The sequence below is a fragment of the Bradyrhizobium sp. USDA 4506 genome (assembly GCF_054058795.1).
This window is the reverse complement of the sequence record NZ_JBSSBM010000002.1, coordinates 4023060-4253745: the sequence shown is the minus strand read 5'-3', so window position 1 is coordinate 4253745 and position 230686 is coordinate 4023060. Positions and strand designations below refer to the sequence as shown.

The window sequence follows — 230686 nt, the reverse complement described above, 5'->3', positions numbered from 1 at the left end:
TGGGTTGGACTGTGGGCTAATTTCGGTAGCTTAAATTAATTGTATTGTTTTCAAGATCTTAGGAGTGTATTGATCGGCTGATGCCGCAGCGGCGCCGACTGCCGCAACAACTGTTTCCTTGGCCAGTCCAGATGCCGAGCTGACCGAACTGGGGAGGCGGTTCGTCGAAATATCGCGGCTTCGGGATGCCGCGAACGATGAAACGGGCCGCCTGGTTGAGATCGCCCGCCGGTCATACCCGTCCGGGGACCTATCGGGACGCGTGTCTGCGCGGCGAGGAGGCGCGCAGCGGGTACAATGCAGCTATAGCCGACGCTGACGAGCAGTCGGGCTTAGCAGCGGCGCAAGAGGCGTTTGATGGCGCCATGGATCAGTTGCGCGCGCTCTACGCCCGCATGATCACAATGCGCCCGACGACGATCGACGGAATGCGGGCCATCGCTTCGGCGGTCTTCCATTTCGAGTGGGATAGGGTCGAATACGCCGAGGGGGCCATCGAAGGCGCAGCGCTCGCCGTGCTGGTCGCCGGCCTACTCGATAAGCCACTTCCGGATCATCTGCCAGCGTCGAGGCGGAAGAGTGCGAACTAATCAGCAAGCTCGCGACCAACGCGGCAAAGAAAGCGCTGTTCGTCAAACTGGCAGCGCATCACCGAGCACTCGCTGACGAAGTCGAGCGCGCAATGATTGAGTCGAAATAGGAAGCACAAGCGGAGAAGACCGCGAGGCGAGAAGTACGATTGGGTTCTGGAGTTCGACATCAAGCGACTGTTCGACAATATCGACCACGAGCTTCTGCTTCGGGCCGTCCGGAAACATGTGACGTGCGCATGGGCGCTGCTCTACATTGAAAGATGGCTGACAGCGCCGATGGTGCAAGAGGATGGAACGATAATCGAGCGAAGCCGTGGTATCCCACAAGGGGGCGTGGTGAGCCCGATCCTCGCCAACCTCTTCATGCACTATGCATTTGATCTCTGGATGGCACGGATGTTCCCCGATCTCAGGTGGTGTCGGTATGCGGATGACGGTGCGCCACGACGGCGCGGAGGAGGTGTGATGTAGAGCACCTTTGAGCAGCCTTGCTGCACAGAAGATGGGGGGCGGCCCCTCGAACTCGGGTTGCAGGATCAGGGTTCAAACCACCGGCTGCTGCTTCGGCCCAATGGTCGAGGTGGTGAGCGAGACCGGAAAAGGCAGAGCAAGACTCTGTCAGGTAAGGATCGAGGAGACGAGCGCAAGCGAACCACCGATGAACTGTCGAAAGCGTAGGGAAGACGTCAAAACCAAGGGGTAGTCGTTATCTTGGGATCAGTCTGAGCGATACCTGTTTACGGCTCAGGCGGCGTCCGGCAGGCGAGGTGGCGTGACCTCGGTTCAGGCTTCTGTGCGGAACGTGGGAACCTGTATCGCGATGCCAAGGGAATGGTTCAAGTGGAAGCCCCACAAGAGTCTGAGTACCAATGCGCGATGCAGGGACGGAGCCGTGTGTAGTAGTGACGAAGGCACTGTAATGGTGGCGGAGCGAAGGCACGGCACTGTCCCGCTTGATTGGAAGAACAACCGGAAACGGGAGGACTCTTTTGGGTCAAGCAAAGCCGTATGACATCCCCAAGCGCTGGGTTTGGGAGGCGTACAAACGGGTTAAAGCAAATCGGGGCGCAGCCGGTGTGGACGAGCAGTCGATCGAGGTGTTCGAGGCAGACTTGCAGAGCAATCTGTACAAGCTCTGGAATCGAATGTCTTCGGGTAGCTACTTTCCACCGCCGGTCAAGCGTGTGCAGATCGACAAGCGCGACGGCGGGAAGAGGCCGCTAGGAATTCCTACGGTGTCGGATCGCGTTGCTCAGGCGGTCGTCAAAGGATATCTGGAGCCGGATTTGGAGAAACACTTTCATCCAGACTCGTTCGGATATCGACCCGGAAAATCGGCGCTCGATGCCGTTGGGGTTGCTCGCCAGCGATGCTGGCGGCATCCCTTCGTGCTCGATCTCGACATTCGGGCCTATTTTGACTCGATATCGCATGAACTTTTGCTCAAGGCGATTCGGAAGCACACGGACTGCGCCTGGGTGTTGTTGTACATTGAACGGTGGCTTAAAGCTCCCGTTCAACTGGAAGACGGCACCCTTGAACCCCGAGAGAAGGGCACGCCGCAGGGCTCGGTGGTATCACCGCTGATGGCGAATCTCTTTCTCCACTATACGTTCGACATGTGGATGCGAAGAAATCATCCGAGCATCCCGTTCGAGCGTTATGCCGATGATATTCTCTGCCATTGCGACAGTGAGCGGCAGGCACAAGAACTGAAGGAGGCGCTTGCGAAGCGCTTTGCCGAATGCGGACTGGAGCTTCATCCGAACAAGACGAAGGTAGTCTATTGTAAGGATGACGACCGGCGAGGTGATTATCCTGAACAGAAATTCGACTTTTTGGGCTACACGTTCCGTGCCCGTCGGTCGAAGAATCGTTGGGGAAAGCACTTCGTCAACTTCAGCCCCGGTGTCAGCAATGCCGCGACGAAGGCAATCCGACAGGAAATCCGTGCCTGGCAACTACGCTGCCGGGTGGATAAGAGGATCGACGACCTGGCGAGGATGTTCAACCCGATCATTCGAGGCTGGATGAACTACTATGGTCGGTACTACAAGTCGGCGCTTTATCCGACACTACGCCATCTCGACCGATGTCTCGCGCGATGGGCGATGTCGAAATACAAACGTCTGCGGCGACATCGAAGACGGGCAGAGCACTGGGTACGGGACATTGCGTGCCGCACCCCCACGCTGTTGGCCCATTGGCCGATGCTGCACAAGACGGCGGCTGGACGGTAAGAGCCGGATGAGCGGAGACGTTCACGTCCGGATCTGTGAGCGCCTGGGGGTGAAACTCCCCCGGGCGACTCGACGGTTGGTACATTGTCGGAATGAGATGGAGGCGCAAAGCGTTCGCGAAGCGCTCCAGGCTCGGCTGGCGAAGTGCCGCCTGGAATTGCATCCTACGAAGACGAGGATCGTCTACTGCAAGGATGATCGACGCCGAGGTAAAAGCGAGACGGTCATGTTTGACTTTCTCGGTTATTGCTTCCGGCCACGATCGGTCCTGGGGCCGCATTCGCAGAAGATGTTCTGTGGGTTCACCCCAGCGGTCAGCAAACCAGCGCTGAACGCCATGCGGGCAACGGTCCGAGGCTTGAAACTTCGCAGGCGAACCGAGGTGACGCTGGACGATATTGCTCGCGAGCTAAACCCGATGGTTAGGGGGTGGATCGCTTATTATGGGCAATACACGCGCTCAGCGCTTTATCCTTTGGCACGCTACATCAACCAGACGTTAGCTATTTGGCTGAAGCGAAAGTACAAGCGCTTCCATCACCGTTTAGGACGCGCGCGTCTCTTCCTGGAGAAGATCGCGCGTGAGAAGCGCAGGCTCTTTGTGCATTGGCAACTCGGCGATGACGGCAAGCTTGCCTGATGGGAGCCGGGTGAGGCGAGAGTCTCACGCCCGGTTCTGCGAGAGGCTGGAGGTGAAATCCCTCCGGCCTACTCACCCCACCGTGCCCGTGCTGGCCTTGGGCAAGTGCGATGTCGCGCGATGCTGGGTCTATGTGAAGGACGACCGCCCCTTCGGCGGCTCAGATCCGCCGGCGGCGATGTTTTATTACTCGCGCGATCGAAGTGGTGAGCATCCGCAGGCGCATCTGGCCAACTACACCGGCATCCTCCAGGCCGACGCCTTCGGCGGATACATCAAGCTCTACGAGCCCGAGCGAAGTCCTGGGCTTATCAGCGAAGCGGCTTGTTGGGTCCATGCCCGGCGCCCGTTCTTCGCCATGGCGGATCTTGAGGAAAACGCGCGGCGCAAAGCGGCCGGAAAGAAGGAAATCGTCATCTCGCCCGTCGCCATGGAGATCGTGCGCCGCATCGACGCTCTGTTCGAGATCGAGCGCTCTATCAATGGCCAAAACGCCGACCAACGAAAGGCTGTTCGCCAGGCGCAGAGCGCACCGCTCGTCGCCGATCTGGAAGCCTATATGCGTGAGCAGTGCGCCAAGCTCTCCCGCGGCCACGATCTGGCCAAGGCCATGAACTACATGTTCAAGCGCTGGGCCTCCTTCACACGCTTCCTCGACGATGGTCGCGTCTGCCTCTCGAACAATGCAGCCGAGAGAGCGCTGCGCGGCATCGCATTGGGCAGAAAGTCGTGGTTATTCTGTGGGTCCGACCGCGGAGGGCGCCGAGCCGCCGCCATGTATAGCCTCATCGTCTCTGCCAAGATGAACGACGTCGACCCTCAGGCCTGGCTCGCTGATGTACTCGCTCGCATCGCCACCCACCCCGCCCACAGGCTTGATGAGCTGCTGCCCTGGAACTGGAAGACTGCGCAACAGCACGGCCTTGCGGCACAGGCGGCTTGATGAGGCACGTCAACAAGGTCAGCCACGTGTTCACTCTCGGCCATGTCGCTGAGATGCTCGGCGAAGACGAGGAATGGCTGTTCGAGGCCGCCGAAGAAATGGACACCGAGGACGGCCAGCTATGGGTCGTCGGTGTCGGTGAAGACGGGGTGATGGCGTTCACCGATGATGGAATCGAGAACCTCAAACATCTGATCCAGATCCACAAGGACGCTCCTTGGATCATTGAAGAACGCCGCCGGGTGCTCGCGGCGATCGTTAAGCCGAAGGCCGAAAAGCCCGACGAGGTTTAGCCGGTAACTGGACAAACCAGCCAGCCGGCGGCCTACGCCGCATGCTTAGTGCGCCAGTGAAACTGGCGAAGGATAGTCGATGAAAGTTCGATACAGGAAAGGAGTAGCGACCCACCCTGACCCCGAGTCATGCGGAGGTGTCCGTGAGGGCGACTTCGAAGCGTTGACAGGGGAAACCGCAGGCCAGCCATTGAGCCGCGAAATCGAAAGTCTGGAGCGCCGACGCAGTTATGCAATGCGGAAGGCAACACGTTGGACGGCGTCTATCGCAAGCCACCCAACGGCTCCACGCGGTCGGAGACCCTGAGCATGCGGGGAAATCCTTCGCACAGGAACTGGGAGATCTCGTCGTCGCCCGAGGGGGAACAATCTTCGGGCAGGCTGGGGAAGGCTGAATGCCGTAAGCCCAGCACCACCGTCGACGAGAAGTCGGATGTCTGCACAGTACCAATGAACGATCTGAACAAGAGCGACGGGTCCACACCGATGCTCGCGGAAGGTCCGGAGGGAAGGCGGGCAGCCAAGGGCAATAGCAAACATCCTCCCGTGCCCCGGACACAGAGCCGGACCAGCGCGTCGACGAGGTTGGATGTTATACGTGAACTGGCAAGACGGAATAAGAAGACACGGTTCACAGCGCTGATGCACCATGTGACGCGCGAACTGCTAACGGAAAGCTTCAGGGGACTGAAGCACTCCGCTGCATCCGGCGTCGACGGAGTGACATGGCGTGACTACGAGGAAGGACTCGACGAGCGAATCGAAGTGCTTTGGGACGCGGTCCAGTCAGGCCGCTATCGGGCACTCCCGTCTCGCCGAGTGTATATCCCCAAGATAAATGGCAAACTGAGACCGCTCGGAATCGCAGCGCTGGAAGATAAAATCGTCCAGCACGCGGTGACGACGGTCTTGAATGCGATTTACGAGGTGGACTTTCTCGGCTTTTCCTATGGATTCCGGGAGGGGCGGAGCCAGCACCAAGCGCTGGACGCACTGTGGATCGGCATTCATCAGAAAAGAGTGAACTGGGTGCTCGACGCTGACATCCGTTCGTTCTTCGATACGATCGATCACGGGTGGATGATGCAGTTCCTCGAGCACAGGATCGCAGACCGCCGGCTCTTACGACTGATACGCAAGTGGTTAACCGCTGGCGTTGTCGAAGGTGGATTGAAGTCCGTAGCACGAGTAGGTACTCCGCAAGGAGCAGTGATCTCACCGCTTCTTGCTAACATTTACTTGCACTACGTCTTCGACCTCTGGACTCATCAGTGGCGAAGTAAGTCGGCAAAAGGGGATGTCATCGTCGTCCGCTATGCGGACGACAGTGTCATGGGCTTCGAAACAAAGTCCGAGGCCCTGCACTTTCTCGACGCACTGCGTGAGCGGATGGCGAAGTTCGGTCTGTCGCTGAATGAGGAGAAGACGCGGGTATTGGAATTTGGACGGTACGCGGCCGAGCGCCGCGCACGCCGGGGGCAACGCCGCCCGGAAACGTTCGACTTCCTCGGGTTCACGCACATCTGCGCGGTGACCCGGATAAACCCGCACTTCACAATCCGGCGCGTGACCATCGCCTCTCGCTTGCGGGCGACGCTGAGTGCGATACGACACGACCTGATGAAACGCCGCCATGCGCCTATCGGTGAGACCGGCGTTTGGCTCCGTCGCGTGATGCAGGGATACCTGAACTACCACGCGATCCCGGGGAACCTGAAGCGGCTCGGCATGTTCCGCGCCGAGGTCTGCCGGGCCTGGCTGCGCTCGCTTCGTCGACGCAGCCAGCGCTCTCGCATGACCTGGGAAAGGTTCCGACGATTCATTGGGCGATACATCCCGAAAGTCCGCGCATGTCATCCGCATCCCAACCCAAGGTATACGTCATGACCCAAGGCAGGAGCCGTATGCGGTAGTTCCGCTCGTACGGATCTGGGCGGGGGGCACGGAGAAATCCGTGTCCCTACCGCGACCGCCGTAACCCACCGGGTCCGCACAAAAGCGCGGCCCGATGACGACTCCGTCGTAACCCACCAACGTCGTACCCCGAAGATGTTAGGTTACGCTTCGCTAGGGCGATCATAAAGGCCGCGTTCGCTTTGCCCTGAAAAGGCGACATAGAAGCGATATGAATGCACGTCGGCCTTGGGCATCAGCACGCCGCTCGCCTCGTTCCGCCGCGCGGGCTGAAAGGAGTCGTCACGGCAGCAGCGTTGCGTCGCCGTCGAATGGGCCGGCGTACCAGGCGTTCTCGTCCGCGAGGGCGCGGGCCAGGGCCTCGTCCGTCGTCTTGTAGACGAGCGGATCGGTCGGGTAGCTCCTGACGTAAGGTTTCCAGCTCATCATGATCCGCCTGATGTGTCCGGCCACGCCGACCACCTCGAAGAGATGACCGCCCGAAGCGACCGCGTTCGAATACGCCGCATCAAGTAGCGCCTCGGTCACGTCCGGGTCGTCCTGCTCCACCAGGATGTCGGCAAGCATCGACCGTCGCAAGCCGGTCTTGCGGTCGACCGCATGAAGGACGACAGCATACCCCGCCAAGCGCTGGAATCGATGGCAGCAGAGCACGGCAACCGTCGAAGAGCTCCCTGGGAGCGTGAAGTGCCACCTGAGAGAGGCGGGGCTTCGGTCCGCCAGCAACCGAGGGGCCTCGCGCAATTTGCGCCGCCACAGTGCTTCGAATTCGTCCCCGATGTTCTTCACATCGATTTCCGTTATTTTGCTCATCAGACGGCCCCGCGGTCCGCGACGGAGCGAATCCAGCCGCAGTGCCGACGAGGCAAGGAAAGTCCCGACCGCCTCCATTCCGCTCCCGCGGCCGAACTTCGCTGCAAGCGCCCGTGCGAACTGACGAACATCCAGGATCCAGAACAAAATCTTGTCGTAGTCGGGGTCAGGCAACGACCTCGCATGAAGGGCTTTTGATTGATTGACCACGGATGCGGTCGAGTGCGTGATCACAAAGAGATCGACATCTCGCTGCCGGAAAAACGAAGCCAGCAGGCCGATGCAGCGAGTGCGGTACGAGGGGTCGATCACAAGGCCAGCGGCTATCGCGGCGATTATCGTTCGGCTTTCGAGCTGGTAGAGGACGGGAATGTTTCCCTGGTACCCGACAATCCCCTGCTCGGTCTCCAGCACCCATCCCATGCTGGGCTGCGATTTTGCGGCGACCAATGCGGGATTCTGCTGCCAGAGCCGCTGCCAGTTCTCCAGGCTGTCTTTCGCAAGTCCCCCGCGTTCTTTCAGCTTCGCGACGCTTTCGAAATCCGCGAACCGGACCTCTCGCTGCTTGGCCGGCGCCAACGCGCTTCCGGTCAGCGGCGCCGATACGGTTTGACGGGACGCGGGACGCCGTCGGCTTTTTAGGAGCCGGAGCAGGATGTCGGCGGCATGATACTTGGAGCGCGTCAGAATTTGCGCTCGCGTACCGGTCTGCACCATCAACCTCTCCCTAACCCGAATTCACTTCCCATCCCGGCGCCCGTCCAATGTGCGAGCCCAGTCACCGGGATATCATGGTGGCGATGACCCGATCGCCCCTTTTCGCTACCGAGGCTGTGTCAATTGCTCCGACACGAACAAGCATAAGGGGCCGATCAGCGTCATCCGTTCGGGGTCGAGATCCTCGAAATCGATTTCCCTGTCGAAGTGCTCGCCCGCCGCCATCATCATCTCGACGAAGGCTAGGGAATCGAGGGCTCCCGACAGCAGCAGGTCGTAGTCGTCGGGAAGATCGCGCAGCGGACGCAGTCCGCGGTCCTCCAGCTTGCGGTTGAGGAAGGCTCCTAAGAACGAGCGGACGTCGTCCGGGGTCGGAAGGTTCATTGACCGTCCCCCAAAAGCGCCGGCATGGACTTGCGGTCGTATTTGCCGTTGGCGTTGCGGGGCAACCGACTGCGGACGTGCCATCGTCTGGGGACCATGTAGTCGGGCAGGCGGGCGGCGACCGCCTCGCGCAGCCGGTCGAGATCGACCGCCCCTCCTTCGATGAGCACTTCGATGCCGACATAGCCGCTCGACGTGATGGGCCAGCCGATCGCCACGACGCCGTCGACGCCTGAGGCCTCGCGCACCACCGCCTCGACCTCGCCGAGTTCGACCCTGTGTCCGAGGATCTTCACCTGGGAATCCATGCGGCCGAGATGGGTCAGGGGACCGTCGCCAGCGGGCCGGCGCACACGGTCACCGGTACGGTAGAATACGTCTTCCCGTCCAGGCGGGACAACGAAGGCCGCAGCGGTCTTCTCGGGATCTTTCCAGTAGCCGAGTGACATCTGCGGACCGCGCATCAGCAGTTCGCCATCCGCGCCCGGCTCGACCTGGTTTAGACGCTCGTCAACGACGAGCACGTCCATTCCCGGGAACGGAGCGCCGATCGGCACAATTCCCATCTCCGATTCGGCTAGCGCGCGGTTTGGATCACATCGATAGCCGGTGCATGCGATGGTCAACTCCGTGGGTCCATAGACGTTTTCCACGACACTGTTCGGCGCGGCCATCGTCCAAGCCTCGACGCAACTGACGGGAAGCGGCTCACCGCAGAACAAGCTCAGCCTGAGCGAGGGAAACCCTCCCGGCTTCAGGAGGCCGGACTGCTTCATTAGGGCGACCATCGAGGGTACCGAGAACCAGACCGTCAGCCCCTGCTCGCGGATGAATCGCCCCGGATTGATCAGGGTCTTCTGCGAGGGACAGCAGACGCACGCGCCGCGTTCCCACGCCACGAACATGTCGGAGGCCGACAGGTCGAACGTCATGTCAAACGTTTGCGAGACAACATCCAGCTCCGTGATGGCGAAGCGCACCGCGACATGATCGACATAGGCGACGACGTTGCGGTGCGCAACCATCACCCCCTTCGGGGTTCCGGTGCTGCCGGATGTGAACAGCAGATAGGCGATCGCGTCCTCGCACGCCTCCGGCTCGCGCCAGTCGGTGTATTCTTCGAGATCGGCCGCCCCGACGACGACGTGCCGTGGCCATCGTTCGCGATAGGGGTGCGGATCCTTGAGACCGAGCGCGATCACGAGCAGCCGTTCGTCCACGCCCTCCATGAGCGCGTCCATCTGCGGCAAGGATTCTGCGTCGACGATGATTGAGCGGCACTCCGAACGGACGAACATCGATTTGGTCCGCTCGACCGGGAACGTGCGGTTCAGCGGCACGTAGCCGTTCCCCGCAAGAAGCGATCCGAGCACGCCGGCGAACGCTGTTGCGCTGCGATGCGCGAACACGGCAGTCAGGGGCGTCCATGACACCTCGCGATGGGCCTGGATGCAAGCCGCGATGCGGACGGCAACCTCGCGAAGCTGCCGATACGACAGCGATGCGCCCTGCGCAACGACGGCAGGACGGTCGGGAAACAGCTCTGCCGAGCGCAGGAAGCCTGTCCACAGCCCGCGCGGTGATCGGTCCGTGCGCAACTCCATCGAGCGATCCTCGTTTAGCCTGCCAACCCCTGACGCGCCGAATCGCGAAGCACGGACGCTTTCCGACGCCGGGCTTTCGTCAGCGCCAATCCGAAGACCTCGCCCGTGTGGACTAGTTCCTCGCGTGTGGGCGGGATGTCCAGGATGAACGTTCCGTAGCCGGCCGCGGCGTAGCGCGCGAGTTCGTCGGAGACGACACTGTAGTTGCCGACCAGATACGGGCAGAAGGTCTGGTAGTTTTCGAACGGGACGAGCCAATAAGGCGTATCCTGAGCGGCCGTCTCGGCCGCAAGATCGGACATCTGCTTGTGCCACGCCGAATCCGAAACCTTCATGGCCAGCTTGTGCGCCAGTTGCCCCTTCTTGTCCGTGGGGAAGCGCTCGTGCGCGACCCGCCAGGCCTCGTCGGCGCTCGGGCGGGCGATGATGCCGACGCGCACGCCCGAACCCGTGCAGTCGGCGGCGTCCGCCGGTCCGTACTCTGCGGACGGCTTGGGATATCTCACCGGCGTCGCGCCCAGCGCTTTGGCGGCCGCGAGCCCCGCTTCCGAGGAGCCCGACACGAACACGCCGGGCAGCAGCTCCGGCGGCAGCGGCGGCGTCATCCTGAGATTCCGGACGACATTGAATTCCCCTTCGAGGGTCACCGGCTCGGCGTTCTCCAGCAGCAGCTTGATGATGCCGGTGTACTCGACGAGCCTGGCGTACCGCTTGTCGTGCGCCGTCGCGTCGCCGAGCGCCGTCAGCTCGGTCGTGTAGCCGCCCGCGACCATGTTCAGATAGAGCCGGCGTCCGTACATATGCGCCAGCGAACTCACCATCTTCGCGATGCTGTACGGATGCATGTAGACGGGCTGCACCGCCACCAGCGGACAGAGCTGCTTGGTGCCCTGCAAGATGACCTGCGAGACGAGCCAGGGATCGACCAGGGAATTCTCCGTGTAGACTAGGATCCCCTTGCAGCCTGCCTCTTCGCTCCAGCGGGCTATGGCCTGCACCCGTTCGACATAGTCAGCCGCCGGGACCGTGCCGGATTGCGGGCACGTGCTAAAGACTTCAAAGCGGATATCGGAAAGCGCATCCATCAGCCACCTCCATCCAAAAAGGCGCAGGAACGCTGTGGGTTGGGAGTACTGTGCGTCATATTGTAGCAGATGCTCGCGAGGTCCCCCGACGCAAAGGTGGTACTCCGTCGAGCGATGGGAACGGATGCGCGGCCGACTATTCCGGGGGCTACGGCACTGCACTTTTGTGGACCTTGAATTCTCCGGTTTCTCTGCAACGATGTCGCGGAACCTGCTCGAATTTCGCTTGCGCGTGATCCGTCGAGGGGTTGTTGAATATGGCGAAAGTAATCGGCATCAGTGGATTCGAGAGCTCGATCCCCTTCAAGAAGAAGCACTGGCCGGGGCTGGAGGAACGCGAATATCGGATCTCGCAAGGCCACGATTCGGCTGCGGTGCTGGTGGTCGACGGCAGGATCGTCGCCGGTGCTGCCGAAGAGCGCTTCAGCCGCAAGAAACATACCGGCGACTTCCCGATCGGCGCTATCAGCTACTGCCTGGAGACCGCTGGCCTGAAGCCGGCCGACATCGACGCGATCTCTCACGGCTTCGACTATTCCCCTTACAAAGCCGCCTTCATGCTCGATCCGACCTCCGCCCGACAATACAGGGAGGTCTTCTCGCGCGAAAAACTGCTGTCGCAAGTAGACGAGCACCTGCCCGGATTTCCCGCCAGCAAGGTCCACCACGTCAATCACCATCTGTCCCACGCCGCCAGCGCCTACTACACCTCCGGATGGGACGATTGCCTGGTGGTGGTCCTCGACGGCATGGGTGAGGTCCACGCCGTCAGCGTCTATCACGCGCACGACAGCGAGATCGACAAGCTCGCAGAGATCACCGCCCAGGATTCGATCGGCATCCTCTATTCCACCCTGACGCTGCATCTCGGCTTCGATTTCAACTCCGACGAATACAAGATCATGGGCCTCGCGCCCTACGGCGACCCCGCCCGCCACCGTCCTTTCTTCGAGCGCACCGTGGAGCTGCGCGACGACGGGCTGATCAGGATTCCTCTGCTTCGCCTCAATACCGAGCGCCACGATCGCGAAACCTACGGTGCGACGCGACGCCATCTCGACGAGCACCTGATCCCGGCCCGCGCGCCCGACGGCGACGTCACCGACGACCACCGCGACGTCGCCGCGGCGCTGCAGGAATGCCTCGACAGAGTCATGCTCCACATCTGTGGCCATTTCGGCCGCAGCACCGGCCTGCGCAGGCTCGCGATGGCGGGCGGCGTCGCGCTCAACTGCACCGCCAACGGCCGCCTGCTGCAGTCCGGCCTGTTCGACGAGATCTACGTTCAACCGGCCGCCGGCGACGACGGCTCCGCGCTCGGTGCCGCGCTCTGGTCGGCGTCGCGCGACCGCGGCGTGGAGAACGTCCGGATGCCGGTCCCCTTCCTCGGCCCCGCACACTCGCAGAGCGAGATCGACAGGGCGCTCGCCGACACCGCCGGCCGCATCGAGATCACGCGCTTTCCGGATCTGGACGAGACCTGTGCGGTGGCGGCCAGGCTCATCGCGGCCGGGCGCGTGCTCGGCTGGTACCGCGGACGCATGGAATTCGGCCCCCGTGCCTTGGGACACCGCAGCATCCTGGCCGATCCTGGTCATCCGGAGATGCGCGATCGCATCAACGCTATGGTCAAGATGCGCGAAGCCTTCCGCCCGTTTGCGCCGGCGGTTACCCTCGAGCAGGTCGAGAACTGGTTCGAGGTGCCGAAAGGTCTCAAGCTTCCCTACATGATCATGACCGCCGACGTGCGCCCCGAGCATCGCGCCGCGCTGCCGGCGATCACCCACGTCAACGGCTCGGCCCGCGTGCAGACGGTCGACGCCGGGGACAATCCAGAGTTCCACGCGCTGTTGCAGGCCGTCGGCCGGGCGACGGGCCGCGAAATGGTGCTGAACACGAGCTTCAACGTGAAGGGGCAGCCGATCGTCAACACCCCGCGCGAAGCCATCGACACCTTCCTTAGCACCGGCATCGAGTATCTCTTCCTCGAAAACGTGCTGATCCGCCGCGCGGGACAGAAGTAGCCAGAGCAAACCAGCCGGCGACGGGGAAGGTCGTGCGTCCAGCGTGGAAGCGACGGCGAACGTCTCAGCCCATTGCTCGACGTCTTAAACCGCAAATTCATCTGCCCTATTCCGAACGAACCCCACAGGAACGCGCTGAATGCAATTGCGTTTGCTATGAACTTCGATGTTCGCGTTTGGCGGTCTCGTTGAAAATCCGCCTCTGCTGCAGGATCGTCAAACGTGAGCTTGAGCGAAGCTTTCGCAGTGGGTCTTGGTCGTGTAAAAACGCCAGTCCCGAGGCAGTCGGGACTGGATTGGTGTCATGCCGCGATCGCAGCCATCAGCGGCTTGATCCCGACGATGTTCATGACCCGTGTCAGATTGTAGGCCAGGACGGAGAGCGCCATTTCGGCCGCCACTTTCGGAAGCGTTTTGGTGAGGAAGTGTGTCGCTCCCATGCGGGCCTTCATGGTGCCGAACGGATGCTCGACAGTTTCGCGGCGCTGACGCATGGCGTGCGGGCTTGCATCAAGGCGCTGCTGCACAGCCTCGAGCAGATGCTCATGCTCCCATCGCGTAATCCGCCGTTCTGACCCAGGCGTGCATTGGGTCTTGAGCGAACAGCTTTGACAGGCCGTGGTCCAGTAGCGCCGCAGCACCTTGCTGTCTTCTTCATTCGTATAGCGATATGATAGCCGCTCCCCGGCCGGGCAGCGATAGACGTCCTCCTCTGGCAAATAGGCAAAGTCCTGTTTACCGAAGCGTCCGTCTGCCTTAGCGCCGGACGTTAGCGGTTTGGGCAGAGTTACCGTGATGCCCGCTTCGTGGCACGCAAGGATCTCTGGGCTGTTGAAGTAGCCGCGATCGGCTACAGTTTCGAGCGTCTCAGTCTTCAGAACAGCCTTCGCCCGCTTGGCCATATTGGCAAGTTGTGCCCGATCCGAGCCGCTGTTCGTCACCTCGTGCGTCACAATCAGATGGTGTTCGGTGTCTACGGCGACCTGTACGTTGTAGCCGACAACACCAGAGCCGCGCCCGCTCGTCGCCATCGAGCGGCTGTCGGGGTCGGTCAGGGAGATTTGCTGGTCGGGTGACGCAAGCATCTGCTTCTCGTAGACGGCAAGCTTGCCCATTTCCTCCTTCAGTTTCGTCAGCTTCTCGGTAAGCCTCGTCACCTTCGTGGCCAGGGCCTCGGTCGGCTCCTGGCGGTCGGCCGTGTCAAGTTGGCTCAGATAGCGCGCGACGCTCTCCTCCAACTGAGCACGCCGTCGCTCCATCTTCGCGCGCGTGAAGTTCCTGTCCCGGTTGTTCACGGCCTTGAACTTGCTGCCATCGATGGCGACGCTCGCCGTCGCCAGCAGACCCATCTCTCGGCAGAGTTCGACGAAGCGCGCACATACCCTGCGCAGCGCCAGGCCGTTGTCCTTGCGGAAGTCCGCAATCGTCTTGTGATCGGGAGCGAGCCGACCCAGCAGCCACATCACCTCGACGTTGCGCCCGGCCTCTCGTTCCAGCCGCCGGCTCGACTGTACCCGGTTCAGATAACCGTAAATGTAAAGCTTCAGGAGCACCGAGGGATGGTACGACGGCCGACCGGTGGCCGCCGGCTCCACACCCTCAAAGCCCATCTCAGCCAAACCGAGCGCATCGACAAATACGTCGATCACGCGAACAGGGTTGCTCTCGTCAATGAAGTCATCGAGGCATTCGGGCAACAGCGACCGCTGTCCACGATCCGCCTCTTCAACGAAGCGCCTCATCGATTCCCCCAAAAGAATCACAGGAGAATCATAACAGCAGCCCAGCGTTTTCACACAGCCAGGGTCAAAAGGCGACATCGTTGGTCCGGCGAAGCGCTCTTTCGCCATGTTAGTATGGCTGAACCTGGTCGACTGGGCGGCCTTGATATAGATCAAATCGCGATGACCGGCTCAGGAGGCGGCCTTTTTATCGCGGTTACTTCGCTCCTTTTGAAAGCAGCTCCAATGCATGCCACATCTCCGGAGTGAAACTTCCCCCAAGCGCGAGCGAGGCAATCGTGATTTCCTCGGGTGTGCGCTCACGTAGTGCCTCCAATAGCTCGATCACGCGCATGATTGAGCGCGGTCATCTGCCAAAATACTCAAGTCGATGGCCGTGAGTCAGAAGAAGTCAGCCATCCTGTCATGTGGTCGGCTGTTTCATCCTGCCTGGCCTTTTCCAGAAGAGCTTCTTTCTTCGCGCCTTGGGGCAGCGATTTCGCCGCCTCGCGCAAGCTTCTGGCCTCTGCGGCAAGGCGCTCTTTCAAGGAGTGTACCTGCTTAAATCGGCACCGGATTGGTCCCATGGCTTCCTCACGAGTTCTCTGCCGGGAACCGGGACTCTGACGGTGACAAACACCAAGGCGTATCGCAGGCTCGCCGTTGACTGAATCCCCCAACTTTAGTCTTGTTTCTTGATCAGAAGTCTAGCTGCAACCTGAAGCCTCTGTCGACGACAGACTCCGTTTTCGCGCATTGGAATAAGAGCGGGAGGACGGTGTACTCAAACTTCGCCATCGCGTGCGGGGAATCATATGAGGAAACATCCTGGGCTATCGCGCCGCGACATGCTGAAGGGCTCGGGCGCGGTGCTGGCTGGGGCCGCCCTTTCAACGCGCGTGATGGCCGCCGCGCCGCCTGCGGAACCGGTGACGCCGACGTTGATCGAAGCGGCGAAGAAAGAGGGGCAGGTGGTCTACTACACGTCGACCGATCTGCCGGTTGCCGAGAAGCTGGCAAGGGCATTTGAAGCGAAGTATCCCGATATCACCGTGCGCGTCGAACGCACCGGCGCGGAGCGCGTGTTCCAGCGGGTCGGCCAGGAATATTCCAGCAATATTCATGCCGTCGACGTCGTCAATTCCTCCGACGCCGCGCATTTCATCGTGTGGAAGCGCGACGGCATTCTCGCGCCCTATGTTCCGGAAGAGGTCGCGAAATACTACCCCGAGGAGCATCGCGACGCGGACGGGCAATTCGCAAGCTTCCGGGTCTGGTTGTCGATCATTGCCTACAACACCAATCTCGTGAAGGCCGAGGAGGCGCCGAAGAGCTTTGCCGATCTGCTCGATCCGAAATGGAAGGGCAAAATCGTCAAGGCGCATCCCGGCTATAGCGGCACCATCATGACCGCAACCTACCAGTTGCAGCGCGATCTCGGCTGGAGCTTTTTCGAGAAGCTCGCCAAGCAGAACATCATGCAGGTGCAGTCCTCGACCGATCCACCCAAGAAGCTCGATCTCGGCGAGCGTGCTGTGATGGCCGACGGCAACGAATACAACATCTTTCAGATGAAGGAGGCCGGCCGCCCGGTCGAGCCGGTCTATGCCACCGAGGGGTCGCCGATCATCGTCGGCCCGAACGGGATCTTCAAGGACTGTCCGCATCCGAATGCCGCCAGGCTGTTCCAGTCCTTCGCGCTCGGGCGTGAGGGGCAGCAGCTCAATGTCGAGATCGGCGGCCTCAGATCCGTCCACGCGCAGGCCAAGGAGAAGGCTGGACGCAGACCGCTAAAGGACATCAAGACGATGAAGGACGATCCGGTGGCGGTGGAACGGGAAGGGGAATCGATCAAATCGCACTACACCCGCATCTTCCGAGTCTGATGGGACTGCTCAGACCAATAACTGCCCGTCCGGGCGCCTGCCGCATGGCACGTGCCCGGATTTCGCGCTGGCTGGGTCAATAATGCCCCTCGGCGCGGGGGATATTTGATGTTACCAATTTGGCCATGAACCAGCATGCCAAGGTCGATATCCGCCATTCAACCTGTCCGCACGACTGCCCGTCGGCATGTGCGCTCGACGTCGAGGTGATCGAGGGACGCTCGATCGGCCGCGTCAGGGGCTCCAAACAGCAGACCTACACCGCCGGCGTGGTCTGCGCCAAGGTCGCGCGTTATGCCGAGCGGATTCATCATGCCGAGCGGCTGATGGTCCCGCTGCGCCGGACCGGGCCGAAGGGCTCCGGCCAGTTCGCGCGGATCTCCTGGGATGAGGCGCTGGACGAGATCGCGGCGCGGTTCGATGCGGCCGAGCGGGAATTCGGCGCCGAGTCGGTCTGGCCCTATTACTACGCCGGCACCATGGGGCTCGTGATGCGCGACGGCCTCAACCGGCTGTCGCATGTGAAGAAGTATTCGCGCTTCTACGGCACGATCTGCGCAACCATCGCGCGTATCGGCTTTGCGGCCGGGACCGGCAAGATCGCCGGTGTCGATCCCCGCGAGATGGGCGTCTCGGACCTCGTCGTGATCTGGGGCACCAATCCGGTGAACACCCAGGTCAATGTAATGACGCATGCATCGCGCGCGCGGAAGGAGCGCGGCGCGAAGATCGCGGCGGTCGACGTCTACAACAACGAGACCATGAAGCAGGCCGACATCAAGATCCTGCTGCGGCCGGGCACCGATGGCGCGTTTGCCTGCGCCGTGATGCACGTGCTGTTCCGCGAGGGATTTGCCGATCGCGAATATCTCGCGCGCTATACCGATTGCCCCGACGAGCTGGAAGCGCATCTCAAGACCCGCACGCCGGAATGGGCCTCAGTGATCTCGGGCGTGCCAGTCGAGGAGATCGAGGCGTTCGCGCGGCTGGTCGGACAGACCAAGCGCTCGTTCTTCCGTCTTGGCTACGGCTTCACCCGCAGCCGCAACGGTGCCGCCCAGATGCACGCTGCCTCGTGCATCCCCGCGGTCACCGGCGCCTGGCAATATGAGGGCGGCGGCGCGTTCTTCAATAACGCCGCAATCTGGCGTTTCGACGAGTCGATCATCGAAGGCCACGACGCGATCGATCCCTCGACGCGGGTGCTCGATCAGTCCAAGATCGGCCGCATCCTGACCGGCGATGCCGAGGCGCTCCGCGGCGGCGGGCCGGTCAAGGCGATGCTGATCCAGAACACCAATCCGATGACGGTCGCGCCCGAGCAGGCGCTGGTGCGCCAGGGCTTTGCTCGCGAGGATCTGTTCGTCGCGGTGCACGAGCAGTTCATGACCGAGACGGCGCAGATGGCCGATATCGTGCTGCCGGCGACGATGTTCATGGAGCACGACGACCTCTATTACGGCGGCGGTCATCAGCACATCTCGGTCGGCCCGAAGCTGATCGATCCGCCCGGCGAGTGTCGTTCCAATCACGAGGTGATGCAGGGGCTCGGCCGCCGGCTCAACGCCGTGCATCCCGGCTTCGACATGACGCCGCGCCAGCTGATCGATGCGACGCTGAAGAAGAGCGGGCACGGCACGATCGAGGCCCTGGAGGCCGACATTTGGCGCGACCTGCAACCTGATTTCCGCACGTCGCATTATCTCGACGGCTTTGCCCATGCCGACAAGAAGTTCCACTTCAAGGTGGATTGGGGCAAGGTGCCCGTCGGCACCGGCGGGCTAATGGGGGCGTGGGACAAGATGCCCTCGCTGCCCGACCACTGGACCATCATCGAGGAGGCGGACGCACAGCATCCGTTCCGGCTCGCGACGTCACCCTCGCGCAGCTTCCTGAACACCAGCTTCAACGAAACGCCGTCGTCGCAGGCCCGCGAGGGCGCGCCGACCGTGATGATTCATCCCGACGATGCGGCGACGCTCTTGATCGCCGATGGCGACGCGGTGACGCTCGGCAACATGCGCGGCGAGACCACATTGACCGCAAAACTGTTCGATGGCGTTCGCCGCGGCGTGCTGATCGCCGAGTCGATCCATCCGAACAAGTCCCATATCGGCGGGCGCGGCATCAACATGCTGACTGGGGCGGAGGCCGTCGCGCCGCTCGGCGGCGCCGCGTTCCACGACAACAAGGTCTGGATCCGGAAGGTATCGATGGCCGCATAAATCCTGCTTGCAGTCGGCGCCGATCCCGCCGCAAATGTCGGCTGACAACGGCACATTGGCCAAGAAAACAGGCAGGAAACATGACCGACAACAGCGTTCTTCTCGAAAAGCGCGGGCAGGCGTTCTGGATCACCATCAACCGCCCGGACAAGCGCAACGCGCTCAATGCCGGCGTGATCGCCGGCATTGCGAAGGGCTATCGCGAGGCGCATGACGACAAGGACGTGCGCGTCATCGTGCTGACGGGCGCGGGCGACAAGGCGTTCTGCGCCGGTGCCGATCTGCAGAACAGCGGCGCGGCGTTCTCGATGGATTTCTCGCGCCCCAATGTCGACTACGCCGATCTGCTGCGGCTGTCGCAGAATGCGACCAAGCCCGCGATCGCGCGGGTCGGCGGCGTCTGCATGGCCGGCGGCATGGGACTGTTGTGTATGACCGACATGGCGGTCGCCGCCGATGGCGTGATCTTCGGTCTGCCTGAGGTGAAGGTCGGCGTGTTCCCGATGCAGGTGCTGAGCCTGTTGCAGGCGATCGCCCCCGCGCGCCTCGTCAACGAATGGGCGCTGACCGGCGAGCCGTTTGACGCCGCGACGGCCAAGGCTGCGGGTCTTCTCAACTACGTTGTGCCGGCAGCCGAGCTCGATGCCAAGGTCGATTGGCTGATCGGCCGCATCGTCGACAAGTCGCCGACGGCGATCCGCCGCGGCAAATACGCGATGCGGGCGATCGCCTCGATGTCGTTCGACGAGAGCATCGCCTACACCGAAAGCCAGATCGCGCTACTCGCGATGACCGAGGACGCCAAGGAGGGCCTCAAGGCCTTCGGCGAGAAGCGCAAACCGACTTGGACCGGGCGCTAAGTGGAAACCCAATCCTGGTCTTCCGCCCGGTATCTCGCGCCGGCGTGAATCATGAAAATCAAGCGTGTCGATTGCTCGAAACGATTGAAGAATGAGGAGCGAGCACGCCTTCTGACAGGAGGGGCGTTCTGGCTCGCTCCTCGCGACGTTTCTTGGCGGCCACGATCAGTTGCTTCCGCGTGCGTTTGGCGTAGGTGGGTAGTTGTAGTCTCGAGCGATGGCGGCCGGCAGCACGCAGTTCAGCGTCCGTAAGATCGCTGTCTGCGCCTTCGGTGAAGCCGCCGTGGCGAAAGGACGTAAATGAGAGCTCGTTCCGAAGTCCCGCTGCTATGATTATCTTTTTAACGACATGCCGAAGGTAGCGCAGATCCTTGCGCTCGGTGATCCACGGCAGAGGAGTAGGCGACCTGCGATGAGCATGATCACGGCGAAACGCCAGTCCTGAAGCGACTGAGTCTTTGAGAGCATCAAGCTCCGCCATCAGCTCGGGGAAGAGCAGCACACTGTTCTCATCGACCAAAGGCCACCAGGCTTCTTCGCCATTCTTTGGGTGCATAATCCTCACGCTGTTGGGGCGTTCTTTCGGTCGATAGTGCTCGATTTCGAAGACTCCAAATATATGTTCCTCGCGCTGCAGCCATTCCCAGGTCAGCAATGCAGCGGTTGCGATCGAGTGGTACCCCAGTCTCTTTGCGGCTTGCCTGAAGGCGGCAAGCTCGTCCCAGGTTGCGGTTGGCGTCTCTCGCAGGGCCTGACCAGGGGCACGCGATTTTAAGCCCATCCGCGAGAATGGGTTGATGGCTGGCACTTTCGTTTCCTGGGCGCGCTGACCAACGAACCAGGCGCGCCTGCATGCGGTCATGGCAGCGTTTGCGAAACGCCGACGCTCGCGCTTGACGATGTTTCCATCCGCGTCCTTGTATTGAACGACGAGCAGATTTGCATAAACCGCATCGACAAATGCTTTGGAAAAATCGGCAATCTGTTTCGAGCCCGCGCGGCTACCGTCGTTCAATTCGTGGTTGGCGAATAGCGACAGGCCTTGGTCGTATAAGCGTTGGGTCTTGAAATCGATTTCACGCCATCGGTGGTTGGCTTTGAAAACGCCAACAAGCCAATCAAAAGTGCCAGGCACGGGAGACGCCGGGACCATGTCGGTCAATCCGCCCGAACGCCAGCTGTCGAAGGCAGGCAGCAGAATATTCTTGGTTCTGTTGAGAGCGGTTGCATAGTCTTCTCCCAGTGCTTCAGCTGTGACAGGGCAGCCTTCATTGCGAGCCCACGTTGGTGGCTCGAAGAAATATCCGCATCGACCATTCTTCAATGACTTTAGCCTGCAATAGCGCGGAAGCTTCATTGCAGCGCAACCTTAACGTCTTGCCAGGGAGGCCAAATCCTCGCCTTCTGATCTGTCCAAATTGGTAGTTCTACGAGGCGCGGCAAAATCATCAATCGCGGCTCTTGACCAGACCGGTTGCCGCACCCGCCCAATTCCACGATAGCCGATTGGAGGCGGCGCCTCGCCGCGGCCTACGGCTCGCGCGAGTTCATGGGTATTTGCGAAATCCAAATAGGCGGCGGCCATGTCGGCAAGCATGAGTGCGGGCCAGGCGCCGATGAGTGGATAACGAGCAGGAAGAGCGGAGCGGGATGTCATAGGCGTTAGCTCGCGCGTCAATGCTGCAACGATCTCGGTGCCGAATTCAATAGAATGGCGTCATCATCCCTGGATGAGGATCCTTATTCGTGCAACGCCTCGGAAAGCACGAAACCGGATATCCAAAGTCAAATTCGCCGCTACCTTGTGGCCTTCTGGCATGCTGTCCTCCAGTCACATGGATGCTCTCCCGGAGCACGAGAGGGCTGCGAGGAAAAGAGCCATCAACAATTGGTGCGGTAATCTTCGACGCCTTCGTGGCAACTTTAGGCGACACCCGACTTGAGCCCGATCTGGAAGGCCTGCTCTGGTCGACCGTCAATCTCTTACATCGCGCGGTGGGCCGTATCGAGCACGGGCTCGACGACAATGAGCAGGCGCAGCAGAGGAGCCAACGCGAGCAGAACGGCTCGGAAGTGCGATCCGTTGAGCTCGAAAGGCTGACCGCCGACGGCATTTCACTGGTCGAACGCCGCAACGCCATGGAGCTGTTCCGCGACCTGGCTACTGAGCAATTTGAGCTTCACACTGGCTCGCCCTGGCGTCCTCGCGCCGGATCACTGGTCAGCCATCGCACGCCCACTGCCGCGATGATCGACAGCCGCGACTTCCTAGCCGCCAAGCATCGCGCAGAAACCCAGGCGATGCTGCCATCGGGGCCCAAGATCGCCCTTACCGGCGGACTCGATTTCAACGACGTTTCGCTCGTCTGGGGCCGGCTCGACAAGGTCCACGCGAAGTATCCCGACATGGTGCTGCTTCACGGCGGCTCGCCGAAGGGTGCTGAATTGATCGCTGCAAAATGGGCCAGCAATCGCAGGGTGTCGCAGATCACCTTCAAACCGGACTGGACGAAGCATGCCAAGGCTGCACCATTCAAACGCAACGACGCCATGCTGGCAGTCATGCCGATGGGAATCATGTGCTTTCCGGGGACCGGCATACAGGATAACCTCGCCGACAAGGCGAAGAAACTCGGGATTCCGGTCTGGAAATTCGACAAGGACGGCGCGTGAGCGCCGTCTTACTCGACTCTAGCCGAAAATAGGTTCGCGCAAGCAACGCGAGAGGTCGGTAGCCCGCTCATCGAAGCGAACTCCATGCGAAATGGTTCTTGTCTCGCGTTTGGATCTATGTGTCGAAATGCGCCGTGATGGTGGAAGGCATAATCGGTCATCTTTGAGTGCGAGACCACCACCATGCTGGCCCTTGGATTTATCCTTAAGGTTATTGGGCTCAGTGCTTTTCTGGCTGACCTTTGGTCTCGTGACCCTCTCATTCTTCGCTGCAGTTATGATTGACTCCATGAGATACCCGCCTCGACTCGGTGGACGAGTGTCTTCCTTTGCCAGCCCCAGATCGAGAGTCGCTCGGATCGAGATGTCGAGCTGGATAGAGATATTCTTCGCAAGCCGCGCCTCCGAATCTAATCTGATGTGCCATCAGTTACTCTCCGGTTTGGCCGAACGAATCTGCATATAGTTGTTCTATCTTTGAGACCTCGTCCTCCGTAAGCGCAGCGAATTCATCCTCTCTTGCGCGCTTCGACAGCTTGCCCTGATTTTGTCTGAGGAAGCCAAATAGATTGTTCAGCGTCCGCTCCGGCATGTCGATCATGTTCTCGATGCCGGCGCGGAACATATCGAAGCTGACAAGGAAGTTGGTTTCGTTCGGAAGATCCCGCTCAATCGTCTGACGCACGCAGGCGTACAGAAACTCCGCGTGCGGTGTCGCATCGAAGAATCGGTAGAAATCTGCCGTATCGTTGAGAACCCTGACGTTGCCCCTTGGCGTTGCCTTCCACTGGATGCAGGAAAGCAGCCTGCCCGAATAGCTCCCAAGTACGCTCTTGTACTCGGCGATCCGATCGAGGATGGCCGAGGACACAGGAAAATGCACGCCCGCCGGGTTGAACCCCCGACGTGCGAGAACATGATGCATCAGATAGCGATGAATGCGCCCGTTGCCGTCCTCAAATGGGTGGATATAGATGAACCCGAATGCGAGCACGGCCGCCGCGATAACGGCATCGAGGTCATTCTCGGCGCTGTGGTCGAAAGCGATCAATCCGGCCATGAGCGATGCGATGTCTTCATGCCGCGCGCTGATATGGTCCGGAATGGGGCGTTGCGTGTCGCGGTCGTGCTCGCCGACGAAGCCGCCATCCTTGCGGAAGCCGAGCTTGACGAAACGCTCGTCCCCGATCAGGAGGCGCTGCAGGCGATGAAACTCCTGCTCGTCGAGCGGTGCGCGACCAGCTTCGCCAATAGCGCGGCCCCATCGCTGGATTCGATCCTGTGGCGGCCTTTCGCCTTCTATCACGTAGCTGGACTTCGAGTCCTTCAGCAGAAGGAAGGCGGCCGTGCGGGCGAGGAGATCCTTTGGCACTTGGCTCACGACGGCGCGCGCGCGATCTTTCCAGTCCTGCGCGATGAATTCGTTCAGCGCAGATGTCTTGAAGACGAGCGGACAAAATTCCGGCGTGCCGGGAAGGTTGTTGCGGACGCGATGCCGGGCCGAATTCTGCGGCGCACCTGCGAACTGGATGTCGGTGTCGACAGCATCCACATACGAGACCTTGTCTGCGGCAGGCAACCTCAGCTCATGGCCGAGCAGCCATTCGTACAAGAACCAGATACGGCGCGTGTAGACCCCTGTAGGCTTCTGCCGCACAATTTCGGCGACGTCTTCGTCCTTGACGGCGAGGAAAAGCCGCTTCAGGAGGGCGAGATCCAAGCCCTCGTATTTGAGCGCAAAGGTTAGATGCCCCTCAAGCGAGGCCTCGGGCGCGTGACGCGGCGTATAGATGTGCCAGTGGTCCTTTTCAATAATGCGATGCTTGGTGCCGATCGCCGAAAGCGTCCGGGGAACCGGGACGGGCAGATCATAGGCGTCGATCAGGGCGGCATAGCCGACCGGAACCGCTGTCTCGGGGAGCCGCCGGTCATGAAAAACGCTCACTTTCCCTGAAAATCGTGCATTTGTGCTAGAGTTCATGAAAAATACTCCCGATTCCTGAATTTTCTTCGCGGAAAGCTCCAAAATCATCAGAGTCTGAGCATCCCATGAAAAATGCTCAAAAATTATTACTTTTGTGAAAATTATTCACTGGCTACTCCGCATGCCAATCTGGCGATCCAGTCCCTGCTGGAATAGGCCATTGGCCGGCGATGCCGAGCGTGCCGCAGGTGCGCTGCTCTTTCGAAGGCGTCATCTCCAGAGCAGCTACTCCCCTGGAGTTTGAAGACGGCCAGATCGAAAGAACATGCGAACGACACGTTCCCACGACGGCGCTGTCGCCCGCGGCCCTTGCGGCACCGTCACTGCGACCCGGCGACAACCCCGCGAAGCTCCGCATAGGTACGCGGCAGGCCAAGGGAATGCAGTGTCGCGCTGGTCAATCAGCAGCATTGAGGTCGGATGCCTTGTTCGTGTGATGACTGCGAACATCGAGATCGCTTTCTGGCGACCAACTCCGCCTTTGCCTTCGATCCCGTACGCTGCGGATGCGATTGGGTTCGCTGGCGTTTTCCCAGGTGCGCCTTCCTTGCCGTTAATGCGTCACCGTCAGCATATGTCCGATCTCCAGCCTGAGTCCTTGTGCTGTGTCGGTGTCGGCCGCCATGGTTGTCTTCGTCAGTTCGTTCATGGCGCGCGTCCAACGCAACCTCGAATGGGCTGATCAGGCCCGAGGGACGGCCAAGGCCTCGATCGCCTTCCCGCAACGGCTACGCCTGCTTTTTTCCCCTGCCGCGAAGTGGGCGGCATTCCTCGCGGGAGACAAAAAAGCAGGCTTGTCGCCGTCCTCCGCTGGCGCTGCGGGCCTGACGGCTGCGGGCCGATCGCTCCCCGGGCCAGGGATCGCCATCGAGGCCGCGATGGGCGCGGCCCGAGCAACCAACGGAGAGTACTATGGCTACTATCGGCACCTTCACCGCTTCGGACAACGGCTACGTCGGCTTCATCAAGACGCTGACGCTGAACATCAAGGCACGGTTCGCCGCATCCGAGAAGGATAATGACAAGGCGCCCGACTACCGCATCTTTGCCGGTGTGACCGAGTTCGGTGCCGCGTGGAAGAAGACCGCCCGCGACAGCGATCGCGAATACCTCTCGGTCAAGCTCGACGATCCGAGCTTTCCGGCCCCGATCTACGCCTCGCTGGTGAAGGTCGAAGGCGACGAGGGCTTCACCCTGATCTGGTCCCGCCGCAACGGCGACTGATCGCTGGCGATCATCGGCCCCGCCTCTTCGGAGGCGGGGCTTTTGCTCTTCTTGCACCGCTTTGGAAAGAAGCAAAATAGCATTTTCCTTTTGAAGGGCATTTCCGCGTTTGCTCGCGGCAAGGCTCATCAGGGGCACGCCTTGAACTGGAACGCAAGGCAAAGCGCTAGATGCAGCGTGCTATCTAGTGTCCCGAATCCGAAGTTCGCATCATTTGCCGCACCTTCGGAGCGAACTTCGGATTCGATAAGGACACTAGCAAACTTATGATTCTAGTGTGCTTTATGAATGCGAAGTTCGTGAAAGCAGTTGCCGCGAAATCGCACGAACTTCGCATTCAGTTGCGCGGCCTTTCTAGCCGGGCCTGGTGCGCCGCCGCCGATCCAGCTTGCCGGATCGGCGGCGCGCGCGTATCCGCGTCCGGTGCTCGCCGGGCCTCCGGCTCGGTTCGCGGTACAGGCGATTCTCAACTACGGCCCCTCTTCTTGTCTGTTGACGGCAAAGGGCGCTTAAGGAGATCCGCTGCCTCGACGCCCAACACCTGGGCCAAATTATCGACAACATCGATACTAGCCGCATAAACGCTTCGTTCGAGAGCGGAGATGTAGGTTCTGTCAATATCCGCGCGATGCGCAAGCTCCTCTTGCGACAGACTCTTTGCCTGCCGGAGTTTTCGCAAATTCAGCGCCAATACCTCGCGAATGTTCATGCCCGAGAGGGCATCGCCTTGCAGAGTATTTCACCACGGAGTATTCTCTACAAAAGCGGATGGCACAGTTGAGCTATCCGCGCCGGGCACTCTGTTCCGGGTTTGTTGAATGCGGCTACAGTGTGGTTTTCAACGAGACTTGACCCGCGCATATTAGGGGCCACCGTGCAGGCTTTTGGAAGGGTTATGCATTCACCGCCGCTCGATCCTGATGTGGCTGACTTGGCTCCGACCGAGCCAGCGCCGACACCTTACGATGTGCGGCACGTCGTTACGTACATTCGCCTTCTGCAAGCCGAAGGCGAAGGGGCGGACTGGCAGGAAGTGGCTCGAATAGTCCTGCATATCGATCCTGAGCGTGAGCCCGCCCGCGCGCGCACCACATATCAGAGTCATCTAGCACGCGCTAAGTGGATGACCGAGCAGGGACGTATCTTGCGCGGCTCGGGCTCTAATTAGAAGAAATTCGTCAACTAGAACTCGTATTCAGCAATCAGCTTCTCCAGCCGGCGCGTGGTCATCCCGAAGCACCACATGGTGCCAAACTAGGGACTTCCTACAACTCGCCCGTTCACGATTATTGCACCGCAATCCTTGTTAGCTGCGTGCATGCGGGTGGAAGCAATGCCTGAGTTCGAATGGCGGTCGCCGGAATCCTACAAGAGTCTTCAGGATGCAGAGATCACCGACATCGCCTGGGAATGTCTTCGTCGCAATGTGAATTATAGACGCGAGTACGAAGCGATGATCGCCAACAGCCCGGATGGCGAGGTGACACCCGAGTTCAGGAGGAAATGGGGCATCTGCTTTCGCCCATGACCCGCTGAGGTCCTTCAAGGAACAGACAGTCTTTTGGGCGCCCGAGGTTTTGCCGGCCGTCGTACCGGTCGCAGTGACCGCGTTGCCCGTCGGCAGTGACGCGACGTCTCAGCCGTTGCTTGGGCTCGCCGCTGGCCAGATCCGCCGAGCCGCTGACGGTTGGCACACCGTGCTGCGCATCGGCGCGGTGGAACACCGCATCTGGTCAAGAGAAGCGCCAACCGTAGCTGCCCACTACGTGGTCGAGTTGTCGTTCGACGGCGACTTCGACGCGCGGGCGTACGCTGCGCGACGGCTGTGGCGAACCATGAGCGGGCGTGCGCCAGGTCCTGCCTTTCACGAGTTATCCAAACAGCGACGCGAACGGTTGAGCGCAGCTCTTCGCGCGCTCGATGCGCGTGGGGACGGCGGCACGTATCGCACGATCGCAGAAGCATTGTTCGGCAGGAAGCGTATCCCAGACCGCGCCTGGAAAACGCACGATCTGCGCAACCGGACCGTTCGCCTGGTACAAACCGGCCTCGCACTGGTGCGCGGCGGTTATCGCCAAATTCTGCGACGCGGGCGCACAGGCAAATAGCACAACCCGCCCGGGGGTATCGAAAATCGCCCCCTCAATCTTCGGCATCCCCCTCCGACATCGCGCTTCTCCATGATGACCGCACACACGCCGGCGCCGAAATCGGCTCCGTGCTGTCACCCTGGAGTTCTCAAATGCCCGATCCAATGGCCGGCCTGCCGCCGCGCTTCCTGCGTACACCGGAGGCCGCACGTTACCTTGGCCTCTCCGGTCGCACGCTGGAAAAGCACCGCACTTTCGGTACCGGGCCAATGTATCGGAAGATTGGCGGACGCGTCGTCTATGCGTTGGACGACCTGAAAGCCTGGGCCGACCTCGGCGCCAAAACGTCGACGTCTGATCCGGGCAAAGGGACTGTACCGCCGGCCAAGAAGCACCCGACGCTGCGCCCGTATGCGGGCCAGGAACGTCGCTGACGTCAGCGCGAGGACAGTGACAATGCGGCGCACACATCGCTCCGAGCGCGACCAGCTTGAGCTCTTTCGGGCGCAGCCCGGCGATCTCGCGTCACGCGACGCGCAGGATCTGATGGCTTATCCGTTGTTCTCGCTCGCCAAAACAAAGCGCATCGTGCCAATCGATTTCCGCGCGGGCGCAATCTCCATTCGCGACGAGGCCGTGCCGGAACACGGCATGGCGACCATCCGGGATGCGGACGTCCTGATCTGGGCGGCTTCCCAAATCGTCGAAGGACGCGACGCAGGCTTGAAGACCTCACGCCTGATCGCTGCAACGCCTTACGAGAGCCTGACGTTTGTCGGTCGCGGAACCGGTGCGGGAGACTATGACCGGCTGAAGGCTGGTCTCGACAGGTTTCCGATCAGAAACCCGGTTTGTGAATCACGGAGCGCGGGCATGAGCGATCTCACCCAAGTCGAAGTCTTTTGGCTCGAAAAGCGTATCGAAAATCGGATTCGGTTCGGTCGCGCCGTCGAAGACAGGATGATCGACCGACACCGCCGCGTGCTATCATTTGCTCCGGGCAGCATCTTCGCCCTCGTTCGCTGGACATCCAACGACTTCGGAACAGTCATTTCGCGCATAGACATCCTGCGCGCGGTCGCTCCAGGCGAGCGCTGCTCGACGGTCCCCTATGTCAAGCCAGGCGGCGAGAGTTTGCTGCGGTTGTCGGGCTGGCCCAAGGTCGAGCGCGTGCTGCAACTGATCGACTTTGTCGAGGGACTTGGGATCGATCCGGCGGATGCCGCCCCCGACCATTGGCATCACGTTCATAATCGCCTCTCTGTCAACGAGACGCCACGCGCGTACACGAAAGGGCGCCATCGGGCCTGGCTGCATCGGCAGAGGTTTGTGCGATGACGCCCAGCTCAAAGGCGCTGATCGCGATGGTTTGCGGTGTCGCCACACTTGTTGCTCCGGTCGCTCTGGGGCCAAATCCGCTCTACATCTGGAATGCATCGACCAGCGTGCCGGTTGGCCTCTATCGTTTGCAACCAACGGACCAGTTCTTCATCACGGAACTGGTCGCGGTTCGGCCGCCCGAGCTGCTTGCGAGCTTTCTCGATCTGAATGGGTATCTGCCCGCAGGCGTCCCGATGCTCAAGCGGGTGCTGGCGCTTCCAGGGCAGACGGTCTGCAGAAGCGGGCTCGCAATTTCTGTCGACGAGATTGCGGTGGGCGAGGCGAGGGATCGCGACGGACGCGGACGACCGCTGCCGAAGTGGGAAGGATGCGCCGTGGTCGGCGACGGTGAGCTCTTTCTCATGAACTGGCAGTCAAGCGACTCTCTGGATGGCCGATACTTCGGATTTCTGCCTGCGTCGGCTGTCATCGGCCGTGCGCTCCCCGTGTGGACGTGGGAGGAGTGACCGTGCCTTGCTGGTGCTTCCGATCTGCCATTCCTCTGTTCGATCAGTTGCCGGGCCGTTGCTCCGTCCCGACCAAGGATCGCGCAGTTGTTGTTGCGCGCAGCGGCGGTCCAGGGCGGCCCAACGGCCGGCGCGAAGCAGCTTCACCCTGGACGGGCGCGAGCACGACGGCGTGCTTCCGTCTGTGGGGAGCGTGTTTTCGGCCTGTCGGAACGCTGCTTTTCGCCCTGACGGTTTGGAGCTGTGTCGCTCTCGCCGCGGAGCAATCGGCGCTCCCGTCAGTGAACGATCATGGCGACAACGCATTTGCTCCCTTCATTGCACAGGCTTCGCAAAGATTCGTCGTGCCTGCGCGCTGGATCAGGTCAGTCATCCGGCTGGAGAGCGCTGGCGACGTGCGCGCCACTTCGAAGAAGGGCGCAATGGGGCTGATGCAAATCATGCCGCAGACTTGGGCGGTGCTTCGCCAGCGGTACGACCTCGGCAACGATCCCTACGATGCACGCGACAATATCCTGGCCGGCACGGCGTATCTGGCTGAACTACGGGACCGCTACGGCGCGCCCGGTGCGTTCGCAGCCTACAACGCCGGACCAACACGCTACGAAAGGCATCTGACCGGCGAACCGCTGGCTGCCGAGACGCAAGCCTATGTCGCCCATCTCGCGAGCTTGTTGGGAGTTGAGTACGCTTCCAGTCAGTCCATCGGCCAATTCTCATGTGCCGATGCGCCGGTCTTCGTCGCTCGATGGGAACGCAACAGCACTGCAGATCGGCAGAAGGCCAGGCGCGTCGAGAACGGCATTCTCGCTTCGTCGGGCGTTCATTCCCTGTCATCGATCGTTCCCAGTGGGATCGGCCTGTTCATCACGAAATCGGATGCCGGAGACATGCGATGAGCACCTGTGTGAACTGGCGAGCGCTGGCGTGTGCCAGAGGGGAGTCGGCGGAGGCAGGAGAGCGGTGCGCAAGTACAACTGAGCGAGGGCGAGATAAAAGGGCGCAATGTGCGCTTCGGACGGTCGGTTGTACTGTTTGGAGTTTCCTCCTTTCGGCGCAGGGTGCTCGCGCTTGCTGCAATGTGCACCCCACACGCAAGTCACAGACGTTCTACGATCTTTCGCACATTTCCGAGGTCGGCGATGGCCGATGATCGGGAGTTTCGCATCCGGCCCGGCCGCATCCGCTCATCCGCTTCGCAGCGGGCGCGGCCCTTCATTGCGCAGGCGATCGCGGCGGCACAGAAGGCCGGCGGGCAGGTATCCCGGTCGGGCCGGATCATCCCGGCCAGCCGGTCGCGCTTTGGACGCGGCCGGATCGCCAGCGTGCAGGCCAACCACCTGCTGACGGGGCGCTCGCGCCTCGCCGTGATCAAGACCCGCGTCGTCCGTCACACGGCGCGCGCCGCGCCGCTCGCCGCGCACCTCAATTATCTCCGTCGTGAGGGTGTGACCCGCGATGGGGACAGGGCGCGCCTGTTCGGACCGCAGACCGAGGACGCTGATGGCCGTGCCTTCGCCACGCGGTGCGAGGGCGACCGTCATCACTTCCGTTTCATCGTGTCGCCCGAGGACGCGGTGGAAATGACGGACCTTAAATCCTTCGCCTGCGAGCTGATGGGCCAGATGGCGACGGATCTCAGCACGAAGCTCGATTGGGTCGGTGTCGATCACTGGAACACCGACAATCCCCACGTTCACGTCATCCTCCGCGGCCGGGGTGACGATGGCCAGGACCTCGTGATCTCGCGCGACTACATCAAGGAGGGAATGCGTGCCCGCGCGCAGGATCTGGTCACCCAGGAACTTGGTCCGCGCACCGAGCTCGACATCCGTCGCAACCTCGAGCGCCAGCTTGAAGCCGAACGCTGGACCCAGCTGGATCGTCAGCTTGTGCGCGATGGTTGGTCCACCGGCGTCATCGATCTCGCGCGCCATCGGGGCCGGCAGCCGGACGAATATCACGCCTTGAAGGTCGGTCGCTTGCGCAAGCTCGAATCCCTTGGCCTCGCCGATCAGGTCGGGCCAGGCCAGTGGGTGATCCGCGACCAGGCGGAGACCACGCTACGCGATTTGGAGGAGCGCGATGACATCATCAGGCGCATGCACCGGGCATTGACCGAACGCGGCATTGAGCGCGGCGCGGCGAGTTATGTGCTCGCGGCTGAGAGCCTCGATGCGCCGATCATCGGCCGGCTGGTCGATCGCGGCCTCGACGACGAGCTGAAGGGCACGGCCTATGCCGTGGTCGACGGCGTGGACGGGCGAACCCATCACTTGAGGTTGCCCGATCTCGACGCCGCCGGCGACGGCGCGCCGGGCGCGATCGTCGAGCTGCGCAAGTTCGACGACCCGCAAGGACGTCGCCGCTTGGCGCTCGCCGTACGGTCGGATCTCAACCTTGCTGCGCAGGTCTCGGCATCGGGGGCGACCTGGCTCGACCGGCAGGCGGTCGCTCGCACGCCGGCCGCGCTTTCGGATGGCGCCTTCGGCGCCGAGGTGCGGCAGGCCATGGAGCGGCGTGCCGAGCATTTGCTCGAACGCGGTTATGCCGAGCGGCGGGGCCAGCGCATCATCTTCTCGCGCAACCTGATCGACACCTTGCGTTGCCGGGAGCTGGAGGCCTTGGGCGATAGGCTCGCGTCCCGAACCGGCCAGCCATTCCATCAAGCCGGCAGCGGCGACCATGTCGCCGGCAGCTACCGCCAGCGCTTCACGCTCGCCTCCGGTCGCTTCGCCATGATCGACGACGGACTCGGCTTCCAGCTCGTGCCCTGGACGCCCTCGCTCGAGAAACAGCTCGGCCGCCACGTCACCGGAACTATACGCAACGACGGTGGCATCGACTGGAGCTTTGGCCGAAAGCGGGGACTTGGACTGTAGATCGCGCAGAAAGGACTAACGCCATGTCCGCGACCACCATCCTCTGGGGACAGATCCTGACCGTGCTCGCGATCGTGCTTCTGACGACCTGGGGTGCGACGGAATATGTCGCCTGGCAGCTCGGATTTCAGGGGCAGTTGGGCACCCCATGGTTCAGCGTCATTGGCTGGCCGATCTATTATCCGCCGGCGTTTTTCTGGTGGTGGTTCTTCTACGACGCCTATGCGCCCGACATCTTCGTGCGCGGCGCGTTCATCGCGGCCTCGGGCGGATTCATCTCGATCGTGGCCGCGATCGGCATGTCGGTCTGGCGGGCGCGCGAGGCGAAGAATGTCGAGACCTACGGCTCGGCCCGCTGGGCCGAGACGGGAGAGGTCAACGCGGCCGGGCTCCTTGGCGACGACGGGGTCGTGCTCGGCCGCTATGAGCGTGACTATCTCCGTCATGACGGTCCGGAGCATGTGCTGTGCTTTGCCCCGACCCGCTCGGGCAAGGGCGTTGGCCTGGTCGTGCCCTCGCTCCTGACCTGGCCGGGCTCGGCGATCGTTCACGATATCAAGGGCGAGAACTGGCAGCTGACCGCCGGCTTCCGCGCGAAACATGGGCGGGTTCTATTGTTCGACCCGACCAATCCGAAGTCAGCGGCCTACAATCCGCTGCTCGAGGTTCGCCGCGGCGTATGGGAGGTGCGCGACGTCCAGAACATCGCCGACATCCTGGTCGATCCCGAGGGGAGTCTGGAGAAGCGGAACCATTGGGAGAAGACCAGTCACGCGCTGCTGGTCGGCGCCATCCTCCATGTCCTCTATGCCGAAGAGGACAAGACGCTGGCGGGCGTCGCCGCGTTCCTCTCTAATCCGAAGCGGTCGATCGAATCGACGCTTGTCGCGATGATGAAGACCGCGCATCTCGGCGAAGCCGGACCACATCCCGTCATCGCTAGCGCAGCGCGCGAGCTGCTCAACAAGTCCGACAACGAACGGTCGGGCGTGCTGTCGACCGCCATGTCGTTCCTCGGGCTCTACCGCGATCCCATCGTCGCCGCGGTGACCCGGCGCTGCGATTGGCGCATCACCGACATCGTGGGCGACCAGCAACCGGCGACCCTCTACCTCGTCGTGCCGCCCTCCGACATCAACCGGACCAAGCCGCTGATCCGTCTGATCCTCAACCAGATCGGCCGGCGTCTCACGGAGGACCTGCAGGCCAAGGCAAAGCGCCACCGGCTGCTCCTGATGCTCGATGAGTTTCCCGCGTTGGGGCGGCTGGATTTCTTCGAGTCGGCGCTGGCGTTCATGGCAGGATATGGACTGAAGGGCTTTCTGATTGCCCAATCGCTGAACCAGATCGAGAAGGCGTACGGCCCGAACAATTCGATCCTCGACAACTGCCATGTCCGCGTCAGCTTCGCCACCAACGACGAGCGCACCGCCAGGCGTGTCTCCGATGCCTTGGGTACCGCGACCGAAATGCGCGCCATGAAGAACTATGCCGGCCACCGATTGAACCCGTGGCTTGGTCATTTGATGGTCTCCCGGCAGGAAACGGCCCGGCCGCTGCTCACCCCAGGCGAAGTCATGCAACTGCCACCGACGGACGAGATCGTCATGGTTGCGGGCGCTCGGCCGATCCGGGCGAAGAAGGCGCGCTATTACGACGACGCGCGCCTCCTGCAGCGCATTCTGCCGGTGCCGGCACTCACTGTTCCCAACCAGGGGCGGCCGAATGATTGGACGGGCCGGCCAGTGCCGCCGAAAGCGGAAATCGGCAATGCCGGCCCGATGACCGCGACCGAAGATGACGATCCGACCGGATCCGAACGCCGCCAGCAGCCCGAGCTCAGCCGCGTGACGCTGGTCGAGAGGAGGGCGCCGATCGAGAACGAGTTCGAAGCCGATCCCGTCGATGATGCGGACGATGAGGCCGTCCGCAACAGCCGCATAACGCGGATCATGCGAGGCGTAGCGCGGCAGGTCTCGCTGGACTCCGGCGATGGCATGGAGCTGTGACCGCCATGACCGTCCGCAAGAAGAAGATCCAGATTTCGGTCTACCTCGACCCGGCCGTTATGACGGCGCTGACGGACTATGCCGCGCGCCGAGACCAACCTCAATCGCTGATCGCTGAGGCCGCGATCGCCTCCTTTCTGTCCCCGGATGCGGCCGAACGACGGGAGGCGGTGATCGCGAAGCGCCTCGACCAGCTCGATCGCCGCATGATCCGGCTTGAGCGCGACGTCGGCATCGCGGTCGAGACGCTTGCCGTGTTCGTCCGGTTCTGGTTGACCACGACCCCGGCATTGCCGGAGCCGGCCGCGCAAGCCGCGCGCGCCAAGGGAGGTGAACGCTACGATTCCTTCGTCACCGCACTTGGCCGCAGGCTCGCCAGGGGACCGAAGCTCCTGCAGGAGATCGCGGACGACCTCGGTGGCGACGATCATTCGGGCCAGCCACGCTCCTAGGTCTGTACCTGTGAATTTGTGGGGTGCGCGACGATGGCGTGTCCGCCTAGGTGTTTAGTCCCGTCCGCACCGAAGTCGTGTGGCGGTGCAATAAGTCGCGACGGCCCAGATCGGACACAGACACTGCTGGCGGCCTATTGCTTCGCCCGCCAGCGATCGCCGCGGGCATTCTCCTTCGAGAGACCCAATTTGCAGCCAAATATCGCAGGCGGACGCTCTTGCGCCCAACTGTCACAGGTATAAGTGAGCTGCGATTAGCACTTGCTCATTGTGGGTGCGAATCCCGAGATTGCGCACAAGGCCAGGGAGGATCGCATGAAATTCCGTCCGCTTCACGACGGCGTCGTGGTCAAGCGCATCGAAGCTGAAGAGAAGACTGCTGGTGGCGTCATCGTTCCCGACTCGGCCAAGGAAAAGCCCTCGCAGGGCGAAGTGATCGCCGTCGGCCCGGGCGGCCGCGACGAGAGCGGCAAGCTGATCCCGATTGACCTTCAGGTCGGCGACCGCGTGCTGTTCGGCAAATGGTCGGGCACCGAAGTCAAGATCGACGGCAAGGAGCTGTTGATCATGAAGGAGAGCGACATCATGGGTGTTCTCACTGGCACCTCCGCCAGCAAAAAGGCCGCTTAAGCCGTACGCCCGCTCTCTTGAGGAGCAGGCGCTGCCGGCGTCTCGAAAGATGAGGCCAAGAGCCAACTGTCTCGTTCTTCGAGACGCCCGCTTCAAGAGCAAGCACTTCAGGACGAGGAGCAGAGATCAACTCAGGGGAGACAGACATGTCAGCCAAAGAACTCAAATTCGGCGTCGATGCCCGCGACCGGATGCTGCGCGGCGTCGATATCCTCGCCAACGCGGTGAAGGTCACCCTCGGTCCGAAGGGCCGCAACGTGGTGCTCGAGAAGTCGTTCGGCGCTCCCCGCATCACCAAGGACGGCGTCGCTGTCGCCAAGGAGATCGAGCTCGAGGACAAGTTCGAGAACATGGGCGCGCAGATGGTGCGCGAAGTCGCCTCCAAGTCCGCTGACGCGGCCGGTGACGGCACCACCACCGCGACCGTGCTCGCGGCCGCGATCGTGAAGGAAGGCGCCAAGTCGGTCGCCGCCGGCATGAACCCGATGGATTTGAAGCGCGGTATCGACATGGCGGTGGAAGCCGTGGTCGCCGACCTTCAGAAGAACTCGAAGAAGGTCACCTCGAACGAGGAGATCGCCCAGGTCGGCACCATTTCGGCCAACGGCGATGCCGAGATCGGCAAGTTCCTCGCCGACGCCATGAAGAAGGTCGGAAACGAGGGCGTGATCACGGTCGAGGAAGCCAAGTCGCTCGAGACCGAGCTCGACGTCGTCGAGGGCATGCAGTTCGACCGCGGCTACATCTCGCCCTACTTCGTCACCAACGCCGACAAGATGCGTGCCGAGTTGGACGATGCCTATATCCTGATCAACGAGAAGAAGCTCTCCTCGCTGAACGAGCTGCTGCCGCTGCTCGAGGCCGTGGTACAGAGCGGCAAGCCGCTGGTCATCGTCGCCGAGGACGTCGAAGGCGAAGCCCTCGCCACCCTCGTCGTCAACCGCCTGCGTGGCGGCCTGAAGGTCGCGGCCGTCAAGGCTCCGGGCTTCGGCGATCGCCGCAAGGCCATGCTGCAGGACATCGCGATCCTGACCGGCGGCCAGGCCATCTCGGAAGACCTCGGCATCAAGCTCGAGAACGTCACGCTGCAGATGCTCGGCCGCGCCAAGAAGGTGATGATCGACAAGGAAAACACCACGATTGTCAGCGGCGCCGGCAAGAAGGCCGACATCGACGCCCGCGTTGCCCAGATCAAGGCGCAGATCGAGGAGACCACCTCGGACTACGACCGTGAGAAGCTGCAGGAGCGTCTCGCCAAGCTCGCAGGCGGCGTCGCGGTGATCCGCGTCGGCGGCGCGACCGAGGTCGAGGTGAAGGAGCGCAAGGATCGCGTTGATGACGCGATGCACGCGACCCGCGCGGCTGTCGAGGAAGGCATCCTCCCGGGCGGCGGCGTCGCCCTGCTCCGTGCCTCCGAGCACCTGAAGGGCCTGCGCACCAAGAACGACGACCAGAAGACCGGCGTCGAGATCGTGCGCAAGGCGCTGTCGGCTCCGGCTCGCCAGATCGCGGTCAACGCCGGCGAGGACGGCTCCGTCATCGTCGGCAAGATCCTGGAGAACAAGACCTACAATTACGGCTTCGACGGCCAGACCGGCGACTATGCCGACCTCGTCAAGAAGGGCATCATCGACCCGACCAAGGTCGTGCGCACCGCGATCCAGAACGCTGCCTCGGTTGCCGCGCTCCTAATCACCACGGAAGCCATGGTCGCCGAGCTGCCGAAGAAGAACGCACCCGGCGGCATGCCAGGGGGTGGTGGCATGGGCGGCATGGGTGGTGTGGACTTCTAGGTCCAAAGTTCAGCCTTCAAAGAAAGAGAGGCCCGGCATCGCCGCCCGGCTTTTCTGTACTGGTTATATGTCGGACACGAATCGTGCCGGTCGCTGGGCGAACCACTTCTGGTCTGGCCCGAGCGGACGTACCGACGCTCTCGCCTGACGAAAAAGACTAAGTCCGCGCGTGCTCGTCGACAGCGACCTTGAGCACGAATGGCTTCGCGCGCCTGCGCTCCACATCGAACTCTGAGCGGCCCGTGTAATTGATATCCCGGCCATACATGTGCAGTGACATTGAAACGTCTTCTTGCCGAACGTCACAGCAGCTTCTCGACGCCATGCTCGCTCACGTTGCGGATCAGCGGCGCTTGCGATCAACTACGCATCATTCTATGTTCACCAAGACTTCCCCTGCGATAATTTCGGGGGCGCCAAGATGAAGGTCATGCATGCTTGCTTGAACAAACTGCAGGACCTTTTCGTTCGCCGCATTGGCGCTTTCGCGGTCCTCGAATATCATCACAGCGACACCAACGCCTTGGCCCCCATCCAATACATAATAAGATTTAAATCCGGGCGAATCCTTCAGGATCTGGCCGATGCCACTCTTGGCGCGGCGGGCAGCATCCGCAACCGAACGAACCTTGGTGTACTTTCTAACGAACATATACATCTGGCCACCCTTGCATCTCAATTCCGGTCCTGCGCATCAAAGCATATAGGGCCGCTGCTGGACTAGGGCCTGCTTCCGCGATGGTCCAATCGCGTCATTCCAGGCATGCCACTTCCCGACGAGTTCAGTTAGACAACCTCGGAGGCGGTGCGGAGTTGGTATTCGGCCATCTCTGAAGCGAACGTAATCATTCGATCGCTCGTCAGCGCCAGCGGGCAGGGAATGGCGGAATAGCGAGCCCTGGGCGGCCGCGCGTCACCGGCCTCGATGCGACCGAGCATCTCAGGACCCAGGACGGTCCAAACAGTGCAGATCACGTCCACTGTGGAATCGTTATGAGCGGTGAACCGGCTTATACTGGGAATATCCGGACTGGACATCCATGAAATCAGTCCAACCGCGAAGGAGGGTCCGATGAAAGCGCTTTTGCTGCTAACGGCGAGCGGTCCTCTGCTCATTCTCACGTCGCACGAGTCCGTACACGATCAGGAGCTTCTCGAGAAGCTCAAGCACAAGGGAATTGGCAAGTTCGTCGCATTTGAGGTTCCCGTGCCGCTCGCCAGGGAGCGCTACGGCGGGCATTTCCAAGCCGTCGAGAGCGATCTTCACGAGACCGATGATTTGAGAGTGCTCGACTTCAACGGTCAGCGGGCGTTTCAGCTCTTTCGTTTCGATGAACTCGGAGTACCGATTCTTCAAGAACAGCGGTGACCCGGCCTTGTCTCCATGCCTGATCCGAAAGTAGCCCGGGGATGGCTCGGCCACTCGACGGCGGTCGGCGCGTCTCTGCCGCCAAATGGCTGGTTCACCGCCTGCGGGCTGGCGCATTCGGAAGGGACTCCGTTGCTCCTCCACGAACTTCATTAGGGTTGAACGATTTGTAGCTACCAACGCAATGTTCCGTCAGTTGCCCGAGGGCCATTTTTTTCGGATCGGAGCGTGTCGACCGCTGAAGAGACATCACGCAGGAGCTTGTGGCGAAGTTTCAATCGACCGACTACTCGCAAATCCGGGACGTCAAATCCACCGCGCAAGCCATTCCGTTAAGGCGGCGAAGGACGGCTGGGAGGTATCCCTGGTCGTCGACAGCAGCGGTCAGCGCGTTTGCTCATCCACCCGCAGTTGGGGGCGCTTATGAGGTTCGCTGTGACCCTGATAGCGACGCAATCGAGGACCGCACTGCAGGTCCGAGTTGGGGCAATTCCGGACTCATGCACCGCGGCAGAGTGAGCCCCTCATTCGATAACCTCGTCGGCGCATTTTCGAACTTCGCAAATGCCTCCTCAAAATGGATCGGCGCTACGAAGTTCGAACCGGGACGAGGGTTAAAGCAGCCTGGGCGGCCGTCATACCCTTAGAACGGATCCCTCGGACGCTTAAACACTCTGGAAGCGTTCAACCCACAAAGCAGTCGAACGGCCTAGCTCTGAAAAAAGGGACGGATATTGGGTCGGTAGATCCTACTGATCGATGCAACAGCACCACTACTTCCTCTCAATTATTGTTCAACGAAGGCCTTCCATCTGTTCAACTGGAGGGGCCTCAGGGCGGTCAGTTCATCGTCCAGCTCGGCAATGCGTTTTGCAGCAGCGATCATTGCCGCCGCTGCACGATTGTAGTTGTCTGCAGTCATTTGAAACGGGAACACGAACTGACCGTCTTTCACTTTGTAGATCCCAAATTCCCTCAGCAGGAGCGTTACACACTTGTCATAGGTCTTGTAATATTCGGCGTATGCGGCCGACAATTCGGCCGCTACGGCAATTGTTTCGGTGTGCTGCGTATCGATCATGCTCATGAATCTGCGAATTGTGTCGTTTCCAACAAGGAGTGAGCGGGCCTCGTCTTCCAGTTTGCCGCGCTCGGATTTTACCAGAGCGGTATAGCGGGGCTCAAAGGTAGCGATACGACCCTCGGCGGCCTTCAGATCGCGAAGAATTGCGTCTAGATCACTGCGGCTGGAAGCTGGATCGATTGCTTTCGGGATTTCCTTTTGCTCGGCGCCGGTTAACAGCCTTCGAGCGGCAGCATTCATCTCGATCGCATCCAGACTTGCCAGTGCGATCATTTTCAGAATCACGTTCGAGGGATGTCGCTTTAGAGCTTGATCCAATTGTTCAGGATTGCTCACGTCGCGCATGACAACATAGGCGTCACTTTTTGAGATGGCTTCCTGATATCTCGACAAATCGCCCACAAAGTACAGCCCGCTGAAGCCAAGAATCGTGAACGCAAACAGCAACAATAGGCCGAGTGCCAGCCGTCTCGGCGTCTTCGCGCTTTGATCTACCGGCGATCCCACTACTCAGACTCCCGTCCGGGCAACGTTCGTTCATTTCATCGGTCGACTCCGAGGAGGTCAAGGTGACCAATGAAGTGAACCCCAGTCAACATCATCGACTTCACCGGGAAAATACGGTCAGGCATACGACCGAATAAGTTCGATGGAGGGGTGCTCTGGACCGTAGCTGTCGGCAAACCAAGCGGCTCCAACTGAGCGAGCGCGCGCGGACCGACTTGAATGTCAGCGTCGATCGGCTCGGAAGCGTGACATCGATCCTCACTGACTAAGCGATTACACAACTTGGCCGGACGGTCACCGAAGCGCTGGCGAAGCTGAGAGATTGCTCTTCCAGCGCAGGCCAAATGGCGCCTGACCGCCCCCTCAGAAACAAGACGGTCGCTGTCAGCAAGCTACAAAAGAAAATTGACATAGCGCCGCTATGGGTCAAAAGCGCCGCAGGGCAAGCGGCTTGTTATTTCCGGTCTAGCTCGAGAAGCAGACCGTTTGGGGGGGGGCGTCGTTAGCACCTCAGTCCTTGTCGAGTTCTCCCATACGACGCTGGGCATATAGCTCGAGGCCGATCCTCGCAACGAGGTCGATCTGGGTTTCGAGAAAGTCGATGTGCTCTTCCTCATCGTGCATGAGTTCCTCAAACAGATCTCGTGTCACGTAGTCTTTGACCTGATGGCAATGGGTGGCGGCTTCAGCGTAAAGGGAGTGCGCCGACAACTCGGCTTGCAAGTCGCTATCGAGCACGGCCTTCACGCTCTTCCCGATATGAAGGGATTCCAGCGTCTGCATATTGGGAGATCCATCGAGGAAGATGATGCGTTCGATGAGCCTGTCGGCATGTTGCATCTCTTCAATTGATTCCTTGCGCCACGTCTTCGCCAGCACCTTGTAGCCCCAATTGTCGAGCAGGCGGTAATGTAGCCAGTACTGGTTCACCGCAGTGAGCTCGTGACGCAGCGCTCTATTGAGGTATTCGATAGCCGTCTTGTCGCCCTTCATGCTCAGCTCCTTTCGCGGGTGTCGAACCGCATGGTGGTGTGGGCGGCTGAAACTTAATGCCTGACCAGGACGATGGAGAGTTTAGCGCGTCTGTGCTTGCGGTTCGAGCAGTTTGGGGCACCTAGCGTTCGCCGTCGGTGGAGTCCCGCCGCGGTTCGCTACTATGCATGATCCAATGTGAAGCTGAACACCGATAACAAGGGCGCGCTTGCGCAACTCTCCTCCGTGGGCTGGCTATGACGCCACCGACGGCTCGACGCGAGCTGTGTCACCACCGTCTGCTTGACGTAGAAAACTGCCTGGAGCGCAAACGGCGTCACTCGAGCACCCAATATCGACCAATCGCCGACGTAGCGCCAGGCGCGGCGACCGGAGCCAGTTTGGTCCTGATTTGATCGGTAAGCACCCTTATTTGATCAACCGGCCGCTTTCGCAAGCAAGTAGTCTCGCTCCCTTGGCATCCCCCACGTTCCGAGCGTGGTGGTCCCGCCTGATGTGCTGCTCAGGCCTAATAGCCCCGGCTGGCGCACGTCAGGCGGGTTCTGCTGTTAATGGTCAGGCTCCACAGATGGCGGCCCCGACTGCGGACACCGGCGATCGCCCCGTGCCCCTGGCTTGGGCTATGTGCGGGCCTTGCGTCCGCTGAAGTCTTCGGCTTGCCAGCTCTTTCCCGCTTCAATACGGGGCGCGTCGTCGCAGCCTTTGCCGGGCAATTACCTGACCGAGGCGAACTATCGTAGACTTGGTCATTTGTGTGTGTCTCTCTCTCTATACGTCGACGCGGCGCACGCATGATCCTCGCGATGACGCCTGCGGGAGTTCAGGGGCAAGAGCTTGCTTCGGCGCCGACAATGTTGGCGGGTATCCGGTGGTGCGCAACGCGGTTGCAGGCTGCCGCGATCGCCCGACCTGCGTCGATCAGGTTGTGGCTCCGCGCCAATGCTTCCGCCCCTTGGGTTGGAGTGCATGGTCCCGTCTCCGATCGAGCTCATGGTCTCCGCAGAGTTTTCTTTTTCCACGCTACGCTACGATCGTCGTGAGCGCCTTGTTGCACGAAGGGAGTGGTGGCTCTTCTATCCATCCCCATCTGAGGGCGCGGTCTGATCCGCCCTCGATAGATGGGTGCGGCAGTGACATTCCAGTCCTTTCAGTCGGAGGCGGTTTCGCGCGGCGCACGCATGCTCCGCAGCGCGCTGGGACCCGCGATCGCGCGCTATCTCGACGACATTGCGGTCGTCGAGGTGATGTTGAACCCGGATGGCCGGCTGTGGATCGACCGGCTGGCGGGCGGACTGTCGGAAACCGGCGAGCAGCTCTCGGCCGCCGATGGCGAGCGCATCATTCGCCTGGTGGCGCATCATGTCGGCAGCGAGGTCCACGCCGCATCTCCGCGTATTTCTGCAGAATTGCCTGAAACTGGAGAACGGTTTGAAGGTCTGTTGCCGCCTGTCGTGGCTGCGCCCGCCTTCGCAATTCGCAAACCTGCAGTCGCCGTATTTACACTCGATGACTATGCGGCCTCGCGCATCATGACCTCAGACCAGGCGGAAGCACTGCGGCGGGCGGTGGCCGCGCGGAGGAACATCCTGGTCGCGGGCGGAACCTCAACGGGCAAAACGACGCTCACCAATGCGCTTCTTGCGGAAGTCGCCAAGACCAGCGATCGCGTGGTGCTGATCGAGGATACTCGGGAACTGCAGTGCAAGGCGCCGAACCTGGTTGCGCTGCGCACCAGGGACGGGGTGGTCTCGCTCTCGGATCTCGTGCGGTCGTCGCTCCGCTTGCGGCCGGATCGCATTCCGATCGGCGAGGTCCGCGGCGCCGAAGCGCTCGACCTACTCAAGGCCTGGGGCACTGGTCACCCCGGCGGCATTGGCACCATTCACGCCGGTACCGCGCTCGGCGCGCTGCGGCGACTGGAGCAGCTGATCCAGGAAGCTGTCATCACGGTACCGCGCGCCCTGATTGCCGAGACCATCAACATCATTGCCGTGCTTTCCGGCCGCGGCGCCGAGCGTCGCCTCGCCGAGCTCGCGCGCGTCGACGGGCTCGGAGCAACCGGCGACTACAGCCTCTCACCAGCAGGAGATCTCATATGAGCTTTCGAATCTCGCTTCCACCGCGTGCGCTCCCGGTGGCTGTAACGGCAACGGTCCTGTTCGCGACTGCGCCAGCCTGGGCAGCCGGCTCGAACATGCCCTGGGAGCAGCCGCTTAATCAGATCCTGCAATCGGTGGAGGGACCGGTCGCGAAGATCATCGCCGTGATCATCATCATCGTCACGGGGCTGACGCTTGCTTTTGGCGATACGTCCGGCGGTTTTCGCAGGATGATCCAGATCGTATTCGGGCTGTCGATCGCCTTTGCGGCATCGAGCTTCTTCCTCTCGTTCTTCTCCTTCGGCGGCGGGGTGGTGGTCTGATGGATCAACTCGTCGCAGGCTTTGTCGCGCCCGTGCATCGCTCGCTGACCGAACCGATCCTGATGGGCGGTGCACCGCGGTCGGTTGCGATCGTGAATGGAACGCTTGCCGTCGCAGTTGGGCTTGGCCTGCGGCTCTGGATTGCCGGCCTTCTCCTCTGGCTCATCGGCCACATGGCAGCGGTCTGGGCCGCCAAACGCGATCCGGCCTTCGTTGAGGTCGTGCGCCGCCACCTTCGTGTTCCCGGACATCTTTGCGTTTGAGCTCGCTCCATGATGAATCTTTCCGAGTATCGCCGGTCCAGCACCCGTCTTGCCGATTTCCTGCCCTGGGCAGCTCTGGTCGGCGAGAGCGTCATCCTGAACAAGGACGGCTCGTTCCAGCGGACCGCCGGATTCCGCGGGCCGGATCTCGAAAGCGCCGTACCCGCTGAACTCGTGGCTATCGCCGGCCGCCTCAACAACGCCTTGCGCCGCCTGGGCTCGGGCTGGGCCGTCTTCGTCGAGGCGCAGCGCCATTCGGCCGGAGCCTATCCCTCATGCTCCTTTCCGGATGTGGCATCCGCATTGGTCGATGCCGAGCGCCGGGCACAGTTTTCTGCACCGGCAATGGCGCAGGTCCAACACGGCGTGGTAACACCGGCAGTGCAGAAATTTCGGCCGCCCGGCGGCTGCACAGACCAGCTCAGGCAGCAGTGGAAGGCGATGGGCGGCGAACTGGACTGCGCCGAACAGAAGCCGGTGCCGGTGCCGGCCCCACCCGCGACTGCACAATCGATCCCGGCCCCGCCGCCGGTGTCGACGCCGCAGCCGGTGATCCAACCTCCAAGTCCGAAGGACATTGTCACGTCCAATAATGATAATCTCGGCAGATCGACAGCTTCGACCTTCGGAGGAGGGGCCATCTTTGACCCCACGACCGGACAGGTTACTCACTTTTCGACACTCGTGAACGGAATGCCCTCCACCAATGTCGGCGGCGCGCTCGAAGCGATCGAGCAGCAGATTGCCACGATGAGCTCCTCCATGATCAACGACATCGGAAGCGGCGCGGTCGGGCTGGTCCGGCAGAGGGACCCAACAGCGGCCGTGACCATAGCTGCCAAGACGGGTGGCAAGCTCGTCGATCTGACCGGCAGCGACGGCCGTCGGACCTTGACGGGCATCACAAATGGCATTGTCTCAGCGCAATCGTCTGATGCGCTCACGGGGCAGCAGCTGTACCGGTCAGCCGATTCGGTCGCGACCTGGCTTGGCGGGGGCTCGCACGTCAATTCCGACGGAACCGTGTCGCAGCCCTCGTATACGATCCTCGGGAGCACCTATCATGACGTCGCCTCTGCCTTGAATGCTGCGTCTGTGAACAGCATCCGATATGACGTCGCAGCAGACGGTCATCGCCTGAATTCGGTAACTTTGCAGGGCGGCTCTCCCGGCGCTGTAGCACTGCACAATGTGGCCGCGGGTACTGCGGCGAACGATGCGACCAACCTGAAGCAACTGAATGATGGTCTCGCCGCGCTGGGCATTGAAGACCGGATGTATACAGATCGAAAGGTGGCCGCGGTGGACCGGCGCGCGCGAGCGGCTGGTTCGGCAGCGATGGCAGCGGCGGGACTTGCGTTCTCGGATGAGGCCAAAGGCGACCGCTCCGTAGCAATCGCGGTCGGCGCTTTCCGGGACTCAGTCTCATTGGCGGGAGGTCTTGCCTACCGCGCGAGTGATGCGGTGCGCCTCAAGGCAAGTGTGTCCTACACGCCGGACACGGGCGACGTTGGAGCTTCCGGCTCAATCGGCGTCAGATTCTGACCTCCTCGGCGCAGCACCATTGTCGCTCGAATCCGCCGCCATCAATCCGGAAACAAGCCATGCCCAGATCACGCTTGCCTCGTGTTGCTGCTTGGCTCTTGCCATTGGCCTTGGCCGGCTTGTCGGCGGCGATCGCGTCCGACCCTGCACCCCGGCCTTCGAGCCAGACTGGAGCGGCCCCTGCCAGCATTGTATCCGAGCCGACAAAGGCAACTTCGCTTGGATTCGAGTGGGCGAGCGTCTTCGCGCCAGGAAAACCGGCCGCGGCGGGCGACTACACCCGCACGATCAGGCCTTTCTTCGATTGGACCCAGGTTTGCGATGAGATCCGCAACGCCCGGCGCATCTGCTATCTGGAAACGATCTCGCACGGTGATGCCGCGCGATTGAACTGGCGTATCGCGCTCACCAAGGATGGACGATCAATGGCGCTGATCATGCTGCCACGCGACAGCAGCGTGGAGGTCGGTGTCACGGTCTCCTTTGGCGGCTTCACGCGCGTCGTCAAGCCGCTGATCTGTGACCAGGCGCTATGTGCCGCAACGTTTCCTGCGGACGCTGCTTTGATCTCGTTGCTGGGGCGTGAGGACCGCGCCACGATCGTGTTCGAGCGAGTTGGCAAACCCATCACGATGATGGCGAGCTTGCGGGGCCTAATGTTGGCACTGACGGATCTTTCGCAGTCGGTGGCTCCTGCCACCCCGGCACGCCCTCCAGCAGCGAAGCGCGTTGCGCGCCGGACATCGACCGAAGCCGTTGCTGCCACCCAAGGCGACGGCGGCCCCTGGAAGGGCATCCGATAACGCTTCACCTGATAACTCCCACATGGTCAACGTTCGTGCTGGAGCGTTTTTTGCGCTCGAAAGCGCCCTATGCCCTCGCTGAAAAGCGGTCGAATGCGGTGAGTGTCTGGATCCGCACCTCAACTTCCCTCTGATAGATCGTGCTCTGCAGATATTCGATCTCGGCTGTCTGATTGGGCTCATCGACGTCAATGTACCAGGACCGCGGCCGGCCATCGGCGCCGTCGCTCCAGCGATAGCCGCGGCGCTTGAGCTCGTCCTTGAGCTCGAACGGCGACTGCTCAGCCCAGACCCGGATCGTCTTGCGGCGGGCTCGCTCGAGCAGCACGGAGAGCACGGTGCGATCGAGCTGGGGCAGGGTCATGGCGAGGATTTCGAGCAGCGCCAGGCAATCGTCGACCGCCCGGTGCGCCTCGTGAAACAGCCCGGCTTTCATCAGGAGATAGGACAGGCGCGATCCCTCGAAGCCAAGGCCGCGCCATTCGACCTCGCTCACCGAGCAGGCCCAGGCCTTCTGCGTCAACAGGGGTGCATAGCGCTCCATGAACTTGCGATCGAAGCCGGCATTGTGGGCGATGACCACGACCGCATCGGAGACGAAGGCGTTGATGCGCTCCTCATCGAGGCCGTGGTCCTTGACCATCTCGTCGGTGATACCGGTCAGCGCCGTGATCTCGATGGGAATTGCGATCGACGGCTGATTGAAGCAACTGAAAGTATCGATGACCCGGCCGATCCTTCCGTCGGAAAGATAGGTGAACTTGACCATCCCGAGCTCGATGATCTCGTCTTTGGCCGTATCGAGTCCGGTGGTTTCGACATCGAGCAGGATTGCGATCTTGGTCGATTGCCCGTCGCTTGGAGCAAATTCGGAGCGGGGAACGAGCCGCCGCAGCACCCGGTAATCGGGTGACTGCTCCAGCATGCCGGCGATCTCGGCAAGAGTCGGTTGAACGGTCATATTGGGCCGTGTGAGAACATTGAGCTTGTTTGATAGCTCGCAAGTCTATCCGATCGGATCGGGCCTCGCATCGCAGCCCCTGTGGATAGGTCATTGGTGCGCGGAGATTCCCGGCGGCAGGAAGGACTTCTCCCGTGGAACCGGATTGACGATCCGGTCGGTCATCGTCCTAAAATTGAAGCTGTACTTGTTTGAACCAAGCGGCGAGAGCGGCGAAGACCAAACAGTTGTTGTCATCCGATATTGGCCTTCAGGCCGGCAGCTTCGATGCCGGCCACGGCGCAGATCTCGTCATTGTCCGAGGTGTCGCCGCTGACGCCGACGGCGCCGAGCAGGGAAGAACCGTCCATGATCAGCACGCCGCCGGGGACCGGCACCAGCCGGCCCTGCGCCAACGTGTTCACGGAATCGATGAAATAGGCCTGCTCCTGGGCGCGCTGAAACAGCGCCCGCGATCCCATCCCGAGCGCCAGCGCGCCATAGGCCTTGCCATGGGCGATCTCTGCCCGCATCAGGCTGGTGCCGTCCTGTGCCGCGGTCACCTTCACGGCGCCGCGCGCGTCGAGGATGGTGACGACCAGCGGCTTGAACTTCTGCTCGACCCCCTTGGCCAGCGCGGCATCCAGAATCTTGCGGGCAGTTTCGAGAGTGAGCTCAGCCATGGGCCTCTTCCTTTGTCGGTAACAATCTGTCGGAATTCGATTTCGCACGTTTCAGGCTCATCGCCAATACGCTGGCGACATGCAGCGGCGTGCGCCCGCTGCCGTCCTTGATCTGGTGCCGGCATGAGGTCCCGTCAGCCACGATCAGCGTGTCCTGATCGGCGCCTCTGACAGCCGGCAGCAGCGACAGTTCGGCCATCTCGATCGAGGCCTGGTAGGTGTCGGCGCCATAGCCGAACGCGCCGGCCATGCCGCAGCAACTCGACTCGATGGTCTTGACGTCGAGGCCCGGTACCAGGCGCAGCACCTTCTCTACCGGCTTGAACGCGCCGAAGGATTTTTGGTGGCAATGGCCGTGCACCACGGCCTTGCCGGCGACCGCGCCGAGCGGCAATGCGAGGCGCCCGGCCTCGGCCTCGCGCACCAGAAATTCCTCGAACAGCAGCGCGTGCGCGCTGACGGTTTTGGCGGCCTCATCCGAACGCAGCGACAGCAGCTCGTCGCGCAACGTGAGAAGGCAGCTTGGCTCGAGACCAATGATCGGCACGCCGCGGGCCGCGAACGGGACGTAGGTCGCAACCAGCCGGTCAAGCTCGGCACGGGCCTGCTCCACCAGTCCGGCCGACAGGAACGTCCGCCCGCAGCACGGCGCCCGCCCGCCGTCCGATGGCCTCGGCAGATGCACGCGATAGCCGCCGGCGACAAGCACCTCGATCGCGGCGTCGAGATTCTCGCGCTCGTAGCCGCGGTTGAACGTGTCGGCGAACAGCACCACTTCGCGGCCGTCGGCTGGACCCAGCACCTCGGCGTCCGGCCGGAAGGTGTCGCGGCGAAACGCCGGCAGCGCGCGCTTGGCGCTGATCCCGGCGAGCCTCTCGAACAGGCTGCGCAACAGTGGGCTGCGGTTGCGCCAGTTCGCGATCGGCGCAAAGCGCGAGGCGAGATCGACGTAGCGCGGCAGATAGCCGACCAGCCGGTCGCGCAGCGTTAGACCATGGGTCGCGGCACGCGCGGCGAGCACCTCGATCTTCATCTTGGCCATGTCGACGCCGGTCGGGCATTCATGGCGGCACGCCTTGCAGGAGACGCAGAGCTTCAGCGTCTCCATCATCTCGTCGGAGGCGAGCGCGTCCGCACCCAACTGGCCCGAGATCGCGAGCCGCAGCGTATTGGCGCGGCCGCGGGTGACGTCCTTCTCGTTGCGCGTGGCACGATAGGATGGGCACATCACGCCGCCTTCGAGCTTGCGGCAGGCGCCGTTGTTGTTGCACATCTCGACGGCGCCCTGGAAACCGCGGCCGGCGCCGGGATAGGCCGACCAGTCCAGCGCCGTCTTCAATTCGCCGACGCGATAATCGGGCGAAAAACGAAATAGCGAGCGATCATCCATCCTGGGCGGATCGACGATCTTGCCCGGGTTGAGCGTGTTGGTCGGATCGAAGCGCTGCTTGACCTCGCGGAAATCGGCCACGATGCGCTGCCCGAACATCGCTTCGTGGAATTCCGAGCGCACCAGTCCGTCGCCGTGCTCGCCGGAATGCGAGCCCTTGTATTCGCGCACCATCGCGAAGGCTTCCTCGGCAATGGCGCGCATCGCCTTGACGTCCTTCTCGAGCTTGAGATTGAGCACCGGGCGCACATGCAGGCAGCCTTCGGAGGCATGCGCATACATCGTGCCGCGGGTGCCGTGCCTGGCGAACACGGCATTGAGCCGCTCGGTGTAATCGGCGAGATGCGGCAGCGGCACCGCGCAGTCCTCGACGAACGAGACCGGCTTGCCCTCCTGCTTCATCGACATCATGACGTTGAGGCCGGCGGCGCGGAAATCGGCGATGCCGGTCTGCAGCGCGGGCTCGACGATCTCGACCACGCCGCCCCATTTGCGCTGCGGCTTGTCCCAGCCGAAGCCGAGGTCGGCCATCAGCTCGCCGAGCTGCCTGAGGCGGGCGAGATTGTCGGCTTGGTCCTCTTCGGCGAACTCGACCACCAGGATGGCGTCCGGATCGCCGCGCACGGCCGCCGAGATGATCGGCTGGAACATCGCGATCTCGCGGCCGAGCGCGATCATGGTGCGGTCGACCAGCTCCACGGCAATGGGCCGCAGCTTGACCAGATGCTGGGCGGCGTCCATCGCCTCGTAGAAGCTGCCGAAATGGCAGACGCCGAGCGCCTTGTTGCGGATCACCGGCCACAGCTTCAGCTCGACCTGCGTGGTGAAGGCGAGGGTGCCTTCCGAGCCGACCAACAGATGCGCCAGATTGTTCGGCGCGTTGCGTGGCACCAGCGCGTCGAGGTTATAGCCACCGACGCGGCGCTGCACCTTGGGGAATTTGTCGGCGATTTCGAGCGCCTCGCGCTCGCCGAGATCGAGCATGTCGCGAAATAGCTTCAATCCGCTGTCGGAGCCGTTGATCCGCGTCAGGTCGCGCGGCACCTCGCCGAAATGCAGCAGCGTGCCGTCGGCGAGCGCGGCATCCATCGACAGCGTGTTGTCGCGCATTGTGCCGTAGCGCAGCGAGCGACCGCCGCAGGAATTGTTGCCGGCCATGCCGCCGATCGTGGCGCGCGACGCGGTCGAGACGTCGACCGGAAACCACAGCCCGTGCTTCCTGAGTTGCCGGTTGAGATCGTCGAGCACGATGCCGGGCTCGACCACGCAGGTCCGATTCTCGACGTCGAGCGAGAGGACCCGGTTCAGGTGCTTGGACAGGTCGACCACGATGCCGTCATTGACGGTCTGGCCGCATTGCGAGGTGCCGCCGCCGCGCGGGGTGACGATCCGCCCGGCGTCGCGGACGATCGCGAGCGTCCGCAGCGCCTCGTCGACGGTTCGCGGCACCACCACGCCGGCCGGCACGATCTGGTAGAACGAGGCGTCGGTCGCGTAGCGGCCGCGGTTGAAGGCGTCGAAAAACACGTCGCCGGCCAGTTCGGACCGCAGGCGCTGTTCGAGCGAGGAGGCGTTCTTCATCCCAGATCCGATGTGATCCATGACGACCACGTTGATTGCTCATGGATTATGCATTCTCTCGACGTGAGAATTACATTATGAATTCATAATGGGCAAGGATGGCTGCCCTCCAACCATCCTTGAGCTGGCCCCTTTAGTCGTTCTGGGGCGTCGTCTCCAGGCCGCTGTCCGGCCCCTCCGCGAGGTGATCGATGGCGGCGGCGCGCTTGTTGCGCAGGTGCTGGAACAGGATGTCGCTGAGCTCGCTTGCCGCGCGTCGGCGCAGCGCATCGAGGATCGCCTCGTGCTCGCGCATCGCCTCGGCCCAACGCTGCCGCTTGCGGGCGAAATTGGCGGAATAGCGGACGCGGCGGATCCGGCCGGCGAAGTTGGCATAGGTCGCCTTCAGCGTCTCGTTGCGTGCGGCCGCAACGATGCTCTCGTGGATTTGCTGGTTGGTCTGGAAATAGCCGTGCATGTCGCGGTGCAGATAATGGCCGTACATCTCGTAATGCAGCCGCTCGATCGCGACGATTTCTTCGTCGGTGATGATCTCGCATGCCAGTCGTCCGGCGAGGCTCTCGAGCCCGGCCATGACGTCGAACAATTCCTCGAGGTCGCGCGGGCTGAGCCGGCGCACCCGCGCGCCGCGGTTGGGCAAGAGCTCGATCAGGCCCTCGGCAGCCAGCACCTTGAGCGCTTCGCGCAGCGGCGTCCTTGAGATCCCCAGCATCTCGCAGAGCTGCCGCTCTGGAACGCGGGCGCCCTCGGGAATGTTGCCTTCCACCACATAGTCGCGGAGCCGCAGCAGGATCTCGCCGTGAAGCGAGGCCTCCTGGCGGTCGCTGCCATTGCCGGCGGCTGGCGGGCTGATTGGAACCCCGGCTTCGGGAATCGCGGATTTCATATTCTGAACAATAATTTGCCGGCGCGGTCGCGTCGATGCTCTCGATCGAATACCAAAATTCGATTGAAAAGACAAAAAATGAATGCAAAATAGATCGCCGAGGGGCCGAAATCCGGCGATTGGGAGGTTCTCATGCATCAAGGGCGCCATTTTCTGCAGATTCCAGGGCCAAGCCCGGTCCCAGATCGCATCCTTCGGGCGATGGATATGCCGGTCATCGACCACCGCAGCGCCGAATTCGCCGCGCTCGGCCGTGCCGTGCTCGAGGGCAGCCAGAAGGTGTTTCAGACCAAAGGGCCGGTGGTGATCTTCCCGTCATCAGGGACCGGCGCCTGGGAGGCCGCGATCGTCAACACCCTGTCGCCGGGCGACAAGGTCCTGATGGTCGAGACCGGCCACTTCGCCACGCTGTGGCGGCAGATGGCCGGCCGCTTCGGCATCGAGGTGGATTTCATGCCCGGCGACTGGCGCCGCGGCGCGGACCCCGCCCAGATCGAAGCAAGGCTTGCCGCCGACACCGCGCACAGCATCAAGGCGGTGATGGTCGTCCACAACGAGACCTCGACCGGTGCGACCAGCCGGATCGCGGACATCCGTACTGCCATCGACCGCACCGCGCATCCGGCGCTCCTGATGGTCGACACCATTTCCTCACTCGGCTCGGTCGATTACCGGCACGACGAGTGGAAGGTCGACGTCAGCGTCAGCTGCTCGCAGAAGGGCTTCATGCTGCCGCCCGGCCTTGGCTTCAACGCCATCTCGGAGAAGGCGCGCGCCGCGTCGCGCACCAATAAGATGCCGCGCTCTTATTTCGACTGGGAGGAAATGCTGAAGCCGAACGCCAAGGGCTTCTTCCCCTATACGCCGGCGACGAATCTGCTCTACGGGCTGCGCGAGGCGATCGCGATGTTGCTGGAGGAGGGGCTCGACAACGTGTTCGCCCGCCATCTGCGGCTGGCCGCCGCCACGCGCGCCGCCGTCAATCAGTGGGGGCTCGAGGTGCTGTGCCAGGAGCCCTCGGAATTCTCGCCGGTGCTGACCGCGGTGATGATGCCGCCCGGACATGATGCCGATCAGTTCCGCAAGGTCGTGCTCGACAATTTCAACATGTCGCTCGGTGCCGGCCTGTCGAAGGTCGCAGGCAAGGTGTTCCGCATCGGTCATCTCGGCGAGTGCAACGAGCTGACGCTGCTTGGCGCGCTGACCGGAGTCGAGATGGGATTGTCGGTCGCCGGTGTGCCGCACCGCTCGGGCGGCGTCGAGGCGGCGATGAAGCTTCTCGAACAGCGCGACCAGCGCAATACACCGCCGCATCTGAAAGTCGTCGGCACCTAGCAGCCAGCGCCTCAACAAACTCAAAAAAATCGCGGGGGAGGGGATATGAGGCTTCGGTTCAAGGCCACCCATGTCGTGTTGGCCATGCTCTGCGTGATGTACTTCATCACCTATGTGGACCGCGTGAACATCGGCACCGCGGCCGGCGAGATCCAGAAGGAGCTCGGCCTGTCCAATACCGAGCTCGGTCTGGTGTTCTCGGCATTCGCCTATCCGTACCTGCTGTTTCAGGTGATCGGCGGCTGGGTCGGCGATCGCTTTGGGCCGCGCCAGACCTTGTTCTGGTGCGGCATGATCTGGGCCGCGGCGACCATAATGACCGGCTTTGTCCATGGCCTTGCCGCGCTGTTCGTCGCGCGTTTCGCGCTGGGGTTCGGCGAAGGCGCGACGTTTCCGACCGCGACACGCGCGATGCAGTACTGGACGCCGGCGAACCGCCGCGGCTTCGCGCAAGGCCTGACGCATTCATTCGCGCGGCTCGGCAATGCCATCACCCCGCCGGTGGTCGCGCTGCTGATCCTCTGGCTGACCTGGCGCGGCGCGTTCGTCGTGCTCGGTGTCGTCAGCCTGATCTGGGGCATCGCGTGGGTCTGGTACTTCCGCAACGAGCCGCGGGACCACGGCTCGATCACCGCGGCCGAGCTTGCGACCTTGCCGCCGCGGCCGAAAGGCGAGCGGCCGAAGGTGCCGTGGGGACCGCTGCTGCAGCGGATGTGGCCGGTGACGCTGACCTATTTCTGCTACGGCTGGTGCCTGTGGCTCTATCTCAACTGGCTGCCGCTGTTCTTCAAAAACAACTACAGCCTTGATCTGAAGAACTCGGCGCTGTTCGCATCCGGCGTGTTCTTTGCCGGCGTCGTCGGGGACAGCATCGGCGGCGTCATCTCCGATCGCATTCTCGAGCGCACCGGCAATGTACGGCTGGCACGACTCAGCGTGACGGTCGTGGGCTTCGCCGGCGCGCTGCTGTCGCTGATGCCGATCCTGTTCGTCCACGACATCACGGTGGTGGCGCTCTGCCTGTCGGCCGGCTTCTTCTGCGCCGAACTCGTGATCGGGCCGATGTGGTCGATCCCGATGGACATCGCGGCGAAATATTCCGGCACCGCCGCCGGGATCATGAACACCGGCTCGGCTTTCGCGGCCATCGTCTCGCCGCTGGTCGCCGGCTTCGTCATCGACGCCACCGGAAACTGGTACCTGCCGTTCCTGATGTCGATGGGACTGCTGCTGGTCGGCGGCTTCTCGGCGTTCCTGATGCATCCCGAGCGGCCGTTCGAGGAGACGAACGAATCGGTGGTGCCGGGCAAGGTGGTGGCCGCCGAATGAGGCGCTGCCGGCCCGGCGGAGCGCCGTCAGATATGCATGACGGACCCCCGCCGGGCCTAGGACAAACCCGGCGAATAGTGATATGCGAGCGGCTCACCACGACCAAGACGAGACCGGGAAAGACGCTCATGACCGTGCATACTGGAAGGCATTTTCTGCAGATTCCGGGACCGACCAACGTGCCGGACCGGGTGCTGCGGGCCATGGATATGCCGACCATGGACCATCGCGGTCCCGAGTTTGCCGAGATCGGTTTCGCCGTGCTTTCTGCGATGCAGCGTGTGTTCCGCACCAAGCAGCCCGTGATCATCTACCCGTCGTCGGGGACCGGCGCCTGGGAGGCTGCGATCGTCAACACGCTGCAGCCCGGCGACAAGGTCCTGATGTGCGAGACCGGCCAGTTCGCGGTGCTGTGGCATGGCATTGCCGACAAGTTCAAGCTCGACGTCGATTTCATCTCGGGCGACTGGCGCCACGGCGCCGACCTCGAGCAGATCGAGGCCAGGCTGTCCGCCGACAAGGCGCACAAGATCAAGGCGGTCTGCGTGGTCCATAACGAGACCTCGACCGCCTGCGTCACCTATCCGCGCGACGTCCGCAAGATCCTCGACACGCTGAAGCATCCGGCACTCTTGATGGTCGACACCATCTCCGGCCTCGGCTCGCTGGAATATGAGCATGATGCCTGGGGCATCGATGTCTCCATCGCCGGCTCCCAGAAGGGCCTGATGCTGCCGCCCGGCCTCGGCTTCAACGCCGTGTCGGAGAAGGCGCTCGCCGTGGCCAAGGCCAATCCGGGCATGCGCTCCTATTGGGATTGGCAGGAAGTCATCAACATCAACAAGGCCGGCACCTGGCCCTATACGCCCGCCACCAACCTCCTGTTCGGCCTGCGCGAGGCCGTGAATATGCTGGAGGAAGAGGGCCTCGAGAACGTCTTCGCCCGCCACAAGCGCCACAGCGAGGCGACGCGCGCGGCGATCAAGGTCTGGGGCCTCGAGACACAGTGCCAGGAGCAGGGCGCACACTCGCCGGCGCTGACCGCGGTGCGGGTGCCTGACGGCCACGACGCCGACCACTTCCGCAAGGTCGTGCTGGAGAATTTCGACATGTCGCTCGGCACCGGCCTCAACAAAGTCAAGGGCAAGGTGTTCCGGATCGGGCACATCGGGCACTTCAACGACCTGATGCTGATGGGCACGCTGTCCGGCGTCGAGATGGGCCTTGATCTGGCCAAGGTGCCACATCGCAGCGGCGGCGTGCTGGCCGCGATGGAGGTCCTGAAGGGACGCGACGCTTCGCAGTCGAAGGCTGTCGCTTAAAAAGGCCGTCGCCTAAAATCGAATCGCAAACAACAGAAAGAGCGAGACATGAACGCGCCCGTCACTTCGACCGAAGACCTGATCTATTCCGTCGAGGACGGGATCGCGCGCATCACGTTCAACCGGCCGCAGGCGCGCAATGCGCTGACCTTTGCGATGTACGAGCAGATGGCGGCGATCTGCGAGAACATCAATCAGGATCACTCCGTCAAGGCGCTGATTATGACCGGCGCGGGCGACAAGGCGTTCGCCTCGGGCACCGACATCTCGCAGTTCCGGGCCTTCAAGACTGCCCAGGATGCGCTGGACTATGAGGCGCGGATCGACCGCGTGCTGGGCACGCTCGAACAGTGCCGCGTGCCCGTGATCGCGGCGATCGCCGGCGCCTGCACCGGCGGCGGCGCCGGCATTGCCGCCTGCTGCGATATCCGGATCGGCACCGATGCGACGCGGATCGGCTTCCCGATCGCGCGCACGCTCGGCAACTGCCTCTCGATGTCCAACATCTCGCGGCTGGTGTCGCTGATCGGTCCGGCGCGGACCAAGGATCTGATCTTCAAGGCGCGCCTCGTCGAGGCGCCGGAAGCGCTGGCGCTCGGGCTGTTGAACGAAGTCGTCCCCGATGTGGAGACGTTGCAGCGCCGCGCCACCGAGACGGCGAAGCTCGTCGCGGGCCACGCGCCGATCACGCTCGAAGTGACCAAGGAAGCGGTGCGCCGCATCCGCCGCACGCTGTCGCGCGAGGAGGGTGAGGACCTGATCCTGCGCGCCTATATGAGCGAGGATTTCCGCGAAGGCATGGACGCCTTCCTCAACAAGCGCGCGCCCAACTTCAAGGGCAAGTAACGGTCGTCCTGGATTCCTGGCGGAAAGCGCGCTTTTCGCATTGATCCCCGTTGTCAGAAAGCTGGGCCCGAGACGGACTCCGCGCTGTTTTGATTGTTGGTCCTGAGCGTCCCCACCTCATTCCAAAGTCATAGGCCATGCGGCAGTTCGCGGCTTGAACTCACGTTCATTCTCGGCACAATGCCGCGAGCCCTCCACCTCGCAGGTTTTGCCAAGCCGAACAAATAGATAGGGAAGAAACACGTGGGACAGATTGTAAAAACCACGGCTGCAATCGCGGCCCTCTTGCTGAGCACGCCCGCCTTTGCCGGCTGGGAGCCGAGCAAGCCGGTCGAAATCGTGGTCGCGGCCGGTGCCGGCGGCGCCTCCGACCAGATGGCGCGCATGATGCAGGCGGCGATCCAGAAGAACAATCTGATGAAGCAGCCGATGGTGGTGTCGCTGAAGGGCGGCGCGTCGGGTGCGGAAGCGCTGATGTACATGAAGTCCAGCGAGGGTGATCCCAACAAGGTGCTGATCGCCTATTCGCTGATCTACATGCTGCCGCTGTCGGCCAAGATCCCGTTCAACTGGCGCGACCTCACCCCGGTGTCGGTGATCGCGCTCGATCAGTTTGTGTTGTGGGACAACGCCTCCGGTCCGAAGACCGTGAAGGAGTTCATCGCTGCCGCGAAAGCGGCGAGCGCGCCGTTCAAGATGGGTGGCACGGGCTCCAAGCGCGAGGATCACGTGCTGACCGTCTTCATGGAGCAGAAGACCGGCGCAAAGTTCTCCTACCTGCCGTACAAGTCCGGCGGCGAGGCCGCGACCCAGCTGGTCGGCGGCCACACCGAGTCCAACGTCAACAATCCCAGCGAGAACCTCGAAGTCTGGCGCGCCGGACAGGTTCGCGCGCTCTGCGTGTTCGACAAGGAACGCATCTCCTACAAGACCAAGGTCACCGACACGCAATCCTGGAACGACATCCCGACCTGCAAGGAGGAGGGACTCGACGTGCAGTATCTGATGCTGCGTGCGATGTTCCTGCCGGGCAAGGTCACGCAGGAGCAGCAGGCGTTCTATGTCGACCTGTTTCAGAAGGTGACGCAGACGGCTGAATACAAGGACTACATGGAGAAGCAGGCACTGAAGCCGATCTTCCTCACCGGCAAGGACATGGTCGAGTTCCTCGAGGATGACGACAAGCAGAATGCCTCGCTGATGAACACGGCAGGGTTCGTCGCAAAATAGCGGTCCGGTCCGGAATTGCCTTGCAAGCGGCTGCGGCGCAGTGATTACTGCGCCGCAATATGGCCGAACGTCCGGCGAGCCCGATCGGGCTTGGGTCACCCCTCCGGCGCCGTTGCGGGACCGTGAGGAGCGATCATGACCAAAGCCGTGTTAGGGATCATCGGTGGATCCGGCATCTACGATCTGCCGGGCCTGGAAAATGTCCGCGAGGAGGCGATCACGAGCCCTTGGGGCGAGCCGTCCGCGCCGCTCCGCCGCGGCGAGATGGCGGGACTCCCGATCGTGTTCCTGCCGCGCCACGGCCGTGGACACGCGCTGTCGCCGTCCGACATCAACTATCGCGCCAATATCGACGTGCTAAAGCGGGCGGGGGTCACCGACCTGGTGGCGCTGTCCGCATGCGGCTCGTTCAAGGAAGAGCTGCCGCCCGGTACTTTCGTGCTGGTCGACCAGTTCGTCGATCGCACCCACAAGCGCGAGAGCTCGTTTTTCGGCAAGGGCTGCGTCGCGCATGTCTCGATGGCGCATCCGGTGTCGCCGTTGCTGGCGAGGCATCTCGCCGCCGCTGCCGAGGCCGAAGACATCGCGTTCGCCCGCGGCGGCACCTACCTCTGCATGGAGGGGCCGCAGTTCTCCTCGCTCGCCGAAAGCCTGACCTACAAGGCGCAGGGCTATTCGGTGATCGGCATGACCAACATGCCGGAAGCCAAGCTCGCCCGCGAGGCCGAGATCTGCTACGCCAGCGTGGCGATGGTCACCGATTTCGATTGCTGGCATCCGGCGCATGATGCCGTGACGGTGCAGGATATCATCCGTGTGCTGAATTCGAACGCCGAGAAGGCAAAGGCGCTGGTCGCGCGGCTGGCGCGGGATTTCCTGCGCGAGCACGAGCCGTGTCCGGTCGGTTCGGATCGGGCGCTTGATACCGCGCTGATCACGGCGCCCGCGGCCCGCGATCCGCAACTGCTGGCCAAGCTCGATGCCGTCGCCGGGCGGGTGCTGCGGTCGTGAAGAAGTCCTCCAGGAGCGCGCGACGCGAAGGACGTAGGACATGAAAGTCGATGGACGACATTTTCGCAGCATCTGGCTCGAGCCCGACGGCTGGTCCGTCGGCGCGATCGATCAGCGCCGGTTGCCGCATGAATTCATCGTCGCCAAACTCACCACCGCGGACGAGGCCGGCGAGGCGATCCGCTCGATGCTGGTCCGCGGCGCGCCCCTGATCGGCGCCACCGCAGCCTACGGCATGGCGCTTGCGATGCGCGCCGATGCCTCCGACGCGGCGCTCGAGCGCGCCGGCAGGATGTTGCTGGCGACCCGGCCGACCGCGATCAATTTGAAATGGGCCGTTGACGAGATGCAGCGCGCGCTCGTGCCGCTCGCGGCTTCGGCCCGCGCCGAGGCGGCCTATGCCCGCGCGCGCGAGATCGCCGACGATGATGTCGAGATCAACCGCGAGATCGGCCGTCACGGGCTCGGCCTGATCGAGACGATCGCCGCGACCAAGAAGCCGGGCGAGCTGGTGAACGTCCTGACGCATTGCAACGCCGGCTGGCTTGCAACCGTGGATTGGGGGACTGCGACATCGCCGATCTACCAGGCGCACGATCGCGGCATTCCGGTCCACGTCTGGGTCGACGAGACCCGCCCGCGTAATCAGGGCGCCTCGCTCACCGCTTGGGAACTCGGTCACCACGGCGTGCCGCACACCGTGATCCCCGACAACACCGGCGGTCATCTGATGCAGCACCGCATGGTGGACCTCGCGATCGTCGGGACTGATCGCGTCGCCGCCAATGGCGACGTCTGCAACAAGATCGGGACCTATCTGAAAGCGCTCGCGGCCCACGACAACAGCGTGCCGTTCTATGTTGCGCTGCCGTCACCGACCATCGACTTTAGTATCGATGACGGTGTCAGGCAGATTCCGATCGAGCAGCGCGCGGCCGCCGAGGTGACGCATCTCACCGGGCGGACGGCGGATGGACGGATCGAGACCGTGCGCGTGGTTCCGGACGGCTCGTCGGTTGCCAATTTCGGCTTCGACGTCACGCCGGCGCGGCTGGTGACCGGATTGATCACCGAGCGCGGCGTTCTCAAGCCGGAGCGTGCTGCACTTGCGAGCGCCTTTCCCGAACGTTCCACCGTTTAGCTGAAGGCTGCATTGACGGTGGTTGCATCAGCACGCTATCCCAATCGTTGCCCTCGCAACCCAGACCGTCTCATCCATGTCCAATACCGAACTTGAGATCGTTGTCGACGATCCGACCGCACCTGAAGACAACTCGCCGGCGGTCGTCAGCACCGGCGTCGTTGATGTCGTCGTGTCGCTGCTTCTGCTTGCGCTCGCCGTGGTGCTCGGCTGGGACAATTGGCGCACCGGCGCGTCGTGGGACTCGACCGGGCCGCAACCGGGCTATTTTCCGTTCTACCTTTCGGTCATCCTCGGCGGTGCCAGCCTCTATGGTCTCGGCGCTGCCTTCCTCTCGCGCCGGGAAGCCGCCGAGATCTTTGTCACCCGGTCCCAGCTTCGCCGGGTGATGGCGGTGTTCGTGCCGACATTGCTGTTCTGCCTCGCCACCCAATATCTCGGCCTTTATATCGCGAGCTTTCTCCTGATCGCAGGCTTCATGCGCCTCGTCGGCAAGATCGCGCTGTGGAAGTCGCTGCTCACCGCCTTCGTCTTCACCGCCGTGATGTTCGTGACCTTCGACATCGTCTTCGACGTCATCATGCCGAAGGGACCGCTCGAAGCGGCTCTCGGCCGCTAGCGAACCGACAGGATTTCGAAACATGGAAGCTTTCGGTCTCCTGCTGCACGGCTTTGCCGTCCTTCTAACGTGGAAGACGCTGCTCTTGATGATGGTCGGGCTGGTGCTCGGCATCTTTGTCGGCGTGCTGCCCGGGCTTGGCGGCCCCAACGGGGTCGCGATCCTGCTGCCGCTGACCTTCACGATGGATCCGACCTCCGCCATCGTGATGCTGTCGTGCATCTACTGGGGCGCGTTGTTCGGCGGCGCCATCACCTCGATCCTGTTCAATATTCCGGGCGAAGCCTGGTCGGTCGCGACCACCTTTGACGGCTATCCGATGGCGCAGCAGGGCAGGGCGGCCGAAGCGCTCACCGCGGCGTTCACCTCCTCCTTCGTCGGTTCGCTGGTCGCGGTGCTGCTGATCACCTTCCTGGCGCCGATGATCTCGTCGTTTGCGCTGAGGTTCGGCCCACCGGAATTCTTCGCCGTCTATCTCCTGACCTTCTGTTCCTTCGTCGGCCTCGGCCGCGAGGCCAAGCACAAGACTGTCATTTCGATGTCGCTCGGGCTGCTGCTCGCCGGCGTCGGCATGGATACGGTGTCCGGGCAGCTGCGCATGACGTTTGGCTCCGCGGAACTCTTGCGCGGCATCAACTTCCTTGTCGCGGTCATCGGCCTGTTCGGCATCAGCGAGATCCTGCTCACGATGGAGGAACGCCTCGCGCTGCGCGGACACGCCGCCGGCATCAGCCTGCGCGTTGTGCTCTCGGTGTGGAAGGACCTGCCGAAATACTGGGTGACGCTGCTGCGCTCGTCAGTGATCGGCTGCTGGCTCGGCATCACGCCGGGCGGCGCGATCGCGGCCTCCTTCATGGGCTATAACCTCGCCAAGCGCTTCGCCAAGGATCAGGAGAGCTTTGGCAAGGGCCGTATCGAGGGCGTGTTCGCGCCCGAGACCGCCGCTCATGCCTCGGGCACCTCGGCGCTGTTGCCGATGCTGGCGCTCGGCATTCCCGGCTCGGGGACCGCTGCGATCCTGCTCGGCGGCTTGATGGTGTGGGGCCTCAACCCGGGGCCGCTGCTGTTCGTCGAGCACAAGGATTTCGTCTGGGGCCTGATCGCCTCGATGTATCTCGGCAATGTCGTCGGCCTGGTGCTGGTGCTGACCACGGTGCCGATCTTCGCCTCGATCCTGCGCGTGCCGTTCGCGGCCGTAGCCCCGATGATCGTGGTGTCCTGCGCGATCGGCGCCTATGCGATCCAGAACGCGATGTTCGATATCTGGCTGATGCTGGGCTTCGGCGTCGTCGGCTATGTCTTCAAGAAGATCGGGATCCCGCTCGCGCCGTTCACCCTCGCATTGGTGCTCGGCAACCGCGCCGAGGATGCGTTCCGCCTCTCGATGATCGGCTCCGGCGGCGACATGAAGGTGTTCTGGTCGAACGGACTGGTCGGCTCGATCACGACGTTGGCAATCGTACTGCTGTTTTGGCCCTTGATCGATGGTTTGGTCGGCCGTGTCAGTTGGAGGCAGCGGAGCAAAACGGAGACACCATGAGAACTATCAGTGTCCCAGTTCTCTTATGTCGCGATAGTCTTATCCAGGCGCGTCGTCATTGGTTCCAAATGTTGCCGCTGCGCGATGCCGGCCAGACAAGCTCTGGATGCGTGTAGTCCTTCCTGCTCAGATGGTTGGTGATGACGCAGCCTGGGGCCACCACTAAACCGAACCACCTTCTGCCCCATACGAAACATAGTTCATCTCCTGTATGAATTATTGGCCAAGCTGGCGTGCGTTACCCCATGTGTGCGGATACGAGAGCGTCGGCGCATCACGAGCCAAACGACGAACTCAATCACGCCGTAAACCGAAACCAGCGCGGCGAACGTCACTGCAAAGCCGGACCGAACGCGATGAAAATCTCGGACAGCTCCGTTTAACGTCAACAGCGCCTGTATTGACCGCAATTTCAAATTCGAAAATGTGTACGCGGAAGGTCCCCCGGGGCTCGGTACGCTTCCACAGAAGTTGCTCGACGTGTCCGACAACGTGACGCTAGTCTAGGCTCGATCAAATCATTCAATGAAGCCGGAACGCAGGCGCGTCAGGCTACGCCGCCTATCGGCGCTTACCCAACGGCGGTTTGCATATTTGGCGACTAATCACGGCCGCGGGCGCCACCAATACAGCGGTAACCTTTCCGGCCGCCTTCACGGCAGTTCCGACTATCGTATGCAGCAGCACCGCTGGCGGGACAACGAGTCCCGTGAACGCAGTTTCCGCTGCCACTTCAGGCTTCTCGATTAATAACCCGGGAACGACGGTCGTTGTTGCCTGGTCCGCAACGGGCTACATTTAGTTACTTGAAGGAGCGGCCGAAGCTTCAGCGCGAGCAGGCTTCTCCATCAGTGCGTTCGTCAGGCCGATCAGGTCTGCAAACTGGTGTCTCGTCTCCATCGATAGGTTTCGGCGAATGTGGCCACCATCGCGGTACAGAAATTCGCCATTCAGATAGCCCTTACAGCCGGCCTTATCGCAAAGCGCGTCGCGCGGTATGACAGCGGCCACGTCAGATCGAGACACGGCGATCTTCTTGAGCAGCGTGTCCGAAGTCACTGTGTGGGTCTTCATTTGCTGGATTTCTTTTGGATCGGGCGTGCACTCGCGGCGCCACAAGCCGTTAAGGTGCGCCATCGCGCACGGGATAGGATCAACTAAGTGTTGCGGAACCGTTCCTACCAAGACGAATCGACGGCCGCGTCTCGCCGTCTTCGCCATGAGGTCCTCTATTCCGGCCTCTATTAGGCCAGATCCGCTCAATTCTCCAAGCGTCCCGTCTTGGAGCGCAATCGCTGGATAGTAAGCCCACGCAGAAGCGAGAACTATGAGGTCAATTGAAGGATCGCTGTTGATGAGCTCAATCGCTTTGCGGCGTTGTTCAGCGCACTGCGTCCGGTAGTTCGGAATACCAGTATACGTTCGGTAAATATGCTCGTTGAAGAACGCCGGGCATGTCTCGTAAAGGAGCCACCCCATATCTGGCTGCGCGGCTTCCATGATCGGGGCGAAGTGCCCAGCGTGGCTATCGCCCCACAAGAATGCTTTCGAGCCAGCCTTCTTCCATGATTGGCCGAAGGTGCAGAACGAAGCGCCTAAGGTCTTCTCTGGTTCGTACTTGCATGGCCATTCCCACATCGCATCAAGGCTGCGCATCGAATAGACGGCAGGTGCGATGCGTTCCGGAAGTCCGTCGGCGCTGTTTACATACATCCCGAGGCAAAAGACGGCCATTCCCGTCGCGAGTCCTGTCTGCACTGTCCGCGTCGGCAACCAGCGGCGTTGCCGGAAAGGTTTCTCGACGAAGCGAAACGACACCACTGCTAAGCCGATCGAGACGGCTGCGAGCACGACTGCCTCTAGGCGGCTTGGCTCGGCGTTATTGATGTAATAGCGGAACAGCACCCACACGGGCCAATGCCAGAGATACAGGCTGTAGGAAATCAGCCCGATCGGACGCAACTTGCCGAGCCAATGGCTGAACCTTGGTTCGTCCCGGCGCGGCCAGATTACGAGCGCAGCGCCGACGCATGGGTAGACCGCGGCCGCGCCTGGGAACGCACTGGCGCTGACAAAGATGAAGCCGGCGCCAATCAACGCGAGACCGGTCGCGATTGCCACGGCGCCGAGGCGTCGCGAAAGAGGGGGCAGGAACACGAGCAACGCGCCGAGTGCGAGCTCCCACGCGCGCGGCAGCACCAGATAGAATGCGCCCTTGGGATCCGCGTCGAGCCAGAGCAAGCTCGCGCCGAAACCGATCACAACTGCGGTGCCGATGATGGCGGCGAGGTCGATCCGCTTTCGACCGGTAGCGACGAGGGCCAAGAGCAGCGGCCACGCCAGATAGAATTGCTCCTCGACACCAAGCGACCAGGTGTGAAGGAGCGGCATTAAATCGGAACTTTGGTCGAAATAGCCGGTGTTCGACAGGAAGAAGAAGTTCGAAGCGCCGAATGCCGCGTAGGCGGCGCTGGCGGCCATCGCCTTGTAGTCGCCGGGCAGCAAGAGGAACTTGCCGAGCAATAAGACGGTCAACAAAACTACAGCCAACGCGGGCACAATGCGTCGAATGCGACGGTCGTAGAAGTTGAGGATAGAGAAGGTGCCGCTTGCGATCTCGCCAGCGAGTTGCTGCGTTATCAGGAACCCGCTGATTACGAAGAAAACATCGACGCCGGTAAAGCCGCCCGGCAGAGCTGCATTGTAATGGAAGGCCAACACAGACAGCACGGCGACGGCCCGCAAGCCATCGATGTCAGCGCGGTATTTCAAGATTAGTGCCCGCCCGTTCTTAACTGGGTGCGGCAACTTACTCGGCACAACCCGCCCGAGCAAGCGCTGAGCGTGACCACTAAGACACACCAAGCCGCCTTTCGGGCGGCTTTTTCTCAGGTGCATCAATGACCGACCTCGCAGCCTTGAAGGCGGCGAGTAAGGCTCGCCGGGCCAAAGCCAAGCTGACTCGGAACTTTACCGGCGTGGCGAAGCGGCTTGTCGCTCCGGAGGCGAAGGCCCGTTACCAGGCTGTCGAGGTGAAGACCGGAGTTCCCTGGGCCTTCATCGCGGTCGCCCACGAGCGGGAGAGTTCGCAGGACTCAACTGCGCGCCGCGAGCGGGGAAGAACAAGGATTGGTCGATCGGCGGCACATTGACGATGGTCGAGCAATACAACAGGCTCGGCTACGCGAATAGCCGCGGTTGAGTTGGTAATAGGCGCTATGTGGCTGTTCGGTACTGTCAACCCGGCGGTTTTCGCCGTGCTGACGATTGGTCTGCCGGTACTGGTTCTGATGGTTGCTCTGCCAATAGTGTTGTTGATCCGGTCAAATCGCTCTTCTCAAAACAAGCCGACTTCAAATTTGAACTAGGCCAAGTGCTCCCGCCGGGGTGACACGCTTCTTTGGCTTGTGGCGTTTGCGCCATAATACCGCGCTTCTAGCGGTGCCGTTAGTGCTTCGCTTCGATATTGACCCTTCAAGAATGAAAATGGATCTTTTCTAGCAGCCAGAAGATCCAGGGCTTACGCGGAGGAATTCTAATCGACTGGAACGGGTCAACAGCTGCCGGTTCTACGGCGCGATATATGCGGCCATTTGTGTTTGGATTACTGTTGTCGCTTGTCGAGAAATAGAGAAAAACCCAATCATCCTTCCGGTAGGAAAACCGACCGTGCCCTATGTCTCCAATTTCGATGTCCGCGCAGTGGGCCGGCCCGAGGGGACGGCCATCCTCGGTCAGTTCAAGTCGCGATTGATGGGGTGCTTCAGCGGTATCGGCTATTGCTCGCGAAACGGATGGCTGGTAGCGCCAAGCGTAGCCGCCATAGTACTCGAACGGCCCGTACATGATTGTTGGATCGGTGGGCGGTAGAGTGTCCAGATAGAGCCCGATCGGGATGTATATGACCAGCACCGCGGCGAGCGCGTGCCATTTGTTGATTTTCAGTATCCGCGTCGTCACGTCCTGAAGAGGAGGGTCCACAGGATTTCCAGAGTGGTCCGTAGACGAAAGGCTTTGAATCGTCGGATCAAGTGCCCAAAATGGTCTGCCCCGAAGTTCTTCAGGCGTGTTCATGATCCGTGTCGTCATCTGAGTGCTATGCAAGCTGCGCGATAAGCCAAGTCAGATACGTTGCGCCGACCGGCGGGAAGAGCATGGCAGAGCTTTTCAATAGAACGCCGGCGCATGTGACCCCACTGCACATTTCCCAGTTAGAAAATAAAAATTGTCCTGCCGCAAATAATCCAACTCCGAAGGAAAGTGTCGCTCGCTCGTCCGTTCCTATGGTCGCGTCTGAAATGACGTCAATAGTCTCTCGGACACTATGCTCCAGGAACCACCAAGCCGGCCAAAAGAGTACGCACAAGGTCTGGCGTGCACCTAAGCGTCCTTCGTGCTTGCGGTAGAAGTGCCCCGCCGTGGCCAGTATGCCCAGCGCGTAGATAAGGGAAAATGGCGCGAGCAGCTTGAATGAAGGCATTGTTTTCCACCCCTTGAACAACAATAACTTTGGTCTATCAACACCTGCGCCGGTGGTCCCGTATCCGGCCCGGATTGCTCGTAGCACGATGCAACTTAGAGAAGCATCTCCGTGACGAGAACGGAAAAAATGGCAATTTACTCGCCCCGGTCCCGTTGAGTGGATAGCAGGCGCGGCAGTGGCGCCATCCGGGGGCGCGGCGCTGCAGCTTCCCCGTCTTCCCAAGTCTTCTCCGATCGCTTGTGCTGGGCCGCGGCAATAGACCCTATCAGCACCAGCGCGAGGCCCGCGGCGATCATGAGAGCCGGAACCATCTTCTCCCAATCAAAAAGCAGGGCACTCACTTGATAGCTATTTGGCATCATTTACGGCTTGCGCCCTCGCTTGAAGGCCGAGCAATTGAGCTTGGATCATGCTAATGCGATTGTTGACCTCTGCAATCAATTTGTAGGTTCGGTCCAACTCAATGCTCTGCTGGGCTAGCCGCTGTTGCTCAATTCGACGCAGCTCGAGTGTGGCATCTATCGCTGTCGAGCCCAATTGCCTTCGCTGCACCTCAGACAAGCCAATCGAGATGATATTAATAACGACGGCAGCAGTAACGATAGCTCGCGTAGAAATTGTCATGAACAGTTTCCTTGCCCGAGGCAGAAGATGCGCAATGACGGCAATCGAAGGCAGCAAGCCGATCAGATAGACCACAGCGAACGGTGTGAGCCGGTCGACACCAGCGCTGTATGACATACCGTGTAATTTTAGAGAACGACACCTCAATCAGGATCTCGCCGTGGGGGAGCCTTATCGAGTGACCGCCGGGTACCTCCGTAGAGTTGAAACGACTCCGACAAACCCTGCTCGCGGCCCTCGCGAAAGGCAAATCGATATGTCGCCCGGACGCACAGTGCGAGGATCAAAATCGAAATTGCCGCGAGAATGAGCCAAGTCATCATGCAGGCCAGCCAATGGTAAGGCGTCGACCAACGTCGACGGCAGCTCGAACATAATAGCGGTGAAAGAGTTTTTTGAATATAAGGACTCCTATCCCTTGGCGGAGGCGGTCACTACCGTATTTTTACGGTGAATCAGTGAGCGGGAGTAAGCGTATGAGTGGGCGTGCGACTACTCGAAAAGAGTTTTATTATTGGGCATCGTTGTTGTTCAGTTTCTCTCCCCTCTGGATTCTTGTGGGACTTCTTATCTTTTTCAAATGGTGATTTCTATCTAGTCCGCAGACCCTCTGGTATGCGACCGGTGGTCTCGCTGTTGGGGAGCTCAAGTATTCGTTCGCGGTCAACCTTGGGATCCAAGTCTTCGGGGCGGATCTCGGCGGCACGACTCCGTTCGGCGCGTTCAGCTTTTCAATCGGTGCGGCGGTGAGTAGCACCGATACCCGAGTCGGTTCGATCGGGCGTCGAGCGTAAGTTCACCCGGAATTGGTCGGCGAAGCTCGAATACGCATTTCGGAAGTAAGACTTACTTCGTCGGAACCGCTAACCAGGCGGACGTCAGCTTTCCACAATCATATTCTGCGTGTCGGCTTCAACTATGCGTTCACTCCAACACCGGTCGTTGCAAATACTGAGCTGCGCAGCGCGAACTCCCTTCGATGCCCGACAATCTGCCGGGCATTGTTGTTTCTGACCTGGCTCACACCACCTTGGCGTCCCTGAGCTTGGCAATCTCGTCGGAGCCGAAGCCGAACTCTTTCAGCACCTCGTCGGTCTGTTCGCCGAATTCCGGCGGCCGCACCACCATCTTGCTCGGCGTGCGCGACAGCGTCACGGGCTGGCCGACCAGGCGGATGTGGCGGTCTTCATCGTTCGGCACGTCTTGCGCGATGCCGAGATGCTTAACCTGCGCGTCCTCGAACATCTGGTCGATGGCATAGATCGGCCCGCAGGGCACGCCGGCCTCGTTGAGCTCGCGGACCCAGGTCTCGGTCGACTTCGTCACGGTGCACCTCTCGATCTCGGCGTTGAGCGCGTCGCGGTTTTTTGAGCGGGCAGAGGCCGTCGCGTAGTCGGGATGGCCAAAGAGCTCCGGCGCACCGATCGCCTGCGCGCAACGCTCCCAGATCCGCCCACCCGTGGTGGCGATGTTGATGTAGCCGTCCGAGGTCTTGAACACGCCGGTCGGGATGCTGGTCGGGTGGTTGTTGCCGGCCTGCTTGGCCACCTCTCTCTCCATCAGCCAGCGCGCGGCCTGGAAGTCGAGCATGAAGATCTGTGCCTGGAGCAGCGAGGTCTGCACCCACTGGCCCTTGCCGGAGACCTCGCGCTCGAGGAGCGCGGTGAGAATGCCCATGGCGCAGAACAGGCCCGCCGTGAGGTCGGCGACGGGAATGCCGACCCGCATCGGCCCTCCGCCCGGCGCGCCGGTGATCGACATCAGCCCGCCCATGCCCTGCGCGATCTGATCGAAGCCCGGCCGCTTGTGATAGGGGCCGTCCTGGCCGAAGCCGGAGATGCTGCCATAGACGATGCGCGGGTTGATCGCGGCGAGGCTCTCATAGTCGATGCCGAGCTTCCTCTTCACGTCGGGGCGGAAATTCTCGACCACGACGTCGGCCTTGGCGGCGAGGCGCTTGAAAACGGCGAGCCCGCGATCGTCTTTCAGGTTCAGCGTCATGGCCCGCTTGTTGCGGTGCAGATTCTGAAAGTCGGAACCCCGCCGGGGGCCGCCCGGCTGCTCGCCACCGGCATCCTCGGTCAGCGCGTCGATCTTGATGACATTGGCGCCCCAATCCGCGAGCTGCCGCACGCAGGTCGGCCCGGAGCGGACCCGGGTCAGATCGAGCACGGTTAAACGCGACAGGGCTTCCGAGGCATGCGGAAAGGGCATTGTGAAAGGGCTCCGGGACAGATTGCGGGCCTACCATAGCGCCGAAAGACCCTGCGGCAAGCCTGGGCCAGCGCGGATGCCGCCTGTCGAAATGCAATGGCTGGCGCGGTTTGCTGCGCTGCGTGAAGGGATCAGCGCGACAGGCGCTTCAGTTCCGAGCGCGCCTTCTCGGCCAGCGGGTCATCGCCGTAGCGCGCAATGAAAAGCTCAAAGGCCTCCCGCGTTCCTTTCCGGCGGGCGGCTTCGTATTCCTCGGCCACCGCGGCAGCAGGATCGCGGGCCATTGGCATGGTGGGCGAGCGTCCCGCCTTGCCGCTGTCATCCGCATTGGCCTTCTCCACCATGACGGGCAGTCCTCCGAAGGGCGTGTGATTGTATCCGGCGAGCGCCGCAAGGGCGCCAAACAGGCCGGCCGCGAGTGAAGATCGTTTCATGAAACCCTGCAAATTACCGGCGCCGCGGGAACCGAGGTTCTTGCTTGCGCCTCGTATGAGTACGGGGTTTGATAGCTAACCGCGCATTATGGCAGAGGTCCGGGCGCTCTCGCCGCATTTAAACCAAACGTTCAACTCTCTAGCTAGAATCATCTGTTAACGCCTCGCATCGGATGGGCTTGCTGCTTCGGAGTTTTCCTTTGGCTACCGCTGTCACGGTCACCAAGACCAACGACGCCGACATAGACGGCCTGCTGTCGGGCTACAAATGGTCGGGCCCGATAACCTATAGTTTCCCGGATTCGCCCAGCGACTACGCCAATCCGTACGCTGGCGGCAGCAGCGAGCCGACCACGTCGGGCTTTGCCTCGGCGCCGACCCAAATGCAGGCTGCGATCAACTACGCCATTGGATTGATCAACGGCTACGCCAACGCCAACATCCAATACGCGGGCACGAACGGCGCCGACATCATGATCGCGCAATCGCCGTCGGCTAACCCGACTTCCTACGCCTACTACCCCGGCAATTATGCGTCCGGCGGCGACATCTGGTTCGGGACCCAATACAATTACTCGCTCGCCAAGCTTGGCAACTACTATTTCACGACCGCGCTCCACGAACTCGGCCACGCCGTTGGTCTCAAGCACAGCCAGGAGACCGGCGGAGTTGCCAACGTGGCCGTGCCGAGCGCACATGACGACAGCGAATACACCGTCATGAGCTATCGCAGCTATGTCGGGGCGTCCGCGACGAGCGGCTACACCAATGAGGCCTATGGATATCCGCAGACCTTTATGGCCAACGATATCCTCGCGCTCCAGACGATGTACGGCGCGAACTTCACGACCCAGAGCAGCAACACTGTCTACACCTGGAATCCGACCACGGGGCAGGAGTTCATCAACGGTGTCGGGCAGCTCGCGCCCGGCGGGGGCGTCGGCGGCTCGGCCAACCGGATCTACGAGACTGTGTGGGACGGCGGCGGCGTCGACACCTACGATCTGTCGAACTACACGACGAACCTGAGCATCAACCTCAACCCCGGTGCGTCGTCGGTATTCTCCTCCGTTCAACTAGCCTATCTCGGCGATGGCCATTACGCATCGGGCAACGTCTACAACGCCTATCTCTATAACGGCGACGCGCGTTCCTACATCGACAATGCCAACGGCGGGTCCGGCAACGACACGATCTTGGGCAACGCAATTGGCAACGTCCTGAACGGCGGCTCGGGCAACGATACGATCACCGGCGGCGGCGGCAACGACACCATCTTCGGCGGCTCCGGCACCGACACCGCTGTGTATTTGGGCAACAGGGCGAACTACACAGTTAGCTACAACGCAAGTTCGCAGACCTTCACGATAAGCGACCAGCGCGCCGGTTCACCGGAGGGCATTGATAACGTCACTGGCGTTGAGTATTTCCAGTTTGCCGATCGCACGATCGCGGGCTCCTCGGTGATCCCGCCGATCGTCATCGAAGCCGCCGGCTCGACCAAACTGGACCAGATCGGCAGCAACTATTTTCTCGATCCGGTCAGCGGCGGTACGGGCCCATCAGTCAAATATGCCGGGACGCCTTTTGATGCATCCACTCAGGTCGGAGCCTGGACGCCGATCGGGGCGGAGCAGACGGCAAACGGATATCAGATTGCGTGGAAGGTGATCGGTTCGGATCAGTACTTGGTCTGGAACGCCGACAGCAACGGCAACTATGTCTCCTCTGCGACCGCGGTTGTCTCAGGAAGCAGTACAATCCTTGAAGCATTTGAGAGCAGCTTCCATCAGGACCTCAACGCCGACGGCGTGAGCGGCATACCTGCGGCGAGCGTAACCGTGGTCGAAGCCGCCGGCTCGACCAAACTGGACCAGATCGGCAGCTACTATTTTCTCGATGCGGTCAGCGGCGGTACGGGCCCATCAGTCAAATATGCCGGGACGCCTTTTGATGCATCCACTCAGGTCGGAGCCTGGACGCCGATCGGGGCGGAGCAGACGGCAAGCGGATATCAGATTGCGTGGAAGGTGATCGGTTCGGATCAGTACTTGGTCTGGAACGCCGACAGCAACGGCAACTATGTCTCCTCTGCGACCGCGGTTGTCTCAGGAAGCAGTACAATCCTTGAAGCATTTGAGAGCAGCTTCCATCAGGACCTCAACGCCGACGGCGTGAGCGGCATACCTGCGGCGAGCGTAACCGTGGTCGAAGCCGCCGGCTCGACCAAACTGGACCAGATCGGCAGCTACTATTTTCTCGATCCGGTCAGCGGCGGTACGGGCCCATCAGTCAAATATGCCGGGACGCCTTTTGATGCATCCACTCAGGTCGGAGCCTGGACGCCGATCGGGGCGGAGCAGACGGCAAACGGATATCAGATTGCGTGGAAGGTGATCGGTTCGGATCAGTACTTGGTCTGGAACGCCGACAGCAACGGCAACTATGTCTCCCTCTGCGACCGCGGTTGTCTCAGGAAGCAGTACAATCCTTGAAGCATTTGAGAGCAGCTTCCATCAGGACCTCAACGCCGACGGCGTGAGCGGCATACCTGCGGCGAGCGTAACCGTGGTCGAAGCCGCCGGCTCGACCAAACTGGACCAGATCGGCAGCTACTATTTTCTCGATGCGGTCAGCGGCGGTACGGGCCCATCAGTCAAATATGTCGGGACGCCTTTTGATGCATCCACTCAGGTCGGAGCCTGGACGCCGATCGGGGCGGAGCAGACGGCAAGCGGATATCAGATTGCGTGGAAGGTGATCGGTTCGGATCAGTACTTGGTCTGGAACGCCGACAGCAACGGCAACTATGTCTCCTCTGCGACCGCGGTTGTCTCAGGAAGCAGTACAATCCTTGAAGCATTTGAGAGCAGCTTCCATCAGGACCTCAACGCCGACGGCGTGAGCGGCATACCTGCGGCGAGCGTAACCGTGGTCGAAGCCGCCGGCTCGACCAAACTGGACCAGATCGGCAGCTACTATTCTCTCGATGCCGTCAGCGGCGGTACGGGCCCATCAGTCAAACATGCCGGGACGCCTTTTGCTGCATCCACTCAGGTCGGAGCCTGGACGCCGACCGGGGCGGAGCAGACGGCAAACGGATATGAAATTGCTTGGAAAGTTTCGGGCGCCGATCGGCATACCGTTTGGAACACGGACAGCAGCGGCAACGCCATCTCGGATACTATTGGTGTGGTGTCCGGAAGTAGCGCCGTGCTGGAACACTTGGAGCCAAATGTCCAACAGCACTTGGATGGCAACGGAGTGATTGGCATTTCCACGCTTATGATTGCTGTAACCGGCCAGACATCGGTGACTCCATGTCCTGCATCGCAAGGGGCCTGGATCGCAGCTAGCAATGATAGTTTCGTATTTCACCGGGACATCGATGGGGGCGGTGTAGTGAATGCCGGAAGCGCGGAAATTGTCGCACCTGATGGATTTTCTTTGGTTACTACCTGTAAACAGCTGATGGAGCTCTTGCACGAAACGCCGAGCGATCAATCCCACGCCATGTCCGAGTTAGGGAGCGATTTTCATGATGCCGTCATGGGGCGGGATACAACCAACGTACGTATGGCCGACCTGAACACGGGCTACTTCATTGTCCATTAGGTGTTTAGTCCCACGCTTTGATGGTGCATTCTTGTCGCACGATTCGAAGGATGCGCTATGGGACAAGTTTTACACGGCTGCGCCACCACGACGGAGGCAGTCCGTAGAGCAATACAAAATAGTCAAGAGAGCCTGAGAGCACTCGCCAAGCGCTACGGGATCAACCAGAAGACTGTCGCGAAGTGGAAGCAGCGCGAGACCGTCGCCGATCGTTCGACAGGCCCCAAGGAAGCCAAGTCGACCATCCTTTCCATCGAGGAGGAGGCGATTATCGTCGCTTTCCGGCGACATACGCTGCTGCCACTCGACGATTGCCTCTATGCGCTGCAGCCAACCATCCCGCATCTGACGCGGTCATCCCTGCATCGGTGCCTCCAGCGCCACGGTATCAGCCGATTGCCGGAGGTCGAGGGTGGCAAGCCCTCGAAGAAGAAGTTCAAGGCCTATCCGATCGGCTATTTCCACATCGACATCGCCGAGCTCCAGACCGCTGAAGGCAAGCTCTACCTCTACGTCGCAATCGATCGCACCAGCAAGTTCGCATTCGTGCAACTGGTCAGGAAGACGGGAAGGAGCTCAGCCTCGGCCTTTCTCGAAGCTCTGATCGCGGCCGTCCCCTACAAGATCCACACGGTGCTCACCGACAATGGGATCCAGTTTACCTTCCCGCCGCGCTATGCGGACGGCGCGACGGCAAGATACGTGACGCATATGTTCGATATGCGATGCCAGGAGAACGGGATCGAACATCGGCTGACCAAGATCAAGCATCCCTGGACCAATGGCCAGGTCGAGCGCATGAATCGCACGATCAAGGAAGCGACCGTCCAGCGCTACCATTACGATCGACACGATCAGCTCGAGGCTCACCTTGCCGACTTCATCACTGCCTACAACTACGCTCGGCGGCTGAAGACCCTGAAGGGCCTCACACCCTATGAGTACATCTGCAAATGCTGGACTTCCCAGCCGGAACGATTCAAACTCAACCCGCTCCAGCAAATGCCGGGACTAAACAATTAGGCCGTGTGGACAGTTGCCTTAGCCAGAGCGGAGCGGTAGCGATCGTTAAGATGGCGAAGTAATTTCGGGCGGTTTTTCGTAGCGCGTTGCGACGCGCCTGAACCGCTGCAGTTTTGAGAAGCAGCGTTCGATCACGTGACGCTCGGCATGGAGAGGCTTGTTGAACGGATGTTTGATTGCCCATGAGGGGGCGCGATGGCTTGTGTGCCTTTTGCGCCGATGGCGGATCGCAACGCATCCGAATCGTAGGTCGCATCGCCGTCAGCACATTGGCTGAGAGCCCCTCGATGAGCGGTTGGGCTTGAGGCGCTTCGCCAGCTTGACCTGCCGTTAGGCCGATGGCCGTTCTGCTGCGCGCGCTCGCGTCAGCGCGCGGCTACGACAATTGGCGTACAGGCGCGTCCTGGGATGCGACCGGGCTCGAACCCGGTCACTTCTCGTTCTATCTCTGCATCATCCGGCAGCCTCTACGGCCTCACGGCGGTCCTTGCGCGGCGGCCGAGAGACCTTCGTCACGCGCGCAGGCCCGCCGCGTGATGACGGTGCTCGAGCTGGCGCACGCAGTGAGCCGTAACCGGCATGAGGGCCTCACCTCGCAGTGACGAAGCTTGTCTGCGATACAGGCTGGCAAGAGCTGATCGGTGGAGGTGGCGCGATGGCAAATGCCATGCTTGATGCCAGGCAGGAAGGTGACTCTTATCGCCGCGTTGAGGTGATCACTGGGGAGCGCCGGCGGCGACGGTGGACGAGCGAGGAGAAGGCCCGGATCGCGGCAGAGAGCTTTGAGGAGGGGGCGAACATCTCCGAGGTGGCGCGGCGCAATGGCGTTTCTCGCGGACTGCTCACGGTGTGGCGACGCCAGGTAGCGGCGGCGCTGGCCGGCAAAGCCCAGAACTTCGTGCCTATCCAAATTGGCGCCGAGAGCGATGGCGGGAGGGTTGGCAAGTCCGAGTGTATTTCGCCGGTACAGACGAAGCCCGTGGAGATTGCCACGCCGCCGGCCAAGGTCTGTGGAGTGGTCGAGATCGAGGTGAACGGGGCGCGCATCCGGGTCGAGCCGGGGGTGGAACTGGCGACGCTTTCGGTGGTGCTATCGGCGCTTCGAGGGATCCGGTGATTGCTCTACTGTCAGACCTCAAGGTGGTGCTGGCGGCCCAGCCGGTCGACTTTCGTAAGTCGGTGCATACGCTGTCGGCGCTGGTGAGCGAAGCACTGCGCGCGAACCCATATTGCGGCGACGTCTTCGTGTTCCGCAGCAAGCGCATGGACAGAGTGAAGCTTCTGGCGTGGGACGGCAGCGGCATGGTGTTGGTAACGAAGTGGTTGCACCAGGGGCGTTTCACCTGGCCGCCGATCCGCGACGGCGTTGTGCATCTCAGTGCGACGCAGCTTGCGATGCTACTCGACGGGCTCGAGTGGACGCGTGTGTCGCCCAAGCCTGTGAAGCAGCCGGCCATTGTCGGCTGAGAAGTGAGGATTTCACTGGAGCATGGGTCGCACGGATGTATCGTCTGGTCATGGCGATTCGCCCCGACACTCTCCCGACCGATCCGGCAGCTCTGACCGAGATGGTGCTCGCGCTTGACGCTGAGAACGAGACGCTGCGCGTAGCAATGCAAACGTTCAAGGACATGATCTTCGGGAAGCGCTCGGAGCGGCTTGCCGCGCTCGTGGCCGAGCAGCTCGCGCTTGAGCTTGGCGATCTTGAGACCGACGTCACGCCGCCTGCAGCTGCCAACGACGATGCAGCTGCGGCAAAGCCGCCCGGCAAGCCACTGCGGAAGAAGGCGCGCCGCAACATCGGCGCGCTTCCAAAGCACCTGCCGCGCTGCGAGCATGTGCTGGAGCCGGAGGCGACCGCATGCCCGTGTTGCCAGGGCCAGCTTCACAAGATCGGCGAGGACGTCAGCGAGGTGCTGGACATCATCCCGGCGATCCTGCGGGTGCTGCGGACGGTCCGTCCCAAGTACGGCTGCCGCCGCTGCACCGATGGTGTGATCCAGGCGAAGGTGCTGCCGCGCCTGATCGAGAGCGGCATGGCTTCGACCGCACTCGTGAGCCACGTGGTAGTCTCGAAGTTCGCCTGGTATCTGCCGCTGTACCGACAGGTGCAAATTCTGGCCGGCCAGGGTGTCCATCTCGACCGGGCGACGCTTGCCGGCTGGGTGAAGCGTGCGGCCTGGTGGCTCAGGAGCCTCTATGCGCTTCAGCTGCGCACGATCCAGACCGCGCCGCGCCTGTTCTGCGACGAGACGCCGATGCCGGTGCTCGATCCCGGACGACATCGCCCGCGCATCTGCCAGTTCTGGGCGCATGCCATGGATGACCGGCCATGGGGCGGTCCCTCGCCGCCGGCGGTGGCCTACGTGTTCGCCGACGGCCGCGGCACGGCGGAGATCGCCAGACAGTTGATGGGCTTTTCCGGCATTCTGCAGGTCGACGGTTATGCCGCCTACAAAGCGCTCGCCCGCGATCATGGCGGCGCGATCCAACTCGCCTTTTGTCTCGCCCACGCCCGCCGCAAATTCGTCGAGGTGTATAAGACGACCCAGTCGCCGTTCGCGCGCGAAGTGATCGAGCGCCTGCAGGCGATCTATGCCATCGAAGCAGAGATCCGTGGCAGCAGTGCCGAGCAGCGGCTGGCCACCCGCGGCACCAGGTCCGCTCCATTGATGGAGGCGCTCAGGACGCGCCTGACCGCAATGGTCGGCCAGCTCTTCTCCCAATCGAAGCTGGCGGAGGCCATCAACTACGCACTCAATCACTGGGACGGGTTGACGCTGTTTCTCCGCGACGGCCGTGTCGAAGTTGACAGCAACACAGTCGAGCGTTCCATGCGCCCGATTGCGATGGGAAGACGCAACTCATTGTTCAGCGGCAGCGAAGGCGGCGCCGAGAGCTGGGCGATCCTGGCGCCGCTCGTGAACACGGCAAAACTCCATGAGCTCGACCCGCAGGCCTACCTGACCGATGTGCTGGAGCGCATCGTGTCCGGGCGAACCAAGAGCCATCAGCTGCACGAGCTGCTCGCCTGGAACTGGAAGGCGGCGCGCCGGCACACACCGCAGGCAGCGGCATGAGCCCACGTCGCCATAAGGCAGCATCGTCGATGGCGTCAGCCGCGATGTCGCTTGCGGAGCTCGAGCGATGGCTCCAGGATCGCGTCGATCGCCATCCTGCCGCCACCAGCATTCCCATGCTCGACGGCTATACCGCCGCGATCGTGGCCGGACCGGTGTCAATGAGCCCGCTCGATTGGATCTGCCCGCTGCTCGCGATCGATGCCGACGCTTTCAACCATGGCGGCACGCCGGAGTTCGCCGCGATCTCCGCCGTCGCGCTGCGCCACAACGACATCAGCAACACCCTCTCGACTGCCCCCGATCGGTTCGAGCCGATGCACCGGCGCGACCCCAGCGGCAACATCGATGCGCATCCCTGGTGCCAGGGTTTCTATGCCGCGATGCGGCTCAGACTGTCGGCGTGGGCGCCGTTGCTCGACGTCAACAACGTCAATCACGGCCTGCTGCTGCCCATCCTGCTGCATTGTCGCGACGATCAGGCCCGTCCGCTGCTCGGACCGCCACGAAACGGTCGCAAAACCGAGGATTTCCTCCGTAACGCCTACCTCGATATCCCAACCGTCGTCGAGGCGCTGCGCCAGCACTGGATGCCCATCCGCTACGCACGCGACCGCTAATCATCGCGGACGTGGGAGCTCATACCGGTTACAGTGAGCCCGGAACGTGCCTGGGTCAGATCGAGCATGCCGAAGCCCGACAGGGCTCGGGATGTGGCGGAAAGGGCATTTAGATACCTCTTGTTTGAACGGGCGGCTTTGGGTCTGTGCTTATCTGCTTTAGAATTTAGACAGGCCTTTCCAATTGTTGCTTGAACGACAAGCCAGGCCGCAAGCAACCAGCCATGGTTCCGTGGAGATCGGCTCGTGCCTTTGCTGCGGCCCTGGCCTGGTCCCACGCTCCCCGCCGTCTGCCAACCCTCGACAATCACCGCGCCGGCTGCTAGCCCGTCGTCATGCCGAATGGGTTTTGCCCTTACGGAAGAGGCACTTGAGGCGTATCGGAGCGATGGACCGAAAGCGGGCATGGCGGTGAAAAAGGGTCCATCCCATCTGCTCGGTAACTCGGCATGGAACGCGACCGCCTTCGCGGTTGCGGTGCTGCTGAACCTCGCGATCCTGCCGTTCGTGATTTTCCAGCTCGGTCTCGCCGCGTTCGGCGTTGCGGGTCTGGTGACGGCCTGTGTCGCGCCGGCGCTGATGTTCAGCAATGCGCTCGGCCTTTCGACGGCGCGGGAACTCGCGCAAAGGCTGGAACCGTCCGACCACGACCAGGCGCGGCGATTTTTCGCGACCGCTCTCGCGCTTGCCATCGTCCTTGGCGGCCTGATCGCGGCGTTGCTTGCCTTTGCCGGCGCGCCGCTCGCACGGCTGGGATTCCACCTCGGCGGCCCGGCCGCCGACGACCTCGGGCTCGCCTTCGCATTGGCGGGCGCCGGTTGGCTGTTCCAGTGCCTGTTCGCCGTCTTCCTCTCGCTGTTCACGGCGCGTCAGGACTATCGGCGGATCGCGTCGATCAGCATCACGGGCACGGTGGTGACGACGATGTCGATGCTGCTGCTGATCCCGCACGCACCGCGCGCCTCGACCTTCATCGGCTGTCAGGCCTTGGGCTTCGCAACCAATCTCCTGATGGTCGTCGCCTGGTCGCGACGCGCAATCAGTGACTGGCTGGCACGGCCGGCGCTCGATCGCGGCGCGTTGCGTGCACTGGTGAAGCTTGGCGGCTGGCAGGTCGCGGCGCAAAGCGGCGCGCTGTTCGCAGGCCAGGCGGACCGTTATCTGCTCGGCGCGCTGCTGCAACCGCAATTCGTCGGCTTCTACAGCGTCGCGCAGCGGCTGGAGGAGGCTGTCTATATCGGTGTGCTGAAGATCGGCGAGATCTTGTTCCCGTTCTTCAGCACCCTGCAGAGAGAGGATGACGATCGCAAGGTCGACCTCCTGCTTCGCTCGTCCTGGATTCTCAATGTGCTTGCCGCGAGCGCGCTGGGTGGCCTGATCCCGGTCGCAGGCGCATTGCTGCATCGATGGACCGGCGCCGAGGTCGCCGCCGAGGCCCAGCTGGTGCTGGTGGTGCTTGCGATCAGCGGAATATTGGGGTCCAGCGCCAATGTGTTTGCGTTCTATCTGCTGTCGCAGGGGCGCTCCAGTTCCAACGCGCTGATCTCGCTCGTCACGGGCATCTTCACGCTGGCGACCAGCGCCATTGCGCTGCCGTATTTCGGCTGGCAGGCGGCCGGCTGGAGTTCCTGTGTCGGGATGGTTGCGCAGATGGTGATCACGGTGCTGCTGTTGCGGCGTACCTTCAGGCTTTCGGGGATGTGGTCACGGATGCTGCATTTCGTCCTGATCCCGCTCGGGACGGGGATCGCCGTTGCGCTGGCGCTGCGCTCGCAGCTCAGCCATGTGTCATTCGACCAGGCGCCGTCATGGTGGTATGTGGTGTCGCTGTACGGTATGTCGGCGGCGGCGATCTTTGTTGCCGCCGTTGCCGTGTCGCAACTGGGTCCCTACCGCGCCGTCTGCTGGCGCGATCTCCACGTCATCATCACTCGCTTCTTGCCCTTCAAGGCCGTCTAGACATGTGCGGTATCGCAGGCATCGTCAATCTGCGCGGCGCTCCCGTGGAGCCGGCTGACATCTCGCGGCTCACCAATTTGATCGCGCATCGCGGTCCGTTCGGCGAGGGCACCTGGTTCAATGCCAAGCGAAACGTCGCCTTCGGCCATCGCCGGCTCGCCATCATCGATCCAGGCGAGGGTGGCTATCAGCCGATGGCATCAGGCGACGGCCGCCATGTGATCGTCTACAATGGCGAGATCTACAACTTCCTCGAATTGCGCCGCGAACTCGAGGCGAAGGGCGCAGCCTTTCGCAGCCAGTCCGATACCGAAGTGATCCTCGCCGCCTGGCAGGCGTGGGGCGAGGACATGCTGCTGCGCTTCAACGGCATGTGGGCGCTGGCGATCTACGACACGGCCACGGATGATTTGTTCCTGGCGCGCGATCGCTTCGGCATCAAGCCGATGCTGTATGCGTTTTCATCCGAGCGGTTCGTGTTCGCGTCCGAGCAGCGCGCGCTGGCGCGGAGTGGGCTGGTTGAGACGTCGCTCGATGTCGACGTGGCGCGGCGGCTGTTGCTTGACCCGTTCGGGATCGAAGGCAGCGAGCGGACGCTGTTCGCGCAACTGCGCCGCCTGCAGGGCGGCCACTGCATGTGGTTGCGCCAGGGGCGTGTGCAGGTGCGCCGCTGGTGGCGAACCGTGGACCATCTGTCGGCAATCCCGGACACCGAGACCGCGCGCGTCGAGCGCTTTCGCGACCTGTTTCAGGATTCCGTCGCGCTGCGGATGCGCAGCGACGTTCCGATCGGGACCTGCCTGTCCGGCGGCTTCGATTCGTCCGCGGTGATCTGCGCCATGGCGACCCATGAGAAAGCCGGCATGGGGCCGCGTGACTCGACCGCCTGGCGGCACGCCTTTGTCGCGACCTTTCCCGGCGCCAGCAATGACGAGCGGCCGATGGCGGAGGAAGCGGCCGCGTGGGCCGAGGTGGCACCGAGCTTCCTCGAGATCGGGCGCTCCGACGCGCTCACCGACCTTGACCGCATCCTCGACGACAATGACGACGTCTATATCGGACTGCCGAGCGCGCCGTGGTTGATCTATCGCGAACTCCGGCGCCAGAACGTCACCGTGTCACTCGACGGCCACGGCGCGGACGAATTGATGGGCGCCTACCTGCAGGAGGGACAGTCGGCCGCATTCCGGATCCGGAACGCAGCAGCCGCGCTCACCTCACGATCGCAGCTGGCGCAACGCGGCATCGACTTCCTGCGCGCGCAGATGATCAGGCGCGAGGGGCACTACTTCCTGCGCGGAGGCGCTACGGCCGCGCCCGCGCCGCTGCCGCTGGTCGCCGAGGATGACGAATTGCCTGATACATGGGGTGCGTTGAACCGGCGCCTCTACCGCATGTTCCATTCGACCACGCTGCCCACCATCCTGCGCAATTTCGACCGGCTCTCGATGGCGCACGGGATCGAGGTCCGCATGCCGTTCATGGACTGGCGGCTGGTCACCTACACGATGGCGCTGCCGGAAACGAGCAAGTCGGCAGACGGCCTGACCAAGGTGGTGGCGCGGCAGGCGATGGCGAACCTGATGCCCGAAAGCATCCGCACCGCGCGCCGCAAGGTAGGCTTCAACTCGCCGATGCCGGAATGGCTGAACGGGCCATTGGCGGGCTGGACAGCAGAGCTGCTCGAGCGGAATGTTCCGGCATTTGCCGAGTTCGTCGACGAAACGCCCCTTCGAAAGGCGGTCGGCCGCTTGACGGCGTCGCAGAGCTGGGATTGGAAGAGTGTCGGCCGGATCTGGCCTTATCTGAACATGAAATGGATGTTGGCAAGGTCCGCGTAACCAATGCGTCTGTTCCAGAATAGCGGTCTCTATCCGTCCTATTTGCCGAGGCTGAACCAGCTCGCGGCAAAGGCGTCAAGTTTCGACGCGCGCCGCGACGTGTTTCTGCACGATCGGTTTGGCGCCGCGCATTTTCTCAAGCCCGTGCTCGACGGCGCAGCTGAAGCCTTCTTCACGAATGGCGACGATGAAGTGCTGCAGCGCCAGTGGGCGCGTGAGCAGGGCATGAAGGAATCGCCGACGCTCGAGGCCATTCTGCTCGCGCAAATCGAGCATCATAGAACCGAGGTGTTCTACAATCTCGATCCGGTGCGCCATCCGAGTGCGTTTGTCGCCAAGCTTCCCGGCTGCGTGAAGAAGACGCTGTGCTGGCGCGCCGCGCCTTCCGGAAATGCTGATCTCACCGCCTATGGCGCGGTGCTTGGAAACTTCCCCTCGATCCTCGAGGCGTGGCGCAGCAAGGGGTGCCGGGCGGAGCTCTTCTTTCCCGCGATCGACCCCGTCATGGAGCAGTACGGCCACGGCGAACGGCCGATCGACGTGGCGTTTGTCGGTGGATATTCGCGGCATCATAGCGCGCGGGGCAGAACCCTCGAACAGGTTGCGGCCCTCGCTGGTGACCGCAACGTCGTGTTCTGCCTCGATGCGTCGCGGCTGACGCGGCTTGCCGAAAGCGCGGTCGGCCGCTTGCTGCCGTTGCACAAGCACCGGCGGCCCGACGCCATCGCGCGCATCGCAAGGCTGCCGCTGTTCGGCCGGGACCTCTACGAGCTGTTCGGATCAGCGAAGATCGTGCTCAACGGCGCAATCGACATGGCCGGCAAGGATCGCGGCAATATGCGCTGCTTCGAGGCGATGGGGTGCGGGGCGCTGCTCGTGTCGGATGCGGGCAACTATCCGGAGGGAATGGATCCAGGGCAGACGATTGTGACCTACGAGGCGGGCAATGACTGCCTCGCCCAGATCGAGAATAGCCTGCGGAACTGGGATGACATGAAGGCCAAAGCCGAGCGGGGGCGGCGAGCGGTGGGAGATTTGTATAGCAAAGAGCGCCAGTGGGTTCTATTTGAAAACCTCTTGGAGCGCATCTAGGAGCAGGCATGCACGTTGACGGTCTCGTTTTCAAAATCAAGGAGATGGCTGACGCGCTTGCATTGCCTGTCTACTTTGCGAGAGGCGGTCGGCCCTGGTCGGTCGGCTATTTTACGCGCAAGAAGAACGCCATTCAGACTGCAATCGACACGGCCGCCGTCCGATCGGGTCGCCCGCTGCCCGAGACATTTGGCATCGGCATCGATGAACGAGTCGTCGAATATCCATGGCTGTTCGACCGGTTGCGCCGCGATGGTGTCCCACTGGGACGAATGCTTGATGCGGGATCGACGCTGAATCACGAATACATTCTCGGCCGCGATCCGTTGCGCAAGGCGGATCTCACGATCATGACGCTGGCACCGGAGAAGCGGTGCTACTGGTATCAGGGCTACTCCTACGTCTTCGGAGATTTTCGCAAGACGAGGTTCGAGGATAGTGCCTTCGACACCATTATCAGCATATCCACGCTGGAGCATGTCGGGCTGGACAACACCATGCTCTACACTGATGATCCGGCCAAATCCGAAACCAACAAGCATGGCTTTGCCGATGCGATGCGTGAGTTTCGACGGATCATGGCTCCCGGCGGACGCTGCCTGATCACGGTGCCATACGGGCGATATGAGAATTTCGAGTGGTTTCAGGTCTTCGACCGGGCGATGATCCAGGCCTTGATCGACGCCTTTGCGCCTTCGTCCCACGAGCTCGAATTCTTCGGCTATGACAAGAGGGGCTGGCGTCGGGCAACGGAGGCCGATGTTGCGAATGCGACTGCATTTGACCCGCATAGCGGACGCGGTCGGCTCGACGACAGGGCGGGCTGTGCGCGTGCTATTGCCTGCATCGAGTTGATCAGATGAATCTCGATTACTGGCTGCAGCGGATACTGGGGCGCGCGACCTGTCGCCTTGGGTCGCATGCCAGGCTGATGCCGACTGCACGCATCCGCAATATTCGCGGTGACAGCGACTGCATCGTCATCGGTTCGAACAGCATTATCCGGGGCGAGCTCTTGACGTTCGCCCATGGCGGGCTGATTGAAATCGGATCATGGTGCTATGTCGGGGAGAATTCGCGGATATGGTCCGCTGGATCGATCCGTATTGGAGACCGGGTGCTGATCGCGCACGACGTCAACGTCTTCGACAATCTGACCCATCCCGTGGACCATGTGGCGCGGCACCGGCAGATTCAGGAGATGTTTACTAGGGGCCATCCGCGTCAACTGGATCTCGATGAGCGCCCTGTCGTGATCGACGACGATGCCTGGATCGGGGCAGGCGTATTCCTGATGCGGGGTGTTCGGATCGGTGCCCGCGCGATTGTGGCGGCCGGTTCGGTCGTCACCGCAGACGTTGCCGAGGACACGGTCGTCGCCGGCAACCCGGCGCGTGTTGTAAGATCAGTCCTTGAAACTTAGTTTGGCTGGGTCAAACGCATGATCGTCTGGATTACGGGCGCAAACGGGTTCATCGGCCGCCATCTCGTGCACGAGTTGGCGGGGACGGGCCGTGCGGTGCATGGCGTCGGACACGGGGCGCTTGACGCAGCGGAAGCCCGGCGGCTTGGCTTGGCGAGCTGGACCAATGGTGAAATCGACGCGGCCAATCTTAACGCGCTTGCGGCTGCGCACGGGCTGCCGACGCACGTCTTTCATCTGGCCGGCGCATCGTCCGTCGGCGTCTCGATCGAACGCCCATTCGAGGATTTCTCGCGGACTGTCGTGAGCACGGCGCGGCTGCTCGAATGGCTACGCGGATCCGCGCCGAACTGCCCAGTGATCGCGGCGTCGAGTGCGGCCGTTTATGGCGCCGACCATTTTGGCCCAATCCCCGAAAGTGCCATCCCGACTCCGATGTCGCCCTATGGGCAGCACAAGTTCATGATGGAGCACTTGTGCCGGAGCTACGCGCAGTCATTCGGTATCCGCTGCACGATCGTGCGGCTGTTCTCTGTCTATGGACCCAATTTGCGTAAACAGCTGCTCTGGGACATCTGCTCGCGGCTGCAGGCCAAGGAGCAGACGCTCACGCTTGGCGGGACCGGCAACGAGATTCGTGATTGGACCGACGTTCGCGATGTCGCGAGGTTGCTTGTCGGTGTGGCGGAACCGCCGCCGCAGGAGACCTTCCGGGTCATCAATGGCGGTTCGGGCCGCGGGACAAGCGTTGCCGACATCGCAGCCGGCCTCGTCCGCCAGTGGGGCAGCAGCGCCGTCGTGCGACACTCCGGCGTAAGCCGGCCCGGTGATCCCGTCAGCCTGCTGGCCGACGATGCAATGCTGCGCCAGATCGGGTTCGATTGGTGCATTCCGCTCGATCAGGGCCTTGCCGATTACGTGGCCTGGTTCAAGGGGCAGGCTTCGTGACGCCCCGCCCGTTGCGGTTCGCGTTCAGTCACATTTCGCGACGGCTATGGGCCGGCGGCTACAATTATCAGCGCAATCTGTTTGCGGCGCTTGCCAGGTTTCTGCCCGGCGAATTTGTTCCGATCGTCTTTGCCGGGAACAGGGCCGAGGAGAATGAGCTCGCGGAGCTTGCCGCAATACCGGGTGTCGAGGTCGTTCGATCGGAAGCATTCGATGGACAGCCAGGGTTGGCCGCGGCACTCGGGATCGGTCTGGATCGGGGAGCCGCGGCGGCGTTTCGAGGCGCCGGGATTGATGTCGTCGTCGAATCGGCACGTTTCTTTGGTTGGCGGCTCGCGCATCCGGCAGTGGCGTGGATTCCGGATCTGCAGCACCGCTCGCTGCCGCAACTGTTTCCAACGACGGCACGCTGGCGCCGCGAGCTTGGCTTTCGCATGCAAATCGCCTCGGGCCGAACCATCATGCTGAGCAGCGAGAGCGCGCTGCGTGATTTCAAGGCCTACTATCCAGGCGCAAGAAACAAGGTCTGCGTCGTTCGCTTCGCGACCCAGCCACCGGCCGCGTTCCTGAACACCGACCCGTCGGACGTAATCGCGGAATATAATCTGCCGGCGAACTATTTCTACCTGCCCAATCAGTTCTATCGCCACAAGAACCACCAGCTCGTCGTCGACGCCTTGACGATCCTGAAGGGGCGGGCGATCGACGTGGTGATCTGTGCATCCGGCAGCAAGGAAGACCGGCGCGAGCCGGGCTACTATGATCTGGTAAACTCCGAGATCCAAAAGCGCGGCCTTGAAGCGCAGTTTCGCCACCTTGGCGTTATCCCGCTGCCGCATGTCTACGCGCTGCTGCGCGCTTCAACCGCACTGATCAACCCATCGCGCTTCGAGGGCTGGAGCACGACCGTCGAGGAGGCGAAGTCGTTTGGCGTTCCAGTGATCCTGTCGGATATCGACGTGCACCGCGAGCAGACCTCAGGTGCCGCCCGCTATTTCGGCGTCGATGACCCGGTCTCGCTGGCGGATCATCTGATGCAGATTTCGGAGATGAATAGCCCTCCGACGGTACGAAACATTGTCCCGCATCAGGACGACAATGTCCGTGCGTTCGCGCGAAGCTTTTCGGACGCTATCCGGCAAACCGCCGTGAGTTGAAGGCCAGCCCCCTGGGGGCGGCAAGACGTGACCCCACGCTACCTCATAAGCGACCACCATGATCGCCGAGCCGGCCATCGACGCTGCTAAGCTTCGCAATTCAGGAAGATAGCTTGCCCTTCATCGATTGATATTTGAATTGCGCTCGGCAGCAATCCTTGCTGCCTGCTAGCCCTCCACGATTTTCCAGGCGCGCCGGCAGAGTCACCAAGCGCTCCGTCACCTGGTTAGCCAATGTGGTTCTTGGGTTTCAGATTGCACCAGTGTTTCTGTAGGTTTCTGGCGGGCCAAATCTGCACGCTGAATAGCTCAATTGAGCTATTCACGCTCTCACCGTTTGAAAATAATGTGTTCAAGCACAAGAAGCGTCTTGCGTCTCATGCGGGTGCAGTACGGAGCTTAAGAGCGCCCTCAACAAAGAGCGTCGCCGCCGATGAACTGGCTGAGGACCCTGCCGAGGCTCAGAAGGCCGACCCTGCTGCGGACCGTCGTCGCAATCTTGCTGGTGGCCGTCTCTGCTTCGCAGCTTCTGCCTAGGCAATCGCGAGGCAGGCAAGTTGGTGTACCCGGATACGACTATGTGAGCGGGCGCACACTTAGCGGGATTCCGGACGCCGAACTCATCCGACGTCCTTCTGAGACCGACGATGTCGCCTACGCGAACCGGATCGCGCTCGCGGTGCACTACACCAGCTACAACTGCGAACCGGGCGACTTCTCGTTGACACCGATTGAGCGTGTTCTTTCTGCAGCTCTTGCTCAGTTAGCACTAATCGACGCGAGCCTAATTTGGAGCGAGGGCCTTCTTCAGAAACGTACGCTGATATGCGGCTTCTGTGGCCAGCGCGCAGTGATCACTTCCGAGATTCTTCGCAAAAATGGAATTCAAGCGTGGGCGTTCGATGTCGGTGGCCGTGTGCTCGTAAAGTTTGCTGCCGGTGGGCACGACTACCTGGTTGATCCAGACTATGGGATTTCGGCTTACAGGTACGACGTGCGGCGCGGCGTCTTGCGAGCGGAGATAGCCGCGAAGTACACAAAAGCAGGTTGGGCGAAACGCCAACGAGATCTACCGCTACGTATCGAGTCGATCCGACAATGAGGACTATTTGAATCCCGAGTACGTTTTGCACATTGAGAACATGCAGGACGTCGTTTTCCACTATCCCAATGCAATCGCAATAGGATTGATCTTGCTGGCTCCGTGCGCTGCTTTTGGTGTCCGGTCAAAGATCGCTCGATCCGCTTCTTGGTCACCTCGTGTTCTGACCGCTCGTGAATATCTGCTTCCAGATGCAAAACGCGCAAGCTGGAGGGGCGAGAGGTTCAGTGATCGAACCTCGATGGGAATAGCCGGCTCAACAAACTTGGACGATGAGGAATTCGGAGCGAAACGAAGGGGTCCTTCGCGTCTGGATCAATGACTCGGTAGGCTCGCCCGTTTGTATTCGGGTCGCTGTTGTCGCTCGTCGAGAAAATCAAGGACGACTGCCAATGAGAGTATCGTCCGTTTCCTTTCTCGGCGATATCGACGTGCGTCGTATGAGCTGGTCCGAGAGCGTGACGGTCTTCTGTCACTTCAAGCCGAGACCGACTGGGTGCCTCATTGCTGTCCGAGACGGCGCCTGGGATAAGTGTCAGATATTGCCAAGCGTTGCCGCCAAAATGTTTGAATGGCGGGCGGATGAGGCCCGGGTCCGGCTCACGCCAAGGCGGAAGCGTATCGAGGTAGAGCCCGAGCGGAATGTATAAGATCGCTCCAAAAATGGTCGCGAGAACGAGCCTCCGCTGAAATCGCTTCGACATGTCGTGTCCAGTTTGCAGATCAGGATGCGGCGTAGATCAGGGCAAAATGCAGTGTTGGCTCGCACCAAATGCGATCGCTAACCAACATCGACCGCTTGATGGTCATGCGAGGTGCTCTTCAAGCTTCCTCTCGACGGCGACAGACCCACTCTGCGATGCAAAGACTGAGCGCGGCGTCAGATACCATAGCAGAAAAAGTACGGCGGCGCCGTGAGAGAGGAGGGTTGTCGTGAATGGCACGTTCAAGAGGATCTGAGGAAGGATCGCACCAGATACAAGGACGAAGCGAGGAGGAAGGCCCGAGGAAAATCGATTGACGAGAGCGACTACAAGTCCGCATGCCAAAACCGGGATCGGCGCCAGGAGAACGCCGACCGAAGCGATCCCTTCGGTCGCGAAAAGGGAGGCATTGAAATTACCGAGCCGGTAGGCCTGCTGCATCACTTCTCCCAACTGAACCGGATAGGGACAAGAGACGAGGGTTTTGACAAATGTAATCTGGCAGAAGGATGTGAGAGGGTGGTTGAAGAAGAAGTCGTTGTAGATATCCATCGCATTTGAAGGCGTAGCAATCATTCGAAGATTGACGATATCGAGATAGCGCGTGTCGCTGATGCCGAGGATGGCGTACAAGACGACGCCGATAATCAGCGGTACGAATAGCGAGAGCACAACTGCAATTCGGCAATCGAGCAGGCGCGTCAGTACAGCCATGGCCAGAAGCCACATTGGTGTGAAGAACGCGATCTTGTTGAGCGTGATTGGGTAGACAAGCAGCAATAGGACAAGCGTCAGTCCAGCTCGCCAGTAATTCCGCCGCTCCACAAAGCAAGCAAAGGTGAAGGGCAACAGGGCGTTCGAAACGACGCCAATGCAGTAGACGAGCGGGGAGGGCATGTTGATCTTGTCGCGGAAGTCGTACATCTGCCCGAGCGAGACCATTTTGAAGCTATAGCTTGCGGCTATCAGGATCGTGGCCACGCCGACTGCCAAGATAATTGTCAATGCGCGGTAGAAGGTTGTTTCGCTAATCGTGAACACTCGTCGGATCGGAGATGTCACGAGGAGTGATGGCGCCATGAATGCTATCATGGACGCGACGGCAGAGGCTCCGCTGAGCCAGTGATTGTACTCGAAGCGGGAGAAACAATTTAGCCAGAGGTATCCAAGGATCATGGTGTAAAAATAAAAGCTGAGAAAATAACCAAAGCTGAATGGAACGAGGACGAAAAGGTAGGAGAGAGCAGCAAACGCGGCGATCGTTGCGATCGCCCCGTTGAGCAGTTCGGCATCATAAAAAATATGGAAGTTGCCGTAGCTGCGGCTGAGATAGCCGAGCGAGATGCAGCAGGCGACGATATGGAAGCTGATCAATACGCCCAAGCTCACGCGCGTTGAAATCTTGCCCGCTACCGCGATCTCGTTCGTATTCATGCTGCCAGTCCCGTTGCAGGTCATACGCGGCCGGTGAGTGTGGCTGGCGGCCTGCGAATTCGAAGATTCGAGAACTTAACCTGCTTGGTGCCAAGAGTAAGCCTCTGTTATCTCAGCGAAGCAACAATTGCCAACAATTGCCGTGATGACGTTCGTCATCTTTCGCGGATGCGGAGCCTTGCGAACATGGCGCAGCGTATCTTGAGTTCGGCCGGCGCCGCTGCGCGGCTGGGCCGGATCAACGAACCGCGCCGCAATTCCGCGGCGACGCCGTGCTTGCTTCGTTCGCTTGGGCTCTCCCGGTCATCACAGGTATGGCTGGTCCCGGGACCGAAGGTACCCAAGATTTCGAGTGAGCCGAGTTGCTTCCATGAGCGGAACTCTCTGGTCGTGCTTGACGATTGCGTTGTCCTGTAAACACCAGGAAGCAGGTTGACAAGTCGCCAATTTCGAACGAGCAGCAAAGCAATTCAGCCAGCCTCCGCTTGCGCGGGCGTTTCTGTGGGCGAGTCCCATGGAGGAGTTCATGAGATTTCCTTGGCAACTGCCGCATTCACAGGCCCGGCCGCCGGCGCAGGAGCCCGGAGAATAGTGGTGATATCAAGCACGGCACGACACGTTGGCCGCAGCCTGTGAGGGACATCGCTTTGACGCCGGCTGCGTCAGTTCGCTTGTTCAGTGGGCCGCGATCGGCGAGGTCGCGGTTATCGATCGGTTCGGGCGTTCGAAGCAGTCAGTGGTGTCTCATTGCGCGCCAATATGTCACCGTAGAGCTGAGTGATCGTGTAGCCGATAATCCTTGCAGAGAATCGCTCCGACACGCGTCGTCTCGCCGCAGCACCGAACCTCGCCCGCAACTCAGGCGCTTCAGCAAGCCGCAGAATTGCGCTTGCCAGGGCTATTGGGTCCTCGAGTGGTACCAAGAGGCCGGTTTGATCAGCAAGCACAATCTCGCGGCAGCCAGGCGTGTCCGTCGCAATCAGGGGCCTGCCGCAGGCGGCTGCTTCCATCAACGCTCCCGGAAGCCCTTCACGATACGAAGGCAATGCCGCGATGTGTGAAGCGCGCCACAGCGAGGCGATGTTGTCGATGTGCCCGAGCCACGTGATGCCCGGTCGTGCGATCCAGGCTTCGATCTCTTCGTGTGACACGGACGATGGATTCGCCGGGTCAGGATTTCCTGCGATGATAAGGTTGATATCGTGTCCTTGATCGCGCAGTAGACCGTGGGCGTGAACCAGAGTGCGGATGCCTTTGTCGACCAGCAGCCGCCCCGCGAATCCGATCGTGATCGGGCCTGCCGGCTCAGGTAGCGGCTGCAGTGATTCATCATCAACGCCAGATCCCGGAATCAACGTCATGCGGTCGGGCTTGGCACCGAGCGCCATTAGCGCCTCGCGGTCGTCGGGATTTTGCACGATTGTGTAGCTGCGATTTCGATTGAGCAGCCAAGGCAGCAGTCGGGTCAGGACGCGCTTCAGCAGACGTGACTGCGAACTCGATGACGTGAAGATATAGCCGAGCCCGGTGATCGCATTGACGACGGGGAATCTCCGGTCGAGCGCAGCCAGCGAACCAAAGACGCAGCATTGCACCCCGGAATGGTGCACGATGCTTGGCTTGATCGCGCGCTCCACCTCCCGGATAGCTTTCAGCGCCGCAGCAGCCGTGAGCATCGCCCGTTGACCACGTTGGAAGGGGATCTGGTGAAGTACAAAGTCCTCCGCCTTGATAGAGGCGGCGCCGCTGCTCACATTGGTCGCCACATGAACCTCAAGGCCGGCGTCACGCGCTGCCCGCGCCATTGGCAGGCGATTGAGCAAGAACGCCCAATCCTCGTTAGCGATGTAGAGGATGCGACCCTTCAGCTTGATTTCTAGGGGATTCATTGATCAGTCGAAGCAGGATTGTCGGAAGCCCGGATGTCATGGGTAATCGGGAGCATGAAAAATCTGTGTCGTCTCGAAGGGAGCAGCAGGACCGCAAGTAGGCCATCAGCATCGTCGCCAACGTCACGAAGGGCCGCAGTCATACCACGGGATGACGCACGTCCACCAGCAGTGCGGCGGCCTGCCGCATGGTTCGGGTGCGACATCATCAGATTTGGTGGGTACGAAGTTCGAGCGATGCGCTGCTTGTGCCGCCTGGGTCTATCACAGCGCCGGCTGCTGCTGCGCGGACGCTTCGACGCGGTTGCTCTTGATTTGCGCCAGCTCCAACCGCCCAGTACAGGCGCTTATCGGATGTGGTGACCGCTCATTCCGAGGCGTCGTTGTTCGTCGACATTGCGGTCAGCGCACTCTGGAATGTTATTCATCGAACGCAACTACTGGGGGCAGGGGTATGGTCAGTCCATTTGGCGGCGTTCGAACGCGGCCGGTGGCAGCGCCGAGCGAATACTATCGGTACGCCGTAGTGAGTGGGCGTTTGCATCCAGGCTAAGAAAAGGCGCCCGTCCGAACATGCCAATTTGCTGGCTCAATTAGCTAGCCATAAAATTCTACAATAAATTCAATGGATTGAATTGTTCACATCGTGAACGTTCGACTTGACGTTCACGGCATGAACGGACTATCTGTCGCCGGCGGAGGGGGAGTCTCAATGGACCACACGTTGCCGGATTCTAGCGGGGAGGATGAACGGATCGTCCTTAATTTGCTGAATTCCGTCGATGACGGCGCGCAATCGCAGCGCCGCATCGCGGAGGAGCTTGGTATCGCGCTTGGCCTCGTTAACGCCTACCTCAAGCGATGCATCAAGAAGGGCCTTGTCAAAGTCAGCCAGGCGCCGGCGCGTCGCTACGCCTATTACCTGACGCCAAAGGGCTTCGCTGAGAAATCGCGCCTGACCGTGGAATATCTGTCGTCCTCTTTCTCGTTTTTTCGTCAGGCCAAGGCCGATTGTGCGCAGGTCCTTCAATTGGCGAAGGCGCAGCATTTCCAGAATCTGGTGCTTTGTGGAAGGTCGGACTTGGCCGAGATTGCCATGCTGTCGGCTGTCGATTGCGGTGTCTCGATCGTCGCAATTGTTGATGAAAATGCAGGCGACACGCGTTTCGTCGGGGTCCAGGTCGTTGCTGGCTACGATCGTGTTGCCATTCCATTTGATGCTGTGATGATCACCGATGTAGCCAATCCCAGTCGGGCTTTCGATGAAGCGGTACGCCTCTACGGATCAGGCCGTGTACTGGCTCCAAGCTTGCTGGGCTTGAATCACCAGGAGCATCAGGATGCAGCGCAATGATTGCGTCAAATACAGGTTCCTTGCTGCTCTGCTTTTTTCAGTGATCTGAACAGTGTCTACGGCCAGGGGGAGAGGGGCGCAGTAATGTGCGGCATTGCGGGTTTCATGCGACTTCGGCCAGGCGGCCGCGGGCCTCTATCGCAGCGGGTCCTCGACGAAATGACCGATAGCCTCGCATATCGTGGGCCGGATTCGCGCGGCACTTGGCTCGACAGCGAACGAGGTGTGGGCTTCGGTCACCGACGTCTGGCGATCCGTGATTTGACCCCCACGGGCGCTCAACCGATGACGTCGGGATGTGGGCGGTTCGTCATTGTCTACAATGGCGAAGTTTACTCCCATAACGAGATTGCGGCCGATCTTGAGCGGACCAATCGTCGGCTCAAAGGTCACTCGGATACTGAAATTATCCTCGAGGCCTGCGCGGAATGGGGCATCGAAAACGTGGTGCCGCGCCTGATCGGCATGTTCGCCATCGCGCTCTATGACAAGCAGACTAGCGACCTGACTCTTGTGCGCGACCGCCTTGGAATCAAGCCGCTTTACTGGAGCGTAATTGACGGGGTGCTGACCTTCGGCTCGGAATTGAAAGCGCTGCGCGCTGTTCCGGGCTGGGCGCCAGCCCTGGATCGCAACGCGATGGCTTCGTTCATGCGCCACAACTATATCCCGGCGCCTTTTACGATCTATAAGGATACCTACAAGCTTGAACCGGGCACCATGCTCAAGACCAAGCTTGGCGGCGAAGTTTCGACTGAGTGTTTCTGGAATCTCAGAGGCCTCGTTGAGACGTCGGTAGGCGGCAAATCGAAAATCGACGAGGGCGAGGCGATCAATCGCCTTGATGCTCTGCTGTCCGATGCAGTGAGGCGCCGGCTGGTTGCCGACGTGCCGATTGGTTCGCTGTTGTCGGGAGGGATAGACTCTTCGCTCGTGACTGCGCTGATGGCAGAGACCGCAGATCGAAAGATCAATACATTCTCGATCGGTTTTGCGGAGAAGGGATTTGACGAGGCGCCCTTTGCGCGCGAGGTCGCGCGCCATCTCGGAACTGACCACACCGAATTGTATGCTGATGCCTCGCATGCCTTGGATATGGTTGAGCATCTCCCGCAATGGTACGACGAACCGTTCGCCGACTCCTCTCAACTGCCGACCGCCTTGGTGTGCGAGCTGACCCGTCAGCATGTTAAGGTCGTGCTTTCGGGAGATGGTGGCGATGAATTGTTCGCGGGCTACTCCCGCTATGCCTACGCGCTGGATATGCGAAAGGTCGCCAGCCCCGCCCCAGGGGCTTTGCGCAATGTGCTGGCTCGAGGTCTCCGTGCAGTTCCGAGGCGTGCCTTGGATCAGATCGGCGAGGTGCTGCCAGGCCGCTGGCGGATAAACGGTCTTGGTTCGAAGGTTGAACGGTACGCCCCGGCCATTCTCGAGGGTGATCCCGACACGCTCTATCGCGGGATGCTGAGCCATTGGCACACACCGAACGATCTGGTGATCGGAGCTTCCGAGACCAAGGGGGTGCTTTGGGATACGCATCTCCCGACCGGCGTTCCGAATTTTCTCGACCGGATGATGCTTATCGACACTCTCACCTATCTGCCTGACGACATTCTGACGAAGGTCGATCGCTCCAGCATGATCGTCGGCCTCGAAGCGCGGGTTCCGCTACTGGATCACCGGGTCGTGGAATTCTCCTGGACCCTTCCAAGGCATATGAAGTATCGCGATGGCGTTGCCAAATGGGCGTTGCGCGAGGTGCTCTATCGCCGTGTCCCGCGTGCACTGCTTGACCGTCCAAAGATGGGATTTGGCGTGCCGCTGGCGGAGTGGCTGAGGGGACCGCTGAGGGACTGGGCGGAAGAATTGTTGGCTGAGAAAAGATTGAAGGACCAGGAATTGTTCACTCCCGCACCGATCCGAGAGCGATGGCAAGCGCATCTGGCTGGCGCGAACTGGGCCTATCCGCTGTGGAATGTCTTGATGGCGCAAGCGTGGCTGTCGGCTAATCCGGAGGTCTCGCTGTGATCGCGGCGCAGTCACTTCTTGGCTCGGTGTACGGACACCGCGAGCTCGTTGCTGAGCTCGTGAAGCGAGAGTTGCGTGATCGTCACACCGGACAGCTGCTGGGCGCGCTGTGGGCTTATGGCCATCCGCTGCTGCTCATGCTGATGTACTCGCTCCTGTTCGCCTACGTATTCCCGACCCGCGTCGGTAGCAGCGGCGGGCATCCCGATTTTGCCGTCAATGTCTTGATCGGAATAGTCTCGTGGCTGGCGTTTCAGGATTTGCTGGCGCGCTCCACCACGATATTGACCGCTCATGCAAGCCTCGTGAAGCAGATCATTTTTCCGGTCGTGGTATTGCCGATCAAGACTGCGATCGCTTCGGCGCTTCCATACTCAATCGCGCTTCTGTTCACGATCGGCTACGCTGCGGTCAGCGGAACCCTGACCTTCATGGTTCTGACCGTCCCGTTCCTGATTGCGATCCAACTCATTGCGATGACCGGCGTTGCTCTCATGCTATCGGCCCTCGGCATCTTCTTTCGCGATTTGCGCGACATCGTGACGATCTTCTGTGCGGTCAACCTGTTCGCTCAGCCCATCTTGTTCAACCCGTATGTGACGCCGAGCTGGATGAATTGGGTTTTTCATTTCAATCCGTTCAGCTACCAGGTTTGGTGCTGGCAGGACGCGCTCTATTTCGGAGCCTTTCAACATCCGGCGGCTTGGATTGTTTTTCCCCTTGGGGCGGTCTCCTGCCTGGCAATCGGCTACGCGGTATTCTCTCGCCTGCAGCACGGCTTTGGTGACGCGCTATGACCGGATCTGAAATCGCCATCCGTGCGCGCGGGCTGCGAAAGGCGTACCGCGTCTATGAGCATGCAATCGATCCGCTGGTGGAAGTTATTCGCCGCGTTCCGCGCCACACCGAGCGCGTGGCCCTTCAGGCCGTCGATCTCGATCTCAAGCGTGGAGAGATCGTCGGAATTCTTGGGCGCAATGGGGCCGGAAAATCGACGCTGCTCAAGATCATCGCCGGAACACTCGAGCGCTCGTCGGGTGATTTGGACGTCAACGGCCGGATCACCGCCATCCTCGAACTGGGGACCGGCTTTCACCCGGACTACACCGGCCGAGAGAACATTTTCATGGGTGGGCTGTGCCTCGGCATGCCCAAGGCGGAAATCGAACGCAAGCTCGATTCGATCATCGAATTTAGCGAGTTGCGGGACGTGATCGACCAGCCATTCAAGACCTATTCGACCGGGATGCAGGCGCGTCTCACGTTCGCCACGGCGATCAGCGTCGAGCCTGATATCCTGATCGTTGACGAAGCTCTATCGGTTGGCGACGCGCGGTTTCAAATGAAGTGCTTCGGCTGGATCCAGCGGCTGAAGCAGAAGAACGCGACGATCTTGCTCGTGTCCCATGATACCAACACGATTACGACTTTCTGCGATCGCGCCCTGATTCTGGAAGGCGGACGAGTCTTCGCGGAAGGCGAGGCCGGGCCGATATCGGTGGTCTATCACAATCTGCTGTTTGGCAAATCGGAAGCGAGCACGGCGACCGCGGCCGAAGAGGCGTCGTCGCCGGGGCTGGAGAACGCGATCAGTCAAAGAACCGTCGAGAATGCCGACGATTCCGAGCTGCCGGCGGAGGAGATCGCGCCGAAGGTTCGATATGGATCGGGTGAGGGGCGTTTGCTCGATTGGGGGGTGTTCGATGAGCACGGACGGCGCGCAACGCTCCTTCAGAGTGGAAGTAACTATCGCTTTTCGATGCGGTTTCGGTGCGATGCGGACATTTCGGCACTGTCCTGTGGTTTTGCGATCAAGGACCGCAGGGGAACTGTCGTATGGGGGGCAACCAACCTGACCAGCCATGGCGTGGCGTGGCAAGCCCGTGCCGGTGATGTTCTGACGATAGCGTGCGATTGCACGATGTGGTTGGCGGCGGGCGACTTCTTTCTAACGCTCGGCGCCGCGCATCTCCACGATGGTGCAAAAATCGATTTCGTCGAGGATGCCATTCAATTCCGGGTTGTTGGCACAAAAGGGGCTTTCACGACAGCCTTGGTCAATCTGGAGAGTGAAATCGTGATCTCCTCTGAACAAGAGGATGTCGCCCGGGTAAGCGGAGCTGTCGGAGGATGTTGAAGCGAATAATGGCGCCGTTGCTGGGACCGCGCGCGAAGACCGAGAGCGAGGCCCCGGTGCAACCCGCTCCGGCCCCGGTCTACAGTTCTGATGCTGCGCGGCTGGCGGCGGAGATCGAGAGCCTTGCGCCGGACAAGGCTGTTCAGCTTCTTACGCTCTTGAAGCGTGGGCTGGAGTTTCAATCCTCCGAATTCGAACGCTATCTTTCGGCGGAGGCGCTGACGACAGCCATCTATCCGAAGTTCAAATTCTCCGAATTTGCTCGGATATTCCTCGAGGATGAAGCATTCCTTGCCTACTACATGAGGTTCATGGATGTAGGGAACTGGCATTCGCTTGATCGCAAATATGCGATGAACGAGTTGCTGAAGCTCGTGCTTCATCTCGAAGGCGATGCCGCCGAATGCGGCGCGTACAGGGGCGCTACGGCCTACTTGCTGTGCCAGGCCTTCAGGAAGATACCGATGTCGATTCATCTCTTCGACAGTTTCGAGGGGTTGTCCGAGCCGGCTTCCGTCGATGGCACGTACTGGCGAAAGGGCTCGCTGACCGCGGCCGAAGATGAGTTGACGCAGAGCTTGCGAGAGTTCGACAACTATCGGATTTATAAGGGCTGGATTCCCACGCGATTTGCCGAAGCGGCCGACTGCAGGTTTCGCTTTGTGCACGTCGATGTCGATCTCTACCAGCCCACGCTCGACTCGCTTCAGTTCTTCTATCCTCGCATGGTTGCGGGTGGCATTATCCTGCTTGATGACCACGGGTTCAAATCATGCCCAGGTGCGAAACAAGCAGCTGACGAATTCTTCGAATCGAAGGCCGAGAATCTCGCGCTTTTGCCAACGGGGCAGGCCTTCACGATCAAGCAGTAGGATGGGGCTTAGCTGCTTCGTACAATGGTGAGAAAGCTCTGACATGGCTGCGGAACGCTTGAAGTGGACCCCCGAACTGGTCAACCGGTTCTGGGACAATGTGGGGCAAACCCGGCTGACCGAACTCAGTTTCGCGAAGCTTGGCGGCCGTAGTGTCATTACGGCTATCGATCACATACTTCCGAAGCACGGACGCATTCTCGATTTCGGTGCCGGCGATGGCCACCTTCTTCGCTTCATGGCCCAGCGGGGCCTGACCGTGGCGGGATACGAGCCGTCGAAAGGACGCGCGGCAAATCTGCAGCGTGCGCTGGAGAATTTCGATGGATTCCTGGGCGTCGTGGGCGACGACTCGACGGAGACCTTTGATGTCGTAATCATGTCCGAGGTCATCGAGCATGTTCTGGACGAGGTCATGGACGTCACGCTCGATCGTCTGGCGCGCTTTGTGCGGCCCGGGGGCGTGTTGGTCATCACGACGCCCAACAACGAAGACCTCGATTTGGACATGGCGTACTGCCCGGTCAGCAATTTGCTGTTCCATCGCTGGCAGCACGTTCGCTCACTCGATCAATCGTCACTGAAAGCGCTTCTCTCCCGGTTCGGCTTCGATGAGGTGGTGACGCATCAGGTGGGGTTCGACGACAACATCTTTGTCCCGAACGATGCCTTCTGGAGCGGAAAGCCGCTCGTTGATCCTCTGCCGGATTGGCTTGAGAACATGCGCCAGAACAAGCCAACTCAGGCTGGGGCGGGGAATCGACTTCTGTACATTGGGCAGAAGGGGCGAGCGACCGACTATCAGGAGCAATTAACGGCCTTTCAGGCCCTTGCTGCGCAGGCGATGTCGAGCGCGTCAGCAAAGGCGTCGCCGCATCGCAGTGGAATCCTGATGATCATTGGTTCGTTGGGCCCGGGTGGCGCCGAACGGCAAATGGTCGCCTTGGTCGAACAGATCGTATCGAGAGGGATTGATTCAGTTACTGTGGCGCTCGTCCATCCGCCGGCGACGGAACGGGAGAATTTCTTCAGAGCCAGGCTGCAGAAGGCGGGCGTCAAAATCATCGACGGCTTCTCTGCCGCCAAATCTCCGACCGGATCCGGGAAGACGGCGGGTCCCGATCCATTTGAATTGTTGTCGCCGGAGCTCGCTGACGTAAGGGCCTACTACGACGTTCTCTCGGATGTAAATCCCGAGACGGTGTATCTCTGGATGGACGAAGTGTGCATCAAAGGAGGCATTGCGGCGACCGTACTGCAGATTCCCCGAACATTGCTCTGCTTTCGCAATATGCCATCGTACAATTTCCCTTACTATCACGGGTACCATCGTGATTGTTATCGGTTCTTGGCAGAGCAACCGAACCTGCAGATGCTAAATAACAGCCATGCTGGTGCGCGCGCGTATGCCGCGTGGCTGGAGCTCCCAGAGGGAGCGATCAAGGTCGTGCACAACGGAATTGACCTCGACAATGATGCTGCACCCAAGGTCCTGAGAAAACAATACCGAGCCGCGTTGGGCATCGATGAGAAGATGCTGATTGTTGGCGGTGTCTTCAGGATGATGACGGAGAAACGTCCGTTCCTCTGGCTCGATGTCGCCGCGATGATACGTGAGAAGATGCCGAATGTGCGCTTCCTGCTGGTGGGCAATGGCGCGCGGTTCGATGATGTTCGCGCTCGCGCCGAGCAGCTTGGGTTGACCGGCGCATTGATATTTGCCGATCTGGAACTGCGCCCGGCCGCGGCAATCGCAGCAATGGACCTGTTCTTTCTGGCGTCTCGTATCGAGGGTCTTCCAAACGTCATTCTCGAAGCTCAGGCCCTTGGGGTTCCCGTCGCTACGACCTCCGCTGGAGGCGCTCCCGAGGCTGTGCTGGATGGCAAGACGGGGCAGATATTCAAGCCCGATGCGACAGCGCGGGTTATGGCTGATACTATCGTTGACTTGCTAGGCAACTTGCGCTGGAGAGAAAAAGCTGCGCAACTGGCCCCGCGACAGGTCAAGACTTCTTTTAATATAGAGCTCATGGCCGACGGGATGCTGGCCGCCCGCGATGAAATTGCGGTCGGTTCGGCAGTTGATAGCGAGGTTGTTGAGGCGGGTCCGTCGGCTGATCCTGTTGTGGAGAAGGCAGATCGACCGCAACGACCTTGGGCGCTGCGGTGGTTTGCAGCCAAGCTCCCGTCCTGGATCTATCGATCGTGAGCGGGCGACCGGGCCGAAGGTAGTGCCGAACCCATCGTGCGTATTAAGCAGGATCGAGCAAACCCATGACCGCAAGATTTGAACGGGGGCCGGCCAGGCCATTTGTCTAGGGGGCGAAGAACGTGGGCAAGGAGGAACAAGCGACATCGAAGGGCAATGCTGCATGGCGGCCGCCGGCGCGGACCGTTTCTTCCATGTTTGCAATAGGTCCAAAATTCGTGGCGAGGGCATTCGCCGTGGCGGTCCGTCGCAATCTGCCGCACCGCACGATTGCATTTATTCGGCAGTACCGGCCGCGTCGACCTCCAACCGTCACGTTCAAAGATGCGTATTTGTTCGCCTGGTCGAAGATGGCTCGTATTCGGCAGTACCGGCCGCGTCGATCTCCAACCGTCACGTTCAAAGATGCGTATTTGTTAGCCTGGTCGAAGATGGCTCGCTGTCGTCCCTTGTTGGCGCGCGATCCGGCAGAACTCAGCATGGTGGAGCGGGTCGAGCGTGGAATTCTCAAGCTCGTCCTGGCGATGCCTGATCGACGACATCGTCGCGCGCTCAGGCAGTTCGGTATCCAGCTGGAGAGGCAAGGTGTCTCGGCCGCGAGGAGATCGATTGCGCAGCAGCACGGTGTGACGATGATGATCGGCACGCTTGGCCCAGGCGGTGCAGAGCGCCAATTGGTGGTCACGGCGCGGGGGCTTCGCGAAGGCCGGAAGCCAAGCATCCGCGTGGCATGCGTCAATCTATCCTCCCCAGTCAGCAGGTTTTTTCTGCCGGAGCTTGAGTCCAGGGATATTGCAGCCAGCGTCATCGGCACTGAGGTGGACAGTAACCTCGAACCGGCGCGGCGGGCCGTCGTCGATGCCTTGCCGCCGGAACTGCGGGACGACGTGGCCCTCTATGCCAAGACATTGGCGGCGCAGAACCCCGAGATTGCCCATCTGTGGCTCGACGAAGTCAACATCAAAGGGGGTATCGCGGCGGTGCTGACCGGCGTGCCAAAGATCATCATCTCGCAACGTAGTTTGCCGCCGATCAATTTCGTTTTTCATCAGCCATACATGCGTGAAAGCTACCGCTGGCTCGCGCGTCAGCCGGGTGTCAAGATGATCAACAACAGTGCGGCTGGCGCGAGGGCTTACGAGGCGTGGCTTGGATTGGCCAAGGACTCGATTGGCGTTGTCCGCAATGGTTATGCCTTTGATGAGTCCGAGCTGGCGGGGTACAAGGCGGATTGCGCCAAGCTCCGACAGCGCGTCGGAATTGAACCCGGCGCGCAGGTTGTGGGGACCGTGATGCGCTTCACCGAGGAAAAGTGCCCCATGCTGTGGCTGGAGATCGCAGCGCTCATCCGCCGGGAACTGCCTGATGTGCGTTTTCTGATCGTTGGAGATGGACCTTTGCGCGCGGTCATGGAGGCTCGCGCGGCTGCTGACGATTTGGCAGGAGCCGTGTTTTTCGCGGGCCATCTGAAGGAGTCGATGGCCGCTATTGCCAGCATGGACCTGATGCTTCTGACCTCCCGTGCGGAGGGGCTTCCGAACGTTTTGGTCGAAGCGCAGTTCCTGGGGGTGCCCGCCGTGACGACGCCCGCCGGCGGCGCGCCAGAGGCTGTCAATCACGGCAAGTCAGGGTGGGTTCTCCAAGGCTGGGACGCGGCATCGAGTGCTTGCCAAATCGTGCGCCTTTTGCGAGACGGCCACTGGCGAGAAGCCGCGGCGAAAGATGGTCCTGAGTTCGCGTTCAAGCGCTTCGGGGTTCAGCGTGCGATCGATGAAACGCTCGCGGTGTATGGTTAAACGGATTCCAGAGGACAATTTGATGGACCAGGTAGAAGAGAAGCGCTTCGAGTTCGGAAAGAATTGGCATGACTTCATTCAGAAGAATTTCGACGCGGAGAAGGTTCAGACTTCGAAGCGTCATATCCTTCAGTTCATGGGGCGTTCCGATCTCAATGGCCTGACGGTTATCGATATTGGCTGTGGCAGCGGGCTGCATTCGATTGCCATGCTCGATGCAGGCGCCGCCCGGGTGGACGGCTTCGACTATGATCCGGATTCGGTCCGGGCCAGCAAATTTGTCCAGTCGCAAGCGGGCAACCCTGCCAATTGGACCGCGGAGCAGGGGTCGGTTCTCGACGATGCCTACGTCGCCAAATTGCCGCTCTACGATCTGGTCTATTCGTGGGGTGTGCTGCATCACACGGGCGAGGTCTGGCATGCGATTCAAAATGCAGCCAGCCGAGTGAAGCCGGGAGGACTGTTCTACATCGCACTCTACTCGGCCGACGTACAGAAAGACCCGACTCCGGAGTTCTGGCTTGATGTGAAGCGCCGATACGTTGCTTCCGGTTGGCTGCGGCGCAGGCTCATGGACGGTTGGTACGTCTGGCGTTTCGAGATGTACCGAGATCCGCGCAATTTGCCCGCGTTCCTGCGGCGGGTGCGGGAATACAAGAAAATGCGCGGCATGAACAAGTTTACCGACATCCGCGATTGGCTCGGCGGCTGGCCCATGGAGTTCGTCTACGACAAGGACGCCATCGATTTTGTCGAGAAGATGGGCTTCAAGCTCGAGAAGATCGCAACCGGCGAAGCAAATTCCGAATTCCTGTTTGTTCGGAATGCGTAGAGGAACGATGCTATGTGCTCTGCCGCATGGAATCGCGACAAGGCGTTCGCGGTCGCGGCGAGGATGTCATTGATTTTCAGACAATGAGCCCACTCCCGATCATATACGTGATCGGCTCCCTCGATGTCGGGGGAGCCGAGCGGCATCTGGCACAGATCATCCCGAGACTTGATCGCGGCCGATGGAAGCCGGTCGTTTGTTGCATGACCGAAAGAGGCAAGCTCGCAGATGGTCTGGAGGCGGCCGGCTTCGAGGTGATAGCCCGTCCGGTCGCGCGGCGTTCCGGCGGCGCGTCTCGGATACGAAGCTTCGTGCGTCTCGCTGAGACGGTACTCTGGCTTTGCCGGGTCATGCGCCGATTTCGTCCGGCAATCGCTCATTTCTTTTTGCCTGGGGCATACATCCTGGGGGCTCCGGCGTCGATTCTGGCTCGCGTTCCTGTTCGGATCATGAGCCGACGAAGCCTCAATTACTATCAGCGCAACATTCGCTTTAGTCCTGCGATCGAAGGCTGGCTGCATCCCCATATGACGGCCATTCTCGGCAATTCAAACAGCGTGGTGCGCCAACTGCATGATGACGAAAACGTCCAGGCAGATCGGCTCGGCCTGATCTACAACGGCATCGATTTCGCAAAGTATCAAAAGTCTTCGATGGTGCGGCAGGGCGTGCGTGCCTCCCTAGAAATCGATCAAGACGCGCTTGTTTTCATTATGGTGGCAAACCTCATCCCTTACAAAGGACATCAGGATTTGCTCGTGGCCTTTTCGATGGCTTGCCCTCATTTGCCCGCCGGCTGGAGGCTCTTAGTGGTGGGGCGCGACGACGGAATCGGCGGGGCGCTGCGTGAGCAAGCGACGAATCTCAAAATAGCCGACAACGTGCTCTTTCTCGATTCAAGAAGCGACGTGCCTGATCTCCTGTGTGGCGCGGACATCGGTGTTCTGTCCTCGCACGAGGAGGGGTTCTCGAACGCGGTGCTCGAGAGCATGGCGGCCGGACTTCCGGTGATCGCAACCGACGTGGGAGGAAATCCCGAGGCGAATATCAACGGAGAAACCGGGTTCATCGTGCCGCCGCGTGATCCCAAAGCGATGAGCAAGGCAATACTTCTTCTCTCCGCGGACGGGGCATTGCGCGCCAGAATGGGCATGAAGGCGGCAGACCGGGCTGAAAAGACCTTCAGTCTGGATGCTTGTGTGTCGCGCTATGAGGATCTTTATCGCGGCTTGCTGGAGGGCAAGATTCCGAATGATATCCCGAGCATCCGGCTTTCGAAGTAATCTATCCCCACCGTTCACGCCAGGCTTCGAACATCAAGACGTCCCAGAGCGCGTATTGCCAGTTGCGCTTGCGCGACAGATGCTCGGTCCAGTGCCGGCGAATGAGCGCGACGTCGAAGAAATCCGTCTCCCGCAACCGCTTCTCGGAAAGCAGATTTTCCGCCCACTGCCGCAACGGCCCGCGCAGCCATTCGTCGAGTGGAACAGAAAAGCCCATCTTTGGACGCTCGACGAGATTTCTCGGGACGTGACGGTACAGAACCTGACGTAACAGCCATTTGCTGACGCCGCGCCGGATCTTGACGGAGTGCGGGAGCCGCCAGGCCATTTCGACAACGCGGTGATCGAGCAGCGGCACTCTCGCTTCAAGAGCGACCGCCATGCTCGCACGATCGACCTTCGTCAGGATATCGTCGGGAAGATAGGTCACCGAGTCGAGGAATTGCATTCGATCGAGCAAGTTCGGAAAGTCGGTCCGTACGGAATTGTCCCACAAGACCCCACGGGCTTCCGCCACGCCGGGCGCAATGCTATCCGGGTCCCAATGGCTGATCAGCTTTCTGTACAGCTCATCGGCATCGTTCAACCCGAGCACGTTCGCGAATTTATGAATCTTGTCGCCCGGCAGTCGTGGATAGCTGTGCTCCGGAAGGTAGTCGAAAATCGCGTTCCATCGCTCCGAGCTTACCGAAGTCAGGCCCGCTGCGAGTGCCTTTCGCGCGGGGGTCGGCACCAGCGAAAGCATCCTCCAGGAACGCCGGGTCAGCTGATATCGATTGTAGCCCGAGAAGAGTTCGTCGCCGCCATCGCCCGAAAGTGCGACGGTGACGTGCTTGCGTGTCATCGCCGAAACCAGGTAGGTCGGAATCTGTGACGAGTCAGCGAACGGCTCGTCGAAGATTTCGGAAAGCTTCGGTACGACCTCGAGCGCTTGCTGCGAGGTTGCGATGAGTTCGGTGTGCTCGGTTCCGAGATGCTTGGCGATCGCAGCGGCGTGAGGTGCCTCGTTAAAGGCCTTTTGCTCAAAGCCGATCGAGAACGTCTTTACCGGTCCGACGTTTGCGGCCTTCATCAACGCGACGACGGTCGATGAATCGATTCCGCCGGAAAGGAATGCGCCGAGCGGCACGTCCGCCATCGTTCGCTTGCGGATGGCATCGACAAGAAGCGTCTCGAGTTGTTCGACCAGCGACGCCTCGTCTCCGGAGAGCGGGTTGCTCAGGCCGTCGAGAGCCACCTGCCGGGCATCCCAGAACTTATCAATTTGTTGTTCGCGGCCGAATTCCAGGGTCAGAATAGTCCCCGGCTCGAGTTTGTAGACATCCCGATAGATGGTGTGCGGAGCCGGAATATAGTTGTGTCGCATGAACGAGGCGACCGCCGCCGGTTCGATCCGCGGCGTCCATCCCGGATGCCGGCGCAGCGCCTTGAGCTCCGAGCCGAACATGAACAGCCCGCCGACCTTGGCCCAATAGATCGGTTTGATGCCGAGTCGATCGCGAATGAGCTTCAGGGTTCGCTCTTGCCTGTCCCAGATCGCGATCGCAAACATGCCGATCAGTCGGTCAGCCGTGGCGCGGATTCCGTATCGCGCGAACGATTCGAGCAGGACCTCGGTGTCCGAGTGTCCGCGAAAACGGTGGCCGGTCGCTTCGATCTCGGCTCGGATTGGAAGGTGGCTGTAGACCTCGCCATTGTAGACCATCACGAAGCGGCCATCGGCCGAGTGCATGGGCTGGTGTCCGGCGGGCGAAAGATCCACGATCGACAGGCGGCGGTGAACGAGGGCAACACCAGCTTCGGCATCGACCCATATGCCGTGGTCGTCGGGACCGCGATGTTCCAGGCTGACGTCCATGGCGTCGGCGATGGATTTAAGCTGTTCGACCGATGTCCGACTGCTAGGGTCCGCGAGAAATCCGGCGATTCCGCACATCGTGCCCTACTGGAAGGCTTGCAAATCGGTCAGCGGGCAGGGGCCGAGCCAGGGAGATTGCCCGTCCAGCAGAATTAGCTCATATCGCATCTAAACCACGACAATAAGACGGCATCCACGGTTGATGACCTGGCTCAGGCGCGAACCAATAGGCGCGAAGGTTATCCCGAGGGAACCGGATAAGGCAAAGTTGGCGACGCCGGTATTGGGTCGACGAAGCTCAGAGCCGACGCATTTTGGCCGTGTCGCAGGTGTCTCAAAGGATGCAAGAGGGGCCGAAGAGGTTAATACGCCTTCGTATTCTCTTTAGGTCGCCCTGGCAATAGCGCTCATTTTTTGCGGCAGAATCCTTGGTATCTTAAGGACTTTCGCTCTTGCGACGTCGGCTGTATGGCGGCTAAACAACCGGCCTCGATGGTACGCCTGAGCCGGAACTTCCTTTATGTCACATTTCCGAAAGATTGCAGTTATTGGGTTGGGCTATGTCGGCCTTCCCGTTGCGGTTGCCTTCGCCCGCAAAAGAATACCCGTCGTTGGTTTTGACGTGGACCGCAGCCGTGTTGCCGAGCTCAGCAAGGGATATGACCGTACGCGTGAAGTCGACGCCGAAGATCTTCGCCATCCGTCGCTGACGTTCTCCGTGGATTCGGTGGCGATCCGGGACTCGGATTTCTTCATCGTCACTGTGCCGACGCCAATCGACGATGCGCACCGGCCGGATTTGGGGGCAATGATTGCCGCATCGCGCACGGTCGGCGGTGCGCTCAAGAAGGGTGACATCGTCGTCTACGAATCGACGGTTTATCCGGGCGCGATCGAGGAGGAATGTATCCCCATCCTGGCCGAGGTCTCCCATTTGAAGCCGGGCGTGGACTTCACGGTCGGGTACTCTCCCGAGCGGATCAATCCCGGTGACAAACTGCACCGTTTCGAGACCATCATGAAGGTCGTCTCTGCTCAGGATCCGAAAACGCTCGACATCGTTGCTAATGTCTATGGGTCCGTCGTAACGGCCGGCATCCATCGCGCACCTTCCATCAAGGTGGCCGAGGCTGCCAAGGTCATCGAGAACACGCAGCGCGATCTGAACATCGCGTTTATGAACGAGCTATCGCTGATCTTTCAGGTGCTGAATATCGACACTGGCGACGTTTTGGCGGCCGCGGGCACAAAATGGAATTTTCTGCCGTTTCAGCCCGGCCTCGTTGGCGGCCACTGCATCGGCGTCGACCCCTACTATCTGACTTTTCGTGCCGAGCGAGCGGGCTACCATCCGGAGGTGATTCTGGCCGGTCGCCGGATCAATGACGGCATGGGTCAGCGCATTGCGCGTGAATGTGTTCGAATGCTGCTTCGCGGGAAGGGCAAGGGGGGCAAAAGCACCGTCACGGTACTTGGCCTGACCTTCAAGGAAAATGTCCCGGATACGCGCAACTCCCGTGTGGTCGACATCATTCGTGAGCTTGAGACATTTGGTATTCACGTTCAGGTGCACGATCCTCTCGCGAATGCGGAGGATGCAAGCCATGAATATGGGCTGACGCTGACTGATCTCGATGACCTGCGCCCGGCGGATGCGGTTATCCTGGCCGTCGCGCATGATAGCTATCTCGCCGGTGGCTGGCCGCTCTTTCAGCGCCTATTGGATGGCGGCACGGGCCTCATTCTGGATGTCAAAGCGAAGCTCGACCGTAGCGTAGCTCCCGCCGGCATCGAGCTCTGGCGGCTATAGAACAATGGCTGAGAAAGCGATGTCGCACGATACACCACTGGTCACTGGAGCTGCCGGGTTCATTGGCTTTCATGTTGCCCAGCGCCTCTTGGCGGCGGGCCGCAAGGTCGTCGGCCTGGACATCGTCAACGACTATTACGATCCTCAACTGAAGGAAGCACGTCTCGAGATCCTGAAGCGCGACCCGAACTTCACTTTTGTGAAGCTCGATTTGACTGATCGCGCGGGTATCAAGTCGCTCTTTGCCGCGTATCGTTTTCCTGTCGTTGTCCATCTCGCCGCCCAAGCCGGCGTGCGCTACTCGCTGGAGCATCCACATGCCTATGTGGATGCAAACCTGGAAGGCTTCATCAATATTCTTGAAGGATGTCGCCACAACGGGTGCGGACACTTGCTGTTTGCATCATCGTCATCGGTCTACGGCAGCAATACAAAACTGCCCTTCTCGGTGCATGACAATGTCGACCATCCGATCAGCCTGTACGCCGCGTCAAAGAAGGCCAATGAGTTGATGGCGCACTCGTACAGCCATCTGTACGGCATCCCTGCTACCGGCCTGCGGTTCTTCACGGTCTATGGTCCGTGGGGCCGCCCGGACATGGCCATGTTCATTTTCGCGAAAGCGATTTTGAGTGAAACGCCGATCAAATTGTTCAACAACGGTGATATGCGCCGTGACTTCACTTTTGTTGACGATATCGCCGAAGCGATCATCCGCCTCATGGCGCGGCCACCTCAGGGGCAATCAATCCCCCCCACAGCCGCGCCCGATCCTTCGAGCAGCAGGGCGCCCTGGAAGATCTACAATATCGGCAACAATAACCCCGAGGAGCTCTTGCACGTCGTCTCTCTGCTGGAGAAGGAGCTCGGCCGGAAAGCAATCAGGGAACTGCTTCCGATGCAGCCCGGCGATGTGCCGGCGACCTATGCAGACATTGAAGATCTGGCGCGGGACATCGGATTTCGGCCTGCGACCAGCATCGAGGATGGGATCGCGCGATTTATCAAGTGGTACCGCGAGTACCACAAGGTTTGACAGGGAGCCGACATTCGGGCGTCGGCGCGGATCGGGCTTGCTCCCCACTGCCCGGCGACGAACATGGCGGAATCGGCGTGCCGTCCGCCACCTGATCGGCGCATGGCCTTGCTTTATCCCGGGTTTTCTGGGTAATGGAACGCTACCGTGCGGCTCGCAAGGCCGCTTGTTCCCTCGGCTCTTCGGCTGGTTGCACTGGCCAGCCACGAGACAAGACAGGGCCTGTTGCATGATCAGATTTGGCCTGCTCGGGTGCGGGCGTATCGCCAAGCGTCACTCGGATCTTCTGGGTGGCAATCACATCGAAGGAGCGAGCCTGGTCGCGGTCTGCGATCCGATCCGCGCGCGCGCCCGATGCGGTTGCCGGGAAGTTCGGCGTTGCGGCCCATTACGACATGGACGAATTCCTGGCGCGGAAGGACATCGATGCCATCGCCGTGCTGACGCCGAGCGGTCAGCACCCCGCGCATGTGATCGCCTGCGCGAGGGCCGGCAAGCACGTCGTGGTCGAGAAGCCGATGGCGCTGCGTCTGCAGGACGCCGACGACATGATCCGGGCCTGCGACCAGGCCGGCGTCAAGATGTTCATCGTCAAGCAGAACCGCTTCAACGTGCCGGTAGTCAAGGCGCGCGAGGCGCTCGACGCCGGCCGCTTCGGCAAGCTCATCCTGGGGACGGTCAGGGTGCGCTGGTGCCGCGACCAGGCCTATTACGACCAGGACGATTGGCGCGGCACCTGGGCCTATGACGGCGGCGTGCTGACCAATCAGGCGAGCCACCATGTCGACATGCTAGAGTGGTTCTTCGGCGACGTCGTGAGCGTGCATGCGCGCGCGGCAACGGCGCTGGCCAACATCGAAACCGAAGATACGGCGGTTGCAACGCTGAAGTTCCGCAATGGCGCGCTCGGGATCATCGAGGCGACCACCGCGGCGCGCCCGACCGATCTCGAGGGCTCGCTCTCGATCCTGGGCGAAAAGGGCACGGTCGAGATTTCGGGCTTTGCGGTCAACCAGATCCGGCACTGGCGCTTTGTCGACGAGCTGCCGTCCGACAAGGACGTCGTGGAGAAGTTCTCGGTCAACCCGCCCAACGTCTACGGCTTCGGCCATCAGGCCTATTATCACCATGTGGTCGATTGCCTCGAGAACCAGCGCGCCGCGCTGGTCGACGGGCTCGAGGGCCGCAAGAGCCTGGAGCTGATCTCGGCCCTCTACGAGTCGATCGAGACCGGCGAGGAAGTCGCGCTGCGCTTCACGCCACGGCTAAGCCGGCTGGGCGTCGCTTCGTGAACCGGCCGGACGTGCATCAGGCCAGCGTGCGCGATGTCGCGTTCGGCGAACGCGTCAAGATCGTCGAGCCCTGCAACCTCTATGGCTGCAAGCTCGGCGACGACTGCTTCGTTGGCCCCTTCACCGAAATCCAGAAGGGCGTGATCGTCGGGGCGCGCACCCGCGTGCAGTCGCATGCCTTCGTCTGCGAGCTCGTCACCATCGGCGAGGATTGTTTCATCGGGCACGGTGTGATGTTCGTCAACGACACGTTCTCCACCGGCGGCCCGGCGCGTGGACGCAAGGAGCTGTGGCGCGAGACGGTGATCGGCAACCGGGTGTCGATCGGCTCCAATGCGACGATCATGCCGGTCAGGATCGTCGACGACGTCGTCATCGGCGCCGGATCGGTGGTGACCAAGCACATCACGACGCCTGGCACCTATGCCGGCAATCCGGCGCGCCGGCTGCTGACAAGCCAATAGGGCAATAGGGGAATATCGATGGCGGTGCCGTATGCCGACCTGCAACTGCAATACCAGTCCATCAAGGGCGAGATCGACGCTGCGATCGCCGGCGTGATCCGTGACAACGCCTTCATTCGCGGCAGCTATGTCGACGCCTTCGAGCGCGAATTTGCGGCGGCGGCCGAGGTCGCTCATTGCGTGTCCTGCGCCAACGGCACCGACGCGCTTTACCTCGCCATGCGCGCGCTGAAGGTGAAGCCGGGCGACGAGGTGATCACGACGGCGCATTCCTGGATCTCGACCGCTGCGATGATCACCCACTCCGGTGCCACCGTCGTGTTCTGCGACACCGACGAGGCGACGTTCACGATCGATCCGGCGGCCATCGAGGCCGCGATCACGCCGCGCACGGTCGGCATCATCCCGGTGCATCTCTATGGCCAGCCCGCGGATATGGACGCGATCATGGCGATCGCGCAGAAGCACAAGCTGTGGGTGATCGAGGATTGCGCCCAGGCCCATCTCGCGCGCTACAAGGGCCGCATGGTCGGCACCTTCGGCGAGGCCGCGACCTATTCCTTCTATCCCGGCAAGAATCTCGGCGCGATGGGCGATGCCGGCGCGGTCGTCACCAACGACGCGGCGCTCGCCGAGCAGATGGCCATGCTGGCGCGCCATGGTGGACTGGTGAAGCACCAGCACCACATCGAAGGCATCAACAGCCGGCTCGACGGCATGCAGGCCGCGATCCTCTCGGCCAAGCTGCCGCATCTTGCCGCCTGGACCGAGGCCCGGCAGGCCGCCGCCGAGATCTATGATGCCGGCCTCAATCAGATCGAGGATGTCGTGGTGCCCGAAGTCGCGCCGGCGCGCAGCCACGTCTATCACCTCTACACGATCAGGCATCCGCGCCGCGACGCGCTCGCCGCTCATCTCAACGCCAATGGCGTGCAGACCGCCATCAACTATCCCACTGCGCTGCCGTTCCTGCCGGCCTATGCGCGGTTCGATCATCGGCCGGAGCAGTTCCCTAACGCGCATCGCGATCAGGGCCGGATTCTCTCGCTGCCGATGTTCGCCGAGATCACGCGCCGGCAGCAGGACGAGGTGATTGAGCTGATCCGGAAGTTCTGACCGCGATCGCGCGGCCTCGCGCTTGACGCTGTGGTCTTCAGCTCCCGAGCAGCAGAGGCCTCAGGAACTTTTCCAGATTGGAGCCTGAGAACAGGTAGCTCTTCAGCCCGGCCGCTCGTGCCGCCTCGAGATCCGTCGGCTGATCGCCGACCAGGAAGCTGCGTTCGACGTCGACCGGAAAGCGTTCCAGCAGATCATTGATCATGCCCGGCGACGGTTTGCGCCGGTGGCTGACCTGCCGATATCGTTCAACCGTCCCTTCAGGATGGAACGGGCAGTATTCAAAGGCGTCGATATGCGCGCCGATCCTGCGAAGCTCATCGGCCATCCAGTCGTGAAGCTCCTGGACATGCGTCTCCTCGTAGAGACCCCTTGCGACGCCTGACTGGTTGGTTACGACGAACGCAAAATACCCCATGTCGTTGACGGCCTTGACCGCCTCGCGCGCGCCGTCGATCCAGACCAGCCTGTGGCTTTCAAACAGGTAACCGATGTCCTGGTTCAGGACGCCGTCCCGATCGAAGAAGACGGCCGGCTTTCGCGGCTGATCTCCGGAAGCGCTGCTCATGAGGTGATGATCCGTCCATCTCCACGGGGCACGAGCTAGCTCAATAGTTCACAACGCCGCGCGCGACAAATGCGGACTGATCAAACGCCGGGTGATCTCAAGGCCTAGCGCTCGTCTGCAATCACCTTGCCGTCGTTTGGCAGCGAGCCGGTGCCGACCAGCTCGACGGTGCCGCCGAGCTTTGTCACGGCACGCAGCGTTGCCGCGACGTCGCTCTGCAGGGCATCCGCCGCCGAGGCGCATTCGGCCCTCAGCGTCATGGCGTCGGCCTCGCCGGCGCGCGTGACGACAAGGCGCAGCCGTCCGAGCTCGGGATGGCGCTTGCCGATCTCCGCGATCTGGTCGGGTCGCACGAACATCCCCTTCACCTTGGTGGTCTGGTCGGCGCGGCCCATCCAGCCCTTGATTCGCATGTTGGTGCGTCCGCAGCGGCTTGGGCCGGTCAGGGCGGCGGTCAGATCGCCGAGCGCGAGGCGAATCCAGGGATGGTGCGGATCGAGCGAGGTCACCACGATCTCGCCGACGTCCCCCGGCGCAACCGGATCGCCGGTGCCGGGCTTGACGATCTCCAGGATCAGGTCCTCGTTGACCGTCATTCCCTCGCGCGCCGCCGTCTCGAACGCGATCAAGCCGAGATCGGCAGTACCGAAGGCCTGGTAAGCCTCGACGCCGCGCGACTTCATCTCCTCCTGCAATGATTTCGGAAATGCCGCGCCTGAGACCAGCGCGCGCTTGATCGAGGACACATCGCGGCCGGCGGTAGCGGCGGCGTCGAGCAGGATCTTCAGGAAGTCCGGGGTGCCGCTATAGCCGATCGGGCGATAGGCCTCGATCAGCTCGAATTGCTGCTCGGTATTGCCGGGGCCTGCCGGGATCACCGCGCAGCCGAGCGCCCGCGCCGCGGCGTCGAAGATGAAGCCGCCGGGGGTGAGGTGATAGCTGAAGGTGTTCAGCACCACATCCCCCTCGCGAAAGCCCGCCGCAAAGAGCGCCCGGGCGCCGCGCCAGGGGTCCGCCTGACGGCCCTCGGGCTCGAAGATCGGTCCGGGCGAGGTGAACAGCCGAGCGAACGAGCCAGGCGTGTCGGCCACGAAGCCGCCGAACGGCGGGGCGGCCTTGTGCAGGGCCGGCAGTTCCGACTTGCGCAGCACCGGCAGCCCGGCCAGCGCCTCCCGGCTGGTGATGGAGGCGGGGTCGGTGCCCCTCAACAGGTTGGCATAGGCCGGCGCCGCCATCGCCTTGCGCAGCACCTCGGGCAGCCGGGCGAACAACGCGGCCTCGCGCTCGGCCGGATCGCGCGTTTCAAGGGCGTCGTAATGGTCGGTCATGGCAGGTCCTTGAGAGGATGTGCGCGGGTTGCGTGCCGGTCCGCCCGTGCTATCAGACGGTGACCGCTGACATTGGGACGGTTCCAGGGAGCACAATGGCTGAGGCAGAGAGCGTTGCGGCGGACGGGGCCGCCGACGTCGTCGCGAGGCTGAAGCGCCGCATCGTCGACCAGGCCCTGCCGCTGTGGTCGACCGCAGGCTGGGACAGCAGCGCCGGCGGCTTTGTCGACCGGCTGCACCAGGACGGGACAGCGGACCGCGCCGCCCCGCGCCGGATCATGGTGCAGGCCCGCCAGATCTATTGCTACGCCAAGGCGGCCCAGCTCGGCTGGTATCCGGAAGGACGCGCGATCGCGCTGAAGGGGCTGGACTACCTGCTGGCCAAGGCCAAGGCGCCGGACGGCCGGCCCGGCTTCGTCTACAGCCTGACCGCGGAGGGCGGCGTGCACGATCCGCTGCGCGACACCTACGGCCACGCCTTCGTGCTGCTCGCGCTCGCGACCGTCTACGGCCTCGACCAGGACGCCCAGATCCGCGCCGAGATCGACGCGCTGCTGTCGTTCCTCGATACCCAGCTGCGCTCGCCCGATGGCGGCTTCCACGAGGGCCTGCCGCCCTCGATGCCGCGCCGGCAGAACCCGCAGATGCATCTGTTCGAGGCGATGATCGCCTGCTTCGACGCGACCCACGATTTGTCGTTCCAGAACCGCGCCGGCGATTTCTTCGCGCTGTTCCTCGCCAACCTCTACGACAAGCAGACGCGCACCCTCGGCGAATATTTCGAGGAGGACTGGTCGAAGATCCCGCCGGTCAGCGTCGAGCCTGGACACCTCGCGGAATGGGTCTGGCTGCTGAAGGGATTCGAGCGCATCACCGGCTGCCCGACCGGGCGCCCGCGCGGCGAGCTGCTGGCGTCGGCGCTGCGCTATTGCGATGCGGCCACCGGCTGCCTGGTCGACGAGGGCGACGCAGAGGGCAATATCCGCCGCCACACACGGCGGCTTTGGCCGCAGAGCGAGCTGGCGAAGGCGTGGATCGCGCAAGCCGAGTCGGGCGAAGCCGGCGCGGCGGACGAGGCGCGTGGGGCGCTGGTGCTGCTCGAGCGGCACTATCTCGGCCATGCCGTGGCCGGCGGCTGGTACGATCAGTTCGACCGCGACGGCAATTCGCTGGTCGCCACGATCCCGGCGTCGTCGTTCTATCATGTGCTTTGCGCGGTCACTGAAGCCGAGCAGGTGCTCGGATAGAACCGCCTTCCTGGTCTGACGCGTTTTCTGCACACGCAACTCCGCCCGAAAACGCTCCTCACAGCCAGCGCTTGCGCCGCTTGAAGCTCTTCAGGTTCTTGAAGCTCTTGCGCTGGTCGCCGGCGCCGCCGAGGTAGAATTCCTTGACGTCCTCATTGTCGCGCAGCTCGTCGGCGGAGCCGTCGAGCACGACCTTGCCCTGTTCCATGATGTAGCCATGGCTCGCGACCGAGAGCGCGGCGCGCGCATTCTGCTCGACCAGGAGGATCGTGACGCCGAGGTCGCGGTTGATCTCCTTGATGATCGCGAACACTTCCTTGACGAGCAGAGGCGATAGCCCCATCGACGGCTCGTCCATCAGGATCATCTTCGGGCGCGCCATCAGCGCGCGGCCGATCGCGAGCATCTGCTGCTCGCCGCCGGAGAGATAGCCGGCGAGGCCGGTGCGCTCCTTCAGGCGCGGGAAATACTTGAACACCATGTCGATGTCATCGGAGACCTCGCCGTCGCGCCGGGTGAAGGCGCCGAGCCGCAGGTTCTCCAGCGACGTCATATCGGCGACGATGCGGCGGCCTTCCATCACCTGGAAGATGCCGCGGCGGACGATCTTGTCCGGATCGATGCCGTTGATGCGCTGGCCCTCGAACAGGATCTCGCCGCGGGTGACCTCGCCGTCCTCGGTCTTGAGCAGGCCGGAGATCGCCTTCAGCGTGGTCGACTTGCCGGCGCCGTTGGCGCCGAGCAGCGCCACGATCGCGCCCTTCGGCACTTCGAGGCTGAGGCCGCGCAGCACCAGGATGACGTCGTCATAGACGACCTCGATGTTGTTGACGCTGAGCAGCGGCGGCGGCGGGACGGCCGTCGGCATCGGGCGGGTGGCTTCGAGGGTTTCGTTCATGGTCTGTGTTACCCTTCGACGTCATTGCCGGGCATAGCCGTCCGAAGGACGGCGTCGCTTCCGCTCGCCTTTGACCCGGCAATCCATCGATCGGAATACGTCTTCGCTTGATGGATGCGCGGGTCGAGCCCGCGCATGACGATTTGTGGACGTGATCAGCCGTTGCCTTACCACCCAAACCATTCCGGCTTGCGCGGTAGGTCGACGGTCTTCACCTTCTCGAGCTTGATCGTGCCCTTGCCCATCAGGTCGTTGATGTCGCCATCGGTCGCGCCCGAGATCTTCGAGCGATACAGGTCGACCTTCGTGGTCGGGCGGTGATCCTTTTCGGTCCAGGTCGACGGATTGCAGACGCCGTCCATGCCGGCCGGCACCCAATCCTTCTTCTGGTAGAAGCCCTTGGCGACGTTCTCGCCGGTGGCGCCGCCGTTCTTGGCGGCCCAGTCGAGCGCCTCCTTCAGATAGAGCGCGCTGCAGACCGCGGCGATGTAGTGCACCGGCCGATAGACCTTGCCGGACGGGTCGGACATCTTGGAGATTTCCATCACGGTCTTCATGCCGGGCGCGTTGCCGCCCCAGCTCACCGCCGTGCGGAGCGGGAAGATCACGCCGTCGGCTGCATCGCCGGCGGTCTTCGCCGCGTTCTCGTCCATGCCCCAGACATTGCCGAGGAATTGGACATCGACGCCGGCGGTCTTGCAGGCCTTCAGCACCGAGATGTTCGAGGCCGCCGTGTTGCCGAGATAGGCATAATTTGCGCCCGAGCTCTTCAGGCTGAGACACTGCGCCGAGTAGTCGCCGGGCGACAGCGCGAACACCAGCGGCGGCAGCACCTCGAAGCCGAGCTCGGTCGCCAGCGCTTCACCAGCCGCCTTCGGTGCGTTCGGATACGGATGGTTGGCGCCCATGTGGACGAATTTCGGCTTGCCGGGCTTGCCCTTGGCCTTCCAGTCCTCCGCGGCCCAGGTCAGCATCGCGCGCATCGAGTCCGAATAGCTCGGGCCGTAGAAGAAATTGTAGGGTGCGGGCTTGGCCTTGCCGCTGGTGCCTTCCGGATCGGTCAGCGCGGCGGCGTAGGAGCCGGAGATGTCCGGGATCTTGTCCTGCGCCAGGAAGCCGGTGAGGGCTTCGGTATCCGCCGTGCCCCAGCCCATGATCGCCGCGACCTTGCCGTCGGGCGCCGACCACTTCTTGTACAGCGCGATGGCGCGCGGCACCTGGTAGCCATAGTCGTTGCTGTCGACATTGAGCTGCTTGCCGCCGATGCCGCCGTTCTTGTTCACCCAGGCGAAGGTGTCCGCGACGCCCTGGCCATAGGGGGTGCCGACGTCGGACGTGCCGCCCGAGAGGTCCTGCAGATGGCCGATGGCGATCTGCGCCTGCGCGGTGGTGGCCGCGCTGCTGATCAGCAGCGCAACGGAGACCGAGCTCAAAAGGGATCTAATCGTCATTTTTTCTTTCCTCCTGCCTATTCAATGAACCGAATTTTGAGTTGCGTTCCGTGCCTTGCGTCAATGCGAGAACGGGTAGAGCTTCCAGTAGGCCTTGATCTGCCGCCAGCGATGCGCGAGGCCGTCGGGCTCGAACATCAAGAAGCCGATGATGATCAGGCCGATCGCGATCTCGCGCAGGAAGGTGATGTTGTTGTTGAGCTGCAGCGCCTTGTCGATGGCGCCGCCCTTCAGCCAGGCGCTCAGCCATTCCATCGATTCCGGCAGCAGCACCACGAAGGCCGTGCCCATCAGCGTGCCCATCACCGAGCCCGTGCCGCCGATGATGACCATGGCGAGGAACAGCACCGAGCGCTCGATGCCAAAGCCTTCCTGCGAGACCACGAGTTGATAGTGCGCGTAGAGCGCGCCGGCGATGCCGGCAAAGAAGGCGGCAAGCCCGAACGACAGCGTCCGGTACTTGGTGAGGTTGATGCCCATGATCTCGGCGGAGAGATAGTGATCGCGGATCGCGACCAGCGCGCGGCCGTCGCGGGTGCGCATCAGATTGGTGACGAGCAAATAGCTGACCACCATGTAGGCGAGCACGACGTAGAAATACTGGCGGTCGCCGCGCAGGGTGTAGCCGAAGATCGAGAACGGATTGGCGCTGGCCGGCACCGAGCCGCCCGAGAACCATTCGGCGCGCGAGAAGAAGTCGAGCAGGATATACTGCGCGGCGAGCGTCGCGATCACGAGATAGAGTCCCTTCAGCCGCGCCGCCGGCACGCCGAAGATCAGGCCGACCAGCGCCGTGACGACGCCGGCGAGGGGGATGGCGAAGAACACCGGGATCGGCGCGTTGTTGGAGATGTAGGCCGAGGTAAACGCGCCGAACAGGAAGAACGCGGCATGGCCGATCGAGATCTGGCCGGTGAAGCCGACCAGGACGTTGAGGCCGAGGGCTGCGATCGCGAAGATGCCGATCTGGATCGCGATCGAGAGCAGGTAGTTGGACAGCAGCATCGGCGCGAAGCAGGCGAGCACGATGCCGAGGATCGCGAAATTGCGGCTGGTTGCGGTCGGGAAGACCGTGGTGTCGGCCGCATAGCTGGTGCGGAAATCGCCCGAGGGGATGAGTGTGCTTGTCGCCATTGATCAGACCCGCTCAATATCCTTGCTGCCGAACAGGCCGTACGGCTTGATCATCAGGATGATGATCAGGACGTAGAACGGCGCGATCTCGTAGAGATTGCCCCAGTGCAGGTACTGGCTGTCGACATACTGGGCGACGTTTTCCAGCAGCCCGATGATGATGCCGCCGAGCACGGCGCCGCCGACCGAGTCGAGCCCGCCCAGGATCGCGGCCGGAAACACCTTGATGCCGTAGGCGGAGAGGCCGGACGACACGCCGTTGACCACGGCGACCACGACACCGGCGACCGCCGAGACGGTGGCCGAGATCGCCCACGCCATCGCGAACACGTTCTTGACGGAAATGCCGAGCGACTGCGCGACCTGCTGGTTGAAGGCGGTGGCGCGCATCGCAAGGCCGTATTTGGAGGCGCGGAAGAACCAGGCCATGCCGACCATCATGGCGAGCGAGACCACGAGGCTCATGACATAGACGGTCTGGATCTGCAGTCCGAACAGGCTGACCGACTGGCTCTGGAACACGCGCGGGAACGGCTGCGGGTTGACGCCGAAGATCCACTTCAGCGCGGCCTGGAACACCGTCGACAGGCCGATCGTCACCATGATCACGGAGATGATGGGCTCGCCGATCATCGGACGCAGGATCACGACCTGGATCGCGATCCCGAAGATGAACATGAAGACCAGCGTGATTGGCATGCCGACCCAGAACGGCACCTGATACTTCGTCAGCAGCGCCCAGCAGACCCAGGCGCCGACCAGCAGCAATTCGCCCTGCGCGAAGTTCACGACCTGCGTCGCCTTGTAGATCAGCACGAACGACATCGCGACCACGCCGTAAAGCGTGCCGACCACGAGGCCGTTGACGATCAACTGGATCAGGAACTGGGTGTTCATGGGGTACGGTCGCTCCGGACTGCGGCGCCAGCACCCTCTCCCCTTGCGGGAGAGGGTGGCTTCGCAAAGCGAAGCCGGGTGAGGGGTTGTCTCCGCATCGGGATCGTGGAGAGGGTACCCCTCACCCAAGCGAGTTCGTGTCGACTAACGGTGTAGCCCTCTCCCACAAGGGGAGAGGGCACATTCATGAGCACCGCGTTCTGGTCGCGCAACACAGTCATTCCGCGGCCTCCGCGATCACGGCGCGGCCGAGGTCGACGACCTCGAGCGTGGTGCGGACGCGCTGGATCGAGCCGTCCTGGAAGCGGATCACGGTGTCGACGGGGATAGTGGCCTTGCCGCGGTAGATCGCATCGATGATGTCGGCGTATTTCTCGTTGATCACGCCGCGGCGGACTTTTCGGGTCCGGGTCAGCTCGCCGTCATCGGCATCGAGCTCCTTGTAGAGCAGCAAAAAGCGCGAGATGCGTTGCGCCGGCGGCAGGGTGGCATTGACGGTCTCGACCTCATTCTTGAGCAGCGCATAGACTTCGGGCCGCGAGGACAGGTCGGTGTAGGTCGTGAACGAGATCCGGTTCTTCTCCGCCCATTTCGAGATGATCGAGTAGCGGATGCAAATCATCGCCGCGAGCGCGTCGCGGCCGGCGCCGAGCACCACCGCCTCGGCGACATAGGGCGAAAACTTCAGCTTGTTCTCGATATATTGCGGCGAGAAGCGTTCGCCGCGCGAGGTCTCGGCGAGATCCTTGATGCGGTCGATCACGACAAGCTGCCGGTTGTCGTTGTAGTAGCCGGCATCGCCCGAATGCATCCAGCCGTCCTTGATGTCGGCGACCGATGCTTCGGGGTTCTTGTAATAGCCGTGGAACATGTTCGGATGCCGCACCACGATCTCGCCGACGCCGTTGACGTCGGCATTGTCGATGCGGATCTCGATGCTGTCGGCCATCGGCACGCCGGTGGTGTCGGGATCGACCTTGCCTTCGGGATGCAGCGTGTAGGCGCCGAGCAGCTCGGTCTGGCCGTATAGCGTGCGCAGCGGCACGCCCATCGCCTGGAAGAACTTGAAGGTATCCGGCCCGAGCGCCGCGCCGCCGGTCGCCGCCGAGCGCAGCCGCGTGAAGCCGAGCCGGTCGCGCAGCGCACGGAACAAGAGCTGGTCGGCGAACACAGAACGCTTGCCCTCGGCGAGCGCCGCAAGGCCGGTCCTCATACCGAGGTCATAGAGCCGCTGCTTGAACGGCGAGGCGTCCATCACCCCGGCGCGGACGTCCGCCGCGATCGATTCCCAGACCCGCGGCGCGAACAGCACGAAGGTCGGCGCGATCTCGCGGAAGTCGTGCATCATGGTGTCGGGCTCTTCGACGAAGTTGACCTTCATCCGGGAGAGCAACCCTTTGCCCAGCGCGTAGATCTGTTCCATGATCCAGGGCAGCGGCAGCACCGAAACATATTCGTCGTCCGGCCCCTTCGGATCGAAGGCGAGATAGGTCGCGCAGTGCCGCAGCACGCGTCCGGCCGAGAGCATCGCAAGCTTCGGATTGGCTGTCGTGCCCGAGGTGGTGCAGAGGATCGCGACGTCCTCGCCATCAGTGGCATCGACCAGCCGCTCGTAGAGCCCAGGCTCGCGCTCGGCGCGGTCGCGGCCCAGCGCCACGAGCTTGCTCGCCTCCATCAATCGCGGATCGTCGTATTTGCGCATGCCGCGCGGGTCGGAATAGACGATGTACTTGAGGTGGGGCACGCGATCGGCCAGGCCGAGCATCTTGTCGACCTGTTCCTCGTCCTCGGCGAAGACCAGCTTGGCCTCGCCATAGGTCAGGAGGTAGGCGGCTTCCTCGTCGAGCACGTCGCGGTAAAGGCCGAGGCTCATCGCGCCAATCGCGTGGGCCGCGATCTCGGCGGCGACCCAGTCCGGCCGGTTGTCGCCGATAATGCCGATCACGTCGCCGCGGCCAAGCCCGAGCTCGACCATGCCGAGCGCGAAATCATGGGTGCGGGTCTGGTAGTCGTTCCAGGTGAATTCGCGCCACAACCCGAAATCCTTCTCGCGCAGCGCGATCTCCTGGCCGTGTTCCTTCGCGTTCAGGCGCAGCATCTTGGGAAAGGTGTCGGCCTGCGCGGCGCGACCGGCATAGTCCATCATGCGGCGCTCTCCCGCACCGCCGGCTTGTCGTCGGGATCGACCAGCGCCTCGTCCTCTTCGCCGAGATAGGCGCGCTTGACATGGGGATCGGCGAGCACGGTGGCCGGATCGCCCTCGGCGATCTTGCGGCCGAAGTCGAGCACCATGACGCGGTGGGAGATGTCCATCACGACGCCCATGTCGTGCTCGATCATCATCACCGTCATGCCGAACTCTTCGTTGAGATCGACGATGTAGCGCGCCATGTCTTCCTTCTCTTCGAAGTTCATGCCGGCCATCGGCTCGTCGAGCAGGATCAGTTGCGGCTCGAGCGCCATCGCGCGGGCGAGCTCGACGCGCTTGCGCAGGCCGTAGGGCAGAGTGCCGGCGGTCGCCTTGCGCACCGATTGCAGATCGAGGAAGTCGATGATCTCCTCCACCTTGCGGCGGTGCTCCAGCTCCTCGCGGCGCGCGCCGGTCAGCCAGTACAGCGATCCCGTGATGAAGTTGTTCTTCAGGAGGTGATGGCGGCCGACCATAATGTTGTCGAGCACGCTCATGTGGTGGAACAGCGCGAGATTCTGGAAGGTCCGGCCGATGCCGAGCCGGGGCCGCGCGTTCGGGTTGAGGCCGGTAATGTCCTGGCCGCGATAGAACAGCTGGCCTTCGGTCGGCCGGTAGCGGCCGGAGATACAGTTGACGATCGAGGTCTTGCCGGCGCCGTTCGGGCCGATGATGGAGAACAGCTCGCCCTCGTTGACGCCGAAGCTCACTTCGGTCAGCGCGCGGACGCCGCCAAAGCGCAATGAGACTCCGCGCACCTCGAGACTATTAGCCACCCTGTTCCCTCCAGATACGGGCGCTTTGGCGCGCTCTTTATCTTCGCTTCGATCTTACTCTTCGATCTTACATGGGCCGCCGAAGGGAGACCATCCGACTAATGATGCCTGCGTTCGGGAGATCGCTTGACCCGATCGCCTGCGTCATGCGCGGTAACGCCGCACCCGCCTGCAAGCCCGTCTCTCGCGTCGTCCGCCTTCAGCGATCCATCAAGGAGCTGCGCGACGTTACGCGAGGTGGCTCTGAATACGAGAAAGCGATAGGTTGAATTGTCATGTGCCCGACATTTAGTCAGGAATTTTCGCTGGCATTCCAGGCCTCGGGTCCCTGGCTTCGCGCACGGCGTTGCTGCGGTGCAATATCGTTGCAGTATCTTGGGGAGGACGCCGTCGCTAGCATGATAGCTGCTGATTACCTGAGGCACATCGCGGCCTGGTCGCGCGAACTGAGCGAGCAAGAAATCGAAATCGCGCGCGCCGGCATTTCCGAAAAATCCTATCGCGCCAACGAATTCATCTTCATGCGCGGCGACAATTTTCAGTACTGGACCGGCATCGTCACCGGGCTGGCGCGCATGGGCATCGTCTCGCGCGGCGGCAAGGCGGCGAGTTTCGCGGGTCTCACCGCAGGCGCGTGGTTCGGCGAGGGGACCGTGCTCAAAAATGAGCCCAGGCGCTACGATGTGGTCGCACTGCGCGACACGCGACTGGCGATGATGGATCGCCGGACCTTCGTCTGGCTGTTCGAGAACAGTGTCGGCTTCAACCGGTTCCTGGTCGGCTCGCTCAATGAGCGGCTCGGCCAGTTCATTGCGCTGCTCGAATATGGCCGCACGCTGGATGCCACCGCGCGGCTGGCGCGCTCGATCGCCTCGCTGTTCAATCCGATTCTCTACCCCGACCTCACCCTGCACCTGGAGATCACCCAGGAGGAGATCGGGGCGCTGTCGGGGATCTCTCGGCAGAACGCCAACCAGTGCCTGAAGCGGCTGGAGCGCGAGGGGCTGTTGCGGCTCGACTATGGCGGGGTGACCATCCTCAACCTCGACCGGTTGCGCCACTACGGGGAATGATGGGATCCAGGCCGCATTTAACCATTTTCGGGGGCGCTGAAGCCCCGATTCAGCAATTGTGATGTTAGACTTGGAGCAGGCCGGATGCTACAGACCGGCCTCGTCGGCGCGCTGTTTGCGCGATCTCTGGAGATGACATGGCAGTTAAGGATTCGGCGGCTCAGGACTCGAAGCGGCGCGTTGCGTTGATCACCGGCGTCACCGGGCAGGACGGCGCGTATCTCGCCGAATATCTGCTCGGCCTCGGTTATACCGTGCACGGGCTCAAGCGTCGCTCGTCCTCACTCAACACCGCGCGTGTCGACCATCTCTACCAGGATCCGCATGTCGGCAACGTCCCGTTCCTGATGCACTATGGCGACATGACCGATTCGACCAATCTGATCCGCCTGGTGCAGCAGATCCGGCCGACCGAGATCTACAACCTCGCGGCGCAAAGCCACGTCCAGGTCAGTTTCGAGAGCCCGGAATACACCGCCAACGCCGACGCGATCGGCGTGCTGCGGCTGCTGGAGGCGATTCGCATCCTCGGCATGGAAAAGGAAACGCGGTTCTACCAGGCCTCGACCTCGGAGCTTTACGGGCTCGTGCAAGAGGTGCCGCAGAAGGAGACCACGCCATTCTATCCGCGCTCGCCCTATGGTGTCGCCAAGCTCTACGGCTACTGGATCACGGTGAACTACCGTGAGGCCTATGGCATGTTCGCCAGCAACGGCATCCTGTTCAACCATGAGAGCCCGATCCGCGGCGAGACTTTCGTGACGCGCAAGATCACCCGCGCCGTTGCCCGCATCGAGGTCGGCCTCGAGAACAAGCTCTATCTCGGCAATCTCGACGCCAAGCGCGACTGGGGCCACGCCCGCGACTATGTCGAGGGCATGCACAGGATCCTGCAAGTCGACGAGCCCGGCGACTTCGTGCTCGCGACCGGCGAGACGCGGTCGGTCCGCGAGTTCGTGGAGCTGGCGTTTGCCGAGGTCGGCCGCAGCATCGAATGGCGCGGCAAGGGCGTCGAGGAGGTCGGTATCGACAAGGCGTCCGGCAACACCCTGGTACAGATTGATCCGACCTATTTCCGCCCGACCGAGGTCGATCTTCTGATCGGCGACGCCAGCAAGGCGCGCGCCAAGCTCGGCTGGGCGCCGAAGACGCCGTTCGCGCAGCTGGTGAAGGAAATGGTCGCCAGCGATCTCGTCGAGGCCAGGCAGGACGCGGCCAATGGCAAGCACGGCGTTTGAGCTGAAGGACAAGACGGTCTTCGTTGCCGGCCATCGCGGCATGGTCGGCTCGGCGCTGATGCGCCGGCTGGCGCGCGAGGAGGCCGACCTTCTGACGGTGTCGCGCAGCGAGGTCGATCTGCGCGACCAAACCGCGGTCAACGCATGGTTTGCCGCGAAGCGGCCGCAGGCCGTATTCCTCGCCGCCGCCAAGGTCGGCGGCATCGTCGCCAACAACACGCTGCGGGCGGAATTCCTCTACGACAATCTGGCGATCTCGAGCAACGTGATCCAGGCGGCGCACGCCAATGGCTGCGAGAAGCTGATGTTCTTCGGCTCGTCCTGCATCTATCCGCGCCTGGCGCCACAGCCGCTGCGCGAGGATTCGATGTTGACCGGCCCGCTCGAGCCAACCAACGAGCCCTATGCCATCGCCAAGATCGCCGGCATCAAGATGGCCGAGGCCTATCGCAGCCAGTACGGCGCCGATTTCATCAGCGTGATGCCGACCAATCTCTACGGCCCCGGCGACAATTATCACCCCGAATACAGCCACGTCGTCGCCGCGCTGATCCGCCGCTTCCACGAGGCCAAGGTTTCGGGCGCCGGCAACGTCGCGGTGTGGGGCACCGGCACGCCGCGCCGCGAATTCCTCTATGTCGACGATCTCGCCGACGCCTGCATCCATCTGATGAAGACCTATTCATCGCCCGAACTGGTCAATATCGGCACCGGCGAGGACATCACCATCGCCGAGTTCGCGCGCGTCGTCGCGGCCGCTGTCGGCTATCGCGGCGAGATCAGCTTCGACACGTCGCGCCCGGACGGCACGCCGCGCAAGCTGCTCGACGTCGGCCGGCTGGCCAGGCTCGGCTGGCGCGCCACCACCTCGCTCGAGGATGGCATCGCCCTCGCGTACCAGGCCTATCTGCGCGAGACGAAGTGACGCGGTGAACCTCCCGCCCTCCGACTGAGAATATCTGTCGGCTTGGCGACGCCGCGCGGCTAGGATGCGCGTGCCCAAGCGTGCCGCAAGAGCCGCCAGTGCGTCGGAGGAGACATCATGAAGGTTCTACGCCGCCAGTTCCTGCAACTTGCAGCCGCTACGGCTGCGCTGCCGCTCACATTTGGGAAAGCGATTGCCGAGGCCTATCCGGCGCGGCCGGTTCGCCTCGTGATCGGCTATACGCCCGGCGGTTCGGCGGACCTGACGGCGCGCCTGATGGGGCAGTGGCTGTCGGAAAAGCTCGGGCAATCCTTCATTGTCGAGAACCGGCCGGGCGGCGGGACCAACATCGCCACCGAGCAGGCGCTGCGCGCGGCGCCCGATGGCTACACGCTGCTGCTGGTCGCGCCGGCCAATGCGATCAATGCGACGCTCTACCAGAAGCTGCCGTTCGATTTCATGCGCGAGATGGAGCCAATCGCGGGCATCATTCGCTTTCCCAACGTCGTGGTGGTGCACCCCTCGCTGCCGATCAGGTCGATTCCCGAATTGATCGCCTATGCAAAGGCCAATCCCGGCAAGCTCAACATGGCGTCCTCAGGCAACGGTTCGACGATCCACATGTCGGGCGAACTGTTCAAGATGCTGACCGGCATCAACATGCAGCACGTGCCCTACCGGGGCGGCGCGCCGGCGCTCACCGATATGCTGTCCGGCGTGATGCAGGTGATGTTTGACAATCTTCCGACCTGCGCCGAGCACGTCAAATCGGGCAAGCTGCGCGGACTTGCGGTCACCAGCACGACCCGTTCGGACGTGCTTCCGGACCTGCCGCCGGTCGCCGACTTCCTGCCGGGTTACGAGGCGAGCGCCTGGTACGGCCTCGCGGCGCCGAAGAACACGCCGCCTGAAATCGTCGACAGGCTCAACAAGGCCGTCAATGAAATCCTCGCCGATCCCAAGGCCAAGGCGCGCTTTACCGAGATCGGCGCGATCATGCTGCCGGGCTCGGCTGCCGACTTCGGCAGACTGGTGGCCGACGAGACCGAGAAATGGGGCAAGGTGGTCAAGTTCGCCGGCGCCAAGGTTGATTAGAGCGTTTTCGAGCGAAATGGACGCCGGTTCGCGTGAAGAAAACGCGTCAAAACTAGAATCTAGAGCTCCGTTCCGATTCGATCGGAACGGAAAAGGTTCTAGTGTCCTGAACCAAAAGTTCATGGCATTTTATGCCTTGGCGGGCAGATTGTAAGCGCAGAAGCGTTCGATTGAGCCGAGAATGTCGTCAGCTGATTTGGTCCATCGGAACGGCATTGGGTCAGCGTTGTGATGGTCGATGAAGGAGGCAATCTCGGCCCGTAGCGCCGCCACACTGCGATAGATGCCGCGCCTAATCTTACGCTCGGTGATGAGTGCAAAGAAGCGTTCGACCTGATTGAGCCAGGATGAACTGGTTGGCGTCAGGTGGACGTGCCAGCGCGGCCTCTTTGCCAGCCAGTTGCGGATCAACGGCGTCTTGTGGGTTGCGTAATTGTCCATGACGAGGTGGACGTCCAGATCGTCTGGAACCGCAGCTTCGATCTCATCGAGAAACTTGCGGAACTCTTTGGCACGATGGCGTCCATAGCATTTGCCAATGACCCGGCCGGTTGCGACGTCGAGGGCGGCAAACAGCGAGGTGACGCCATGGCGTTTGTAGTCGTGACTACGGCGCGCCGGCTGGCCAGGTCGCATGGGCAGCATGGGCTGGCTGCGATCCAGCGCCTGGATTTGCGACTTCTCATCGACACACAGTACGATGGCGCGCTCGGGCGGAGCTACGTAAAGGCCGACGATGTCGCGAACCTTGGCGACAAAGTCGGGGTCGGTTGAGAGCTTGAAGGTCTCCAACCGATGCGGCTGCAAGCCGAAAGCGCGCCATATACGCTGTACTGTTGAGACTGACAGCCCGCTGGCCCGCGCCATGCTGCGCGAACTCCAGTGGGTGGCCCCGGGAGGCTGGGTCTCAAGGGTGCGAACGATCACCGCCTCGATCCGGGCATCCTCAATCGTGCGTGGCGTCCCCGATCGCGGCTCGTCCCAAAGACCTTCAAGCCGATGCTCGGAGAACCGCCGCCGCCATTTGCCGACCGTGTCGGGATCGACAGCCAAACGGGCCGCCACGACCTTGCTCTGCTCGCCCTCAGCACAGGCCAGGACGATCCGAGCCCGCAGCGCCAACGCCTGAGCAGTGCTTCGACGCGACGCCAACGATGTCAACTCAGCACGTTCCACCTCATCAAGCTCCAGCGGAGCAAAGCGCCGACCCATCGCCAATCCTCCCCAAATCAGGAGAGTCCGCTATCATCGAGTCGATTTGGAGTCCGCCGAACTTTTGATTCAGGACACTAGCTTCGCGCCGTCGCGCGCGGCGGATTCTTTGAAAGCGCCGCCGCCATCGCCGATATCAGCGGCCGCATGAAGAAGGCGTCTTCGGCCGGGTAGATGTCGGTGCGCAGGCCTTGGGACTTGAGTTCGTCCGATACCGCCGGTCCGACCGACGCGATCGGCGTACGCTCGAACCCCTCGCGTAACCTGTCCTCGCAACCGCGCGCCCGTGCCACCTCGATCAGGCGGCGGACCTGGCCGAGATTGGTCAGAGCGATCGCGTCGATGCGGCCCTGCGCCATCTCCTCGATCGCGGTGACGATGTTGGCGTCGGCGGCCTGCGCGTCATAGACATAGGGCAGCACCGTATCGACCTCGGCGCCCTGTGCCTTGATCGCGCCGATCAGGCTGGCGTGATCCTTGTCGGGATAGAGCTGCAGGCCGAGCCGATGGCCAGTCAGGTCGAGCTTCGACAGCATCTCGGCGACGCCTTCCGAGGTTGGCTTCTCGGTCGTCATTTGCGGTTCCAGGCCGATCTCGCGCAGTGCCCGGCCGGGTTTGGGGCCGCGAGCGAATTTGCGCGCCTTGGCGAGGCTATCGCCGAACTCCCGCTCGACGCCGATCCGGCCCACGACTTTCATCAGCCGGCGCAGGCCTTCGCCGGTCATCAGCACGAGGTCGTCGAGCGGCCGTTCGATGGCGCGGCGAATCCAGGCCACGATCGGCGCCGGATCAGGCGCATCGTGGATGGTGAACATCGGGCATTGCAGCACGTCGGCGCCCTGTTCGGCGAGCAGGCGGGAAAACTGCGCCTCCTCGCGCGTCTCGAGGATCAGGATGCGGTAGCCGTTCAGCCGTTCAGCCATGATGGACCCTAACAAACATTGTCGTCATTTGTTCGATTTGACCCCGGCGCCGGGATTGGCGCAAGGCCGCCTGCGGTGTAGACGAGGGCCGAAAATGACCGTTCCATCAATCTGCTCAAGCTTTGGTCAATTGGCATGCCCGACCATCAGTTCGTTTTGACCCTGTCCTGTCCGGACCGTCCAGGGATCGTCTCGGCGGTCTCGACGTTTCTCGCCCATAACGGCCAGAACATCCTGGACGCCCAGCAGTTCGATGACGTGGAGACCGGCAAGTTCTTCATGCGCGTGGTGTTTACCGCGGCCGACCTCGCGGTCGAGCTCGCGGCGCTGCAGACCGGCTTTGCCGCGATCGCCGAACGTTTCGGGATGGAATGGCAGATGCGCGATCGCGCCAGCCGCCGCCGGGTGATGCTATTGGTGTCGAAGTCCGATCACTGCCTGGTCGATATCCTCTACCGCTGGCGTACCGGCGAACTCGAAATGATCCCGACCGCGATCGTCTCCAACCATCCGCGCGAGACCTATGGCTCGCTCGATTTCGGCGATATCCCGTTCCATCATCTGCCGGTGACGAAGGGGACCAAGCGGCAGCAGGAAGACGCGGTGTGGAAGCTGGCCCAGGACACCAAGACCGATCTCGTGGTGCTGGCCCGCTACATGCAGATCCTGTCGGACGAGATGTCGGCGCGGCTGTCAGGCCGCTGCATCAACATCCATCATTCCTTCCTGCCGGGCTTCAAGGGCGCCAGGCCCTACCACCAGGCCCATGAGCGCGGCGTCAAGCTGATCGGCGCCACCGCGCATTACGTCACGTGCGACCTCGACGAAGGCCCGATCATCGATCAGGACGTCGAGCGCATCAGCCATCGCGACACGCCTGAGGATCTCGTGCGCAAGGGGCGCGACATCGAGCGCCGGGTGCTGGCGCGCGCGATCCGCTACCATCTCGCCGATCGCGTCATCCTCAACGGACGCAAGACCGTGGTGTTCGTGGACTGATCCGCGTTCACTCCGGTTGTCGCGCTTTGACGGCTAGGGTGTCGCCCTGCATCGAGGTGCTGCATGAAACTCATCCACATGAGCGACATCCATCTGACGACGCCGGGGAGCACGATCTTTGGCCGTGATCCCATGCAAGAACTTCGAGCGCGCTGGATCAGGTGCTTGCCGATCACCGCGACGCCGAGCTGATGGTGATCTCGGCGATCTTTCGGGTATCGGCGAGCTCGCTGACTATCACTTGCCGCGCGAACGCCTGAACGGGTTCTCAATCCCGGTGCGGCTCTGCATCGGCAATCATGATCATCGCGAGAGGTGTCTCAGCGTGTTTCCCGCGCCGACGCGGACGAGTTCGCGCAAGGCGTTCACGACACCTCGTTCGGCCGCTGCCTGCTGCTTGACACCTACGACCTGCAGACGGCCGCCGGCAGCTTTTGCCCGGCGCGGCAGGCCTGGCTGGAACACCAGCTATCGGAGCATGACGGCCCGTTCTTCCTGGTTATGCATCACAATCTATTCCCGACCCGCATCGCGCCGGTGGACCGGATCGGCCTGCTCGATGATGCAGGTTCCGATCAATCGTCACGAAGCACCGGAGCAAGATCAGGCACATCTTCTTCGGTCACCGCCACATCGTGCCGGGCGGTTCGGTGCGGGCGTTCCCATGACCCTCGCTGCGCCGAACCACGACGGCTATTCAGTATTCGCTGAGGTGCTGACCGTCGCCGATCTGCCGGATTCCTACGGGGTGCGTTCGTCGGCGACGACTACGTCACTGTCCACATGGTGGAGTTCGGCTACCGCGGCGAAATCATCCGCGAGGATGGCTCCAGCTAGTCTGTCGGGCTGTCGCTATCCCTGTGCACGGCACAACCCGGTGCCTGTCCTATCCGGCCGTACGCTCAGTGGGCAGCATCCTGCGGTGGCGTTGCCGGCTTGGGATCATCGCCGCGCTCGGCCGCAGGCATCAGGCGCTTGCGCTCCCGCTCCTGCATGTACTTGTCGTATTCGGGGGTACCTGCCCGCGGCGGCGCGTCGGCGGGCAGGCCGCCGGCCCAGGCCGGAATGTAGTCGGCCATGCCGGCCGAGAGCTTCCGGTTCACGGTGCCGCATCCTCCGAGCGTACAGGCCGCGAACGCGAGGGCAGTCAGGACAGAGATAGGGCGCGAGAAGATCGACATGTGAGGCAGGATACAGCCCTGGTCTTTATGGATGATGATCTTGGCGCGACCGTTCGGCTGCAATTGTGCTTGTTTGTTGACATCGCGGCGCTGTTTGTACGATCGTACAAATGATCGGGACCGCCAAGGTGCTCTGGTGACGCGTGATCGGTTCTTGGGCATTGAGTTTCGTGGCGTTCTTGGTATTTTAATACCACTTTCTTAGTTGGATCCGATCGCGTCCCGCGCGACACACATCCATCGTCCGATTGACAGAGGGCACGGGGAGACGCCTTGTCGCGTTGCGGCTTGGCGGTGACATGGTTGGGTTAAGATAAGCCAACAACCGGAACTAAAGCTCAGCGCCGAAGATCAGAAGGGGGAGGGGGATTTCGATGTTCAATCGTCGCAAAATGTTGCTGTGGGGCGCCGCTTCCGCCGTGCTTCCCGGGTTGTGCGCCAGCGTGCCGGCGTGGGCGGACGACGCCGTCAAGATCGGGCTGATCCTGCCGATGACCGGCGGTCAGGCGTCGACCGGCAAGCAGATCGATAACGCCATCAAGCTCTACATGCAGCAGAAGGGCGACACCGTCGCCGGCAAGAAGATCGAGATCATCCTGAAGGACGACACCGCGGTGCCGGACAACACCAAGCGGCTCGCGCAGGAACTGATCGTCAACGACAAGGTCAATTTCATCGCCGGCTTCGGCGTGACGCCCGCGGCGCTCGCCGCGGCGCCGCTGGCGACGCAGGCCAAGATCCCGGAAGTCGTGATGGCGGCCGGCACCTCCATCATCACCGAGCGTTCGCCCTATATCGTGCGTACCAGCTTCACGCTGGCGCAGTCCTCCACCATCATCGGCGACTGGGCGGTGAAGAACGGCATCAAGAAGGTCGCGACGCTGACCTCCGACTACGCGCCCGGCAACGATGCGCTGACCTTCTTCAAGCAGCACTTCGCCGCCGGCGGCGGCGAGATCGTCGAAGAGGTCAAGGTCCCGCTCGCCAATCCGGACTTCGCGCCGTTCCTGCAGCGCATGAAGGATTCCAAGCCCGACGCGATGTTCGTATTCGTGCCGGCCGGGCAGGGCGGCAACTTCATGAAGCAATATGCCGAGCGCGGGCTCGACAAGAGCGGCATCAGGGTGATCGGACCCGGCGACGTCATGGACGACGATCTGCTCAACAATATGGGCGATGCCGCGCTCGGCGCGGTGACGGCGCATCTCTATTCGGCCGCGCATCCGTCCGCGATGAACAAGGACTTCGTCGCCGCATACAAGAAGGCGTTCGGCAACCGCCCCGGCTTCATGGCGGTCAGCGGCTATGACGGCATCCATCTGATCTACGAGGCGCTGAAGAAGACCAATGGTGCGACCGACGGCGACAAGCTGATCGAGGCGATGAAGGGCATGAAGTGGGAGAGCCCGCGCGGCCCGATCTCGATCGATCCGGAAACCCGCGACATCGTGCAGAACATCTATATCCGCAAGGTCGAGAAGGTCGACGGCGAGCTCTACAATGTCGAGTTCGCGACCTTCGAGGCCGTCAAGGATTCCGGCAAGACCAAGAAGTGACGCGCGAAAAGCCCGTCATCCCGGGGCGCTCAATAGCGCGAACCTCAGATGCGCGATTGCGCATCGGGGGATCTCGAGAGAATTGAAGAAGATTCCGGGTTCAGCGCAAGTGCTGTCCCGGAATGACGAGTCACCATCAGGTTTGCCGTCACTCCATGGCCTCTATCCTCACCAACCTGTTCGACGGCGTCGCCTACGGCATGCTGCTGTTCGTGCTCGCCTGCGGGCTTGCGGTGACACTCGGGTTGATGAATTTCGTCAATCTCGCGCATGGCGCCTTCGCGATGGCGGGCGGCTATATCTGCGCCGTGCTGGTGAACAATTCCGGCTGGCCGTTCTTCGCAGGGCTGCCGCTCGCCTTTGTCGGTAGCGCCGTGATCGGCGTCGCGCTGGAGCGCACGCTGTACCGCCATCTCTATAGCCGCAGCCATCTCGATCAGGTGCTGTTCTCGGTCGGTCTGGTGTTCATGTCGGTCGCGGCGGTCGACTACATCATGGGATCGTCGCGGGTCTTCATCAAGCTGCCGGCGGCGCTGGAGGGCCAGATCGACCTGTTCGGCGTCGGCATCGGCCGTTACCGGCTGCTGATCGTGGTGATCTGCGGCCTCCTCACGCTGGCGCTGCAATTGATCCTCGCCAAGACCCGGTTCGGCAGCCGGCTGCGCGCCGCGGTCGACGATCCGCGCGCTGCGATCGGCCTCGGCATCAACGTGCCGCAGGTGTTCGCCTTCACCTTTGCGTTCGGCTGCGGCCTGGCCGGTCTCGGCGGCGCGCTGAGTGCGGAGATCCTCGGGCTCGATCCGTACTTCCCGCTGAAATTCATGATCTACTTCCTGATCGTCGTCACCGTCGGCGGCTCTTCCTCGATCACCGGACCGTTCCTGGCGTCGCTGCTGCTTGGCATCGCCGATGTCGCCGGCAAGTATTACGTGCCGAAGCTCGGCTCCTTCGTGATCTACACGGTCATGATCGTGATCCTGCTCTGGCGTCCGAACGGCCTATTCGGCCGTACCGCGGCACGGTGAGGCGGTCATGACGGCGCTGTCTGACGTATCCACTCACGCGATGGCCAGCGCGCGCTGGCGGGTCAGCGAGGTCGCGTTCTGGGCGCTGGCGCTCGCCTGCGCCTTCCTGTTCCCGTCGCGTTATTTGATCATGACCGACATCGTGCGGCTCGGCCTGTTCGCGCTGTCGCTCGACCTGATCCTCGGCTACGCCGGCATCGTCTCGCTCGGCCACGCGGCCTTTTTCGGCATCGGCGCCTATTCGGCCGGCTTGCTGGCGCTGCACGGCATCATCAACGAGCCCGTCATCGCGCTGGTCGCCGCCGGTCTGGTTGCGGCGCTGCTCGGCTTCCTGACCAGCTTTCTCGTCATCCGCGGTGTCGATCTGACGCGGCTGATGGTGACGCTCGGCATCGCGCTGCTGCTGGAAGCGCTCGCCGAGCGCTTCTCCAACATCACCGGCGGCACCGACGGGCTGCAGGGCATCGAAATGCAGCCGATCCTCGGTCTGTTCACCTTCGACATGTTCGGCAAGACCGGGTTCTTCTACTCGCTGATCATGATGTTCATCCTGTTCCTGCTCGCGCGGCGCGTGGTGCATTCGCCGTTCGGCCTGTCGCTGCGCGCGATCAGGAACAATCCGCTGCGCGCGGCCGCGATCGGCGTGCCGGTCAACCGCCGCCTGATCGCGGTCTATACGCTCGCCGCCTTCTATGCCGGGATCGCCGGCGCGCTGTTCACCCAGACCACGGCGCTCGCCTCGCTCGACGTCTTCTCCTTCGAGCGCTCCGCCGACCTGATGCTGGTGCTGGTGATCGGCGGCACCGGCTATCTCTATGGCGGCCTGATCGGCGCCGTTGTGTTCAAGATGCTGCAGGAGCTGTTTCAGAGCATCACCCCGCAATACTGGCTGTTCTGGATCGGCCTCGTGCTGGTCGTGATCGTGCTGGTCGGCCGCGTGCGCATCCATCGCTGGGTGCTGTTCGTGCCCAACCTGATCATCCGCCAGTTCGCCGGCCGCAAGGCTGCCGTTGCCGTGCCGGAGAGCGACGCGTCATGACGATCGCGCTTGAAACACGCGGCCTCGAAAAATCCTTCGGCGCCCTTCGCGTCACCCGCGACCTCTCGCTCAAGGTGATGCAGGGGGCCCGCCACGCGCTGATCGGGCCGAACGGCGCGGGCAAGACCACCGTCATCAATCAGTTGACCGGCGTGCTGACGCCGAACAGCGGGCGCATTCTCCTCGAAGGCAGCGACATCACCGGCCTGTCCGTCCACAAGCGGGTGCTGCGCGGGCTGTCGCGCACCTTCCAGATCAACCAGCTCTATCCCGACCTGACCCCGCTCGAGACCATCGGGCTTGCGGTCTCCGAACGGATGGGCCGCGGCGGCGACTGGTGGCGGCGGATGGGAACGCGGAGCGACGTCAACACCGAGATCGCCGAGATCCTGTCGCGCTTCCATCTGCTCGACGTGATGACGGAGCTCACCTCGACCTTGCCCTATGGCAAGCAGCGCCTGCTCGAGATCGCGGTCGCGATCGCCGCCAAGCCGCGGGTGCTGCTGCTCGACGAGCCCGCGGCCGGCGTGCCCGAGAGCGAGCGCCACGATATCCTGGCGGCGGTGGCGGCATTGCCGCGCGACGTCACCGTGCTCCTGATCGAGCACGATATGGACCTCGTATTCTCCTTCGCCGACCGCATCTCGGTGCTGGTCAATGGCGGCCTGCTCACCGAGGGCGCGCCCGACGAGGTCGCGCGCGATCCGCAGGTGAGGGCGGTCTATCTCGGCGAGGCCGCCGATGCCTGACCTTCTTTCCATCCAGGGCCTGCGTGCCGGATACGGCGAGGCGGTGGTGCTGCCCGATATGTCGCTGGCGCTTGCCGAGGGTCAGGTGCTCGCGCTGCTCGGCCGCAACGGTACCGGCAAGACCACGCTGATCAATTCGATCGTCGGCATCGTCAGGCGCTTCGGCGGCAGCGTCGCGCTCGCAGGCCGCGACATCACGGCGATGCGGCCCGACCAGCGCGCCCGCGCCGGGATCGGCTGGGTGCCGCAGGAGCGCAACATCTTCCGCTCGCTGACGGTGGAAGAGAACATGACCGCGGTGGCGCAGCCCGGGCCGTGGACGGTCGAGCGGGTATACGAGATGTTTCCGCGGCTGCAGGAGCGGCGGCGCAATTTCGGCAACCAGCTGTCCGGTGGCGAGCAGCAGATGCTGGCGATCGGCCGCGCGCTGACGCTAAATCCGAAAGTGCTGCTGCTCGACGAGCCGACCGAAGGCCTCGCGCCGATCATCGTTGAGGAATTATTAAAGGCGATCGGACTCATCACGCGCTCGGGTGGCATCTGCTCGATCATCGTCGAGCAGAACGCGCAAAAGATTCTGGGGCTGGCCGACCGCGTTGTGATATTGGAACGCGGCACGATCGTGCACGATGCCGCAAGCAGCGCGCTAAAAGCCGATCCCTCCGTCCTCGAGCGCCACCTCGGCGTCTCTGGGGCCAAGGCACATTAGACGGCACATTAGAAACGTCCGGGAGTTGACCATGCAGCGAACCAAGCCTCCGTTCCGCGCCGACGAGGTCGGCAGTCTGTTGCGGCCGCCGAAGATCAAGGAGGCTCGCGCCAGATTGGAAAAGAGCGAGATTTCCGCCGACGAGCTGCGCAAGGTGGAGGACATGGAGATCGAGAAGGTCGTGCACAAGCAGGCCTCGGTCGGCCTGAAGCTTGCGACCGACGGCGAGTTCCGCCGCTCCTGGTGGCACTTCGATTTCCTCAGCCATCTGACCGGCTGCGAGCTGTTCCATCCCGACATCGGCATCCAGTTCGCGGGCGTGCAGACCCGGCACGACGCCATCAGGGTGACCGGCAAGCTGGATTTCTCCGATCACCACCCGATGCTCGATCACTTCCGCTTCCTGAAGAAGTACGCCGACCAAGCGCATGTCACGCCGAAGATGACGATCCCCTCGCCGGCGGTGCTGCATTTCCGCGGCGGCCGCAAGCTGATCTCGAAGGAGGTCTATCCGGACCTCGAGGAATTCTATCAGGACCTCGGCAAGACCTATCGCAAGGCGGTCAGGGCGTTCTACGATGCCGGTTGCCGCTATTTGCAATTCGACGACACGGTGTGGGCCTATCTGTGCTCGCAGGAGGAATTGCAGAAGTCGCGCGACCGCGGCGACAATCCCGAGGGCCTGCAGGAGATCTACGCCCGGGTCATCAACTACGCGATCGCCGACCGTCCGTCCGACATGGTGATCACGACCCATGTCTGCCGCGGCAATTTCCGTTCGACCTGGATCTCCTCCGGCGGCTACGAGCCGGTCGCCGAGACGCTGCTCGCCGGCACCAATTACGACGGCTATTTCCTCGAATATGATTCCGACCGCGCCGGCGGCTTCGAGCCGCTGCGCTTCCTGCCCAAGGGCAACAAGGTCGTGGTGGTCGGCGTCATCACCTCGAAGTTCGGCGAGCTCGAGAAGAAGGACGCCATCAAGCGGCGGCTGGAGGAAGCATCCAGATTCGCCCCGATCGAGCAGCTCGCGGTGTCGCCGCAGTGCGGCTTTGCCTCGACCGAGGAAGGCAACATCCTCTCCGAGGAAGAGCAGTGGGCCAAGCTGCGGCTCGCCGTCGAGGTCGCGAGCGAGGTCTGGGGCAAGTGACGCGTAAGCGCTGTCAGTGCTCGGCGAGATAGACCTCGCCGAGCAGCGAGGAGTTCGACCACGGCACCTGCTTGCCCTTGGTCGCAGCGACGACCTCGGCGCGGACCCGCGTCAGCATCTGTTGCACCTCGAGGCCGGGCGTGCCGACATGGCGGGACAGCGCCGCCGAGAACGGGCTATTGGCGCCTTCGCCATCGAGCGCCACCTGGCCCGGCGCGGTCGCGAACGCGATCAGCGTGCCGGCGCCGAGCGTCGAGCCTGATCCGAGCGAGGCGGGCGCGGCAAGGCCGGATCCGGCCTCGATGCCGCGGCTTGGGCCCGCGGATGCCACCTGCGGCGCCATCGGATTGTTGCGGCAGGCATCGAGGATCAGGATGTTGGTGCGGATCTGATCGTCGAGACCGGCCATGATCACATCCATATCGACCATCGCGTCGGTCACGCGTCCGCCGGCCCTGAACGCGATATCGACCGGCACGAGATAGTTGCGGCCATCGACCTGCACGCCGTGGCCGGCATAGTAGACCACGGCGATCTGCGACCGCGCCGCATCGCGCAGAAAATCGTTGATCGTCTTCTGCATGGTGTTGCGATCGAGATCGAGACCCTCCGAGACGGTGAAGCCGATGTCGCGCAGGCTCTTGGCGATGGCGCGCGCATCGTTGGGCGGATTGGGCAGCGCCTTCACATGCGCATAGGCGCCGTTCCCGATCACCAGCGCGACGCGCCGGCCGGTCGCCGCCGCCTGCGCCCGTGTGGCTGGCGGGGCCGGTGCCGTGACGGAAGCCGCAGGCGGCGCGGCTGGGCTGCTCTCGGCGACAGGCGCAGCCGCAGCCTTACGCGGCGCTGCGTCGGCCTGCCTCAGCAGCGCGAGCCGCACCTTGGCGGTGGCCTGGTTAGCCTTGCTGCCGGCGTCGGAGGCCACGCCCTCGAGCACCGAGGCGTAGTCGTCCTTGGCGTGGGCGGCGTCGCCCTTGGCCTCATAGGCGAGGCCGCGCTGAGTATAGGCCGAGATCAGTACGCTGCCCGGCGGCGTCATGATGTTGACGGGCGCTTTCGCCTTGGCGAGCCGGATCGCCTCCGACGTGTCCGCAATCGCACGCGCGATATCGCCCTGGGCGCGCCAGACTACGGCCCGGCTGATCAGCGGCTGCGGCAGCGACGGATCGATGCTGACGGCCTCGTTGATGTCGGCAAGCGCGCCGTCGAGATCGCCGAGCGCCTGCTTCGAGGAGCCGCGGTTTTGGTAGGAGAAGGCCGATTTCGGAAGGGCCTTGATCGCGGCGTCGTAGTTGGCGATCGCCTTCGCATAGTCGCCCTTGCTGCGATAGGCGTTGCCGCGATTGTGGAAGATGATGCCGCTCGGCGGCCCCATGCGCAGCGCATCGTTGAAGTCGGCGATCGCGAGGTCGTACTCGCCCTTGTCGAAATAGGCCGAGCCGCGCAGATTGTAGACGGCGGTGCTGGGTTTGAGCCGCAGCGCCTCGGTGGCGTCCGATATGACCTGTGCGTAATTGCCCTTCTTGTTCCAGCCGACCGCGCGCCAGAAATAGATGGTCGCGAGCTTCTCGCCGGGAAATACCTTCAGCGCGATGATCTTGGTGCAGGCGTCGATCATCTGGTCGGCCGGCGTGGTCTCGGTCGTGCAGAGCGGGCCGAGCTGGGAGCGCGCCTGGGCGAAGCAGGGCGCCGACCACAGCATGGCGGCAAGCACGCAGGGGATCAGGAGCAGGCGGCGCATCGGTCATCCAGGGGATAGAGCCGTCACGGCGATCGGCGACGGCGCGGCGGTCCAGGCAGCGGTCATGACTGTTTGGTGATCGGGCAGCGAAGCGGGTTCAATGGGTGGGAACACGGACGTGGCAATCGATATCCGCGCCGCGCGGAAGCCTTCCGTTCCCAATGATGGGACGTTTGCGGCGGGTAAGCGCTGGAGCTACCTTACGCTGCGAACCGGCAAAATATTACCGCCTGGCTGCCGGCCACGGCTCCGCCTTCGTGACGTAGAGCCAATACGGCATCCCAAAGCCGGCATGTAGCTGGCCCCATTGTTTCACGTCGAGATGCCATACCTCAATGTCGCGACGTTCAACGACCTCCGCTGGCACGATATACAAGGGCTCGCCAATTACGTCCTTCTCCAGGCGCGGAGCAAACACGAAGCCAAAGGGTAAGGGGGGCATGATGGGGTGGATTAGATCCTGAAAGTGCTCGACCCCGCTTTGGGCGATGATGGCCGCGAAGTCCGAAAGATGAATGGACGGAATCTCGTTGCGAAGAGGTTGGCCGTCATCGACGACGAGGAAGCCAGACATCCGACGGCCGCCGAAGACAAAGGTCTCGTTCGGCAGTTGCGATAGGTTTGCGCCTTCCTGTTTGCCGGGCGCGAGGCGATAGGCTGCCCAAGGGACGCAAACGAAAAGCATTGCCGCCGCAGCCAACCCGACCAATCCGTTCCGGGGCAATCGAGAGTGCGCCGCAGGCTCGGTCAATGACCCGACCCGGCTACTCATTCCCAGCGCAAAGAACAGCGCTATCATCGGCTGACTGGCAGCGAGAGCTCGTGCACCGTCATCGAAGTAAATGAATGCGGACGATGCCACGATGCTCGCCCAGAGAAGGGCCCAGAATGTGAGTTCGACAGCTTTCGTTCGTCGTATGGCGCCGTACAATAGGCCGGCGATACATATCGCCGTCAGCACGTTCTGAGCGAGCCAATCAGGCTGGACGACCCATCCGTAGCCTCTCCAGAGCAGGCCAGGAAACGTCGTGGCGAATTCCACGACGCTCTCGCCCAGTCGTCGGAAGAGAACACCAGGGTTCGCGCGGAAATGCGTCCAGGCGGCGGAGTAAAGTTGCCGGACCATGGCTTCTTCGGTGCCCACAATAGGCTTACCTTCCGCGGCGAGCTCCTTGAGGCAACCGTCCCAGGTCGTCCCCATCGAAAGGCCACAGAGTACGTAGGCAAAATTGCCAGTCGTCATTGAACCGGGGCCGGCCGCATAGACCCGTGGTAGCACCGAATTCAATCCGAGAACGCCGAGTAGAATGCAGAATGCTGCCAGGCCAATCCTGAGCTTTGCTTTGGCGTCCCGTCCGAATTGCCAGACCAGCCAGACCACCAGAGCAGGAAGCGTGAACATGCTCCCCATTCGCGTCATCAATGCTATGGCTGTCATCGCAAATGCGACCAGCGCGGCGCTGACAGAGCGATCGTGGAAGGCCTTGAGGAAGAACGGGATCGACAGCAGCGCCCAGAACAATCCGAGCGGCTCGGTGAGCGTCGTCGGCACGAAGTACCGGCTGTAGATATAGGCCAGCGCAAAGAAGGCTATTCCAGCCCAGACGCCGCGCCACTTCATGATCGCATGGGTCGCGAAACAAATCGCACCTGCCAGCAGGCAAGCTTGCAGGATCAGCATTTGCTGCAATGAAAGGTTGCCAAAAATCAGCAGAACCGACCTGAAAGCCGCAGCCAAGGGCCGCCGAAGGGCGAACCAACTCCACGTCCCATTGGTCACCTGACCGAAGGCGGACGCCAAGTAACCGTTTGCGTCTGAAAACGGAAGCAGGCCGCCAAGGCTCGTGGTGTTGGGATCGTTTGGCCTGACGATTCCCGCCCACATGGAGCTAATACAATAAATGTAGGCACATGCCACGATCGGAAGCCCGCACCAGGTGAGTAGCCGTCGCGAGAATTGTTCGTATGACCTGATGAGCGACTGTTGCAATGCGTTCGAGCCCATCGACCATGTCGTGGCGGCTCCGAGCCCAGCCAGCATCAAGAGCGGGTACGCGAGATATGGCTCGTTGTTGGCCGCCCACCCGGCGATTGGCGACCAACGAATGAGCGCGGTCGTTGGCAGCGCGTAGCCCATCATCAAGGCATAGAGACTGGTAAGCGCGAACACCGCCGAGGCAGCCAATGCGGTGCCGCACAGCCCAGCCAAGATCCAGTAAGGGGCTCTTAAGGCAACGGCCATCGACTGTTTTCCAAACCGCTTCGCGAACGATCCGAGCGGACCGGAGTACGCGTAACAGCCTAGCAGGGCTGTCAAAATCGCAAGGGCGGCGGTCAACCAGCTTCTCGGTCGAACACTGTACCGGAGTGTCACTGTCGCGGTCGCATCGTTCTTCACGTCAGGGGGAAGCGCGAAGATCACGCGATCCCCCCAATGGCTGAAGCCGGTCGTCGTGCCCGATCGAATGATTTCGTGAAGGGTGTGCGGGGGACCCATCCTGCGGCCGTCGATGCGCAGCTCGAGGAAGGACTGAAGGGGTTTCTCGCCGCTGTCGCCGAGCAGTGGTTGGCGCCACCATGGAGCGGGCGGTTCCTGCGGAACGCCCAGGATGAGGGAGGCCTGCGGCGGATTCGTCTCCGGTCCGAATGGGCCGGAAAATTCGAACTCCTTCTGCCTAATGCCGAGCTGGAGCGCGAGCGCTGCCAGCGTCAAGAGGGCGAGTAGCCAGAATACCGATCTCGCAGCGATCGACTTCCAGCCGCTGACATGGCGGGTAGAACCTGGCTCCACCGCAGCTCCGGTCCTCCCCAGAAGGTGCTGCATCCTATACGCGCTCCACCACGACGATCATTCGGAACGCGAGGTGCCTTCGAACAGGCGCTGGCACCATCCTTTCGAACCGAAGCGTCGGGCTGACCAGAGCCGCTGGAATCAATGACCACCTCTGAAATCCGCCGCTCATGGGATAGGCAAACAGGCTGTGCCAGTCCACGCTGCGCACACGCAGCGAGGGAACGGTCTGTTCCACGCGCCGACGCGCCGGCTCCGTGGCAAACAGCAGCGTTGGAATGGCCTGATTTGCGTCGAACGGGTCGCGATTGGGATCGATCGGCACCGGAGCGAATGGATCGGCCTTCATATCCACCGGCTCTTCGTGAAAGTGGTCGTAGAACCGGCGCGCCAGCGTCGTCATCGCGGGCTCGATCATCACCAGCCGTCCGCCTGGTTTCAGCACGCGTGACGCTTCGTTGAGGAATTCGATCGGGCGCTCCAGATGATGCAAGACGTCGAGCATCACCACGCCGCCAAATACGCTGTTCTGGAATGGCAGTCGGTGAGCGTCGGCCACGACATCGATGCCGGGAAAGCGCAGGATGTCGACGGAGACGACGTCCGGGCGAGTTTGCTTGATATGAGCGGTGCCTCCGCCGATATCGAGAATTGCACCCTCCGGACAGTTCTCAAAGAGCTGCCGATGGTAGTCCTGGTACAGAAGGCGTATCGCCTCCTTTGTTTCCCACACTTCGCGGTGGACGATCTGGCGCTGGTTCAAGCCGGCTGGATTGTCTGTCACGGCTCACCGATCATACAGCTTTGAGCTTGCGATAGGCGAATACGACCATCTTCAGTAGCAGCCAGCCGTCGCGAAAGCGCGAAATCTGAGTCTGGCCGAACGTGCGGGCCTTGTAGTGAATGGGCGTTTCGATCAGCTTCAGATTTTGCTTCACCGCACCGAAGATCAGGTCGAAGTCACCGAACGGATCGAAATTGCCAAAATAGGATCGCTCGCGCGCCAGCACCTCGTAGTCCTTTCGCAGCAGGACCTTGGTACCGCACAAGGTGTCGGTCAATCGCGTGTTGGTCAGATAGCTGAAGATGTAGGCGAAGCATCGATTGGCAATCAGGTTGAGCGGCCGCATCGCTTCGTTTTCCATCGGATAGATGAGGCGGCTGCCATTGACGAATTCAGCTTTGCCGCTTTCGATCACAGCATGGTACTTTGGTAACGCCTCGGGCGGCATGGTCAGGTCCGCATCGAGAATCATCAGGACGTCCTGCTTGGCTGCCGCAAAGCCTTTTCGTACGGCGTCACCTTTGCCCTTGCCGTCCTGCTTCAGCACCGTGATGTCCCAAACGCCCCGATAGGCGTCGCGAACCCGCTCGCACTCCTCGAAGGTGCCGTCACTTGAGTTGCCCTCGACGAAGATGATCTCTTGCGCGCTGCCGAACCTGGGCATGCGCTTGATGGCGCTCTCGATGTTGCCACGTTCGTTGCGGCAAGGAATGAGGATGCTCGCCGAGAGCTTCCGGTCGGCAAACTGCCGTATGGGGCGCCCAACAAAATATGTCCGCAAGCAAAGATTGCGGATGCCCGGCAGCGGCGCGATGAACCGGTTGATGAAAGGCCCCAGCCCGAGCCACCGCCGCGGCAGCAATTGCCTTTGCTCGTGCCTGATGACCTCAAGGTCGGCAAGATCCATCAGATTAAGGAAGTCCGAGGTGGCGATATAATTGATCTTCGGCTGCCGGCTCTTCAGTCTGAGCATTTCTCCGATCTTGAGGATCGGTTCCCAGAGGGGGGAATAATAGGAAATCACCAGTCGCGTCGATGGTGAGCAGATCCTCTGGATCAGCCCAAGCGTTCCATCGATGTCGTCGAACATCCCGATCGTGTCCGCGATGACAATGTAGTCGAACGGACCTTCGATCGCGTCGAACGTTTGCGGATCTTCCACGTCGCCTTCATGAAATTGCAGATTGGGGAATCGTTCGCGCGCCCGCGTGATAGCCGCCTGGCTGAAGTCGACGCCCACTCCATAAGAAGGCTCAAGCGCGGCGAGCAGCTCGCCGCGGCCGCAACCCAGTTCAAGCACACGCTTCCCAGGAGGAATTAGAAAGCGCATGTACTGAAGGTCTTCGGCATAGTAGGCCGAATTGATCTTCCGCCAGCGCTCCTGTTCCTCAAGCGTGGCCTCGATGCGCTCCAGGAATTCGCGCTTACGGTTGCTGAGCGGCCGCGGCTCGCTGGACAAAGTCGCCGCTGTGTTCGCCTGGGATGAATAAGAAGCCAATGCAATCTCCGACAGTCACGCTATTGCACACGGGCAATTGCATTGATGCAGGCACCGTCCGAAACCATTCGGCCTAGTTCGGCGGCCGAGGAAGGCAGCGCGTTGCCGTGCTTTTCATCGAAAAAACGGTACCCGTTTGGAATGAAATACGAAAAGAGTTCTTCTAGGGAGGTCCCTCGTTCCTCGAGCACGTAGGGCGCCAGTTCCATGACGAAAATCGGCTTCACGTCCTTCATGAGCTTTGGGGCTCCGCGGAGAACGTCGCACTCGTAGCCATCCACATCCAGCTTGACGAGCTGCACCCGCAGATCCGGGAACTGGGCCAGAACATCGTCGAGTCTGCGGGCTTGCGCGGCTTCCGTGCGCATCTCACGCCCAAGGTGCTTTGCGTGCAAGCCGCTTTCATTGGTGAGCGGCCAGCTCGAATAGATGGCTGACGGAACGGGTTCGGCGTCCTTGCCGGTCAGGAAGCAGTGCAGAGGGATCACGCGCTTCTGCAGCTCGGGATTCAGTTCGAGATTGCGATTGAGCTTGCGAAAGGCGAAGTCGGTCGGTTCGAAGGCGAGAACGCGTCCTTCCGGACCAACGAGGTGAGCCAGATGGAGCGTGTGGGCTCCTACATTGGCCCCAATATCGAGGACCAGTGATCCGGGCTTCACAAGCCCGCGCAGCGTGGCCCTCGTTTGGCGCTCGTAGATATTGCCGAGGTAGATCGCGAAATCGATGCCTTGCGCCAGGTCCAGATCGTAGTTGATGCCGTTTCTGACGGCGATCTGACGATCGGATCTTCCCAGCAGCGACCGTCCGGCGCGAACGGCGCGGTACATCAAGCGAGCGGCACCGATCTTGTGAGTGGTTTTCATTGGCGAATTTGGTGTCCCTAAAGCCGGCACTCTTAACGAACGTCGGCGCGGTTGTAAAACGTGCGGATTGGGTCGCTCGTCGAGCTCGCTCCTCGATGCGAAGGGCTGTGGAACTTTTGTTTGAAAATCGGTGGTTGTGACAATTCGCGCCGCAAAAGAGCGGCGAGAGAGCGCATCCGATCGTGTGGACCGGGCAATAGCGGTCAAACAGGGGGCGGTCGTGCCTCGCGGTATGGTCCTCCGATAGCGCGTAGGCCTTCCCTTGGTGGGAAGATGGTGATATCAATTCACCACGTATAGCCTCTGCCCACTCTTATCCCACTCGCCGCTGCCCACTCAAGGCGCCATGAAGAACGACGAAATCCTCAGCCAGATCACGGATTTCTGCCGTCGCTCCGACATGGCGGAGACGACGTTCGGCCGCCGCGCCGTCAATGACGGCAAGCTGGTGTACCGGCTGCGGGAGGGCAAGCGCATCACGATCGATACGCTCGACCGCATCAACGCCTTCATCGCGACCTCGACGCCGGGCGGCGTGGCGCCGCCGCGCGGCCTCGTGGTGCCGCCGGAAAAGCGCGATCCGCGGGGCAATTTCCGGTTCTTCGAGAACCGCCAGCGCTATTTGCTGTTCGTCCACACCTGCAGCGAGAAGCGGGTGATTGCCGACCGGGTTGCGCTGGAATTGGCCGCCATCCATCCGCGGCCGCCGGCACTGCGGGTGTTCGATGCCGGGATGGGCGACGGCACGGTGCTGGCGCGGGTCCTGCGCGCCATGCATGGCCGCTTCCCACATATGCCGTTCTATGTCGCCGGCAAGGAACTGAGCCTCGAGGACGTCCGCCTCACCCTCGACAAGGTCCCCGACCGCCTGTTCGAACACCCGGCCAGCGTCTTCGTGTTCACCAACATGTATTACGCCGAGGCGCCGTGGCTGACGCCCAAGAACTCCGCGGCGGCCGCCAGCATGATCTGGCACGAGGTGGCCCTGCGGGGCGCGTCGTCGGGTGAGTTCGAGGCCCAGATCGCCGAACTCGGTCCGTTCCTGGAGCAGAACTGGCGCGCCAATCTCAGCCCCGGCAATGCGATGCCGATCTATGAGCGGCCGGTGGCGCTGGTCCTGTACCGGGACGATCACCGGTTCCTGCTCGATTCCATCATTCCGCGGGCCGGCCGCACCGAAGCCAATTTCGATCTTGTGATCGCCTCGCAGCCCTACCGTGCCAAATCCTCGGTGAACTTCCGCGCCAAGCGGATCATCGCGCCGCTGGCCCGCGCGCTGCGCGGCGGCGGACGGCTGATAGGAATCCACTCCCACGGCGGCGATCCCGGGCTTGAAATGATTCAAGCCGTCTGGCCCGGAGAAAATCCTTTCGCCGTCAGCCGCCATGAGATACTGCGCGCGGTGAAATACGAGCTGGGCTCCGCCGGCCGCGAGCTGAACTTCAACGCCTACGCCGATAACCGTTCGATCTTCCGATATGATATGGAAGCGCTGCCCAATGAGGTAACCGGCTCGATCGGAACCTCGACGGCCTTTGCTGCGTGGAATGCGGCGGTGTATGTCGCGCAGATCGAAGATGAGCGGTTGACCGAAACGACCGAAAACGGACGAGCTCTCGAGGCCACGCGCGAAGTTCTCCGCAAACACAACGGGCTGTGGTTCTACGACGAATCCTACGTCATCTCGCGGCGACGAGACTGACATGCCGGGGACATATTCACCAACCAACGTCGGACTTCGACTTAACAAGGGGTTTGCTTGATGCGCGCGTCTTACCTGTTCACCAGCGAGTCGGTCTCGGAAGGCCATCCGGACAAGGTCTGTGATCGTATCTCGGATGAGATCGTCGATCTGTTCTATCGCGAGGGACCGAAAGCGGGCATCGACCCGTGGCAGATCCGCGCGGCGTGCGAGACGCTCGCGACCACCAACAAGGTGGTGATCGCCGGCGAAACGCGCGGCCCGAGCTCGGTCACCAACGACCACATCGAGAGCGTGGTTCGCTCTGCAATCAAGGACATCGGCTACGAGCAGGACGGCTTCCACTGGAAGAACTGCGACATCGAGATCCTGCTGCATCCGCAGTCGGCCGACATCGCGCAGGGCGTCGACGCGCTGCAGCCGGGCGAGGTCAAGGAAGAGGGTGCCGGCGACCAGGGCATCATGTTCGGTTACGCCACCAACGAGACGCCCGACCTGATGCCGGCGCCGATCTTCTACGCCCACAAGATCCTGCGGCTGATCTCCGAAGCGCGCCACTCCGGCCGCGAGAAGGTGCTGGGTCCGGACTCCAAGAGCCAGGTCACGGTGCAGTACGAGAACGGCAAGCCGGTCGGCGTCCGCGAGATCGTGGTCTCGCACCAGCATCTGGTCGAGGACCTGTCGTCCAAGCAGATCCGCGACATCGTCGAGCCCTATGTCCGCGAGGCGCTGCCGAAGGAGTGGATCACCGACAAGACGATCTGGCACATCAATCCGACCGGCAAGTTCTTCATCGGCGGTCCCGACGGCGACTCCGGCCTGACCGGCCGCAAGATCATCGTCGACACCTATGGCGGCGCGGCTCCGCATGGCGGCGGCGCGTTCTCCGGCAAGGATCCGACCAAGGTCGACCGCTCGGCCGCCTATGCCGCGCGCTATGTCGCCAAGAACATCGTCGCGGCCGGTCTCGCCGACCGCTGCACGCTGCAACTCGCCTATGCGATCGGCGTGGCGCGTCCGCTGTCGATCTACATCGACACCCACGGCACCGGTAAGGTGTCGGAGGATCAGCTCGAGAAGGCGGTGGCCAAGGCGATGGATCTGACGCCGCGCGGCATCCGCAGCCATCTCGACCTCAACCGCCCGATCTACGCGCGCACCTCGGCCTACGGCCATTTCGGCCGCACGCCCGACAATGAGGGCGGCTTCTCCTGGGAGAAGACCGATCTCGTCGAGCAGCTGAAGCGCGCGCTCTGATACTTGCGTCATTCCGGGGCGCCCGCGGGAGCGAGCGAACCCGGAATCCCTAATCATCACCTCGAGATTCCGGGTTCGCCTCTTCGAGGCGCCCCGGAACGACCAGTTCAACAACAGGACGCTCAAATGAACGCCCCCACGAAGCCCGGCTTCACCGACTACATCGTCAAGGACATTGCGCTCGCCGATTTCGGCCGCAAGGAGATCTCGCTGGCCGAGACCGAGATGCCCGGCCTGATGGCCACCCGCGAGGAGTTCGGCCCCAAGCAACCGCTGAAGGGCGCGCGCATCGCGGGCTCGCTGCACATGACGATCCAGACCGCAGTGCTGATCGAGACGCTGGCCGCGCTCGGCGCCGATATCCGCTGGGTCTCCTGCAACATCTACTCGACCCAGGATCACGCCGCGGCCGCGATCGCCGCCGCCGGCATTCCGGTGTTCGCCGTCAAGGGCGAGACGCTGACCGAGTACTGGGACTACACCGCAAAGCTGTTCGACTGGCACGGCGGCGGCACGCCGAACATGATCCTCGATGACGGCGGCGACGCCACCATGCTGGTGCATGCCGGATACCGCGCCGAGCAGGGCGACACCGCCTTCCTCGACAAGCCGGGCTCCGAGGAAGAGGAGATCTTCTACGCGCTGGTCAAGCGCCTCCTGAAGGAGAAGCCGAAGGGCTGGTTCGCCGAGATCGCCAAGAACATCAAGGGCGTCTCGGAAGAGACCACCACGGGCGTGCATCGCCTCTACGAGATGGCCAACAAAGGCACGCTCCTGTTCCCGGCGATCAACGTCAACGACAGCGTCACCAAGTCGAAGTTCGACAACCTCTATGGCTGCCGCGAGTCGCTGGTCGACGGCATCCGCCGCGGCACCGACGTGATGCTGTCGGGCAAGGTCGCGATGGTCGCCGGCTTCGGCGACGTCGGCAAGGGCTCGGCCGCCTCGCTGCGCCAGGCCGGCTGCCGCGTCATGGTCTCCGAAGTCGATCCGATCTGCGCGCTGCAGGCGGCGATGGAAGGCTATGAGGTCGTGACCATGGAAGACGCGGCGCCGCGCGCCGACATCTTCGTCACCGCCACCGGCAACAAGGACATCATCACCATCGATCACATGCGCGCGATGAAGGATCGCGCCATCGTGTGCAACATCGGTCACTTCGACAACGAGATTCAGATCGCCGCGTTGCGCAATCTGAAGTGGACCAACATCAAGCCGCAGGTCGACGAGATCGAATTCCCCGACAAGCACCGCATCATCATGCTGTCGGAAGGCCGGCTGGTGAACCTCGGCAATGCGATGGGCCACCCGTCCTTCGTGATGTCGGCCTCCTTCACCAACCAGACGCTGGCGCAGATCGAGCTGTTCGCCAACAACAAGGACGACAAGTACGCCAAGAAGGTCTACGTGCTGCCGAAGACGCTCGACGAGAAGGTCGCCCGCCTGCACCTCGCCAAGATCGGCGTCAAGCTGACCGAGCTGCGCAAGGATCAGGCTGACTATATCGGCGTGAAGCAGGAAGGTCCGTACAAATCGGATCACTACCGCTACTGATCCGCGCCCGCAGCAATCGATCACGTGAAGAGCCCCGGCCTCGCCCGGGGCTTTTTGCTAGGCAGGCTCGTGCATCAAGCTGGGATGCCGCACGCAATTTGACTGGTCGCCCCCGTGCACCGGTCAAGGACCGGTCATACCAAAATGGGCCGTGCAATAAGGTCCTTTTCGGATTCGGGAAATCAGAGATGGCCTGCCAAGGCTCGGGTTGCTAGGGTCGGCTCTCTCGGGTTACAGAGCTACTTGCCCTGCGGCTCTTACCCCGCAATCGGCTAGTCAGTAGGGGAGGCAAATGCGCTGCCCCTCCAAAGTGAGGCATCATCATGGGTTTGGCGCTCAACGTTGCAGTCCTATTGCGCGGGTGGCTTTTGGCACACCATGCCAACGGGCCGGTCGCAACGCTTGGTGTGATGGACTGCGGCTTCTCAGAGAAAGCCTTTACTAAAGCCATAGAGAAGGTTTCGCTATGGGCATCCGCCGATCGCCCTATGAGCGCGGCTCGTTATTTTCAAATGTGCGGAGGGCTAAATGATCTGTCAAGCATCGACATCAGCAAATACGAGGGCGCCGATTTCGAGTTTGATCTAAACAATGAAAGTCTTCCACCTGAATTGATCGGCCGCTTCGGCGTGGTGCTTAACGGCGGGACGCTGGAGCACGTCTTTCACGTTCCGAACGCGCTCACCAACATCTCGCGCATGCTGCGTCCCGGCGGCCTTGCCGTCCATATCTTGCCGATGAGCAATTGCGTTGATCATGGCTTCTATCAATTCAGCCCTACGCTCATGCTTGACTATTATGCGGCGGCGAAATTCGACCTGCTCAACTCGATTTCGCTTCACTTCTCTCCGCAGTCGCCGCGCTGGCTCGTTAAACCAGCCCTGCTCGGCTCGTACGGCGAAGGCCTTATCGGCACCTTCGACCAAAGAATCGCCTTCCACATGCTCGTCGCCCGCAAGCGTCCCGATTCCCTCGATTGGGCAATCCCAACCCAAAGCCTGTACGGCCGGAAATTTACAGGTCAACGCCATCTATCCGACGCGATCGAGTGGTTCAGTCCCTTCGAGATTGAGAACGGTCGCCGGATCGAGTCCGGTAAACCGACCGAGTTTCGTATCGAGTCGTTTGCGAGCAACGGCGGCTTAATGTGGGGTGCGACACTGCCGGATTATCTTCCGCGGGGTGACGACAGTACGAGCCCCATAAGTTCTAGCCTCGCATTGTTCGAGGATGGTAAGCTCCTTGGACCACCCCACTCAGCTCATGACACGATCCAGAAAATTGGGCGAGGCGCATATTCGCATTGGGGTGGAGCGCTCTTCTTGTCGTCTAGCGACGGATCCGATCCAAATACGAATGGACGTCAATACCTCTGCAAGCTGTGAGCGAGTCGGCTATATGTTGGTTACGCGGACGAGTTTACTGGAAGAACCTGATGAAGCACCGTCTCGAGCTGGCTGCGGACGTATCGATATTGCTTCCCGATCCGTTCGCAGTCCTAATCTAAATAGCTTGAACAGAGCATGAGTGAACGGCACCACAGCTCGCTCATGAACCTGGTGATGGTCGCTGATTTCATCAATCGTGTCATTTCGTCACCGGTCGGTGTCGTGTTTCGCTGTTGGATGCAGCCGCGCAGTATCCCGGGAGGTCGTGGAGGCTGGAGTGCCGCGCGCCGATTCGGAGAGTGTTGCCGACAAGTCTTAAATCTGGTTCGATGTTAGCTTGATGCGCCGATCGGACGTACTTTCTTTCGCAAAGGCGCTGCGCGCTTTGAAGACACCAGCCACTACGTGCGCTCGGGCGTCAACCGCATCTCACCGTAACATCCGTGACGATGCGCAGCCCCCCTCGATCGGGTGAGACGGACACATCATACACTGAGTTGTGCTCCGGATAAGCACCGGAGGACTTGCCATGTAGGGCAACTCAGTGGCACTTGCGCGCGAGGAGGGAGCCGGACGAGCGTGCTTAGGTCACGGTCTTTCGGTCGCCGGCGCTGTGCCGTGCCCCAGTTGCCGTGAGATCTCGCCCGCACAATCGCGCAGCGCAGTTGCAATTGCGCTGTCCCAGCTGGCGTCGAAGGTGCCCTCCGGGCCCATCGCTGTGATGACCAGCGCGACGTGGCGGGCGTGATCGAACACCGGCGCGGCGAAGGCGTTGACGCCGGGCAAGGGATCGCCGATCGCCCGCGCCAGCCCGCGGCTGCGGACCTCGGCGAGGATATCGGCCGTCTTCGCGTCCGCCGGCGGACGCTTCGGATTGTAGCCGACGCCGAGGCGATCGAGGCCACTGTCGAGCGCGGTCCTGATCGCGTTCGGCGGCATGAAGGCGGCGAAGGCGCGGCCGGTCGCGGTCTCGAGCAGCGCCACCACCGATCCGACGCGCATCGCGATATGCACCGGATGGCTCGGCTCCTCGAGCCGCACCACGGTCGCACCGTGGGTGCCCCAGACCGACAGCGACACCGCGTGATTGATGCTGTCGGCGAGCGCTGCGATCCGCGGCGTTGCGATCCGTACCGCCGACTGCCGGCGCAGGCTGATCAGGCCGAGCTCGAGCGCCAGCGCCCCGATCTCGTAACGGCCAGTGGTCTCGTCCTGCTCGATCAGGCCGATGCGGGAAAAGCTGACGAGATAGGGATGCGCCTTGGCCGGCGGCATGCCGGCTTCGCGGGCGAGATCGCGCAGCATCATCGGTTCGCCGCTGCGGGCCAGCGCGCGGAGCAATTCTCCGCCGACCTCGATCGACTGTATGCCGCGGCTCTCTCTCGTCATGTGGCCCTGCCAGCTCCGACAATGTGCTTATACGGCGAGAAACCCTCCGTCGACCGGCATGGTCACGCCGTTCACATAAGATGCCAGCTCCGATGCGAGGAACACCACCGGGCCGACCAGCTCCTCCGGCTGCCCGACGCGGCCGAGCGGTGTGTGCGGCCCAGAAATCCGGCGAGCCGGCCCGGGTCGTTGCGGGTCGCTTCGGTCATCGCCGTTTCGATCACGCCGGGCGCGATCGCATTGACACGAATGCCGTCGGCGGCAAGCTCGCGGGCGAGCGCCTGGGTGAGGAGCTTGACGCCCCCCTTGGACGGCGCATAGCCCAGCGTATCGGCAACGCCGAGGAAGGACGCGATCGAGCCGAGATTGATGATCGTGCCGCGCGTCTCGCGCAATGCCGGCAGGAAGGCGTGGGTGACGTTGAACGTGCCGGTCAGGTTGACGTCGAGCACCCGCCGCCAATTCTCGCGTGCACGGGGCGAGTCGATGCCCTCACGGATGATGATGCCGGCATTGTTGACCAGGATCGCGATCGGCCCGACCTCGCGCGCCGCACGCTGCGCCAGCGCGGAGCACGCCTCCGTATCGGTGACATCGAGCTCGAACGGCCATGCGGCGCGGCCGTGCTGGCGAATGTCGGCCGCGGTTTGCTCGGCGCCGGCGCGATCGATGTCGGTCACAACAACGTCCGCGCCATGCGCCGCGAGGCCAAGCGCGATGGCGCGACCGTTGCCGTGCGCAGCGCCGGTCACCAGCGCGCGCTTGCCTGCGAGCAGGGTCGCCATTGCGCTCATGCCGCGCTTCCTTCCGCCGCCACGCCGGCGATGTGCTTGCCCGCGATGTAGCCGAAGGTCAGCGCGGGCCCGAGTGTGATGCCGGCGCCGGGATAGTTGCCGCCCATGATGCTCGCCATGTCGTTACCGGCGGCATAGAGGCCGGCGATCGGCTGGCCGTCGGCGTCGAGCGCGCGGGCATTGGCATCGGTCCTTATGCCGGCATAGGTGCCGAGATCGCCGATCACCATCTTGATGGCGTAGAACGGCCCGTGCTGGATCGGCGCGATGCAGGGATTGGGCCCGTGCAGCGCATCGCCCTGGTAGCGGTTATAGGCGCGCGAGCCCTTGCCGAAGGCGGGATCGCGTCCCTCCGCCGCGGTGGTGTTGAACTCCGCGACGGTCGCCTCGAGCGCCTTGGCGTCGATGCCGGCCTGCGCGGCGAGCTCCGCCAGCGTCGCGCCGCGCTTGAGATAGCCGGTCTTCAGATGATGGCCGAGTGGCATCGGGCGCGGCGGCACGCAGCCGAGGCCGTATTTGCGCAACGTCTCGTGATCGCAGATGAGATGCGCCGCGATCTCCTCGCCGGGCTTCGCCGCCCTGATCATCGCCTGCACGAAGTCGTGGTAGGAATTGCCCTCATTGGTAAAGCGCCTGCCGTCGGCCATCACCGCGATCACGCCCGGCTTGGCGCGATCGATGAAATGCGGCATCACGCCCTTCGAGCCGTCCTTGCGCGTCGTGACCGAGACCGGCACCCAGGCCGCGGCGTTCGGCAGCGAGTCGTCGACGCGGCCGCCGGCGGATTCCGCAAGGCGCAAGCCGTCGCCGGTGTTGCCGGTCGGGCCCGGCGAATAATGCTCTTTTCCAGTGGGGGCGTGCGGAAACATCTTCTGCCGTCGCGCGACGTCATGCGGGAAGCCGCCGCAGGCGAGCACCACGCCACGCTTGGCGTTGACGCGGATCGTGCGCCCTTCACGCACGACGACCGCGCCGCGCACCGCGCCGTTCTCGACGATCAATTCGCGCACCGGCGAGTTGAGCCAAAGCGGGATCTTGAGGTCGAAGGCGGATTTCGCCAGCCGTCCGGCGAGCGCGTTGCCGTTGGTCAGCGTCATGCCGCGGCCGTTGCGCATCACGTCGATGGCGTGCTTCGACAGCCGTTTGGCGACATAAGCCGCCGAGGTCAGCGATCTCGTCGCGCGCATGAAATGCACGATCTCCTTGCCGGAGCCGAGCATCATGCCGAACACGGTGAGCTCGGGCAGGGGGCTGCCGAGATTCTTGAGGGCGTCGCCGAGCTCGTGGGCGTCGAACGGCCGCGTCACCATCGAGCGGCCGCCCTGCGCGCCGCCCGGCGCTTCCGCATGATAGTCCGGGAAGGTCAGCGGCATGTCGAAGCGTACCGCGGTCTTCGTCGTGAAGAAGTCGACCGCCTTCGGCCCTTCGGTCAGGAACGCATCGACGCGAGCAGCGTCAAAACTGTTGCCGGCCTCGTGGCGCAGATAGGTTTTGGCCTGATCGGGGCTCTCCTCGATGCCCCAGGCCTTGGCCAGCGAGGTGCCGGGGATCCACAGCCAGCCGCCGGAGCGCGCGGTGGTGCCGCCGAACCGCGGCTCCTTCTCGACCACCAGAACCTTGAGGCCGTGATGGCCGGCGGTGACCGCCGCCGACAGCCCGGCGCAGCCGGAGCCGACGACCAGCGCGTCGCAATCATAAGCTTCTTCGTTGGCCACGCGATCGATCCTATTTCTTGAGCAGCGGGCACTTCGACTCGGAGACCGGACGATAGGCGTCCTCGCCCTTCACCGTCTTGACGATGTCGAGATAATCCCACGGCTCCTTGGACTCCGAAGGCTTCTTCACCTTCGCCAGATACATGTCGCGGATCACGCGGCCGTCCTCGCGCAGCTTGCCGCCATGCACGAAGGTGTCCTCGATCGGCAGCTCGCGCATCTTGGCCATCACCGCCTTCGGATCGTCGGTGCCGGCGGCCTGGATCGCCTTGAGATAATGCAGCACCGAGCCGTAGACGCCGGTCTGGATCATGGTCGGCATCACATTGGCTCGGGCGTAGAACTTCTTCGACCAGGCGCGCGTCTTCCCGTCCATGTTCCAGTACGACGCCGTCGTCATGTAGGTGCCCTGCGCGGCGTTGAGGCCGATCGCATGCACGTCGGTATCGAACATCAAGAGGCCGACCAGCTTCTGGCCGCCCTGCACGAGGCCGAACTCGCCGGACTGCTTGATCGAATTGTCGGTGTCCTGGCCGGCATTGGCGAACGCCACCACGTCGGCCTTCGAGCTCTGCGCCTGCAGCGCAAACGAGGAGAAGTCGGCGGTGTTGGTCGGATGCTTGACGCTGCCGAGCACCTTGCCGCCCATCTCGTTGATGAAGCGCGTCGCGTCCTTCTCGAGCTGCTGGCCGAAGGCATAATCCGCGGTGACGAAGAACCAGGACTTGCCGCCTTCCTTGATCACGGCCGAGGCCGTCACCTTGGAGAGCGCGTAGGTGTCGTAGGCGAAATGCACCGTGTTGGGGCTGCACAATTCGTCGGTCAGCGAGCTCGCGCCGGGACCGGACAAGAGCGCGATCTTGTTGCGCTCGCGCACCATGTTGTGCACGGCGATCGCGATGCCGGAATTCGGGATGTCGACGACGGCGTCGACCTTGCCGTTGTCGAACCAGCCGCGCACGATCTGCACGCCGACATCGGTCTTCATCTGGTGGTCGGCGGAGATGATCTCGATCGGCTTGCCGAGCACGGTGGGGCCGAATTCCTCGACCGCCATCTTGGCCGCCTCGACCGAGCCCGGGCCCGAATTGTCGCGCCCCCAGCTCGACAGGTCGGTCAGCACGCCGATGCGCACGACGTCATCGGAAACCTGGGCGTGAGCGGCCGTGGTCATCGCCGCGACAAGGGCTGCCGCCAGAAACTTTCTCATCATTCCTCCCATTGGATGTCCGCGCTCTTCGGCGGGTCATCTCAGGATTAGGAATTGTCTAATCAGTTTGTCAATGGCGAATTAGGTGCGTGAATTGTGTCACAAAGCCGGCACCCGCGCGGCGCGACGCTTCACATTTGGTGAGCGAACGCTTACATGGCTCGTCCGGGACGGCACCGCGGCAACGATTCCGGCTCATTTGCCAGACCGCGCCGCGGTGCCAAGTCACTATGAAACAGGGGAATTTTCGCGGACGGCGACGCGTTTCGCCGCCCGGACTGGGCCACCCGTGAAGGGCAAGGCTCCTGCGGGGCGGGGCATGAAGAGCGTCGGCGGGCAGCGATCATAGACGGATCATGTTGAGACAGCTCTTCGCGCCGCAGCTCGTCATTCTCTACGTGCTGGTGGCCTCTACGCTGTACGTTCACTTCCGCGGCAAGCAGCGGTTGCGCTTCGCTCGCCAACTCGGCGATCACTCGACCTACCTCGCGCCCTACAATGTGCTGATGTATGCTGGCTCCGCCGTGCCCAACACGCCGGTGATTCCGGTCGAGCAGTTTCCCGAGCTCAAGAAGCTCTCCGACAATTGGGAGACGATCCGCGACGAGGCCACGCGCCTGTTCGACGAAGGCTTCATCCGTGCCGCGGCCAAGAACAACGACTGGGGCTTCTACTCCTTCTTCAAGAGCGGCTGGAAGCGCTTCTATCTGAAATGGTACGACGACTTCCTGCCGTCGGCGCGGACGCTCTGCCCGAAGACGGTGGAGCTGCTCAACTCGATCCCGAACGTGCATGGCGCGATGTTCGCGATGCTGCCGCCGGGCGGTAAGCTCGGGGCGCACCGCGATCCCTTCGCCGGCTCGCTGCGCTATCACCTCGGCCTCGTGACGCCGAACTCGAACCAGTGCCGCATCCTCGTCGACGGCGTCGAATGCGTCTGGCGCGACGGCGAGGCCTTCATGTTCGACGAGACCTTCATCCACAGCGCCGAGAACAAGACCGACGTCAATCGCATCATCCTGTTCTGCGACGTCGAGCGCCCGATGAAGTACGGCTTCATGACGGCGATGAACCGCTGGGTCAGCCACAACATCGTCAAGGCGTCGGCGACCCAGAACGTCGACGGCGAGCATGTCGGCGCGCTGAACAAGGTGTTCGGCAAGCTCTACGAGATCCATCTCGCCAGCCGCAAGGTCAAGGAGTGGAATCGGAAGGTGTATTACACGCTCAAATATTCCGCGACCGCGCTGATCCTCGGCCTGATCGTGATGTCGGCGCTGCACTGACCGCGGCGGCGTTGCCGCGTTGGAAGCAAAAGCCCCGAAGCATGCTCCGGGGCTTTTTGTCTGGGACGAGAGCTGTGAGGCGGAACAGCGTCAGTCGCGCTCGAAAACCTTGGCGCCAGGGTAGATTCGCCTGGCATAGGCGACGACCCACTCCCTGTCCTGGGTCTCCAGGAACGGAGTTCGGATCTTGCACGACCCGACGATCAGGTGCCACAGGCCGTTCAGCTTCTGAATGTTGACGATCATCTGAGTGGTCCTCGAAACCCGCGTTCCAGTCGACACCTGCCACGCGTGACAGTCTTGCGATTGACGGCTCGGAGCAGTGATCCTGATCACGTTGGAGTAGCCGCGAGTGTAAAAATCTCTCGCCAGCGCTCAACTGTACGGGCGTAAGCACGGGCCATCACAAGGAATCAGGCGGGCTATACCAAGGTATGTTGGTGTCGATCAGGAGGTGCAGCCGCAGCGTCGGGGCCGTTCAACTTTGCGCGGCGGCGCGCCTTCGCGCTCCGATCCGTTACGTGGGCGTGATAACGTCCCATCTGGCGTTTCGCATTGAGGGGACCTTGCCATGTCGGAGTCATCAGGAGCTTTTGCGACCACTGCGCTGAGCGGCTACGAGCTGCTGGCCGATCCGCAGCTGAACAAGGGCACGGCGTTCTCCGAGGCTGAGCGCGAGGCGTTCGACCTGCATGGCCTGTTGCCGCCCAATATCCTGACGCTGGACGAGCAGGTCTCGCGCCGCCTCGAGGCGCTGCGCGGCTTTGAGACCGACATCGAGCGCTATGCCTTTCTGCGCGAGCTGCAGGACACCAACGAGACGCTGTTCTACGCGCTCCTGGTCGGCAACCTGGAAGAGCTGTTGCCGATCGTCTACACGCCGACCGTCGGCGAGGGCTGCCAAAAATTCAGTCGGCTGTTCCGCAAGCCGCGCGGGCTGTTCCTCAGCATCCCACATCAGCACCGGATCGATCGCATTTTCGCCCATCCGCGCTTCGATCACGTCGAGGCGATCGTGGTGACCGACGGCGAGCGCATCCTCGGCCTCGGTGACCAGGGCGCCGGCGGCATGGGCATCCCGATCGGCAAGCTCGCGCTCTATACCGGCTGCGGCGGCCTGCATCCGGCGACGACGCTGCCGATCATGCTCGACGTCGGCACCGACAATCCCGATTGCCTCGCCGATCCGCTCTATGTCGGCTGGCGCAACGAGCGCGTTCGCGGCCAGGCCTATGACGACTTCATCGAGGCTTTCGTCGCGGCGGTGGTGAAGCGCTGGCCGCGCGTCCTGCTGCAGTGGGAGGATTTCGCCAAGAACAACGCGACGCGCATGCTCGAGCGCTATCGCGACCGGCTCCTGACCTTCAACGACGACATTCAGGGCACCGCGGCGGTGGCGACCGGCGCCTTGCTCTCCGCGATCAACGTCACCGGCGTGCCGCTCACCGAGCAGCGCGTCGCCGTGCTGGGCGCAGGCTCGGCCGGCTGCGGCATCGCCAGCCTGATCCGCGCCGCGATGGTCGATGCCGGCCTGTCGGAGAGCGAGGCGGCGAAGCGCTTCTTCATGGTCGACCGCGACGGGCTGCTGCTCGAGGGTATGAGCGGGCTCGCCCCGTTCCAGCTTCCGTTCGTGCAGGACAGGCAGGCGATCGCGGGCTGGCAGCTCAGCCATCCCGACAAGATCGCGCTGCTCGACGTCGTGCGCAATGCCAGGCCGACCGTGCTGATCGGCGTTTCCGGCCAGGCCGGCGCATTCTCCGAACCGATCGTCCGCGCGATGGCCGAATGCAACAAGCGACCGGTGATCTTCCCGCTGTCCAATCCGACCTCGCGCGAGGAGGCGTCGCCGGTCGATATCGAGGCGTGGACCGAGGGGCGGGCGCTGATCGGCGTCGGCAGCCCGTTCCCGCCGATCATGCGCGACGGCGCGCGCTTCAAGGTCGACCAGACCAACAACTCCTACATCTTCCCGGGTGTCGGCGTCGGCGCGCTCGCGGTCGGTGCCAGCCGGGTCAGCGACGGCATGTTCATGGCCGCCGCCAAGGCGCTGGCCAGCGTCTCGCCGGCGCGCGACAACCCGAAGCACAATCTGCTGCCGCCGGTCAGCGCGTTGCGCGACGTCTCGCAGACCGTGGCGCTTGCGGTCGCGCTGCAGGCGCACAAGGAGGGATTGGCGAGGGACGTTCCGATCGACCAGGTCGAGGCGCGGATTCACGCCAAGGTCTGGACGCCGCGCTACGTGCCGTACCGCCGCAGCGATCGGGCTTAGAGCTCGGCGCGTCGGCGCGGCGCGATCCTCCGGGCCGCGCGCGGCCCCGCATCGATTTTATGACCATCATGATCGGGTCAGGGTGGGCTCGACCTCGCTCGCGCCTTCTCAACGGGCTTGACCGAAGTAAGAATTTTCTTCAATCTTGGTATGCCAAATGCCAGTGGCGGTCCTTCGGGGATTTGGACGTCGCGGTGTCCACAGCCCGCGATCGCACAACATCGACACAACGAGGAAACGGGGAGGGAAGTCGAATGGCCGATCTTGGCATGTCGCGCAGGGAGTTATTGGTCGGGTCCATGCTCACGGCGGTCGCCGCGGCGGCGCCGCGACCGCTCTGGGCGCTCGACAGCACGGGCGCGCTGGCGCGATCGAAGACCGGCATGGTGACGAGCCCGCACGAGCTCGCCACGCAGGCGGGACTCGAGGTGCTGCGCAAGGGCGGAAATGCGATCGAGGCGGTCATCGCCATCGGCGCCACGCTGTGCGTGACCTATCCGCATTTCAGCGGCCTTGGCGGCGACAGCTTCATGGTGATCAGTGACCGCAAGGGAAATGTCCGGACGCTGTCCGGCGCAGGTCAGGCTGCGCTCAACCTGCCGAACTACAGCGGCTCGGTCCCGATCCGGGGGCCGGGGGCGGCGCTGACCGCGGCCACGACCGTCGACGTCTGGGACCAGGCGTTCGATTTCAGCCGCAAGTCCTGGGCCGGAAAGCAAAGCTGGGCGTCGCTGTTCGCGCGCCCGATCGAATACGCCAGCAAGGGCTTCGCGGTCACGCCGTCGCAGCGCTTCTGGCAGGACATGGAAGCGAAGAACCTGAAGGACTGGCCCGACATCCAGCGCATCTTCATGCCCGCCGGCAGGATGCCTGAAATCGGCGAGCCGCTGGTTCAGGCCGAGCTCGCGAAATCACTGGAGATGCTGGCGGCAAATGGCGGGCGTGATTTCTATGAAGGAAAGCTCGCCGCGCGCATTGCGGCCGGACTGAAGCAGATCGGCTCGCCGCTGACCGCCGACGATCTGGCGCGCTGCCGCGCGCGCGACGAGACGCCGTTGCGCGTCGGCTATCGCGGCGGCGAGCTGCTCGGGCTGCGCCCGCCGACGCAGGGTCTCACGACGCTCGAGATTATGGGCATCCTCGACCGCTTCGAGCTCGCGAAATATCCGGAAGGGAGCGCGGACTACTATCACCTGCTGGTCGAAGCGGTGAAGCAGGCCTTCATCGACCGCGGCCGCTACATCGGCGATCCGGAATTCGTCGACGTTCCGGTCAATCAGCTGCTCTCGGCGAGCTACCTCGACGCGCGCGCGAAGGCGATCAGCCTCGAGAAGGCGATGCCGTGGCCGCACGTGTTCAAGAAGGGCGACACGGTTTATCTCGCCGCGACCGACCGGGACGGCAATTGCGTCAGCATGCTGCAAACCGTCTACTACGATTGGGGAAGCGGCATGGTGGCCGGCGACACCGGCATCATCTGGCACAACCGCGGTGCGTCGTTCAACCTCGACCCGGCCAGCCCCAACTGCCTCAAGGCGGGCAAGCGGCCGTTCCACACGCTCAATCCGGGGATCTATCTCAAGAGCGGACGGCCGCATCTGCTGTACGGCACGCAGGGAGCCGACGGCCAGCCGCAGACGCTCGCGGCGGTGCTGACCAGGTTGATCGACTACAACATGGATCCGCTCACCGCGCTATCGCGGCCGCGCTTCCTGCTCGGCAAGACGTTCTCCGATGCGCGCGACAGCCTGAAGCTGGAGAAGGATGCCGGTGAAGCGGTCTTCAAGGCGCTCGCCGAGCGCGGCCACGAAATCAGTCCGATACCAGCCCAGAGCCCGCTCGCAGGACATCCGGGTGCGATCCGGATCGACGCTGACGGAAGCATCACCGGGGCGCATGATCCACGCAGCGACGGGCGGGCGCTCGGGCTGTCATGAGACGAAGCGCGGTGGATTGACGGAGCCGCCCGGCGGCTGCCGGGCGCATCCGGCAGCCATATGCGAAGCATGGTCCGCCGGTGGGCGAGCGGTGGCGGACGACGCCCTCGACGCGTTGCGATCTGTCGCTCGCCATGGCCGACTGAAGGCCGACTAAAGTTCAAGCGTCGATGGTCCGTTCCGGTGGAACTTTCCGGCGCGCCTTATCGTTTGTACTCAAACAAACCACAGTCAATATCCGTCCGGGGGCCTGTGCGAGGGAGACACCCCCATGGCAAGATTTGGCCCAATGCTTGGTCTGACCCCCGGCCTCGACGCCAACCGGCTCACACCATCCGAGCATCAGCTGCAGATGCGCCGTGCGGTGATCGCCTCCACCGTCGGGACCGCGATCGAGTGGTATGACTTCTTTCTCTACAGCACCGTCACCGGCCTGGTGTTCGCAAAACTGTTCTTTCCGCATTCCGATCCCTGGGTCGGCACGCTCGAGGCCTTCGCCATCTATGCGGTCGGCTTCGTCGCGCGGCCGATCGGGGCTGCGATCTTCGGGCACTATGGCGACCGCATCGGCCGCAAGTCGACGCTGATCGCGACGCTGCTGTTGATGGGACTGGCGACCGCGGCGGTCGCATTGGTGCCGACCTATTCCAGCATCGGCATCTGGGGTGCGGTGATCCTGACCGTGTTGCGCTTCATCCAGGGCGTCGGCGTCGGCGGCGAATGGGGCGGCTCGGTGCTGATGTCGATGGAATGGGCGCGCAACGATCGCTCCCGCGGCCTGATCGCGTCATGGCCGCAATTCGGCGTGCCCTGCGGACTGTTCCTCGCCAATCTCGCGGTGCTGGCTTTCAGCCAGATGTCGGGCGACCAGTTCCTGTCGTGGGGCTGGCGCATTCCGTTCGCGCTCAGCATCGTCCTGGTCGGTGTCGGCCTCTACATCCGGCTCGGCATTCTGGAAACGCCTGTGTTCAGCAAGCTGCTGGCCGAGCGTCAGCTCGACCGCACGCCGATGCTGACGGTGATCCGCGATCATCCGAAGGAGATCCTGCTGTCCGCCTTCGCGCGGATGTCCGAGCAGGCGCCGTTCTACATCTTCACCGCCTTCGTGTTCTCCTACGGCGTCGGAACGCTGCACGTGTCGCGTGACTTCCTGCTGACCGCGGTGCTCGCGGCCTCGGTGCTGTCGTTCGTCTCGATCCCGCTGTGCGGGCACATCTCCGATCAGATCGGCCGCAAGAACATGTACATGATCGGCGCTGCCGTGACCGGCGTGTTCGGCTTCATCTATTTCGCGATGCTTAACACCGGATCGGAAACGATCATCTTCCTTGCGATCTTCCTGTCGCTGATTCCGCACGACATGCAGTACGGCCCGCAGGCGGCCCTGATCGCAGAGAGCTTTACTGGTCGCCTGCGCTACAGCGGCGCCTCGCTCGGCTATCAGCTTGCTTCCGTGATCGCCGGCGGTCCGGCACCGCTGATCGCGACCTGGCTGTTCGGCACGTTCCATTCGGCGACCGCGATCGCGGCCTATATCGCGGCTTGCGCAATCATCACGCTGGTCGCGACCGCGATGATGACCGACTACACGGGCAGGGACATCAATGCGCCCGAGGCGCATCAGCAGCGGGTTTGAGTAGCAAGGGAGCAATCGATGATGAAGTGGCGAAAAGAATCCGCGCTCGATCTCTATAACCTCATCGCAGCGATTTTCCTGCTCGCTGCGCCGTGGCTGTTCGTGCGGGCCAATCCGACGGCGGCGATCGATCTCAGGATCAGCGGCGCGGCGATCGCGATCATGTCGCTGGCGGCGATCGTCGCGTTCTCGATCTGGGAAGAATGGATCAACCTGGTCGTCGGATGCTGGCTGATCGTCTCGCCCTGGCTGCTCGGCTTCACGCATACCCGCGCGATGCATTTTGCCATCGCCGCCGGCGCGGTGGTGGCATTCATGGCGCTGCTCGAGCTGTGGCTCGAATACGAGAAGACGCATTTCGGCCCGGCGGCGCCGCAGGCCGCCGAAAGGCAGTAGGATCCGCCGCCGGCGAGACCGAGGGGTGTGGCTCCTTGTCTTTGAGCATGACCTCCTCGGAAAACCGCTTCGCGCTTTTCCGGATCATGCTCTAGCAGCCGCGGCAAATCCCCTTGATCTTGCGGTCGACGATCGCGTCCTCCAGATCGATGATCTGCTGCGATGTCGATGTCGTCGCCGGAATATCGGCGGCGCGCGGCTGGCGATGGCCGACCGGCGCCGACCACGGCCTGCTCGCGGTTTCGTTTGACGCGTAGGCGCGGGGCTGCTGGACCGCCGCCTGTGCGAAGCAAGCGGTCGCCATTGCCGCGGACATAATCGCAGCCAAGCCAAGTCGTACGCCGGGTCGTCGAAGATCGATCATGAAAGTCTCCATGCCGTCATCGCCGCGTTTTGCGCGCGGCCTTGATGACATGGAGTGCCCCGGTCGCTCCGGTATTCCCCGCTCCATCTGATGTGATCGGGCGCTCGCGGCGCGGTGATCGCGCGTGATGAAATAATTTCCGGGCGCGCGCGGTCCTGAACACAGGAGCCGAGCTAGGTCGGCTTCATCCACCGTACGGAGAAATCCCATGACCAAAGTGACCCTCGCGGCGCTTGCGCTGGTTGCCGCAGCCGCCTGTTCGGCGCAGGCGTCGGCCGCCGGCAACAACGCTGCGGTGCGGCGCGCCAATGCTTCGATGACGACAACGACGGTCAGCAGCAAGACCACCGATTGCGTGCGCGCGCCGAAGGTCGGATCGTTCGCGACCGCTCCCTTCACCGAGCCGCCCTGCATGCCCGGCACGATGCGCTGATGGCGCACAGCAAAAAGCCCCGGACCTGAGGTCCGGGGCTTTGGGCCTTGCCTCGTTCCTGAGGCGGTTATTCCGGCTTGCCGATCGTCACCGCGAGCTTGCCGACGCCGTCGACACCGCATTCGAGCTTGTCGCCCACTTGCAGCTGCGAGACGCCCGCGGGCGTGCCGGTCATGATGATGTCGCCGGCGGCGAGCTTCACCTGCTGCGAGAGCTGCCAGATGATTTCAGGCACGTTCCAGATCAGCTCGGTGAGGTCGCCCTTCTGGGCTTCCTTGCCGTTGACGGTGAGCCAGATCTTGCCCGCGGTCGGGTGGCCGATCTTCGCGGCCGGCTGGATCGCCGAGCACGGCGCGGAATAGTCGAACGACTTGCCGATCTCCCAGGGCCGCTCCTTCTTGCGCGAGGCGATCTGCAGGTCGCGGCGGGTCAGGTCGATGCCGACGGCATAGCCGTAGACATGCTCGAGCGCCTTGTCGGCGGGAATGTTCAGCCCGCCGCTCTTCATCGCCACCACCAGCTCGACCTCGTGATGCAGGTCCTTGGTCAGCGGCGGATAGGGGATGATCGCGCCATCGGGCACCAGCATGTCGGCATGCTTGCCGAAGAAGAACGGCGGCGCGCGCTCGTCATTGCCCATCTCCCTGATATGCTCGAGATAGTTGCGGCCAACGCACCAGATGCGGCGGACCGGATAGGTGCCGGATTCGCCGACGACGGGAAGCGAGGGCTGCGGGGGAAGCGGAATGACGGTGGATGCGGCGTTCATGAACGGGTCCCGGAGGGTTGAAGGAGGGAGCGCGGGCGGTATTTACGCGCTTACGCCGCTCAGGGCTAGTGGCTGCGGCTGCATCCGGCGCAGAGGTGAGGCCAGCTTTCCGCCGAGCGCAGCCGCCTTTGGTCGACAAAGGCGGTGGTGTCCATGAGGAAATGGCTTTCGATCGGCCTGGCGCTGGTCGCCGTGGTCCTGATCGCCGCCGCCGTTCGCTTTTTCACGGTCGTCCCGGAGCGGATCGACCGGGCGCAGAACAGGGTCCAGCGCGTGGCGCTGGATATCACGCCCGCCGCAACGGCCCTGCAGGCGACGCTCGACGTGGCGGACATGCATGCGGACAGCCTGCTGTGGAAGCGTGACCTGATCGCGCGATCCGATCGCGGCCATATCGACCTGCCGCGCCTGATCGAGGGACACTACGCGCTGCAGGTGTTCTCGTCGGTCACCAAGTCGCCCAAGGGCCAGAACTATGATGCCAACGGCGCCGATACCGACACCATCACGAACCTCGCCATCATCGATCTGCAGCCGCCGCGGACGTGGTTCTCGTTGCTGCAGCGCTCGCTGTGGCATGCCGAGAAACTGCGGAGCTTCGCCGAACTGTCCGCGGGACGGCTGCGCCTGATCGCAACGCCGGCCGACCTCGACCGCCTGCTCGCCGACCGCAAGAGCGGCGCGACGGTGGTTGGCGGCATGCTGTCGATCGAGGGCCTGCAGAATATAGAGGGCAATATCGCCAATCTCGACGTGCTCTACGCCGCCGGATTCAGAATGGCCGGTCTCGCGCATTTCTTCGATAATGATGTCGCAGGCTCAATGCACGGCGTCGCAAAGGGCGGGCTGACGCCGCTCGGCCGGCAGGTGGTGCAGCGGATGGAGGCGATGGGCATGATCGTCGACCTCGCGCATGCGAGCCACGCGGCGGTCACCGAGGTGCTGGCGATGGCGACGCGCCCGGTGGTCTCGAGCCATGGCGGCGTTCAGGCGACCTGCAAGGTCAACCGCAACCTCACTGATGACGAAGTCCGGGGTGTCGCGCGGACCGGCGGCGTGGTCGGCATCGGTTTCTGGCAAGGCGCCGTCTGCTCGCTCGATCCGAACAACGTGGCGCGGGCGATCGCCCATGTGCGCGACCTGGTCGGGATCGACCATGTCGGCCTCGGGTCGGATTTCGACGGCTCGACCACGACGGGCTTCGATGCCAGCGAGATCGTCGCCGTGACCCAGGCGCTGATGTCGCGCGGGTTCTCGGAGGACGACATCCGCAAGGTCATGGGCGGCAACGTGCTGCGCGTGCTCCGCGCCGGCATTGCCCCGAGGGGATGAGAGGGACCTAGCCGGTGGCGCTGATCGGCGCCAGCGCCAGCGGCGACGGGTCGTGGTGGTGCTGCAGGCGGAAGAACGAGGCGTAGCGGCCGCCGCGGCGCAGCAACTCCTCGTGCCGTCCGCGCTCGACGATCTCGCCGCCCTCGACCACAAGGATCGCATCGGCATGCATGATGGTGTGCAGGCGGTGCGCGATCACGATTGTGGTGCGGCCCTGGCAGAGATGCTCGATCGCTTCCTGCACCTGCTTCTCGGACTCCGAGTCGAGCGCGGCGGTGGCCTCGTCGAGCAGGATGATCGGCGCGTTCTTGATCAGCGCGCGGGCGACCGCGATGCGCTGGCGCTGCCCGCCGGACAGCTGCGTGCCGTGCTCGCCGACCGGCGTGTCGTAGCCGAGAGGGAAGCTCATGATGAAGTCGTGTGCACAGGCGGCCTTGGCGGCGTCGACGATCTCTTGCTCGGTGGCGCCCTGCTTGCCGAAGGCGATGTTGGCGCGGATGGTATCGCGGAACAGATAGACGTCCTGTCCGACATAGGCGGTCTGCTGCCGCAGCGACTTGCGCGACACTGACGAGATCGGCTGTCCGTCGATCAGGATGTCGCCCTCGCGCGTCTCGTAGAAGCGCAGCAGCAAGGCCAGCACGGTCGATTTGCCGCCGCCGGAGGGGCCGACCAGCGAGGTCACCCTGCCGGGCTCGGCGACGAAGCTCATGCGGTTCAGCACCGGCTCGCCCGGCCGATAGGCGAAGCTGACGTCGCGCAGCTCGATCCGCGCGTCGGAGAGTTTCAGGGCCGGCTTGTCGTCGTCGGTCTGTTCGCTCGCCGGGCTATCGACCACCTCGAGCAGCATCCGCGCGCCGACCAGCTGGCTGTTGAGGTCGATGTTGAGCCGCGCCAGCCGCTTGGCCGGCTCGGTCGCCATCAGGAAGGCGGTCAGGAACGTGAAGAACTGGCCCGGCGTGGAACCGAGCGCCACCACGCTGTAGCCGCCATACATCAGGCAGCCGGCGACCGCGAAGCCGCCGAGCATCTCCATCAGCGGATTGGAACGGTTGGCGACGCGCGCCATCTTGTTGGCATTGCTCTCGACGGTTGCGATGTGCTCGTCGATCCGCTGCTGCATGGTGCCTTCCAGCGTGAACGCCTTCACGGTGCGGATGCCCTGCAGCGATTCCTGCATCGTCTCCATGATGTCGGCGGTGCCGGTGAACTGGTTGTAGGCGAGCCCCTTGATCCGCTTCACCAGCCTGCGCAGCATCAGCATCGCCGGCGGCACCGCCACGAGCCCGATAAACGACATCAGCGGGTCCTGCCAGACCATGACGGCGACCATGCTGATCAGCATCAGGAAGTCGCGGCCGATCGCGTTGACCAGCATGTTGAGTACGTCGGTGATCGACTTGGCGCCGGCGGTCAGCCGCGCCAGGAATTCCGACGAGTGCCGCTGCGAGAAGAAGCCGATGCTCTCGCTCATCAGCTTGGCGAATAGTTGCCGCTGGTTGCTGGCGAGGATGGCGTTGGAGATCTTGTTCAGGATCACCATGTGGCCGTAGGTCGCCAAGCCCTTGATGAACAGCAGCACCACCGTGATCCCGGCGAACATGGCGATGCCGGGGATGTTCTTGTCGACATAGGCCTGGTTGATCACCTGGCCGAGCACGTAGGTGGCGCCGGCCGTCGAGCCGGCCGCAACGGCCATCAGGGCGAACGCCGTCAGATAGCGCCGCCAATAGGTAATGCCTTGTTCCATGACCAGGCGGCGAATCAGGATCGCCGCGCCATAGGGATCGTCGGTAATTTTCTTTGGAAACTGGGCCATCCGCGTTCCATTGACGGCGGGGCAGCGCCGGCCGTCAGGGTTGCGGGACCTCCTTGCCCGCTTGGCGGGGCTTTTTCAAGCACAATAACTGCTTGATAACGGTTTGTTTTTTAGGCCGATTCCGCTTGTCGTGCGGAGCCGGCGCGCTCCCGGAACAGCTTCTCCTCCCAGGCCAGTGCGTGGCTCGCGATGGTCTCGAGATCATCGTAGCGCGGCGTCCAGTCGAGCAGTGAGCGGATCCTTGTCGTGTCGGCCACCATGGTCATGATGTCGCCGGACCGGCGCGCGGCGTAGGCGACCGCGAAATTGCGCATCGAGACCCGGCGCACCGCCTCGATCGTCTCGAGCACGGAATAGCCGCGGCCATAACCGCAATTCATCGTCACCGATTGCCCGCCGGCGCGGAGATAGGACAGCGCCGAGCGATGCGCCTCGACGAGGTCGCTGACATGGATGAAGTCTCGGATACAGCTGCCGTCCTGGGTCGGATAGTCGGTGCCGAACACATCGATCTTGGCGCGCTGGCCGGTCGCGGCCTCGACCGCGATCTTGAGCAGATGGGTGGCGCCGATGGTGGCAAGGCCGACGCGGCCCTTCGGGTCGGCGCCGGCGACGTTGAAGTAGCGCAGCACGACGTAGCTCATGCCATGAGCGGACGCGACGTCGTGCAGCATGATCTCGGTCATCAGCTTCGATGAGCCGTAGGGCGACAGCGGACGCGTCGGTGCGATCTCCGGCACCGGCACCTGGTCCGGGTTGCCGTAGACGGCCGCGGTCGAGGAGAAGATGAAGCGGCTGACTCCGCCCTTCACCGCCGCGTTGAGCAGGCTGCGGGTCGTCATGGTGTTGTTGCGGTAGTAGCCGAGTGGATCGCGCATCGAGTCCGGCACCACGACGGAGCCCGCGAAATGGATGATGCTGTCGATGCCGTGCTGGGCGATCACGCCCTCGACGAGATTCTCGTCGCCGGCATCGCCGATGAACAGCGGCACGCCTTCGGGCAGGAACGCGGAGAAGCCGGTGGAAAGGTTGTCGACCACGACGACGCTCTCGCCGGCATCGACCAGCGCATGAACCATGTGACTTCCGATATAGCCGGCGCCGCCGGTCACGAGCACGGTCATGGATAGAGCTCTCCCGATATTCTTTAACCGGTGATGCTAGCGGGAGTGCGGTGAAGAGGGGGTTTCGCCGCGGCCGAACTGGCCACTATGCTTAATGTTGCGTATAGGAACTGGCACGAAACGGAGACTTGAGTGCCGATCGAGAACACACCTGCCGGCGAGCTCGAGCTCATCGTGCCCAATCTGCACCGACGCTATTCGGGTGTCACCGCGACCAACCGCATGGTCGCGCCGAAGCTCGCCAAAATGCTTCGCGCAGCCTGGCTCGGCTCGCATCGGCCCGACGGCATCGACGCGATCGGATTCGCCGATCTCCTGCGGCTGTGGCGGCGCGCATCGCCGCTGATCTGGCACGCGCGGCGCAACGACGAGATGATCGTCGGGCTCGCGCTGCGGGCGCTCGGCTGGCCGCTGAAGCTGATCTTCACCTCGGCTGCGCAGCGCCATCACACCTGGCTGACGCGCTGGCTGATCCGCAACATGGATGCGATCATCGCCACCAGTCCGCTGTCGGCCTTCTATCTGAAGCGCGACGCGACGGTGGTGATGCACGGCGTCGACACCGATCGCTATGCGCCGCCCGTCGATCGCGCGGCAGCCTTCGCCGAGAGCGGATTGCCGGGGCGCTATGCGATCGGCTGCTTCGGGCGGGTGCGCGCGCAGAAGGGCAGCGACGTCTTCGTCGAGGCGATGTGCAGGCTGCTGCCGCGCTATCCCGATTTCACCGCCGTCATTGTCGGCGCCGTGGTGCCGGAGCAACTCGCCTTTGCCAACGAGCTGAAGCGGAAGATCGAGGCCGCCGGGCTGCAATCGCGCATCATCATCACGGGCGAACTGCCGATCGAGGACGTCATGCGCTGGTATCAGCGGCTGACGATCTACGCCTTCACCTCGCGCAATGAAGGTTTCGGCCTGACCCTGATCGAGGCGATGTCGGCAGGCGCGGCGCTGGTGGCCGCGCGCGCGGGCGCGGCCGAGTTCGTCGTCGAGGACGGCGTCACCGGGGTGCTGACGCCGCCCGGCGACGCCGACGCGCTGGTGGCCGCGCTGGAGCCCTTGATGCGCGATCCGGCATCGGCCGCGGCGATGGGGGCGCGGGCGCGGCAACGAGTTGTGGATAAGTTCAGCCTCGATGCCGAGGCGAACGCGATCGCCAAGGTCTACCGCGCGCTGACCTGAGCCAGCACGCGCTGCGCAATCTCCACGACCTCTTCGGGTGCGATGTCGCGCATGCAGCGATGGTCGTTCATGGTGCAGACGGTGCGCTGGCACGGCTGGCACGACAGCTTGCTCCTGGTCTGCAGCACCGTCGCGGCGAGGCCGTTGAGGGGCGCCCAGAGATAGGGATCGGTCGGGCCGAAGATGCCCATGGTCGGCGTGCCGATTGCGGCGGCGATGTGCATCAGGCCGGAGTCGTTGGTCACAGCGACGCTGGCCGCGGCCATCGCAACGATGCCGTTGCGCAGATCGCTGCCGGTGAGGTCGCGGACCCGCGCGCCGCCGACGGCCGCGATCTCCTGTGCCAGCGCCTTCTCGCCGGGGCCGCCGACCACCCAGACGTCGAAGCCGCGTTCGGCGAACAGGCGCGCGGCCTCCGGATAATAGGTCCAGCGTTTCGAGGCGCCGACCGAGCCGGGGCCGAGCGCGATGGCGGGACCGCGGCCGAGGCCGTTAGCCTGCCGCCAGCGTTCGATTTCGTCCGCGGGAACCCGAAGCTGCGGCACCGGCCATTCCGGCGGGCGGGCGGCGCCGTCGGGCAGCGCCAGGATCGCGTTCTTGTCGATGAAGCGCGGCTGCTGCTTTTCCCCCCATCGCATCGCGTTGATGAGGCCGAACCGCACCTCGCCAAAGAAGCCGACCCGTTCCGGGATGCCCGCCAGCGCCGGCGCGAGAGCGGCCTTCCAGGTCCGCGGCAGCACCAGTGCGGTGGCGTAGTTCCGTCGGCGAAGCTCGGCCGCGAGGGCCTGCTGCTGGGCCAGCGCCAGCCGGCTGCGCGGCAGGTCAGATACGATTCCGGCGCGAACATCGGGCATATAATCGACCAAAGGGGCGCAAAGCCTGGACGTCAGAAGGTCGATCGGCCGGTTCGGCCAACGCTTGCGGAGCACCCTGACCACGGTGTGGCCGCGCACGAAATCGCCGATCCAAACATAGGGCACCACGAGGATCGGTCTGGTATCCCCGGCATCCTGTGTTTCGATATCAGATATTGAATCAATATTCATTTCTAAATAGGCCAAGGCCGATCGGGCGCGGCCAAGTCGGTAACCGGTTCGCGATGAGAGGTAAAGCCGTCGTTGCCTGCGACGCGGGAGTGGGGCAAAGCTGACGGCTGCAAAGGAATCTGGCGGGATTTCATCATGTTTCTGGTAACCGGGGGCGCCGGTTTTATCGGATCGAACGTCGTGGCCGCGTTGAACGACGCCGGGCGCAGCGACGTCGCGGTCTGCGATCTGCTTGGGCAGGACGGCAAGTGGCGGAACCTGGCCAAGCGCCAGCTTGCCGATGTCGTTCCGCCGGCCGAGCTCGGCGACTGGCTGAAAGGGCGGCGGCTCACCGCCGTGATCCATCTCGGCGCCATTTCCGAGACTACGGCAATCGACGGCGACCTGGTGATCGAGACCAATTTCCGTCTCTCGATGCGGCTGCTCGACTGGTGCACGGCGAATGCCACGCCGTTCATCTATGCCTCCTCGGCCGCGACCTATGGCGACGGCGAACAGGGGTTTGACGACGACGCGTCGGTCGAGGCGCTGAAGCGGTTGCGGCCGATGAACCTGTACGGCTGGAGCAAGAACCTGTTCGACCTTGCGGTCGCCGAGCGCGCGGCGAAGGGCGCGCCTCTGCCGCCGCAATGGGCCGGGCTGAAATTCTTCAACGTGTTCGGCCCCAATGAATATCACAAGGGCCCGATGATGAGCGTGCTGGCGCGGCGCTTCGACGACATCAAGGCGGGCCGCGTCGTGCAGCTGTTCAAGTCGCATCGCGAGGGCATCGCCGACGGCGATCAGCGCCGCGACTTCATCTATGTGGACGATGTCGTGCGGGTGATGATGTGGCTGATCGCGACGCCGCGGGTCTCCGGGCTGTTCAATGTCGGTACCGGCAAGGCGCGCAGCTTCAAGGACCTGATCGTCTCGGCCTATGGCGCGCTCGGGCTGGAGCCGAACATCCAGTATGTCGACATGCCCGAGCAGATTCGCGGCAGCTACCAGTACTTCACCCAGAGCGTAGTCGATCGTCTCGGGCGCGCCGGATACAATGGCGGTTTCACCCGCCTGGAAGACGCAGTCGGGGCCTATGTGAAGGGCTTTCTCGACCGCGCGGATCGCTATCGCTAGAGCGGATGACGGTGACTGATGTTCGATTTTGAAGCGATCTCGCGTGCGATGTCCGGCCAGACCGTGCTGTGCGTCGGCGACCTCATGCTCGACGAGTTCGTCTACGGCGAGGTGTCGCGAATCTCGCCGGAGGCGCCGGCGCCGGTGATCGCGGTCAGGCGCAGCGAGACCAATATCGGCGGCGCCGGCAACGTCGCGCGCAACATCGCTGCGCTTGGCGGGCGCTGCATCTTCGTCGGCCTGATCGGCGAGGACGCCGCCGGCGCGGTGCTGGCCGAGGCGCTGGCGAAGGAAGCCGCTATCGAGACCGTGCTGGTGCGCGACGCCGCCCGTCCGACCACGCGCAAGGTGCGCTTCGTCTCCGAGCAATTCTCGACCCACATGCTGCGCTCCGACTGGGAGTTCGCCGCGCCGGCCGCGCCGGCCATCGAGCAGCAGCTGATCGACGCGATCCTGCCGCGGCTTGCGCGGGCCGACATCGTGCTGCTGTCGGATTACGCCAAGGGCGTGCTCACCGCGCGGGTGATCCGCAATGTGATCGACGCGGCGCGCCAGGCGCAAAAGCGCGTCATCGTCGACCCCAAGAGCGCCAATCTCGCGATCTATCGCGGCGCGACCGTGCTGACGCCGAACCGCAAGGAATTCGCCGAGGCGACCCGCAGCCGCGCCGACAGCCAGGACAGCATCGCGCAGGCCGCGCCCGATGCGATGTACCTCGCGGATTGCGAGGCGATGCTGGTGACGCAGGGCGAGCGCGGCATGACGCTGGTGACGCGGGGCGGCGGTTCGATCCATGTGCCGGCGCTGCCGGTCAAGGTACGCGACGTCTCCGGCGCCGGCGATACCGTTGCCGCGGCGCTGGCGCTGGCGCTGGCGGGCGGCGCCGACTGGGAAGGCGCGCTGCGGATCGCGAGCGCGGCGGCGGCGGTTGCGGTCGGCAAGACCGGTACCGCGATCGTCAAGTCCGCCGAATTGCGCCGAAGGATCCTGCCGCACGCTTCGCTGGCGGCCGAGGAGAAGATCGTCCCGGCCGGCGGCGACATCGATGCATGCCTCGAGGAGTGGCGCAGGCAGGATCTGCGCATCGGCTTCACCAATGGCTGCTTCGACATCCTGCATCCCGGCCACGTCAAGGTGCTGACCGCCGCGCGCGGCGCCTGTGATCGCCTCGTCGTCGGGCTGAACAGCGACGCCTCGGTGAAGCGGCTGAAGGGCGAGGGGCGTCCGGTGCAGGACGAGCGCGCCCGCGCCGAGGTGCTGGCGGCGCTGGAAGCCGTCGACCTCGTCGCGATCTTCGAGGAGGACACGCCGATCAATCTGATCACGCAGGTGCGGCCGAGCGTGCTGGTCAAGGGCGGCGACTATACCCGCGAGCAGGTGGTCGGCCACGAGATCGTCGAAGCCGCCGGCGGCGAGGTGGTGCTGGTCGAGATCCTGCCCGGCCACAGCACGACGTCGCTGGTTGCGCGGGCCCGTGAGGGCAAGGCATGAGCGCAAGCATGGCATCCCCGGCAGGCGCCGCGGCGTGTCCGGCCTGGCGCGATCCGGCGCGCTGGCAGACCGCGACCGATGTGGTCGCGGTCCTGATCGTGCTGTCGCTGCCGTGGTCGACCTCGCTGGTCGGCATCTTCGGCGTGGTGCTGCTGATCGCGATTGCGCCGACGGTCGATCTGAAGGCGTTCTGGGCGCTGCTGAAGCGGCCGATCTGCCTGGCGCCGGTCGCGTTGTTTTGCCTCGCGCTTGTCGGCACGCTCTGGTCGGACGCGGCCTGGGGCGCGCGATTCTACGCGGTCGGGCCGACCGCAAAGCTCCTCGTGCTGCCGGTCCTGCTCTATCATTTTCAGCGCTCGGCCCGCGGGACCTGGGTGTTCGTCGCTTTCCTCGTCTCCTGCACGCTCCTGATGCTGATGTCCTGGCTGGTGCTTGCCTATCCGCACCTCGCGCTGAGGGCGCCTGCGCCTGGCGAGCAGGGAGTCTTCGTCAAGAACTACATCGACCAGAGCCAGGAATTCACCTTATGCGCGGTCGCGCTGGCCTATCCGGTCGTGATGCTGCTGCGGGCCAAACGCTTCCTGCCGGCCATGTTGCTGATCGCGATCGCGCTCAGCCTGTTCGCCAACATGGCGATGGTGGTGGTGTCGCGGACTGCATTGGTGACGGTTCCGATTATGTTCGCGGTGTTTGCGCTGCTCCATCTGCGCTGGCGCAGCATCGTCCTGATCCTTTGCGCGGCCGCCGCGTTAGCCGTGGTGGCGTGGTATGGCTCACCGCAATTGCGCTGGACGGCCGAGTCATTCCAGCGCGACTACAAGCTCTACATGGAGCGCAACGAGCCGACCTCGGTCGGTCTGCGGCTCGAATTCTGGCGAAAGTCGCTCGGCTTCTTCGCCGAGGCCCCGGTCATCGGCCATGGCACCGGAGCGACCCGGGGCCTATTCGAGCGCGTGGCAACGGGTGGTGTGACCCAGGCCTCCGGCGAAGTGATCGGCAACCCTCACAATCAAACGTTGAACGTCGCCGTGCAGTGGGGCATTGTGGGTGTGGCGATCCTGTATGCGATGTGGCTGCTGCACCTCTTGCTGTTCCGCGGCGACGGTCTCGTCAACTGGATCGGGCTTCTCGTCGTAGTACAGAATATTACGAGTTCGTTGTTTAATTCACACATCTTCGACTTTCACGAAGGCTGGATGTACGTGCTGGGTGTCGGGGTCGCGGGCGGCATGGCGTTGAAGGGGCAATTGGGGGCCGATATGGAACCCGAACCTCCTGCTCGTCCATGATCGCTGGCAAGGGCGCTGCAGATACGCTATCAGCCTGCCAAATGTCTCACCGCAAACTCCCAGTTGCCGGCAACCCGTCCGTTAGATGACGCGTCTTTCACAATTTACCCTGCGCAACTTCCTGATTTTGCTGCATGACGCGCTCGCGACGACGTTTGCGTTGCTGGCGAGCTTCTATCTGCGTTTTGAGGGCAGCCTCCTTACCGATCGACTGCCGCATCTGCTGCTGATTCTGCCCTGGTTCGTGCTGTTCAGCATTTTCGTCAGCTATTTCTCCAATCTGACCACGGCGAAATGGCGCTTCACCTCGCTGCCGGACGCGGTGAATATCCTGCGGGTCGCATCCGTGCTGACGCTGGCACTGGTCGTGCTGGACTACGTCTACTTCTTCACCGGAACGAATTCGCAAAGCCCGGTGTTCCTCGGCCGGGTCACGATCATCCTGTTCTTCTTCCTCGAGGTGTTCGCGCTGAGCGCGTTGCGCCTCGGCTACCGTTATTTCCGTTATTCGCGCACGCGGCTGCATGCCCGATCCGACAACGCCGCGCCGGCGCTGCTGGTCGGACGTACGGCCGATGCCGAAGTCGTGCTGCGCGGCATCGAGAATGGTGCCATCAAGCGGCTCTGGCCGGTCGGTGTGCTCTCGCCGTCGGACGCCGACCGCGGCCAGATGATCCGCAACATTCCCGTGGTCGGCGGCGTCGACGACATCGAGGCCGTGATTCGGGATTTTGAGACCCGCCAGCGGCCGATCAAGCGCGTGGTCATGACACCGTCGGCCTTCGAACCCGAAGCGCATCCGGAAAGCGTGCTGATGCGCGCCAGGCGGCTCGGCGTGATGGTCAGTCGCCTGCCGTCGCTGGAGGGCGGCGACGCGCCGCGACTGACCAACGTCGCCGTCGAGGACCTGCTGCTGCGCCCAAGCCAGAAGATCGACTACGCGCGGCTCGAGACGCTGGTGAGGGGCAAGTCGGTCATCGTGACCGGCGGCGGCGGCTCGATCGGTGCCGAAATCTGCGAACGGGTCGCGACCTTCGGCGCCGCGCGCCTCCTGGTCGTGGAGAATTCCGAGCCGGCGCTCTATGCGGTTACCGAGGCGCTGTCCGCGCGCGACTCCGGCCCCGAGATCGAGGGCCGGATCGCCGATATCCGAGATCGCGAGCGCATCACGCGGTTGATGAGCGAGTTCAAGCCCGACATCGTGTTCCATGCCGCGGCGCTCAAGCATGTGCCGATCCTGGAGCGCGACTGGAGCGAAGGGGTCAAGACCAACATCTTCGGGTCGGTGAACGTGGCCGACGCCGCGCATGCCGCGGGCGCGAGCGCGATGGTGATGATCTCGACCGACAAGGCGATCGAGCCGGTGTCGATGCTGGGCCTGACCAAGCGGTTCGCCGAGATGTATTGCCAGGCGCTGGACCATGACCTGATGACCGAGGCAAAGGGCAAGCCGCACATGCGGCTGATCTCGGTGCGGTTCGGCAATGTGCTGGCGTCCAACGGATCGGTGGTGCCGAAATTCAAGGCGCAGATCGAGGCCGGCGGACCGATCACGGTAACCCATCCGGACATGGTTCGCTACTTCATGACGATCCGCGAGGCCTGCGATCTCGTGATCACCGCGGCGACGCACGCCGTGACGCCGGCGCGGCCTGACGTCTCGGTCTATGTGCTGAACATGGGGCAACCGGTGAAGATCGTCGATCTCGCCGAGCGGATGATCCGTCTGTCGGGCCTGCAACCCGGCGTCGACGTCGAGATCGTATTTAGCGGCATCCGCCCCGGCGAGCGGCTGAACGAGATCCTGTTCGCAAGCCAGGAGCCGACGCTCGAGATCGGGGTCGCCGGCGTCATGGCGGCCAAGCCGAACCAGCCTCCGATGTCGACGCTGCGCAAGTGGCTCGCGGCGCTGGAGGATGCGATCGAGAGAGATGACCGTGTGACCATCCGCGCCGTCCTTCAGGACGCCGTGCCCGAGTTCGGATCGAATGCCGCCTGACCGCGCCGTTCTGCGGACGCCGAGACAGGACCGTTTCGAAAGCCATTGATGCGTAGTTCTCGAAAAGTCGTGGTCGTCAGCCAGCACTATCCGCCGGACCACAGCACGACCGCCGCGATCATGTCTGCGATCGCCGAACGGATCGCGCAGGAGTCGGAGGTGATGGTGGTCTCCGGGATGCCGGGCTCGGCGCGGGCGCCGGCGCCCGGGCGTCCCGCCGTCGTCGAGATCAGGAACTGGCTGCCTGGAAAGGCGGCGCTGATCAAGCGCGCGCTGGCCGAGGCGCTGTTCACCGGCCGGATCTTTTTTGCGCTGTTGTCGCGCCTGAAGCGGGGCGACGTGGCGCTGACGGTGACCGCTCCCTTCGCGCTGCCCTATGCGGTTGCCGCCGCGGCAAGGTTGAAGGGGGCCAAGTCGGCGCTGATCCTGCACGACCTGTTTCCCGATGTGCTCGTGATGGCCGGGCTGCTGCGGCCGTCCTCGCTGGTCGCGCGGGCGATGCGCGCGATCAACGCGCTGATGTTCCGGGCCCTGAACGCTGTCATCGTGATCGGCCGCGACGCCGAGAAGCTGCTGCTGCGCTATGGCGGAATGACACAGGACAAGATCAGGTTCATCCCGAACTGGGCCACGCTCGCGCCCGGCAACCGTCCCGTGAGCCCCGACAATCCGTTTCGCAAGGCGATCGCCGCGCGCTTCGTCGTCGGGCTGTCCGGCAATCTCGGCTTCACCCACGATCCGGACATCGTGTTCGAGGCCGCGCGGCTGCTGCGTGACGAAGGCGAGATCCATTTTCTGCTCTCGGGGTGGGGCATCGGCTTCGCGCGGCTCAAGGAGCTGCGGGCCACCGCGCGGCTTGCCAACGTCACGCTGGTCGACCGCGTCGCGGACAGCGAGCTGGATGCGCTGCTCTCCAGCGCAGACGTCTGGCTCATTCCCTATCGCAAGGATGTCGCCGGCGTGTCGGTGCCGAGCCGGTTCTACAATCTGCTCGCTGCCGGCCGGCCCGTCATTCTCGTCTCCGAGCCAGAGGCCGAGGCTGCGCTCACCGTCAGCGAAAACCGGCTGGGCTGGGTCGTCACGCCGGGAAGGCCCGATCAACTCGCCGAAGCCATCCGCCTGGCGTCGCGATCGCGGGACGCCGCGATGGCCGAGCGCGCCGTCGCGACCGCGCGGAACTTCAGTCCCGAGCGGGCGCTCGCGAGCTACGCTGCGCTGGTCCGGGAGCTGCTATCCAATCGCGATGTGGAGCGGACGGTATGAATAATGGTCACCGGACGGTTCTGGTCACGGGCGCCAGCGGCTTTGTCGGCCGCCATGTGGTGCCCGCGCTGGCGCGCGGCGGCTGGGTGGTGCGACGCGCGGTGCGAACTCCACCGCGCGATGCAAACGACGTGATGATCGGCTCGCTCAGTCCCGCCACCGATTGGCGCGCCGCGCTCGACGGGGTGGAGGCGGTTGTGCATCTTGCGGCCCGCGTTCATCAGCAGTCCGACGAACGCGCGATAGAGCTCTATCGCAACGTCAATATCGAGGGCACGCTGCATTTGGCGCGGTCCGCGGTCGCTGCGGGCATTCGCGATTTCATTTTCGTCAGCACGATCCTGGTGCATGGGCGCAGCAATTACGGGCGTCCTCCGTTTCGCGAGGACGATGTCCTGACGCCGCGCGGCCTCTACGGAAACTCGAAGGCGGCCGCCGAGGTCGGCTTGAAGGAAATTGTGCCGGGCAGCGGCATGAGGGTGACCGTCATCAGGCCGCCGCTAATCTACGGGGCCGGTGCGAAGGGAAATTTCGCCCTGCTCAAGCGCGCGGTGCTCAATGGCTTGCCGCTACCGCTCGCTTATGTGAAGAATCGCCGCGCGTTCCTGTCGGCGGAAAACCTCGCGTCGTTCATCTTGCACCGGTTGTCGCACCCGGGAGATGATTTCGACGTGTTCCTGGTGGCTGACCGCGAGCAGGTCTCGACGCGGGAATTCGTCGAGCGTCTGGCCCGGGCGGCGGACACCTCGCCGCGTCTGTTCTGGCTGCCGCCGCTGCTGTTGAAGATGGCGCTCGGGATCAGCGGCCGCAAGGAAGCCTATGACAGCCTGTTCGCCTCGCTCGAGCTTGATCTTTCCAAGATCGCGGGCACCGGATGGCAGCAGCCGATCAGCCTCGACGAGGGGCTGCGGCGCGCGCTGCGTCAAACGGACAGCTGAGGCGATCAGAGCGGTCGGGAGAACCGCCGCAGCTGCCAGGCGACGGTGAGCGCGCCGGCCAGCAGCAGCGCGATGTCCGCAGTGAGCGAATTGAGGGCGACCGAGGTGAATGCGAGCAGCGCCAGCGCCGCGTTAAGCGCAAACACCTCGCCGACGACGCGCCACACCGTGAACCCGTTGTCGGTCGCGCGCTGGTAGAAGTGCGAGCGATGCGCGGCCCAGAATGGCTCGCGCCGCGCCATGCGGCGAAACAGCGTGACCGTCGCATCCGTCAAATAGTACAGTGGCAGCAGCAGCGCGGCGGCGAACTGCCGGTGCAGGGCGAGCTCGAGCAGGCACCAGCCGAGCAGCAGGCCGATCGGCAGGCTGCCGACATCGCCGAGGAATATCCTTGCGACCGGTCGGTTGAACGGCGCGAAGCCGAGCAGCGCGCCGCACAGCGCCGCCGCGACCAGCGCGGGAGCTGCGGGGAGATAGCCGAAGCTGCCGAGCAGGGCGATCGCCACGGTGATCGGCACGGCCTCGGCCGCGGTCATCAGGTCGAGCCCGTCCATGAAGTTGACGAGGTTCACGAACCAAAGGCCGGCGATCAGCAGCAGGCCGCGTTCGAGCCAGACCGGGCCGGCCGGAACCAGCCTGAGACCATCAGGCGCGGAAAACACCACGGCCGCAACGGCGGCGGCCTGCAGCAGCAGCCGCGGGACGACGGGCAGCGAGCGGATGTCGTCGGCAAAACCCACCACCGCGATGAACAGGCAGGCCGCGAAGACGATGAAGGGAATCGTCAGGTTCTGCGATCCGGCCAGGACGATGACGATTCCGCCTGCCAGCAGCGTCGCCGCCGTGACCGCGATGCCGGCACCCTGCGGCGTTGGAATACGGTGCGACGAGCGCGCATTCGGCTTCGCCAGCGCCACACGCAGCAGCAGCGGCCGCGTCGCCTGGATCAGGACAGCCGAGATCGACGCAGCCAGAACCGCCGCGATCAATGACAGGAGGATTTCGAAAGCGCTCATTCTGGTCCGGCTATTGCGATCCCGGGACTCGCGATTGCGATCCCGGGACTTCGATCGGTTCTGTGCCCTTGGCGGCCTTTTCCGGGCTCAGGATCCAGACCAGGCCGCCAAACACGCCAACCACGAACGATACCGCGCCGAATAACAGCGAGATGTTGACGCCTTCATTGGCGATCAATCCGGCGTAGCCGAAGGCCAGCGCCATCGTGGCCTCGCGTACGCCCCAGCCTGCGATCGAGATCGGCATCATCGTGATCAGCATCACCGGCGGCAACAATTGGAATATCTGGCCGAAGGTGACGGGCGCGGTGATCGATTTCACCACGCACCAGGCGATCACGACGGTCACGACGTGAATGGCGATCGAGAGAATTGCGACCCTCAATCCGCGCTTGCGGCTGAACAACACCCGGTTCGCGATGACCGCGCAGGCGTGGATGTGATGCGTCGCCCACCATTGCTTCAGCCAGACCCAAGGCAACACGCCGATCAGCAGGAAGCCAAATCCGGCCGCGAGTGCGGCGAGGTCGAGAAGCAGCAACGCCATCCAGCCGTGGGAATCAGAAATCAGCCGATAGCTCCAGGGCAGGGTGGCGGCGATGACGACGGCGAGGGCGATCAGCCCGATCGCGCGGTCGACGAAAATCGAATAGGTGGCTGCGCGCCAGCCCGCACCGGCGCGCGCGACGAGCCAAAGCCGGACCGCGTCGCCGCCGATCGAGGATGGCAGTGTCTGGTTGAAGAAGGTGCCGATCACGTTGAAGCGCATGGCCTGGCCTGCCTCCAGCGGGGCTCCGCACTCCACGCTGATCTCCCGCCAGCGCAATACCCCGAGGAAGATCTGCAGGAACGTGACCGCGATCGCGAGGCCGAGCCAGCCCAGGCTCTCGACCTGGATACGGGAGGCAAGGTCGTACAGATTGACCTTGCGCAGCGAGAGATAGAGCAGCGCTGCCGAGATCAGGATCTTGACGGTCGAAAGCAGGATTCGGCGCATTTCCGTTCGGCTGCCAGGTTTCAGAATGTGTCAAAAACAGCGCAAAACGCTTTCGCGCGCCCAAATTCGCCGCCTTGGTATGGTTTCCGCGCCGATCTGGCAATACCCGTACTGGTCCCTATTGCGGCAGGCGCGAAGGGGTGGCTAAAGAGGCCGGAACGGGGGACGGCCGGCCACTCACCGGGGGTTTACGTTACCGGTAAAATCCGACCAGACGCGCGGGGGGCGCGTGCTACTGCTTGGATAGTGCTTCCGAGGCGACAGGGCCGCCGGCCGCGACAGCCCGGGCCGATTTGGTGTGTCGTCCGCAGGCGGATACGACAGGACTTGCACGACAGGACTTGCACGACAGGATTTGAGGCATCGATGGATCGACGAATTATTCCCCTGATCATGTGCGGCGGCGCAGGCACGCGATTGTGGCCGGCGTCACGCGAGGTGCATCCGAAACAGTTCCTGTCGCTGTTCGGGGCCCGCTCGACCTTCCAGGAGACGCTGCTGCGGGTTTCCGACGCCGGCCTCTTCGAGCGTCCGATCGTGATCACCAACGAGGCCTATCGCTTCATGGTGCTGGAGCAACTGGCCGAGATCGGCCGCGAGGCCGACGTGCTGCTGGAGCCGATGCGTCGCGACTCGGGGCCGGCGATCGCGGCCGGTGCGGCGTTCGCGCAGAGCCGCGACAGCGAAGCGATCGTGCTGGCGCTGGCCGCCGACCATCTTGTGCGGGACACCGCGGCCTTCGTCGCCGCGTGCCGCGGCGGGTTGGTGGCCGCGGACGCCGGCCGCATCGTGACGTTCGGCGTCAAGCCGGAGCGGCCGGCCACCGAATACGGCTACATCAATCCGGGTGAGGCGGTCGCCGGCGAGGTGCGCACGGTGGCGAAATTCGTCGAGAAGCCGGATGCCGCGACGGCGGCGGGCTATATCGATGCAGGCTATCTCTGGAACAGCGGCAACTTCATGTTCCGGGCCGGCGTGCTGCTCGACGAGTACCGCAATGTCGATGCGGACAGTGTCGCCTCGGTGGAGCAGTCGGTTGCGTCGGCGGCGCGCGATCTCGGCTTCGTCAAGCTCGATGCGCAGGCCTTCGGCGCGGCGAAGGCGATCTCGATCGACTACGCGGTCATGGAGAAGACATCGCGTGCCGCGGTGGTGCCGGTGGCGTGCGGCTGGTCAGACATCGGCTCGTGGCGTCAGGTCTGGGAGCTGTCGGACAAGGACAGCCTCGGCAACGCTGCGCGCGGCACTGCGGTGTTCGAGGACTCCCGCAATTGCAACGTCTCGACCGACCGGGCGCTGGTTGCGCTCGAAGGCGTCGACGATCTCGTCGTGGTCGCGACCCAGGACGCCGTGCTGGTGTCACGCCAGAAGGACGCCAACGGGCTGAAGCGGCTGGTCGCGAAATTGAAAGTGGCGGCGCCGGAGGTGACCGAGAATCATATCAAGGTGCATCGCCCCTGGGGCTCCTATCAGTCGGTCGACAATGGCGATCGCCACCAGGTCAAGCGTATCGTCGTCAAGCCGGGCGGACGGCTGTCCCTGCAGAAGCACCATCACCGCTCCGAGCACTGGATCGTGGTGCGCGGCACCGCGCAGGTCACCGTCAACGAGCTGATCAAGACGGTGCACGAGAACGAATCGATCTACATCCCGATCGGCGCGGTGCACCGGCTGGAGAACCCGGGCAAGATCCAGCTCGAGCTGATCGAGGTGCAGACCGGCAGCTATCTCGGCGAGGACGACATCATCCGCATCGAGGATGACTATCGGCGCACCTGAGGCGAACGGGCCCCGCGCTCAAGATCGAGTCGCGGGCGATGTAACTCTTTGAATCAAAACGTGTCCGGATTTCGCCGTTGGCATTCGCCACATTTGTGACGCCGTGCTATAGCGGCTGCCAACGAAGCGGGTCGTGATTTGCGCCAAAGGCGCGGATCGGGCAGAGGGGCCTTGGTGCTGATTCCCTCGGAGCCGGGATGGCTCCCTGAGAAGCCGGGACAACCGCCAGAACGTTACTTGGGGTCTACGATATGAATGCAAAAGTGTCCGCAGCCGGCGCGAAGGCCGATATTGGCCGCGCATTGCGCGTCGGCGTGATCGGCGCCGGCGTGATGGGCAGCAACCATGCCCGCGTGCTGGCCGGACTGCCCGGGGTGCTGTTGATCGGCATCGTCGATCCGCTGCCGGAACATCGCACCCGCGCCATCGACCTGGTCGGCTGCCGCGCCTTCGAAAGCCTCGATCAGCTGTTCGCCGAGGGCATCGATGCGGTGACGATCGCAGCTCCCACCCATCTGCATCACGAGATCGCGCTCGCCTGCATCGCGCGCAACATTCACATCCTGGTCGAGAAGCCGGTCGCGTCCACGGTCGAAGAGGGCCGCGAGATCGTTGCGGCCGCCGAGCGGGCCGGCGTCACGCTGATGGTCGGCCATGTCGAGCGTTTCAATCCGGCGGTCGCCGCGATCAAGAAGGCGATCTCGGGCGAGGACATCCTGTCGATTGGCATCACCCGGGTCGGCCCGTTCCCGCCGCGAATGTCCAATGTCGGCGTCGTGATCGATCTTGCCGTGCACGACATCGACCTGATCCGCTGGTTCACCGAGTCCGATATCGTCGAGGTGCAGCCGCAGCTCTCGAGCGCCGTCGCCGAGCGCGAGGACATCGCGCTGCTGCAGTTCCGCACCGCTTCCGGCGTGCTCGCCCACATCAACACCAACTGGCTGACGCCGTTCAAGGCGCGCAACGTGACGGTCGCAACCCGCGGCAAGTATGTGATGGGCGATCTGCTCACGCGTCAGGTCACCGAATGTTTCGGCTTCAAGCCGGACGGCAGCTATTCGATGCGTCACCTGCCGGTCGGGCATGACGAGCCGCTGCGCGCCGAACTGATCGCCTTCCTCGACGCCGTACGCGGCGGCAAGCTGCCGGCGGTGTCCGGCGACGAGGGCGTGGCGAGCCTCGAGATCGCGATCCGCTGCCTGGAATCGCCCGCGCGGCCCGCCGCCTCGACGATGCGCAAGGGGCCGCGCCGCATCGCCAGCTAATTGCAACTTGAAAACACGCGCGAAAGCTTCATGAACCAACACATGCGTCCAGAGCCTGTTCCCTTCATAGACATTGCCGCGCAGCGCCAGCGGCTCGGCAAATCGGTCGATGATGCAGTCGCCCGCGTGCTCAACCATTGCCAATTCGTCAATGGCCCGGAAGTGACCGCGCTGGAGAAGGCGCTGGCGGACTATAGCGGCGCAAAGCATGTGGTGAGCTGTTCCAGCGGCACTGACGCGCTCTTGATGGTCCTGATGGCGAAGAATGTCGGGCCGGGTGACGCCGTGCTGTGCCCGTCTTTCACGTTCTGCGCGACCGGCGAAGCGGTGGCGCTCACCGGCGCGACACCCCTCTTCGTCGATGTGGACGAGACGACATTCAATATCGATATCAATTCGCTCAAGCGCGGGATCGCCACCGCGATGTCGCGTGGCCTAAAGCCGGTTGGTGTCATTCCAGTGGATTTGTTCGGCCAGAGCGCCGATCATGACGCGGTGGCTGCGGTTGCCGAAGCCGAAGGCCTGTTCGTGCTCGACGACGCCGCCCAGGGCTTTGGCGCGAGTTACAAGGGCCGCAAGCTCGGCACCTTCGGGCTTGCGACCGCGACCAGTTTCTTCCCGGCAAAGCCGCTCGGCTGTTTCGGCGATGGCGGCGCGATCTTTACCAATGACGACGAACTTGCGAACGCGCTACGCAGCATCCGTGTGCACGGGCAAGGCTCGGACAAATATGACAATGTCCGCCTCGGCCTCACCGGGCGGCTCGATACCATGCAGGCCGCGATCCTGCTCGAGAAGCTGAAGATTTTTGACGACGAGATCGTGGCACGCAACCAAGTGGCGGAGCGCTACGCGCGCGGACTCGGCAATATCGTGACCGTGCCTCGCCTTGCGCCAGGTTGCACCTCGGTGTGGGCGCAATACACAATCCGCCTGCCGAAAGGGGCCGACCGCGATGCCTTTGCCTCGACGCTGAAGACCCAAGGCATTCCGACGGCGATCTACTACACGAAGTCGATGCACCAGCAGACCGCTTACCGTGATTTCCCGGTCGCCGACGGCGGCCTAGCGATCAGCGAAAGCCTCTCCGACGACGTCATCAGCCTGCCGATGCACGCCTATCTCGACGAGGCGGCCCAGGACCGCGTCATCGCGGCTGTGCGCAGCGCGCTTTCAGCCTGATAGGAAACTTTTTCAGACCGCAATCATGCGCTAGAAGCAGCGCATGCTTGGACGCATCTTCACCGTCGGCGGCTATACCCTGCTATCGCGGGTCACCGGGTTCGCGCGCGACATCATGCTCGCGGCGATCCTCGGTGCCGGGCCGGTTGCCGACGCCTTCTTCGTGGCGCTGCGGCTGCCCAACCATTTCCGCGCGATCTTCGCCGAAGGCGCCTTCAACGCCGCCTTCGTGCCGGCCTATGCCCATGTCCATGGCGAGAAGGGCGAAGCGTCGGCGCGGCTGTTCGCCGACCGCATCTTCACGCTGCTGTTCGCCTCGCAGGTGATCCTGCTGGCGGTGGCGATGGCGTTCATGCCGCAGGCGATGAGCATCCTCGCGCCGGGCTTCACCGAGGACGCGGCGCAGCGCAAGCTCGCGATCGAGCTGACGCGGATCACGTTTCCCTATCTGCTGCTGATCACGCTGGTGACGCTTTATGGCGGCATGCTCAACGTGATGCATCGCTTCGCCAGCGCCGCCGCGGCGCCGATCTTCCTCAACCTCGCCATGATGATGACGCTGGCGCTCGCGGCGTTCTTCCCGAGCGCGGGCCACGCCGCGGCCTGGGGCGTCCTGATCTCGGGCTTCCTGCAATTCTTCCTGCTCGCCGGCGACCTCGCGCGCCATGGCGGCCTGCCGCGGTTCGCGCCCTTGAGGCTCGACGAGGACGTCCGCGGCTTCTTCCGCGCGCTGGGACCGGCGACGCTGGGCTCGATGGGCACCCAGGTGGCGCTGTTCGCCGACACCATCATCGCGACCTTCCTGCCCGCCGGCGCGCTGTCGGCGCTGTATTATGCCGACCGCCTCAATCAATTGCCGATCGGCGTGATCGGGATCGCGATCGGCACCGTGCTGCTGCCGGAGATGTCGCGGCGCCTGAGCGCCGACGATCACGCCGGCGCGATGGCCGCGCAGCGCCGCGCCTTCGATTTCACGCTGCTGTTCTCGGTGCCGTTCGTGGCGGCGTTCCTGACGGTCGCCGATCCGATCATGCGCGCGATGTTCGCCCGCGGCGCGTTCTCCAAGGCCGATGCGGCAAGCGCCGGGGCCACGCTCGCGGCCTATGCGGTGGGGCTCATTCCCTTCGTGATGATCCGCAGCGCGGTCGCGACCTTCTACGCTCGCAAGGACACCGCAACGCCGGTGAAAGCGGCGCTGACCGGGGTCGCGGTCAACGTCGCGCTGAAGATCGCGCTGGTCGGCACGCTGGCGCAGGTCGGCCTCGCGCTCGCGACCGCGGTCGGGGCCTGGGTCAATCTGCTGCTGGTGCTGACGTTTGCCGTGCGCCGCGGCTACCTCGCGCTCGATCGCGCGCTGATCCGCTCGTTCGGCACCTTCGCGCTGTGCGGCGTGCTGCTCGCGGTCGCACTGTGGCTGACCTCGCATTTCGCTTATGTGTGGTTCGCGCCGATGCAGATCTTTCGCGACGAACTGATCCTGCTGCTGCTGATTGCGGTCGGCGTCTTCGTCTACGCCCTCCTGATCCTCATGCTGTTCGGCCGCGGCTGGCTGTTCGCGCTCCGCCGCGTATAGTTTTACCTGTCAAATCAAATGCATAGGAGGCCGCTGTGTGATAGCGCCGCGCGCGGCGGAAAGCGGTTTGCGCTTCGGCGACAACCACGCCAATATGCGCAAAACACACCAAGGCAATTGGAGAGACGATGGCAGCTCCCATCAAATTCGGCGTCGGACAAAGTGTGCGGCGCAAGGAGGACGACGCTCTGATTCGCGGCAAGGGCCGCTACACCGACGACGTTGCACCGTCTCCCGCATTGCACGCGCTGATGCTGCGCTCGCCGCACGCGCACGCGACCTACACGATCGATGCCGGCAAGGCCCGCGGCATGCCCGGCGTGGCGCTGATCCTGACCGCCGCCGACGTCGCCGAACTCGGCGGCCTGCCGTGCCTGTTCAATCTCGAAACCGATCCGTTCACCGCACCGCCTTATCCGATCCTCGCCAAGGACGAGGTGCGCCATGTCGGCGACGCGGTGGCCTTTGTGGTCGCCGACACCGTCGATCATGCCCGTGACGCGATCGAGGCGATCGACGTCAAATGGACGCCGCTGCCGGCGGCGGTCGGCCTCGTCAATGCGGTGAAGAAGGACGCGCCGCAGGTGTGGCCGGACAAGCCCGGCAATGTGCTGTTCGACGTCTCGATCGGCGATAAGAAGGCCGCCGAGGACGCGTTCGCCAAGGCGCATGCGGTGGCCGAGATCACCATCGTCAATCCGCGCGTCATCACAAATTTTATGGAGACGCGCGCCGCGGTCGCGGAATACGACGCCAAGAAGGATCATCTGACGCTGACGATCGGCAGCCAGGGCAGCCACCGCCTGCGCGAGATCCTCTGCGACATGGTCCTGAAGATGCCGAAGGACAACATGCGGGTGATCTGCCCGGATGTCGGCGGCGGCTTCGGCACCAAGCTGTTTCCCTATCGCGAATATGCGCTGATCTCGGTGGCCGCGCGCAAGCTCAAGAAGAGCATCAAATGGACGGCCGAGCGCTCCGACCATTTCATGGGCGACGCGCAGGGCCGCGACAATCTCACCACCGCGAAGATGGCGCTCGCCGAGGACGGCAAATTCCTCGGCATGGATGTCGACCTGATGGGCGACATGGGCGCCTACCTCTCGACCTTCGCGCCCTACATCCCGCATGGCGGCGCCGGCATGCTGCCGGGCCTCTATGACATCCAGGCCTTCCACTGCCGGGTCCGCACCGTGTTCACCAACACGGTGCCGGTCGATGCCTATCGCGGCGCCGGCCGCCCGGAGGCCGCCTATGTCATCGAGCGCCTCGTCGATGCCGCTGCGCGCAAGCTCGGCATGACGCCGGACGCCATCCGGCGGAAGAACTTCATTCCGCCGAAGTCGCTGCCCTACACGACCGCGACCGGCAAGGTCTACGACTCCGGCGACTTCGTCGCGCATATGAAGCGCGCGATGGAGATTGCCAACTGGAAGGAATTTCCGAAGCGCGCCAAGGCCGCCAGGAAGGAGGGCCTGGTGCGGGGCATCGGCATGGCAAGCTATGTCGAGGTCTGCGGCACGATGGGCGAGGAGACCGCCAATGTGGCGCTCGATCCCAACGGCGACATCTCGATCCTGATCGGCACGCAGTCGAGCGGGCAGGGCCACCAGACCGCCTATGCGCAGATCGTCGCCGAGCAGTTCGGCGTGCCGCCCGAGCGCGTCCATGTGCTGCAGGGCGATACCGACAAGATCGCGACCGGCCTCGGCACCGGCGGCTCGGCATCGATTCCGTCCGGCGGCGTCAGCGTGCAGCGGGCGACGCATGATCTCGGCAACAAGCTGAAGGAGCTCGCGGCGCAGGCGCTGGAAGCCGGCGCCGGCGACCTCGAATTCGCCGACGGCCGCATCCGCATCGCCGGCACAGACCGCTCGATCAGCTTTGCCGATCTCGCCAAACGTCCGGGCGGCGATACGTCGAAGATGAATGCCAGCGCGACCTTCGCCAGCGCCGACGGCACCTATCCGAACGGCACCCATCTCGCCGAGGTCGAGATCGACCCCTCAACCGGCATCATCAAGATCGTCAGCTACGTCATCGTCGACGATTTCGGCGTCACGCTCAATCCGCTGATGCTCGCCGGCCAGGTTCACGGCGGCGCGATGCAGGGCATCGGGCAGGCGCTGATGGAGCAGGCGGTGTACAGCCCGACCGATGGTCAGCTCGTCACCGGCACCTTCATGGACTATGCGCTGCCGCGCGCCTCCGACGGGCCGTCCTTCGTGTTCGAGACCCATAACGTGCCTTGCACGACCAACCCAATGGGCGTGAAGGGCGCGGGCGAGGCCGGCGCGATCGGCTCGTGCCCGGCGGTCGTCAACGCGATCGTCGAGGGGCTGCATCGCGAGTACAAGATCGACCACATCGACATGCCCGCCACGCCGGAACGGGTCTGGATCGCGATCCGCGAGGCGCAGCGCCGCCATAATCTCTGATAAATTGTCGCAGGCGGAATGAAGATTCCGCCTGCGGTGTTTTGCAAACCAGGCCGGCCGCAGATCGCGGACCGGGACAGAGCGGAATTGAGGGGTTTTGCCGATGAAGCGGATTGTCGTCGTTGCTGCGGTGCTGGCGTTCGGTGCCGGTGCAGTCGTTGCACAGCAGGATCAAGTCAAGAAGACCCAGGCCATGATGAAGGACAATGGCAAGAATGCGGGTGCGCTGTCGGCGATCATCAAGGGCGAAAAGCCCTACGACCAGGCGACCGTCAATGCCGCGCTGGCCCAGTTCGAGGATACCGCCAAGCAGCTTCCGACGCTGTTCCCCGAGAGCATGAAAGGCGTCAAGCTGGAAGGCGATTACGCCCCTTCGCCGAAAATCTGGGAAGACAAGGCGGGCTTCGCGCAGCAGTCCGCGAGCTTCGCGAAGGTCGTCACCGATGCCAAGGGCAAGATCAAGGACGTCGATACGCTGAAGGCCGAGCTGGGCGTGATCGGCAAGCAGTGCGGCGGCTGCCACGAGACCTATCGCGTCAAGAAGGGCTGATCGCCATTCCATCAACGAAAAGGGCGGACGCTTTAGGGCGTCCGCCCTTTTTTGTGTCGGCCGTTTCTTGTTGGCGTTGCGTCGCGAACGATTACTTCGTCACTTGTTATTTGGTCACCTGGCCGCGGATCTCGCCGCCCGGATTGGCCGCAGTGTGAACGTTGACATAGTACTTGCCGGCGAGCAGATCGGCGGCCTGCGCGTCGGTCAGCGTGGCGCTGCCTTCGACCGGGCTCGACGTCGCGTTCGGGATCGCGACTGCGACACCGGAATTCTTGCCGGCCTCGGCGGGGCCGTGGAAATGCGCGGCAGTGGCCGGACCCGAGAGGCCGGAATAGGTCAGCTTCCAGCTCAGCTTCTTGCTGGCGGCATCGTAGTCGATGTCGGCGGTGCCGGTGGCGGTGCTGGTATTCGGCGGCACTTCGCTCTTGCTATCCAGCTTCGCCGTGAACTTCTCGGCAAAGGCCGGACCGGCGAAGGCGATGGCGGCGCCGAGCGTCAGCGTGGCAAGCAAGGTCTTGTTCGACATGGTTCTCTCTCCTTTGACGGCACAGGATGGTTGCAATCTTCAAACAGCAGCTTTTCGGATTTATTCCCCAAATGATCGTGGGTGCGGCAAATTTGATGCGAGCTTGTCCGACTGGTTGCCATCATACTGGTCCATGAACTGACGCGACCAATGACGGATCGGTGAATGCTGCGACGAATTTTCCTCCTGGCGATTCTGGCCGGCGTAATCGGCTTTGGCGTGTTCTGGTGGCTGACGATCCCCGCGACCGTTGCCGCCGACGCGCTGCCTGCCTATCAGCCTGACCTGGCCAACGGCCTCACAACGTTCAATGCCGGGGGATGTTCCTCCTGCCATGCCGTGCCGAAGCAGGACGACCGCACGAGGCTCGGCGGCGGGCTCGCGATCACCTCGCCGTTCGGTACCTTCTATGCGCCGAACATCTCGCCCGACCCGAACGACGGCATCGGCCGCTGGAGCGAGGCCGATTTCGTCACCGCAGTCATGAAGGGCACTTCGCCATCGGGCGCGCACTATTTCCCGGCGTTTCCGTACCCGTCCTATCAGCACGCCAAGGTCAGCGATGTGCGCGACCTGTTCGCCTATCTGAAGACCTTGCCGCCGGTCGCCGGCAAGGTGCGCGACCACGATTTGCCGTTTCCGTTCAACATCAGGCGCAACGTCGGGGTCTGGAAATTCCTGTTCATGAACGGCAAGCCGTTCATCGCGGATGCAAGCCGCTCGGCGCATTGGTACCGCGGCGCCTATCTCGTCAACAGCTTCGGCCATTGCGCCGAGTGCCACAGCCCGCGCAACGTCCTCGGCGGCATCGTCACCGCGCAGCGCTTCGCCGGTGGTCCGAATCCGGAGGGCGAAGGCTGGGTGCCCAACATCACGCCGAGGGGGATCTCGGACTGGAGTGTGAAGGATATCGCCTATTTTCTCGAGAGCGGCCAGATGCCGGACGGCGATAGCGCCGGTGGGTCGATGGTGCGCGTGATCCGCAACACCTCGCAACTGTCGTCGTCCGACCGCGACGCGATCGCCGAGTACATCAAGTCGCTGCCGCCGGTCGAGGGACCGCCGAAGCCGGTCAAGAAGGAGAAGGAATCGTAAAGCGGATGGGTTTGGTTGAATCGGCTCGCCGCGGTTTCGGTTCACCTCTCCCAAGGGAGAAGTGAACTTTCGACGCCGTTCAAGCTCGACCTAATCTCATCATGCTCTCGCGGGCGCGTCCTACTTCGCGCCGAACGCCTTGAAGGTGATGATCGTGAGGGTGTCCTGGATGCCCGGGATCACCTGAACCTTCTCGTTGATGAAATGGCCGATGTCGGTGTCGTGGTCGACGTAGAACTTGACCAGGAGGTCGTAGTTGCCCGCGGTGGAATAGATCTCGGACGCAATCTCGGCCTCCGCCAGCGCGTTGGCGACGGTGTAGGACTGGCCGAGCTTGCATTTGATCTGGACGAAGAAAGGAACCATCAAAGTCGTCTCCGGGGATTTCCGCGACTATAGGCCCAAAACGGGCGGCCAAGGCAAGGGGGCGAGGCAAGGGGTCAAGGCGAGGCCAACTTGCGGTAAAGTCAGGCGAACTTGCTGCCGATCGGCGGCCGGGCTAGGACAGGCCATGGTCTTGTTCGTGATGGTCTCATTCGTATCAACCGCCGGTGCTGCAAGATGACGCCGGTCGCGCTCACCATTGCCGGCTCGGACTCCTCGGGCGGGGCGGGCATCCAGGCCGACCTCAAGAGCTTTGCCGCGCTCGGGGTCTATGGCGCCTCCGCGATCACGGCGCTGACCGCGCAGAACACCACGGGGGTCAGCGGCATCCATCCGGTGCCCGCGTCATTCGTCACCGCCCAGATTGATGCGGTGTTCTCCGACCTCGAGGTCGGCGCGGTCAAGATCGGCATGGTGGCGCAGGCCGACACGATCGCTGCGATCGCCGATGGGCTGAGGCGCTGGGCGCCGCGCCATGTCGTGCTCGATCCGGTGATGGTCGCTACCTCGGGTGATCGGCTGCTTGCCGCCGAGGCGGTCGACGCGCTGAAGGTCCTGCTGTTTCCGCTGGCCTCGCTGATCACGCCGAACCTGCCGGAAGCGGCGGCGCTCTTGAACGAGCCGGTCGCCTCAAGCGAGGCCGACGTCGAGCGACAAGGCAGGCGATTGCTGGCGATGGGATGTCGCGCGGTGCTGGTCAAGGGCGGCCACGGCCACGGCGCCGAGAGCATCGACTATCTGATCGACGCCGAGCGCAGCATCGCGCTGGCTGCGCCGCGGATTGCGACCGCGAATACGCATGGCACCGGCTGCTCGCTGTCCTCGGCAATCGCAGCAGGGCTCGCGAAGGGCGAGAGCATGGAGACCTCCGTGCGCAAGGCCAAGGCCTGGATCACCGAAGCAATCGCCGAAGCCGATCGCTTCGCCGTCGGACACGGTCACGGACCGGTGCATCACTTCCACAAGTACTATTGACGCTAGTAGCCTCGTAGCCCGGATGTAGCGCAGCGCAATCCGGGGCGCTCCATCCGCTGATGCGACACCCGGATTGCGCTTCGCTGCATCCGGGCTACGTTCTTCGCTGCTTCGGCTGCGCGCAGGTTCCGCCGCAATATGTTGGCAACACAACGCCTCTTCCACACAGCCTCGACCGCCGATGTCGCCAGATTGTCGCACGCTGCTGTTATCCGCAGGGAAGGGGCGTGCTGCTGATTCTCGTTAACTGTTTGTGGGGCCTTGGGTCGCGGGGGTCGTCATCGCCTTGTCACAGGAATCTGTTAGGTGCACAGGCATGGGAAGTGACTCCTTGAGTGAAGAAAGTCCCGAGCGGCACTTTCGCACTTTGTTTATCTCCGATGTCCATCTCGGAGCCCGCGGTTCGCAAGCCGACCGCCTGCTGGACTTCCTCCGCGCTCACGATGCCGACACGATCTACCTCGTTGGTGATATCGTCGACGGCTGGGCGCTGAAGTCGAACTGGTACTGGCCGCAGACCCATAACGATTTCGTGCAGAAGATGCTGCGCAAGGCGCGCAAGGGCGCCAAGGTGATCTACGTCCCGGGCAACCACGACGAGTTCCTGCGCAAATATTACGGCACGCATTTCGGCGGCATCGACGTGGTGGAGAACACCGTTCACACCGGCGCCGACGGCAAGCGCTACCTCGTGATCCACGGCGACATTTTCGATCTCGTGGTGCAGAACGCGCGCTGGCTCGCCCATCTCGGCGACAAGGCCTACGATTTCGCGATCCAGATGAATCGCTTCGTCAACTTCTTCCGCAAGATGTTCGGCGTGCCGTACTGGTCGCTGTCGCAATGGGCCAAGCTGAAGGTCAAGAAGGCGGTGAACTATATCGGCGCGTTCGAGGCGACGCTCGCCGGCGAGGCGCGGCGCCACGGCTGCGACGGCGTGATCTGCGGCCACATCCACTACGCGACGATCCATGACGAGCACGGCATCCGCTACATGAATTGCGGCGACTGGGTGGAGAGCTGCACCGCGCTCGCCGAGCATGAGGACGGCCATTTCGAGATCATCACCTGGACCGACCCGGTGCGCCGGATCGCGCCAGTTCCGCGAGTGACGGCACGCGCTGCATGACGCATATCCTGGTCGCGACCGATGCGTGGCATCCCCAGGTCAACGGGGTTGTCCGCACGCTGACCATGATGGCACCGGCGGCGAAATCGCTCGGCGTCGAGGTGAGCTTTCTCACGCCGGACGAATTCCGCACCTTCGCGATGCCGAGCTACCGCGATCTCCGGCTGGCGCTGCCGTACCGGGCGAAGGTCGCAAGTCTGATCGAGGCGGCGCGGCCCGACAGCATCCATATCGCGACCGAGGGCCCGATCGGGCTTGCGGTTCGCCGCTACTGCCGCAAGCGCGGCCTGCCGTTCACGACGAGCTTCCACACCCGCTTCCCCGAATACGTCTCGGCGCGGACGCCCGTCCCGGAAGCCTGGGTGTGGCGGGCGCTGCGCTGGTTCCACAGGCCGAGCCGGGCGGTGATGGCGGCGACCCCGGCGCTGGCGGCCGAGTTGCGTCAACGCGGCTTCCGCAACGTGGTGTTGTGGTCGCGCGGCGTCGATACCGCGCTGTTCCATCCGCGCGACGTCGATCTCTGCCTGCCGCAGCCGGTCTATCTCAGCGTCGGCCGGGTGGCGGTGGAAAAGAACCTCGAGGCGTTCCTCGATCTCGATCTGCCCGGCACCAAGGTCGTGGTCGGCGACGGCCCGGCGCGGGCGGCGCTGGAGCGGAAATATCCGGACGCCGTGTTCCTCGGTGCTCGTCATGGGGAAGAATTGGCTGAGATCTACGCCGCGGCCGATGTGTTCGTTTTCCCGAGCCGTACCGATACGTTTGGTCTGGTGCTGCTTGAAGCATTGGCGAGCGGCCTGCCGGTTGCCGCTTTTCCGGTCACCGGTCCCCGCGACGTGATCGGCGCGGCGCCGGTCGGCGTGCTCGACGAGGATCTGCGCCATGCCTGCCTGGAGGCGCTCAGCATCCCGCGGCAGGCCTGCGTCGATTTTGCCGCGCTCCACACCTGGCAGGCGTCGGCCCGGGTGTTCATCGATCGCTGCATGAACGTCCGCCCCGCGCCGCCGGACGGCGAGGGGGAGGCGCTCGAATTCGGTGCCGAGGAGCACCATTTTGTGGCCCTGCCGGCCAGCCAGCCGATCTCGCACTAGACAAACTCACGCTAAATCGTCTTGCCGGGCTGCGCCCCGCCGCGATACAAATCGCGAATGACGGACACCGTTCTCAATCCACCCGTCGCTGCCGCGGACATCGATGCCGCCGCAAGGGTGGTCGCGCCGTTCGCGGTGCGCACGCCGCTCCTGACCTTCCCCGTTCTCAACGAACGCGTCGGCAGCCAGGTTTTCCTCAAGCCCGAAATGCTGCAGCGGACCGGATCGTTCAAGTTTCGCGGCGCTTTCAACAAGCTCGCCTCGATCCCGCAGGACAAGCGGAGCGGCGGCGTCGTCGCGTTCTCCTCGGGCAACCACGCCCAGGGCGTCGCCGCGGCGGCCAAGATCCTCAACATGCAGGCGACCATCGTGATGCCTGCGGACTCGCCGATCACCAAGCGCGAGCGCACCAAATCCTATGGCGCCGAAGTCGTGCTCTACGACCGCGATCGCGACGACCGCGAGGCGATCGCCAACGGCATTGCCGGCAAGCGCGGCGCGACCTTGGTGCGCCCCTACGACGATCCCTTCGTGATCGCGGGCCAGGGCACCGCCGGCCGCGAGATCGCCGAGGACATGGCTGCGCTCGGACTGACGCCCGACATCGTGGTCGCGCCGGCTTCGGGTGGCGGATTGATCGCGGGCGTTGCGACCGCGGTGAAGGCGAAATATCCGCAGGCCCAGGTGATCGTCGCCGAGCCCGCGGGCTATGACGATCATGCCCTTTCGCTCAAGGTCGGCCATCGCGAGGCGCATGCGGTTGCGCCGCGCACCATCTGCGATGCGCTGATGGCGATGATGCCGGGCGAACTGACCTTCGCCATCAACAGCAAGCTGCTCGCAAATGGCGTCAGCGCCTCCGACGACGAGGTCGGCGCCGCCGTCGCCTTCGCCTACCGCGAGCTCAAGCTCGTGGTGGAGCCCGGCGGCGCGGTCGGGCTCGCGGCGCTGCTTGCCGGGCGGATCGATACCAAGGGCAAGAACGTCGTGATCGTGCTGTCGGGCGGCAATGTCGACGCCGACCTGTTCGCGAAACTGGTTGCCTGACACCGGGTTAGGCACAGATGCTGCCGCGGTACATGAGCTGGTTCACGTGCGTGCGCAGGTCCATGGGACATGAATGCTTTGCGCGCCAGTCGTCGTGCGCGGGTCAAGCCCGGCAATGACAGGATATGAACAGTCGAGGTTACGAGAAGAACGCGATCTTCTCAGCCTGGCTCATGCGGCGGATCGGCGCGAGTGGATCGTTGGCCGCGACGCTTGGCCTTTTCAGCAGGCCGCTGGCGATGATGGTCGAACCGAGTGAGATCTCTGCTGCGGGAGCAGGGGCAGGCTCAACGGCGGGCCGGAGAGGCGGCGGCATCACCAGAGTTTCGGCAATCGGCGCCACAGCCACCGGCGGCGGCTCGATCTTGACTTCTGCCCTGACCTCGACCTTCGGCGCCGGTGCAGGCTCGGGCTGAATGGCCGGCGCAACCATTTCGGGCTCGGCCGCCATCGCCTCAGCGACGTCCATCGCTTCGGCGACGCGCATCTCCTCGGCGGCACGCATTTCCTCGGCGATAGCCTCCTCGTCGATCGGATCGGGCGCACCCATCTCCATCGCGATCAGGTCGAGCACCGCCTCGTCATGGGCGTCGGCCGTCGCTTCGTCGGTGACGCGGGCGAGTTCCGCGGCTTCGGCTTCGGCCAGCGCGGCTTCAGCTTTGATCCAGGCTTCGCTCGGCTGCGGCATCACGGCCGTAGCGGCCTCAGTGCCGGGCACGGCGGCGGGAATCGCGGCTTCGACGATCGGCGCCGCAGCGGCCTCCCGAGGCGGCGCTGGCCGCGTAGCGGCCATATCGGGAGCTGCACTTTCGGCCACCGGTGGCGGCGTGGGGGCCGCTGCCGGCGCCTCGGCCACGCCAGGCTCGGCCGCAGGCGTCGCCGCCTTGTCCGGATCGAACTCGCTGAGCCGGCGCGCCAGCGCCGCGAAGGCGGCATCCAGCACAGCCTTGGCGTCGTTCATCGAGACCTCGGCGGCGCCGGCCTCGATCGCGCTGACCTGCGAATCGATGATGTCGCAGATCCGGCCGTCATTGCCGATCTCGCGCAGCCGCCAGGAGATCTCCCTGATCACCCGCACGCCCTTGCGCACCGGTGCGAGGCTTTGCTCGAAGCTGATGCCGTCGAGCGCGGCGATGGCGGAGGCCTGGGCGGCTTCGATTGCGCCGCGCAGGGCGGCCAGCGCCTGCGCCAGTTGCTCGTCCCTGATCGCCGCGGCGGCGGCTTGCCGCTGCGCGCTGAGGCTTTCCTCGATCCGCGCCACGGCATCGAGCACCATGCGGGTATCGGCATTGCGGTTGCGCTTGGCGTATTCGCCGAGGAACCAGCGGCCCCGCGAGGTCTCCATGAAGGCCGCGCTGATCGCGGCATAGTCCTCCTCGCTCGGCAGGGCCGCGCGGGCGGATATCGGCGACAGGGCGAATGCTTCTTCGGCCATCACAATCTCTCCGCGCAAATCACTGCGCGTTACGCTAACGATCACCACGATATCGCGCGAATCGCAATTGAATTGATGTCTTCCGAATCACAAATCCCCATTGCAGCAAGGATTGCATCGCGGCGATTCGCGCGCAGCCTAGCGGCATTCTATGCCACGCTGTTCGGCATGACCGGGGTTCATCTGCCGTTTTTCACGGTGTGGCTGAAGGCGGTCGGCATCGACGCCACCTGGATCGGCATCATCACCGCGGTGCCGCCGGTGACGCGCTTCACCGTGCTGCCGCTGGTCACCGCGGCGGCGGAGCGGCGTCAGATGCTGCGCGGGGCGATCATCGCCACCGGATTCGCCACGGCGTTCGGCTTTGCCGTGATCGGCACCCAGCACCAGCCGTTCGTGCTGCTGGCGATCTATGCGCTGACCTGCTGCGTCTGGACTCCGATGGTGCCGCTCACCGACGCCTATGCGCTGCGCGGCGTCAGGCAATTCGGCCTCAGCTACGGACCGCTGCGGCTCTGGGGCTCGGCCGCCTTCGCGGTCTGCGCGCTGCTGAGCGGCTTCCTGCTCCGCTATGTCGCCGAGGTCGACCTGATCTGGATCATCACGGCCGTGACGGCGCTCGGCGCGCTGGTCGGGCTGACGCTGCGGCCGCTGGGCCGCCCAGCGGCAGCCGCCACACCTGCGGCCGGCGCGCCAAAACTGCTGCGCAATCCCACCTTCCTCGCCATCATCGTATCCTCGGCGCTGATCCAGGGCAGCCACGGCGCCTATTACATCTTCGCATCGATTGCCTGGCAGCAGGCCGGCTTCAGCGGCCTGACGATCGCTTGTCTCTGGGTGCTCGGCGTGATCGCCGAGATCGTACTGTTTGCGGCCTCGCCGCGCTTCACGCTGCCGTCGGCTGTGCTGGTGATTATCGCGGCGTCCAGTGCCGCGGCGCGCTGGGCGATCACCGCGCAGGACCCGCCGCTTGCGGTGCTTGCAGTTGTGCAGCTCGGACACGGGTTGAGCTTCGGTCTGACGCAGGTCGGCATCATGGGACTGATGGTGCATCACGTGCCGGTTCACGTGATGGCGCGCGCGCAAGGCTATCTCACCGCCTGCGGCGGCATTGTCGCGAGCACCACGGCGATCGTCAGCGGCATGGTCTATGCGCGCTTCGGGCTCGGCGTCTACGACATGATGGCCGCGATGGCGGCCACGGGCGGGCTCGTGATGTGGCTGGCGCGTAAGCGTCTTACCGATTAGCCCCAGAGCGCGGCGTCGGGCGGATAGACCAGGCTGCCCTCGTAGCGCAGGCCGTGATCGCGGTCCTTCGCCAGCAGCAGCGGGCCGTCGAGATCGACGAAGCGCGCGGCTTGCGCGATCAGCATCGCCGGCGCCATCGCGAGCGAGGTCGCGACCATGCAGCCGATCATGATCTCGAAGCCGAGCGCGCGGGCGGCATCCGCCATCGCCAGCGCTTCGGTCAATCCGCCGGTCTTGTCGAGCTTGATGTTGACGGCGTCATAGCGGCCGCGCAGGCCGGCGAGCGAGGCGCGGTCATGCACGCTCTCGTCGGCGCAGACCGCAACCGGCCGCCTGATCCGCGCCAGCGCCTCGTCCTTGCCCGCCGGCAGCGGCTGCTCGATCAGGGTGACGCCGGCATCGGCGCAGGCCGCGAGATTGGCGGCGAGGTTGTCCTCGGTCCAGGCTTCGTTGGCGTCGACGATCAGCTCGGATCTAGGCGCCGCCTTGCGCACGGCGGCGATCCGTGCGCCGTCGCCATCGCCGCCAAGCTTGATCTTGAGCAACTGACGATGCGCGGCCTTCGCGGTGGCCTCCGCCATCGCCTCTGATGTCCCGAGCGAGATCGTATAGGCGGTGGTCCGCGGCTCCGGCGCGGGCCGGCCGAGCAGGTTCCAGATCCGTTTGCCGGCGCGTTTGGCCTCAAGGTCCGCCAGCGCGCAATCCAGCGCATTGCGGGCGGCGCCGGCAGCCATCCCGGCCTGCAAGGCGATCCGGTCCATGCCATTGGTGAGTGGCGCCTGTAGGGCCTGGATCGCCTGCAGTGTCGCCTCGGGCGTTTCGCCATAGCGCGGGTAGGGTACGCATTCGCCGCGGCCGGTGAGGCCGCCCTGGCTCACCTCGGCCACCACGACGACAGCCTCGGTCTTGGTGCCGCGGCTGATCGTGAAAGTCCCCGCGATCGGCCAGCGCTCGATCCGACTGCTCAGGGAAATCGCTCCGGGAGGGGTGGAAGTCATTTTAAAGTCTACTATTTCCTGAACCGTAGCTTGCGACGCGCAACCAACTATGGCTGTTTAGCGACAGATTCGACAAGCCGATCCGGCAGCGCCGGAGATCAGCGTTAGCGGCAGCCAGCCGGCTTGAGGGGTGGGTTAGAGGTGAGCGGCGACCCGACACTGGAGCGGATAGCCCAAGGCGAAGGACTGGCGTTGTGCGCGGCAGGCAACTGGACGGCCCGCTTTGCTCCTGCGCTTGAGCGGATCGTCTCCGACGCGGAGAAGCTGCGCGGCAGCCGGCCGCACATCTTCATCGACGTGTCGCAGGTCGCGAGCCTCGACACGTTCGGCGCCTGGCTGATCGAGCGGCTGCGCCGCAGCCTGAGCGACGCCACCGCCGAAGCCGAGATCGCGGGCCTGTCGGCCAATTATTCCAGCCTGGTCGACGAGGTCCGCCGCGTCGGCCCCGCGCCCGGGGTCGTCAGCGACCGGCTGTCGATCTCAGGCATGCTCGAGCAGATCGGGCGCACCGTGGCCGGGATCGGCAGCACCATCATCGGCCTCGTCGACATGCTCGGCGCGGTGCTGGCGGCCGCCGGGAAGGTGCTGATCCATCCGCGCAGCTTCCGCCTGACCTCGACGGTGCATCACCTCGAGCAGGTGTGCTGGCGCGCGGTGCCGATCGTGGTGCTGATCACCTTCCTGATCGGCTGCATCATCTCGCAGCAGGGCATCTTCCATTTCCGCAGGTTCGGCGCCGACATCTTCGTCGTCGACATGCTGGGCGTCTTGGTGCTGCGCGAGATCGGCGTGCTGCTGGTCGCGATCATGGTCGCGGGCCGTTCAGGCTCGGCCTATACCGCCGAGCTCGGCTCGATGAAGATGCGCGAGGAGATCGACGCGCTGCGCACCATGGGCTTCGATCCGATCGAGGTTCTGATCCTGCCGCGCATGCTGGCGCTGGTGCTGGCGCTGCCGATCCTGGCCTTTCTTGGCGCGATGGCCGCGCTCTATGGCGGCGGCCTGGTGGCCTGGCTCTATGGCGGCGTCGATCCGGAAGCCTTCCTGCTCCGCCTTCGTGATGCCATATCGATCGACCATTTCATCGTCGGCATGGTCAAGGCGCCGGTCATGGCGGCGGTGATCGGTATCGTCGCCTGCGTCGAAGGCCTGGCGGTGCAGGGTTCGGCGGAGTCGCTCGGACAGCACACCACCGCATCGGTGGTGAAAGGGATCTTTTTCGTGATCGTGATGGACGGCGTGTTCGCGATCTTCTTCGCCTCGATCGGGATGTGATCATGGCGGAAGAGGACAACGACGCCATCATCCGGGTCCGTGACATTACGGTTCAATTCGGCAACACGCGCGTGCTCGACGGCCTCAACCTCGACGTCAGGCGCGGCGAGATCCTCGGCTTCGTCGGGCCCTCGGGCGCCGGCAAGTCGGTGCTGACGCGCACCATCATCGGGCTCGTGCCGAAAGTCGCCGGCCGCATCGAGGTGTTCGGCGTCGATCTCGACGCCGCGAGCACCTCGCAGCGCCGCGCCGTCGAGCGCCGCTGGGGCATCCTGTTCCAGCAGGGCGCGCTGTTCTCCTCGCTCACGGTGCGCCAGAACATCCAGTTTCCGGCGCGCGAGTATCTGCGCGTCTCGCAGCGGCTGCTCGACGAGATCATGGTGGCGAAACTCGTGATGGTCGGGCTGAAGCCGGAAGTCGCCGATCGTTATCCGTCGGAATTGTCGGGCGGCATGATCAAGCGCGTCGCGCTGGCGCGGGCACTCGCGCTCGATCCCGAGCTGGTGTTTCTCGACGAGCCGACCTCGGGTCTCGATCCGATCGGCGCCGGCGAGTTTGACGAGCTGGTGCGCACCCTGCAACGCACTTTGGGGCTGACCGTTTTCATGGTAACCCACGATCTCGACAGTCTTTACACCGCGTGCGACCGTATCGCCGTTTTAGGGAACGGTAAGATCATTGCTGCAGGATCGATCGCCGACATGAAGGCGTCGCAGCATCCATGGCTGCAGCAATATTTCAACGGCAAGCGCGCCCGTGCCGTTGTGGCCTAGCCCATGATCCCGAAACCTGATGCCGACTTTCGGACGAGATCATGCGCCAACAGGGAATTCGATGGGCTCGAGCGCAGCCGGCTGCGCGAGGGCCCGAGAGTGATTAACGCGAGCAATTGATGGAAACGCGGGCGAACTACGTCTTGATCGGGGCTTTCACGCTGGCGGTGATCGCCGCCGCGTTCGGTTTCGTGCTGTGGTTCCAGAGCCTGCACACGACCAAGCAGCGCAGCCCCCTGCGGGTGATCTTCGAAGGGCCAGCGTCAGGCCTGCGCAACGGCGGCAACGTCAATTTCAATGGTATTCGGATAGGGGAAGTGGTCTCGGTGAAGCTCGACAACCCGCGACGCGTGGTTGCGCTGGCGATGATCGAGAACAACGCACCGCTCCGCAAGGACACCCTGGTCGGTCTCGAGTTCCAGGGCCTCACCGGCGTCGCCGCGATTTCGCTCAAGGGCGGCGAGGAGGCAGCCCCGCCGGTGCCGCTGGACGAGGACGGCATCCCGGTTCTGACCGCCGACCCGAATGCGCTGCAGGACGTCACCGAGGCGATCCGCGCCACCCTGCAAAACGTCAACCGCATCGTCGCCGACAATCAGCAGTCGGTGAAGAATTCGCTGAAGAATCTCGAGGTCTTCACCCAGGCCTTAGCGCGCAATTCCGAGAAGATCGACAACGTCATGCTCAAGGTCGACGGCGTGATGGGCAAGGCCGACAGCCTGATGCTGGGCCTCAATGCGATCGCGGGCGGCAACAATGGCAGCGAGCTGAACCTGATGGTGAAGTCGATCCGCGAACTCGCCGAGGACCTCGACAAGCGCTCCAATCTCCTGATCAACGACGGTCGCCGGACGCTGTCCGACATCAGCCGCGCGGTGAACAATTTCGACCGCAACCCGAGCCGGGTGATCTTCGGCGGCAGCAACAATGCCGCACCCGAGCCCGCGCCGGCTCCGGCCGCACCGGGGCCCGCGGCGGCGGCAATGACGTGAGAATGGTGAGTGGCGAATAGCGAGTAGGGTTCGCCGTCGGCCGCATCCGTCATTGCGAGCCAACGGGTCGCGCGAACGCGCGCCCGATGACAGGCTCCGCGAAGCAATCCATCGTTCCGCATGCTCGGCGCGATGGATTGCTTCGTCGCTTGCGCTCCTCGCAATGACAGCGGTTAGTTACTGGCACGCCGGTGCCACAGCGAGACTCTGCGGCGTCGCCCCAAACAAAAACGGAGGCCCTTCGGCCTCCGTTTCCAATTGCTATTCGCTACTCGCTTACTTCGCCAGCTTACCCCAGCCGTCCCGCGGCATGCGCGAGCAGGGTGTAGACCAGCCCGGTCTCCGAGGTGAGGTGGCTGCTCAGCTCCTGCTGGCCGCGGCCGTCGCGGGCGACTTCGTCGAGCAGGCGCTCGAACTCCGCGATATAGCGGTCGACCGTCTGCTTGAAGCCGCGGTCGGCGCGATACTTGCGGGCCACCTCATCGAAGGCCTTCTGGCCGGCCGGCGTGTAGAGGCGCTTGGAGAACGCCTTGTTCTCGCCGCGCTGGTAGCGATCCCACATCTCGGCCGCAAGCGTGCGGTCCATCAGCCGGCCGATGTCGAGCGACAGCGACTCCAGCGGATTGACCGGCTGTTGCTGCGGACGCGGGCGCTGCTGGGCGTCGCGGCTCTGCGGGGCGGGCGGCGGTGCGTCGCTGCGGTTGAGCAGGTCGGACAGCCAGCCGTCGCCGTTGTTGTTGGAGCCTGCCGGGCTGACCGGCGGGGCCTCGGTGCGGCGCGAGCTCGTCATGCCGAGATCCGGCGGCGGCAGCGTCGAGGCGCTGTTGCCGTTGTCCCGCATGCGCACGTCGCCGCGGCCGCCGGCGGCAGCCACCACCGGCTCCTCGTGGCGAACGCTGGCGCGGTTGGTCGAGACCACGTCGAGTCCGCGGCCGTGATGAGCGACGATGCGGTTCAGCTCGGCCAGCGCCTCGATCTGGTCGACGATCACCTTGCGCATCTGCGCGGTGTTCTCGGCGGCCTCCTGCGGCATCTCGAGCACGCCGCGGCGCAGCTCGTTGCGGGTGGCCTCGAGCTCGCTCTGCATCTCGCTCGCCATCTGCTTCATCGCCGTGACCATCGCGGAGAACTTCTCCGTCGATTCCTTGAACATCGCATCGGTCTCGGCGTTGCTCTGCTGGTAGAGGTCGTTCATGGCGTCGACGGTCTGCTGACGCTCGTTCTCGGCCGCCTGGCGCACCGCCTCGAACTGCCTGCTGATCGCAGCCGAACCGGCGCCTGCGGTCTCCGCCACCACACGGGCGATGTCGCGGGCGCGTTCCTCGGCCGCTCCGAGCGATTCATCGAGCAGCCCGGTGAAGCGCGACAGCCGCTGGTCGAGATCGGTGGTGCGCAGGTCGATGGTCGTGACCAGCGCTTCCAGCGCCGACTTGCGCTCGCTGACGGAGGCCGTCGTCGAGCGGTTGGCCTGCTCGACCACGGCAGCCGCATCGATCAGCGCCTTGCCATGGGTCTCGAACTGGCTCGACAGCTCGCCGAGATCTTCCAGCGCCTTGCCGGTCTTGCTGTTGAACACCGTGAGCTGGTCTTCCAGCGTCTGGGTTGCCACGCCGTTGCGCGAGGTGACGTCGTTCATGGCGGACACAAAGTCGGCCACGCGGGTCACCAGCGCGCGCTCCAGCGAGTTGAGGTTGTCGTGGGCGCCGGTCAACACTTCCTGCAAGAGGATGTTGCCTTCGCGCAGCCGCTCGAACAGCGCGACCGTATCGGTGCGCAGGATCTTGCTGGTCTCCTGCATCTCCGTGACGGCCGAGATCGAGACCTGGCGCGACTGGTCGATCGCCGCGCGCGAAGCCTGCTCGAGCTCCTTGAGCGACTTCGCCACCGCGCCGGTCGCCTGATCGCCGGCCGAGGTGATGTTGCGCGCGACATCGCTGCCGTGGGCCGACATCGACTGCGAGAAGGCGAGCCCGCGGGTTTCGATCGCCTTCAGCGCATCCGCGGTGGCGCGATCCATGTCGCTCGACAGCTGCGTGGTCTTGGCGGTCAGCGCCTCGACCAGCGAGCCGCGGCGGCCGTCGACCATCTGCGACAGACGCTCGGTCTGCTGCTGCACATAGGTGACGATCTCGTCGGTCTTGCCGGTCATCGCCGAGCCGAAGGCGCTGGAGGCCGACAGCACCGAACGTTCGATGTCGGCGGAGGTCGTCTTGACCTTGGTCGAGACCTCGTTGGACATGGTGATCAGCGCGGCCTGCGCGTTCTGCGCCGAGGTCTGGATGTTGTCGGTGGTCTTGACCGTGACCGCACCCAGCGCGCGCTCGATATCGGTCGAGAGCGTGCGGATCTGGGCGGCGGCATCGGCGGAGGTCGCCGCAAACGAGCTCTGGGCCTCGCGGGCGCTGCCGAGGATGGTCTGCGCGGTCTCCGCGCTGGCCGTGGTCAGCGACCGCTCGATCTCGGCGGAGATCTCGCGGATCTGGCTTGCGGCCTCGCTGGAGGTCGCCACGAACGAGCTCTGGGCATCGCGGGCGCTGCCGAGGATCGCCTGCGCGGTGTTGGTGCCGACCGAGGTCAGGGTGCGCTCGACATCGACGGCCAGCGACTTGACGTGGTTGGCTGCTTCCGTCGACGCGGTGACGAGGGTGTTCTGCGCCTCGCGGGCGCCGGCCGTCAGCATCTCGACGGTGCCGGAGCCGGCCATCGACAGTGCACGCTGGATGTCGGCGGCAAGCGCCGACACCTTGGTCGCAGCCTCGGTCGACGCGTTGACCAGGGTGCTCTGGGCCTCACGCGCGCCTGACGTGATCGATTCCGCGGTGGCGGAGCCGGCCATCGACAGCGAACGCTCCATATCGGCCGCCAGCGAGCGGACCAGATCGGTGGCCTCGGTGGATGCGCCGGCCAGCGTGCTCTGGGCCTCGCGGGCGGAGGCGACGACGGCTTCCGCGGTGGCGGAGCCTGCCATCGACAGCGAGCGCTCGATGTCGGCCGACAGTGTTCGGACCAGGTTGGTCGCGTCGGTGGATGCGCCGGCGAGCGTGCTCTGGGCCTCGCGGGCGGAAGCGACGACGGCTTCCGCGGTCGCGGTGCCGGCCATCGAGAGCGAGCGCTCGACGTCGCTGGCGAGCGACTTGACCTGGCCGGTGACGTCGGTCGACGTCGAGATCAGCGTGGTCTGGGCCTCGCGGGCGCCGGTCATGATTGCCTCGGCGGTGGCGGTGCCGGCGGTCGAGAGCGAGTGCTGCACGTCGGCCGCGAGCGTGCGGACCAGGTTGGCGGCTTCGGTGGATGCACCGGCAAGCGTGCTCTGGGCCTCGCGAGCGGAGGCGACGACGGCTTCCGCGGTCGCGGTGCCGGCCATCGAGAGCGAGCGCTCGACGTCGCTGGCGAGCGACTTGACCTGGCCGGTGACGTCGGTCGACGTCGAGATCAGCGTGGTCTGGGCCTCGCGCGCGCCGGTCATGATCGCCTCGGCGGCGGCGGCAGAGCCGGCCATCGACAGCGACTGCTCGACATCGGTGGCCAGCGACTTGACCTGGCTTGCAGCCTCGACCGAGGCGCTGACCAGCGTGGTCTGCGCGTCGCGGGCGCCGGACAGCACGGAGGCTGCGGTGGCGCTGCCGGCCGCCTGCAGCGTGCGCTCGACATCCTCGGACAGCGCCTTGATCTGCGAGGCGACGTCGCCGGAGGCCGAGACCAGCGACACCTGGGCATCGCGGGCACTGGTGAGGATCGAGTTGGCGGCGCTGGTGCCGACGGCGGTCAGCACGCTCTCGACCTCGGCCGAGCTCAGCTTGAGCTGGTTGCCGACGTCCGCGGATACGGTGAGCAGCGCCTGCTGCGCGGTGCGCGCGCCGGTCTGGATGGTTTCGCTGGTGTTGACCACGAGGTTGGTCAGCGAACGCTCGGCGTCCTCGACATGGGACTTGATGCTCGACGACAACAGCTCGGCGCGGGACATCAGGTCCTCGCTCGCCTGGCGGCCGCTGCTCTCGATGCGGCCGGCGACGGCCTCGACGCGCGAGCCCAGCAGGTCCTCGAACTGCGCGACGCGGGTATCGATGTCGCCGGCGATGACGCCGACGCGGCTCTCGATGCCCTGCTGGATGTCGGCGAACCGCGCCGAAATGGTGTCGGTCAGGTTCGCGCTGTGACCATTGATGGTGTCGGCGAGGCGGGTGCTGTGGCCGTTGAGGGTGTCGACCAGGCGGATGCTGTGGCCGTCGATGGTCTCGGTGACGCCGTTGATGCGATAGTCGACCGCGGCGATCGCCTGCACGGTGCCTTCGGTCAGGGTGGTGGTGAGCAGGCCAAGCCGCGAGTCGATCGACTGGATCGCCTGGGAGGCGCCGTCGGTCAGCTGGGTCGCGAGCGTGCCGAGATGGCCGTCGATGGTCTCGGTGACCGACTTGGCGCGGCTCTCGAAGGTGACTTCGAGGGACTTCATGCGGCCGTCGATCGCGTCATCGAGCGATTGCAGACGGCCGTCGAACGAGCCGATCTTGCTGGCGAGCGAACTGTCGAACGACGACAGCTTGTCGGTCAGCGAGGCATCGAGATTGGTGACGCGGCTGCCGAGCGTGGTCTCGAACTGCAGCAGGCGCTGGTCGAGCGAGGCGGTGATCTCGCCGCTGTTGGTGGTGACACGATGGTCGAAAGTGTCGACATAGGTCTTCAGGCTGTCGGCAATGTCCTGGGTCCGCTGGCCCATGCGTTCGACGATGTCGCCGCCGAAGGTCTTCACCGTGCGGTCGAATTCCGAGATGTGGCGGGTGATCAGCGCGCCGAGCGTGCCGGAGTCGCGGGCGAATTTCTCGGCGAGCTCGCTGCCGTGGTTCTTCACCAGGTCGTCGAACGCGCTCATCTGCAGCGACAGCGAGTCGTGCGCGGTCTCGGTCTGGCCCACCACCTTGGCGACCAGCGAATTGACAGTGACGTCGAGCGCCTCGCTTGCCTTGTCGCCGGACGTCATGATCTGGCCGGCGAGGCGGTTGCCGGCATCGTCGATCTTGCTGACAAGGTCGTTGCTGCGCAGCTCGAGCTCGAGCAGCAGCGAGTCCGCGGAGTTCTTCAGGGAGTCGTGGACCTCTTCGGTGCGGTCGGAGATGCCGTCGACGATGACAGACGAACGCTGCTCGAACTCGCCGGTGATGCGGTCGATGCGCTCGTTCAGCAACTCGTGGACGCGATCGGCCAGATCGACGAACTCGTCATGGACATGGCCGGTCTTGAAGTTGAGGCTGGTGGTCAGCCGCTCGGAGGCGTCCATCACCGCGCGCGTGGTCTCGGCGCTGGCCTCCTCGAGGCGGTCGAGCAGGTCGCCGCCGCGCTCGCCGAGCGCGAGGATCATGTTGTCGCCGGCATGGCTCAGCGCGGTGGTGATGTGCTGGCCGCGCTCTTCCAGCGCGCCGGTGATGCTCTTGGCGACCTCGTCGACGCGCGAGGCGATCGCGTCCGAGATCAGCGCGATGTCGTGGCGCAGGTCGATCTGCACGCCGGAGATCGCGCTGCGCACCTGCTCGGCCTGGCCGACCAGGTTGTCGCGCTGGTGGGCGATGTCCTGCAGCAGCGCGCGGATGCGCACCTCGTTGTCGGAATAGGCGCGTTCCAGCGCCGCGACCTCGTTGGCGACGAGGGTCTCGAGTTCGCCGGCGCGCGCGATCGCGCGCTCGACGCCGTCGCCCATCGCCGCGACTTCGCGGCGGATCGCCTGGCCGACCGTCACCATGGAATCGGCGGCGGCGTTTTCCGGCTCGGAGAATCGCATCGCGACCTGCGCCATCGATTGCGCGATCATCTGCATGCGCTGACCGTGCGCGGCGAGGCTTGCGAGATAGTAGAACAGCAGGATCGGCACGGCGAACAGCGCGGCAAGGCCGGCGAGCACCAGGACGCCGGTGCCCTGGGCCATCGAGGCCTGCAGGGCCGGCCAGAACGCGATGGTGAGGATGACGCCGCCCAGCAGCCAGGCGCCGGAGCAGACAAAGAACAGCGTGAAGGCGTTGCGCGCGCGTCCTCCCTGCAGCGTCTGCAGCATCTGGCCGATGGTTTCGCGATCATCATTGGCGGCGCGGCGCGGCGCGCGCGGTTCTTCGATCGGCTCGAACGCCGAACGATCGGAATTACTCGGACGCGACTCGAACGATGTGGCTGAAAAATCGGCAGCGGGCGGCAGGTTCGGCGGCGCGGCGCCTTCGTTGAGGGGGCTGCGATTCTCCGCGCCCTGTTCGCTGATGTTGAGGGCTTCCTGGATGGCAGAAAGCGCGACTTCGGTGGGATCTTTGACCTTCTTGGGAGTGTTCGCCATGTTCAGTCTGAGCCCTCTCACTATTTTACGCGTCGGCGAGCCTGCGATCGTCCCCACGCAAGCTCGAAGCCGGTGCCCACAAGCGGAGCGCAAGCCGGCCCCCTCGGCGGCTTGTCCGCTACATCCGCAAACATCCTATTGGGAGAGCGATGCGAATGAAATGCTTGCGATTAATACTTTCTTAATCATCGTTAACAGCTTTGCGCCATAAGGCCTTATGGGCACTCGAAATTCCCGCTCTAGAGCACCGATTGTGTCCGGAAATTGTCCAGAATCGGGCGGTTTTGCCGATCATCCCAACAACAATCCGTTAACCAGTTTCGTGATTGGCTGGGCCAACGATCCGCCGGCGAGGGCCCGGCGGAGACGACAGGGACAGGCCATGCCGCTTCACCTCGAACGGGTCGAATGGACGCAATCGCCGCCGCTGGCGCCCGGCGCCGGGCCGATCGACGTCGATCATCTTCAGCGCATGACGCTGGGTGATCCGGGCCTCGAGCGGGAAGTGCTGGCCATGTTCTCGACCCAGTCGGCCCGGATCCTCGGTGAACTGGCCGCCTTGCCGCCCGAGGCGGCGACCCATGCCCATACCCTGAAAGGATCGGCGCGGGCGATCGGCGCCTTCGGCGTCGCCGAGGCTGCTGCCCAGCTGGAGACCGCGCTGAGCGGCGGTTCCGATGCGGCCCAGCCGCTTGCCGCGCTCGGCGCCGCGATTGCCGAGGCGCGCACGGCGATCGAGCTGATCCTGGGCCGCTCCTAGGCGTCTCGGCGGTCCGCCGCCACAGCTTGGGCGGCATCCCAACCGGCGGGCAGGTTTTCGGTCTCCGCGCTAGCGCTGTGCGGACCGACCCGTTATACGACTGCCCGGGACCTTTCCATCCATCGTCCGGCGCATTCCGGCAGCACGAGCAATCATGGCCAAAATCCACTTTATCGACCATTCCGGCGAGAAACGCACAGTTGACATCGAGAACGGCGCGACGGTGATGGAAGGCGCGATCCGCAACGCCATTCCCGGCATTGAAGCCGAATGCGGCGGCGCCTGCGCCTGTGCGACCTGCCATGTCTATGTCGATGAAGCCTGGCGCGAGAAGGTCGGCGCGCCGTCACCGATGGAAGAGGACATGCTGGATTTCGGCTTCGACGTGCGTCCGAATTCGCGGCTGTCCTGCCAGATCAAGGTGACCGACGATCTCGACGGACTGGTCGTGTCGACGCCGGAGCGGCAGGCCTAGGATCCCTTATTCGCCGTCCGGATTCACTCCGCGACGGACCCAGCGGCGGAAGTTCTGCTTGACCTCCGCCGGCAGCGGCGCCGGCCTGCGCGTGGCCTCATCGATCATCACCGTGACCGCCTTCGCCGACGCCACGCATCTGCCTTCCGAAAACACCACCTGGTCGAAGGTGGTCGACGTGCGTCCAAACTTGACGAGACCGAGCCCGAGCTCGATCTGACCCGGCCAGTGCAACTCGGCACGGAAATGGATGTCGAGGCGCACCATGATCCAGCCGAGCCCCGCCGGCATCAGCCCCATGCTGCGATCCTTCACCAGCGTGACGCGGCCGGTTTCAAAATAGCTCGCATAGACGGCGTTGTTGACGTGCCCGTTGGGGTCAAGATCGGCAAAGCGCACATTGTCGGACAGGCGATAGGGAAAGTCTTCCAGGCGCGGCGCATCGTCAGCACGGACAGGGGCATTCACGAGGGGGATCTCCGTCGGTTTCCCGCCCATACAGCCGAGTTGCGCAGGCTCGGCAAGGGGTTGCCGCGCCAGCCGCTGTCCCTATTATGCATGTCGCGATCCGGCCCACTTGGCTGGACAGGCGAAAAAGCCGTCCAGTCGATTTCAACTGAAAAGAAGCGGACATGAGCGAAGCGATCAAGACCGATGTGCTGATTATTGGCGCGGGCCCCTGCGGACTGTTCGCCGTGTTCGAACTGGGCCTGCTCGACATGAAGGTGCATCTGGTCGACATCCTCGACAAGATCGGCGGGCAATGCGCCGAGCTCTATCCGGAGAAGCCGATCTACGACATTCCCGGAATTCCCTTCGTCACCGGTCAGGGCCTCACCGAACAGCTGCTGGAGCAGATCAAGCCGTTCGGCCCGACCTTCCATCTCAACGAGATGGTGGAGAGCATCGAGAAGATCGGCGATCCCCTGTTCCGGGTGAAGACCGATGCCGGCAAGGAGTTCGAGTGCAAGGTCGTCGTGATCTCGGCCGGCGGCGGCTCGTTCCAGCCGAAGCGCCCGCCGGTGCCGGGCATCGAGGCCTATGAAGGCACGTCGGTGTTTTATGCCGTGCGCAAGATGGAGCAATTCCGAGACAAGAACATCCTGATCGTCGGCGGCGGCGACTCCGCGCTCGACTGGACGCTCAATCTGCATCCGATCGCCAAGCGCATCACGCTGCTGCACCGGCGCGACGATTTCCGCGCGGCGCCGCACAGCGTCGAGCAGATGCGTGCGCTCGTTGCCGACGGCAGGATGGATCTGAAGATCGGCCAGGTCACGGGGCTCGAAGGCGCCAACGGCCAGCTCTCGGGCGCGGCGCTCAAGGGCAACGACAATGCGGTCTCGACGATCGCCTGCGATACGATGCTGCCGTTCTTCGGACTCACCATGAAGCTCGGCCCGGTCGCGAACTGGGGCGTGGCGCTGGAGAACAATCTGGTGCCAGTCGACACCGCGGCGTTCGAGACCAACGTGTCAGGCATCTTCGCGATCGGCGACATCAACACCTATCCGGGCAAGCTCAAGCTCATTCTCTCCGGCTTCCACGAGGGTGCGCTGATGGCGCAGAAGGCGCACCGCTACGTGTATCCGGACAAGCGGCTGGTGTTCCAGTACACAACCTCGTCATCGAGTCTGCAGAAGAAGCTCGGGGTGAACTGATTTCACTCGAGCGGAGACCAGTGCCAGGGGCATGGGCCATTTCCTGCGCGGCGCGAGTACTGGAACACTCCGTGAAATGGCCGTAGTCTGCTTGTAGTCGAGTTGGTCGATTGATCAGGTGATGATGATGCGGAACACGCTATCCAGACTTCGGCTGATCCTCTCGATCGCCACGGCCTTTGCGCTAGCTGCTCCGCTTGCGGCGTCGGCGGCCGACCCGTCGGCGGCTGGCCTGTGGCAAAAGGTCGAAGACGGCAAGCCCGAGGGCTGGTTCCTGGTGATCGAGCGCAATGGCCTGTTCGAAGGCATGATCGCAAAGATGTTCTCATCGCCCGGCGACCCGCCCAATCCGGTCTGCTCGAAATGCACCGACGATCGCAAGGACATGCCGTGGCTCGGCATTCCCCTCATCCGCGACATGAAGCGCAACGGGCTCGCCTATGAAGGCGGCAACGTGCTCGATCCGCGCAACGGCAAGGTCTACAAGGCCAAGATGACGTTGAGCGCCGATGGTCAGACGCTGACGATGCGCGGCTTTCTCGGCATCTCGCTGTTCGGCAAGGATGAGGTCTGGACCCGGCTGCCTGACACCGCGGTGGCCCAGCTCGATCCCGCGATCGTCGCCAAATATCTGCCGGCGCAAGCCGCGGTGGCGAAGCCGGCGGCGCCAGTGCCCGCGACGAAGCGGCACTAAGGCGCGATGAGATTAGGTTGAATCGTCATCGCGCTTTAGTTCTTTGTTTGAGCATGATCTTTTCGGAAAACCGCTTCGCACTTTTCCGGATCATGCTTTAGCACTTCTCTCTAACGCTCCGATCTGCGCACGCTCACGCTCCGCTCTTGCGTGGCAACGTGAGCGTTCAGCGCTGTCCCGTCGGTGCAATCGGCATCGGCAGTGGCGCGACCGGCTCGGTAATCACCTCGGGCACCGCGGTGTTCAGCTGCAGCACGGTGGCGGCCGCGGGGACCGCGGCATCGGCCATCGCGGCATGGCCTTCGGCGCTCGGATGCACCGCGCCGCCATACACCGCCGACAGGATGCCCCATGTCGCGTCGTGGATGTCGCTTGGCTGCATCGAGGACGGCAGGCCCTGCGGGTAGGTCATCGCCGTGAAGTAGCTGTCATTGGCGTCGCGGATCCAGCGCGCGCGCGGCAGATAGGCGCGGTATTCGCCGGCGCTGCGGCCGCATTTCAGCGGCTGGTTGGCCGCGGCGACGATGTCCGAGACGAAGCTGTCGCCGTTGGCGGCGAAGCAGTCGCGGTCGAATTCCGGATCGGTCGAGGCGCGTGCGCAGAAGCCATGGCTCGCAAACGCGTCCTGATGCGCATCGACGAAGGTCATGCGATCGGCCTGCGGATTGCGGCAGATGATGCCGGACTGGCACTGCGCGATCGCCTTGAGTTGCGGCAGGAACTCGTTCTGGACGAAGCTCGACACCGACGCGAGGCGGTTGGGATCCGCGTTGAACGAGGGATGGATCTCGAAGCCGGCGCGGCCGCCGGGGCAGGGCGCGCCGCCATTGGCCAGCGCCGGATTGGCATAGGCCGTGTAGATCACGTGCGAGAGATCGCCGCCGACCAGCGGCTTCAGCGCATCGCGCAGCTTGGCAAAATCGGCCGGCAGGTCGCGCGCCAGCGCCGAACGGGCATCGTCGACGCTGGCCATCGAGCCGCCGCGGCTGAACAGCGTGCGCTCGGTCGGCGTGTCGACGATCACGTTGGCGACGAGGCCGGAGAAGTAGATGTCGTTGGCGCCGATCGAGAGCAGCACGAGGTCGAGGGTGCGGTCGGGCTGACGGCGCTTGGCGGCGGCGAGTGCCGTGCGCAGCTCCGCGATCTGGCCGTTGACGGTGCCCGAGCAGGTGTTGGCTGTCTTCGTCGGCAGGCATTCCCGCGCCTGCTGCGAGCCGAGCAGGCCGTCGGCGATGCTGGCGCCGGTGCAGGCCAGCGGCAGATAGGTCACCGCGATGTGCGGATATTGCACGGCGAGCGCGAGCGCCGTGCGGGTCTGGTAGCTGTACAGCGACCGGTGACAGGCCGAGTTGAGCCACAGCGCGCTCTGGCGTTGCCAGTTGGTCAGGGTGTCCGGTGCTTCGCAGGCGCGGCCGCCTTTGTAGCCGGCGCGGCTCGGCCGGTAATATTGCGCCCCGCCGAGATAGGAGCGGAAGCAGAAGCCCTCGTCGGAGAGCGCAATCGCGCGGTCGGGATTGCCCTCGCCGGATGCGATGCTGTCGCCGAGGCCCGCGATCAGCAGGTCGCGCACCTCGATCTGCGTCGCCACACGCTGGTTGGCGTCCGAGCCGCTTGCGACGTCGACGGTCGCGACCGTGGTGCGGCCGTAGCGGACGCGCAGGTTGATCGGCTCGGCGCAATCGAATGTCGAGGATTGCGGCCCGTCGCCGTCGTCGAACGACCAGGCACAGGTCGCGCCGACCGGAACCGGGCCGGTGAGCCGCACGACGATCGGATGATCGATCGGCGTCAGATAGCTTTCCTTGACGTTGTCGCGCGTGCAGGGCTCGCTGACGCGGCCCTGCAGGTCGATGCAGAGCCGGTTCACGGTGTTGCGCGCCCAGCCGCGGCCATCGCTTTGCAGTTCCAGCGTCTGTTCCGAGGCCAGCACGGTGCGGCCAAGCCCGCTTTCGACATGCAGGCGGAAGTCGCGTTCCTCGCGGAACAGGCGGAAGCGGTTGCGGACCTCCCATGAGATCTGCAGCTGGTTGTCCTGCGCGTCCGCGGCCGATGCGAAGACCGCGGCCAGCGCGCTGCCGAGCAGCACGCTGCAGACCGTCACCCGAAACGAAAATCGAACCAAAAAGCCAATCATGGCGCGGTTTGACGCGAGCGGTACGGCGAAAATAAGAGAAGCGGCCGCGAGGATCGAAAATCCGGGATCGAGGGGGGCCCGCACGAGGGCCGATAACGTTGTCCGTTACCGTTTCAGCTGCCTGACCCGCTGCTGCCGGCTTTCGATCGGTTGCCGCACGGTCGCCGAAGCCGTGCAGGCTTGGCTTAGTCGTTTCCGCTCTTGCCAGGGCTGCACCACGTTGAGCCAGAGCTCGCGCATGCCCATGATCGAGATCGAAATCCCGAACGGGATCAGGAAGTAGAGGATGCGGAACACGACCAGCGTCGCCAGCAATTGTTCCTTGCTGAACTCCGGCAGCGCCACCAGCATTGCGGCGTCGAACACGCCGATCGAGCCGGGGGCGTGGCTGGCGAAGCCGAGCAGCGTCGCCAGGATGAACACGACCGCCAGCGAGACGAAGTCGATATGCGGCTCGGTCGGCATCAGCAGGTACATTGCGAGCGCGCAGAAACCGAGATCGACCACGCCGATCAGGATCTGCAACAGCGTCAGCTTGGCCGAGGGCAGCACCACCTTCCAGCCGTTCTGGCCGAGCTCGCGGCGCGTCTCGCCGGTCAGGAGCCAGACGAAATAGGCGCCGATGCCGGCAAGGCAGCCGAGCGCGATCAGCCGGTTCATCGCCGGCGGCAGCAGGTCCATCGCCGACGCCGCCGCCGGGTGCCAGGCCATGCCGAAGCCGAGCACGAACAAATTGCCGAGCCAGAAGGTCAGGCCCGACAGAAAGCAGATCTTGGCGACGTCGATCGCGGAGAGGCCATAATCGGAATAGATCCGGAAGCGGATCGCGCCGCCGGTAAACACCGTGGCGCCGATATTGTGGCCGATCGTGTAGCTCGTGAAGCTCGACAGCGCTGCGATGCGGTAGGGGACATGGATCTTGCCGATCGTGCGCAGCGCGAAGAAGTCGTAGAAGGTCAGCGTGCAGAACGCCCCGACCACACAGAGCGCCGCCAGCGCGATCCGATGCGGCGCGATGTTGGTGAGCGCGGTGAGAATGATGCCGGTATCGACGCCCTTCAGGGTGTGAACGAGCGACGTGATCGCGAACGCGATGATCAACACACTCGCGGCGATCCCGAGCCGTTTCCAGCCGATCTTTTCCTTGAAACCACGCCCGAGCGTGGTCAGCAGCCGAAGCATTCATCCTCCCGGCGGGGCGGCAAATTTCAGTGGGACCCGATCACGGACGGCGACGGGTGACGGGCAAACGCACCGTACGCGATGACCCATAAGGCAAAACCGATGCGTTGTGCAGCCCTTGACAAGCCAACCTTCGGCCCTCGTCCAGCGTCATTGTCATATTGGCTACATATGTTCTCGCTCTGCGGAATGTGAGTCGCAGGACCGCGATGGGGCCACTGCATGTTCCGCCGTTTCAGGCGGTTTCGCCGGCTTTTTTGCCGATTTTGCGGCCGTCCCGGCGTCGATGCGGGTTAGCTGGCGCGAGGCGAATGGACGATATGCGTCAGCATGGGGACGGCTGAGCCGGCTGTGACGTTTACCAAAGTGTGAAGTCGACGCGCGCATGCGCATGATGCGCCCTGCGCTCGGGCCAGTGAGCCGCGCGAGGGCGGTCCGTAGGTCTATTGAGGCAAAACGCCGCGCAAGCGGGCCGCCGTCGGACAGATCGGCCGGGTACGAGATTTCACACTTCGATCCGTGGCGAAGTGTTGCGGCGAAACGAAGGCCTATGTCTCGCATTGGTTGCCGAGAGCAAGGACGAGACCATGCAACAGACCTCCCTGAACGTCCGGCACATGCCGGACCGCCGCGCAACGTCGCATCGGCAAACGAGCGGGCTCGCGGCGACGTTGACGCTCGCCGCGATGAGTCTCGGCTATGGCGTCGTGCAGCTCGACGTCACCATCGTCAACACGGCGCTCAACGCGATCGGCGCCTCGCTCGGCGGCGGCGTCGCCGAACTGCAATGGGTGGTCAGCGCCTACACGATCGCCTTTGCGGCCTTCATCCTGACCGCGGGCGCGCTCGGCGACCGGATCGGCGCCAAGCGCATCTTCATGGCCGGGTTTGCGATCTTCACCGCGGCATCGGTTGCCTGCGCGGTCGCGCCTGATGCGACGACGCTGATCGCCGCCCGCTGCGTTCAGGGGCTGGCCGCCGCCATCCTGGTGCCGAACTCGCTGGCGCTGCTCCGCCATGCCTATGAAGACGAGAAGGCGCGGGGACGGGCGGTCGGTGTCTGGGCCGCGGGCGCGAGCCTTGCGCTGACCGCCGGCCCGTTCGTCGGCGGCGGACTGATCGCGCTGGTCGGCTGGCGCGCGATCTTTCTGGTCAACCTGCCGATCGGCCTCGCCGGCTTGTGGCTCGCCTGGCGCTTTGCCAGCGAAACCACGCGTCATCAGCAACACCGGCTCGATCTGCCGGGGCAGGTCGCGGCGATCGCCGCGCTCGGCACGTTGGCCGGCGCGCTGATCGAAGGCGGCGCGCTCGGCTGGGGCAACCCGTTCGTGATCGCAGGCTTCGCTCTCGCCGCCGTCTTCTCCGTGCTGTTCGTCTGGCGTGAGGCGCGCGCGCCGCAGCCGATGCTGCCGCTCTCGCTGTTCCGCCACCGGATGTTTGCCCTGACCTCGCTGGTCGGCCTCCTGGTCAATGTCGCGTTCTACGGCCTGATCTTCGTGCTCAGCCTCTACTTCCAGCAGGTCAACGGGCTGTCGGCGTTCGCCACTGGCCTCGCGTTCGTGCCGATGCTCGGCGCCGTGCTGCCCGCCAACCTGATCGCACCGCATGTCGCGGAGCGGATCGGCGCGCCGGCGACAATCGCGCTCGGCGCCGCTCTCTCCGCCACCGGATGTCTTGCGATGCTGTTCATCGGCCCCGGCACCAGCTACCTCGCGATCTGCCTGCAATTGCTGGCCATGAGCGGCGGCCTCGGCCTGCTGGTGCCGCCCCTGACATCGGCGCTGCTCGGCAGTGCCGGGCCGCAGCATGCCGGCATCGCGGCCGGGGTGTTGAACGCGACCCGGCAGACCGGCAGCGTGCTCGGTGTCGCGCTGTTCGGCTCGATGGTCAGCCGGTCCGCGGCCTTCATCACCGGCCTGCATGCGGCCCTCGTCATCTCCGCCGGCGTGTTGCTGGCGGCGGCTGCGCTGATCTGGATCGGCGCATGGTCACAGGCTCGGCGCTGAGACGAACCGCAGCGAGGCATCTCCGCGTTGCCCTGACCCGATCGCCTGCATTCAAGGCTTCTTCACCATGCGTGGAACCTTGCTGCGGTGCGGTTACCGTTCCTACACGAATGCGTCTGTTCTTATAGGTCCATAAAGGGGGCCTATATGTATCGCGTTCTGACCTGTCTCACTTTGGAACATGACTGGCGGTTGGTCGTCCTCGGCGGGGTGATCTGCCTGCTCGCCAGCGCCGTCGCGATCAGCCTATTTCACCGTGCCCGCGCTGCGCAGGGGCGGGCCCGCGAGATCTGGATCGGCCTCGATGCGGCGGTCGGCGGTTGCGGTATCTGGGCCACCCATTTCGTTGCCATGCTGGCGTACGATCCCGGCATCGAGGCCGGGTACAACATTCCCATCACGCTGCTGTCGCTGGTGCTCGCGGTTGCGATCCTGGCGGTCGGATTGGCCGTCGCCACGCTCGATGGACGCTGGCAGACGGTTGCGGCCGGTGGCGCGATCGTCGGCGCCGGTGTCGCGGCGATGCATTACACCGGCATGCTCGGGCTGGAGCTGCCCGCGCGCATCGTCTGGTCGCCCGGCATCGTCGCCTCGTCGATCGCGTTCGGAAGCCTGTTCGGCGCGCTCGCGCTCGTCGTTGCCACCCGTGGCGAACGTTTCGGCACCACCGCCGCCGCGACCGGTCTTCTGACCGTCGCGATCGTCTCGCATCATTTCACCGCGATGGGCGCGGTGACGCTCGTCCCGGATCCGACGATCGTTTCCGGCGGACTTACGGTCTCGCCGCGCGTGCTCTCGTTCATGACCGCCGTTGCGGCCTTCGCGATCCTCGGCCTCTCGCTGATCGCCTCGATCCTCGACCGTCGCGCCAAGACCGAACTTCACAAGCAGAAGGTGGTGCTCGATACCGCGCTCGAGAACATGTCGCAGGGGCTGTGCATGTTCGATGCCGACGGCCGCATCATGCTGTTCAACGAGCGCTACAGCGAGATGATGGGGCGCAGTCGCATACCGCTGCAGGGACGCCTGCTGATCGATGTCCTGCAGGACCTCCATTCCATCGGCGAGTGGGACGGCGATCCCGAGGAGTTCTGCAATGCTCTCGTCGCCGAGGCAAAGGCCGGCCACAGCGCGACGCGGATCGTCAGCCGCAACGAGCGCGCGATCCGTGTCGTCGACCAGCCGATGAAGGGCGGCGGCTGGGTTGCGACCTTCGAGGACATCACCGAATGGCAGCAGGCCCAGGAACAGATTTCACACATGGCGCGGCATGACGCGCTGACCAATTTGCCGAACCGGACGCTGTTCCGCGAGCAGCTCGAGAAGGCCTCGAGACTGGCCAAGCGCTCCGACCAACTGGCCGTGCTCTGTCTCGATCTCGATCATTTCAAGGAAATCAACGACACGCTCGGACATCCGATCGGCGACGCGCTGCTCCGCGAAGTGGCGCGCCGGCTGGGCGAATGCGTCACCGAGCACGACACCGTGGCGCGGCTTGGCGGCGACGAATTCGCCATCGTGCAGTTCTGCAGCAATTGCGAGCCGTCCGTCGTGTCGTCGCTGGCAAGTCTCGTGGTCGAGCGGATCGCCGCGCCCTACGAGATCGGCGGCCATCAGCTCGTGATCGGCGTCAGCATCGGCATCTCGCTCGCGCCCGAAGACGGCAAGGATCCCGACGAATTGCTGCAAAAGGCCGATCTCGCGCTGTACCGCGCCAAGGCCGACGGCCGCGGCACCTATCGCTTCTTCGAGACCGGGATGGATGCGCGTGCGCAGGCGCGCCGCCTGCTGGAGCGCGACCTGCGGCTCGCGCTCGAGCATGACGAGTTCGAGGTCTACTACCAGCCGATCCGCGATGTCGCGGGCGATCGGATCGTCGCCTTCGAGGCGCTGGCGCGCTGGAACCATTCGCTGCGTGGCCTGATCGCGCCGAACAATTTCATTCCTGTCGCCGAGGAAACCGGGCTGATCGTTCCGCTTGGCGAGATCGTGTTGCGCAAGGCCTGCGCGGATGCCGCGGGCTGGCCCGAGGCCGTCGCGGTTGCCGTCAACCTCTCGCCGGTGCAGTTCAAGAACCCGAACCTGGTGTCGTCGGTGAAGGCGGCGCTGCAAGCATCGGGCCTGTCGGCGGATCGGCTTGAGCTCGAGATCACCGAATCGGTGCTGCTGCAGAACAGCGAGGCGACGCTCGCGGTGCTGCATGAGCTGCGCGGCTTCGGCGTCCGCATCTCGCTGGACGATTTCGGCACCGGCTATTCCTCGCTGAGCTATCTGCGCAGCTTCCCGTTCGACAAGATCAAGATCGACCGGTCCTTCGTCACCGACCTTGCGACACGCGAGGACTCGATGGCGATCGTGCGCGCGGTCACCGGCCTCGGCAAGAGCCTCGGCATCGTCACGACAGCCGAAGGGGTCGAGACCGATACCCAGTTCGACCTGCTGCGTCGGGAGGGCTGCACGCAAGCGCAGGGCTATCTGTTCAGCCCGCCGCGACCGGCAGCCGACGTCGCCAAGATGTTGCGCAGGGTGCCGGAACGGTCGGTCGCCTGAGTTGGAAGGCCGGGGAGCTGGATTCTGGTTTGGACGCGTTTTCTTCACGCGAACCGCGTCCACTTCGCTCGAAAACGCTCTAGCTCTTGCGCAGGGCAAAATAGGCGCCGCAGAACGCCATCACCGCGCCGAGGCACAGGGCGGCAAGGCCGGCGAGCACGGCGGAAATGGTCGAGACCGTGCTTGGCGCCGACGCGGCCTGGCCGGCGCCGGCCAGCATCAGCACGCCGACGACGATCAGGAAGTTACGCATCCGCTGCGGGATCTGGCCGGCCACCGCGCTGTGCATCAGATTGGCGGTGAAGTAGCCGCCCGAAAATCCGACGGTCGCGATCAGCCACCACGCAATCGCGGCGCCCGCCGGCATGAACTCGTGGCTGTCGGAGCGCCACAGGCCGCCGAGATCGAGCCCGTAGCGCGCGCCGAGCATGTGCACGGCAAGCGCCAGCAGCACGCCGGATATCATCGCGCCGCCGAGGATGAGGTAGCGCGGAAAATAGGTCGTCTCGGGCATGGCTCGCTTGTAGGATAGCCGTGACGTCCCGCGCAAGCGCTTGGATGGATTTGGACGGGTGGAACGGCGGCTTGCCAACAACGTTGCAGGATCGATCGGAGGCAGGCGAGGGCTCGCCGCTGCGCTATGCCTACAAGGCCTCATTGATCGGCTCGGCGCACCAGTTCGAGCTGACCGAGGACGGGCTGTCGTGGCGGATCGCCGGCCGGTCGGGCGTGTGGGACTATGCCGACATCTCCGCGGTGAAATTGTCCTATCGCCCGGTCTCGATGCAGCAGCAGCGGTTTCGCGCCGACATCGACAACGCCAAGGGCGGGCGGATCGCGATCCTCTCGACCACCTGGCAGACCGCGACGTTGGTGGCGCCGCAGGGCCATCTCTACCGCGACTTCATCGTCGAGCTGCATCGCCGGATGCAGGCGGCGGGCAGCAACGCCAGGCTGGTCGGAGGCCTCGGACCGAAGACGTACACCGCCGCGCTGGCGCTGCTGGCCTGCCTTGCGGTGGCAATGATCGGATTGCTGCTGACGGCGCTGCTGACCTCGAACTGGATGGGGGCGCTGTTCCTGGTCGGCTTTGCGGCGCTGTTCACCTGGCAGGTCGGCGGTTTCGTCACGCGCAATCGGCCGCGGCGCTACAGCTTCGATCAATTGCCCGATGCGCTGCTGCCGAAGGCGGTTCGCAATCGGTGAAGCGGTTCGCGCGGCCGGACTGTAAGCGGGTTGTAAGCAACGCGCTGTAAACTCGGCGACGGATTTGCTTTTGGCTGGAGCGTCAGATGACAATCCGGACCCCATTTTTGGCTCTTTGCCTTGTGCTCCTGAGCATCCCGCCGGCTCTTTCCAAGGGCAGCGTGGGCAACAAACATGATCCGCTTGATCACAATCACGTCGACAATCTGCCGCCCGACGTGCGGCGATACGTTGCCGGAATTTGCAAGGGAACGCCGGTCGCGCAGCACGACTTTGCGACCTACTCGCCGCAAGAAAGGCGCTGGCGGATAAACCTCGAATATCTGCAGTGCGGCGTGATCGGGGAGTATCGCAAAGGCAACCAGTGCATGGATGTGGACTTCGTAGCCGAGGGCGCGCATTTTCGTCTCGTGAGAAAGACGTATGCGGCCTGTGGCTTTTGATGCCCTGGCGCTCACTGGAAATGGGCCGCTGCGAGTGCCACTCCTATCCAATTCTGGACTGCGGCGCTGCTTCGGAGTGAACGTGCGATGTCACTCCGTCGAGTCAAAATCCTCTTCGGTCGCGCTCAGCATTCCCGCCAGTGTCCGCAGGCCGAGGTCGAGTTGCTCCATCGGCGGTGCGGCCAGTGCGAGCCGCACCGCATTGGGCGCGTGCCCCGGCGTGGCGGCAAAGGTCGTCGACGGCGTCAGCGCGATGTCGCGGCGCGCCGCGGCCGCGACCAGTGTCTGCGAGCGCCAATGCGGCGGCAAGGTCAGCCAGAGATGATACGACTTCGGATTGGTCTGGATTTCGAAATCGGCCAGATGCTTGGCCGCCAGAAGCTGGCGGCGGCCGGCATCGATCCGTTTCAGCCGTGACAATTCGGCGGCGGTGCCGTCGGCCATCAGCCGCTGCCCCGCGGCGAAGGCGTAGCCCGACGCGGTCCAGCCGCCCGAGCGCACCGCGGCCATGATGCTCTCGCGCAGCCGCGGCGGCGACACGATGAAGCCGAGCGCGAGGCCCGGCGCGACCTTCTTCGACAGGCTGTCGAGCACGATGCAGCTGTCGGGCGCGAGCGCGGCGAGCGGCGCCTCATCGTCGAGGAATCCGTAGACGCCGTCCTCGATGACGATGAGGCCGAGCTTCTCCACCACGCGCAACAGCTCGGCGCGGCGCTCGGCCGGCATGGTGATGCTGAGCGGGTTCTGGATCGTGGGCTGGACGTAGATCGCGGACAGGTGCGCCTCGCGATGCGCCTTCTGCACCGCATCCGGTCGCACGCCGTGTTCGTCCATCGCGAGCGGCACCAGCGAGATGCCGAGCCGCGCCGCGATGCCCTTGACGAACGGGTAGGTCAGCGCCTCGACGCCGCAGCGTCCGCCGGGCGGCACCACGGCGGCGAGCGCGGCGGCGATGCATTGCCGGCCATTGGCGGTGAACACGATCTGGTCGGGATTTGGCGTCCAGCTTTTGCGCGCCAGAAATTCCGAGGAGATGGTGCGTGCCGCCCGCGTGCCAAAGCTGGTCGCCGGCCGCAGCGCGCCCTCGAGCACCTCGGGCCGCTCCAGTCCTTCGAGGCTCTTGGCGATCATCGTCGCCTGGTGCGGCAGCAGCGGATAGTTGAACTCGAGGTCGATGCGGGCGCCGCGCGGCTCGGTCGGGGCCGTGATGCCGCGGCGTGCCTCGCCGGACACGAAAGTGCCGCGGCCGACTTCACCGACTACCAACCCGCGCCGCAACAGTTCGGTGTAGACCCGGCTCGCCGTCGAGACGGCGATGTTGCGGTCATAGGCGAAATGACGCTGCGGCGGCAGCCGGTCGCCCGCCTTCAGCGCGCCGCTGGCGATCTCGGCGGCCACCGCATCCGCCAGCTTCAGATATTCGAACCTCGACATTATTGCACCGAGAGCAATGTTTTACTTGCTCCGAGCAATGTACCGGATCATTTAAGAGGGAACAAGCCCATGATTGCACCGAGGAGTGCGCAAGCAATCCGAGGTCCCGGCGGCGCGGGCGCTGAAACAGCATTTGCGTCAACGGCGTAGCTTTGTCTATGGGCAGCGAAGGAGAGATGACAATGTCAGCGATATCCTCAGCCGCCGCAGCGCCCGCGCGGCCTAGTACATTGGGCGGATTGCTCCGATTGCTCCGAGTGTGGGGCGATGCGCTCGCGACCTATTGGGTGCGCCGCGAGGCGATCAAGACGCTGCGCCAGCTCGATGACCGGGCGTTGCGCGATATCGGACTCTCGCGCTGCCAGATCGAGACCGCCGTCACCGGCGACTTCGACCTGGAGCTGGTGCGGATCCGTTAGGATGCCGGTGCTGCGCTAATGCATGATCCGGAAAAGTGCGAAGCGGTTTTCCAAAAAGGTCATGCTCAAACAAAGAGCTAAAGCGCGATGACGATTCAACCCAATCACGTCGCGCCTTAGGGCCGGGCGCCGACTGCCGGTTGCAGAATTCACCGAAACTACACCAAAGAAGCGGAAGAGCCCCATCTCGTCACCGCCGTCGCTCCAAGGTTGTGACGCTCTATGCTAGCCTGTTAGCTGCGTACGCTAGCGTTTAGTTGGGGACCGATGGCCGCTCGCAAATTGTCGCAAGGGCAGGCCCCGACCCGGGAAGCGCGTCGCCGCTGGCATGAGGAGCGATCGCTGCGCTGTGCGATCCGGTTGGCCCGCATGGGCTACTGGGAGTCGCAGAGTGCCGCCGCGACCGATCTCTGGATATCGCCCGAGCTCGCCGCCTTCTACGAATTCGACACCGCCGACGGCTACATCCCCATCGCCACGGTGCGCGAGCGCTATTTGCCTGAAAGCCGGAAGCTCCTGGAGGCGCATTACGCTGCCTGCTGGGCGGAGGGGCGGCCCTATGCGGTGCGCGCGAGACTCCGCAGTTTCGATGGCAGCCTGCTCGACTGCGTGGTGCATGGCGAGCCGGAATTCGACGCGGACGGCCAGGTTCGACGCGTGTCCGGCATCGTCCGCGACGTCACGGAGGAGACCTCCGCGCTGCGGCGCCTGGCGGAGAGCGAGCAACGGCTGGCCGATTTTGTCTCGACCGCCTCGGACTGGTGCTGGGAGAGCGACGCCGAGCATCGGCTGCTGCCCTATCCCAAATCGCTTGCCGGCAATGCGGCGTTCCAGACGGTGGCCGCTGGCAGGAAGGCGCGCTGGGAGCTGACTTATGCACCCGAGGACGGCGAGGCGATGGCGCGGCACCGGGCCGATATGGAGGCCCATCGCCCTTTTCGCGACTTCACCTATACGCTGATCGGCAAGGACGGCTCGCGCGTCAGTATCTGCACCAGCGGCAAGCCCATCTTCGGCGATGACGGCAGCTTTCTCGGCTATCGCGGCACCTCCAGCGACATCACCCAGCTCAGGGCGGCCAAGGCGCTGCTCGACCAGCGCACGCGGGCGCTGGAGGAAGCCCACCGTCTCGGCAAGATCGGCACCTGGAGCCACCGGCTGGACAGCGGCCGCACGATCTGGGCGCCCGAACTCTACCAGCTCCTCGGCTTGCCCGACACGTTCGAGCCGACCGATGAGAACATGAGGCCCTATTTCCTGGACGGCGACGCCGACCGCTTCCGGGATGTGCAGAAACGGGTGCTGCGCACCCGCCGGACCGAGGCCACCGACCTGCGCATCCTGCACGCGCACGGTATGCCCCGCGATCTGGCTGTGATCTGCAAGGCGGAGGTTGCCCACGACAAGGTCATCGGCATCATCGGCACCGTGCAGGACGTCACCGAGCGCAAGGAAGCCGAGCGCCAGCTCGAGCAGCTCGCCTACAGCGATCCGTTGACCGGCCTTGCCAATCGCGCGCTGTTCACGCGCCAGCTCGCCGCCCTGACCGAAGGCTGCGCCCGGGGAGGCCGGACTGGTGCGCTGCTGCTCATCGACCTCGATCGCTTCAAGGAGGTCAATGATTCCCTCGGCCATGCCGCCGGTGACGAATTGCTGATCAAGGTGGCGGCTGCGTTGCGGCAGGACTTGGGGCCGCGCGCCTTCATCGCCCGGCTCGGCGGCGACGAATTCGCCGTGCTGGCGGATGGATGCGACACGTCCGACGCCGCGCTGACCGGGCTTGCCGATCGGCTCGTCGGCAAACTGTCCGGCCCCGTCGATCTTGCCGAGGGCGAGGCCTCGGTCGGCGCCACCATCGGCATCGCCCGCCTGCCGGAGCACGGTGCGACGGCGGAGACCGCCGTGCGCAACGCGGACCTCGCGCTCTACATGGCCAAGGAGGCCGGACGCGGCCGGGCGCAACTGTTCGAGCCGGTCTACGCGCAGGCCGTCGATGAAAGGCTCGATCTCGGCCGCCATCTGCGCCACGCCGTGGAGGCCGGCGCCCTCGAGGCCCATTACCAGCCGCAGGTGGACCTGAAGACCGGCCGCGTCACCGGCTTCGAGGCGCTGCTGCGCTGGACCCATCCCGAGCGCGGGCCGATCTCGCCGGCGGAGTTCATCCCGATCGCCGAAAGCTCCGGCCTCATCGTCGACCTCGGCCTGTGGGTGCTGCGCGAGGCCTGCCGGCAGGGCCGCGCCTGGCTGGATGCCGGGCTGCCGCCGCGCTCCATCTCGGTCAATGTCTCGCCGGCGCAGATCTGGAGCGTGGATTTCGAGACCGCGGTCTCGGCCATCCTGGCAGAGACCGGCTTTCCGGCGGAGCTGCTCTGCCTGGAGCTGACCGAAAGCCTGTTCGTGGATCATACCGAGCAACGGATCAGTCGCACGCTGACGGCGCTGTCCGGCTTGGGCGCCCGGCTGGCGCTGGACGATTTCGGCTCGGGCTATTCCTCGCTCGGCTACCTGACGCGCCTGCCTTTCGACTGCCTGAAAGTGGACCGGGCCTTCGTGGATGGCATTTCCACCGCGCCGGAGAAGCGCAAGCTGCTCGGCGGCATCATCGCCCTGTCGCACGGGCTCGGCATGACGGTCGTGGCGGAGGGCGCCGAATTGTCCGCCGAGCTGGACGTGCTCGGCGGGCTCGATTGCGATTTGGTGCAGGGCTTCGTGTTTTCCCCGCCGATCGCCGCCGACAAGGCGCCGCTGGTCGCCGCCAGCATCGAGCGCGAGGCACGCCGGATGCAGCCGCAACGGAATCGCCTCTAGCCGAACACCGCTTTGGCAGCGTTCTTTTGCCCGTGGCTTTGCCTCGATGGTGGCAGCTGACCAATCAGCTGGGCCGTGTACTCATAAAGCGGAGCTGGATGAGGGACGCTTGATGTCCGCTCTCACCCTGACAGCCGCGAGAAAGCGGACGTCGCCGGAGGTTCGAGAAGGGCCACGAACCGATACTTGGCCGCGAGCCAACGGGCCTCCTGACTTGCACCTCGATCTCATCGATCCCTATTCGATGGCCGATTGTGCAGCCAGTTCGGCCTTGCGTAGCGTCTTGATGTCGTTTTCGGTGTGGTTCACCGGGGCGAGGTGAATCTCCACTTTTAAGAGCTTGCCTGTATGGGGATTGGGCGACGCGTAATCATCGCTGACCGGCGATCCCGTATCCATCCCGATGTCGAAAGTTTCATCGGCCGAGAACCGGCCCAAGACGCTCTTTTCGACCCGCCCCTCTCCAACCTTCGTGTCATTGACGAAAAGCGTGACTACGCCACCCTTTCCGAGCCCACCGCCGTCGTACTTGAAGTCCACGCGAATGATTGCCGGACCCGGTGCGAGCTTCTCCGAACTGGCGACCTTGTATCGTTGCAAGGAAAACCAGTTGTATTCGTAAGTCGGCTTACCGTCCTTGATGTAGAGAGCGTAGCCGGCAACGGTGCCGCCAGCCGCGATCAACACACCATCACCGCCTGCTTGCGGAACATCGATATACGCCGCGATGCTGTGCGAGCGGTTTTTCACGTTGGGCGATGAGCTTTCGGGGATCCGCGTGGCGCCGGGGTAATAAGTAAAATCGGTGCGTCCCGCGATCAGGCTCGGACGCAAGCTTGGGTCGGCGCGCTCGATGAACCGGTCGTCCAGCGGGAGCACGTCGTATTTTGCTGCCTCGACCCAGAACAGGTCCTGCATGTCGCGCAGACGCTTGGGCTCTTGAGCCGCCAAGTCGTTGGCCTCGCTGAAGTCGCTCTCAATCCGGTAAAGCTCCCACTTGTCGTTGGCGAAATCATACGAGCCGATGTTTTGCCAAGGCAGCCGTCCATGGCGGACGCACGCAACCCATCCGTCGCTGTAGATCGCACGGTTGCCGAACATCTCGAAATATTGAACGCGACGCTGCTCTTCAGCCTTCGGGTTGTCGAAGGTGTAAACCATGCTGACGCCTTCGATCGGCTTTTGGGCAACCCCGTTGACCGACGAGGGCTGCTCGATTTGAGCAGCCTCCAGGATCGTCGGAACGATGTCGATCGCGTGATGGAATTGAGTGCGAATGCCGCCTTTGTCCTTGATCCTGTTGGGCCATGAGATGACGAGCGGATTGCGCGTACCGCCGAAATGCGAGGCGACCTGCTTGCCCCATTGGAACGGTGTGTCCATGGCCCACGCCCATCCCACGGGAAAATGATTGTAGGACTTGGGACCGCCGATCTCGTCGAGATGCGCCAGGATATAGCTCGGGTCCTCCTGCTGACCGTTAACGCCGACCATCTCGTTAAAGGTGCCATTGAGGGTACCTTCCATCGAGGAGCCGTTGTCGCCAATCTCCCAAAAGATCAGCGTGTTGTCCGTTTGGCCGACTGCTTCCAGAGCATCGAGGACGCGCCCAACATGAAAGTCGGTTTGGGCCGTGTAGGCGGCGAAGGTCTCCATCAGCCGCGAGGCGATGCGCTTCTGATCAGCGGAAAGGGAATCCCAGGCAGGAATCTCCGCCGGCCGCGGGGTCAGCTTGGTGTCGGCAGGGATCACGCCCAGGCGCATTTGTCGCTGGTATGTTTCTTCCCGATATCTATCCCACCCCTGATCGAACTGCCCCTTGAACTTGTCGATCCATTCCTTCGGCACGTGATGAGGCGCGTGCGTGGCACCGGGCGCGTAATAGATGAAGAATGGCCGGTCCGGTGTCACCGACTTTTGCTTGTTGATGTGACTGATCACCTCGTCGGCGAGGGCTTCATTCAGGGTGTAATCGGCTTTCCGGCCGCTCGGGACCTCCATCTCGATTGGCGTATTGTCGCGATAGAGCGCCGGCACCCACTGGTTCGCTTCGCCCCCCAAGAAACCGTAGAAGTGATCAAATCCCTGCCGGGTTGGCCAGCGGTCATAGGGACCCGACACACTGGTCTCCCAATCCGCAATATTGTGGTTCTTGCCGAACCAGGCTGTGCTGTAGCCATGCTGGCGCAACGGCTCTGCCACCATGGCGGCGCTGTTCGGAATCTGTCCGCTGTAGCCGGGATAGCCGTCGCCCAATTCGGTAATGTTGCCTGTTGCGGCGGAATGATGATTGCGGCCCGTGAGCAGCGCGGCCCGCGTTGGAGAACATAGCGCCGTGGTATGGAAGCGCGTGTAGCGCAATCCGGCCTTTGCGAGCCGGTCCAGGTTCGGGGTAGGGATTTGGCCGCCGAAAGTCCCCCATTGTCCGAAGCCGCAATCGTCGATCAGAACGAGCAGGACGTTCGGCGCGCTGCTTGGTGCACTAATGATCGGTATCTTGTCCGGAAACGAGTCCTTATAGGTGGTGCCGATTTTTCCCTTGAATGGCGGCTGCGGAAGCGGCAGCACTTCTTGAGCCTGCGCCGACTCGCGAAGCCAGGACCAACCGAGTGCCGACGCAAGCGCGCCCTTTGCGGTGGAAAGAAAAAGCTGACGGCGATTCATCGATGCCTCTCCTTCTGTTACCCGCTTGGGCTTTCGGACGCCTCCGCTAACGTGTGGTACGGAGAGGTGTCACCCCGCTCACCCGACGCTGTACAACCATTGGGGGATCGAAATGGAAGCGCCGCTTTGTTCCCTTGATCTAGATCAACGGAGGGCCCCTTGGTACTTCGGGCCAAAACCGGGTCTCGCGACCGCTTTGGTCAGAAGCTGAAGAACTCGATGTGAACACAATGCATCCGCTTTCGGGGGTATAGTGACCAATCGCCGTCGGTCAGCGCCTGATTGAGCCGGACTGCCGAGCCGATGCTGCCCAACAAGCCGCGCGGCGTGCGACGAGCGAAT

Annotated in this window: 186 protein-coding genes and 5 pseudogenes; 127 read left to right on the top strand and 64 right to left on the bottom strand. The window is 63.1% G+C overall.

The window, feature by feature from the left end; all coding sequences use genetic code 11:
* Nucleotides 1-197 precede the first annotated feature (197 nt).
* The 7 genes and pseudogenes from ACVIHF_RS22350 to ltrA (ACVIHF_RS22320) all read left to right on the top strand — a co-directional run bounded on the left by ACVIHF_RS22350 (nucleotide 198) and on the right by ltrA (ACVIHF_RS22320) (nucleotide 6596).
* The gene (locus tag ACVIHF_RS22350; RefSeq protein WP_253607753.1) at nucleotides 198-590 is read left to right on the top strand and encodes a hypothetical protein; all 393 of its coding nucleotides are present in this window, start codon (nucleotides 198-200) and stop codon (nucleotides 588-590) included.
* Between the two features lie 96 nt (nucleotides 591-686).
* Nucleotides 687-1064: a reverse transcriptase domain-containing protein gene (locus ACVIHF_RS22345; protein ID WP_456792552.1), complete on the top strand. Its 378-nt coding sequence runs from the start codon at nucleotides 687-689 to the stop codon at nucleotides 1062-1064.
* 518 nt (nucleotides 1065-1582) lie between these two features.
* Nucleotides 1583-2833 (top strand): group II intron reverse transcriptase/maturase, encoded by a 1251-nt coding sequence (ltrA, locus tag ACVIHF_RS22340; protein ID WP_456791438.1) that lies wholly within the window; start codon nucleotides 1583-1585, stop codon nucleotides 2831-2833.
* Between the two features lie 226 nt (nucleotides 2834-3059).
* A complete protein-coding gene (locus ACVIHF_RS22335) occupies nucleotides 3060-3473 on the top strand; it encodes a group II intron maturase-specific domain-containing protein (protein ID WP_456792551.1) in 414 nt (137 codons plus the stop codon).
* A gap of 13 nt (nucleotides 3474-3486) precedes the next feature.
* Nucleotides 3487-4416, top strand: a pseudogene (gene tnpC, locus ACVIHF_RS22330) (IS66 family transposase); the annotation flags it as partial.
* Nucleotides 4416-4709, top strand: coding sequence for a hypothetical protein (locus ACVIHF_RS22325; RefSeq protein WP_456792549.1), 294 nt, complete (start codon nucleotides 4416-4418; stop codon nucleotides 4707-4709). The pseudogene tnpC (ACVIHF_RS22330) and the gene ACVIHF_RS22325, both read left to right, overlap by 1 nt.
* A 450-nt stretch (nucleotides 4710-5159) precedes the next feature.
* Nucleotides 5160-6596, top strand: coding sequence for a group II intron reverse transcriptase/maturase (gene ltrA / locus ACVIHF_RS22320; protein WP_456791428.1), 1437 nt, complete (start codon nucleotides 5160-5162; stop codon nucleotides 6594-6596).
* A gap of 309 nt (nucleotides 6597-6905) precedes the next feature.
* On the opposite strand, the gene ACVIHF_RS22315 is transcribed toward ltrA (ACVIHF_RS22320), so the two are convergent.
* The 4 genes from ACVIHF_RS22315 to ACVIHF_RS22300 form a co-directional block, all read right to left on the bottom strand.
* Nucleotides 6906-8153: a hypothetical protein gene (locus tag ACVIHF_RS22315; protein WP_456792548.1), complete on the bottom strand. Its 1248-nt coding sequence runs from the start codon at nucleotides 8151-8153 to the stop codon at nucleotides 6906-6908.
* A 105-nt stretch (nucleotides 8154-8258) separates the two neighbouring features.
* Entirely contained in the window at nucleotides 8259-8537 is a 279-nt protein-coding gene (locus tag ACVIHF_RS22310) for an acyl carrier protein (RefSeq protein ID WP_253607759.1), read from the bottom strand.
* Nucleotides 8534-10141 (bottom strand): amino acid adenylation domain-containing protein, encoded by a 1608-nt coding sequence (locus tag ACVIHF_RS22305; protein WP_456792546.1) that lies wholly within the window; start codon nucleotides 10139-10141, stop codon nucleotides 8534-8536. The genes ACVIHF_RS22310 and ACVIHF_RS22305 overlap by 4 nt, the downstream gene beginning before the upstream one ends.
* Before the next feature lie 14 nt (nucleotides 10142-10155).
* Nucleotides 10156-11226 carry an LLM class flavin-dependent oxidoreductase gene (locus ACVIHF_RS22300; protein ID WP_456792545.1) on the bottom strand — a complete coding sequence of 357 codons (1071 nt, stop codon included), beginning with the start codon at nucleotides 11224-11226 and terminating at the stop codon, nucleotides 10156-10158.
* A 257-nt stretch (nucleotides 11227-11483) separates the two neighbouring features.
* On the opposite strand from ACVIHF_RS22300, the gene ACVIHF_RS22295 reads away from it, so the two are divergent.
* The gene (locus ACVIHF_RS22295) at nucleotides 11484-13250 is read left to right on the top strand and encodes a carbamoyltransferase family protein (protein WP_256558684.1); all 1767 of its coding nucleotides are present in this window, start codon (nucleotides 11484-11486) and stop codon (nucleotides 13248-13250) included.
* 302 nt (nucleotides 13251-13552) lie between these two features.
* Here the strand turns inward: ACVIHF_RS22295 and ACVIHF_RS22290 are convergent, their stop codons facing one another.
* On the bottom strand, nucleotides 13553-14992 hold the full coding sequence (locus tag ACVIHF_RS22290; RefSeq protein WP_456794112.1) for an IS1182 family transposase: 1440 nt from the start codon (nucleotides 14990-14992) through the stop codon (nucleotides 13553-13555).
* Nucleotides 14993-15786: 794 nt separating this feature from the next.
* Here ACVIHF_RS22290 and ACVIHF_RS22285 point away from each other — a divergent pair.
* The 3 genes from ACVIHF_RS22285 (at nucleotide 15787) to ACVIHF_RS22275 (ending at nucleotide 19942) form a co-directional block, all read left to right on the top strand.
* The gene (locus ACVIHF_RS22285; RefSeq protein ID WP_253607765.1) at nucleotides 15787-16857 is read left to right on the top strand and encodes a substrate-binding domain-containing protein; all 1071 of its coding nucleotides are present in this window, start codon (nucleotides 15787-15789) and stop codon (nucleotides 16855-16857) included.
* Between the two features lie 125 nt (nucleotides 16858-16982).
* Nucleotides 16983-19082: a molybdopterin oxidoreductase family protein gene (locus ACVIHF_RS22280; RefSeq protein WP_253607766.1), complete on the top strand. Its 2100-nt coding sequence runs from the start codon at nucleotides 16983-16985 to the stop codon at nucleotides 19080-19082.
* Between the two features lie 80 nt (nucleotides 19083-19162).
* Complete coding sequence (locus ACVIHF_RS22275) at nucleotides 19163-19942, top strand: enoyl-CoA hydratase/isomerase family protein (protein WP_253607767.1); 780 nt, start codon at nucleotides 19163-19165, stop codon at nucleotides 19940-19942.
* Nucleotides 19943-20000: 58 nt separating this feature from the next.
* On the opposite strand, the gene ACVIHF_RS22270 is transcribed toward ACVIHF_RS22275, so the two are convergent.
* The gene (locus ACVIHF_RS22270; RefSeq protein ID WP_456792544.1) at nucleotides 20001-21299 is read right to left on the bottom strand and encodes a hypothetical protein; all 1299 of its coding nucleotides are present in this window, start codon (nucleotides 21297-21299) and stop codon (nucleotides 20001-20003) included.
* 533 nt (nucleotides 21300-21832) lie between these two features.
* On the opposite strand from ACVIHF_RS22270, the pseudogene ACVIHF_RS22265 reads away from it, so the two are divergent.
* Nucleotides 21833-22615, top strand: a pseudogene (locus ACVIHF_RS22265) (DUF2493 domain-containing protein); the annotation flags it as partial.
* Nucleotides 22616-23045: 430 nt separating this feature from the next.
* On the opposite strand, the gene ACVIHF_RS22260 reads toward ACVIHF_RS22265, so the two are convergent.
* Nucleotides 23046-24596 carry a Fic family protein gene (locus ACVIHF_RS22260; RefSeq protein ID WP_456794111.1) on the bottom strand — a complete coding sequence of 517 codons (1551 nt, stop codon included), beginning with the start codon at nucleotides 24594-24596 and terminating at the stop codon, nucleotides 23046-23048.
* 915 nt (nucleotides 24597-25511) lie between these two features.
* Here ACVIHF_RS22260 and ACVIHF_RS22255 point away from each other — a divergent pair.
* Nucleotides 25512-25823 carry a DUF736 domain-containing protein gene (locus ACVIHF_RS22255; RefSeq protein WP_225646982.1) on the top strand — a complete coding sequence of 104 codons (312 nt, stop codon included), beginning with the start codon at nucleotides 25512-25514 and terminating at the stop codon, nucleotides 25821-25823.
* Nucleotides 25824-26289: 466 nt separating this feature from the next.
* Here the strand turns inward: ACVIHF_RS22255 and ACVIHF_RS22250 are convergent, their stop codons facing one another.
* Nucleotides 26290-26532 carry a helix-turn-helix domain-containing protein gene (locus ACVIHF_RS22250; RefSeq protein WP_310885770.1) on the bottom strand — a complete coding sequence of 81 codons (243 nt, stop codon included), beginning with the start codon at nucleotides 26530-26532 and terminating at the stop codon, nucleotides 26290-26292.
* 186 nt (nucleotides 26533-26718) lie between these two features.
* On the opposite strand from ACVIHF_RS22250, the gene ACVIHF_RS22245 reads away from it, so the two are divergent.
* From ACVIHF_RS22245 to groL, 12 genes are all read left to right on the top strand, one after another.
* Nucleotides 26719-26991 carry a DUF2285 domain-containing protein gene (locus ACVIHF_RS22245; RefSeq protein WP_310885771.1) on the top strand — a complete coding sequence of 91 codons (273 nt, stop codon included), beginning with the start codon at nucleotides 26719-26721 and terminating at the stop codon, nucleotides 26989-26991.
* Between the two features lie 165 nt (nucleotides 26992-27156).
* A complete protein-coding gene (locus ACVIHF_RS22240) occupies nucleotides 27157-27351 on the top strand; it encodes a transcriptional regulator domain-containing protein (RefSeq protein ID WP_310885772.1) in 195 nt (64 codons plus the stop codon).
* A gap of 49 nt (nucleotides 27352-27400) precedes the next feature.
* Nucleotides 27401-27931, top strand: coding sequence for a DUF2285 domain-containing protein (locus ACVIHF_RS22235; protein WP_456792542.1), 531 nt, complete (start codon nucleotides 27401-27403; stop codon nucleotides 27929-27931).
* Nucleotides 27932-28065: 134 nt separating this feature from the next.
* Nucleotides 28066-28347, top strand: coding sequence for a helix-turn-helix transcriptional regulator (locus ACVIHF_RS22230; protein WP_310885773.1), 282 nt, complete (start codon nucleotides 28066-28068; stop codon nucleotides 28345-28347).
* 22 nt (nucleotides 28348-28369) lie between these two features.
* Nucleotides 28370-29251, top strand: a complete 882-nt coding sequence (locus tag ACVIHF_RS22225; protein WP_456792541.1) for a DUF2840 domain-containing protein — start codon at nucleotides 28370-28372, stop codon at nucleotides 29249-29251.
* Nucleotides 29248-29760, top strand: a complete 513-nt coding sequence (locus tag ACVIHF_RS22220) for a S26 family signal peptidase (protein ID WP_310885774.1) — start codon at nucleotides 29248-29250, stop codon at nucleotides 29758-29760. Before ACVIHF_RS22225 ends, ACVIHF_RS22220 begins: the two co-directional genes overlap by 4 nt.
* Nucleotides 29761-30041: 281 nt before the next feature.
* Complete coding sequence (locus ACVIHF_RS22215; RefSeq protein ID WP_456792540.1) at nucleotides 30042-30659, top strand: lytic transglycosylase domain-containing protein; 618 nt, start codon at nucleotides 30042-30044, stop codon at nucleotides 30657-30659.
* 243 nt (nucleotides 30660-30902) lie between these two features.
* Entirely contained in the window at nucleotides 30903-32642 is a 1740-nt protein-coding gene (locus ACVIHF_RS22210; protein ID WP_456780130.1) for a relaxase/mobilization nuclease domain-containing protein, read from the top strand.
* A 23-nt stretch (nucleotides 32643-32665) separates the two neighbouring features.
* A complete protein-coding gene (locus tag ACVIHF_RS22205; RefSeq protein ID WP_456780131.1) occupies nucleotides 32666-34651 on the top strand; it encodes a conjugal transfer protein TraG in 1986 nt (661 codons plus the stop codon).
* A 5-nt stretch (nucleotides 34652-34656) separates the two neighbouring features.
* Nucleotides 34657-35103, top strand: a complete 447-nt coding sequence (locus ACVIHF_RS22200) for a CopG family transcriptional regulator (RefSeq protein WP_456780132.1) — start codon at nucleotides 34657-34659, stop codon at nucleotides 35101-35103.
* Nucleotides 35104-35418: 315 nt separating this feature from the next.
* The gene (locus tag ACVIHF_RS22195) at nucleotides 35419-35733 is read left to right on the top strand and encodes a co-chaperone GroES (RefSeq protein WP_456792538.1); all 315 of its coding nucleotides are present in this window, start codon (nucleotides 35419-35421) and stop codon (nucleotides 35731-35733) included.
* 146 nt (nucleotides 35734-35879) lie between these two features.
* Nucleotides 35880-37526: a chaperonin GroEL gene (gene groL / locus ACVIHF_RS22190; protein WP_456792537.1), complete on the top strand. Its 1647-nt coding sequence runs from the start codon at nucleotides 35880-35882 to the stop codon at nucleotides 37524-37526.
* 370 nt (nucleotides 37527-37896) lie between these two features.
* Here groL and ACVIHF_RS22185 read toward each other — a convergent pair whose 3' ends face one another.
* Nucleotides 37897-38184 carry a hypothetical protein gene (locus ACVIHF_RS22185; RefSeq protein ID WP_456780135.1) on the bottom strand — a complete coding sequence of 96 codons (288 nt, stop codon included), beginning with the start codon at nucleotides 38182-38184 and terminating at the stop codon, nucleotides 37897-37899.
* Nucleotides 38185-38598: 414 nt separating this feature from the next.
* Between ACVIHF_RS22185 and ACVIHF_RS22180 the strand changes: the two genes are divergently transcribed.
* On the top strand, nucleotides 38599-38895 hold the full coding sequence (locus ACVIHF_RS22180; protein WP_069275481.1) for a cytosolic protein: 297 nt from the start codon (nucleotides 38599-38601) through the stop codon (nucleotides 38893-38895).
* A gap of 787 nt (nucleotides 38896-39682) precedes the next feature.
* Here ACVIHF_RS22180 and ACVIHF_RS22175 read toward each other — a convergent pair.
* Nucleotides 39683-40486 (bottom strand): hypothetical protein, encoded by an 804-nt coding sequence (locus ACVIHF_RS22175; protein ID WP_456780137.1) that lies wholly within the window; start codon nucleotides 40484-40486, stop codon nucleotides 39683-39685.
* A 510-nt stretch (nucleotides 40487-40996) separates the two neighbouring features.
* On the bottom strand, nucleotides 40997-41479 hold the full coding sequence (gene bfr / locus ACVIHF_RS22170; RefSeq protein WP_456780138.1) for a bacterioferritin: 483 nt from the start codon (nucleotides 41477-41479) through the stop codon (nucleotides 40997-40999).
* Nucleotides 41480-42597: 1118 nt separating this feature from the next.
* Between bfr and trbB the strand changes: the two genes are divergently transcribed.
* The 6 genes and pseudogenes from trbB to ACVIHF_RS22140 all read left to right on the top strand — a co-directional run bounded on the left by trbB (nucleotide 42598) and on the right by ACVIHF_RS22140 (nucleotide 46512).
* Nucleotides 42598-43578 carry a P-type conjugative transfer ATPase TrbB gene (gene trbB, locus ACVIHF_RS22165; RefSeq protein ID WP_456780139.1) on the top strand — a complete coding sequence of 327 codons (981 nt, stop codon included), beginning with the start codon at nucleotides 42598-42600 and terminating at the stop codon, nucleotides 43576-43578.
* Nucleotides 43575-43901, top strand: a complete 327-nt coding sequence (locus tag ACVIHF_RS22160) for a TrbC/VirB2 family protein (RefSeq protein WP_456780140.1) — start codon at nucleotides 43575-43577, stop codon at nucleotides 43899-43901. The genes trbB and ACVIHF_RS22160 overlap by 4 nt, the downstream gene beginning before the upstream one ends.
* Nucleotides 43901-44164 carry a VirB3 family type IV secretion system protein gene (locus tag ACVIHF_RS22155; protein ID WP_456792536.1) on the top strand — a complete coding sequence of 88 codons (264 nt, stop codon included), beginning with the start codon at nucleotides 43901-43903 and terminating at the stop codon, nucleotides 44162-44164. Before ACVIHF_RS22160 ends, ACVIHF_RS22155 begins: the two co-directional genes overlap by 1 nt.
* Nucleotides 44165-44173: 9 nt before the next feature.
* A pseudogene (locus tag ACVIHF_RS22150) lies at nucleotides 44174-44497 on the top strand (conjugal transfer protein TrbE); the annotation flags it as partial.
* 12 nt (nucleotides 44498-44509) lie between these two features.
* Nucleotides 44510-45709: a YadA-like family protein gene (locus ACVIHF_RS22145; RefSeq protein WP_456794110.1), complete on the top strand. Its 1200-nt coding sequence runs from the start codon at nucleotides 44510-44512 to the stop codon at nucleotides 45707-45709.
* A gap of 59 nt (nucleotides 45710-45768) precedes the next feature.
* Nucleotides 45769-46512 (top strand): invasion associated locus B family protein, encoded by a 744-nt coding sequence (locus ACVIHF_RS22140; protein ID WP_456792534.1) that lies wholly within the window; start codon nucleotides 45769-45771, stop codon nucleotides 46510-46512.
* 67 nt (nucleotides 46513-46579) lie between these two features.
* Here ACVIHF_RS22140 and ACVIHF_RS22135 read toward each other — a convergent pair whose 3' ends face one another.
* The 4 genes from ACVIHF_RS22135 to ACVIHF_RS22120 all read right to left on the bottom strand — a co-directional run bounded on the left by ACVIHF_RS22135 (nucleotide 46580) and on the right by ACVIHF_RS22120 (nucleotide 51992).
* Nucleotides 46580-47473, bottom strand: coding sequence for a 3'-5' exonuclease (locus ACVIHF_RS22135; RefSeq protein WP_456792533.1), 894 nt, complete (start codon nucleotides 47471-47473; stop codon nucleotides 46580-46582).
* Nucleotides 47474-47706: 233 nt separating this feature from the next.
* A complete protein-coding gene (locus ACVIHF_RS22130) occupies nucleotides 47707-48135 on the bottom strand; it encodes a GlcG/HbpS family heme-binding protein (protein ID WP_456792532.1) in 429 nt (142 codons plus the stop codon).
* Nucleotides 48128-51106, bottom strand: a complete 2979-nt coding sequence (locus tag ACVIHF_RS22125) for an FAD-binding and (Fe-S)-binding domain-containing protein (RefSeq protein WP_456792531.1) — start codon at nucleotides 51104-51106, stop codon at nucleotides 48128-48130. Before ACVIHF_RS22125 ends, ACVIHF_RS22130 begins: the two co-directional genes overlap by 8 nt.
* 133 nt (nucleotides 51107-51239) lie before the next feature.
* The gene (locus tag ACVIHF_RS22120; protein WP_253607772.1) at nucleotides 51240-51992 is read right to left on the bottom strand and encodes a GntR family transcriptional regulator; all 753 of its coding nucleotides are present in this window, start codon (nucleotides 51990-51992) and stop codon (nucleotides 51240-51242) included.
* Nucleotides 51993-52124: 132 nt separating this feature from the next.
* Here ACVIHF_RS22120 and ACVIHF_RS22115 point away from each other — a divergent pair, with 132 nt between their 5' ends.
* From ACVIHF_RS22115 to ACVIHF_RS22075, 9 genes are all read left to right on the top strand, one after another.
* A complete protein-coding gene (locus ACVIHF_RS22115; protein ID WP_456792530.1) occupies nucleotides 52125-53327 on the top strand; it encodes a pyridoxal-phosphate-dependent aminotransferase family protein in 1203 nt (400 codons plus the stop codon).
* Between the two features lie 45 nt (nucleotides 53328-53372).
* Nucleotides 53373-54656, top strand: coding sequence for an MFS transporter (locus tag ACVIHF_RS22110; protein WP_456792529.1), 1284 nt, complete (start codon nucleotides 53373-53375; stop codon nucleotides 54654-54656).
* Nucleotides 54657-54784: 128 nt separating this feature from the next.
* A complete protein-coding gene (locus ACVIHF_RS22105; RefSeq protein ID WP_456792528.1) occupies nucleotides 54785-55978 on the top strand; it encodes a pyridoxal-phosphate-dependent aminotransferase family protein in 1194 nt (397 codons plus the stop codon).
* Between the two features lie 48 nt (nucleotides 55979-56026).
* On the top strand, nucleotides 56027-56824 hold the full coding sequence (locus ACVIHF_RS22100) for an enoyl-CoA hydratase/isomerase family protein (RefSeq protein ID WP_456792527.1): 798 nt from the start codon (nucleotides 56027-56029) through the stop codon (nucleotides 56822-56824).
* Between the two features lie 252 nt (nucleotides 56825-57076).
* Nucleotides 57077-58054 carry a Bug family tripartite tricarboxylate transporter substrate binding protein gene (locus tag ACVIHF_RS22095; RefSeq protein WP_375166564.1) on the top strand — a complete coding sequence of 326 codons (978 nt, stop codon included), beginning with the start codon at nucleotides 57077-57079 and terminating at the stop codon, nucleotides 58052-58054.
* Nucleotides 58055-58189: 135 nt separating this feature from the next.
* A complete protein-coding gene (locus ACVIHF_RS22090) occupies nucleotides 58190-59065 on the top strand; it encodes an S-methyl-5'-thioadenosine phosphorylase (protein WP_456792526.1) in 876 nt (291 codons plus the stop codon).
* Between the two features lie 40 nt (nucleotides 59066-59105).
* Nucleotides 59106-60206 (top strand): S-methyl-5-thioribose-1-phosphate isomerase, encoded by a 1101-nt coding sequence (gene mtnA / locus ACVIHF_RS22085; protein ID WP_456792525.1) that lies wholly within the window; start codon nucleotides 59106-59108, stop codon nucleotides 60204-60206.
* 76 nt (nucleotides 60207-60282) lie between these two features.
* Nucleotides 60283-60825 carry a tripartite tricarboxylate transporter TctB family protein gene (locus tag ACVIHF_RS22080; protein ID WP_456792524.1) on the top strand — a complete coding sequence of 181 codons (543 nt, stop codon included), beginning with the start codon at nucleotides 60283-60285 and terminating at the stop codon, nucleotides 60823-60825.
* A gap of 22 nt (nucleotides 60826-60847) precedes the next feature.
* Complete coding sequence (locus ACVIHF_RS22075; protein ID WP_212058627.1) at nucleotides 60848-62365, top strand: tripartite tricarboxylate transporter permease; 1518 nt, start codon at nucleotides 60848-60850, stop codon at nucleotides 62363-62365.
* Between the two features lie 798 nt (nucleotides 62366-63163).
* On the opposite strand, the gene ACVIHF_RS22070 is transcribed toward ACVIHF_RS22075, so the two are convergent.
* From ACVIHF_RS22070 to ACVIHF_RS22045, 6 genes are all read right to left on the bottom strand, one after another.
* A complete protein-coding gene (locus tag ACVIHF_RS22070; protein ID WP_456792523.1) occupies nucleotides 63164-65137 on the bottom strand; it encodes an acyltransferase family protein in 1974 nt (657 codons plus the stop codon).
* A 702-nt stretch (nucleotides 65138-65839) separates the two neighbouring features.
* Nucleotides 65840-66439, bottom strand: a complete 600-nt coding sequence (locus ACVIHF_RS22065; RefSeq protein WP_225647030.1) for a hypothetical protein — start codon at nucleotides 66437-66439, stop codon at nucleotides 65840-65842.
* A 22-nt stretch (nucleotides 66440-66461) separates the two neighbouring features.
* Nucleotides 66462-66845 (bottom strand): hypothetical protein, encoded by a 384-nt coding sequence (locus ACVIHF_RS22060; protein ID WP_411784443.1) that lies wholly within the window; start codon nucleotides 66843-66845, stop codon nucleotides 66462-66464.
* A 351-nt stretch (nucleotides 66846-67196) separates the two neighbouring features.
* Nucleotides 67197-67472 (bottom strand): hypothetical protein, encoded by a 276-nt coding sequence (locus ACVIHF_RS22055; RefSeq protein WP_225647032.1) that lies wholly within the window; start codon nucleotides 67470-67472, stop codon nucleotides 67197-67199.
* Nucleotides 67473-68492: 1020 nt separating this feature from the next.
* Nucleotides 68493-69686, bottom strand: coding sequence for a CaiB/BaiF CoA transferase family protein (locus ACVIHF_RS22050; protein WP_411784442.1), 1194 nt, complete (start codon nucleotides 69684-69686; stop codon nucleotides 68493-68495).
* Nucleotides 69687-69817: 131 nt separating this feature from the next.
* A complete protein-coding gene (locus ACVIHF_RS22045; RefSeq protein WP_225647034.1) occupies nucleotides 69818-70120 on the bottom strand; it encodes a hypothetical protein in 303 nt (100 codons plus the stop codon).
* Between the two features lie 200 nt (nucleotides 70121-70320).
* Here ACVIHF_RS22045 and ACVIHF_RS22040 point away from each other — a divergent pair, with 200 nt between their 5' ends.
* From ACVIHF_RS22040 to asnB (ACVIHF_RS21995), 10 genes and pseudogenes are all read left to right on the top strand, one after another.
* The gene (locus ACVIHF_RS22040; protein ID WP_456792521.1) at nucleotides 70321-72615 is read left to right on the top strand and encodes a M10 family metallopeptidase C-terminal domain-containing protein; all 2295 of its coding nucleotides are present in this window, start codon (nucleotides 70321-70323) and stop codon (nucleotides 72613-72615) included.
* A 73-nt stretch (nucleotides 72616-72688) separates the two neighbouring features.
* Nucleotides 72689-73735, top strand: a complete 1047-nt coding sequence (locus ACVIHF_RS22035) for a hypothetical protein (RefSeq protein WP_456792520.1) — start codon at nucleotides 72689-72691, stop codon at nucleotides 73733-73735.
* Between the two features lie 57 nt (nucleotides 73736-73792).
* The gene (locus tag ACVIHF_RS22030) at nucleotides 73793-74758 is read left to right on the top strand and encodes an IS481 family transposase (protein ID WP_456792519.1); all 966 of its coding nucleotides are present in this window, start codon (nucleotides 73793-73795) and stop codon (nucleotides 74756-74758) included.
* 377 nt (nucleotides 74759-75135) lie between these two features.
* Nucleotides 75136-75216, top strand: a pseudogene (locus tag ACVIHF_RS22025) (tripartite tricarboxylate transporter TctB family protein); the annotation flags it as partial.
* A 197-nt stretch (nucleotides 75217-75413) separates the two neighbouring features.
* Entirely contained in the window at nucleotides 75414-75875 is a 462-nt protein-coding gene (gene tnpA, locus ACVIHF_RS22020; protein WP_141343522.1) for an IS66-like element accessory protein TnpA, read from the top strand.
* On the top strand, nucleotides 75872-76225 hold the full coding sequence (gene tnpB, locus ACVIHF_RS22015; protein ID WP_456792517.1) for an IS66 family insertion sequence element accessory protein TnpB: 354 nt from the start codon (nucleotides 75872-75874) through the stop codon (nucleotides 76223-76225). Before tnpA ends, tnpB begins: the two co-directional genes overlap by 4 nt.
* A gap of 50 nt (nucleotides 76226-76275) precedes the next feature.
* A complete protein-coding gene (gene tnpC, locus ACVIHF_RS22010; protein ID WP_456792516.1) occupies nucleotides 76276-77838 on the top strand; it encodes an IS66 family transposase in 1563 nt (520 codons plus the stop codon).
* Complete coding sequence (locus tag ACVIHF_RS22005) at nucleotides 77835-78458, top strand: UPF0149 family protein (RefSeq protein ID WP_456792515.1); 624 nt, start codon at nucleotides 77835-77837, stop codon at nucleotides 78456-78458. The genes tnpC (ACVIHF_RS22010) and ACVIHF_RS22005 overlap by 4 nt, the downstream gene beginning before the upstream one ends.
* Nucleotides 78459-78863: 405 nt before the next feature.
* Nucleotides 78864-80417, top strand: a complete 1554-nt coding sequence (locus ACVIHF_RS22000) for a lipopolysaccharide biosynthesis protein (protein ID WP_456792514.1) — start codon at nucleotides 78864-78866, stop codon at nucleotides 80415-80417.
* Nucleotides 80418-80419: 2 nt separating this feature from the next.
* Nucleotides 80420-82258, top strand: a complete 1839-nt coding sequence (asnB, locus tag ACVIHF_RS21995) for an asparagine synthase (glutamine-hydrolyzing) (protein WP_456792513.1) — start codon at nucleotides 80420-80422, stop codon at nucleotides 82256-82258.
* 75 nt (nucleotides 82259-82333) lie between these two features.
* Here the strand turns inward: asnB (ACVIHF_RS21995) and ACVIHF_RS21990 are convergent, their stop codons facing one another.
* Nucleotides 82334-82576, bottom strand: a complete 243-nt coding sequence (locus tag ACVIHF_RS21990; RefSeq protein ID WP_225647038.1) for a hypothetical protein — start codon at nucleotides 82574-82576, stop codon at nucleotides 82334-82336.
* 33 nt (nucleotides 82577-82609) lie between these two features.
* Between ACVIHF_RS21990 and ACVIHF_RS21985 the strand changes: the two genes are divergently transcribed.
* From ACVIHF_RS21985 to ACVIHF_RS21960, 6 genes are all read left to right on the top strand, one after another.
* On the top strand, nucleotides 82610-83350 hold the full coding sequence (locus ACVIHF_RS21985) for a glycosyltransferase family protein (RefSeq protein WP_225647039.1): 741 nt from the start codon (nucleotides 82610-82612) through the stop codon (nucleotides 83348-83350).
* A gap of 8 nt (nucleotides 83351-83358) precedes the next feature.
* Entirely contained in the window at nucleotides 83359-84213 is an 855-nt protein-coding gene (locus ACVIHF_RS21980; protein WP_229158715.1) for a methyltransferase domain-containing protein, read from the top strand.
* Nucleotides 84210-84773 carry an acyltransferase gene (locus ACVIHF_RS21975; protein ID WP_016847963.1) on the top strand — a complete coding sequence of 188 codons (564 nt, stop codon included), beginning with the start codon at nucleotides 84210-84212 and terminating at the stop codon, nucleotides 84771-84773. Before ACVIHF_RS21980 ends, ACVIHF_RS21975 begins: the two co-directional genes overlap by 4 nt.
* Nucleotides 84774-84791: 18 nt before the next feature.
* Complete coding sequence (locus ACVIHF_RS21970; protein WP_456792511.1) at nucleotides 84792-85721, top strand: NAD-dependent epimerase/dehydratase family protein; 930 nt, start codon at nucleotides 84792-84794, stop codon at nucleotides 85719-85721.
* Entirely contained in the window at nucleotides 85658-86878 is a 1221-nt protein-coding gene (locus ACVIHF_RS21965) for a glycosyltransferase family 4 protein (protein ID WP_456794109.1), read from the top strand. The genes ACVIHF_RS21970 and ACVIHF_RS21965 overlap by 64 nt, the downstream gene beginning before the upstream one ends.
* A 580-nt stretch (nucleotides 86879-87458) precedes the next feature.
* Entirely contained in the window at nucleotides 87459-87980 is a 522-nt protein-coding gene (locus tag ACVIHF_RS21960; protein WP_456792510.1) for a hypothetical protein, read from the top strand.
* 806 nt (nucleotides 87981-88786) lie between these two features.
* On the opposite strand, the gene ACVIHF_RS21955 is transcribed toward ACVIHF_RS21960, so the two are convergent.
* Both ACVIHF_RS21955 and ACVIHF_RS21950 read right to left on the bottom strand, forming a co-directional pair.
* Nucleotides 88787-90118 carry a hypothetical protein gene (locus ACVIHF_RS21955; protein WP_456792509.1) on the bottom strand — a complete coding sequence of 444 codons (1332 nt, stop codon included), beginning with the start codon at nucleotides 90116-90118 and terminating at the stop codon, nucleotides 88787-88789.
* A 704-nt stretch (nucleotides 90119-90822) separates the two neighbouring features.
* Nucleotides 90823-92007: a glycosyltransferase family 4 protein gene (locus tag ACVIHF_RS21950; RefSeq protein ID WP_225644412.1), complete on the bottom strand. Its 1185-nt coding sequence runs from the start codon at nucleotides 92005-92007 to the stop codon at nucleotides 90823-90825.
* Nucleotides 92008-92719: 712 nt separating this feature from the next.
* Between ACVIHF_RS21950 and ACVIHF_RS21945 the strand changes: the two genes are divergently transcribed.
* From ACVIHF_RS21945 to ACVIHF_RS21905, 9 genes are all read left to right on the top strand, one after another.
* Complete coding sequence (locus ACVIHF_RS21945) at nucleotides 92720-93361, top strand: winged helix-turn-helix transcriptional regulator (protein ID WP_225644414.1); 642 nt, start codon at nucleotides 92720-92722, stop codon at nucleotides 93359-93361.
* Between the two features lie 84 nt (nucleotides 93362-93445).
* Nucleotides 93446-95389, top strand: coding sequence for an asparagine synthase (glutamine-hydrolyzing) (gene asnB, locus ACVIHF_RS21940; RefSeq protein WP_456792506.1), 1944 nt, complete (start codon nucleotides 93446-93448; stop codon nucleotides 95387-95389).
* Nucleotides 95386-96186: an ABC transporter permease gene (locus ACVIHF_RS21935; protein WP_028338356.1), complete on the top strand. Its 801-nt coding sequence runs from the start codon at nucleotides 95386-95388 to the stop codon at nucleotides 96184-96186. The genes asnB (ACVIHF_RS21940) and ACVIHF_RS21935 overlap by 4 nt, the downstream gene beginning before the upstream one ends.
* The gene (locus tag ACVIHF_RS21930; RefSeq protein WP_016847973.1) at nucleotides 96183-97526 is read left to right on the top strand and encodes an ABC transporter ATP-binding protein; all 1344 of its coding nucleotides are present in this window, start codon (nucleotides 96183-96185) and stop codon (nucleotides 97524-97526) included. The genes ACVIHF_RS21935 and ACVIHF_RS21930 overlap by 4 nt, the downstream gene beginning before the upstream one ends.
* Nucleotides 97527-97534: 8 nt before the next feature.
* Entirely contained in the window at nucleotides 97535-98398 is an 864-nt protein-coding gene (locus ACVIHF_RS21925; RefSeq protein WP_016847974.1) for a TylF/MycF/NovP-related O-methyltransferase, read from the top strand.
* A 43-nt stretch (nucleotides 98399-98441) separates the two neighbouring features.
* Complete coding sequence (locus ACVIHF_RS21920; RefSeq protein ID WP_456792505.1) at nucleotides 98442-100607, top strand: methyltransferase domain-containing protein; 2166 nt, start codon at nucleotides 98442-98444, stop codon at nucleotides 100605-100607.
* Between the two features lie 122 nt (nucleotides 100608-100729).
* The gene (locus tag ACVIHF_RS21915; RefSeq protein ID WP_456792503.1) at nucleotides 100730-102403 is read left to right on the top strand and encodes a glycosyltransferase; all 1674 of its coding nucleotides are present in this window, start codon (nucleotides 100730-100732) and stop codon (nucleotides 102401-102403) included.
* A 22-nt stretch (nucleotides 102404-102425) separates the two neighbouring features.
* A complete protein-coding gene (locus ACVIHF_RS21910) occupies nucleotides 102426-103235 on the top strand; it encodes a class I SAM-dependent methyltransferase (RefSeq protein ID WP_016847978.1) in 810 nt (269 codons plus the stop codon).
* A 107-nt stretch (nucleotides 103236-103342) separates the two neighbouring features.
* Nucleotides 103343-104518 (top strand): glycosyltransferase, encoded by a 1176-nt coding sequence (locus ACVIHF_RS21905; RefSeq protein WP_253607799.1) that lies wholly within the window; start codon nucleotides 103343-103345, stop codon nucleotides 104516-104518.
* A 1-nt stretch (nucleotide 104519) separates the two neighbouring features.
* Here ACVIHF_RS21905 and asnB (ACVIHF_RS21900) read toward each other — a convergent pair whose 3' ends face one another.
* Nucleotides 104520-106454, bottom strand: a complete 1935-nt coding sequence (asnB, locus tag ACVIHF_RS21900) for an asparagine synthase (glutamine-hydrolyzing) (RefSeq protein WP_253607800.1) — start codon at nucleotides 106452-106454, stop codon at nucleotides 104520-104522.
* Between the two features lie 442 nt (nucleotides 106455-106896).
* Here asnB (ACVIHF_RS21900) and ACVIHF_RS21895 point away from each other — a divergent pair, with 442 nt between their 5' ends.
* The 5 genes from ACVIHF_RS21895 to ACVIHF_RS21875 all read left to right on the top strand — a co-directional run bounded on the left by ACVIHF_RS21895 (nucleotide 106897) and on the right by ACVIHF_RS21875 (nucleotide 112094).
* Nucleotides 106897-108186, top strand: coding sequence for a nucleotide sugar dehydrogenase (locus ACVIHF_RS21895; RefSeq protein WP_028338351.1), 1290 nt, complete (start codon nucleotides 106897-106899; stop codon nucleotides 108184-108186).
* Nucleotides 108187-108205: 19 nt separating this feature from the next.
* Nucleotides 108206-109222, top strand: coding sequence for an NAD-dependent epimerase (locus tag ACVIHF_RS21890; protein ID WP_028338350.1), 1017 nt, complete (start codon nucleotides 108206-108208; stop codon nucleotides 109220-109222).
* A gap of 290 nt (nucleotides 109223-109512) precedes the next feature.
* A complete protein-coding gene (locus ACVIHF_RS21885; protein ID WP_456792502.1) occupies nucleotides 109513-110514 on the top strand; it encodes a Gfo/Idh/MocA family protein in 1002 nt (333 codons plus the stop codon).
* Nucleotides 110511-110978, top strand: a complete 468-nt coding sequence (locus tag ACVIHF_RS21880; RefSeq protein WP_253589801.1) for an acyltransferase — start codon at nucleotides 110511-110513, stop codon at nucleotides 110976-110978. Before ACVIHF_RS21885 ends, ACVIHF_RS21880 begins: the two co-directional genes overlap by 4 nt.
* 18 nt (nucleotides 110979-110996) lie before the next feature.
* On the top strand, nucleotides 110997-112094 hold the full coding sequence (locus ACVIHF_RS21875) for a DegT/DnrJ/EryC1/StrS family aminotransferase (RefSeq protein ID WP_253607802.1): 1098 nt from the start codon (nucleotides 110997-110999) through the stop codon (nucleotides 112092-112094).
* 37 nt (nucleotides 112095-112131) lie between these two features.
* Here ACVIHF_RS21875 and ACVIHF_RS21870 read toward each other — a convergent pair whose 3' ends face one another.
* Both ACVIHF_RS21870 and ACVIHF_RS21865 read right to left on the bottom strand, forming a co-directional pair.
* Nucleotides 112132-112662 (bottom strand): HAD family hydrolase, encoded by a 531-nt coding sequence (locus ACVIHF_RS21870; RefSeq protein WP_028338346.1) that lies wholly within the window; start codon nucleotides 112660-112662, stop codon nucleotides 112132-112134.
* A gap of 104 nt (nucleotides 112663-112766) precedes the next feature.
* Nucleotides 112767-113990: a phenylacetate--CoA ligase family protein gene (locus ACVIHF_RS21865; protein WP_456792501.1), complete on the bottom strand. Its 1224-nt coding sequence runs from the start codon at nucleotides 113988-113990 to the stop codon at nucleotides 112767-112769.
* A gap of 95 nt (nucleotides 113991-114085) precedes the next feature.
* On the opposite strand from ACVIHF_RS21865, the gene ACVIHF_RS21860 reads away from it, so the two are divergent.
* Entirely contained in the window at nucleotides 114086-115237 is a 1152-nt protein-coding gene (locus ACVIHF_RS21860) for an AGE family epimerase/isomerase (RefSeq protein WP_456792500.1), read from the top strand.
* A 58-nt stretch (nucleotides 115238-115295) separates the two neighbouring features.
* Here ACVIHF_RS21860 and ACVIHF_RS21855 read toward each other — a convergent pair whose 3' ends face one another.
* The 6 genes from ACVIHF_RS21855 to ACVIHF_RS21830 form a co-directional block, all read right to left on the bottom strand.
* Nucleotides 115296-116135 carry an ABC transporter ATP-binding protein gene (locus ACVIHF_RS21855; RefSeq protein WP_028338343.1) on the bottom strand — a complete coding sequence of 280 codons (840 nt, stop codon included), beginning with the start codon at nucleotides 116133-116135 and terminating at the stop codon, nucleotides 115296-115298.
* A 167-nt stretch (nucleotides 116136-116302) separates the two neighbouring features.
* Complete coding sequence (locus tag ACVIHF_RS21850; protein ID WP_028338342.1) at nucleotides 116303-117586, bottom strand: ABC transporter substrate-binding protein; 1284 nt, start codon at nucleotides 117584-117586, stop codon at nucleotides 116303-116305.
* Between the two features lie 60 nt (nucleotides 117587-117646).
* Nucleotides 117647-118720 (bottom strand): branched-chain amino acid ABC transporter permease, encoded by a 1074-nt coding sequence (locus tag ACVIHF_RS21845; protein WP_253589806.1) that lies wholly within the window; start codon nucleotides 118718-118720, stop codon nucleotides 117647-117649.
* Nucleotides 118721-118723: 3 nt separating this feature from the next.
* The gene (locus ACVIHF_RS21840; RefSeq protein ID WP_456792499.1) at nucleotides 118724-119617 is read right to left on the bottom strand and encodes a branched-chain amino acid ABC transporter permease; all 894 of its coding nucleotides are present in this window, start codon (nucleotides 119615-119617) and stop codon (nucleotides 118724-118726) included.
* A gap of 217 nt (nucleotides 119618-119834) precedes the next feature.
* Nucleotides 119835-121763 carry a long-chain fatty acid--CoA ligase gene (locus ACVIHF_RS21835; RefSeq protein WP_310885803.1) on the bottom strand — a complete coding sequence of 643 codons (1929 nt, stop codon included), beginning with the start codon at nucleotides 121761-121763 and terminating at the stop codon, nucleotides 119835-119837.
* Nucleotides 121760-122581 (bottom strand): ABC transporter ATP-binding protein, encoded by an 822-nt coding sequence (locus tag ACVIHF_RS21830; protein WP_028338338.1) that lies wholly within the window; start codon nucleotides 122579-122581, stop codon nucleotides 121760-121762. The genes ACVIHF_RS21835 and ACVIHF_RS21830 overlap by 4 nt, the downstream gene beginning before the upstream one ends.
* Before the next feature lie 398 nt (nucleotides 122582-122979).
* Here ACVIHF_RS21830 and ACVIHF_RS21825 point away from each other — a divergent pair, with 398 nt between their 5' ends.
* From ACVIHF_RS21825 to ACVIHF_RS21810, 4 genes are all read left to right on the top strand, one after another.
* Nucleotides 122980-123654: a Crp/Fnr family transcriptional regulator gene (locus ACVIHF_RS21825; RefSeq protein ID WP_028338337.1), complete on the top strand. Its 675-nt coding sequence runs from the start codon at nucleotides 122980-122982 to the stop codon at nucleotides 123652-123654.
* 137 nt (nucleotides 123655-123791) lie between these two features.
* On the top strand, nucleotides 123792-124892 hold the full coding sequence (gene gmd, locus ACVIHF_RS21820) for a GDP-mannose 4,6-dehydratase (RefSeq protein WP_411782425.1): 1101 nt from the start codon (nucleotides 123792-123794) through the stop codon (nucleotides 124890-124892).
* The gene (gene fcl, locus ACVIHF_RS21815) at nucleotides 124873-125817 is read left to right on the top strand and encodes a GDP-L-fucose synthase (protein WP_301322305.1); all 945 of its coding nucleotides are present in this window, start codon (nucleotides 124873-124875) and stop codon (nucleotides 125815-125817) included. The genes gmd and fcl overlap by 20 nt, the downstream gene beginning before the upstream one ends.
* Before the next feature lie 117 nt (nucleotides 125818-125934).
* Complete coding sequence (locus tag ACVIHF_RS21810) at nucleotides 125935-126912, top strand: tripartite tricarboxylate transporter substrate binding protein (protein ID WP_456792498.1); 978 nt, start codon at nucleotides 125935-125937, stop codon at nucleotides 126910-126912.
* Between the two features lie 129 nt (nucleotides 126913-127041).
* Here ACVIHF_RS21810 and ACVIHF_RS21805 read toward each other — a convergent pair whose 3' ends face one another.
* Nucleotides 127042-128124, bottom strand: a complete 1083-nt coding sequence (locus ACVIHF_RS21805) for an IS630 family transposase (RefSeq protein ID WP_253604297.1) — start codon at nucleotides 128122-128124, stop codon at nucleotides 127042-127044.
* A 77-nt stretch (nucleotides 128125-128201) separates the two neighbouring features.
* A complete protein-coding gene (locus tag ACVIHF_RS21800) occupies nucleotides 128202-129047 on the bottom strand; it encodes a uroporphyrinogen-III synthase (RefSeq protein ID WP_253589809.1) in 846 nt (281 codons plus the stop codon).
* Between the two features lie 135 nt (nucleotides 129048-129182).
* Here ACVIHF_RS21800 and purU point away from each other — a divergent pair, with 135 nt between their 5' ends.
* Both purU and ACVIHF_RS21790 read left to right on the top strand, forming a co-directional pair.
* Nucleotides 129183-130046: a formyltetrahydrofolate deformylase gene (gene purU, locus ACVIHF_RS21795; protein WP_229161371.1), complete on the top strand. Its 864-nt coding sequence runs from the start codon at nucleotides 129183-129185 to the stop codon at nucleotides 130044-130046.
* A 315-nt stretch (nucleotides 130047-130361) separates the two neighbouring features.
* Nucleotides 130362-130757 (top strand): hypothetical protein, encoded by a 396-nt coding sequence (locus ACVIHF_RS21790; RefSeq protein WP_456792497.1) that lies wholly within the window; start codon nucleotides 130362-130364, stop codon nucleotides 130755-130757.
* A gap of 191 nt (nucleotides 130758-130948) precedes the next feature.
* Here ACVIHF_RS21790 and ACVIHF_RS21785 read toward each other — a convergent pair whose 3' ends face one another.
* Nucleotides 130949-131227: a hypothetical protein gene (locus tag ACVIHF_RS21785; protein ID WP_229161380.1), complete on the bottom strand. Its 279-nt coding sequence runs from the start codon at nucleotides 131225-131227 to the stop codon at nucleotides 130949-130951.
* Nucleotides 131228-131601: 374 nt separating this feature from the next.
* On the opposite strand from ACVIHF_RS21785, the gene ACVIHF_RS21780 reads away from it, so the two are divergent.
* The 6 genes from ACVIHF_RS21780 to ACVIHF_RS21755 all read left to right on the top strand — a co-directional run bounded on the left by ACVIHF_RS21780 (nucleotide 131602) and on the right by ACVIHF_RS21755 (nucleotide 137455).
* On the top strand, nucleotides 131602-132783 hold the full coding sequence (locus ACVIHF_RS21780) for an ABC transporter substrate-binding protein (RefSeq protein WP_456792496.1): 1182 nt from the start codon (nucleotides 131602-131604) through the stop codon (nucleotides 132781-132783).
* Nucleotides 132784-132938: 155 nt separating this feature from the next.
* Entirely contained in the window at nucleotides 132939-133808 is an 870-nt protein-coding gene (locus ACVIHF_RS21775) for a branched-chain amino acid ABC transporter permease (protein ID WP_456792494.1), read from the top strand.
* A gap of 7 nt (nucleotides 133809-133815) precedes the next feature.
* Nucleotides 133816-134847 carry a branched-chain amino acid ABC transporter permease gene (locus ACVIHF_RS21770; protein ID WP_028338327.1) on the top strand — a complete coding sequence of 344 codons (1032 nt, stop codon included), beginning with the start codon at nucleotides 133816-133818 and terminating at the stop codon, nucleotides 134845-134847.
* Nucleotides 134844-135596: an ABC transporter ATP-binding protein gene (locus ACVIHF_RS21765; RefSeq protein ID WP_050384609.1), complete on the top strand. Its 753-nt coding sequence runs from the start codon at nucleotides 134844-134846 to the stop codon at nucleotides 135594-135596. Before ACVIHF_RS21770 ends, ACVIHF_RS21765 begins: the two co-directional genes overlap by 4 nt.
* Nucleotides 135589-136305, top strand: coding sequence for an ABC transporter ATP-binding protein (locus tag ACVIHF_RS21760; protein ID WP_253589814.1), 717 nt, complete (start codon nucleotides 135589-135591; stop codon nucleotides 136303-136305). Before ACVIHF_RS21765 ends, ACVIHF_RS21760 begins: the two co-directional genes overlap by 8 nt.
* Nucleotides 136306-136336: 31 nt before the next feature.
* Nucleotides 136337-137455 carry a cobalamin-independent methionine synthase II family protein gene (locus ACVIHF_RS21755; protein ID WP_411782430.1) on the top strand — a complete coding sequence of 373 codons (1119 nt, stop codon included), beginning with the start codon at nucleotides 136337-136339 and terminating at the stop codon, nucleotides 137453-137455.
* A gap of 13 nt (nucleotides 137456-137468) precedes the next feature.
* On the opposite strand, the gene ACVIHF_RS21750 is transcribed toward ACVIHF_RS21755, so the two are convergent.
* The 5 genes from ACVIHF_RS21750 to ACVIHF_RS21730 form a co-directional block, all read right to left on the bottom strand.
* Nucleotides 137469-139196 (bottom strand): caspase family protein, encoded by a 1728-nt coding sequence (locus tag ACVIHF_RS21750; protein WP_456792493.1) that lies wholly within the window; start codon nucleotides 139194-139196, stop codon nucleotides 137469-137471.
* A 223-nt stretch (nucleotides 139197-139419) separates the two neighbouring features.
* Nucleotides 139420-142020, bottom strand: a complete 2601-nt coding sequence (locus tag ACVIHF_RS21745) for a hypothetical protein (RefSeq protein WP_411782431.1) — start codon at nucleotides 142018-142020, stop codon at nucleotides 139420-139422.
* 1 nt (nucleotide 142021) lies between these two features.
* Nucleotides 142022-142771 carry a class I SAM-dependent methyltransferase gene (locus ACVIHF_RS21740; protein ID WP_028338321.1) on the bottom strand — a complete coding sequence of 250 codons (750 nt, stop codon included), beginning with the start codon at nucleotides 142769-142771 and terminating at the stop codon, nucleotides 142022-142024.
* 10 nt (nucleotides 142772-142781) lie between these two features.
* Nucleotides 142782-144269, bottom strand: a complete 1488-nt coding sequence (locus ACVIHF_RS21735; protein WP_249168185.1) for a glycosyltransferase — start codon at nucleotides 144267-144269, stop codon at nucleotides 142782-142784.
* 20 nt (nucleotides 144270-144289) lie between these two features.
* Nucleotides 144290-145132 carry an FkbM family methyltransferase gene (locus tag ACVIHF_RS21730; RefSeq protein WP_456792492.1) on the bottom strand — a complete coding sequence of 281 codons (843 nt, stop codon included), beginning with the start codon at nucleotides 145130-145132 and terminating at the stop codon, nucleotides 144290-144292.
* Between the two features lie 346 nt (nucleotides 145133-145478).
* On the opposite strand from ACVIHF_RS21730, the gene ACVIHF_RS21725 reads away from it, so the two are divergent.
* The 4 genes from ACVIHF_RS21725 (at nucleotide 145479) to ACVIHF_RS21710 (ending at nucleotide 151030) form a co-directional block, all read left to right on the top strand.
* Nucleotides 145479-146834: a hypothetical protein gene (locus ACVIHF_RS21725; RefSeq protein WP_016843649.1), complete on the top strand. Its 1356-nt coding sequence runs from the start codon at nucleotides 145479-145481 to the stop codon at nucleotides 146832-146834.
* 60 nt (nucleotides 146835-146894) lie between these two features.
* Nucleotides 146895-148091, top strand: coding sequence for a methionine adenosyltransferase (metK, locus tag ACVIHF_RS21720; RefSeq protein ID WP_253607814.1), 1197 nt, complete (start codon nucleotides 146895-146897; stop codon nucleotides 148089-148091).
* A 126-nt stretch (nucleotides 148092-148217) separates the two neighbouring features.
* Nucleotides 148218-149645, top strand: coding sequence for an adenosylhomocysteinase (gene ahcY, locus ACVIHF_RS21715; protein WP_456792491.1), 1428 nt, complete (start codon nucleotides 148218-148220; stop codon nucleotides 149643-149645).
* Nucleotides 149646-149968: 323 nt separating this feature from the next.
* Nucleotides 149969-151030: a hypothetical protein gene (locus tag ACVIHF_RS21710; RefSeq protein ID WP_456792490.1), complete on the top strand. Its 1062-nt coding sequence runs from the start codon at nucleotides 149969-149971 to the stop codon at nucleotides 151028-151030.
* A gap of 591 nt (nucleotides 151031-151621) precedes the next feature.
* Here the strand turns inward: ACVIHF_RS21710 and ACVIHF_RS21705 are convergent.
* From ACVIHF_RS21705 to ACVIHF_RS21690, 4 genes and pseudogenes are all read right to left on the bottom strand, one after another.
* Nucleotides 151622-152422, bottom strand: coding sequence for an IclR family transcriptional regulator (locus tag ACVIHF_RS21705; protein WP_225644480.1), 801 nt, complete (start codon nucleotides 152420-152422; stop codon nucleotides 151622-151624).
* 27 nt (nucleotides 152423-152449) lie between these two features.
* Nucleotides 152450-153207, bottom strand: a pseudogene (locus ACVIHF_RS21700) (SDR family NAD(P)-dependent oxidoreductase).
* A gap of 5 nt (nucleotides 153208-153212) precedes the next feature.
* Entirely contained in the window at nucleotides 153213-154931 is a 1719-nt protein-coding gene (locus ACVIHF_RS21695) for an FAD-dependent oxidoreductase (protein WP_456792489.1), read from the bottom strand.
* 10 nt (nucleotides 154932-154941) lie between these two features.
* Nucleotides 154942-156144, bottom strand: a complete 1203-nt coding sequence (locus ACVIHF_RS21690) for an ABC transporter substrate-binding protein (protein WP_456792488.1) — start codon at nucleotides 156142-156144, stop codon at nucleotides 154942-154944.
* Nucleotides 156145-156497: 353 nt separating this feature from the next.
* Between ACVIHF_RS21690 and ACVIHF_RS21685 the strand changes: the two genes are divergently transcribed.
* Nucleotides 156498-157427, top strand: coding sequence for an aspartyl/asparaginyl beta-hydroxylase domain-containing protein (locus ACVIHF_RS21685; protein WP_456792486.1), 930 nt, complete (start codon nucleotides 156498-156500; stop codon nucleotides 157425-157427).
* A gap of 90 nt (nucleotides 157428-157517) precedes the next feature.
* On the opposite strand, the gene ACVIHF_RS21680 is transcribed toward ACVIHF_RS21685, so the two are convergent.
* Nucleotides 157518-157673 (bottom strand): hypothetical protein, encoded by a 156-nt coding sequence (locus ACVIHF_RS21680; RefSeq protein ID WP_016843659.1) that lies wholly within the window; start codon nucleotides 157671-157673, stop codon nucleotides 157518-157520.
* A gap of 325 nt (nucleotides 157674-157998) precedes the next feature.
* On the opposite strand from ACVIHF_RS21680, the gene ACVIHF_RS21675 reads away from it, so the two are divergent.
* From ACVIHF_RS21675 to ACVIHF_RS21660, 4 genes are all read left to right on the top strand, one after another.
* On the top strand, nucleotides 157999-159696 hold the full coding sequence (locus ACVIHF_RS21675) for an NAD-dependent malic enzyme (RefSeq protein ID WP_456792485.1): 1698 nt from the start codon (nucleotides 157999-158001) through the stop codon (nucleotides 159694-159696).
* A gap of 254 nt (nucleotides 159697-159950) precedes the next feature.
* A complete protein-coding gene (gene ggt, locus ACVIHF_RS21670; protein WP_456792484.1) occupies nucleotides 159951-161633 on the top strand; it encodes a gamma-glutamyltransferase in 1683 nt (560 codons plus the stop codon).
* A 271-nt stretch (nucleotides 161634-161904) separates the two neighbouring features.
* Nucleotides 161905-163269 carry an MFS transporter gene (locus ACVIHF_RS21665; protein ID WP_229191982.1) on the top strand — a complete coding sequence of 455 codons (1365 nt, stop codon included), beginning with the start codon at nucleotides 161905-161907 and terminating at the stop codon, nucleotides 163267-163269.
* 21 nt (nucleotides 163270-163290) lie between these two features.
* Nucleotides 163291-163665 carry an SPW repeat protein gene (locus ACVIHF_RS21660; RefSeq protein ID WP_229191981.1) on the top strand — a complete coding sequence of 125 codons (375 nt, stop codon included), beginning with the start codon at nucleotides 163291-163293 and terminating at the stop codon, nucleotides 163663-163665.
* A 91-nt stretch (nucleotides 163666-163756) separates the two neighbouring features.
* On the opposite strand, the gene ACVIHF_RS21655 is transcribed toward ACVIHF_RS21660, so the two are convergent.
* Complete coding sequence (locus ACVIHF_RS21655; protein ID WP_456792483.1) at nucleotides 163757-164221, bottom strand: hypothetical protein; 465 nt, start codon at nucleotides 164219-164221, stop codon at nucleotides 163757-163759.
* Nucleotides 164222-164237: 16 nt separating this feature from the next.
* On the opposite strand from ACVIHF_RS21655, the gene ACVIHF_RS21650 reads away from it, so the two are divergent.
* A complete protein-coding gene (locus tag ACVIHF_RS21650) occupies nucleotides 164238-164462 on the top strand; it encodes a hypothetical protein (protein WP_141342916.1) in 225 nt (74 codons plus the stop codon).
* A gap of 67 nt (nucleotides 164463-164529) precedes the next feature.
* On the opposite strand, the gene ACVIHF_RS21645 is transcribed toward ACVIHF_RS21650, so the two are convergent.
* Entirely contained in the window at nucleotides 164530-165231 is a 702-nt protein-coding gene (locus ACVIHF_RS21645; RefSeq protein ID WP_076825777.1) for a fumarylacetoacetate hydrolase family protein, read from the bottom strand.
* A 153-nt stretch (nucleotides 165232-165384) separates the two neighbouring features.
* On the opposite strand from ACVIHF_RS21645, the gene ACVIHF_RS21640 reads away from it, so the two are divergent.
* The gene (locus ACVIHF_RS21640) at nucleotides 165385-166563 is read left to right on the top strand and encodes a dipeptidase (protein ID WP_456792482.1); all 1179 of its coding nucleotides are present in this window, start codon (nucleotides 165385-165387) and stop codon (nucleotides 166561-166563) included.
* Between the two features lie 7 nt (nucleotides 166564-166570).
* On the opposite strand, the gene ACVIHF_RS21635 is transcribed toward ACVIHF_RS21640, so the two are convergent.
* On the bottom strand, nucleotides 166571-168382 hold the full coding sequence (locus ACVIHF_RS21635) for an ABC transporter ATP-binding protein (protein ID WP_456792481.1): 1812 nt from the start codon (nucleotides 168380-168382) through the stop codon (nucleotides 166571-166573).
* A 110-nt stretch (nucleotides 168383-168492) separates the two neighbouring features.
* Nucleotides 168493-169506: a UDP-glucose 4-epimerase GalE gene (gene galE / locus ACVIHF_RS21630; RefSeq protein WP_456792480.1), complete on the bottom strand. Its 1014-nt coding sequence runs from the start codon at nucleotides 169504-169506 to the stop codon at nucleotides 168493-168495.
* Between the two features lie 138 nt (nucleotides 169507-169644).
* On the opposite strand from galE, the gene ACVIHF_RS21625 reads away from it, so the two are divergent.
* On the top strand, nucleotides 169645-170685 hold the full coding sequence (locus ACVIHF_RS21625; protein ID WP_253609951.1) for a glycosyltransferase family 4 protein: 1041 nt from the start codon (nucleotides 169645-169647) through the stop codon (nucleotides 170683-170685).
* Here the strand turns inward: ACVIHF_RS21625 and waaF are convergent.
* Nucleotides 170667-171731, bottom strand: a complete 1065-nt coding sequence (gene waaF / locus ACVIHF_RS21620) for a lipopolysaccharide heptosyltransferase II (protein WP_253607826.1) — start codon at nucleotides 171729-171731, stop codon at nucleotides 170667-170669. The two genes, ACVIHF_RS21625 and waaF, sit on opposite strands and share 19 nt — an antisense overlap.
* Before the next feature lie 135 nt (nucleotides 171732-171866).
* Between waaF and rfaD the strand changes: the two genes are divergently transcribed.
* The 6 genes from rfaD (at nucleotide 171867) to ACVIHF_RS21590 (ending at nucleotide 179827) form a co-directional block, all read left to right on the top strand.
* A complete protein-coding gene (gene rfaD, locus ACVIHF_RS21615) occupies nucleotides 171867-172847 on the top strand; it encodes an ADP-glyceromanno-heptose 6-epimerase (RefSeq protein ID WP_253607827.1) in 981 nt (326 codons plus the stop codon).
* Between the two features lie 18 nt (nucleotides 172848-172865).
* Nucleotides 172866-174338 (top strand): D-glycero-beta-D-manno-heptose-7-phosphate kinase, encoded by a 1473-nt coding sequence (gene rfaE1, locus ACVIHF_RS21610; RefSeq protein WP_253607828.1) that lies wholly within the window; start codon nucleotides 172866-172868, stop codon nucleotides 174336-174338.
* Nucleotides 174339-174346: 8 nt separating this feature from the next.
* Complete coding sequence (locus ACVIHF_RS21605; RefSeq protein WP_253607829.1) at nucleotides 174347-175627, top strand: O-antigen ligase family protein; 1281 nt, start codon at nucleotides 174347-174349, stop codon at nucleotides 175625-175627.
* A gap of 85 nt (nucleotides 175628-175712) precedes the next feature.
* The gene (locus ACVIHF_RS21600; protein ID WP_028338296.1) at nucleotides 175713-177626 is read left to right on the top strand and encodes a nucleoside-diphosphate sugar epimerase/dehydratase; all 1914 of its coding nucleotides are present in this window, start codon (nucleotides 175713-175715) and stop codon (nucleotides 177624-177626) included.
* 48 nt (nucleotides 177627-177674) lie between these two features.
* Nucleotides 177675-178889: a glycosyltransferase family 4 protein gene (locus tag ACVIHF_RS21595; RefSeq protein WP_253607830.1), complete on the top strand. Its 1215-nt coding sequence runs from the start codon at nucleotides 177675-177677 to the stop codon at nucleotides 178887-178889.
* The gene (locus tag ACVIHF_RS21590) at nucleotides 178886-179827 is read left to right on the top strand and encodes an NAD-dependent epimerase/dehydratase family protein (RefSeq protein WP_253607831.1); all 942 of its coding nucleotides are present in this window, start codon (nucleotides 178886-178888) and stop codon (nucleotides 179825-179827) included. The genes ACVIHF_RS21595 and ACVIHF_RS21590 overlap by 4 nt, the downstream gene beginning before the upstream one ends.
* A 5-nt stretch (nucleotides 179828-179832) precedes the next feature.
* Here ACVIHF_RS21590 and ACVIHF_RS21585 read toward each other — a convergent pair whose 3' ends face one another.
* Both ACVIHF_RS21585 and ACVIHF_RS21580 read right to left on the bottom strand, forming a co-directional pair.
* Entirely contained in the window at nucleotides 179833-180843 is a 1011-nt protein-coding gene (locus ACVIHF_RS21585; RefSeq protein ID WP_253607832.1) for an MraY family glycosyltransferase, read from the bottom strand.
* A 10-nt stretch (nucleotides 180844-180853) separates the two neighbouring features.
* The gene (locus tag ACVIHF_RS21580) at nucleotides 180854-181840 is read right to left on the bottom strand and encodes a lysylphosphatidylglycerol synthase transmembrane domain-containing protein (RefSeq protein WP_456792479.1); all 987 of its coding nucleotides are present in this window, start codon (nucleotides 181838-181840) and stop codon (nucleotides 180854-180856) included.
* A 366-nt stretch (nucleotides 181841-182206) separates the two neighbouring features.
* On the opposite strand from ACVIHF_RS21580, the gene ACVIHF_RS21575 reads away from it, so the two are divergent.
* The 6 genes from ACVIHF_RS21575 (at nucleotide 182207) to ACVIHF_RS21550 (ending at nucleotide 190630) form a co-directional block, all read left to right on the top strand.
* Nucleotides 182207-183619 carry a mannose-1-phosphate guanylyltransferase/mannose-6-phosphate isomerase gene (locus ACVIHF_RS21575; RefSeq protein WP_028341623.1) on the top strand — a complete coding sequence of 471 codons (1413 nt, stop codon included), beginning with the start codon at nucleotides 182207-182209 and terminating at the stop codon, nucleotides 183617-183619.
* A gap of 251 nt (nucleotides 183620-183870) precedes the next feature.
* Nucleotides 183871-184887 carry a Gfo/Idh/MocA family protein gene (locus ACVIHF_RS21570; protein WP_229159034.1) on the top strand — a complete coding sequence of 339 codons (1017 nt, stop codon included), beginning with the start codon at nucleotides 183871-183873 and terminating at the stop codon, nucleotides 184885-184887.
* 30 nt (nucleotides 184888-184917) lie between these two features.
* A complete protein-coding gene (locus ACVIHF_RS21565) occupies nucleotides 184918-186069 on the top strand; it encodes a DegT/DnrJ/EryC1/StrS family aminotransferase (protein ID WP_229159036.1) in 1152 nt (383 codons plus the stop codon).
* 43 nt (nucleotides 186070-186112) lie between these two features.
* Nucleotides 186113-187642, top strand: a complete 1530-nt coding sequence (gene murJ / locus ACVIHF_RS21560; RefSeq protein ID WP_253607834.1) for a murein biosynthesis integral membrane protein MurJ — start codon at nucleotides 186113-186115, stop codon at nucleotides 187640-187642.
* A gap of 128 nt (nucleotides 187643-187770) precedes the next feature.
* Complete coding sequence (locus tag ACVIHF_RS21555; RefSeq protein ID WP_253607835.1) at nucleotides 187771-190080, top strand: xanthine dehydrogenase family protein molybdopterin-binding subunit; 2310 nt, start codon at nucleotides 187771-187773, stop codon at nucleotides 190078-190080.
* A gap of 103 nt (nucleotides 190081-190183) precedes the next feature.
* The gene (locus tag ACVIHF_RS21550; RefSeq protein ID WP_141340701.1) at nucleotides 190184-190630 is read left to right on the top strand and encodes a c-type cytochrome; all 447 of its coding nucleotides are present in this window, start codon (nucleotides 190184-190186) and stop codon (nucleotides 190628-190630) included.
* Between the two features lie 106 nt (nucleotides 190631-190736).
* Here ACVIHF_RS21550 and ACVIHF_RS21545 read toward each other — a convergent pair whose 3' ends face one another.
* A complete protein-coding gene (locus tag ACVIHF_RS21545) occupies nucleotides 190737-191159 on the bottom strand; it encodes a CHRD domain-containing protein (protein ID WP_057016700.1) in 423 nt (140 codons plus the stop codon).
* Between the two features lie 165 nt (nucleotides 191160-191324).
* On the opposite strand from ACVIHF_RS21545, the gene ACVIHF_RS21540 reads away from it, so the two are divergent.
* Nucleotides 191325-192254: a c-type cytochrome gene (locus ACVIHF_RS21540; protein WP_225644532.1), complete on the top strand. Its 930-nt coding sequence runs from the start codon at nucleotides 191325-191327 to the stop codon at nucleotides 192252-192254.
* Nucleotides 192255-192374: 120 nt separating this feature from the next.
* Here the strand turns inward: ACVIHF_RS21540 and ACVIHF_RS21535 are convergent, their stop codons facing one another.
* Nucleotides 192375-192620, bottom strand: a complete 246-nt coding sequence (locus ACVIHF_RS21535) for an Lrp/AsnC ligand binding domain-containing protein (protein WP_016845986.1) — start codon at nucleotides 192618-192620, stop codon at nucleotides 192375-192377.
* A 195-nt stretch (nucleotides 192621-192815) separates the two neighbouring features.
* Between ACVIHF_RS21535 and thiD the strand changes: the two genes are divergently transcribed.
* From thiD to ACVIHF_RS21515, 4 genes are all read left to right on the top strand, one after another.
* Complete coding sequence (thiD, locus tag ACVIHF_RS21530; RefSeq protein ID WP_456792478.1) at nucleotides 192816-193613, top strand: bifunctional hydroxymethylpyrimidine kinase/phosphomethylpyrimidine kinase; 798 nt, start codon at nucleotides 192816-192818, stop codon at nucleotides 193611-193613.
* 316 nt (nucleotides 193614-193929) lie between these two features.
* The gene (locus tag ACVIHF_RS21525; protein ID WP_141340705.1) at nucleotides 193930-194742 is read left to right on the top strand and encodes a UDP-2,3-diacylglucosamine diphosphatase; all 813 of its coding nucleotides are present in this window, start codon (nucleotides 193930-193932) and stop codon (nucleotides 194740-194742) included.
* The gene (locus ACVIHF_RS21520; RefSeq protein WP_456792477.1) at nucleotides 194739-195830 is read left to right on the top strand and encodes a glycosyltransferase family 4 protein; all 1092 of its coding nucleotides are present in this window, start codon (nucleotides 194739-194741) and stop codon (nucleotides 195828-195830) included. Before ACVIHF_RS21525 ends, ACVIHF_RS21520 begins: the two co-directional genes overlap by 4 nt.
* A gap of 57 nt (nucleotides 195831-195887) precedes the next feature.
* Complete coding sequence (locus ACVIHF_RS21515) at nucleotides 195888-196877, top strand: threonine/serine dehydratase (RefSeq protein ID WP_456792475.1); 990 nt, start codon at nucleotides 195888-195890, stop codon at nucleotides 196875-196877.
* A gap of 139 nt (nucleotides 196878-197016) precedes the next feature.
* Here the strand turns inward: ACVIHF_RS21515 and ACVIHF_RS21510 are convergent, their stop codons facing one another.
* Nucleotides 197017-198312, bottom strand: coding sequence for a hypothetical protein (locus tag ACVIHF_RS21510; RefSeq protein WP_456792474.1), 1296 nt, complete (start codon nucleotides 198310-198312; stop codon nucleotides 197017-197019).
* A 75-nt stretch (nucleotides 198313-198387) separates the two neighbouring features.
* On the opposite strand from ACVIHF_RS21510, the gene ACVIHF_RS21505 reads away from it, so the two are divergent.
* A complete protein-coding gene (locus tag ACVIHF_RS21505; RefSeq protein WP_456792473.1) occupies nucleotides 198388-199560 on the top strand; it encodes an MFS transporter in 1173 nt (390 codons plus the stop codon).
* On the opposite strand, the gene dgcA is transcribed toward ACVIHF_RS21505, so the two are convergent.
* Entirely contained in the window at nucleotides 199557-200558 is a 1002-nt protein-coding gene (gene dgcA / locus ACVIHF_RS21500; RefSeq protein WP_456792472.1) for an N-acetyl-D-Glu racemase DgcA, read from the bottom strand. The genes ACVIHF_RS21505 and dgcA overlap by 4 nt on opposite strands.
* Nucleotides 200559-200699: 141 nt before the next feature.
* On the opposite strand from dgcA, the gene ACVIHF_RS21495 reads away from it, so the two are divergent.
* From ACVIHF_RS21495 to ACVIHF_RS21485, 3 genes are all read left to right on the top strand, one after another.
* Complete coding sequence (locus tag ACVIHF_RS21495) at nucleotides 200700-201833, top strand: MlaE family ABC transporter permease (RefSeq protein ID WP_253607843.1); 1134 nt, start codon at nucleotides 200700-200702, stop codon at nucleotides 201831-201833.
* 2 nt (nucleotides 201834-201835) lie between these two features.
* Entirely contained in the window at nucleotides 201836-202606 is a 771-nt protein-coding gene (locus ACVIHF_RS21490) for an ABC transporter ATP-binding protein (RefSeq protein WP_028338275.1), read from the top strand.
* A gap of 119 nt (nucleotides 202607-202725) precedes the next feature.
* Nucleotides 202726-203598 (top strand): MlaD family protein, encoded by an 873-nt coding sequence (locus ACVIHF_RS21485; protein WP_456792471.1) that lies wholly within the window; start codon nucleotides 202726-202728, stop codon nucleotides 203596-203598.
* Between the two features lie 289 nt (nucleotides 203599-203887).
* Here ACVIHF_RS21485 and ACVIHF_RS21480 read toward each other — a convergent pair whose 3' ends face one another.
* The gene (locus ACVIHF_RS21480) at nucleotides 203888-209908 is read right to left on the bottom strand and encodes an apolipoprotein A-IV repeat region-like domain-containing protein (RefSeq protein WP_456792470.1); all 6021 of its coding nucleotides are present in this window, start codon (nucleotides 209906-209908) and stop codon (nucleotides 203888-203890) included.
* A 382-nt stretch (nucleotides 209909-210290) separates the two neighbouring features.
* Here ACVIHF_RS21480 and ACVIHF_RS21475 point away from each other — a divergent pair, with 382 nt between their 5' ends.
* Both ACVIHF_RS21475 and ACVIHF_RS21470 read left to right on the top strand, forming a co-directional pair.
* On the top strand, nucleotides 210291-210668 hold the full coding sequence (locus ACVIHF_RS21475) for an Hpt domain-containing protein (protein WP_076825720.1): 378 nt from the start codon (nucleotides 210291-210293) through the stop codon (nucleotides 210666-210668).
* A gap of 154 nt (nucleotides 210669-210822) precedes the next feature.
* Nucleotides 210823-211143, top strand: a complete 321-nt coding sequence (locus ACVIHF_RS21470; protein ID WP_016841525.1) for a 2Fe-2S iron-sulfur cluster-binding protein — start codon at nucleotides 210823-210825, stop codon at nucleotides 211141-211143.
* A 6-nt stretch (nucleotides 211144-211149) separates the two neighbouring features.
* Here ACVIHF_RS21470 and ACVIHF_RS21465 read toward each other — a convergent pair whose 3' ends face one another.
* Nucleotides 211150-211611, bottom strand: a complete 462-nt coding sequence (locus ACVIHF_RS21465) for an acyl-CoA thioesterase (protein ID WP_092085034.1) — start codon at nucleotides 211609-211611, stop codon at nucleotides 211150-211152.
* 164 nt (nucleotides 211612-211775) lie between these two features.
* Here ACVIHF_RS21465 and ACVIHF_RS21460 point away from each other — a divergent pair, with 164 nt between their 5' ends.
* Nucleotides 211776-212804 (top strand): NAD(P)/FAD-dependent oxidoreductase, encoded by a 1029-nt coding sequence (locus ACVIHF_RS21460; protein ID WP_168855018.1) that lies wholly within the window; start codon nucleotides 211776-211778, stop codon nucleotides 212802-212804.
* Between the two features lie 127 nt (nucleotides 212805-212931).
* Nucleotides 212932-213498, top strand: a complete 567-nt coding sequence (locus ACVIHF_RS21455; RefSeq protein WP_456792469.1) for a DUF2147 domain-containing protein — start codon at nucleotides 212932-212934, stop codon at nucleotides 213496-213498.
* Nucleotides 213499-213664: 166 nt separating this feature from the next.
* Here ACVIHF_RS21455 and ACVIHF_RS21450 read toward each other — a convergent pair whose 3' ends face one another.
* Together ACVIHF_RS21450 and ACVIHF_RS21445 are read right to left on the bottom strand one after the other, a co-directional pair.
* Nucleotides 213665-215632 carry a hypothetical protein gene (locus ACVIHF_RS21450; protein WP_375166471.1) on the bottom strand — a complete coding sequence of 656 codons (1968 nt, stop codon included), beginning with the start codon at nucleotides 215630-215632 and terminating at the stop codon, nucleotides 213665-213667.
* A 105-nt stretch (nucleotides 215633-215737) separates the two neighbouring features.
* Nucleotides 215738-216814, bottom strand: coding sequence for a lysylphosphatidylglycerol synthase transmembrane domain-containing protein (locus ACVIHF_RS21445; RefSeq protein WP_456792468.1), 1077 nt, complete (start codon nucleotides 216812-216814; stop codon nucleotides 215738-215740).
* 617 nt (nucleotides 216815-217431) lie between these two features.
* Between ACVIHF_RS21445 and ACVIHF_RS21440 the strand changes: the two genes are divergently transcribed.
* Both ACVIHF_RS21440 and ACVIHF_RS21435 read left to right on the top strand, forming a co-directional pair.
* The gene (locus ACVIHF_RS21440; RefSeq protein ID WP_456794108.1) at nucleotides 217432-218820 is read left to right on the top strand and encodes an MFS transporter; all 1389 of its coding nucleotides are present in this window, start codon (nucleotides 217432-217434) and stop codon (nucleotides 218818-218820) included.
* Between the two features lie 147 nt (nucleotides 218821-218967).
* Nucleotides 218968-221370, top strand: a complete 2403-nt coding sequence (locus ACVIHF_RS21435) for an EAL domain-containing protein (protein WP_076825716.1) — start codon at nucleotides 218968-218970, stop codon at nucleotides 221368-221370.
* A gap of 79 nt (nucleotides 221371-221449) precedes the next feature.
* Here ACVIHF_RS21435 and ACVIHF_RS21430 read toward each other — a convergent pair whose 3' ends face one another.
* Nucleotides 221450-221884 carry a hypothetical protein gene (locus ACVIHF_RS21430; RefSeq protein ID WP_016840859.1) on the bottom strand — a complete coding sequence of 145 codons (435 nt, stop codon included), beginning with the start codon at nucleotides 221882-221884 and terminating at the stop codon, nucleotides 221450-221452.
* 44 nt (nucleotides 221885-221928) lie between these two features.
* On the opposite strand from ACVIHF_RS21430, the gene ACVIHF_RS21425 reads away from it, so the two are divergent.
* Both ACVIHF_RS21425 and ACVIHF_RS21420 read left to right on the top strand, forming a co-directional pair.
* The gene (locus ACVIHF_RS21425) at nucleotides 221929-222576 is read left to right on the top strand and encodes a hypothetical protein (protein WP_456780210.1); all 648 of its coding nucleotides are present in this window, start codon (nucleotides 221929-221931) and stop codon (nucleotides 222574-222576) included.
* Between the two features lie 86 nt (nucleotides 222577-222662).
* Nucleotides 222663-223019, top strand: a complete 357-nt coding sequence (locus ACVIHF_RS21420) for a hypothetical protein (protein ID WP_229191184.1) — start codon at nucleotides 222663-222665, stop codon at nucleotides 223017-223019.
* A gap of 90 nt (nucleotides 223020-223109) precedes the next feature.
* On the opposite strand, the gene ACVIHF_RS21415 is transcribed toward ACVIHF_RS21420, so the two are convergent.
* Nucleotides 223110-224453 (bottom strand): aminotransferase-like domain-containing protein, encoded by a 1344-nt coding sequence (locus tag ACVIHF_RS21415; RefSeq protein ID WP_229159674.1) that lies wholly within the window; start codon nucleotides 224451-224453, stop codon nucleotides 223110-223112.
* A gap of 257 nt (nucleotides 224454-224710) precedes the next feature.
* Between ACVIHF_RS21415 and ACVIHF_RS21410 the strand changes: the two genes are divergently transcribed.
* Together ACVIHF_RS21410 and ACVIHF_RS21405 are read left to right on the top strand one after the other, a co-directional pair.
* Nucleotides 224711-224872: a DUF1127 domain-containing protein gene (locus ACVIHF_RS21410; protein ID WP_080583391.1), complete on the top strand. Its 162-nt coding sequence runs from the start codon at nucleotides 224711-224713 to the stop codon at nucleotides 224870-224872.
* 267 nt (nucleotides 224873-225139) lie between these two features.
* Entirely contained in the window at nucleotides 225140-227680 is a 2541-nt protein-coding gene (locus ACVIHF_RS21405; protein ID WP_456792467.1) for a sensor domain-containing protein, read from the top strand.
* 237 nt (nucleotides 227681-227917) lie between these two features.
* Here ACVIHF_RS21405 and ACVIHF_RS21400 read toward each other — a convergent pair whose 3' ends face one another.
* Entirely contained in the window at nucleotides 227918-230344 is a 2427-nt protein-coding gene (locus ACVIHF_RS21400) for an arylsulfatase (protein WP_456792466.1), read from the bottom strand.
* Nucleotides 230345-230686 lie beyond the last annotated feature (342 nt).

Bases quoted from the DNA above. Each gene is read 5' to 3' on its own strand.
- ACVIHF_RS21755 (WP_411782430.1), top strand. From the start codon at position 136,337: ATGCAGCGAACCAAGCCTCCGTTCCGCGCCGACGAGGTCGGCAGTCTG.
- tnpA (WP_141343522.1), top strand. From the start codon at position 75,414: ATGGCAAATGCCATGCTTGATGCCAGGCAGGAAGGTGACTCTTATCGC.
- ACVIHF_RS21870 (WP_028338346.1), bottom strand. From the start codon at position 112,662: ATGAGCAGCGCTTCCGGAGATCAGCCGCGAAAGCCGGCCGTCTTCTTC.
- ACVIHF_RS21435 (WP_076825716.1), top strand. From the start codon at position 218,968: ATGTATCGCGTTCTGACCTGTCTCACTTTGGAACATGACTGGCGGTTG.
- ACVIHF_RS22280 (WP_253607766.1), top strand. From the start codon at position 16,983: ATGAACCAGCATGCCAAGGTCGATATCCGCCATTCAACCTGTCCGCAC.
- ACVIHF_RS22245 (WP_310885771.1), top strand. From the start codon at position 26,719: ATGCATTCACCGCCGCTCGATCCTGATGTGGCTGACTTGGCTCCGACC.
- ACVIHF_RS22210 (WP_456780130.1), top strand. From the start codon at position 30,903: ATGGCCGATGATCGGGAGTTTCGCATCCGGCCCGGCCGCATCCGCTCA.
- ACVIHF_RS21475 (WP_076825720.1), top strand. From the start codon at position 210,291: ATGCCGCTTCACCTCGAACGGGTCGAATGGACGCAATCGCCGCCGCTG.
- ACVIHF_RS21570 (WP_229159034.1), top strand. From the start codon at position 183,871: ATGAATGCAAAAGTGTCCGCAGCCGGCGCGAAGGCCGATATTGGCCGC.
- ACVIHF_RS21725 (WP_016843649.1), top strand. From the start codon at position 145,479: ATGAAGAACGACGAAATCCTCAGCCAGATCACGGATTTCTGCCGTCGC.
- ACVIHF_RS21460 (WP_168855018.1), top strand. From the start codon at position 211,776: ATGAGCGAAGCGATCAAGACCGATGTGCTGATTATTGGCGCGGGCCCC.
- ACVIHF_RS21925 (WP_016847974.1), top strand. From the start codon at position 97,535: ATGGCGCCGTTGCTGGGACCGCGCGCGAAGACCGAGAGCGAGGCCCCG.
- ACVIHF_RS21510 (WP_456792474.1), bottom strand. From the start codon at position 198,312: ATGGCCGAAGAAGCATTCGCCCTGTCGCCGATATCCGCCCGCGCGGCC.
- ACVIHF_RS21785 (WP_229161380.1), bottom strand. From the start codon at position 131,227: ATGTCGATCTTCTCGCGCCCTATCTCTGTCCTGACTGCCCTCGCGTTC.
- ACVIHF_RS21515 (WP_456792475.1), top strand. From the start codon at position 195,888: ATGACGGACACCGTTCTCAATCCACCCGTCGCTGCCGCGGACATCGAT.
- ACVIHF_RS21400 (WP_456792466.1), bottom strand. From the start codon at position 230,344: ATGAATCGCCGTCAGCTTTTTCTTTCCACCGCAAAGGGCGCGCTTGCG.
- ACVIHF_RS21805 (WP_253604297.1), bottom strand. From the start codon at position 128,124: ATGGGTCGGCGCTTTGCTCCGCTGGAGCTTGATGAGGTGGAACGTGCT.
- ACVIHF_RS21445 (WP_456792468.1), bottom strand. From the start codon at position 216,814: ATGCTTCGGCTGCTGACCACGCTCGGGCGTGGTTTCAAGGAAAAGATC.
- ACVIHF_RS22350 (WP_253607753.1), top strand. From the start codon at position 198: ATGAAACGGGCCGCCTGGTTGAGATCGCCCGCCGGTCATACCCGTCCG.
- ACVIHF_RS21590 (WP_253607831.1), top strand. From the start codon at position 178,886: ATGAATAATGGTCACCGGACGGTTCTGGTCACGGGCGCCAGCGGCTTT.
- ACVIHF_RS21860 (WP_456792500.1), top strand. From the start codon at position 114,086: ATGGCTGAGGCAGAGAGCGTTGCGGCGGACGGGGCCGCCGACGTCGTC.
- ACVIHF_RS21975 (WP_016847963.1), top strand. From the start codon at position 84,210: ATGAATCTCGATTACTGGCTGCAGCGGATACTGGGGCGCGCGACCTGT.
- ACVIHF_RS21800 (WP_253589809.1), bottom strand. From the start codon at position 129,047: ATGGCTGAACGGCTGAACGGCTACCGCATCCTGATCCTCGAGACGCGC.
- ACVIHF_RS21780 (WP_456792496.1), top strand. From the start codon at position 131,602: ATGTTCAATCGTCGCAAAATGTTGCTGTGGGGCGCCGCTTCCGCCGTG.
- ACVIHF_RS21745 (WP_411782431.1), bottom strand. From the start codon at position 142,020: ATGCAGCACCTTCTGGGGAGGACCGGAGCTGCGGTGGAGCCAGGTTCT.
- ACVIHF_RS21595 (WP_253607830.1), top strand. From the start codon at position 177,675: ATGCGTAGTTCTCGAAAAGTCGTGGTCGTCAGCCAGCACTATCCGCCG.
- ACVIHF_RS21955 (WP_456792509.1), bottom strand. From the start codon at position 90,118: ATGAATACGAACGAGATCGCGGTAGCGGGCAAGATTTCAACGCGCGTG.
- ACVIHF_RS21850 (WP_028338342.1), bottom strand. From the start codon at position 117,586: ATGACGATTAGATCCCTTTTGAGCTCGGTCTCCGTTGCGCTGCTGATC.
- ACVIHF_RS21865 (WP_456792501.1), bottom strand. From the start codon at position 113,990: ATGACCGACCATTACGACGCCCTTGAAACGCGCGATCCGGCCGAGCGC.
- ACVIHF_RS21730 (WP_456792492.1), bottom strand. From the start codon at position 145,132: ATGAAAACCACTCACAAGATCGGTGCCGCTCGCTTGATGTACCGCGCC.
- metK (WP_253607814.1), top strand. From the start codon at position 146,895: ATGCGCGCGTCTTACCTGTTCACCAGCGAGTCGGTCTCGGAAGGCCAT.
- ACVIHF_RS21430 (WP_016840859.1), bottom strand. From the start codon at position 221,884: ATGCCCGAGACGACCTATTTTCCGCGCTACCTCATCCTCGGCGGCGCG.
- thiD (WP_456792478.1), top strand. From the start codon at position 192,816: ATGACGCCGGTCGCGCTCACCATTGCCGGCTCGGACTCCTCGGGCGGG.
- ACVIHF_RS22290 (WP_456794112.1), bottom strand. From the start codon at position 14,992: ATGAGGCGCTTCGTTGAAGAGGCGGATCGTGGACAGCGGTCGCTGTTG.
- ACVIHF_RS22060 (WP_411784443.1), bottom strand. From the start codon at position 66,845: ATGCCTTCATTCAAGCTGCTCGCGCCATTTTCCCTTATCTACGCGCTG.
- ACVIHF_RS22145 (WP_456794110.1), top strand. From the start codon at position 44,510: ATGGCGCAGGTCCAACACGGCGTGGTAACACCGGCAGTGCAGAAATTT.
- ACVIHF_RS22130 (WP_456792532.1), bottom strand. From the start codon at position 48,135: ATGGCTGAGCTCACTCTCGAAACTGCCCGCAAGATTCTGGATGCCGCG.
- ACVIHF_RS22115 (WP_456792530.1), top strand. From the start codon at position 52,125: ATGCATCAAGGGCGCCATTTTCTGCAGATTCCAGGGCCAAGCCCGGTC.
- ACVIHF_RS21895 (WP_028338351.1), top strand. From the start codon at position 106,897: ATGTCACATTTCCGAAAGATTGCAGTTATTGGGTTGGGCTATGTCGGC.
- ACVIHF_RS21680 (WP_016843659.1), bottom strand. From the start codon at position 157,673: ATGATCGTCAACATTCAGAAGCTGAACGGCCTGTGGCACCTGATCGTC.
- ACVIHF_RS22120 (WP_253607772.1), bottom strand. From the start codon at position 51,992: ATGAAATCCGCGATTCCCGAAGCCGGGGTTCCAATCAGCCCGCCAGCC.
- ACVIHF_RS21480 (WP_456792470.1), bottom strand. From the start codon at position 209,908: ATGGCGAACACTCCCAAGAAGGTCAAAGATCCCACCGAAGTCGCGCTT.
- dgcA (WP_456792472.1), bottom strand. From the start codon at position 200,558: ATGACTTCCACCCCTCCCGGAGCGATTTCCCTGAGCAGTCGGATCGAG.
- ACVIHF_RS21455 (WP_456792469.1), top strand. From the start codon at position 212,932: ATGCGGAACACGCTATCCAGACTTCGGCTGATCCTCTCGATCGCCACG.
- ACVIHF_RS21405 (WP_456792467.1), top strand. From the start codon at position 225,140: ATGGCCGCTCGCAAATTGTCGCAAGGGCAGGCCCCGACCCGGGAAGCG.
- ACVIHF_RS21840 (WP_456792499.1), bottom strand. From the start codon at position 119,617: ATGAACACCCAGTTCCTGATCCAGTTGATCGTCAACGGCCTCGTGGTC.
- asnB (WP_456792513.1), top strand. From the start codon at position 80,420: ATGTGCGGTATCGCAGGCATCGTCAATCTGCGCGGCGCTCCCGTGGAG.
- ACVIHF_RS21685 (WP_456792486.1), top strand. From the start codon at position 156,498: ATGTTGAGACAGCTCTTCGCGCCGCAGCTCGTCATTCTCTACGTGCTG.
- ACVIHF_RS22080 (WP_456792524.1), top strand. From the start codon at position 60,283: ATGTCCAATACCGAACTTGAGATCGTTGTCGACGATCCGACCGCACCT.
- ACVIHF_RS21580 (WP_456792479.1), bottom strand. From the start codon at position 181,840: ATGCGCCGAATCCTGCTTTCGACCGTCAAGATCCTGATCTCGGCAGCG.
- ACVIHF_RS22250 (WP_310885770.1), bottom strand. From the start codon at position 26,532: ATGAACATTCGCGAGGTATTGGCGCTGAATTTGCGAAAACTCCGGCAG.
- ACVIHF_RS22065 (WP_225647030.1), bottom strand. From the start codon at position 66,439: ATGAACACGCCTGAAGAACTTCGGGGCAGACCATTTTGGGCACTTGAT.
- ACVIHF_RS22030 (WP_456792519.1), top strand. From the start codon at position 73,793: ATGGGACAAGTTTTACACGGCTGCGCCACCACGACGGAGGCAGTCCGT.
- ACVIHF_RS22285 (WP_253607765.1), top strand. From the start codon at position 15,787: ATGAGGAAACATCCTGGGCTATCGCGCCGCGACATGCTGAAGGGCTCG.
- ACVIHF_RS21775 (WP_456792494.1), top strand. From the start codon at position 132,939: ATGGCCTCTATCCTCACCAACCTGTTCGACGGCGTCGCCTACGGCATG.
- ACVIHF_RS21760 (WP_253589814.1), top strand. From the start codon at position 135,589: ATGCCTGACCTTCTTTCCATCCAGGGCCTGCGTGCCGGATACGGCGAG.
- ACVIHF_RS21450 (WP_375166471.1), bottom strand. From the start codon at position 215,632: ATGATTGGCTTTTTGGTTCGATTTTCGTTTCGGGTGACGGTCTGCAGC.
- ACVIHF_RS22275 (WP_253607767.1), top strand. From the start codon at position 19,163: ATGACCGACAACAGCGTTCTTCTCGAAAAGCGCGGGCAGGCGTTCTGG.
- ACVIHF_RS21890 (WP_028338350.1), top strand. From the start codon at position 108,206: ATGTCGCACGATACACCACTGGTCACTGGAGCTGCCGGGTTCATTGGC.
- fcl (WP_301322305.1), top strand. From the start codon at position 124,873: ATGGCAAGCACGGCGTTTGAGCTGAAGGACAAGACGGTCTTCGTTGCC.
- ltrA (WP_456791428.1), top strand. From the start codon at position 5,160: ATGAACGATCTGAACAAGAGCGACGGGTCCACACCGATGCTCGCGGAA.
- ACVIHF_RS21545 (WP_057016700.1), bottom strand. From the start codon at position 191,159: ATGTCGAACAAGACCTTGCTTGCCACGCTGACGCTCGGCGCCGCCATC.
- ACVIHF_RS21650 (WP_141342916.1), top strand. From the start codon at position 164,238: ATGACCAAAGTGACCCTCGCGGCGCTTGCGCTGGTTGCCGCAGCCGCC.
- ACVIHF_RS22075 (WP_212058627.1), top strand. From the start codon at position 60,848: ATGGAAGCTTTCGGTCTCCTGCTGCACGGCTTTGCCGTCCTTCTAACG.
- trbB (WP_456780139.1), top strand. From the start codon at position 42,598: ATGGGTGCGGCAGTGACATTCCAGTCCTTTCAGTCGGAGGCGGTTTCG.
- ACVIHF_RS21585 (WP_253607832.1), bottom strand. From the start codon at position 180,843: ATGAGCGCTTTCGAAATCCTCCTGTCATTGATCGCGGCGGTTCTGGCT.
- ACVIHF_RS21415 (WP_229159674.1), bottom strand. From the start codon at position 224,453: ATGTCGAGGTTCGAATATCTGAAGCTGGCGGATGCGGTGGCCGCCGAG.
- ACVIHF_RS22270 (WP_456792544.1), bottom strand. From the start codon at position 21,299: ATGAAGCTTCCGCGCTATTGCAGGCTAAAGTCATTGAAGAATGGTCGA.
- rfaE1 (WP_253607828.1), top strand. From the start codon at position 172,866: ATGTTCGATTTTGAAGCGATCTCGCGTGCGATGTCCGGCCAGACCGTG.
- ACVIHF_RS21525 (WP_141340705.1), top strand. From the start codon at position 193,930: ATGGGAAGTGACTCCTTGAGTGAAGAAAGTCCCGAGCGGCACTTTCGC.
- ACVIHF_RS22240 (WP_310885772.1), top strand. From the start codon at position 27,157: ATGCCTGAGTTCGAATGGCGGTCGCCGGAATCCTACAAGAGTCTTCAG.
- ACVIHF_RS21540 (WP_225644532.1), top strand. From the start codon at position 191,325: ATGCTGCGACGAATTTTCCTCCTGGCGATTCTGGCCGGCGTAATCGGC.
- ACVIHF_RS22100 (WP_456792527.1), top strand. From the start codon at position 56,027: ATGAACGCGCCCGTCACTTCGACCGAAGACCTGATCTATTCCGTCGAG.
- ACVIHF_RS22180 (WP_069275481.1), top strand. From the start codon at position 38,599: ATGAAAGCGCTTTTGCTGCTAACGGCGAGCGGTCCTCTGCTCATTCTC.
- ACVIHF_RS22325 (WP_456792549.1), top strand. From the start codon at position 4,416: ATGAGGCACGTCAACAAGGTCAGCCACGTGTTCACTCTCGGCCATGTC.
- ACVIHF_RS22295 (WP_256558684.1), top strand. From the start codon at position 11,484: ATGGCGAAAGTAATCGGCATCAGTGGATTCGAGAGCTCGATCCCCTTC.
- ACVIHF_RS21705 (WP_225644480.1), bottom strand. From the start codon at position 152,422: ATGACGAGAGAGAGCCGCGGCATACAGTCGATCGAGGTCGGCGGAGAA.
- ACVIHF_RS21950 (WP_225644412.1), bottom strand. From the start codon at position 92,007: ATGAATCCCCTAGAAATCAAGCTGAAGGGTCGCATCCTCTACATCGCT.
- ACVIHF_RS21980 (WP_229158715.1), top strand. From the start codon at position 83,359: ATGCACGTTGACGGTCTCGTTTTCAAAATCAAGGAGATGGCTGACGCG.
- ACVIHF_RS21565 (WP_229159036.1), top strand. From the start codon at position 184,918: ATGAACCAACACATGCGTCCAGAGCCTGTTCCCTTCATAGACATTGCC.
- ACVIHF_RS21605 (WP_253607829.1), top strand. From the start codon at position 174,347: ATGGCATCCCCGGCAGGCGCCGCGGCGTGTCCGGCCTGGCGCGATCCG.
- ACVIHF_RS21750 (WP_456792493.1), bottom strand. From the start codon at position 139,196: ATGCGCCGCCTGCTCCTGATCCCCTGCGTGCTTGCCGCCATGCTGTGG.
- waaF (WP_253607826.1), bottom strand. From the start codon at position 171,731: ATGAATATTGATTCAATATCTGATATCGAAACACAGGATGCCGGGGAT.
- ACVIHF_RS21420 (WP_229191184.1), top strand. From the start codon at position 222,663: ATGACAATCCGGACCCCATTTTTGGCTCTTTGCCTTGTGCTCCTGAGC.
- bfr (WP_456780138.1), bottom strand. From the start codon at position 41,479: ATGAAGGGCGACAAGACGGCTATCGAATACCTCAATAGAGCGCTGCGT.
- ACVIHF_RS21875 (WP_253607802.1), top strand. From the start codon at position 110,997: ATGGCGGTGCCGTATGCCGACCTGCAACTGCAATACCAGTCCATCAAG.
- ACVIHF_RS21470 (WP_016841525.1), top strand. From the start codon at position 210,823: ATGGCCAAAATCCACTTTATCGACCATTCCGGCGAGAAACGCACAGTT.
- ACVIHF_RS21425 (WP_456780210.1), top strand. From the start codon at position 221,929: ATGGATTTGGACGGGTGGAACGGCGGCTTGCCAACAACGTTGCAGGAT.
- mtnA (WP_456792525.1), top strand. From the start codon at position 59,106: ATGAAAGTCGATGGACGACATTTTCGCAGCATCTGGCTCGAGCCCGAC.
- ggt (WP_456792484.1), top strand. From the start codon at position 159,951: ATGGCCGATCTTGGCATGTCGCGCAGGGAGTTATTGGTCGGGTCCATG.
- ACVIHF_RS22200 (WP_456780132.1), top strand. From the start codon at position 34,657: ATGACCGTCCGCAAGAAGAAGATCCAGATTTCGGTCTACCTCGACCCG.
- ACVIHF_RS21845 (WP_253589806.1), bottom strand. From the start codon at position 118,720: ATGGCGACAAGCACACTCATCCCCTCGGGCGATTTCCGCACCAGCTAT.
- ACVIHF_RS21440 (WP_456794108.1), top strand. From the start codon at position 217,432: ATGCCGGACCGCCGCGCAACGTCGCATCGGCAAACGAGCGGGCTCGCG.
- ACVIHF_RS22050 (WP_411784442.1), bottom strand. From the start codon at position 69,686: ATGCCCTTTCCGCATGCCTCGGAAGCCCTGTCGCGTTTAACCGTGCTC.
- ACVIHF_RS21505 (WP_456792473.1), top strand. From the start codon at position 198,388: ATGTCTTCCGAATCACAAATCCCCATTGCAGCAAGGATTGCATCGCGG.
- ACVIHF_RS21910 (WP_016847978.1), top strand. From the start codon at position 102,426: ATGGACCAGGTAGAAGAGAAGCGCTTCGAGTTCGGAAAGAATTGGCAT.
- ACVIHF_RS22090 (WP_456792526.1), top strand. From the start codon at position 58,190: ATGACCAAAGCCGTGTTAGGGATCATCGGTGGATCCGGCATCTACGAT.
- ACVIHF_RS22305 (WP_456792546.1), bottom strand. From the start codon at position 10,141: ATGGAGTTGCGCACGGACCGATCACCGCGCGGGCTGTGGACAGGCTTC.
- purU (WP_229161371.1), top strand. From the start codon at position 129,183: ATGCCCGACCATCAGTTCGTTTTGACCCTGTCCTGTCCGGACCGTCCA.
- ACVIHF_RS21575 (WP_028341623.1), top strand. From the start codon at position 182,207: ATGGATCGACGAATTATTCCCCTGATCATGTGCGGCGGCGCAGGCACG.
- ACVIHF_RS22160 (WP_456780140.1), top strand. From the start codon at position 43,575: ATGAGCTTTCGAATCTCGCTTCCACCGCGTGCGCTCCCGGTGGCTGTA.
- ACVIHF_RS22230 (WP_310885773.1), top strand. From the start codon at position 28,066: ATGCCCGATCCAATGGCCGGCCTGCCGCCGCGCTTCCTGCGTACACCG.
- ACVIHF_RS22000 (WP_456792514.1), top strand. From the start codon at position 78,864: ATGGCGGTGAAAAAGGGTCCATCCCATCTGCTCGGTAACTCGGCATGG.
- ACVIHF_RS21825 (WP_028338337.1), top strand. From the start codon at position 122,980: ATGATAGCTGCTGATTACCTGAGGCACATCGCGGCCTGGTCGCGCGAA.
- ACVIHF_RS21690 (WP_456792488.1), bottom strand. From the start codon at position 156,144: ATGATGAGAAAGTTTCTGGCGGCAGCCCTTGTCGCGGCGATGACCACG.
- rfaD (WP_253607827.1), top strand. From the start codon at position 171,867: ATGTTTCTGGTAACCGGGGGCGCCGGTTTTATCGGATCGAACGTCGTG.
- ACVIHF_RS21485 (WP_456792471.1), top strand. From the start codon at position 202,726: ATGGAAACGCGGGCGAACTACGTCTTGATCGGGGCTTTCACGCTGGCG.
- ACVIHF_RS21920 (WP_456792505.1), top strand. From the start codon at position 98,442: ATGGCTGCGGAACGCTTGAAGTGGACCCCCGAACTGGTCAACCGGTTC.
- ACVIHF_RS21660 (WP_229191981.1), top strand. From the start codon at position 163,291: ATGAAGTGGCGAAAAGAATCCGCGCTCGATCTCTATAACCTCATCGCA.
- ACVIHF_RS22225 (WP_456792541.1), top strand. From the start codon at position 28,370: ATGCGGCGCACACATCGCTCCGAGCGCGACCAGCTTGAGCTCTTTCGG.
- murJ (WP_253607834.1), top strand. From the start codon at position 186,113: ATGCTTGGACGCATCTTCACCGTCGGCGGCTATACCCTGCTATCGCGG.
- groL (WP_456792537.1), top strand. From the start codon at position 35,880: ATGTCAGCCAAAGAACTCAAATTCGGCGTCGATGCCCGCGACCGGATG.
- ACVIHF_RS22300 (WP_456792545.1), bottom strand. From the start codon at position 11,226: ATGGATGCGCTTTCCGATATCCGCTTTGAAGTCTTTAGCACGTGCCCG.
- ACVIHF_RS22005 (WP_456792515.1), top strand. From the start codon at position 77,835: ATGAGCCCACGTCGCCATAAGGCAGCATCGTCGATGGCGTCAGCCGCG.
- ACVIHF_RS22335 (WP_456792551.1), top strand. From the start codon at position 3,060: ATGTTTGACTTTCTCGGTTATTGCTTCCGGCCACGATCGGTCCTGGGG.
- ACVIHF_RS21945 (WP_225644414.1), top strand. From the start codon at position 92,720: ATGGACCACACGTTGCCGGATTCTAGCGGGGAGGATGAACGGATCGTC.
- ACVIHF_RS21765 (WP_050384609.1), top strand. From the start codon at position 134,844: ATGACGATCGCGCTTGAAACACGCGGCCTCGAAAAATCCTTCGGCGCC.
- ACVIHF_RS22110 (WP_456792529.1), top strand. From the start codon at position 53,373: ATGAGGCTTCGGTTCAAGGCCACCCATGTCGTGTTGGCCATGCTCTGC.
- ACVIHF_RS21490 (WP_028338275.1), top strand. From the start codon at position 201,836: ATGGCGGAAGAGGACAACGACGCCATCATCCGGGTCCGTGACATTACG.
- ahcY (WP_456792491.1), top strand. From the start codon at position 148,218: ATGAACGCCCCCACGAAGCCCGGCTTCACCGACTACATCGTCAAGGAC.
- ACVIHF_RS21675 (WP_456792485.1), top strand. From the start codon at position 157,999: ATGTCGGAGTCATCAGGAGCTTTTGCGACCACTGCGCTGAGCGGCTAC.
- ACVIHF_RS21990 (WP_225647038.1), bottom strand. From the start codon at position 82,576: ATGGCGCACCGGATCGAGATTGTAGAACACCTCGGTTCTATGATGCTC.
- ACVIHF_RS21635 (WP_456792481.1), bottom strand. From the start codon at position 168,382: ATGGCCCAGTTTCCAAAGAAAATTACCGACGATCCCTATGGCGCGGCG.
- ACVIHF_RS21930 (WP_016847973.1), top strand. From the start codon at position 96,183: ATGACCGGATCTGAAATCGCCATCCGTGCGCGCGGGCTGCGAAAGGCG.
- ACVIHF_RS22155 (WP_456792536.1), top strand. From the start codon at position 43,901: ATGGATCAACTCGTCGCAGGCTTTGTCGCGCCCGTGCATCGCTCGCTG.
- tnpC (WP_456792516.1), top strand. From the start codon at position 76,276: ATGGCGATTCGCCCCGACACTCTCCCGACCGATCCGGCAGCTCTGACC.
- ACVIHF_RS21970 (WP_456792511.1), top strand. From the start codon at position 84,792: ATGATCGTCTGGATTACGGGCGCAAACGGGTTCATCGGCCGCCATCTC.
- asnB (WP_456792506.1), top strand. From the start codon at position 93,446: ATGTGCGGCATTGCGGGTTTCATGCGACTTCGGCCAGGCGGCCGCGGG.
- ACVIHF_RS21550 (WP_141340701.1), top strand. From the start codon at position 190,184: ATGAAGCGGATTGTCGTCGTTGCTGCGGTGCTGGCGTTCGGTGCCGGT.
- asnB (WP_253607800.1), bottom strand. From the start codon at position 106,454: ATGTGCGGAATCGCCGGATTTCTCGCGGACCCTAGCAGTCGGACATCG.
- ACVIHF_RS22185 (WP_456780135.1), bottom strand. From the start codon at position 38,184: ATGTATATGTTCGTTAGAAAGTACACCAAGGTTCGTTCGGTTGCGGAT.
- ACVIHF_RS21555 (WP_253607835.1), top strand. From the start codon at position 187,771: ATGGCAGCTCCCATCAAATTCGGCGTCGGACAAAGTGTGCGGCGCAAG.
- ACVIHF_RS22045 (WP_225647034.1), bottom strand. From the start codon at position 70,120: ATGAAACGATCTTCACTCGCGGCCGGCCTGTTTGGCGCCCTTGCGGCG.
- ACVIHF_RS22310 (WP_253607759.1), bottom strand. From the start codon at position 8,537: ATGAACCTTCCGACCCCGGACGACGTCCGCTCGTTCTTAGGAGCCTTC.
- ACVIHF_RS21810 (WP_456792498.1), top strand. From the start codon at position 125,935: ATGAAGGTTCTACGCCGCCAGTTCCTGCAACTTGCAGCCGCTACGGCT.
- ACVIHF_RS21710 (WP_456792490.1), top strand. From the start codon at position 149,969: ATGGGTTTGGCGCTCAACGTTGCAGTCCTATTGCGCGGGTGGCTTTTG.
- ACVIHF_RS21520 (WP_456792477.1), top strand. From the start codon at position 194,739: ATGACGCATATCCTGGTCGCGACCGATGCGTGGCATCCCCAGGTCAAC.
- galE (WP_456792480.1), bottom strand. From the start codon at position 169,506: ATGACCGTGCTCGTGACCGGCGGCGCCGGCTATATCGGAAGTCACATG.
- ACVIHF_RS22220 (WP_310885774.1), top strand. From the start codon at position 29,248: ATGACGCCCAGCTCAAAGGCGCTGATCGCGATGGTTTGCGGTGTCGCC.
- ACVIHF_RS21600 (WP_028338296.1), top strand. From the start codon at position 175,713: ATGACGCGTCTTTCACAATTTACCCTGCGCAACTTCCTGATTTTGCTG.
- ACVIHF_RS22105 (WP_456792528.1), top strand. From the start codon at position 54,785: ATGACCGTGCATACTGGAAGGCATTTTCTGCAGATTCCGGGACCGACC.
- ACVIHF_RS22255 (WP_225646982.1), top strand. From the start codon at position 25,512: ATGGCTACTATCGGCACCTTCACCGCTTCGGACAACGGCTACGTCGGC.
- ACVIHF_RS21645 (WP_076825777.1), bottom strand. From the start codon at position 165,231: ATGAACGCCGCATCCACCGTCATTCCGCTTCCCCCGCAGCCCTCGCTT.
- ACVIHF_RS21855 (WP_028338343.1), bottom strand. From the start codon at position 116,135: ATGAACGAAACCCTCGAAGCCACCCGCCCGATGCCGACGGCCGTCCCG.
- ACVIHF_RS21665 (WP_229191982.1), top strand. From the start codon at position 161,905: ATGGCAAGATTTGGCCCAATGCTTGGTCTGACCCCCGGCCTCGACGCC.
- ACVIHF_RS22260 (WP_456794111.1), bottom strand. From the start codon at position 24,596: ATGAACTCTAGCACAAATGCACGATTTTCAGGGAAAGTGAGCGTTTTT.
- ACVIHF_RS22135 (WP_456792533.1), bottom strand. From the start codon at position 47,473: ATGACCGTTCAACCGACTCTTGCCGAGATCGCCGGCATGCTGGAGCAG.
- ACVIHF_RS21835 (WP_310885803.1), bottom strand. From the start codon at position 121,763: ATGATGGACTATGCCGGTCGCGCCGCGCAGGCCGACACCTTTCCCAAG.
- ACVIHF_RS22315 (WP_456792548.1), bottom strand. From the start codon at position 8,153: ATGGTGCAGACCGGTACGCGAGCGCAAATTCTGACGCGCTCCAAGTAT.
- ACVIHF_RS21640 (WP_456792482.1), top strand. From the start codon at position 165,385: ATGAGGAAATGGCTTTCGATCGGCCTGGCGCTGGTCGCCGTGGTCCTG.
- gmd (WP_411782425.1), top strand. From the start codon at position 123,792: ATGGCAGTTAAGGATTCGGCGGCTCAGGACTCGAAGCGGCGCGTTGCG.
- ACVIHF_RS21535 (WP_016845986.1), bottom strand. From the start codon at position 192,620: ATGGTTCCTTTCTTCGTCCAGATCAAATGCAAGCTCGGCCAGTCCTAC.
- ACVIHF_RS21770 (WP_028338327.1), top strand. From the start codon at position 133,816: ATGACGGCGCTGTCTGACGTATCCACTCACGCGATGGCCAGCGCGCGC.
- ACVIHF_RS22195 (WP_456792538.1), top strand. From the start codon at position 35,419: ATGAAATTCCGTCCGCTTCACGACGGCGTCGTGGTCAAGCGCATCGAA.
- ACVIHF_RS22140 (WP_456792534.1), top strand. From the start codon at position 45,769: ATGCCCAGATCACGCTTGCCTCGTGTTGCTGCTTGGCTCTTGCCATTG.
- ACVIHF_RS22125 (WP_456792531.1), bottom strand. From the start codon at position 51,106: ATGAAGAACGCCTCCTCGCTCGAACAGCGCCTGCGGTCCGAACTGGCC.
- ACVIHF_RS22055 (WP_225647032.1), bottom strand. From the start codon at position 67,472: ATGACAATTTCTACGCGAGCTATCGTTACTGCTGCCGTCGTTATTAAT.
- ACVIHF_RS22205 (WP_456780131.1), top strand. From the start codon at position 32,666: ATGTCCGCGACCACCATCCTCTGGGGACAGATCCTGACCGTGCTCGCG.